This window comes from Komagataeibacter medellinensis NBRC 3288 (assembly GCF_000182745.2).
Lineage (GTDB): Bacteria > Pseudomonadota > Alphaproteobacteria > Acetobacterales > Acetobacteraceae > Komagataeibacter > Komagataeibacter medellinensis.
Genome location: NC_016027.1, coordinates 411030 through 638676, shown reverse-complemented (window position 1 = coordinate 638676; position 227647 = coordinate 411030). Strand labels below are relative to the sequence as shown.

At 61.9% G+C, this 227647-nt stretch carries 225 protein-coding genes, 2 tRNA genes and 6 pseudogenes (2 of these 233 only partly in view); 106 read left to right on the top strand and 127 right to left on the bottom strand.

Annotated features, from left to right (window positions below):
* The 3 genes from dapA to GLX_RS02865 all read right to left on the bottom strand — a co-directional run.
* Positions 1-452, bottom strand: the 5' portion of a protein-coding gene (dapA, locus tag GLX_RS02875) for a 4-hydroxy-tetrahydrodipicolinate synthase (RefSeq protein WP_041247591.1). 427 nt of this gene lie to the left of the window's left edge; the window shows 452 of its 879 coding nt (coding positions 1-452); its start codon is at positions 450-452; its stop codon lies beyond the left edge, outside the window.
* Positions 453-606: 154 nt separating this feature from the next.
* Positions 607-1452, bottom strand: coding sequence for a prephenate dehydratase (locus tag GLX_RS02870; RefSeq protein WP_014104531.1), 846 nt, complete (start codon positions 1450-1452; stop codon positions 607-609).
* Positions 1449-2192 (bottom strand): 3-deoxy-manno-octulosonate cytidylyltransferase, encoded by a 744-nt coding sequence (locus GLX_RS02865; RefSeq protein WP_041247124.1) that lies wholly within the window; start codon positions 2190-2192, stop codon positions 1449-1451. Before GLX_RS02865 ends, GLX_RS02870 begins: the two co-directional genes overlap by 4 nt.
* Positions 2193-2336: 144 nt before the next feature.
* Between GLX_RS02865 and GLX_RS02860 the strand changes: the two genes are divergently transcribed.
* From GLX_RS02860 to serA, 3 genes are all read left to right on the top strand, one after another.
* Positions 2337-2840, top strand: a complete 504-nt coding sequence (locus tag GLX_RS02860) for a c-type cytochrome (protein ID WP_014104529.1) — start codon at positions 2337-2339, stop codon at positions 2838-2840.
* Positions 2840-3649 (top strand): inositol monophosphatase family protein, encoded by an 810-nt coding sequence (locus GLX_RS02855; RefSeq protein ID WP_014104528.1) that lies wholly within the window; start codon positions 2840-2842, stop codon positions 3647-3649. The genes GLX_RS02860 and GLX_RS02855 overlap by 1 nt, the downstream gene beginning before the upstream one ends.
* Positions 3650-3748: 99 nt before the next feature.
* Positions 3749-5014: a phosphoglycerate dehydrogenase gene (gene serA / locus GLX_RS02850; protein ID WP_014104527.1), complete on the top strand. Its 1266-nt coding sequence runs from the start codon at positions 3749-3751 to the stop codon at positions 5012-5014.
* Between the two features lie 200 nt (positions 5015-5214).
* Here the strand turns inward: serA and GLX_RS02845 are convergent, their stop codons facing one another.
* On the bottom strand, positions 5215-5541 hold the full coding sequence (locus GLX_RS02845) for a superinfection immunity protein (RefSeq protein WP_014104526.1): 327 nt from the start codon (positions 5539-5541) through the stop codon (positions 5215-5217).
* Positions 5542-5691: 150 nt separating this feature from the next.
* Here GLX_RS02845 and GLX_RS02840 point away from each other — a divergent pair, with 150 nt between their 5' ends.
* A complete protein-coding gene (locus GLX_RS02840; protein WP_014104525.1) occupies positions 5692-6198 on the top strand; it encodes a hypothetical protein in 507 nt (168 codons plus the stop codon).
* 16 nt (positions 6199-6214) lie between these two features.
* Here the strand turns inward: GLX_RS02840 and GLX_RS02835 are convergent, their stop codons facing one another.
* The gene (locus tag GLX_RS02835; RefSeq protein WP_014104524.1) at positions 6215-7576 is read right to left on the bottom strand and encodes an MATE family efflux transporter; all 1362 of its coding nucleotides are present in this window, start codon (positions 7574-7576) and stop codon (positions 6215-6217) included.
* Between the two features lie 184 nt (positions 7577-7760).
* On the opposite strand from GLX_RS02835, the gene GLX_RS02825 reads away from it, so the two are divergent.
* From GLX_RS02825 to GLX_RS02815, 3 genes are all read left to right on the top strand, one after another.
* Positions 7761-8906, top strand: a complete 1146-nt coding sequence (locus GLX_RS02825; protein WP_041247122.1) for a restriction endonuclease subunit S — start codon at positions 7761-7763, stop codon at positions 8904-8906.
* A gap of 183 nt (positions 8907-9089) precedes the next feature.
* Entirely contained in the window at positions 9090-10139 is a 1050-nt protein-coding gene (locus GLX_RS02820; protein ID WP_041247121.1) for an AI-2E family transporter, read from the top strand.
* A gap of 3 nt (positions 10140-10142) precedes the next feature.
* Positions 10143-11768 carry a class I SAM-dependent DNA methyltransferase gene (locus GLX_RS02815; RefSeq protein ID WP_014104521.1) on the top strand — a complete coding sequence of 542 codons (1626 nt, stop codon included), beginning with the start codon at positions 10143-10145 and terminating at the stop codon, positions 11766-11768.
* On the opposite strand, the gene mtnK is transcribed toward GLX_RS02815, so the two are convergent.
* The 3 genes from mtnK to GLX_RS02800 form a co-directional block, all read right to left on the bottom strand.
* A complete protein-coding gene (mtnK, locus tag GLX_RS02810) occupies positions 11765-13012 on the bottom strand; it encodes an S-methyl-5-thioribose kinase (RefSeq protein ID WP_041247120.1) in 1248 nt (415 codons plus the stop codon). The genes GLX_RS02815 and mtnK overlap by 4 nt on opposite strands.
* Before the next feature lie 78 nt (positions 13013-13090).
* Positions 13091-13285: a hypothetical protein gene (locus GLX_RS02805; RefSeq protein ID WP_041247119.1), complete on the bottom strand. Its 195-nt coding sequence runs from the start codon at positions 13283-13285 to the stop codon at positions 13091-13093.
* 23 nt (positions 13286-13308) lie between these two features.
* Positions 13309-13950, bottom strand: a complete 642-nt coding sequence (locus tag GLX_RS02800) for a hypothetical protein (RefSeq protein ID WP_014104519.1) — start codon at positions 13948-13950, stop codon at positions 13309-13311.
* Between the two features lie 146 nt (positions 13951-14096).
* Between GLX_RS02800 and GLX_RS02795 the strand changes: the two genes are divergently transcribed.
* Positions 14097-14546, top strand: a complete 450-nt coding sequence (locus tag GLX_RS02795; protein ID WP_041247118.1) for a Fur family transcriptional regulator — start codon at positions 14097-14099, stop codon at positions 14544-14546.
* A gap of 18 nt (positions 14547-14564) precedes the next feature.
* On the opposite strand, the gene GLX_RS02790 is transcribed toward GLX_RS02795, so the two are convergent.
* Positions 14565-15017, bottom strand: a complete 453-nt coding sequence (locus GLX_RS02790) for a hypothetical protein (RefSeq protein ID WP_014104517.1) — start codon at positions 15015-15017, stop codon at positions 14565-14567.
* A 170-nt stretch (positions 15018-15187) separates the two neighbouring features.
* On the opposite strand from GLX_RS02790, the gene pgm reads away from it, so the two are divergent.
* On the top strand, positions 15188-16858 hold the full coding sequence (gene pgm, locus GLX_RS02785) for a phosphoglucomutase (alpha-D-glucose-1,6-bisphosphate-dependent) (RefSeq protein ID WP_014104516.1): 1671 nt from the start codon (positions 15188-15190) through the stop codon (positions 16856-16858).
* A 71-nt stretch (positions 16859-16929) separates the two neighbouring features.
* Here the strand turns inward: pgm and GLX_RS02780 are convergent, their stop codons facing one another.
* On the bottom strand, positions 16930-17424 hold the full coding sequence (locus GLX_RS02780) for a YaiI/YqxD family protein (protein ID WP_014104515.1): 495 nt from the start codon (positions 17422-17424) through the stop codon (positions 16930-16932).
* Positions 17425-17661: 237 nt separating this feature from the next.
* Here GLX_RS02780 and GLX_RS02775 point away from each other — a divergent pair, with 237 nt between their 5' ends.
* Entirely contained in the window at positions 17662-18630 is a 969-nt protein-coding gene (locus GLX_RS02775) for an MBL fold metallo-hydrolase (protein ID WP_231850390.1), read from the top strand.
* 132 nt (positions 18631-18762) lie between these two features.
* Here GLX_RS02775 and GLX_RS18530 read toward each other — a convergent pair whose 3' ends face one another.
* The gene (locus tag GLX_RS18530; protein ID WP_162470454.1) at positions 18763-18948 is read right to left on the bottom strand and encodes a hypothetical protein; all 186 of its coding nucleotides are present in this window, start codon (positions 18946-18948) and stop codon (positions 18763-18765) included.
* A 419-nt stretch (positions 18949-19367) separates the two neighbouring features.
* On the opposite strand from GLX_RS18530, the gene GLX_RS02760 reads away from it, so the two are divergent.
* The gene (locus GLX_RS02760) at positions 19368-19718 is read left to right on the top strand and encodes a zinc ribbon domain-containing protein YjdM (protein WP_041247115.1); all 351 of its coding nucleotides are present in this window, start codon (positions 19368-19370) and stop codon (positions 19716-19718) included.
* Between the two features lie 44 nt (positions 19719-19762).
* Here GLX_RS02760 and GLX_RS02755 read toward each other — a convergent pair whose 3' ends face one another.
* The 3 genes from GLX_RS02755 to ruvX all read right to left on the bottom strand — a co-directional run bounded on the left by GLX_RS02755 (position 19763) and on the right by ruvX (position 23099).
* On the bottom strand, positions 19763-21397 hold the full coding sequence (locus tag GLX_RS02755) for a dihydroxyacetone kinase subunit DhaK (RefSeq protein WP_041247114.1): 1635 nt from the start codon (positions 21395-21397) through the stop codon (positions 19763-19765).
* Positions 21398-21537: 140 nt separating this feature from the next.
* Positions 21538-22467, bottom strand: coding sequence for an MIP/aquaporin family protein (locus tag GLX_RS02750; protein WP_014104511.1), 930 nt, complete (start codon positions 22465-22467; stop codon positions 21538-21540).
* A 140-nt stretch (positions 22468-22607) separates the two neighbouring features.
* Entirely contained in the window at positions 22608-23099 is a 492-nt protein-coding gene (gene ruvX, locus GLX_RS02745; RefSeq protein ID WP_014104510.1) for a Holliday junction resolvase RuvX, read from the bottom strand.
* Positions 23100-23177: 78 nt separating this feature from the next.
* Here ruvX and gatC point away from each other — a divergent pair, with 78 nt between their 5' ends.
* The 5 genes and pseudogenes from gatC to GLX_RS02720 all read left to right on the top strand — a co-directional run.
* Complete coding sequence (gatC, locus tag GLX_RS02740) at positions 23178-23465, top strand: Asp-tRNA(Asn)/Glu-tRNA(Gln) amidotransferase subunit GatC (protein ID WP_014104509.1); 288 nt, start codon at positions 23178-23180, stop codon at positions 23463-23465.
* Between the two features lies 1 nt (position 23466).
* Positions 23467-24951, top strand: coding sequence for an Asp-tRNA(Asn)/Glu-tRNA(Gln) amidotransferase subunit GatA (gene gatA / locus GLX_RS02735; RefSeq protein ID WP_014104508.1), 1485 nt, complete (start codon positions 23467-23469; stop codon positions 24949-24951).
* Positions 24948-26396 (top strand): Asp-tRNA(Asn)/Glu-tRNA(Gln) amidotransferase subunit GatB, encoded by a 1449-nt coding sequence (gatB, locus tag GLX_RS02730; RefSeq protein WP_014104507.1) that lies wholly within the window; start codon positions 24948-24950, stop codon positions 26394-26396. Before gatA ends, gatB begins: the two co-directional genes overlap by 4 nt.
* 100 nt (positions 26397-26496) lie before the next feature.
* A tRNA-Ser gene (locus GLX_RS02725) sits at positions 26497-26589 on the top strand.
* Between the two features lie 57 nt (positions 26590-26646).
* Positions 26647-27043, top strand: a pseudogene (locus tag GLX_RS02720) (integrase core domain-containing protein); the annotation flags it as partial.
* Here the strand turns inward: GLX_RS02720 and GLX_RS02715 are convergent.
* The 6 genes from GLX_RS02715 to GLX_RS02690 form a co-directional block, all read right to left on the bottom strand.
* The gene (locus GLX_RS02715; RefSeq protein WP_041247587.1) at positions 27040-28089 is read right to left on the bottom strand and encodes a nucleoside hydrolase; all 1050 of its coding nucleotides are present in this window, start codon (positions 28087-28089) and stop codon (positions 27040-27042) included. The pseudogene GLX_RS02720 and the gene GLX_RS02715 sit on opposite strands and share 4 nt — an antisense overlap.
* Before the next feature lie 138 nt (positions 28090-28227).
* Positions 28228-30645, bottom strand: a complete 2418-nt coding sequence (locus tag GLX_RS02710; RefSeq protein ID WP_231850389.1) for a TonB-dependent receptor — start codon at positions 30643-30645, stop codon at positions 28228-28230.
* Positions 30646-31120: 475 nt separating this feature from the next.
* Positions 31121-32242, bottom strand: a complete 1122-nt coding sequence (locus tag GLX_RS02705; protein WP_041247113.1) for a nucleoside hydrolase — start codon at positions 32240-32242, stop codon at positions 31121-31123.
* Positions 32243-32830: 588 nt separating this feature from the next.
* On the bottom strand, positions 32831-34126 hold the full coding sequence (locus GLX_RS02700; protein WP_014104502.1) for a lipase family protein: 1296 nt from the start codon (positions 34124-34126) through the stop codon (positions 32831-32833).
* A 67-nt stretch (positions 34127-34193) separates the two neighbouring features.
* Positions 34194-35102 carry a methylenetetrahydrofolate reductase gene (locus tag GLX_RS02695; protein WP_014104501.1) on the bottom strand — a complete coding sequence of 303 codons (909 nt, stop codon included), beginning with the start codon at positions 35100-35102 and terminating at the stop codon, positions 34194-34196.
* On the bottom strand, positions 35095-35448 hold the full coding sequence (locus tag GLX_RS02690) for a hypothetical protein (RefSeq protein WP_041247112.1): 354 nt from the start codon (positions 35446-35448) through the stop codon (positions 35095-35097). The genes GLX_RS02695 and GLX_RS02690 overlap by 8 nt, the downstream gene beginning before the upstream one ends.
* Before the next feature lie 233 nt (positions 35449-35681).
* Between GLX_RS02690 and GLX_RS02685 the strand changes: the two genes are divergently transcribed.
* Entirely contained in the window at positions 35682-36425 is a 744-nt protein-coding gene (locus GLX_RS02685) for an IclR family transcriptional regulator (protein WP_014104499.1), read from the top strand.
* Between the two features lie 180 nt (positions 36426-36605).
* Here GLX_RS02685 and GLX_RS02680 read toward each other — a convergent pair whose 3' ends face one another.
* The 3 genes from GLX_RS02680 to GLX_RS02670 form a co-directional block, all read right to left on the bottom strand.
* Complete coding sequence (locus GLX_RS02680; RefSeq protein ID WP_041247110.1) at positions 36606-38372, bottom strand: adenine deaminase; 1767 nt, start codon at positions 38370-38372, stop codon at positions 36606-36608.
* Between the two features lie 50 nt (positions 38373-38422).
* Positions 38423-39766: an NCS2 family permease gene (locus tag GLX_RS02675; RefSeq protein ID WP_014104497.1), complete on the bottom strand. Its 1344-nt coding sequence runs from the start codon at positions 39764-39766 to the stop codon at positions 38423-38425.
* 87 nt (positions 39767-39853) lie between these two features.
* Positions 39854-40645 (bottom strand): GntR family transcriptional regulator, encoded by a 792-nt coding sequence (locus GLX_RS02670; RefSeq protein ID WP_014104496.1) that lies wholly within the window; start codon positions 40643-40645, stop codon positions 39854-39856.
* Positions 40646-40989: 344 nt separating this feature from the next.
* Here GLX_RS02670 and GLX_RS02665 point away from each other — a divergent pair, with 344 nt between their 5' ends.
* The gene (locus tag GLX_RS02665; RefSeq protein WP_331396563.1) at positions 40990-42447 is read left to right on the top strand and encodes an acid phosphatase; all 1458 of its coding nucleotides are present in this window, start codon (positions 40990-40992) and stop codon (positions 42445-42447) included.
* Positions 42448-42453: 6 nt separating this feature from the next.
* On the top strand, positions 42454-43269 hold the full coding sequence (locus GLX_RS02660) for a ribonuclease T2 family protein (protein WP_014104494.1): 816 nt from the start codon (positions 42454-42456) through the stop codon (positions 43267-43269).
* Positions 43270-43612: 343 nt separating this feature from the next.
* Here GLX_RS02660 and GLX_RS02650 read toward each other — a convergent pair whose 3' ends face one another.
* Positions 43613-44695: a purine-nucleoside phosphorylase gene (locus tag GLX_RS02650; RefSeq protein ID WP_014104493.1), complete on the bottom strand. Its 1083-nt coding sequence runs from the start codon at positions 44693-44695 to the stop codon at positions 43613-43615.
* A 379-nt stretch (positions 44696-45074) separates the two neighbouring features.
* A complete protein-coding gene (locus tag GLX_RS02645; protein ID WP_014104492.1) occupies positions 45075-46517 on the bottom strand; it encodes an amidohydrolase family protein in 1443 nt (480 codons plus the stop codon).
* 333 nt (positions 46518-46850) lie between these two features.
* Between GLX_RS02645 and GLX_RS18385 the strand changes: the two genes are divergently transcribed.
* Positions 46851-47006 carry a hypothetical protein gene (locus GLX_RS18385; RefSeq protein WP_158309218.1) on the top strand — a complete coding sequence of 52 codons (156 nt, stop codon included), beginning with the start codon at positions 46851-46853 and terminating at the stop codon, positions 47004-47006.
* Positions 47007-47030: 24 nt separating this feature from the next.
* On the opposite strand, the gene GLX_RS02640 is transcribed toward GLX_RS18385, so the two are convergent.
* Both GLX_RS02640 and GLX_RS02635 read right to left on the bottom strand, forming a co-directional pair.
* Positions 47031-47690, bottom strand: a complete 660-nt coding sequence (locus GLX_RS02640) for a TetR/AcrR family transcriptional regulator (protein WP_014104491.1) — start codon at positions 47688-47690, stop codon at positions 47031-47033.
* A 101-nt stretch (positions 47691-47791) separates the two neighbouring features.
* Positions 47792-48367: a recombinase family protein gene (locus GLX_RS02635; RefSeq protein ID WP_014104490.1), complete on the bottom strand. Its 576-nt coding sequence runs from the start codon at positions 48365-48367 to the stop codon at positions 47792-47794.
* A gap of 519 nt (positions 48368-48886) precedes the next feature.
* On the opposite strand from GLX_RS02635, the gene GLX_RS02625 reads away from it, so the two are divergent.
* Positions 48887-49966: an IS5 family transposase gene (locus tag GLX_RS02625; RefSeq protein WP_014104060.1), complete on the top strand. Its 1080-nt coding sequence runs from the start codon at positions 48887-48889 to the stop codon at positions 49964-49966.
* Between the two features lie 90 nt (positions 49967-50056).
* Here GLX_RS02625 and GLX_RS19180 read toward each other — a convergent pair whose 3' ends face one another.
* Positions 50057-50188, bottom strand: a complete 132-nt coding sequence (locus tag GLX_RS19180; protein WP_269448786.1) for a hypothetical protein — start codon at positions 50186-50188, stop codon at positions 50057-50059.
* A 21-nt stretch (positions 50189-50209) separates the two neighbouring features.
* Here GLX_RS19180 and GLX_RS02620 point away from each other — a divergent pair, with 21 nt between their 5' ends.
* From GLX_RS02620 to GLX_RS02595, 8 genes and pseudogenes are all read left to right on the top strand, one after another.
* Positions 50210-50575 carry a hypothetical protein gene (locus GLX_RS02620; RefSeq protein WP_231850387.1) on the top strand — a complete coding sequence of 122 codons (366 nt, stop codon included), beginning with the start codon at positions 50210-50212 and terminating at the stop codon, positions 50573-50575.
* 35 nt (positions 50576-50610) lie between these two features.
* Positions 50611-51309, top strand: coding sequence for a PAS domain S-box protein (locus GLX_RS02615; protein ID WP_014104488.1), 699 nt, complete (start codon positions 50611-50613; stop codon positions 51307-51309).
* Positions 51297-51467 (top strand): annotated as a pseudogene (locus GLX_RS16990) (EAL domain-containing protein); the annotation flags it as partial. The gene GLX_RS02615 and the pseudogene GLX_RS16990, both read left to right, overlap by 13 nt.
* A 50-nt stretch (positions 51468-51517) precedes the next feature.
* Positions 51518-53731, top strand: a complete 2214-nt coding sequence (locus GLX_RS02610) for an EAL domain-containing protein (RefSeq protein ID WP_041247580.1) — start codon at positions 51518-51520, stop codon at positions 53729-53731.
* Between the two features lie 640 nt (positions 53732-54371).
* The gene (locus GLX_RS02605) at positions 54372-55976 is read left to right on the top strand and encodes a carbohydrate porin (RefSeq protein ID WP_407927250.1); all 1605 of its coding nucleotides are present in this window, start codon (positions 54372-54374) and stop codon (positions 55974-55976) included.
* Between the two features lie 133 nt (positions 55977-56109).
* Complete coding sequence (locus GLX_RS02600; RefSeq protein WP_014104485.1) at positions 56110-57372, top strand: MFS transporter; 1263 nt, start codon at positions 56110-56112, stop codon at positions 57370-57372.
* A 76-nt stretch (positions 57373-57448) separates the two neighbouring features.
* Complete coding sequence (locus GLX_RS17990) at positions 57449-57670, top strand: hypothetical protein (RefSeq protein ID WP_148268530.1); 222 nt, start codon at positions 57449-57451, stop codon at positions 57668-57670.
* Positions 57671-57922: 252 nt separating this feature from the next.
* Complete coding sequence (locus tag GLX_RS02595; protein ID WP_014104484.1) at positions 57923-59152, top strand: lipase family protein; 1230 nt, start codon at positions 57923-57925, stop codon at positions 59150-59152.
* Between the two features lie 465 nt (positions 59153-59617).
* On the opposite strand, the gene GLX_RS18890 is transcribed toward GLX_RS02595, so the two are convergent.
* Entirely contained in the window at positions 59618-59809 is a 192-nt protein-coding gene (locus GLX_RS18890) for an SDR family NAD(P)-dependent oxidoreductase (protein WP_014104483.1), read from the bottom strand.
* 458 nt (positions 59810-60267) lie between these two features.
* Here GLX_RS18890 and GLX_RS02585 point away from each other — a divergent pair, with 458 nt between their 5' ends.
* The gene (locus GLX_RS02585) at positions 60268-60600 is read left to right on the top strand and encodes a hypothetical protein (protein WP_041247107.1); all 333 of its coding nucleotides are present in this window, start codon (positions 60268-60270) and stop codon (positions 60598-60600) included.
* 70 nt (positions 60601-60670) lie between these two features.
* Positions 60671-60844, top strand: coding sequence for a hypothetical protein (locus GLX_RS18375; protein ID WP_158309216.1), 174 nt, complete (start codon positions 60671-60673; stop codon positions 60842-60844).
* Between the two features lie 457 nt (positions 60845-61301).
* Here the strand turns inward: GLX_RS18375 and GLX_RS02575 are convergent, their stop codons facing one another.
* Positions 61302-62090, bottom strand: coding sequence for an SDR family NAD(P)-dependent oxidoreductase (locus tag GLX_RS02575; RefSeq protein WP_041247105.1), 789 nt, complete (start codon positions 62088-62090; stop codon positions 61302-61304).
* Between GLX_RS02575 and GLX_RS18885 the strand changes: the two genes are divergently transcribed.
* Positions 62089-62268: a hypothetical protein gene (locus GLX_RS18885; RefSeq protein WP_231850386.1), complete on the top strand. Its 180-nt coding sequence runs from the start codon at positions 62089-62091 to the stop codon at positions 62266-62268. The two genes, GLX_RS02575 and GLX_RS18885, sit on opposite strands and share 2 nt — an antisense overlap.
* 30 nt (positions 62269-62298) lie before the next feature.
* Here GLX_RS18885 and GLX_RS02570 read toward each other — a convergent pair whose 3' ends face one another.
* Positions 62299-62481: a hypothetical protein gene (locus tag GLX_RS02570; RefSeq protein WP_041247104.1), complete on the bottom strand. Its 183-nt coding sequence runs from the start codon at positions 62479-62481 to the stop codon at positions 62299-62301.
* 377 nt (positions 62482-62858) lie between these two features.
* Between GLX_RS02570 and GLX_RS18880 the strand changes: the two genes are divergently transcribed.
* Entirely contained in the window at positions 62859-63029 is a 171-nt protein-coding gene (locus tag GLX_RS18880; protein ID WP_231850385.1) for a sulfotransferase family protein, read from the top strand.
* A 60-nt stretch (positions 63030-63089) separates the two neighbouring features.
* Positions 63090-63302: a hypothetical protein gene (locus tag GLX_RS18875; protein ID WP_050856086.1), complete on the top strand. Its 213-nt coding sequence runs from the start codon at positions 63090-63092 to the stop codon at positions 63300-63302.
* A gap of 108 nt (positions 63303-63410) precedes the next feature.
* Here the strand turns inward: GLX_RS18875 and GLX_RS19175 are convergent, their stop codons facing one another.
* Positions 63411-63539, bottom strand: coding sequence for a hypothetical protein (locus GLX_RS19175; RefSeq protein ID WP_267128725.1), 129 nt, complete (start codon positions 63537-63539; stop codon positions 63411-63413).
* Positions 63540-63845: 306 nt separating this feature from the next.
* Here GLX_RS19175 and GLX_RS18565 point away from each other — a divergent pair, with 306 nt between their 5' ends.
* Positions 63846-64007 (top strand): hypothetical protein, encoded by a 162-nt coding sequence (locus GLX_RS18565; RefSeq protein WP_167537193.1) that lies wholly within the window; start codon positions 63846-63848, stop codon positions 64005-64007.
* Between the two features lie 248 nt (positions 64008-64255).
* Here the strand turns inward: GLX_RS18565 and GLX_RS02560 are convergent, their stop codons facing one another.
* Together GLX_RS02560 and GLX_RS02555 are read right to left on the bottom strand one after the other, a co-directional pair.
* Positions 64256-64495, bottom strand: coding sequence for a hypothetical protein (locus tag GLX_RS02560; protein WP_041247578.1), 240 nt, complete (start codon positions 64493-64495; stop codon positions 64256-64258).
* 110 nt (positions 64496-64605) lie between these two features.
* Complete coding sequence (locus GLX_RS02555; RefSeq protein ID WP_014104479.1) at positions 64606-65004, bottom strand: hypothetical protein; 399 nt, start codon at positions 65002-65004, stop codon at positions 64606-64608.
* A 395-nt stretch (positions 65005-65399) separates the two neighbouring features.
* Here GLX_RS02555 and GLX_RS02550 point away from each other — a divergent pair, with 395 nt between their 5' ends.
* Positions 65400-65789, top strand: coding sequence for a DUF952 domain-containing protein (locus GLX_RS02550; RefSeq protein WP_014104478.1), 390 nt, complete (start codon positions 65400-65402; stop codon positions 65787-65789).
* 22 nt (positions 65790-65811) lie between these two features.
* Here the strand turns inward: GLX_RS02550 and GLX_RS02545 are convergent, their stop codons facing one another.
* Positions 65812-66621 carry an MgtC/SapB family protein gene (locus tag GLX_RS02545; RefSeq protein ID WP_167537192.1) on the bottom strand — a complete coding sequence of 270 codons (810 nt, stop codon included), beginning with the start codon at positions 66619-66621 and terminating at the stop codon, positions 65812-65814.
* Between the two features lie 177 nt (positions 66622-66798).
* Between GLX_RS02545 and GLX_RS02540 the strand changes: the two genes are divergently transcribed.
* Positions 66799-67890: an NAD(P)H-dependent flavin oxidoreductase gene (locus GLX_RS02540; protein WP_014104476.1), complete on the top strand. Its 1092-nt coding sequence runs from the start codon at positions 66799-66801 to the stop codon at positions 67888-67890.
* A 71-nt stretch (positions 67891-67961) separates the two neighbouring features.
* On the opposite strand, the gene GLX_RS19170 is transcribed toward GLX_RS02540, so the two are convergent.
* From GLX_RS19170 to GLX_RS02500, 9 genes are all read right to left on the bottom strand, one after another.
* The gene (locus GLX_RS19170; protein WP_014104475.1) at positions 67962-68084 is read right to left on the bottom strand and encodes a hypothetical protein; all 123 of its coding nucleotides are present in this window, start codon (positions 68082-68084) and stop codon (positions 67962-67964) included.
* Positions 68081-68653, bottom strand: a complete 573-nt coding sequence (locus GLX_RS02535; RefSeq protein ID WP_041247575.1) for a hypothetical protein — start codon at positions 68651-68653, stop codon at positions 68081-68083. The genes GLX_RS19170 and GLX_RS02535 overlap by 4 nt, the downstream gene beginning before the upstream one ends.
* 150 nt (positions 68654-68803) lie before the next feature.
* A complete protein-coding gene (locus tag GLX_RS02530) occupies positions 68804-69145 on the bottom strand; it encodes a hypothetical protein (RefSeq protein WP_014104473.1) in 342 nt (113 codons plus the stop codon).
* A complete protein-coding gene (locus tag GLX_RS02525; RefSeq protein WP_041247102.1) occupies positions 69142-69573 on the bottom strand; it encodes a structural protein in 432 nt (143 codons plus the stop codon). Before GLX_RS02525 ends, GLX_RS02530 begins: the two co-directional genes overlap by 4 nt.
* Before the next feature lie 23 nt (positions 69574-69596).
* Positions 69597-70025 carry a hypothetical protein gene (locus GLX_RS02520; protein WP_014104471.1) on the bottom strand — a complete coding sequence of 143 codons (429 nt, stop codon included), beginning with the start codon at positions 70023-70025 and terminating at the stop codon, positions 69597-69599.
* 62 nt (positions 70026-70087) lie between these two features.
* Positions 70088-70567 carry a hypothetical protein gene (locus tag GLX_RS02515; RefSeq protein WP_014104470.1) on the bottom strand — a complete coding sequence of 160 codons (480 nt, stop codon included), beginning with the start codon at positions 70565-70567 and terminating at the stop codon, positions 70088-70090.
* Positions 70568-70597: 30 nt separating this feature from the next.
* Entirely contained in the window at positions 70598-71929 is a 1332-nt protein-coding gene (locus GLX_RS18870; protein WP_014104469.1) for a hypothetical protein, read from the bottom strand.
* A complete protein-coding gene (locus GLX_RS02505) occupies positions 71929-72555 on the bottom strand; it encodes a hypothetical protein (protein ID WP_014104468.1) in 627 nt (208 codons plus the stop codon). The genes GLX_RS18870 and GLX_RS02505 overlap by 1 nt, the downstream gene beginning before the upstream one ends.
* Positions 72548-73672, bottom strand: a complete 1125-nt coding sequence (locus GLX_RS02500; protein WP_014104467.1) for a baseplate J/gp47 family protein — start codon at positions 73670-73672, stop codon at positions 72548-72550. Before GLX_RS02500 ends, GLX_RS02505 begins: the two co-directional genes overlap by 8 nt.
* A 373-nt stretch (positions 73673-74045) precedes the next feature.
* On the opposite strand from GLX_RS02500, the gene GLX_RS18700 reads away from it, so the two are divergent.
* Positions 74046-74411: a GNAT family N-acetyltransferase gene (locus tag GLX_RS18700; RefSeq protein ID WP_193360654.1), complete on the top strand. Its 366-nt coding sequence runs from the start codon at positions 74046-74048 to the stop codon at positions 74409-74411.
* Here GLX_RS18700 and GLX_RS02485 read toward each other — a convergent pair.
* From GLX_RS02485 to GLX_RS02455, 7 genes are all read right to left on the bottom strand, one after another.
* Complete coding sequence (locus GLX_RS02485) at positions 74360-74722, bottom strand: hypothetical protein (protein ID WP_014104466.1); 363 nt, start codon at positions 74720-74722, stop codon at positions 74360-74362. The genes GLX_RS18700 and GLX_RS02485 overlap by 52 nt on opposite strands.
* Positions 74719-74949 carry a hypothetical protein gene (locus GLX_RS02480; RefSeq protein ID WP_041247099.1) on the bottom strand — a complete coding sequence of 77 codons (231 nt, stop codon included), beginning with the start codon at positions 74947-74949 and terminating at the stop codon, positions 74719-74721. Before GLX_RS02480 ends, GLX_RS02485 begins: the two co-directional genes overlap by 4 nt.
* Entirely contained in the window at positions 74946-75626 is a 681-nt protein-coding gene (locus GLX_RS02475) for a phage baseplate assembly protein V (protein WP_014104465.1), read from the bottom strand. The genes GLX_RS02480 and GLX_RS02475 overlap by 4 nt, the downstream gene beginning before the upstream one ends.
* Entirely contained in the window at positions 75619-76779 is a 1161-nt protein-coding gene (locus GLX_RS02470) for a hypothetical protein (protein ID WP_014104464.1), read from the bottom strand. Before GLX_RS02470 ends, GLX_RS02475 begins: the two co-directional genes overlap by 8 nt.
* Positions 76776-76985 (bottom strand): hypothetical protein, encoded by a 210-nt coding sequence (locus tag GLX_RS02465; protein ID WP_014104463.1) that lies wholly within the window; start codon positions 76983-76985, stop codon positions 76776-76778. Before GLX_RS02465 ends, GLX_RS02470 begins: the two co-directional genes overlap by 4 nt.
* Positions 76986-76996: 11 nt before the next feature.
* Positions 76997-77917, bottom strand: coding sequence for a hypothetical protein (locus GLX_RS02460; protein ID WP_014104462.1), 921 nt, complete (start codon positions 77915-77917; stop codon positions 76997-76999).
* 130 nt (positions 77918-78047) lie between these two features.
* Positions 78048-78563: a hypothetical protein gene (locus GLX_RS02455; protein WP_041247098.1), complete on the bottom strand. Its 516-nt coding sequence runs from the start codon at positions 78561-78563 to the stop codon at positions 78048-78050.
* Here GLX_RS02455 and GLX_RS02450 point away from each other — a divergent pair.
* Entirely contained in the window at positions 78562-79257 is a 696-nt protein-coding gene (locus GLX_RS02450; RefSeq protein ID WP_041247097.1) for a hypothetical protein, read from the top strand. The two genes, GLX_RS02455 and GLX_RS02450, sit on opposite strands and share 2 nt — an antisense overlap.
* A 252-nt stretch (positions 79258-79509) precedes the next feature.
* Here the strand turns inward: GLX_RS02450 and GLX_RS18370 are convergent, their stop codons facing one another.
* The 10 genes from GLX_RS18370 to GLX_RS02405 form a co-directional block, all read right to left on the bottom strand.
* On the bottom strand, positions 79510-79671 hold the full coding sequence (locus tag GLX_RS18370; RefSeq protein ID WP_153472512.1) for a hypothetical protein: 162 nt from the start codon (positions 79669-79671) through the stop codon (positions 79510-79512).
* A gap of 11 nt (positions 79672-79682) precedes the next feature.
* Positions 79683-79994 carry a hypothetical protein gene (locus GLX_RS02445; RefSeq protein ID WP_014104460.1) on the bottom strand — a complete coding sequence of 104 codons (312 nt, stop codon included), beginning with the start codon at positions 79992-79994 and terminating at the stop codon, positions 79683-79685.
* 12 nt (positions 79995-80006) lie between these two features.
* Positions 80007-80438 (bottom strand): hypothetical protein, encoded by a 432-nt coding sequence (locus GLX_RS02440; protein ID WP_014104459.1) that lies wholly within the window; start codon positions 80436-80438, stop codon positions 80007-80009.
* Positions 80439-80505: 67 nt separating this feature from the next.
* Complete coding sequence (locus tag GLX_RS02435) at positions 80506-81987, bottom strand: phage tail sheath protein (RefSeq protein WP_014104458.1); 1482 nt, start codon at positions 81985-81987, stop codon at positions 80506-80508.
* Positions 81988-82161: 174 nt separating this feature from the next.
* Entirely contained in the window at positions 82162-83022 is an 861-nt protein-coding gene (locus GLX_RS02430; protein WP_014104457.1) for a hypothetical protein, read from the bottom strand.
* A 136-nt stretch (positions 83023-83158) separates the two neighbouring features.
* Positions 83159-83809, bottom strand: coding sequence for a hypothetical protein (locus tag GLX_RS02425; protein ID WP_014104456.1), 651 nt, complete (start codon positions 83807-83809; stop codon positions 83159-83161).
* The gene (locus GLX_RS16965) at positions 83809-84441 is read right to left on the bottom strand and encodes a hypothetical protein (RefSeq protein WP_014104455.1); all 633 of its coding nucleotides are present in this window, start codon (positions 84439-84441) and stop codon (positions 83809-83811) included. Before GLX_RS16965 ends, GLX_RS02425 begins: the two co-directional genes overlap by 1 nt.
* An 82-nt stretch (positions 84442-84523) precedes the next feature.
* The gene (locus tag GLX_RS02415) at positions 84524-85873 is read right to left on the bottom strand and encodes a hypothetical protein (protein ID WP_041247572.1); all 1350 of its coding nucleotides are present in this window, start codon (positions 85871-85873) and stop codon (positions 84524-84526) included.
* Between the two features lie 659 nt (positions 85874-86532).
* Positions 86533-87030 (bottom strand): phage scaffolding protein, encoded by a 498-nt coding sequence (locus GLX_RS02410; RefSeq protein WP_014104453.1) that lies wholly within the window; start codon positions 87028-87030, stop codon positions 86533-86535.
* Positions 87031-87054: 24 nt separating this feature from the next.
* On the bottom strand, positions 87055-88467 hold the full coding sequence (locus tag GLX_RS02405; RefSeq protein ID WP_014104452.1) for a portal protein: 1413 nt from the start codon (positions 88465-88467) through the stop codon (positions 87055-87057).
* 117 nt (positions 88468-88584) lie between these two features.
* Between GLX_RS02405 and GLX_RS02400 the strand changes: the two genes are divergently transcribed.
* Positions 88585-89292, top strand: a complete 708-nt coding sequence (locus tag GLX_RS02400) for a DUF2726 domain-containing protein (protein WP_231850384.1) — start codon at positions 88585-88587, stop codon at positions 89290-89292.
* A 67-nt stretch (positions 89293-89359) separates the two neighbouring features.
* On the opposite strand, the gene GLX_RS02395 is transcribed toward GLX_RS02400, so the two are convergent.
* The 3 genes from GLX_RS02395 to GLX_RS02380 all read right to left on the bottom strand — a co-directional run bounded on the left by GLX_RS02395 (position 89360) and on the right by GLX_RS02380 (position 92350).
* Entirely contained in the window at positions 89360-90673 is a 1314-nt protein-coding gene (locus GLX_RS02395; protein ID WP_014104450.1) for a phage terminase large subunit, read from the bottom strand.
* Positions 90657-91049 (bottom strand): terminase small subunit-like protein, encoded by a 393-nt coding sequence (locus tag GLX_RS02390; RefSeq protein ID WP_041247095.1) that lies wholly within the window; start codon positions 91047-91049, stop codon positions 90657-90659. Before GLX_RS02390 ends, GLX_RS02395 begins: the two co-directional genes overlap by 17 nt.
* Positions 91050-91408: 359 nt before the next feature.
* Positions 91409-92350, bottom strand: coding sequence for a GlxA family transcriptional regulator (locus GLX_RS02380; protein WP_014104448.1), 942 nt, complete (start codon positions 92348-92350; stop codon positions 91409-91411).
* Positions 92351-92438: 88 nt separating this feature from the next.
* Between GLX_RS02380 and GLX_RS02375 the strand changes: the two genes are divergently transcribed.
* A complete protein-coding gene (locus tag GLX_RS02375) occupies positions 92439-92903 on the top strand; it encodes a nuclear transport factor 2 family protein (RefSeq protein WP_041247093.1) in 465 nt (154 codons plus the stop codon).
* Positions 92904-93022: 119 nt separating this feature from the next.
* On the opposite strand, the gene GLX_RS02370 is transcribed toward GLX_RS02375, so the two are convergent.
* The 6 genes from GLX_RS02370 to GLX_RS02355 form a co-directional block, all read right to left on the bottom strand.
* Positions 93023-93394 carry a hypothetical protein gene (locus GLX_RS02370; RefSeq protein WP_014104446.1) on the bottom strand — a complete coding sequence of 124 codons (372 nt, stop codon included), beginning with the start codon at positions 93392-93394 and terminating at the stop codon, positions 93023-93025.
* Positions 93369-93593, bottom strand: a complete 225-nt coding sequence (locus tag GLX_RS17985; RefSeq protein WP_231850430.1) for an RNase A-like domain-containing protein — start codon at positions 93591-93593, stop codon at positions 93369-93371. The genes GLX_RS02370 and GLX_RS17985 overlap by 26 nt, the downstream gene beginning before the upstream one ends.
* Before the next feature lie 295 nt (positions 93594-93888).
* Positions 93889-94230, bottom strand: a complete 342-nt coding sequence (locus tag GLX_RS02365) for a contact-dependent growth inhibition system immunity protein (RefSeq protein WP_041247570.1) — start codon at positions 94228-94230, stop codon at positions 93889-93891.
* 13 nt (positions 94231-94243) lie between these two features.
* A complete protein-coding gene (locus tag GLX_RS16960; protein ID WP_231850383.1) occupies positions 94244-94462 on the bottom strand; it encodes an RNase A-like domain-containing protein in 219 nt (72 codons plus the stop codon).
* Between the two features lie 315 nt (positions 94463-94777).
* On the bottom strand, positions 94778-95110 hold the full coding sequence (locus GLX_RS02360) for a hypothetical protein (protein WP_014104444.1): 333 nt from the start codon (positions 95108-95110) through the stop codon (positions 94778-94780).
* Positions 95111-95120: 10 nt separating this feature from the next.
* The gene (locus GLX_RS02355; protein WP_231850381.1) at positions 95121-95861 is read right to left on the bottom strand and encodes an RNase A-like domain-containing protein; all 741 of its coding nucleotides are present in this window, start codon (positions 95859-95861) and stop codon (positions 95121-95123) included.
* 9 nt (positions 95862-95870) lie between these two features.
* Between GLX_RS02355 and GLX_RS17980 the strand changes: the two genes are divergently transcribed.
* Positions 95871-96203 carry a hypothetical protein gene (locus tag GLX_RS17980; RefSeq protein ID WP_148268528.1) on the top strand — a complete coding sequence of 111 codons (333 nt, stop codon included), beginning with the start codon at positions 95871-95873 and terminating at the stop codon, positions 96201-96203.
* Between the two features lie 183 nt (positions 96204-96386).
* On the opposite strand, the gene GLX_RS02350 is transcribed toward GLX_RS17980, so the two are convergent.
* From GLX_RS02350 to GLX_RS02335, 4 genes are all read right to left on the bottom strand, one after another.
* Complete coding sequence (locus tag GLX_RS02350) at positions 96387-96893, bottom strand: GNAT family N-acetyltransferase (RefSeq protein WP_014104442.1); 507 nt, start codon at positions 96891-96893, stop codon at positions 96387-96389.
* Between the two features lie 128 nt (positions 96894-97021).
* Positions 97022-98119: a hypothetical protein gene (locus tag GLX_RS02345; protein ID WP_014104441.1), complete on the bottom strand. Its 1098-nt coding sequence runs from the start codon at positions 98117-98119 to the stop codon at positions 97022-97024.
* A 229-nt stretch (positions 98120-98348) separates the two neighbouring features.
* Positions 98349-99455, bottom strand: coding sequence for a DMT family transporter (locus tag GLX_RS02340; RefSeq protein ID WP_014104440.1), 1107 nt, complete (start codon positions 99453-99455; stop codon positions 98349-98351).
* Positions 99456-99566: 111 nt separating this feature from the next.
* On the bottom strand, positions 99567-100121 hold the full coding sequence (locus tag GLX_RS02335; protein WP_014104439.1) for a hypothetical protein: 555 nt from the start codon (positions 100119-100121) through the stop codon (positions 99567-99569).
* Between the two features lie 482 nt (positions 100122-100603).
* Here GLX_RS02335 and GLX_RS18365 point away from each other — a divergent pair, with 482 nt between their 5' ends.
* Both GLX_RS18365 and GLX_RS18360 read left to right on the top strand, forming a co-directional pair.
* On the top strand, positions 100604-100765 hold the full coding sequence (locus GLX_RS18365) for a hypothetical protein (protein WP_158309215.1): 162 nt from the start codon (positions 100604-100606) through the stop codon (positions 100763-100765).
* A gap of 15 nt (positions 100766-100780) precedes the next feature.
* On the top strand, positions 100781-100921 hold the full coding sequence (locus GLX_RS18360) for a hypothetical protein (RefSeq protein ID WP_158309214.1): 141 nt from the start codon (positions 100781-100783) through the stop codon (positions 100919-100921).
* On the opposite strand, the gene GLX_RS02330 is transcribed toward GLX_RS18360, so the two are convergent.
* A complete protein-coding gene (locus GLX_RS02330; RefSeq protein WP_014104438.1) occupies positions 100918-101982 on the bottom strand; it encodes a hypothetical protein in 1065 nt (354 codons plus the stop codon). The two genes, GLX_RS18360 and GLX_RS02330, sit on opposite strands and share 4 nt — an antisense overlap.
* 449 nt (positions 101983-102431) lie before the next feature.
* Here GLX_RS02330 and GLX_RS02325 point away from each other — a divergent pair, with 449 nt between their 5' ends.
* Positions 102432-102896 (top strand): hypothetical protein, encoded by a 465-nt coding sequence (locus tag GLX_RS02325; protein ID WP_014104436.1) that lies wholly within the window; start codon positions 102432-102434, stop codon positions 102894-102896.
* Positions 102897-103271: 375 nt separating this feature from the next.
* Here the strand turns inward: GLX_RS02325 and GLX_RS02320 are convergent, their stop codons facing one another.
* Entirely contained in the window at positions 103272-105077 is a 1806-nt protein-coding gene (locus GLX_RS02320; RefSeq protein ID WP_014104435.1) for a virulence-associated E family protein, read from the bottom strand.
* Positions 105074-105814, bottom strand: a complete 741-nt coding sequence (locus GLX_RS02315; RefSeq protein ID WP_014104434.1) for a bifunctional DNA primase/polymerase — start codon at positions 105812-105814, stop codon at positions 105074-105076. Before GLX_RS02315 ends, GLX_RS02320 begins: the two co-directional genes overlap by 4 nt.
* Positions 105815-106000: 186 nt before the next feature.
* Here GLX_RS02315 and GLX_RS02310 point away from each other — a divergent pair, with 186 nt between their 5' ends.
* The 4 genes from GLX_RS02310 (at position 106001) to GLX_RS02295 (ending at position 108945) form a co-directional block, all read left to right on the top strand.
* Positions 106001-106969, top strand: a complete 969-nt coding sequence (locus tag GLX_RS02310; RefSeq protein WP_041247092.1) for a S24 family peptidase — start codon at positions 106001-106003, stop codon at positions 106967-106969.
* 353 nt (positions 106970-107322) lie between these two features.
* Positions 107323-107904, top strand: coding sequence for a YceI family protein (locus GLX_RS02305; RefSeq protein ID WP_014104432.1), 582 nt, complete (start codon positions 107323-107325; stop codon positions 107902-107904).
* Between the two features lie 22 nt (positions 107905-107926).
* Positions 107927-108355, top strand: a complete 429-nt coding sequence (locus GLX_RS02300; RefSeq protein ID WP_014104431.1) for a DOPA 4,5-dioxygenase family protein — start codon at positions 107927-107929, stop codon at positions 108353-108355.
* Positions 108356-108462: 107 nt separating this feature from the next.
* A complete protein-coding gene (locus tag GLX_RS02295) occupies positions 108463-108945 on the top strand; it encodes a hypothetical protein (protein WP_041247091.1) in 483 nt (160 codons plus the stop codon).
* Positions 108946-109035: 90 nt separating this feature from the next.
* Here GLX_RS02295 and GLX_RS02290 read toward each other — a convergent pair whose 3' ends face one another.
* Positions 109036-109278: a hypothetical protein gene (locus GLX_RS02290; protein ID WP_148268527.1), complete on the bottom strand. Its 243-nt coding sequence runs from the start codon at positions 109276-109278 to the stop codon at positions 109036-109038.
* Positions 109279-109548: 270 nt separating this feature from the next.
* Entirely contained in the window at positions 109549-110451 is a 903-nt protein-coding gene (locus GLX_RS02285; RefSeq protein ID WP_014104429.1) for a LysR family transcriptional regulator, read from the bottom strand.
* Positions 110452-110550: 99 nt separating this feature from the next.
* On the opposite strand from GLX_RS02285, the gene GLX_RS02280 reads away from it, so the two are divergent.
* Positions 110551-111618 (top strand): YeiH family protein, encoded by a 1068-nt coding sequence (locus GLX_RS02280; protein ID WP_014104428.1) that lies wholly within the window; start codon positions 110551-110553, stop codon positions 111616-111618.
* A gap of 40 nt (positions 111619-111658) precedes the next feature.
* Positions 111659-112516 carry a class I SAM-dependent methyltransferase gene (locus GLX_RS02275; RefSeq protein ID WP_041247088.1) on the top strand — a complete coding sequence of 286 codons (858 nt, stop codon included), beginning with the start codon at positions 111659-111661 and terminating at the stop codon, positions 112514-112516.
* A gap of 54 nt (positions 112517-112570) precedes the next feature.
* On the opposite strand, the gene GLX_RS18355 is transcribed toward GLX_RS02275, so the two are convergent.
* From GLX_RS18355 to GLX_RS02250, 7 genes are all read right to left on the bottom strand, one after another.
* Positions 112571-112717: a hypothetical protein gene (locus GLX_RS18355; RefSeq protein ID WP_158309213.1), complete on the bottom strand. Its 147-nt coding sequence runs from the start codon at positions 112715-112717 to the stop codon at positions 112571-112573.
* Between the two features lie 17 nt (positions 112718-112734).
* Positions 112735-113679 (bottom strand): alpha/beta hydrolase, encoded by a 945-nt coding sequence (locus tag GLX_RS02270; RefSeq protein WP_041247087.1) that lies wholly within the window; start codon positions 113677-113679, stop codon positions 112735-112737.
* A gap of 243 nt (positions 113680-113922) precedes the next feature.
* On the bottom strand, positions 113923-114273 hold the full coding sequence (locus GLX_RS02265; protein WP_014104425.1) for a hypothetical protein: 351 nt from the start codon (positions 114271-114273) through the stop codon (positions 113923-113925).
* A gap of 256 nt (positions 114274-114529) precedes the next feature.
* On the bottom strand, positions 114530-115594 hold the full coding sequence (locus tag GLX_RS02260; protein ID WP_014104424.1) for an alkene reductase: 1065 nt from the start codon (positions 115592-115594) through the stop codon (positions 114530-114532).
* Between the two features lie 3 nt (positions 115595-115597).
* Positions 115598-115840: a hypothetical protein gene (locus GLX_RS17975; protein ID WP_148268526.1), complete on the bottom strand. Its 243-nt coding sequence runs from the start codon at positions 115838-115840 to the stop codon at positions 115598-115600.
* 4 nt (positions 115841-115844) lie between these two features.
* Positions 115845-116864 (bottom strand): Lnb N-terminal periplasmic domain-containing protein, encoded by a 1020-nt coding sequence (locus GLX_RS02255; protein ID WP_014104423.1) that lies wholly within the window; start codon positions 116862-116864, stop codon positions 115845-115847.
* Positions 116861-118894, bottom strand: a complete 2034-nt coding sequence (locus GLX_RS02250) for an esterase/lipase family protein (protein WP_014104422.1) — start codon at positions 118892-118894, stop codon at positions 116861-116863. Before GLX_RS02250 ends, GLX_RS02255 begins: the two co-directional genes overlap by 4 nt.
* Between GLX_RS02250 and GLX_RS02245 the strand changes: the two genes are divergently transcribed.
* The 5 genes from GLX_RS02245 to GLX_RS02225 all read left to right on the top strand — a co-directional run bounded on the left by GLX_RS02245 (position 118893) and on the right by GLX_RS02225 (position 121044).
* Positions 118893-119198 (top strand): hypothetical protein, encoded by a 306-nt coding sequence (locus GLX_RS02245; protein ID WP_041247086.1) that lies wholly within the window; start codon positions 118893-118895, stop codon positions 119196-119198. The two genes, GLX_RS02250 and GLX_RS02245, sit on opposite strands and share 2 nt — an antisense overlap.
* A gap of 97 nt (positions 119199-119295) precedes the next feature.
* Positions 119296-119655 carry a putative hemolysin gene (locus GLX_RS19165; RefSeq protein ID WP_014104421.1) on the top strand — a complete coding sequence of 120 codons (360 nt, stop codon included), beginning with the start codon at positions 119296-119298 and terminating at the stop codon, positions 119653-119655.
* 37 nt (positions 119656-119692) lie between these two features.
* A complete protein-coding gene (locus GLX_RS02235) occupies positions 119693-119863 on the top strand; it encodes a hypothetical protein (RefSeq protein WP_231850380.1) in 171 nt (56 codons plus the stop codon).
* A 170-nt stretch (positions 119864-120033) separates the two neighbouring features.
* Positions 120034-120336, top strand: coding sequence for a hypothetical protein (locus tag GLX_RS02230; RefSeq protein ID WP_148268525.1), 303 nt, complete (start codon positions 120034-120036; stop codon positions 120334-120336).
* A gap of 180 nt (positions 120337-120516) precedes the next feature.
* Positions 120517-121044 (top strand): hypothetical protein, encoded by a 528-nt coding sequence (locus GLX_RS02225; protein ID WP_228391537.1) that lies wholly within the window; start codon positions 120517-120519, stop codon positions 121042-121044.
* A 251-nt stretch (positions 121045-121295) separates the two neighbouring features.
* On the opposite strand, the gene GLX_RS02220 is transcribed toward GLX_RS02225, so the two are convergent.
* From GLX_RS02220 to GLX_RS02180, 10 genes are all read right to left on the bottom strand, one after another.
* Positions 121296-121874: a DNA-3-methyladenine glycosylase I gene (locus GLX_RS02220; protein ID WP_231850379.1), complete on the bottom strand. Its 579-nt coding sequence runs from the start codon at positions 121872-121874 to the stop codon at positions 121296-121298.
* Between the two features lie 151 nt (positions 121875-122025).
* Positions 122026-124227, bottom strand: coding sequence for a pyrroloquinoline quinone-dependent dehydrogenase (locus GLX_RS02215; RefSeq protein WP_014104417.1), 2202 nt, complete (start codon positions 124225-124227; stop codon positions 122026-122028).
* Positions 124227-124613 carry a hypothetical protein gene (locus tag GLX_RS02210; RefSeq protein ID WP_014104416.1) on the bottom strand — a complete coding sequence of 129 codons (387 nt, stop codon included), beginning with the start codon at positions 124611-124613 and terminating at the stop codon, positions 124227-124229. Before GLX_RS02210 ends, GLX_RS02215 begins: the two co-directional genes overlap by 1 nt.
* 419 nt (positions 124614-125032) lie before the next feature.
* Entirely contained in the window at positions 125033-125446 is a 414-nt protein-coding gene (locus GLX_RS02205) for an RrF2 family transcriptional regulator (protein ID WP_014104415.1), read from the bottom strand.
* Positions 125447-125742: 296 nt separating this feature from the next.
* Positions 125743-126159, bottom strand: a complete 417-nt coding sequence (locus tag GLX_RS02200) for an RrF2 family transcriptional regulator (protein ID WP_014104414.1) — start codon at positions 126157-126159, stop codon at positions 125743-125745.
* Between the two features lie 6 nt (positions 126160-126165).
* Positions 126166-127908, bottom strand: coding sequence for a putative bifunctional diguanylate cyclase/phosphodiesterase (locus GLX_RS02195; RefSeq protein WP_014104413.1), 1743 nt, complete (start codon positions 127906-127908; stop codon positions 126166-126168).
* 32 nt (positions 127909-127940) lie between these two features.
* Positions 127941-130307 carry an EAL domain-containing protein gene (locus GLX_RS02190; protein ID WP_014104412.1) on the bottom strand — a complete coding sequence of 789 codons (2367 nt, stop codon included), beginning with the start codon at positions 130305-130307 and terminating at the stop codon, positions 127941-127943.
* Between the two features lie 23 nt (positions 130308-130330).
* Positions 130331-130957, bottom strand: a complete 627-nt coding sequence (locus GLX_RS02185) for a Crp/Fnr family transcriptional regulator (protein ID WP_014104411.1) — start codon at positions 130955-130957, stop codon at positions 130331-130333.
* A gap of 240 nt (positions 130958-131197) precedes the next feature.
* The gene (locus GLX_RS18350; protein WP_158309212.1) at positions 131198-131362 is read right to left on the bottom strand and encodes a hypothetical protein; all 165 of its coding nucleotides are present in this window, start codon (positions 131360-131362) and stop codon (positions 131198-131200) included.
* Between the two features lie 454 nt (positions 131363-131816).
* Complete coding sequence (locus tag GLX_RS02180; protein ID WP_014104410.1) at positions 131817-133148, bottom strand: ATP-dependent DNA helicase; 1332 nt, start codon at positions 133146-133148, stop codon at positions 131817-131819.
* A 356-nt stretch (positions 133149-133504) separates the two neighbouring features.
* Here GLX_RS02180 and GLX_RS02175 point away from each other — a divergent pair, with 356 nt between their 5' ends.
* Positions 133505-134731, top strand: a complete 1227-nt coding sequence (locus GLX_RS02175; protein ID WP_041247560.1) for an MFS transporter — start codon at positions 133505-133507, stop codon at positions 134729-134731.
* Between the two features lie 2 nt (positions 134732-134733).
* Here the strand turns inward: GLX_RS02175 and GLX_RS02170 are convergent, their stop codons facing one another.
* On the bottom strand, positions 134734-135837 hold the full coding sequence (locus GLX_RS02170; protein ID WP_014104408.1) for an N-acetylglucosamine-6-phosphate deacetylase: 1104 nt from the start codon (positions 135835-135837) through the stop codon (positions 134734-134736).
* Between the two features lie 200 nt (positions 135838-136037).
* Positions 136038-138593 carry an EAL domain-containing protein gene (locus GLX_RS02165; RefSeq protein WP_014104407.1) on the bottom strand — a complete coding sequence of 852 codons (2556 nt, stop codon included), beginning with the start codon at positions 138591-138593 and terminating at the stop codon, positions 136038-136040.
* A 437-nt stretch (positions 138594-139030) separates the two neighbouring features.
* On the opposite strand from GLX_RS02165, the gene GLX_RS02160 reads away from it, so the two are divergent.
* The 3 genes from GLX_RS02160 to GLX_RS02150 all read left to right on the top strand — a co-directional run bounded on the left by GLX_RS02160 (position 139031) and on the right by GLX_RS02150 (position 143444).
* Positions 139031-141526 (top strand): HWE histidine kinase domain-containing protein, encoded by a 2496-nt coding sequence (locus tag GLX_RS02160; RefSeq protein WP_014104406.1) that lies wholly within the window; start codon positions 139031-139033, stop codon positions 141524-141526.
* A gap of 73 nt (positions 141527-141599) precedes the next feature.
* A complete protein-coding gene (locus GLX_RS02155) occupies positions 141600-142727 on the top strand; it encodes a PQQ-dependent sugar dehydrogenase (protein WP_014104405.1) in 1128 nt (375 codons plus the stop codon).
* 138 nt (positions 142728-142865) lie between these two features.
* Positions 142866-143444 (top strand): cupin domain-containing protein, encoded by a 579-nt coding sequence (locus GLX_RS02150; RefSeq protein WP_014104404.1) that lies wholly within the window; start codon positions 142866-142868, stop codon positions 143442-143444.
* Between the two features lie 195 nt (positions 143445-143639).
* Here GLX_RS02150 and GLX_RS02145 read toward each other — a convergent pair whose 3' ends face one another.
* Complete coding sequence (locus tag GLX_RS02145; RefSeq protein ID WP_014104403.1) at positions 143640-144989, bottom strand: amidohydrolase family protein; 1350 nt, start codon at positions 144987-144989, stop codon at positions 143640-143642.
* Positions 144990-145843: 854 nt separating this feature from the next.
* Here GLX_RS02145 and GLX_RS02140 point away from each other — a divergent pair.
* The 5 genes from GLX_RS02140 to GLX_RS02120 all read left to right on the top strand — a co-directional run bounded on the left by GLX_RS02140 (position 145844) and on the right by GLX_RS02120 (position 151623).
* Positions 145844-146347 (top strand): YbaK/EbsC family protein, encoded by a 504-nt coding sequence (locus tag GLX_RS02140; RefSeq protein WP_041247083.1) that lies wholly within the window; start codon positions 145844-145846, stop codon positions 146345-146347.
* A gap of 75 nt (positions 146348-146422) precedes the next feature.
* The gene (locus tag GLX_RS02135) at positions 146423-147328 is read left to right on the top strand and encodes a DMT family transporter (protein ID WP_041247082.1); all 906 of its coding nucleotides are present in this window, start codon (positions 146423-146425) and stop codon (positions 147326-147328) included.
* A gap of 49 nt (positions 147329-147377) precedes the next feature.
* Positions 147378-150335: a glycosyltransferase gene (locus GLX_RS02130; protein WP_041247559.1), complete on the top strand. Its 2958-nt coding sequence runs from the start codon at positions 147378-147380 to the stop codon at positions 150333-150335.
* A 25-nt stretch (positions 150336-150360) separates the two neighbouring features.
* Positions 150361-151044, top strand: coding sequence for an NUDIX domain-containing protein (locus GLX_RS02125; RefSeq protein ID WP_014104399.1), 684 nt, complete (start codon positions 150361-150363; stop codon positions 151042-151044).
* A gap of 177 nt (positions 151045-151221) precedes the next feature.
* Positions 151222-151623, top strand: coding sequence for a YidB family protein (locus GLX_RS02120; RefSeq protein WP_014104398.1), 402 nt, complete (start codon positions 151222-151224; stop codon positions 151621-151623).
* A 53-nt stretch (positions 151624-151676) separates the two neighbouring features.
* On the opposite strand, the gene GLX_RS02115 is transcribed toward GLX_RS02120, so the two are convergent.
* Positions 151677-152540, bottom strand: coding sequence for an N-formylglutamate amidohydrolase (locus GLX_RS02115; RefSeq protein WP_041247080.1), 864 nt, complete (start codon positions 152538-152540; stop codon positions 151677-151679).
* 222 nt (positions 152541-152762) lie between these two features.
* Here GLX_RS02115 and GLX_RS02110 point away from each other — a divergent pair.
* Positions 152763-152837: transfer RNA gene (locus tag GLX_RS02110), tRNA-Val, on the top strand.
* A 287-nt stretch (positions 152838-153124) separates the two neighbouring features.
* On the top strand, positions 153125-153898 hold the full coding sequence (locus GLX_RS02105) for a YoaK family protein (protein ID WP_014104396.1): 774 nt from the start codon (positions 153125-153127) through the stop codon (positions 153896-153898).
* A 279-nt stretch (positions 153899-154177) separates the two neighbouring features.
* Here the strand turns inward: GLX_RS02105 and GLX_RS02100 are convergent, their stop codons facing one another.
* Entirely contained in the window at positions 154178-155776 is a 1599-nt protein-coding gene (locus GLX_RS02100) for a B12-binding domain-containing radical SAM protein (protein WP_041247558.1), read from the bottom strand.
* Between the two features lie 543 nt (positions 155777-156319).
* On the opposite strand from GLX_RS02100, the pseudogene GLX_RS02095 reads away from it, so the two are divergent.
* The 5 genes and pseudogenes from GLX_RS02095 to GLX_RS02075 form a co-directional block, all read left to right on the top strand.
* Positions 156320-157258: pseudogene (locus GLX_RS02095) on the top strand (MFS transporter); the annotation flags it as partial.
* 108 nt (positions 157259-157366) lie between these two features.
* Positions 157367-157726 carry an IS66-like element accessory protein TnpA gene (tnpA, locus tag GLX_RS02090; RefSeq protein ID WP_007400224.1) on the top strand — a complete coding sequence of 120 codons (360 nt, stop codon included), beginning with the start codon at positions 157367-157369 and terminating at the stop codon, positions 157724-157726.
* Positions 157723-158070 carry an IS66 family insertion sequence element accessory protein TnpB gene (gene tnpB / locus GLX_RS02085; protein ID WP_010510701.1) on the top strand — a complete coding sequence of 116 codons (348 nt, stop codon included), beginning with the start codon at positions 157723-157725 and terminating at the stop codon, positions 158068-158070. Before tnpA ends, tnpB begins: the two co-directional genes overlap by 4 nt.
* 63 nt (positions 158071-158133) lie before the next feature.
* Positions 158134-159744: an IS66 family transposase gene (gene tnpC / locus GLX_RS02080; protein ID WP_007397838.1), complete on the top strand. Its 1611-nt coding sequence runs from the start codon at positions 158134-158136 to the stop codon at positions 159742-159744.
* A 27-nt stretch (positions 159745-159771) separates the two neighbouring features.
* Positions 159772-160032, top strand: a pseudogene (locus tag GLX_RS02075) (MFS transporter); the annotation flags it as partial.
* 341 nt (positions 160033-160373) lie between these two features.
* Here GLX_RS02075 and GLX_RS16950 read toward each other — a convergent pair.
* From GLX_RS16950 to GLX_RS02035, 8 genes are all read right to left on the bottom strand, one after another.
* Positions 160374-161426 carry a glycosyltransferase family 32 protein gene (locus tag GLX_RS16950; protein ID WP_014104392.1) on the bottom strand — a complete coding sequence of 351 codons (1053 nt, stop codon included), beginning with the start codon at positions 161424-161426 and terminating at the stop codon, positions 160374-160376.
* Positions 161427-161604: 178 nt separating this feature from the next.
* Positions 161605-162348: a pirin family protein gene (locus tag GLX_RS02065; RefSeq protein ID WP_014104391.1), complete on the bottom strand. Its 744-nt coding sequence runs from the start codon at positions 162346-162348 to the stop codon at positions 161605-161607.
* A 9-nt stretch (positions 162349-162357) separates the two neighbouring features.
* On the bottom strand, positions 162358-163878 hold the full coding sequence (locus GLX_RS02060) for an efflux transporter outer membrane subunit (protein ID WP_014104390.1): 1521 nt from the start codon (positions 163876-163878) through the stop codon (positions 162358-162360).
* A gap of 4 nt (positions 163879-163882) precedes the next feature.
* Positions 163883-164959 carry an HlyD family secretion protein gene (locus GLX_RS02055; RefSeq protein WP_014104389.1) on the bottom strand — a complete coding sequence of 359 codons (1077 nt, stop codon included), beginning with the start codon at positions 164957-164959 and terminating at the stop codon, positions 163883-163885.
* Between the two features lie 16 nt (positions 164960-164975).
* Complete coding sequence (locus tag GLX_RS02050; RefSeq protein ID WP_014104388.1) at positions 164976-166607, bottom strand: MFS transporter; 1632 nt, start codon at positions 166605-166607, stop codon at positions 164976-164978.
* Positions 166608-166803: 196 nt separating this feature from the next.
* Complete coding sequence (gene shc / locus GLX_RS02045) at positions 166804-168906, bottom strand: squalene--hopene cyclase (protein ID WP_231850378.1); 2103 nt, start codon at positions 168904-168906, stop codon at positions 166804-166806.
* A gap of 75 nt (positions 168907-168981) precedes the next feature.
* Positions 168982-169518, bottom strand: coding sequence for a TetR/AcrR family transcriptional regulator (locus GLX_RS02040; RefSeq protein WP_014104386.1), 537 nt, complete (start codon positions 169516-169518; stop codon positions 168982-168984).
* Between the two features lie 95 nt (positions 169519-169613).
* Complete coding sequence (locus tag GLX_RS02035) at positions 169614-170234, bottom strand: GrpB family protein (RefSeq protein WP_014104385.1); 621 nt, start codon at positions 170232-170234, stop codon at positions 169614-169616.
* A 131-nt stretch (positions 170235-170365) separates the two neighbouring features.
* Between GLX_RS02035 and GLX_RS02030 the strand changes: the two genes are divergently transcribed.
* From GLX_RS02030 to GLX_RS19320, 3 genes are read left to right on the top strand one after another with little or no spacing between them, the layout of a single operon-like run.
* A complete protein-coding gene (locus GLX_RS02030) occupies positions 170366-171601 on the top strand; it encodes a NupC/NupG family nucleoside CNT transporter (protein ID WP_014104384.1) in 1236 nt (411 codons plus the stop codon).
* Between the two features lie 46 nt (positions 171602-171647).
* Positions 171648-171938 (top strand): hypothetical protein, encoded by a 291-nt coding sequence (locus GLX_RS19250; protein ID WP_331396599.1) that lies wholly within the window; start codon positions 171648-171650, stop codon positions 171936-171938.
* Complete coding sequence (locus tag GLX_RS19320) at positions 171905-171985, top strand: hypothetical protein (RefSeq protein ID WP_407927261.1); 81 nt, start codon at positions 171905-171907, stop codon at positions 171983-171985. The genes GLX_RS19250 and GLX_RS19320 overlap by 34 nt, the downstream gene beginning before the upstream one ends.
* Before the next feature lie 195 nt (positions 171986-172180).
* On the opposite strand, the gene GLX_RS02020 is transcribed toward GLX_RS19320, so the two are convergent.
* The 5 genes from GLX_RS02020 to GLX_RS02000 form a co-directional block, all read right to left on the bottom strand.
* A complete protein-coding gene (locus GLX_RS02020) occupies positions 172181-173452 on the bottom strand; it encodes a M20 family metallo-hydrolase (protein WP_041247077.1) in 1272 nt (423 codons plus the stop codon).
* Between the two features lie 40 nt (positions 173453-173492).
* Positions 173493-174767: an NAD-dependent dihydropyrimidine dehydrogenase subunit PreA gene (gene preA / locus GLX_RS02015; RefSeq protein ID WP_014104382.1), complete on the bottom strand. Its 1275-nt coding sequence runs from the start codon at positions 174765-174767 to the stop codon at positions 173493-173495.
* Positions 174768-174778: 11 nt separating this feature from the next.
* Positions 174779-176131, bottom strand: coding sequence for an NAD(P)-dependent oxidoreductase (locus GLX_RS02010; RefSeq protein WP_014104381.1), 1353 nt, complete (start codon positions 176129-176131; stop codon positions 174779-174781).
* Between the two features lie 217 nt (positions 176132-176348).
* Entirely contained in the window at positions 176349-176762 is a 414-nt protein-coding gene (locus GLX_RS02005; protein ID WP_014104380.1) for a tautomerase family protein, read from the bottom strand.
* A 45-nt stretch (positions 176763-176807) separates the two neighbouring features.
* A complete protein-coding gene (locus tag GLX_RS02000) occupies positions 176808-178157 on the bottom strand; it encodes an omega-aminotransferase AptA (RefSeq protein WP_014104379.1) in 1350 nt (449 codons plus the stop codon).
* 145 nt (positions 178158-178302) lie between these two features.
* Here GLX_RS02000 and GLX_RS01995 point away from each other — a divergent pair, with 145 nt between their 5' ends.
* From GLX_RS01995 to GLX_RS01975, 5 genes are all read left to right on the top strand, one after another.
* Positions 178303-179709 (top strand): aminotransferase-like domain-containing protein, encoded by a 1407-nt coding sequence (locus GLX_RS01995; protein ID WP_014104378.1) that lies wholly within the window; start codon positions 178303-178305, stop codon positions 179707-179709.
* A gap of 75 nt (positions 179710-179784) precedes the next feature.
* Positions 179785-180453 (top strand): TetR/AcrR family transcriptional regulator, encoded by a 669-nt coding sequence (locus tag GLX_RS01990; protein WP_050856082.1) that lies wholly within the window; start codon positions 179785-179787, stop codon positions 180451-180453.
* 113 nt (positions 180454-180566) lie between these two features.
* Entirely contained in the window at positions 180567-181709 is a 1143-nt protein-coding gene (locus GLX_RS01985) for a carbohydrate kinase (protein ID WP_041247076.1), read from the top strand.
* Positions 181706-182644 (top strand): pseudouridine-5'-phosphate glycosidase, encoded by a 939-nt coding sequence (locus GLX_RS01980; RefSeq protein WP_014104375.1) that lies wholly within the window; start codon positions 181706-181708, stop codon positions 182642-182644. Before GLX_RS01985 ends, GLX_RS01980 begins: the two co-directional genes overlap by 4 nt.
* Before the next feature lie 33 nt (positions 182645-182677).
* A complete protein-coding gene (locus tag GLX_RS01975; RefSeq protein ID WP_014104374.1) occupies positions 182678-183925 on the top strand; it encodes a NupC/NupG family nucleoside CNT transporter in 1248 nt (415 codons plus the stop codon).
* 437 nt (positions 183926-184362) lie between these two features.
* Here the strand turns inward: GLX_RS01975 and GLX_RS01970 are convergent, their stop codons facing one another.
* Entirely contained in the window at positions 184363-186720 is a 2358-nt protein-coding gene (locus GLX_RS01970; protein WP_014104373.1) for a TonB-dependent receptor, read from the bottom strand.
* A gap of 631 nt (positions 186721-187351) precedes the next feature.
* Here GLX_RS01970 and GLX_RS01965 point away from each other — a divergent pair.
* The gene (locus GLX_RS01965; RefSeq protein WP_014104372.1) at positions 187352-188293 is read left to right on the top strand and encodes a nucleoside hydrolase; all 942 of its coding nucleotides are present in this window, start codon (positions 187352-187354) and stop codon (positions 188291-188293) included.
* A 48-nt stretch (positions 188294-188341) separates the two neighbouring features.
* On the top strand, positions 188342-189604 hold the full coding sequence (locus GLX_RS01960) for an MFS transporter (protein WP_014104371.1): 1263 nt from the start codon (positions 188342-188344) through the stop codon (positions 189602-189604).
* A gap of 28 nt (positions 189605-189632) precedes the next feature.
* Here GLX_RS01960 and GLX_RS01955 read toward each other — a convergent pair whose 3' ends face one another.
* Positions 189633-191135, bottom strand: coding sequence for an NCS1 family nucleobase:cation symporter-1 (locus tag GLX_RS01955; RefSeq protein WP_014104370.1), 1503 nt, complete (start codon positions 191133-191135; stop codon positions 189633-189635).
* 134 nt (positions 191136-191269) lie between these two features.
* Here GLX_RS01955 and hydA point away from each other — a divergent pair, with 134 nt between their 5' ends.
* Entirely contained in the window at positions 191270-192667 is a 1398-nt protein-coding gene (hydA, locus tag GLX_RS01950; RefSeq protein WP_014104369.1) for a dihydropyrimidinase, read from the top strand.
* Positions 192668-192706: 39 nt separating this feature from the next.
* Here the strand turns inward: hydA and GLX_RS01945 are convergent, their stop codons facing one another.
* Entirely contained in the window at positions 192707-193636 is a 930-nt protein-coding gene (locus GLX_RS01945) for a nucleoside hydrolase (RefSeq protein ID WP_014104368.1), read from the bottom strand.
* A 150-nt stretch (positions 193637-193786) separates the two neighbouring features.
* On the opposite strand from GLX_RS01945, the gene GLX_RS01940 reads away from it, so the two are divergent.
* The 3 genes and pseudogenes from GLX_RS01940 to GLX_RS18695 all read left to right on the top strand — a co-directional run bounded on the left by GLX_RS01940 (position 193787) and on the right by GLX_RS18695 (position 194981).
* Entirely contained in the window at positions 193787-194395 is a 609-nt protein-coding gene (locus tag GLX_RS01940) for a nucleoside 2-deoxyribosyltransferase (protein WP_050856081.1), read from the top strand.
* A 246-nt stretch (positions 194396-194641) separates the two neighbouring features.
* A pseudogene (locus GLX_RS19420) lies at positions 194642-194734 on the top strand (alpha-amylase family glycosyl hydrolase); the annotation flags it as partial.
* A 91-nt stretch (positions 194735-194825) separates the two neighbouring features.
* Entirely contained in the window at positions 194826-194981 is a 156-nt protein-coding gene (locus GLX_RS18695) for a hypothetical protein (RefSeq protein WP_193360653.1), read from the top strand.
* Between the two features lie 299 nt (positions 194982-195280).
* On the opposite strand, the gene glgX is transcribed toward GLX_RS18695, so the two are convergent.
* Positions 195281-197413, bottom strand: a complete 2133-nt coding sequence (gene glgX / locus GLX_RS01930; RefSeq protein WP_014104365.1) for a glycogen debranching protein GlgX — start codon at positions 197411-197413, stop codon at positions 195281-195283.
* Between the two features lie 151 nt (positions 197414-197564).
* Between glgX and GLX_RS17970 the strand changes: the two genes are divergently transcribed.
* Entirely contained in the window at positions 197565-197837 is a 273-nt protein-coding gene (locus GLX_RS17970) for a hypothetical protein (protein ID WP_148268524.1), read from the top strand.
* A 93-nt stretch (positions 197838-197930) separates the two neighbouring features.
* Positions 197931-198257 (top strand): DUF1810 family protein, encoded by a 327-nt coding sequence (locus GLX_RS01920; protein WP_014104363.1) that lies wholly within the window; start codon positions 197931-197933, stop codon positions 198255-198257.
* 5 nt (positions 198258-198262) lie between these two features.
* Here GLX_RS01920 and GLX_RS01915 read toward each other — a convergent pair.
* The 4 genes and pseudogenes from GLX_RS01915 to GLX_RS01900 form a co-directional block, all read right to left on the bottom strand.
* Positions 198263-198961 (bottom strand): annotated as a pseudogene (locus tag GLX_RS01915) (NADPH-dependent F420 reductase); the annotation flags it as partial.
* 137 nt (positions 198962-199098) lie between these two features.
* Entirely contained in the window at positions 199099-200508 is a 1410-nt protein-coding gene (locus GLX_RS01910; RefSeq protein WP_014104361.1) for a DUF2252 domain-containing protein, read from the bottom strand.
* Between the two features lie 486 nt (positions 200509-200994).
* The gene (locus GLX_RS01905; protein ID WP_014104360.1) at positions 200995-201708 is read right to left on the bottom strand and encodes an aspartyl/asparaginyl beta-hydroxylase domain-containing protein; all 714 of its coding nucleotides are present in this window, start codon (positions 201706-201708) and stop codon (positions 200995-200997) included.
* A 214-nt stretch (positions 201709-201922) separates the two neighbouring features.
* Positions 201923-202837, bottom strand: a complete 915-nt coding sequence (locus GLX_RS01900; protein WP_014104359.1) for an AraC family transcriptional regulator — start codon at positions 202835-202837, stop codon at positions 201923-201925.
* Positions 202838-203018: 181 nt separating this feature from the next.
* On the opposite strand from GLX_RS01900, the gene GLX_RS01895 reads away from it, so the two are divergent.
* From GLX_RS01895 to GLX_RS01885, 3 genes are all read left to right on the top strand, one after another.
* Positions 203019-204074, top strand: a complete 1056-nt coding sequence (locus GLX_RS01895; RefSeq protein ID WP_014104358.1) for an aldo/keto reductase — start codon at positions 203019-203021, stop codon at positions 204072-204074.
* 23 nt (positions 204075-204097) lie between these two features.
* Entirely contained in the window at positions 204098-205153 is a 1056-nt protein-coding gene (locus GLX_RS01890; RefSeq protein WP_014104357.1) for an NAD(P)-dependent alcohol dehydrogenase, read from the top strand.
* Positions 205154-205246: 93 nt separating this feature from the next.
* Entirely contained in the window at positions 205247-205624 is a 378-nt protein-coding gene (locus tag GLX_RS01885; protein WP_014104356.1) for an NAD(P)-binding domain-containing protein, read from the top strand.
* Here GLX_RS01885 and GLX_RS18345 read toward each other — a convergent pair.
* On the bottom strand, positions 205612-205785 hold the full coding sequence (locus tag GLX_RS18345; RefSeq protein WP_158309210.1) for a hypothetical protein: 174 nt from the start codon (positions 205783-205785) through the stop codon (positions 205612-205614). The two genes, GLX_RS01885 and GLX_RS18345, sit on opposite strands and share 13 nt — an antisense overlap.
* Positions 205786-206086: 301 nt before the next feature.
* Between GLX_RS18345 and GLX_RS01880 the strand changes: the two genes are divergently transcribed.
* From GLX_RS01880 to wrbA, 3 genes are all read left to right on the top strand, one after another.
* Complete coding sequence (locus GLX_RS01880; protein ID WP_193360666.1) at positions 206087-207544, top strand: phosphomannomutase; 1458 nt, start codon at positions 206087-206089, stop codon at positions 207542-207544.
* 219 nt (positions 207545-207763) lie between these two features.
* The gene (locus GLX_RS01875; protein WP_014104354.1) at positions 207764-208198 is read left to right on the top strand and encodes a 2OG-Fe(II) oxygenase family protein; all 435 of its coding nucleotides are present in this window, start codon (positions 207764-207766) and stop codon (positions 208196-208198) included.
* 107 nt (positions 208199-208305) lie between these two features.
* Complete coding sequence (wrbA, locus tag GLX_RS01870; protein ID WP_014104353.1) at positions 208306-208902, top strand: NAD(P)H:quinone oxidoreductase; 597 nt, start codon at positions 208306-208308, stop codon at positions 208900-208902.
* 58 nt (positions 208903-208960) lie between these two features.
* Here the strand turns inward: wrbA and GLX_RS01865 are convergent, their stop codons facing one another.
* Positions 208961-209902, bottom strand: coding sequence for a LysR family transcriptional regulator (locus tag GLX_RS01865; RefSeq protein ID WP_041247072.1), 942 nt, complete (start codon positions 209900-209902; stop codon positions 208961-208963).
* A 168-nt stretch (positions 209903-210070) separates the two neighbouring features.
* Here GLX_RS01865 and GLX_RS01860 point away from each other — a divergent pair, with 168 nt between their 5' ends.
* The 7 genes from GLX_RS01860 (at position 210071) to GLX_RS01830 (ending at position 216267) form a co-directional block, all read left to right on the top strand.
* Positions 210071-210772, top strand: coding sequence for a pirin family protein (locus GLX_RS01860; protein ID WP_014104351.1), 702 nt, complete (start codon positions 210071-210073; stop codon positions 210770-210772).
* Between the two features lie 104 nt (positions 210773-210876).
* Positions 210877-211062 carry a hypothetical protein gene (locus GLX_RS01855; RefSeq protein ID WP_041247071.1) on the top strand — a complete coding sequence of 62 codons (186 nt, stop codon included), beginning with the start codon at positions 210877-210879 and terminating at the stop codon, positions 211060-211062.
* Positions 211063-211170: 108 nt separating this feature from the next.
* Positions 211171-211503, top strand: coding sequence for a hypothetical protein (locus tag GLX_RS01850; protein WP_014104350.1), 333 nt, complete (start codon positions 211171-211173; stop codon positions 211501-211503).
* Positions 211504-211673: 170 nt separating this feature from the next.
* Complete coding sequence (locus GLX_RS01845; protein ID WP_041247070.1) at positions 211674-212699, top strand: MYG1 family protein; 1026 nt, start codon at positions 211674-211676, stop codon at positions 212697-212699.
* A gap of 232 nt (positions 212700-212931) precedes the next feature.
* Positions 212932-213792 (top strand): glucose 1-dehydrogenase, encoded by an 861-nt coding sequence (locus GLX_RS01840; protein WP_014104348.1) that lies wholly within the window; start codon positions 212932-212934, stop codon positions 213790-213792.
* Complete coding sequence (locus GLX_RS01835) at positions 213785-215053, top strand: AGE family epimerase/isomerase (protein WP_014104347.1); 1269 nt, start codon at positions 213785-213787, stop codon at positions 215051-215053. The genes GLX_RS01840 and GLX_RS01835 overlap by 8 nt, the downstream gene beginning before the upstream one ends.
* A 362-nt stretch (positions 215054-215415) precedes the next feature.
* Entirely contained in the window at positions 215416-216267 is an 852-nt protein-coding gene (locus GLX_RS01830) for an FkbM family methyltransferase (RefSeq protein ID WP_014104346.1), read from the top strand.
* An 86-nt stretch (positions 216268-216353) separates the two neighbouring features.
* Here GLX_RS01830 and GLX_RS01825 read toward each other — a convergent pair whose 3' ends face one another.
* The 3 genes from GLX_RS01825 to GLX_RS01815 are packed head-to-tail and all read right to left on the bottom strand — an operon-like array spanning position 216354 to position 222315.
* Positions 216354-217940 (bottom strand): efflux transporter outer membrane subunit, encoded by a 1587-nt coding sequence (locus GLX_RS01825; protein WP_014104345.1) that lies wholly within the window; start codon positions 217938-217940, stop codon positions 216354-216356.
* Positions 217937-219124 carry an efflux RND transporter periplasmic adaptor subunit gene (locus tag GLX_RS01820; RefSeq protein ID WP_014104344.1) on the bottom strand — a complete coding sequence of 396 codons (1188 nt, stop codon included), beginning with the start codon at positions 219122-219124 and terminating at the stop codon, positions 217937-217939. Before GLX_RS01820 ends, GLX_RS01825 begins: the two co-directional genes overlap by 4 nt.
* Positions 219124-222315 (bottom strand): efflux RND transporter permease subunit, encoded by a 3192-nt coding sequence (locus tag GLX_RS01815; RefSeq protein WP_041247069.1) that lies wholly within the window; start codon positions 222313-222315, stop codon positions 219124-219126. The genes GLX_RS01820 and GLX_RS01815 overlap by 1 nt, the downstream gene beginning before the upstream one ends.
* Before the next feature lie 427 nt (positions 222316-222742).
* Here GLX_RS01815 and GLX_RS01810 point away from each other — a divergent pair, with 427 nt between their 5' ends.
* The 5 genes in view from GLX_RS01810 to GLX_RS01790 are tightly spaced (each overlapping or abutting the next) and all read left to right on the top strand, a layout consistent with a single transcriptional unit that may run on beyond the window.
* A complete protein-coding gene (locus GLX_RS01810; RefSeq protein WP_041247547.1) occupies positions 222743-224461 on the top strand; it encodes a glycoside hydrolase family 32 protein in 1719 nt (572 codons plus the stop codon).
* The gene (locus GLX_RS01805; protein WP_014104341.1) at positions 224462-225463 is read left to right on the top strand and encodes an ABC transporter permease; all 1002 of its coding nucleotides are present in this window, start codon (positions 224462-224464) and stop codon (positions 225461-225463) included.
* Positions 225460-226434, top strand: a complete 975-nt coding sequence (locus GLX_RS01800) for an ABC transporter permease (protein ID WP_014104340.1) — start codon at positions 225460-225462, stop codon at positions 226432-226434. The genes GLX_RS01805 and GLX_RS01800 overlap by 4 nt, the downstream gene beginning before the upstream one ends.
* Positions 226424-227449, top strand: coding sequence for an ABC transporter ATP-binding protein (locus tag GLX_RS01795; RefSeq protein WP_014104339.1), 1026 nt, complete (start codon positions 226424-226426; stop codon positions 227447-227449). Before GLX_RS01800 ends, GLX_RS01795 begins: the two co-directional genes overlap by 11 nt.
* Positions 227446-227647, top strand: the beginning of a protein-coding gene (locus GLX_RS01790) for an ABC transporter ATP-binding protein (protein WP_014104338.1). Its footprint extends 800 nt past the window's final position; 202 of the gene's 1002 nt are visible here — the first part of the coding sequence; it begins with the start codon at positions 227446-227448; its stop codon lies off the right edge, out of view. Before GLX_RS01795 ends, GLX_RS01790 begins: the two co-directional genes overlap by 4 nt.

Genomic DNA, 227647 nt, shown 5'->3' with positions numbered 1-227647 from the left:
AGACGGGCCATCGTCTCGACTGATATGTCGATGATCGAACGCCCGGGAATATTGTACAGGATGATGGGAATGCTGATCGCATCCGCAATGGCCATGAAATGGCGGTACACCCCTTCCTGTGTCGGCTTGTTATAATAAGGCGTGACCACAAGCACGGCGGAAGCGCCTGCGCGCTCGGCCTGCTGGGCCAGGGCCACGGCCTCGGCCGTGCTGTTGGAGCCGGCACCCGCGATGACCGGTACCCTTCCGGCTGCGGATTTGATGGTGAACTCGACGACCTTTGCGTGTTCATCATGCGTAAGCGTCGGGCTCTCGCCCGTGGTACCGACCGGCACCACGGCAGCGGTACCCTGCTGGATCTGCCAGTCGATGAAGCGGCCCATGGAGGGCAGATCCAGCGATCCATCCTTATTCATGGGGGTAAGAAGGGCGGTAATGGAACCCTTGAACATGGTTGTTTCCACCTGGATCCTGTGTCTCGGCTATGCGGGCGCCACCGGGCGGGCGCCTGCGCGGTATGATCTGGCTGCCCTGTGCGCTGCACGCACTATACAGGCAATACCCCGTGGGGGGCAAAACATGCTGACAGTCTGTGGCACCCGGCACTCATGTCTGGCGACGGAAGGGAGAGGCATGATAGACGCCCAGGATCTCCTGCTGCTGTACAAAGAAGGAGAGTTCCCGCAGGGCTTGTGCCAGCGGGGGAGCTTCAGGGTGCCCTTCCACATCCAGCAGGAACTGCGTGGCGGAGAAGGAGCCTTCCAGCATGTAGCTTTCCAGCCGCGTCATGTTCACGCCCGTGGTGGCAAAGCCGCCCAGCGCCTTGTACAGCGCGCCGGCATGGTTGTTGAGGCGGAAAAGCAGTGTGGTCATGTAGCCCGGCCCTGCCGGTGGCAACATTGCGGGCCTGCGTGAGGCGATATAGAAGCGCGTGGTGTTATGGGAAGCATCTTCCACATTGCGACGCAGGATTTCCAGCCCGTTCAACTCGGCCGCAAGAGCGGATGCTACGGCCACATCTTCCCTGCGCCCCCATCCGCGCACCATTTCGGCCGCCCCTGCGGTATCGAATTCCACTACGGGTTCCAGCCCCAGTTCGCCAATCACGTCGCGTATCTGTGCCATGGCCACCGGGTGGGTATGTACCCGCCTGGCATCAGCCAGCGTGCTGCCCGGTATGCCCATCAGGCAGTGTTCCACGCGCTGGAAATGTTCCCCCACAATGAACAGCCCCGCCTGCGGCAGCAGGGCATGGATATCGGGCACCCGGCCTGCCAGGCTGTTTTCGCATGCCAGCATGGCTTCGTCGGCCAGGCCATCATGCACGGCACCTATGGCCTGCGCAAAGGTCTGGCATGGTAGGGTGGTCCAGCCCGGTCGCGCGGTGCGGCATGCCAGGTCCGAATAGGCGCCCGGACGGCCCTGGAAGGCTATGATGCCCTGGGCGCTCATGCCATTGTTCCCATCGCCATGCGTGCGCGCTCAAGGTCAGCGGGCGTATCTACGCCAAAAGGGGCGGTCTCGATGCGCGCGCAGCCTATGGTCATGCCGGCTTCCAGCGCACGCAGCTGCTCCAGCTTCTCGCGCTTTTCCAGCCCGCTTTCGGGCAGGCTGACAAAACGGGCCAGTGCCGCGCGGCGATAGGCATAAATGCCCACATGATGCCACAGCGGCCCCTGCCCCCATGGTATGGGCAGGCGGGAGAAATACAGCGCGCGTGTCACGTCATTATCCCCTTCGGCTGCAAGGCTGCATGCAACCTTGACCACCGATGGCGCTTCGGCTTCTGCCCTGTCGCGCACCGGGGCGACAAGGGTTGCGATATCGGTCGTGCCATCGGCCAGCGGGCGCAGCACGGCACGCAGGCACGCAGGCTCCACTCCCGGCAGGTCACCCTGCAGGTTGATGATGGTGTCATGCTTTCCCGCCGGATCCAGTCGACACAGGGCCTGCCAGATCCTGTCGGAACCCGATGGCAGGCTGGCATCGGTCAGTATGGCGGTGCCGCCCGCGCGTTCCACGACTTCGGCAATTTCGGCCTCTGCTGTGGCAACGGCCACGGGGCCGATTGCGGCCGCCTGTGCGCGTTGCAGCACATGCACGATCATGGGACGGCCGGCAATGTCGGCAAGGGGTTTGCCCGGCAGGCGGGTCGAGGCCATGCGGGCGGGAATCAGAACAATGGGGTTCATGGGATCTGGGTCTGGGCCATCCATAATCTGTCGCGGTGGCAGGGCCGCCGCCGTCGCGCGCCCTGCATGCTTCACACAGGTCGCGCGGCAGTCTAGGTAAGGAGCGGTTTTCATGCAACCACGGCAAACAAGGGGCAGCGTTCCATGGATAGCGTAAAGCTCAACCAGATCGGGGTGGCCTGCCTCATCGCGGCATTGGCGGTGGGTGCGGGCTGGGGGATCGCCCATACGGCGGTGCCCGAACCCCTGCCTGCCCGGCCGGGTGTTGCCATACCCCACCCTGTCGCCCCATCGGGCGCTTCCATTGATGACCTGGTGGCCAAGGCTAGCGTGGACAAAGGCCGTGCCATTGCCGAACGGCAATGCGCGATGTGCCATAGCCTGGCCCCCGGTGGCCCCTCCATCATCGGGCCGAACCTGTTTGGCGTGACGGGCACGCATATAGGCGACATACCGGGCTATGATTTCTCGGATGCGCTCAGGGCGCACAAGGACGAGACGTGGACCAGTACCACGCTGTCCAACTGGTTGAAGGGGCCGGCGGATTACGCGCCCGGCACCAAGATGTCCTTTCCCGGCATTGCATCCGATACCGATCGGGCTGATGTCATCGCCTATCTGCGCAGCCTACAGCCGGAGACGCCGTAATGACCGCCCTTCCCCCCGATTTCCCGCGTGATGCGGTGCTTGAGGCCGCCATGGCCGCAGCCGATGTGGCGCGCAGTGTCGTGCTGCCCTTCTTCCGTCGGGGCGTGCGCGCGGATGACAAGGGTGATGCCAGCCCCGTCACCATGGCCGACCGCACGGCCGAGCGTACGATTCGGGCCGTCCTGTCCGAACGCTTGCCCGGTTTTGGCCTGATGGGAGAGGAATTCGGGCTGGAGGGCGCCGACAGTCCTTATCGCTGGGTAATCGACCCGATTGACGGCACGCGCGCCTTCATTACCGGCAGGCCCACCTTCGGCACGCTGATCGCCCTGCTGCACAACGATGTGCCGCTTCTGGGTCTGATTGACCAGCCGGTCACGGGCGAGCGGTGGGTCGGCCTGCGTGGCGCGCCCACGCGCTACCTGTCCACCCTGCCCGGCACGCCTGCCACACGGACTTGCGCGCACGTGGCAGCGGCCGAACTGTCCTGCACGGCACCGGAAATACTTGATGCGCCGCACCGACCCGGCTTTGAGTCTTTGGCGCGCGCGGTAAAGCGTACGAGCTGGGGGGGAGACTGCTACGCCTATGGCCTGCTGGCGCTGGGGCAGATCGACATCATTGCCGAATGTACCATGAAGATATGGGACTGGGCCGCCCTTGTGCCGATCGTGGAAGGGGCTGGCGGGCGTATGACCGACTGGTCGGGCCGTCCCCTGCGCGCCGATGGTGATGGCACGGTGCTGGCAGTGGGTGATGGCTGCCTGCTGCCCTCCGTTACGGCCCTGCTGTCCATGCCCGCCATATAGGCGCGGTGCGGCAATCTGCATCTTTCCCCCTAGCGGGCGGGCGGCCAATCGGATAGGGACGACCCACCGTACAAGTGTACCAGCGCGGGAGCACGTGACATGACCAGCCAACCAAACGGCCACCTTTCCCTTCCCAAGGACAAGATCCGCATCCTGCTGCTTGAGGGCATACATGACAGTGCCATCAACCTGCTGAAGGATAACGGGTACGAAAACGTAACCCGCCTGAAGACCGCCCTGGAGGGCGAAGCGCTGGAAAAGGCGCTTGAAGGCGTGCACATTGTTGGTATCCGTTCACGCACACAGCTTACGCGTGAGGTGATTGAAAAGGCGGACCGCCTGATCGCCATCGGCTGCTTCTGCATCGGCACCAACCAGGTGGACCTGGGTGCCGCACGTGAAGCCGGTATCCCGGTCTTCAACGCACCGTACAGCAACACCCGCTCCGTTGCCGAACTGGTGATGGGCGAGATCGTGATGCTGATGCGCCGTATCTTCCCCAAGTCGGAAGAATGCAATGCCGGCATCTGGAAAAAATCCGCCACCAACAGCTGGGAAGTGCGCGGCAAGACGCTGGGCATCGTGGGCTATGGCTCCATCGGCTCGCAGCTTTCCGTGCTGGCCGAAGCCTTTGGCATGCGCGTGTTCTACTATGACGTGATTGATAAGCTGGTGCATGGCAACGCCTCCCCGGTCGATACGCTGGAGCACCTGCTGGCCCAGAGCGATGTCGTCAGTCTGCACGTACCCCAGACCCCCGAGACCGCAGGCATGATTGGCGAGGCCCAGATCCGCGCAATGAAGAAGGGTTCCTTCCTCATCAACAACGCGCGCGGCAATGTGGTTGACCTCGATGCGCTGGCCGCCGCCCTGAAGGATGGTCACCTGCTTGGCGCTGCGATCGACGTGTTCCCCAAGGAACCCAAGCAGGCGGGCGAAGCACTGGAAACCCCGCTGCGCGGCCTGGACAACGTAATCCTGACGCCGCATATCGGCGGTTCCACGGCAGAAGCGCAGGAGCGCATTGGCGTGGAAGTGGCGCGCAAGCTGGTGGAATATTCCGATATTGGCTCCACGTTGGGCGCAGTCAATTTTCCGACCGTGCAACTGCCTGAAAACCCGCATGGCACGCGTTTTATGCATGTGCACCACAACGTGCCGGGCATCATGCTGAAGATCAATGAGATCTTTTCCTCCGAAGCCTGCAACGTGACCGCGCAGTACCTGCAGACGGCGGGGGAACTGGGTTATGTGGTGGTCGAGGCCGATACCGGCCGCGATGTGGAAAAGGACAACCGCATTCTTGATAGCCTGCGGGCACTCAAGGGCACGCTGCGTGCCCGCCTGCTTTACAAGCAGCAGTAAGTAACGCGCTCTTCGCATTGTTCATGAACGGGGGCATGCCGCAGGGTGTGTCCCTGTTTTCATATCCGTTCTTAAAAAACGGAAGTTTTTGGTGAAGCTTTTTTCAAAAAGCTTAAAAGAACATCACCTTTTTGAAAAAAAAGGCGACATATAGACACTTTTATTCTTTTTTTATCAGGGTGTTGTCTGGACCCTCCCTTTCAGGGCACGGTCAGAAATGTCGCCTGTTCCGCCCGGCGCAGGCGAGCATGCCGACGGGCGTCGGTTTCCATGACGCAGGCCATGACCAGGGCAACGACCCAGCCGATACCGGTCATGCCCAACGTGCAGTTCACTACCGCCACCACCGCCGCGTTGTGCACCCCGCGCTGACAGGCAATAAAGATGGGCAGCAGGAAGGCAAGCAGGCCAAGCATGAACGCCATGCTCAGCCCCAGCAGGAGTGCTGTGCCGATTTCAAGCCCGCTGCCCTGCACGGACTGCCAGCCGCGGTAAATCTCATAGGTGGTGGGAACATGGATATTCATGGCGTTTCGTGTTAATCCTTAACACAGGCGTGCTGAGCGGGCACATGGCGCGCTGGGTTCCGGCTTGCGGCCTGCATATGCTGGAAATGGCCAACCTATCAGGATTTTCTACCGTGCGCAGTCTTATCGACCCATGTTGGGGGGCAACCTGTGATCTGGGGTGATTTCCAGGCGGTCATCCAGCTTTCGGCGGGATTGAATGTCGCCATTCTCAGCTTTGTCGACATCAGCCTACCCGCTATCAAGGAACGTCGGCGTGTCTTTTCCAAGGCCAGGCAGGAACTTGAACTGCATCGCGGCGGCACCGAGCACCAGCACCCCGACGATGCCGCGGACTACGCGGCTGCCGTGCAGGAAATGGACCGCAAGCTGTTCATGCTGTGGCAGGAATCCTCCACCTTCATCCGCGAGGAAGAATCCCTCATCCGCTCCACCGGCGTGCTGGGCGTATTTGGCGCGGTGCTCAGTCTGGGGCTTCTATGGTATTCGGCCGAGCATTACGGGGGCACCATATCGCTCATGGGCCGGGTGCTGATTATCCTGTCTTTCTGCTCGCTGCTCGGCGCATTCATGATCAATTTCATGACCGCCTCGCAGGCGGGTGTCTTTACCAAGAAGTGCAACAGCATCCGTGAGGAAATGCACAAGCGCCTGTAGGCTGCGCGGTGTCTGCCTATCCCGCCGCCTGCCGCCTGCGCAGCCGCCACAGGATGCGCGCGCATAGCAGTACGGACACGCATGCCAGCCCGATCCCATTGCCACACCACAGCCCCCATGCCCCCGTGCCATGATGAAAGGCCAGGTACAGCCCGGCTGGAAAGCCGATGCCCCAGTACCCGGCAACAGCCACCACCATGGGAATGGTGGTATCCCCCTGCCCGCGTAGCACGCCGGTGGCTATGGCCTGTATGGCATCGGGTAGCTGTATGGCCGCGCCTACCAGCAGCACGCCCAGCGCGATCTGGATCGCCTGTGCATTCTCGGGCAGCGCCGTATCAAGGTAAAAACCGATGATGGCATGCCGACCCAGCGCCAGCAGCAGGGTTGCGGCCCCCCCCAATACAAGGCCCAGCACCATGCCGGCACCTGCGGCACGGCGTATCATGGCGGGGTTGTCCTGCCCGGTCCAGTAACCCACACGTATGTTGCACGCCTGTCCCAGCGCGATGTACAGCGTGAACGACTGCATGCCGATCCCGAGCATGATCTGGAATGCGGCCAGCGCGTTGCTGCCCAGGGTCGCGGCTTCCAGGCTGTTGGTCTGGAAAAGTGTCACCTCCGCCATGGCGCTTGCCAGCATGGGTAGCCCGGTGCGCAGCAGGGCCAGCGTATGCCCCCAGTCATGCGCGCGCGGGCACAGGCCGTGGCGCAGTTCGGGCCTGCGCCCCGCAAGCCAGAGCAGGGCTATGGGCATGCACCATAGTGTAAGCACGGTTGCGATGGCCGAACCGTGCAGCCCCAGTGCGGGCAGCCCGAGCCAGCCATGGATCAGTGCTGCGTTCAGTATCCCGTTGGCCACCATGATGCAGGGCATGACACGCATGAGGATGCCCTGCGCGCCCATGACCGGCAGGGCAGTGGACAGGATGCCCTGCCCCATCAGCGCGGGGGGGGCTGCCCACATCAGGATATGCACGAAATCCGTAACCGGCGCGCGGATGGCCATGGGTTCACCCAGCCATGCCAGCAGCCGGTCCACATGGTAAAGGCAGAACAGTTCCGGCACGCACAGCACGCCTGCCACCACCAGCATGGAGGTCATGATACCGCCCAGGCTGGCATGGTCTTCCCGCCCGCGCGCCTGGGCCAGCAGGATGCCCCCGGCCTCGATCATGGCGGCAAGGATGGCGTTGAGCGTGAAGAACGTGCCCGTGGCAAGTCCGCCCACCGCCAGTGCCTGCGCCCCGATGCCACCCAGCAGCACGTTATCGGTCAGCCCCATCAGCATCTGTGCGAACTGCGAAAGGCCCATTGGCCCGGCTATGGCAAGGATAGCGCGGAATTCCGTACCAAATGGTCTGTCTGGACGTGTCATGAAACCCTTTGATCATCCATGGCGCCGCATGGCCATGTCCCGTACCCGCAGGCCGTGCGGGCCCATCAAGCTCTATACCAGCAGGCGGCGGACTGCCAGTACGCACCGGACCTGATTGACATTGAACCCTTTTTGTCGCCACCACTGTCCAATGCACGAACACGGTGGCAGGCAGCCGACAGGGGTGGCGCCATGGCCATGCGTGCCGCTGGGCGCGCTGGTTGACTGTCTGGATGCCCGGCGCATCCCGCTCAGCCGCGCCCGGCGCGCGGGCTGTCCGGGCAGTGTGCCCTATCATGGCGCCAGCGGGGTGGTGGGGCATGTGGACCGCGCCCTGTTTGATGGTCCCCTCGTACTGCTGGGGGAGGATTGCGCCCCCTTCCTTAACCCTGTGCGTGATGTGGCGTTTTTCCATGACGGTCCGCTCTGGGCGGGCAATCATGTACATGTGCTGCGCCCGCGTGCGGGTGTGGATGGGCGCTTTGTGGCCCATGCGCTCAACACCATCGCCTATGGCGGGTATGTGGAGGGGACGACACGCCCCAAGCTTGTGCGCGCGCGCATGAACAGCCTGCCCGTTCCCTGCCCGCCGCTGGACAGTCAGCGCCGCATTGCGCGGGAACTCGATGGGGCGCTGGAACGGATTGACTGCCAGTTGCATGAACTGTCGGTGCAAAGGGTGCTCCTGCGCGAGCAGGCCGATGCGGCCCTGTGGCATGCCGTGCAGCCCGGCCACGGCCATACGGCCCGGTTGCTGGGCAGTTTATTCGACATTGTGGGCGGTGGCACGCCCCCTACGGACCAAGACCCTTTGTGGGGCGGGGACATCCCCTGGATTACGCCTGCCGACCTGCCCGCAGGCCCCCCCACCTGGCTGTACCATGGCGCGCGCAGCCTGAGTGCGGCGGGGCTTGCCGCCTGCCGGGCAACGCTTGTGCCGCCGGGCGCGCTGGTGGTCTCCACCCGCGCACCGGTTGGCCGGGTGGGCATGCTGCGGGGTGCCGTATCGGTCAGCCAGGGATGCAAGGCGCTGGTACCGCGCGGGGCGGATGTGGCGTTGGATTATGCGGCCCTGCTCCTGCGTGCCCATGCGCCTATCCTGCGCCAGCGTGCGGGCGGCAGCGTGTTTGCGGAGGTGGATACGGCCACCCTTGCCTCGCTCGAACTGTCGCTGCCTCCCCTGCCCGCCCAGCATGCGGCGGCCCGGACGGCATGGGCCAGCCTGACACGCGTGGCAAAGTGCGAAGCGGCATGTGCGGCCATGGAGGTCACGCTGCGGGAATACCGCCCGGCCCTGCGCCGTGCATGGGTAAGCGGAATGCGCCCTTGAAACGGGTGTAGGCATACGGACATTCACCTGTTGGCAAGGCAGGTATGGCAGTGTCCATGGTGGCCACCTGTCGCGCTGCCGGGGTTCCATTATCACCCTTAGCGGGCGGGCGGTTTATGTTACATTGCATTGTGCGGGCATGTGGTGGCCCGGTACCCCAACAATCAGGACAGATCCCGCCCTATGGATGAAAACCGAAACCGGACCCAGTATATCGGCACCTTTATATTTGTATGTGCGGTGCTGCTGTTCTCCGCATGGATCGAACAGTCCTTTCTGTTCGCCTTTGTGTGGGGGGGTATCCTCAGCATCACCACCTATCCGCTCTATCGCAGGCTGGTTCAGCGCGGCATGGGCAACTGCATGGCGGCGGGACTGATCGCGGCGGGCATTTTCGCGCTGCTGGCGGTTCCCATGATCGCCATGGCGGTCCGGGCGGGGCTGGAACTGCCATCGCTCATGGCATGGGGGCGCGGCGCGCTGCATGATGGCATTCCGCTCTCGCCACAAGTGGCGGAAATTCCGCGCATCGGCCCGCGTCTGGCCGGGTTGTGGCAACATTACCTGTCCGACCCTGCGGAACTGCGCCACTGGACCAGCGTCGCCTCGCGCATGTTCGCTACGGGTGACGGGCGGGAACTGCCGCACCGCCTGATGGAAATGACCGAGACCTTCGTCATCGCCACCCTGTCGGTCTATTTCTACCTTGCCGCCTCACGCACACTCCAGACCGATATCCGTGCCGTGGGTAGCCGTTTTCTGGGCACGCGCGCGCGTGACGTGATCCGCAATACCGTGGGCGCCGTACGTGGCACGGTGGCGGGACTGGTGCTGGTGGGGCTGGGCCAGGGTGTGCTGGTGGGGATCGGCTATTTCATCGCGGGTACTCCCCACCCCGCGCTGCTTACGCTGCTTACGGCGGTGGTGAGCATCATCCCCTTCTGTGGGCCGATCCTGCTATGCGCCACCGTGCTCATGACCTTTGCCGCCAATGGCGTGACGCAGGCGGTGATCGTGACCGTGATCGGCAGCATCGCCTATGGCGCGGGGGACCATTTTGTCCGACCCAAGCTGATCAGCGGCAGTACCAGCATTCCCTTCCTTGCGGTGCTTACCGCCATTCTGGGTGGCCTGCACATGTTCGGCCTGCTGGGGCTGTTTATTGGTCCGACGGTGATTGCGGTCGCGCTTTCGCTGTGGCGCACGGCAGCGGCGGAAGAGCAGGCCCGTTAGGGCGTGCTGTCCGCTCCCGCCATCTGGCGCATTGCCGAACGGCTGCGCGGTGTGGTGCCGCCTGGTGAATACGGGTCGGTCATACTGGCCTTTACCGTATTGCGCCGACTGGAACTGGCACGCGGGCGCCCGGTGGCGGCCCTGGCCGCAGTGGCGCGGGCCGCCAGCCCGCAGGCCCGGCTGGAAACACTGATTGCACGCCTGCCCGCACCGGTACGCGGGATGATGACACGGATGGAGATGGACCTGATCGCCCCCCGTCTGGCACGGGCGGGCGTGCTGGGAGATGTGGCGGCGCATTTTGCGGCACTCGACCTGTCCCCGGCGCTATACGGCACCCAGGACATGGCCCGGCTGTTCGAGGAACTGGTCCATCATTTTGACAGCAGCGAGGACACCGGCGCGCATTATACCCCGCCCGAGGTGTGCGACCTCATGACCGATCTCGTCTTTGCGCCCGATGGTGCGGGCACGGGGCATGCGCTTTATGATCCGGCGGTGGGTACTGGTGCGCTGCTGGGGCGTGCGGCGGACCGGTTGGCCGCGCGTGGCGTGATGGTGGATCTGTTCGGTCAGGAAATCAGCCCGCGTGCCTGCGCCATATGTCAGGCGGACATGCTGCTGCGCGGGCGTAACCCGGCCCATATCCAGCCCGGCAACACGCTGGCGGCGGACCATCACAGCCGCCGCCGGTTTGCCCGCATGCTGGCGAATCCCCCCTTCGGGCAGGAGTGGCGCGGCATTCGCCCGGCCATTCAGGCCGAACATGCCGCAGGTGCGGCCGGGCGCTTCGCCGCTGGTCTGCCGCGGGTGGCGGATGGGTCCATGCTGTTTCTGCAGCACCTGCTGGCCAAGATGCGAAAGCCCGTACACGGTGGCGCGCGGGTCGGTATGGTCACGCATGGCGCGGCACTGGGTGGTGGAGGCGCGGAATCAGGTGAATCCGCCATCCGCCGCCATCTGGTGGACCATGACCTGATTGATACCCTCATCGCCTTGCCGCCAGACATGTTTGTCAATACCGGCATCGCGACCTATGTGTGGATTCTGGATAACTGCAAACCTGCGGGGCGGCAGGGCATGGTGCGGCTGGTTGATGCGACGGGCCTGTGGCAACGCTGCCCGCGCAGCAGTGGCGAGAAGCGGCGCGAGATGACGCAGGCGCATATCGCGGCCGTGGTGCAGGCTGGTACGGCGGGCCATGATATGGACCTGATCGTCCAGCCCGGCGCGGAGGGCGCGGCCGCAGGCTGGCATGCCGTGACCCATGATGGGTCGGTGCGTATGGACGGGACATGCGCACTGCCCCTGTCGCGTAGCGTGAAGGGGGAGGATTTCCTCTATCACAGCCTGAGCGTGGAGCGCGCGGCAAACTGCGATGGCGCGCCCACCCGCCTTACCTTTACCGTGGATGGGGCGGATAACCCGCAGGCATGGTTTGCACGTATGATCCAGCCCTTCGACCCCACGGCCCGGCTGGACAGGACGCGCAGCACGACCGGGTGCGCCATATCGTTCGCGCGGTATTTTGGCGCGCCTTCCGCCCCGCGCGCGCTGCATGCGATCGAGGCGGACCTGCATCACTCCATGGCACGGCTGGCAGCGCTTGTGGAAAAGGGCGGGCGTTAACCGGAACCGAGTAGCCCCGTGCCGTCATGTTCGGCCAGATGGCGGAGGAAATCCGCCATCGTGCGGACCTGGTCCAGATGCTCAAGCACGTAATAGGCAAAGCCCAGCGCGCCCGCGCGGCAGGTTGCGCGCTGGTGGGAGGCGGCAATCGTATCGAAATCCGCCGTGTGGGCATAACCAATGATGCGGCGGATGATTTCCACCCCCGCAAAGCCGATGGTGTCGGCCATGATCTCATCCATGAAGCGCTGGCGGGCAACGTCTGCGGCCGGGCCATAGGCCAGCGGATGCAGCGTGCCCGGCGGGGGGGTATCATGACTGATCCACAATGCCAGGAATTCATCATGGAATCTGTGCCAGAATGCCGCGATGTCATGCAGCGTGGCCTGGCGTGCCGCCCTGTCTGGCGTGGCAAAGTAATGGAGCACGAGATTGCCGACAAACATGCCGCAATCAAACCCGATGGGACCATAGACCGCGAATTCGCCGTCGATCACGCGGGTATCGTCCGCCGTGCTCATGATCGAGCCGGTATGCAGGTCCCCATGCAGCAGCGCCTGCGGCTGAGAGAGGAAGCGACGGCGCAGGTTTTCCACCGCCAGCAGCGTCGCGGCACTGGATCGGATATCCAGCACGATAGGGGTCAGGGCCGGGTCGTGCCAGTGGTTGCGCGGGTGATCGCGGTAGGGATCATCCAGCACCAGGTCAAGCGTGATGCGGGTCAGGGCCAGGTTTGCAGCAAACAGGCGGCGGGCGGTAAACACATCCTCGAACGGGCGGGCCAGCAGCGAGGTGCCAAAGGTGGCATGGGCCACGAACGTGCCGATGCGGGGTGCGACCCCCGGCCAGTGCGCGCCCTGCATCAGCGCGGTGCGCAGCACGGTATGACCGGACAGGCTTTCCACGATCAGAACATACAGGTCCGGGTCATAATGCAGGAATTCAGTGGTTAGCCCGCCTGCCAGCGGCTGGATGGCGCGCAGCCATTCCGCTTCGAAAAACGTGCGGTCCAGCGGCATTTTCCATGACGGGTCCACGCGCACATGCGGCAGCGACTGCTTAAAGCAGACCTCGCCTGACGGGCCGCCCACCAGAAACACATTGTTGAGATTGCCGTCACTGACCTCACGCACCTGCCACTGCGTGGATGCGCCACCAAGCCGCGCTGCAATGGTGGGCAGGCTGGCGATCAGTGCGCGTATAGCTGTCGCATCAAGCGTGCGGTAGGCGGGGGTGGGTTCCATGCGGCGTTCCTCCAGTCGTGGCCGCGCAGGGCACGGACGGGGACAGGTTCGCGCGCAAAATGCTGGCATGCAATGCTTTTATGGCATGCCAGCCGGTGGTCCCGGCGCGGGTCTGCCCGTTTGCGCCCTGCAACCCTCATTAAAGTGATGGCGATGCAGGATGATCGCATCGGGTGCCACGCCTTCCTGCCAGGCGAGGATATCCAGCAGGTCAAGGAAGGCGTTTTCCATGAACAGCCGTGCGCTGCGCAGCGACAGGCGGGGCATGGCCATGGCGGCACGCCGACCCCGTGTGGTTACAGCCCCCCCGCATGCGAGAGCGTATGGCCCGGCCACATGATATGCGCATTGCCCATATCCGCATCATGCCATCGCATGGCGGCAAGGCAGCCAGCACCAATGGGCTGGTGATGGGCTGTGGCCACCCGCTGTAGCCGGTCCCCTTCCCTGCCCGGTATGGAAGGAGACGGGCGCAGGCGCGTTGACCGTGTGCGGGTCTGGGCCGCAGGCGTGCCGCCCCGGCGTGGTAGCCAGTAGCCTGCTCCGGCCATGCAGGCCCCGAGTTGGGTAATGGCGGCGGCAAAGGGGGAGAGGACATGATGATGGGTAAAGATGGGCCGCAGCGTGCGCCGCACCTCTGCCTCGCGCCCTTCCTGGGCCGCAGTGGCGGCGAGGAGGAAACGGTTTTCGGTGCCGGTCAGGCGGGTTGCGCTGCATATGCCTACATCCACCGGCTCACGCTGGTAGGCGCGCAGTCGGGCCAGCGCCATGTGGAAGGCCTCGACCACGGCGGCGAAATCCGCCCTGAAGCACGGCAGCGCCAGTCCGGGCATGCCTGCGCCCGTACTGTCACCGCCGTTAAGGCGGCGCACGCACCAGACCAGCAGGCGTTCGCTGCACGAAAGATCATTCATGAAAACGGTCGTGTCGGTCATCATCCGCTCGGGCCGTGGCGTGGCCCGCTCCTGTTGTGTCGGTCATTCCTTATTAATGAGAAAGATTATCATTTGCAACTAAAATCGCACGACAGGGCACATCTTCCCTACTGGACCGCGGCGGTCTGTCTGGCTTACGTTGCATGACGATGAAAGAGCCGAATTCCCCCGATTCCCCGCTGGCGGAACTGTGCCGCCAGCGCGGCCTGAAACTGACCGGCCAGCGCCGGACAATTGCCTTTGTCCTGTCTGATAGCGATGACCACCCGGATGTGGAGGAACTCTACCGCCGCGCGGTGGAAGTGGACCCACGCATTTCGATCGCCACCGTGTACCGTACCGTGCGCCTGTTCGAGGAAAACGGAATCCTCCAGCGTCGTGACTTTGGTGGCGGCCGTGCCCGTTATGAAGTGGCCGATGGCGACCATGGCGATCACTATCACCTGATTGATGCCGATAGCGGCAAGGTGATCGAGTTCGAGAATACCGAACTGGATTCCCTGCTGGCGGGAATCGTGCGCCAGATGGGTTACGACCTGGTCACCACCCGGCTTTCCGTTGTGGGGCGCCCCAAGGCAAAGAGCGGCCAACGCGAGTAAGGCGGACAGGCTGCGCGTTCAGGGCGTGTGCCCGGTTTCGGGTGCCAGCCAGTTCGGGTGGCGGCGTTCGATCCATTCCAGCATGCGCTCGCTCAGCCGGCGCAGCAGCGGAACGTCCTCCGCCAGCAAGATGATGCCCAGCGGCAGCATCCACAGCCCCAGTATGGGCAGGAAACTCAATACGCCGCCGATCATCAGCAGGCAGCCCAGCACAAGGCGCAGCCCTGCCCTGCCGGGTTGGAGTAGCCAGCGCATGGCCTGCTCGCCGCGCGCGGGTAGCCGCCTGAGCAGTCGCTCAAGCCGCCTGCGGCGCATGTGCTCGGCGCTGTTGTCTGAAGCCGTGGAAGGTGCTGGCAACATATCCATTCCCGTATGGTAGGTATTGCATCCGGCCTGCCGCAACCGGGGTGTCAGGTGCGGGTGGGGCTGGCTTATGAAAAAGGTGCCGAACTTGATATAGTTCAATGCCATTACCCTGATCCGCGCGCCAGTGTCCGGGTATGATGCTTTTTCCTTCCTGACTCGTGGGACGGCTCCGGCGGCGTGCAACCGTAGTTTGTAGCTGGACGGTCGATTTTCTGGCCTGTAAGGAAATTTGTCGGAATACGCGCTTTTTCATTATTACATTTCGGGAGCACTCAATGCCCAGCATAAGCCCGTTTGCCGGGAAGCCGGTCGATCCGGACCGCCTTGTCAATATCGATGCCCTGCTTGATGCATATTATACCCGCAAGCCTGACCCCACCATCGCCACGCAGCGGGTGGCCTTTGGCACATCGGGACATCGGGGTTCCTCGCTGAGCACCAGCTTCAATGAAGAGCATATCCTGGCCATCAGCCAGGCGATTGTCGATTACCGGAAGAACGCGGGCATCACCGGTCCGCTGTTCATCGGCATCGATACGCATGCCCTCTCCCGCCCTGCGCTGAAATCCGCGCTGGAAGTGTTTGCCGCAGCCGGGCTGGAAGTGCGTATTGATGCGAAGGATGGTTATACGCCAACCCCCGTCATCTCGCATGCCATCCTGACCTATAACCGTGACCGCAGCACGGATCTGGCCGATGGCGTGGTGATCACGCCATCGCACAACCCGCCCGAGGACGGGGGCTTCAAGTACAATCCCCCCCATGGCGGCCCGGCCGATACCGACATCACCAAGGTGGTTGAGGCAGCGGCGAATGATTTCATCAGCAAGAAGATGGCAGGCGTGAACCGCATCTCCTTCGAGGATGCGCTCAAGGCCCCCACCACGAAGCGCCATGACTATATCACCCCGTACGTGGATGACCTGGGTGCGGTGGTGGACATGGAGATCATCCGCCAGTCCGGCATTTCCATCGGGATCGACCCGCTGGGTGGGGCTGCGGTGGATTACTGGCAGCCGATCATCGACAAATACGGCATCAACGCTACCATCGTCAGCAAGGAAGTGGACCCCACCTTCCGTTTCATGACCGCTGACTGGGATGGTCAGATCCGCATGGACTGTTCTTCGCCCTACGCCATGGCGCGACTGGTCAGCATGAAGGACCGCTTCGACATCGCGTTTGCCAATGATACCGATGCGGACCGTCATGGCATCGTGTCGGGAAAATTCGGGCTGATGAACCCCAACCACTACCTTGCCACCGCCATTGAGTACCTGTTCAACAACCGTGATGTCTGGAACCCCGTCGCCGGTGTGGGCAAGACGGTGGTCAGCAGCAGCATGATCGACCGCGTGGCGAAGGAAATCGGCCGCAAGCTGGTGGAAGTGCCGGTGGGCTTCAAGTGGTTTGTTGACGGACTGTACAACGGCACGTTGGGCTTTGGCGGTGAGGAAAGCGCCGGTGCGTCCTTCCTGCGCCGTAATGGCACGGTATGGAGCACGGACAAGGATGGCATCATCCTTGGCCTGCTGGCAGCCGAGATCACTGCACGCACTGGCAAGACCCCCGGTGCCGCGTATGAAGCCATGACCCAGCGGCTTGGCACACCGTATTACGCGCGCATCGACGCCCCGGCCAACCCGGAGCAGAAGGCGCTGCTCAAGGCGCTCTCACCCGAGCAGATCGGCATGACCGAACTGGCTGGCGAGCCGATCGAGAGTACGCTGACCAATGCTCCGGGCAACGGGGCGGCCATTGGTGGGCTCAAGGTTTCGGCAAAGGATGGCTGGTTTGCCGCACGCCCCTCCGGCACGGAAAATGTCTATAAGATCTATGCCGAGAGCTTTAAGAGCGCCGCCCATCTCAAGGCTATCCAGACCGAAGCGCAGGATGCCATTTCCGCCCTGTTCGCCAAGGCGGACGCAGCGAAAAAGGTGGGCTGATCGCTCCTGCCCCCTACGATATGAAGCATGAGGCGCTGCCTGTCCCTTTTATTGGGGCAGGCAGCGTTTTTTTATGGGGTGGGCGGAATGAAAGGCAGTTTGCGCCCCAGTCCTGCCGCCTGCCTGCGTGCGCGCACCACGGCGGTATCAAGGGCTGAGAGGAAAGTTGAACGGTCCGCGCGGGTAAAGCCGCGACTGCCCTGGGTGATGGCCCCGGTATCGCGCAGGTCGGTCATGAGGTTGCGCACCGCCAGCGCCATGCCGATGGCGTTTTCATCCAATATGCGCCCGCGTGGGTCGAGCACGCACGCACCCTGCGCGACACAGCGCGCGGCCAGCGGAATATCGGCGGAAATCACAATGTCATGCGCGGCCACATTGTCGGCAATCCAGTCATCGGCTACGTCCATGCCCTGGGTTACTACCACGCGTTCGATCAGGGGCGTGTCGGGTATGGCCATCATGCTGTTGGATACGACAAAGGTGTGCAGCCTGTAGCGCAGGGCAACACGATAGGTCTCGTCACGCACGGGGCAGGCATCGGCATCAATGAAGATGCGGGTCATGGCGCGGCCCTTCCCTGTTGGCGGGTGCGGACGGACAGGTAACCTGTGGCGCGGAGACCGGGCGTGGATGGGTATGGGCACGCTGACATGCCCCCGTCCTATGCCGATACACAGTCTGCTGGCAAGTTTGTGGTGTGGGTATATTTTTTGTCGCAACGATACTGTCAGCCTCCATGCCGCAGGAAGGACCATCCCGTGCCACTATGCTCCGTAATACGTTCATGCCTGAAAATTTTTGTGGCCCTTGTGGTTGGTGCCTGCCCGCTGCGGGCCATGGCCGCGGGTTTCGATATTACGGTGTTGGGGGCGCGTGGCGGGCTGGAAGATGGCAACCTGAGTGCCTACATGGTTCACCCCATAGGAGATTCGCGCGCAGTCCTGTGTGATGCGGGCACCGTGCTGCACGGATTGCAGGTGGCGGACCAGCATGGCGCGCTGGATGATATCCGTATGCCGGCGAATGCGGTGGAAACCCGTCCGGGCTTTGTGCTGCACCATGCCATCCAGGCTTATCTGGTCAGTCACGCGCATATAGATCATGTGGCGGGTCTGGTGCTGGTTTCGCCTGATGATAGTCCTACGCCCATCTATGCCCTGCCTTCGGTCAACAGGGTCCTCTCGCGCGATCTGTTCAATGGGGCCGTATGGCCCAATATGGGCGACCGGGGCGCGCCCCCGCTGCTGGGGCTGTACCAGTATCAGGATCTTGTTCCGGGCCATGCGGTTGCGCTTGCGCATACGGGGTTGCGTGTTACCGCCTATCCGCTCAGCCACGGTAATGTGGAATCAACGGCATTCCTGCTCCAGTCCGGTTCCGATGCCATGCTCTATATGGGTGATACGGGGGCGGACGCGGTAGAACACGGTACCCGCCTGCATGCCCTGTGGCAGGCGGTGGCCCCGCTGGTGCGCAGGCACCGGTTGCGGGGGATCATCATTGAATGCTCGTATGATGACAGCAGGCCAGACAGCCAGCTATGGGGCCATCTTTCTCCGCATTTGCTTCTGAATGAACTGGCGGCGTTGCAGGGTATCGCCGGCACGCCGTTACGCGGCCTGCCGGTGCTTGTGGCGCATATCAAACCATCGCTGCGTAAGGGTGCCGACCCGGTTGCGCTCATCCCCGAGGCACTGCGCCGGGGCAACGCCATGGGCGTGAACTTCATCGTACCCGAACAGGGCATGCGCCTGCAGTGGCACAAATAGGGCAGGATACCGGTGGTATGATACGCCCACGCCATCTTTACGCGCGGGCTGGAACCATGCCTTGGCCTACCCCGTTCATCTCACGGTGCGCCGTGTGATTGTGAAGGGCGCAGGATGCGTTTTTGTTTCCGATTACAGGCATGATGCGTCACCATAAGCCCCGGTAATCATGAAGAGGAGGTCGTCATGCGGTACCTCATCGGTCATATGCGTGAGGGTTTCGGGGTCGCGCTGCTGCTTTTCATGCTGGCGATCGAGCGCTTTTTCCGAAAACAGGCGGTCCGTTAGGGCCGGACGTGGAACAGGGATACCAGGCACATGGAATATCCGGCCTTCCAGCATCGTCATCGCTGCTGTGCACGCATGCGTGAAATGGCGTGTGTAAGCCTGCTTGTACGCCGCTGCCCCGTTTTGGTACGCAATCGTGGCGCGGTCAGACGGCTTACCCCCCTGGAAGGCCAGAATTCCTGGCGGGCAGAAAACCGGTGTAAAACATTACGCGGATGATGCGTGTGATAGCCATTGCAAGCTGTCTTGCCGAGTGTGACAGGTCCAGGCCCGATGGTGGCGGGTCAAATGGCGCTGGTGGGCCCGGTGTCAGCACCCATGGCGGTACGCGCGGACGGATGTCGGCCGGGCCATTTCCGACCATGGCCCGCCAAGGCTGCGCATGATCCATGTCCTTTGCATGGGCTGGTGTGTGTTTTAAGAGCAGCGCACAACCAGCGAGGACCAAAATGAGCACCGACCCCCAATGCCCCGTATGTGGCTGCACCCACACCTACCCCGATGGCAGCCTGTGGATATGCCCTGAATGCGGGCATGAATGGAATCCTGCCACTGCGGGCGCGGAGGAGACGGATGGCCCGGTTGAAATCCGTGATGCCAACGGTAACGTGCTGGCCGATGGGGACAGCGTGACCGTGACCAGGGATCTCAAGATCAAGGGAGCTTCATCCGTGATCAAGGGTGGCACCAAGGTAAGGGGCATCCGGCTGGTTGATGGCACGGATGGCCACAACATCGCCTGCAAGATTGCGGGCGTAGGGGCAATCAACCTCAAATCCGAATTTGTCCGCAAAGCCTGATCACCCCTGCCCACCCGCGTTACCCGCAGGTGGGCAGGTTGTTTCTATTTACCAGCCAGTCCTTCAAGCAGGCGGGCCACGGCTTCGGCGCCGGGGTCAGGCACGTTGCGGACGTGTTCGCTCGGCACATAAGCCGCACGCCCCGCCCGCGCGGTTTCCATCGTGGTGGTGGCATCGGCACCTGTGCGCGCGGCACGGGCGGCATCATGCAGGCTGCCAGTACGGGCCAGAGCTTCCAGCGCGGGATGGAGGGCATCAATCATGGTGCGGTCACCGGGCTTTGCCCCACCACAGGCCATCATGTGCTCCAGCCCCTCGCACAGGGCGTCGCGCCATGGTGCCGTGCTGCGGCCTGCTGCGGCGAACATGATGGCGAACAGCACCCCGCTCGACCCGCCGGCATGCTGGGTCAGGATGTTGCTGAGCGTGGTCATGAGTTGATGCGGGTCTGCCATGGGCAGGCGGTCCAATGCCGCCGTAATCTCACGCGCGGCCCCGGCAAAGGTGGACCCGGCATCGCCATCGCCAATCCTGCCATCCAGTTCGTTAAGTGGGGCTTCGTTGGCAATCAGGATCTTTGCTCCCTGCTCCAGCAGCGTCTTTACGGCAGGGTTCGCGCTGGCGGGGTATGGAAAGGCACTGGGCATGGTGGGCATGGGGGCGACGGCAGGACTGTGCCGCGGTGCCATACCGGGCCATGCACGCGGCTGGACCGGGGCCTGCAACGCCTGGGTTATGGCCTCGTCCAGTTCGATCAGGGTCAGCGAGAAGCCATTCATGTCCAACGCGGTCATGAGCGGTGCCGGGCCGATTACATACGAGGCGCGGCGGGCTAGCGGCGTGTGGCTGAAGGCTTCAAGCAGCAGCGCCATTTCCACTTCCGGAACGCAGCCAAGGTTGTTGAGAACCACGGCGAAGCGGGTGTTGCGCACGGTGGCGGGCAGGTTGGCCTCCAGCGCGTCGGCTACCCTGCGCATGAGGTCGCTGGCGGTGGCAAGAGCAATGCGCTGTGCGCCTGGTTCCCCATGAATACCAAGGCCAAGCTCGGCTTCATCGGCCGCCAGCCTGCTGATACGGCCTGCCTCGTACGGGTTGCAGTCCTCCAGCGCCATGCCCAGCGTACGCATGCGCCCTGCCCCGTCGCGTACGAATTCGGCCACGCGCGCAAGCGGCCAGCCCTGTGTAGCACCGTAACCTGCCAGCTTGTGCGCCAGTACCGTGCCCGCCACGCCGCGCGGGGTTGCTGAATCCGGCAGGGCGATGTCATCTCCGACGATCACCATTTCCACCTGCTTGCCCAAGGCGCGCGCCCGCTCGGCGGCAAGGCCGAAGTTCAGCCGGTCACCGGTATAGTTCTTGACCACCAGCAGGCACCCCGCCTCCCCCGTTGTGGCAAGGATAGCGGCTACAACCGCATCCACACAGGGGGAAGCAAACAGGGCGCCACACACGGCCGCAGTCAGCATGCCGCGCCCGACAAAACCGGCATGGGCAGGTTCATGCCCAGATCCGCCACCGGAAATGACCGAGACCTGCCCCCGATCCGGTTCGCGCTGCATGATCACGCAGGTATCGGGATAACCATCAAGCCGGCACAGATGCTGACCCGCCGCAGAGCGCAGGAACCCGTCCAGCGCCTCGGTTACAATCGTTTCCCGCGTGTTGAAAAAACGCTTCATTATCATGCTGTCTCCCTTGCCGGCCCATGGCTGGCCATGGTGCCACCGTGACTATTGCCGCTTATCTTTGTCAGACAGAACAACGGAATATGGCAGGCGTGGGTTGCGCCAGATGCGGGGCACAGGCCGGACGCGACGTTTCAGGCCGGGCCCGCACCGGGGGGGATGTGGTCGGGATCATCGGGATGGTTGAGCTTTCGGTGCGGGTCATCCAGCCCCGGAACACGGCCATGATGGCCAAAATTGACCAGCCGGGCCTCCAGCAGGTGCAGTTTGCCCAGCAGGTTCATGCGGATGGCCATGACAGCAAGCGAGGCCCCGGCAAACGGCCCCACCACGTAAACCCACAGTCCCGTCCACTGCCCTGAAAACAGGGCCGGGGCCAGCGTTCGCGCAAAATTGACGCTGTTGCCCGAAAGCCATGCTGTTAACGGGTTCATGATCAGGAAGAACAGGCCGCCCGACCAGGGCGTGATGAACTTCCACCGCGGGTGGGCCGCCAGCCAGTACAGCATGGCGATCAGTGCTGCGGTTACGAACATTTCCGACCACATGGCCCACCAGATCGAGATATGGCCATAAGGCACCGTGGCCCCGTAGCGCACGGCAACCGCCATGCTGCCCCACCATGTAAACAGCCGCCCGGCTTCATAGACCAGTCCCGTGCCCACAAAAGCGCCGACCACCTGCGCGATCATGTAGTTGAGGGCATCCACCCCCCCGATGCGTTTTGCCAGCGAAAAGGCAAGTGTAACCGAAGGGTTGATATGCGCCCCGCTGACCTTGCCGAACGGTGTCATGGCCGCCGCCGTGCCCGACAGCCCGAATACCAGTCCGCACAGCGCGGTCTGGACATAGGGGTGCGGCAGCAGCGGGTGCGACAGCGGGCTGCCCGGCGCTGTCAGCACGATGACACCGCTCAGGCCAAGGATCATGAGAATGGCGGTAGCGATCGCCTCGCAGAAATACAGTTTCCAGTGGAAAGGGTTATGCGGGTGCGGGTCGCCTGCCAGCGGGCGGTCATGCACATGGATATGCAGGTAGGGCAGGTGCAGGTGTGGCAGGCGCATGACCGGTATCCTCGTTCGTGTGTACGGGTCCGGCGGAATGATGCTGGGGGGGAATGCCTCCCGGTGCGGGCCGGTGGAGGGGCGACCATAACAGTCTCCGCACCATCGGGGTCCGGTTTTAGAACAATCCAGTCATGCCATCACGAATCCGCAATCCCCCCTTCCCCGGACGGGATCGAGGCATCAAGGGCGGCCTGCAATATGTAGGCTGCCGCCATCTGGTCCACCACTTCCCCCCGGCGCTGGCGGGTCATGTCGGCCTCTGAAATGAGAAAGCGGTTCACGGCGGAAGATGAAAGCCGTTCATCCCACATCGCCGCTGGCAGGCCGGTCAGGTCGGACAGGTTGAGCGTCCAGTCACGCGCCGCCTGGGCGGCAGGGCCGAAGCTGCCATCCAGCGAGAGCGGCAGGCCCACCACCAGCCCGCCCACGTCCTGCATACGGGCGATTTTGCCGATTTCCGCGGCATTGACCGACAGTTTCCCACGCTTCAGCCCCGTATGGGGGGAAGCCAGCATCAGCCCCACATCCGACAGGGCGACGCCGATCGTCTTCTTTCCGGGGTCAAGGCCAAGCAGGCGCTGGTTGCGGCGCAGATGGGTGCGGAGATCGGATATGTTGAACAGGGGCATGGTCGGGGGTATGTTCCTTGGCGGTCGTCCTGCGCCGCAGGATATTCTTCCCCTGTTACGATGGAAAGTTATTGCTTCATGTCGCTTGATCCCGCGACCGTCCGCCGCATTGCCAGACTGGCACGGATTGGTATTGACGAGTCTGATGTTCCCGCCCTGCAAGGGGAGCTTAACGGGATCCTCGGCTGGGTCGAGCAGTTGAACGAGGTCGATGTCGAGGGCGTGACCCCCATGGTCGGCACCGGCCATGCAGCACTGCGCACACGGCCGGACGTAGTGACCGATGGCAACTGCCGCGAGGCCGTGCTGTCCAACGCGCCTGATGCCGTTGGTCCCTTTTATACCGTGCCCAAGGTTGTTGAATAAGATGAGCCTGACCGAACTGACAATTGCCGATGCGGCAGCGGGCCTGCGTGCGCGCAAATTCAGCGCAGCCGAACTGGTGCGCGCGCATACCGACGCCATTGATGCGCTGAACCCGCGCCTGAACGCCTACATCACCACCACGACCGAGGCGGCGATGCAGGCGGCAGTCGTTGCGGATGAAGCGCTGGGCAAGGGCGAGGCAAAATCCCTCACCGGTATCCCGCTGGGCATCAAGGACCTGTTCTGCACCAGGGGCGTGCGGACCACGGCGGCCAGCAACATCCTGAAGAACTTCGTACCCCCCTATGAAAGTACGGTTACGGCCAACCTGCTGCGTGATGGTGCGGTATTCGTGGGCAAGACCAACCTTGACGAATTCGCCATGGGGTCGGCCAACATCACATCCGCCTTTGGCACGGTGGAAAACCCGTGGAAGCGCAAGGGCGATGACGCGGCCCTCGTGCCTGGCGGCTCGTCGGGCGGGTCGGCCGCTGCCGTGGCGGCTGGGCTTGCCATGGGGGCAACCGGCACCGATACCGGCGGCTCCATCCGCCAGCCCGCCGCCTATTGTGGCATTGTGGGGCTTAAGCCCACCTATGGCCGGTGCAGCCGGTTTGGCACCATTGCTTATGCCTCATCGCTGGACCAGGCTGGTCCCATGGCGCGTAGCGTGCGTGACTGTGCCATCCTGCTTCAGTCCATGGCGGGGTTCGATGCGCGCGACAGCACCAGTGTGAACCGTGACGTGCCGGATTATTCCGCCGCTATCGGCCGTAGCCTGAAAGGGCTGAAGGTGGGCATTCCCGCCGAATACCGTGCCGAGGGTCTGTCCGCCGAGATCGAGGCGGCATGGCAGCAGGGTATCAACTGGCTGAAGGCGGCAGGCTGCGAGATCGTGGATGTCTCCCTGCCCCACACGAAATATGGCCTTGCCACATATTATATCGTGGCCCCTGCCGAGTGCTCCTCCAATCTGGCGCGCTATGATGGCCTGCGCTTTGGCGAGCGTGTGCCGGGCGATACGCTGGATGGTATGTACGAAGCCACCCGCCGCGCGGGTTTCGGCCCCGAAGTACGCCGCCGCATCATGATGGGAACCTATGTGCTTTCAGCAGGCTACTACGATGCCTATTACCTGAAAGCGCAGAAAGTCCGCAGCCTGATCCGTCGTGACTTTACCGAAAGTTTCCAGCAGGTTGATGTGCTGCTGACGCCCACGGCCCCCACACCTGCCTTCGCGCAGGGTGAACAGAGCGATGACCCGGTCCAGATGTACCTGAACGATATCTTCACCGTGCCGGCCTCCATGGCGGGCATGCCCGCCATGTCCGTGCCTGTGGGGTTGGGAACGACCGGCCTGCCGCTTGGCCTGCAACTGATCGGCCGCCCGTTTGACGAGGAAACGATTCTGGCTGCGGGCAGCGCGCTGGAAAGTGCCGCAGGCTTCACCCACCGGCCTGCCATCCGTGCGGAGGGCGCGAAATGAGCTACACACTCGAAGGCAAGACCGGCACATGGGAAATCGTGGTGGGTCTAGAAGTCCATGCGCAGGTCATCAGCCATTCCAAGCTGTTTTCCGGCGCATCCGCATCCTACGGTGGGGAACCCAATACCCATGTCAGTCTTGTTGACGCGGGCTTTCCCGGCATGCTGCCGGTCCTGAACCAGGAATGTGTGGCGCAGGCCATCCGCACCGGTCTGGGACTGCGCGCGCGTATCAATCTGGAAAGCCGGTTTGACCGCAAGAATTACTTCTATGCCGACCTGCCTACCGGTTATCAGATCAGCCAGTTCACCCACCCCATTGTGGGCGAAGGCACGGTAGAGATCGAACTGGCTGATGGTACGGTGCGCCATATTGGCATCACGCGCCTGCATATGGAGCAGGATGCAGGCAAGTCCATGCATGATCAGGACCCGGCGCGTTCCTTCATCGACCTGAACCGGGCCGGTGTTGCGCTGATGGAAATCGTGAGCGAACCCGATATCCGCAGCCCCGAGGAAGCCGGTGCATACCTGCGTAAGCTGCGCCAGATCCTGCGCTACCTTGGCACATGCGATGGCAATATGGAGGAAGGGTCCATGCGTGCCGACGTGAACGTGTCGGTGCGTAAGGCGGGGCAGCCGTTCCGTACGCGCTGCGAGATCAAGAACGTCAACTCCATCCGCTACGTCATGCATGCCATTGAGGTCGAGGCTACGCGCCAGATCGAGGTGTGGGAAAATGGTGGCGAGGTCGATCAGGAAACCCGCCTGTTTGACCCGTCGCGCAACGAAACCCGTTCCCTGCGTAGCAAGGAAGATGCGCACGATTACCGCTATTTTCCCGATCCCGACCTGCTGCCACTGGTGGTGGAGCAGGCATGGGTGGATGAACTGGAACGTGGCCTGCCCGAATTGCCCGATGACAAACGGGACCGCTTCGTCAAGGAGTATGGCATCCCCCGCTACGATGCGAGCGTGCTGGTGGCCGAGCAGGCCATCGCTGACTACTACGAAGACGTGGCGAAGGGCCGTGATGCCCGCCTTGCCGCCAACTGGGTTACGGGTGACCTGTTCGGCGCGCTGAACCGGACGGGCCGTACCATTGCCGATAGCCCGATTTCGGCCCAGGCGCTGGGTGGCATGCTGGATCTGGTGTCAGACAAGACCATCAATGGCAAGATTGCCAAGGAAGTCTTTGAAGACATGCTGGAAACTGGCGATAGTGCTGCCGACATCGTGGAGCGCAAGGGCCTGAAGCAGGTGACTGACACCGGCGCGATCGATGCTGTGGTGGCCGACGTGCTGGCGCGCAATGCGGACAAGGTTGCGGAGTACCATAGCGGCAAGGACCGGCTGTTCGGATTTTTCGTGGGGCAGGTGATGAAAGCCATGGCGGGCAAGGCCAATCCGGCCATGGTGAACGAGGCCTTGAAAAAAGTTTTGTAAAAATGGGCTTCAGCGCATTTTAAGACTATGCAGGGCTACGGCTTCGCGCTAGAAGCAGCCCTGCAAACGCCGTGTTACTTGATAATGCGCGCTCTTCGGCGGAGGGGTGGCCGAGTGGCTGAAGGCGGCGGTTTGCTAAACCGTTATACGGTGTTAAGCCGTATCGAGAGTTCGAATCTCTTCCCCTCCGCCAATCTTCTTGAAAATAAAAAAAATCACCAAGCGTCCGCCAGGGCGCTTCTCTCTTTTCGTGCTGACCGACAACGGCACGCATTTCACCGATCCGACCGGCGACGGATGGACACCGCAGGACGTCAAGGCCATGCGGGCCGAAGGGATGCTGTTTCGTTGCCATTCATTCGAAGCAGCATGTGCCGACCTCGATATCGAGCATCGCCTGACAAAACCTCGACATTCGTGGACGAATGGCCAGGTCGAACGCATGAACCGGACGATCAAGGAAGCGATGGCCAGGCGCTTCTATTACGAAAACGCATGACCACCTGCGTCAACACCTCACCGATTTCGTCGTAGCCTCAAGACCCTGCGCGGGCTCGCCCCATATGAATTTATTTGCCAATAGTGGGAAAAAACCATCACAGTTTATACAAAATCCGCACCATCAAATCCTGGGACTAAACATCTAGTGGCCACGCATGACCTGGGCGAACAGGGTGCGCACGCCGTCTGCATCCACATCGCCGCAGATGGCCTGTTCGGGCCGGTTGTCCCACGCACTGGCGGGGAAGTGCTTGCCGGCGGGTTTGAGGATTGATTCCCCATCCGCCACCCCGCCACAGACTACCCGCACGGCTCCCCTGCGGGTCTTGAACAGGTCGGGCCTGAGTAGGTAGGCACTGGCCGAAGCATCGTTCACGTACATGGAATCCAGTCCCAGACGCTGTTTGTGAAATGCCATGTAGAACCGTGTTACATCCCATATCAGCCCACTGCCCGCCCCGCCCTGGTCGCGTATGGTGCGCAGGTAGGCATCGTTCATGGTTGTCTGGAATGTTACGTCCACGCCCACGATGGTCATGGGCCAAGATGCGCCACAGGCGATGTCGGCCGCCAGCGGGTCGCCTTTGAAATTGGCTTCGGCCGCAGGTGTGACATTGCCCAGATCCCCATGCAGGCCAAAGCCACCCCCCATCACGATTACTTCTTTCGTCAGGTCGGCAATGGCGGGATCATGCCGCAGGGCCAGCGCAAGGTTGGTCAGCCTGCCAAGCCCGAGGATCGTGATCTCGTGCGGGTGGGCGCGGACCATGTCCACGATCATCCGCCACGCCGGGCGTGCATCTACCGTGCGGTTGATGTGGGTGGGTAATACTATGTTACCCATGGCGTTATCACCATGGATGAAGGTGGGCGCCGTCTCGCTGCGGTTATCGAGGGATATCCCCGCCCCCTTCGCCACGGGGGCGTTGATCCCGAACTTTTCCGCCAGAAACAGGGCATTGCGCGTGGTGTTGGCCAGCGTGCCATTGCCGTTGACGGTGGTGATGCCTACGATCTCCACCTCTGGTGCAAAATGCACCATCAGCAGTGCCATGGTATCATCCACGCCAATATCGGCATCCACGATTACCTTGCGTGGCGTGGTGGCGGCGCGCACGGGCCGCACAAGGCCACCTGCAACCAGTCCGCCCGTAGCGGCAAGGAAATGACGTCTGGAGAGCAGATCCGTCATGATGTGTTCCTGTTCAATAATGGGCATGTGGCTGCACGCCAGCCTGCCCCGATACGCTGAATGCAGTTTACATGAAACTACGGCCCTCCCGTGTGGGAGAGCCGCATTCATCCATAAACCGATACGGCAGTATGCCGATCAGAAAGAGGTGGAGATTGTGCCCGTCATGCTGAAGCGGGGTTCGACATAGAAGCTGGCACCGTTGGCCGCCTTGGCAGAGGACATCATGCCGTTCATCAGACGGACCTGTTCGCCGCTGGTCCCGATACCCCTGACACCGGTGCGCACAATAGCGCCGGTAAGGTTGGTGAAGTTAAGGCGGAAGGTGGGCGACTTGGCATACATGAACGGCTTGAAGTGATAGCCAAGCGAAAGTGTATCCGTAACATAGCCGGGGATCCGCTCATCACCCGCAAGGGTTACGGACTGCGAGCCGGTATAGTGCAGCGTTGCGTTACCGAAGAAGCCGTACTTCTGGTAGGTCAGGCCGAAATTGGCCATGACATGCGGTGCCTGCGGGGCCTGGCGCCCTGCCGTGGCGAAGTAGCTTTTGGTCGTACCATCTGCCGCCAGGGCTGCGATGTTGGAATCCATGCGGGCGTTCAGGTATTCAACCGATGCATAAGGGCTGAAACCGTGGAACGGACGGCTCGAGATCATGGCATCAAAGCCGCGCGCTGTCTGGTTGCCCCCGTTCACCACGCCGGACTGGCCACCACCGATATAGGTGCTGAGCAGGCGGTTGGTGATGTTGTAGTTGAAGAATGACAAGTCAAACATAATGTACTTGTCATGGTAGCGGTAGCCCAGTTCTTCCTTGATGGAATACTGGTTCTTGGGCATGCCGCCTGCAATACCGCTGTTGGCGATGGCGCTGGGGGCAGGCTGACGGAAGTCACCTTCGGCATTTACATAGATCTGGTGGTGGTTGTTGAAGGTATAGCCAATCGACAGGTGCGGTAGCGGTGTTGTGTTGTTTTCGCCATACCGGCCACTCAGTGTTCCGGTGGTGCCAAATGACTTGTACCAGTAATTGGTCATGACATACTTGAAACCGGCATCAATGGTCAGCCTGTCATGCAGGTATTTCGCGCTGTCGCCAATGAAGATGGAGTGGACTTCAAAGCCAGCATCATTACCGGGAAACATGCGCTGGCCGTTCTGGTACATCTGGTAGGCGCTGTTGTTCGGGCTCGGGTTGAAGCCGTTGCTCATTTGCGCGCTGACGGGGAAGTGTGTCAGGTAATCTTGATTCTGGTACCAGTAGCCGACATAGGCATGGTTATGACGGTCAATGTCATAGCCAAGCTTGGCGGTCACGCCTACCTCCATGGCATAATCTTCCAGGAAGTAGTTGGTCAAGTTTGTGCCGGCGGCCACGGCCGTGCCGTTGCCGTACGTGTAGTTGTTGTATGTCGTATCGGCGGTATTCGTACCCACGGTTGCCTGTCTGCCGGGTGAACCATCCCAGCCCTGGCCAAAGTTGAAATACGGGGTGATATCAAACTTGAACCTGGCGGGCAGGACAATATGCACCGGAGCCGTCAGAAAGATCTGGTTCCAATGGTCAATGTTGTTGCCCCAGTAGTTGTTGCTCGATGGATCGGCGCTACGGCCAAAGCCCTGGCCTGTATGCTTGTACCGGTAGAATTCGGCGGCATTGGAATAGTTGTCGATCGTGAAATCTTCATAGCTCCAGGAGATGAAGAACTTCGCAAAAGACCCGTTCTGCCAGTCTTTTTGTAGACCGAAGTCGATGTGCTTGCGGCTGTTGATACCCGCACCCATCCACGAACGTGCATGCGTGTTGGAGAACGAGAAATACGACCGGATGCCAGTCTTGCCTATATCACCGGATTCCAGGCGGATGAACTCACGCGACATGTTGTTCGTGCCGTATGAGAAATCCATCATGCCACCAAATTTATGGCTGGCCGTGTGGGTACGCTCATCTATCACGCCTGCGGCGGCGGAGGTGGTGGGAATATCGATTGCGGAACTGCCGGGGGTAACATTCACGGCTTCCAGGTCTTCGGAATCCACATCTTCGGACAGGTAGGTGGCGCTGGCAGCGGGTGCGCCGTCAACCAGCAGGCCCATGTCGGCATCGGTCAGGCTGCGGCTGATGATGCTGCCGCCCTGTATACCGGATGTATCGGACGTGGAAACACTGATGCTGGGCAGGTTCTTGATTAGGTCGAGCGCCGTATTGGTCGGGCTTTTCATGTCGATATACTGCTTGCCCACGCTCTGTACGCTATGCGGCGCGGTTTCCAGGCGCATCATGCCACCGCCGCCATCACGCGCACTACGGCTGTGGCCAACGCGGATGACTTCCGGCGTTGCGGTGGCCACGACCGACTGCGGTTTTGCAGGTGCTGTGGCCTTGGCTGCGGTGGTGTGGCTGCCCGTGTGGCCCGCATGGCCACTGCCCTGCTGGATTGTAGTGCCCGTTGCCGCCATGGACCGGGAGGCCGGGCCCAGCGTTGTCAGGAACGTCGTGACCAGACACGACATGGCAAACAGTGTCCTGTTACCGTGGATGTAGCTTCTCATATCAATTTCCTCCCCCCCCCGGGAAACGGATCCGATACCCGGCTTGCCAGACGATCGGATATTCACACACCCCACAATCGCACGGGTGCACTTCATGTCATTATTTTCGTGCAAACACCTTCTGATGTCCAGAGACGAACGGAAAGTAAAACATATAGTATTACGATAATATAAAAAATAAACGTTATTTTTATTCGTAAAAAAATAAAATTAAATAATATAACTCAGCCTATATTTAATTACTTACTGTGTCATATTTACAACATAATTCAGATTAATGCATTTTCCACGATTAACAGTAAAATTATCGGATTATATTTTGATGACCATAGGGATTTCGCAGTATATTTTTATAAGTATCCACCTATTACAATATATATTATTCCAAACATGTCGATAAATATGTAAGTATTATTAGTGAAAAAATAGCAACACTGTGCCTTTTTTAACACATTCTGTATGCTACCCGATCCTGTTACGGGCGTGCCAGGACCTGTTCCATCGTAGCCAGAAGCGCCTGTGGGTTGATGGCTTCGATCACGGTTTCTTTCTGTTCGTCCAGATCGGGCTGGTAACCGGGCGACCACGAAAGTGTATCCCCGTAACCGGCGCCAAACTGCGTGTTGATATCAACATAGAGCGTGGCGGACCGGGTTACGATCTGCGGATTGAGCCAGACGGTTGCCGCAATTTCATCCCACATGGGTGAACCAGGCTGCCAGTGCGCGACGAGTTTGCTGATATCGGCATTGCGCGATGCGATGCGATGCAGGAAATCCGCGCTGAGTTCCGTGGCTGTGGCGGGATCGGACGGCACCATGGTCATCTTGTGCCACGGGGCGTGCATGACAATGCTGGCGGCTTCCGGGTCGAAACGCAGGTTGAATTCGCGCCGCGGTGAATTGATGAACTCACGCGCATACTGCCCTGCCGCCACGGTGGAAAGCTGCTGGTGCGGGTTCAGGCTGCCGCCCATATAGACCAGTTCCCTGGCGAGAGAGGCGAATTCAGGATCAAGCCGCTGGGCCAGGGCAAGGTTGGTCATGGCCCCTGCCGCCACGATCGTGACCTGCCCCGGATAGGCGTGTACCATGCGGATCAGGAAGTTGGCTGCAATTTCCTTTGCCGGCTTTGTGGTTGCATTGCCATCCGCCGGTGTGGGTACGACATCGGGCGCGTGGTAGTTGGGTTCGGGCTGGTTGGTAGGTTCCACCCACTGCTTCATCCACGCACCTTTCCAGATCAACCTGCCGTACAGGCTTTCCCACTTCTCCGTCAGCTTTTCTGAATTGATCAGCGGGTAGATCGCCCCCGGCACTACGGGCACATCGGTCCGGTGCAGGATTTCCAGCCCGCGCAGCATGCGGTTGATTTCATCATCACGCCACCGGTTGCCGCTGGCAACGGTAATGCCCAGGACATCCACCCCCGGTGCTTTCAGCAGCGTTGCCTCCGCCAGTGACAGGCTATCGTCATCATCAATGATGACCTTGCGGTTTTCCGCTGCGAACCCGGAATATGCCGGCACGCTGCACGCCAGGGCCACAAGCACGCCGCAAAGACGGTGGCGGGCGTTGCGTGACGAAAGAAAAGACATTGAATATCCAGATTTCCAGGGCGTTGTTGTAGGCTGATGATATGCCATGCATACCGCTTGTTTCCAATTGGGAATGCAGACAACGCGATGTTGCTTTTTATGCAATAGTAAATCAAAGGTGAGAAAAAGTCATGATATTAAAAATAAAAAATGCCTAAAAATTGGTCATATAAATGAATAATAACCGTGCACCCTATCGTTTTTTACAGGCATCGGTTCTGTATTCCCGCGCGCGAAGTGCACGGAAAAATATTGTACATCGAGTATGTTAATGGAATGAACAAGACGCCCTGCCATCTGGGCATACAGGTTGGGCCTGCGCGTTCTTCCCGGCCCTGCGCAGGGCACGCTCAGTCAGCAACGGCAGGGCAATGGCGGCAGGTGCGACATGACCAGTCCATGCCATAATGGAACCGGGCGAAGGCACCCCGACGGATGGGACCGGGATGGACTGCCCCATAGTGTCTGACATGGTGCGGCGCATTGCTGCTGCTATCCGTCAGGACCGGTAGCAGCCCCATGGCGCACTGCGGGAGCTACCGTATCGCGCCGGTTGTGAACGCTCTGTCATGGGGCGCAGTGCCCCTGTCAGTTGTTCCAGCGGATGCCTGGCGTCGCCTGCTGGATCGGGCCGGGCTGGATCAGGGTGGCGCAGGTGCTGGCCACGGGTCTGTTCCTGATCAGCCGTTTCACGAAGGGCAGGGAATCCTGTACCGATGCATTGACCGCCCCGTTATGGGTCAGCCCCGGATATTCATGCCACTCGACCCGCGTGCCCGCATCGCACATTGCGGCCACGGCATTGTACTGCCCCGCTGTTCCTGCTTCCCCATCGGCAAGACCGGTGCCGACAAAGACGGGTACACCGATATGCCCGTCGGGAATCTGGAAGGCTGCGTCATGACGTTTTTCGTAATCGGCCAGCCCCGCGTTGAACAGCGTGGACGCGGAAACATGCGTCCTGTCCGCATAGGTGAACAGGTCATGCAGGCATGATGTCCGGGCCTGACGTGCGTAGTCGCGGCCTGCGGGTGTCAGCACGGTGTCCGCATTGCGTGTCGGGTTCAGGCTCTGATCCGTACCTTCTACCCGCAGTATGGCAAAGGCTGCATCCATCTGTGCCGGGTCGGTATAGACAGCCGGAATGGCGGTGTGCCGCGCGGGGGCGGTAATGTGGAAGTCCGCCACCACGCCCGTCGCCACCACGCCCAGGATATGCAATGCAGGCGCATGGGTCGGCGCAAGCCATGCTGCTCCCAGTGCCGCCCCCGATCCCTGGGACTGCCCGACCAGCACGATCTGGTTGCGCAGCAGCGTGGGGAATTGTTTCAACGCCGCGCTCAGGCCATCCAGCACGCTGTAGCCTTCGGGCCGGTAAAGCAGGTACGGGTGCGGCCCCGGTGTACCCAGCCCCTGATAATCCGTAGCAACAATGGCAAAACCGGCGGCAAGCCAATGGGCCAGATAGACCCGGTCGCGTGGTGAGTAGCCCCGCCACGAGGGCGCGCATATATCGGCGATGCCGGTTGTGCCGTGTTCCCACGCAACAATGGGCCAGCCATGCCGGGGGGGCTTGCCCGGCGGCAGTAGGATCTGGCCCGAGACGGCAATGGCTGTGCCGTTGTCCTCGACCCCGTCCGTTGCGCTATACAGTGTGCGGATGGCGCGCGCGGTGCCATCTGGCAGGTGGGGCGTGCTGAACGCCTCGGTGCGGATCATGGTGCCGGGAGTGGGGAGTGCCCCGTCGGGTGTATAGAAGGCGCTCGTACCTCCGTCACCGTACGGACTGTCCGCCTGCGGTAGGGATGCGGCCTTGGTCTGTATTGCCACCATAAGGATACAGCATGCCAGAAAGGATGGAAAAAACAGGCGTGTATCGAGCATGGGACCTATCCCGGCTAAATGGTTGGTGGACGTGATTGCGATGATAACACACCGTATTGACAACGAACTATGCGTTCATCAACCCCTTGGCATAGGCCTGTCGGGGCATACCGCCGGCTTCCCGCCAGCCCAGCGTGCGCGCCACGGCCCCGCAGGGAAAGAAATGCAACCCGCGAAACAGGGTTCCGGGCGTAGTGGTCATGACCTGTGCCACCGGCCGGATTACCTGTTCGGGCGTGCTGGTGCATGACCAGCGATGCATCAGGGCGCGCTGTGCTTTCAGGAACGGCAGCACCGGTCCAACGCCGCATCTCATCCCGTAGCGCATCATCATGCGTGGCGGGACCGGGCCGGGCAGCCCCACATGCACCGGCAGGGTAATGCCGTTGGCGCGCAGATGCCGCTCCCATTGCAGTAGCGGAGCGGGGTCAAGGCACAACTGGCTTACGATACGGATGTCCAGTCCATCCCGCTGGCCAATTTCCTGCTTCTGGCGTAGCACCGACAGGGCCTGCCCTGGTTGCTGCATGACCGGCGAGCCTTCGGGGTGTCCGGCCACGTATATGTTGCGTATGCCGCTTTCCTGCAATGTACCTGTCTGGAGCAGGGCCAGCGTATCGGCAAGGCAGCCGGCGGGCTTTGCCTTATCGCCCGCTATGAGCAGGACCGTATCGGTATGCAACTCTTGTGTCACGGCCTGCCCGATCATCCGCAGCATGGGCAGGTCGGCCATAGCGCGCGCGGGCAGGTGTGGCACGGGCTGGCACCCCCACTCCCTTACCTTGCGGCAGGCTGTCAGTGTCTGCCCAAATGCAAAGCCCGTAAGCCAGGTTATGAAAATGGTCGTGCCCTGCGGCAGGGCATCGGGTCGCTGCCGTGCCGCGCTGACATAGGCGGGCGTCATTTCCAGGGTACTCTCATGCACCAGGCGCCGGGCGGTGCGGGACACAGCCGCGCGGGCCTGGACATCAGGCATCGGTGGTGGCCACAGCAGGCACGTCGTGCCAATTGGCATGGAGGCCCGCATTACGGCAGTTTTCCGGCCTAGGTGCCATATGCAGGCGTATTGACGCGTCAATCCCCACGCTGAGCGGCGCACAGGCTGGTTGCAGGCCCCGGTGCGCCAATATGACTGCGCGCTGCGGGGCGCTGTGCATAAAGCGTGTTGTGGCCAGATCTAGGTTGAAGGAAAGAGCCATTGTCGTGCCGCCATTTCCGTGTGGCCAGTCATTGGGCATGGTCTGGTTCCGCACCATGAAGCAGGTGCGTGGGGCCGCTGTGGTGTGCAGTGACAGGTCATCTGGCTGCACCTGTCGGTTCATGCTGTGCCATGTTCCGGTAGTGCGCAGGGGAAATGACATGGATGACATGGAATTGCATGGGCGGCCCTTTACACATGACGGGACAGAACATGTTCGATAAGCGAACTTTAGTTCGTTATTGATTTATGTTAGCCGAATATGATTTTGTAGGGCAAGAAATTATTCCGAAGTCGTATGGTCGATGCGGCTTCTTGGGGGCGCTTTCAATCATATTTTAGGCAGGACTGGATAAAATGACCGAAGCTGATTCCGAAATATCTCTCACCTTCGTCAAGGGGTTAGCCGTGCTGCGCGCATTTGGTAAGGGAAAGGAGGGCATGACGGTAGCCGAGCTGGCCCGTGAGGTGGGCCAGACCCGCGCCACCACACGGCGCTTGGTGCGCACACTGGAAATGCTGGGTTATGTCACGGCCGATGGCACGCGTTATATGCCCACGCCGCTTACCCTCAAGCTTGGTCTGGGCTTCTTGCACAGCCGTTCGATCGGCCAGTTGGTCAGCCCGGTCCTGCATGAGGAATCGCTTGTGGTGGGGGAACCGGTTTCACTGGCGCTGCTGTCGGGCAACGAGCTGGTCTATGTCGTCCATGTCCCGACTGCTGCCAAGATCGAGATGGCAGGCTACACCACAGGCAGCAGCCTGCCGCTTGTAAAGACCGCCATGGGGCTGGCAACGCTTGCTTTCCGCAGCAGAGCGGGCGCCATAGCCCTTCTGCCGCCCGACCTGCCCGCGCCCGACCAACAGGCACTGGAACAGGCGCTTGACACCATTAAAGCGCAGGGTTTTGCCCATGTTCCTGATGTGAATGGAAAGGCGTTCCACGCGATTGCGGTGCCCGCCTTCGGGCTGAAAACGCAAGATGCGGTCGGCGCGCTGGGTATCGTCTACCCGAACGGACAGTACGACATCGACCATCTGCATGATGTCATTGTGCCCAACCTGCACAAATGCGCCCGCTACATTGCCACTGCCCTGTAGGGTTACGGGGGTCTGTCCCACGCGCGGCACGCCCGGCAGGCGTGCCCTGCACTGCTACGGACAGTGAAGCCATGATGCCACGCGCCTGTGCATTTTACGCGCAGGCTGGTACGGCCGGAACATCCGGGCGGCCATGCCCGCGCATCGGTGTTGATACGCGGGACCGGGGCTTTGGCTGGTTCAGGCCAGCACGCAGTCCGTCACCACTTCCCCGGTCATGCCCGAGGTAATGCCCATGTCGGTCACATGCGGGCCGGGATTGCAGGCCAGGCTTGCGCCGATCATCAGCTTGATCACCGCAGTCTGACCATTCCATGTGGTAACGGATGCGCAGGCTTCCCGCACGGCGTTGAACTGGCGGGCAACTTCCGTGGGGGGGGCGGCCGACAACAGGCCGCACACCGGCAGTTCCAGATGCGCCAGCACCTTGCCATCACGGACTGCCACCATGCCGCCGCCTGAGCGGATCAGGGTATTGGCGGCCAGCATCATGTCCGCCTCCCCCCGGCCAATCACGGCAAGGTTGTGGCTGTCATGCAGCACGGTGGTCGCGACCGCACCCGACCATTCGCCCCAGCCTTCCAGAATGCCAAGGCCCGGCACGCTGGACGCGCCATAGCGGTTGAACACGGCCATGAGCGCCGCATCGTGCGGAATGACGACATGGCCGTCCCTGACCGCCACGTCACGCTCACCCCAGCGCGTGGTGCGGGGTATGGCCACGGTGCGCACGCGGGCATGGGTGCCGGTTGCGGGGATATGGAAGGACTGCTCGGTGGTCAGCGCCAGCTTCATGGTCTCGGTGGGTGCCGTTACGGGGTCGGGGCGCAGGGCTTCGCACAGTTCACCGTTCTCCGCCACATGGCGGCCGGATGCGAAGACATGGTGCGCCCTGAATTCGGTCAGGTCATCAAACACCACAAGGTCGGCCCGCCGCCCCGGCGCCACAAGACCAAGGTCGCGGCGTTGCAGCCGCATGGCGGTGTTGAGCGTTGCCGCCCGCAGCGCCTGAACCGGGTCCAGCCCGATCTGCACAAGCCGACGCAGCATGTAGGCCATGCCGCCACGGCTGACGAGGTCATCGGGGAAGATATCGTCCGTGCACAGCGTCACGGTCTGCGGTACATGGCCCAGTCTGCCAAACAGTGCTACCGCCTGCGGCAGGATGTCCTCGTGTGAGACACGCAGTTCGATCGTCATGCCCGCGCGGATCTTTTCCAGCAGGTCGGCCTCGCTGGTAATCTCGTGGTCGGACTCAATGCCTGCGGCCAGAAAGCCCTGTAGCCCCCTGCCCGCCAGGTCGCGTGCATGGCCGCAGACCAGCTTGCCGCTTTCCAGGCCTGCCTGTGTGATGCTGCGCATGAGCGGGCTGCGCGCCAGCACGCCGCGCATGTCCATGATCTCGGCAACACCGCCCACTTCCGGCCAGGAGAGCATCTCCTCCATGGCATTGCCATCAAACACAGCGCCCGAACGCTCCAGCCCCGGCGCTGATGGCACGCAGGAGGGGGCGAGCACGATAATGCGCAGCGGCAGCCCGCGTGATGCGGCAATGGCCCAGCGCACCGCTTCCAGCCCGCCGACATTGCCCACTTCATGCGGGTCCCAGCAGATGGTGGTTGTGCCCTGTGGCACCACCACGCCAGCATAGGTGCGCGGCGTGACCATGGAGCTTTCGATATGGAGGTGGGAGTCAATCAGCCCAGGGGCAACAATACGCCCGCCAAGGTCAATGACCTCGCCCGCCTCGTGAAAGGTGCCACGCGGGTGCACGCTGGCGATCAGCGCGCCGACCAGCCCCACATCGGCCTCCCGGACCTCGCCTGTTGCCACATCGGCCACCCGGCCGTTGACCAGCAGCGTGTCAAACGCTTCCTGCCCCTGTGCTGCGCGCACGGCCCTGTCGCGCAGCGCAGGATCATTCAGGTCGGGATAGGGTGAACTCATTGGTCCTGTTCTTTCATGCTGGATAAGGATGGTGCCCCGCATGGCTGCTCCTAGTGGCGCATGCTCATGCTGACGATGAAGAAGACGGCCATCACCGCGCCCAGCCCCCATGCCGTAGGGGTCACGCTGCGCCAGCGCCGGGCGGCAATGTTCATGACAATGTAGGCGAACGTGCCAAAGGCCATGCCATTGAGCAGGTTGCCCGTCAGCACCGCGAACATGAAGGTCATGATCGCGGGCACGGACTGGGTCATGTCCGTAAGGTCCAGCCGCGATATGGCGCCAAACATCAGGATCCCCACCATGACCAGCGCAGGCGTTGTCGCCTGCGGCGGGATGATCATGAACAGGGGCCACAGGAACAGGGCGGCCACGAACCCCAGCGCTATGACCACGGCCGTAAGTCCTGTGCGCCCGCCCATCTGCACGCCGATCACGGATTCCAGGTAAACCGCCACGACTGCGGTGCCCAGCACCGGCCCCACGATCGTACCCGCCGCATCCGCCGCAAAGGCGCGCGTGGCGTTGGGGATCGAGCCATCACGGCGCAGCATGCCGCCCGCGCTGGCAATGCCCAGCAGGTTGGCCAGCGTGCCGAACAGTTCCGTGCACAGGAAGAAAATGATGACAGGCAGGACATAGAAGAAATTGCGGAAGATGTAGCCCGGATCAAGGTGGAATGCCGTGGCCGATGGCCAGACCGGCATGGCGAACAGCCGCGTGGGCCAGTGGGTGATCATGCCCCCATGTCCGTCGGGCACGAACAGACCGATGACGGTCAGCACCATGATCGAGATGATGAGCGCGCCGGGCACGCCTGCCGCCACAAGTGCCGGGGTCAGGACCAGCCCTGCAAACGTCAGCATGACGGCGGGGCTGGACAGTGAACCCATGGTGACAAGCGTTGTGTGGTTGCCCACCACAAAGCCGGCATTGCGCAGCCCGATGAACATGATGGTCAGACCCACTGCGATCTGTATGCCCACCCGCAGGCAGTCGGGCATGCCGTCGGCCATGCGTTCGCGCACCTTCGTAACCGTCAGCACCATGAACACGATGCCCGTAAGGCAAACGATGGCCAGCGCTGCCGGCCATGGCACGCCCATCTGCTGGACCATCACCACGGCAAACACCACGTTGGAGCCGATGGCGGGCGCCAGCCCCAGCGGCAGGTTGGCCAGCAGCCCCATGGTGGCGGAGGCGATAATGGCGATCAGGCAGGTTGCCGTAAGCTCACTGGCGCGGTCCATGCCCGCATTGGCCATGATGGCGGGGTTGACCGCAACACAGTAGACCATGGCCGCAAACGTGCCCAGGCCGGCCACAACCTCCCGGCCGGGCGTGGTGCCTGCGGCCCGCAGGTGGAACAGGCGTTCCAGCAGATTTGGCTTCATCGACGCTCCCGCCCATGGCGCGCCGTGATGGTGCGCGGGTTGTATTAACTTGTCTTATATTCGTTTCGGGAAACAATCAATGGCCGCTTATTGGGCGGGTGGCCATGGATTTTGGGGGATGAAGTCGGTATCGGGCAGGCTGCCGCCATGCGCGGTGATGGAAAAGCGGGTAATGCCCGGCCGGGCCAGCAATGTACTGTGTTCACACGCACTCCCCGCGTCATCACAGGTAATGCGGCGCATGACCATGATGGGGCTGCCCGGTTCCATGTCCAGTTCGCCCGCAAGGCCAGGGTGTGCGCCCGTCACGTCCACCGTAATATGGGTGCGGCCAAGCTGGAGGCCAACATGCTCGGTCATGAGTGTGGCGGAGGGATGGAGGCGGGCATCATGTGCCGAAATGAACCCCCGGAAGGCAGGTGGATAGTACACTTCCGTCACGGCCACCGGCACATGGTCGATCAGGTAACGCCGCCGCAGCAGCAGGGCCTGCGGGCCTTCCAGTCCCAGCGCGGCCATCACGTCCCCGGGTGCTGGTGCCAGGCTGAACGCCAGTAGTTCCGTCTCTACCGCCATGCCGTGTGCGTGCAGGATGTCACTCAGCCCGACCACCGGATGGGCGGGTGCGGGGGGTGGGCGCTGCTGGGATGGCACGACAAACGTGCCCCGGCCCTGCCGGCGGCAGACCAGTCCCGCATTTTCAAGGTGCCGGAGTGCATGGCGGATGGTCACGCGGCTGACATTATAGATCCGGCATAATGCCGCCTCCGAGGGTAGCCTGTCGCAATACTCCGCTTCGCGCCCGATCCGGCCGGTCAGGTCCTCGGCGATCTGGTGGTGCAGCGCGCGCGATGAGCGGGGATCTGACAGCGTGTGCATGAACCGGGGCAATCCCTGCGAGAGAGGTTTTGGGTGAAACGTGCCCGTGGCGTTAGCATGGCACGGGTGGCCTGCAAACAGAATGCGCGACAAGCCTGCCCGTAGGGGGGAATTGTTACGGTTTTCCACCGGATTGCGCTACCGGCGGTTTTGCCCTTATGGTCCATGACTTGACGCCATCATCCATATCAGCAGGTCAGCCCCTCATGCCACGACGCCCCCCTTCAGGACACTCCCGTTTCATTGCGCGTGGCCGGGGGCGAGTGTGGCGCGCGGGCGTGCTGGCCGGTGCGATTGCAGCCGTCCTGCCCGCAGGGCCGTTGCAGGCCGCCTCCGCCCGACAGATGGAGCAGGTCAGGACTGTAGTGGTCATCTTTGCCGAGAACCGCTCCTTCGATAACCTGTACAACGGCTTCCCCGGTGCGGACACGTTTGCGGGCCAGCCCCCTGCCCTTTTTGCCCAGCGTGACCGTGATGGCACCATCCTGAGCGAACTCCCCCCGGTGTGGGGCGGGCTGACCGGGCGCGGCGTGCGCAACGGGGTGACACAGGCCATGAGCGCGCACCTGCCCAACCAGCCCTTCCGCGTGGACGACCCGCAGGGCTTCAATGTCGCGCTCAGCACCCTGACCCATGACCTGTGGCACCGCTTTTACGAAAACCAGATGCAGATCAATGGCGGCCGTAACGACATGTTCGTGGCATGGGCGGATTCCGGTGCCATGCCCATGAGCTACTGGAACGGCTCGGCCATGCAGATGTGGCAGGTCGCGCGCCGCTATGCCATGGCGGACCGCTTCTTCATGGGGGCCTTTGGCGGGTCATTCCTCAACCACCAGTGGCTGGCCTGTGCCTGCGCGCCGTATTACCCGCAGGCTGATACCAGCCCCGCGCATCCGGTCATCTCGGTGGTCGACGCATCGGGAAAGGCGCTGGTGGTGGCCCCCAATTCTCCCCGTTCCGCGCTGGAGGGGGTGCCCAAATTCGTGCGTGATGGCAACCTGACCCCCGATTTCCATGCCGTGAACACCATGCAGCCCGCCTACCAGCCCAGCGGCAACCCGCCTGCCGCCGGGCAGGATACCCGCTTTGCTGACCCGACCCAGCCCACGACCCTGCCACCGCAGACCGGCGCCACAATTGGTGACCGGCTGAGCGAGCGTAACATTACATGGGCATGGTATTCAGGCGCATGGCAGGACGTGCTGGAGCATGGAAACCACTACCCGGCCCCCGATTTCCAGTACCATCACCAACCCTACAACTATTACCTGAACTACGCCCCCGGCACCCCGGCACGCGCGGCGCACCTGCTTGATGGCGGGCTTGCGGGCACGCGCTTCATTGATGCCATTGACCACGGTACCCTGCCGCAGGTTGCGTTCTACAAACCGCAGGGCAATCTGAACGAACATTCCGGCTATGCCGATATCCGCTCGGGCGACCAGCACATTGCCGACCTGATCGCGCATCTGGAGAAAAGCCCACAGTGGCCACACATGCTGGTCATCGTGACCTATGACGAAAATGGCGGCCTGTGGGACCACGTTGCCCCGCCCAGAGGGGACAGGTGGGGGCCGGGATCGCGTATTCCCGCCATTATTGTCTCCCCCTATGCCCGGCGTGGTTATGTGGACCATACGGTGCAGGATACGACCTCGATCCTGAAATTCCTGACCGAGCGCTACCACCTGCGTCCGCTTGACGGGGTGGTGGTGCGTGATCGCGCCATACAGGCGGCGACCGGCCAGCCGCTTGGTGATCTGACGAATGCCTTAAACCTGAATTCCGCAGGGAAATAACCCGTCATGCTGCAACGCGCCCTTACCGCCCTTCGTGGCCTGCGCCCGGCGCTGGCCGTGCTTGTCCCTACCCTGTCCCTTATGGCCGGATGCGCCCATACGCCGCCCGCTGCCCGCTCCGATGCGCTGTCGATCCCCGTAGCGCAGCATGGTGATTTCGACCATTACACACTGGCGCTGACCTGGCAGCCCGGCTTCTGTACCGACCGCCACGGGCCGAGCTGCCAGCCCGACCAGCCGCACACGCCGGTGATCGGACTGCACGGGTTATGGGCTTCCCTGCCCTCCGATCTGGTGCATGATGGCCTGCCCGTAACCATGTGGTGGAACAAGGGGTGTGACATCTACAACCATGATGACACGCCACCCCGGCTTTCCCCCGTGCTGGCAAAACGGCTTTCGATGACCGTGGCCCATACCCGTTCCAGCCTTGTCACGCATGAATACACCAAACATGTGCAGTGCTTTGGCATGAATGCCGAACGCTTTTTCACGGTGGCCAGCACGCTGCGCGACCGCTTTGCCGCAGGCCCTGTGGGCCGCGACCTTGAACATGATGCCGGGCAGGAGATCAGCAAGGCTGATGTGCTGGCATCATTTGAAAAGGCATATGGCCCCCTGCCGCAGCGCGGATTGCAGTTCCGTTGCAATACCGACGCGCAGGGTCAGACGGTGCTGGCACAGCTGTGGTTCACGCTCGATCCGCGTGGTCTTGGCCGCTTCCCCGCCGCTTCGGGATTCCTGCCCTCGCCCGATGTGCAGGATAATTGCCCGGCCCGCTTCCATGTGCCCGCATGGCCCGCCACGACACAGGCAGGCTAATGGCCGCAGGCCGTGCCGTAGTGTGGCACGGCGCGGCATAAGGGACTGCCCTGTAAAAAATGCTTTCCCTTACCGGCCGGGTTTCGGGTCAATGCCTGCCAGATCCCGGTCAAGGACAAAGGCCAGCCGTACCCGGCCTTTTCCAGCCGCTGCGTGACAATCGTGTGCGCGGCGGCATCAACCCCGCAGGCAGGCAGAGCGGGGTCGTATCCGCGCTGCATCGCGCCAATGCATCAGGCCACCAGTGTGCTGGCCCTGTGCCCGCATGCGTGAGCGGTGGAAGTATGGTTCATCATGGCTGCCACGAAAGTGCTCTGTCCCGCCGGGCGGGGGGAATAGGTGCCTACGAAGGGATATGGTTACGGTATTTCTGCCAGTTTGCCAGAATGGCCTCGATAACCGGCGCGCCCGCGCGTTCATTGTTGTCAAAGGCCAGTGACTGGCCTGGTGCTTCATCCCCCATTGACTGCGTAACCGCAACGCCCGGTGGCGGGAGCGAGAAATTGCTACCCGAGCGCAGTACCATGATCCGGTCGGGATCGACAAAGCCGAGTGTTGCCAGCGTGCGCATTTCGCGCTGATAAGTCTGGCTTTCCTCATTCGTCATGACAAACTGGCCCTGTCCGTGTGTCCAGAGCCGGACCCAGTCCTGTGCCCAGCGGTTGCGCGGCGCGCCATGCCAGTAGCGCTCGGCCCCCAGTGTCTCGCCCATCAGGATGAAGGGTGGCTTGCGCGCCTGGTCAAAGCCTGTCCATGCCTGGCGCCTGATGGCTATGGCGGGATCATCGGCCAGGTTGGCCTTCTGGCTCAGTGCAAACGCCCAGCGCGCCAGACCCTGGTTGAGCGGATAGGCCCGCGTCAGTTCCGCCACATCGGTGACTGAGCCATAATGGTCCGGTGCATCGGGCAGGGTGTTGGGGCGGGAGGCGCCAATGGCATACAGGCCGTAGGGCCAGTCTTTGGGAATGGTGCGGTCATCGATCTCACGCAGCGCATCGCCATCGACAACCCAGCGCGCCCACGCCACACTGCCAACCGAGGCGACGTTGGGGTCCACGCCCGAGATGCCGGTAAACAGCCAGTAGGTATGATGGAAATCAAACCGTGGATCGAGCACGAAGGCTGCAAGGTCGGTTACCCCGTGGCGCAGCACCATGCCGTACAGCCCTGCCTTGCTGCGCCGGACCACATCGGGCGCGCCGCGCACGGGTACCTTTTCATCAAGGTGTTCGCGTTCTACCCAGTTCTGGTATTCACCGGGGGCGTCACCACTATCGGCCCCATTTTCCCAGTTGGTCACGACAACGAAGCGCACCTCCTGCACCGGTGGAGCCGCCTGCGCGGCCATGGGCAGGCAGGCCGCTCCCGCAAGCAGGACAGATGTAACAATACCGGCAGGGAACCTGCTTCGCCTCTGGTCAGCCATCAAATACTTCCATTGTCATTTTCATGTCACATCCGCCATGGAACGCGTTGGTTCCGGGCGCGGCAGGGTCGTTTTTCTTCCCGCATGAGCGGACCCTGTGCCAAAGGGATGAATGAAGGTTAGCGACGGGACTGTATGGCGCCAAATAGAAAGAAAGCCACACGCTGTTGCCTTTTAATTGACACGGGGTCGTATCGATCCTCGTGGGGTGGGATCTGCGGCAACCGGTCTCGATAACCGCACATTGCGCGTAATGTCGCGTACCGGTATGCCGCGTATAGATGGCGCTGGCCGTTGCAAACGGCGTGCAGCCTTTTCATGCAGGGTCATGAAATGCTGCACGTCCCGCGTTCAACAGAACCGACTGAACAGGTCGGGTCTAATGGTGGCGGTCATGGCCCGGCAGCGATGCCGCCACGCGCTGGTCGGCCTGTGCCTCTACCGTATTGATGTCGCGTGTCAGCACCCGGCCGTGGTCCACCACCAGATGGCCGCCCACATACACCTGTTCCAGATCCCGCATGGATGCGGCCAGCACAAGGGTGGCGTAAGGGTCGAACACGTGGGCAAGGTGCGTGGGGTCAATGATCAGGAAATCCGCGTATTTGCCCCGCTCAAGACTGCCCAGACGGTCCGATGCCTGCAGTACCGCCGCACTGCCCACCGTATGCAGGCGCAGCACGTCGTATGGACTCATGATGCTGGCACTCTGGTATCTGTCACGGATGGCGTACAGCCCCGTGCGCATGTTTTCGAACGGGTCGGCCAGGTCGGCGCTGGCCTCCCCGTCCTCACCCATGCCGACCCTGATGCCATTTTTCAGGTAGGTGGGAATATCCGCCGTGCCCGAAGCCAGCCGTCCGTTGGAAAGCGGGTTCCATGACATGGCGGCCCCTGCCCGGCCCGTTTGTGCCAGGATTTCGGGTGTGGTGTGGATGAAGTGCCCGAAGATCAGCTTCGGCCCCATCATGCCGCTCTGGGCAAAATAGGGAAAGATTGCCTGCTGGGCGGCAACATGGTCGGGGGGTTCAAGGTAATGCGTCTGGTTGCCTAACCCGAACTCTTTCATCAGGCTTCCCTCCAGCATCGCCTCATCCAGCGCGCGGGCCGGTGTTCCCTGAAAGGCGGCAGTGCCGTTGAGCATGATGGAAAGGAACGCTGTGCTGGCGGGCTGGGCCTGTGTCCAGTCAATGAAGCCGCGCAGGTGCTGGCGCGCGCCAGCCAGCGAATGGTCGACCGTATCCGCCGTGGGGTTGATACCGTGCACGAAGCGCAGGCCAGAATCCATCTCGGCACGGAACTGCTGGTGGTCCACGTTATCGGCCTCGGTGGCCGGCTGCCCCCAGTGGTTGCCGTAATTGAAGTTGTAGGCGGTGGTGATGCCATGCTGCAGATGGTCAAGCGCGCCATCGAGCGTGAACCAGTAGAAATCCTCGGGTCGGGCATGGCTGGCGGTCTTGTCATACAAGGCGTCAAGCCATCCTAGTAGCGTGCTGTCCTGTGCCAGGCCACGATAGGCGGCCTGCCATAGGTGACTGTGGGCGGAAATGAAGCCGGGCATGACCCAGTGGCCGTGCGCATCGAGCGTGGTCGTGGCATGAATGCGCCGGCCCGGCGCGCCCGGTGCGATGGCGGTGATGGTGCCGCTGGCATCAATGAGCATGTAGCCGGTAAACGGTTTGCGGTATTTGTCGGCCATGGAAAAGATGTAGGCGTTCTTTACAAGTAACGATTCCTGCCTATTGGCGGCATCCGCATGCGCGCGTGGCGTCAGGCACAGCATCGTGGCGGCCATGATGGTCGTTCCGGCGATCAGTTTCATGTCATGAGATCCATTTGCGGGATGTAGGAACGGGTATCGGCCCTCTTTACGGCCTGAAGGCTGTTTGAAAAGGTTGGTTCAGTAATATCCTGGAATTATGAAAGTGTCAGGGAAAGCTTTTCCAAAAGGCGGGACCGGGACACTTTTATTCTGGATCGGCAGACTGTCAGCACGGGGCCGTTCCTGATATTCATGGTAACGTGGCGCATCCGCGCATGCTGCGTGCCCGATCCGACCGGGTATTATGGCTCGGCGGTCAGTGGCCGCTTTTTGTCAGTCCTGACATAAATGCCCGGTTCTGCCCGCATTACGGCAGGATGACCGCTTTGGCTGTTGGCGCTTCGCCCCTACCGCGCATTGCCGGTCCTGCTGCGTCGCATCGTCGCGACACAGGCCGCCGATCGCAGCACACCCATCTTTGAATCGAGCCGTGCTCCCGATGGCCTGTTTGTCCGCATTGGCTGGCCAAGCCGCCTGCTTTATGGGTGATGTGGTCCGTTGCCGGGTGGTGGCTCAGGTGCTGTTGCGGGGGCACACGCCAGAGAGGAATATCCCCCATGCCCGGTCAAAGAACTGCCTGCGGGCACCGGCATCGTCCATGCAGTTCTGGCCCAGCATGGTGTTTTGCAACGGCCAGCCGGTGACAAGGCTCATGAGCACACGGGTCGTCTCCTCGTGGTCGGTGGACTGGAGGCGCCCGGCGGCGGCGGCGGCACTGATGAGGCGGCTGATCGTAGCCACGAAGGGTTCCCCGATGGTCGTGATCATCTCATCGGCAATAAAGGGGATGCGGTGCCCGTCTCCAATCACGATCCGATAAGCCTCACGCGTTTCGGGTCGCAGCATGAAGTCGAGGAAGAATAGCGCGATTTCCCGTGTGGCCACCAGCGGATCTGTGGAGGAAGCCTCAACTGCTTCCGCCTCTTCAAGCAGCATCCGGCCTCGTGCGGCCACCACAGCCTTGAACAGGTCTTCCTTGGAGGAATAGCGGCGGTAGAGCGTGGCCTTGCTGCACCCTATCATGCGCGCGATTTTTTCCAGCGAGGTGGCAGCGTATCCCTGTTCGACAAAAAACGCGGTGGCGACTTCAAGAATCTGCCGGTCAAGCTGCGCTGACATTTCGGGTGTTGGGCGTCCACCTGTATGCTGGGGGCGTGATGCTGCGTCAGGCATGTCCTGTCCTTGGGTTGCGTCTGTTCACATAGCGCACCGGCACCGTATCACAAAACCGCGTCCGAGTGCCACGACAGGCCCGTTCCCGGACGGGTGGCGGCCTATGCCTGGTCTTTTATGGCCCTGAACCTGGAAATGGTCCGGTAGACCGTGGCCTTGTGCACATTGAACCGGGCCGCGACTTCCGCGACCGAAACCCCATCTTGCATGACCATCGTGTATATCCGCTCGGCATCGGATGGGATGAATTTGGCAGGCCGCCCCATATGGGTGCCGCGATTGCGTGCCTGCACGCGGCCGGCGGCCGTACGTTCACGGATCAGGGCGCGTTCAAAATCGGCTATGCCGGCAAAGACCGTCATGACGGTGCGACCCTCTGGCGAGGTCGTGTCGGCCCAGGGTTCGGTAATGGAGCGCAGCCCGGCCTCTTTCGTGCGCAGGGTTTCCGCTATTTCCAGAAGATGTCGGGTGGAGCGGGCCAGACGGTCAAGACGGTAGACGGCAACAACATCCCCCTGCCGGACTTCATGCAGCAGGCGGGTCAGTGCTGGCCGCTCCCTTTCCTTTTCCACAAGGTCATCTTCAAACACCACATCGCAGCCCGCGTCATTCAAATGCCATACTTGGAGGTCAAGTGTGCAGTCATCATTACTTGCGCGTGCGTATCCGATCAACATTCTTTTTTCAAATCAGAATTAAATTTCAGCATGATAGTATAGCCGCAACAAATCGGGATAACCATAGGTTATAAACGGTTCCGCAAGGGCGTGTAACCTTTTCCCGAATAGAATTAAAAGTTTAAGGAATATATTCCCAGCGTTCAATATAAAAATCATTTAGATGTGTGTGATAAAATATGTTGCATTTCATATGTATTAACAGTATTGCATCCGTTAACAAAACTTTAAGACTTTTGCGAAATGGGATGCCAGTTGATGAGCCGCCATACGGACAGACATCTTGGTTTGACCAAAATCCAAGCTGTTCCAGAGATTCAGGGTGGCTTCCTGGCCCTGCAGCGCGCCCTGGTAGGGGTCGCGCTGGATGTTTCCATATTCGATGATAGCTGGCATGCCCCACAACGGCGCGTTATCGGGCCGGGTATGCGCGTTTGTACGTGGAGGGTTCGAAAAACCCCTGGTTCTGGCCCTCTGTGTGTGATTCCCTCTCTTCTGTGATGATTGAGGGAATGGCTCATGAAGCAGCCGGGCTTCTTTGATGTGGACGAGCGACTAGCCCGTTTGAGTGGCCTTGGCGATCAGCTCGAAGCGTTTTCTCGGACTGTGGATTTTGAGGTGTTCCGTCCTGATCTGGACAGGGCTCTGGCCTATGCGGACGGAAGTAAAGGTGGCCGTCCCCCGTTTGATCCGGTGCTGATGTTCAAGATCCTGGTGATCCAGACGCTGAACAATCTCTCCGACGAGCGAACGGAGTATCTGATCAACGACCGGCTGTCCTTCATGCGCTTCCTCGGCCTGGCGTTATCGGACCGGGTGCCTGACGCCAAAACGGTCTGGCTGTTCCGTGAACGGCTGACCGAGGCTGGCGCCATCCAGAAGCTGTTCGAGCGCTTTGACGCCACCCTGCGAAACGCCGGGTATCTGCCGATGTCCGGCCAGATCCTGGATGCCACGCTGGTGGCGGCGCCAAAGCAGCGCAATACCAACGCGGAGAAAGTTGATCTTCGGGAAGGCCGCATTCCGCAGGACTGGCAGGACAAGCCTGCCAAGTTGTCCCACAAGGATCGCCATGCGCGATGGACACTGAAGTTCACGAAGGCAAAGCGGCAGGAGGACGGGACGCTCCCGTCCACGGACCTCGCCATCCCGTTCTTTGGCTACAAATCGCATATTTCCATCGATCGAAAGTTTCGACTGATCCGGAAATGGAAAGCGACGGATGCCGCCGCCAGTGATGGTGCCAGGCTGCGCGAGGGCTTGCTCGATAAAACCAATACGGCCTCAAGCGTTTGGGCCGACACCGCGTATCGCTCGAAAGCCAATGAGGACTTCATGGACAAAGAGGGTTTCGTCTCGAAGGTTCACAGGAAAAAGCCGCATCTCAAGCCCATGCCTCGCCATATCCAGCGCTCTAACGCAGGGAAGTCCGTCATCCGATCCCGCGTCGAGCATGTCTTTGCCGATCAGAAATCGCAGACGGGATTGTTCGTCCGGACCGTGGGCATTACCCGGGCCACCATGAGGATTGGCTTGGCCAATATCGTCTACAACATGCGCCGCTTCCTCTTCCTCGAGAGGTTGAACGCGGCCGCGTAGCTATCCCATTGGCGACAGCGTCCGATCTGCTCAAGACGCAGATCAAAAGTCACCCCAAGAACCGTCAATCAGCACGACAAAAGCCTGAAATCAGGAACCACGCGCGCCAATCAACGGTTCTTCGATCCCTCCACGTCGCTGGTTGACATAGCCCGGACCTGCCAGCGCGATTATCTGCTGTGTGGCGGCACGATGGAATTTGAAAGTAGTGGCGCCCTTCATGTCCTGTGGGTACGCATCGCCGTGAGCAGCGGTGAGAGCAGGCTGGTCCTGGGGCCGAAAAAGGCTGATTCCGGCCTGCTTCTGGTTGATATCATCATGAAGGAAGATCAGGAAAAAGCCAATCTTTCCATCATGTTCAGGGATGTTGCGAGCCTGAGTGCCACGTATGATTCGTGTATGGACATTACCCTGGTCGGGCTGCTGAGTGGTGATGCAACCGAAATGGACTGTAATGCGTGGGCCGTAATCAGGTTGCGGGGCAATGTCTGTAATCTGTCTGCTGAAAACAGTCAGTTAATTAAAGGTAATGATGGAAGTTCTGTATTGTATATACATTCCTATACGGCAGAAGAATTAGGTAAAATACATATAGATATTAGTAAATAAATCCTTACCTGTTTCAATTTCATGGTATCGGGGTTATGAAACAGAACGGACTTTCTCTCTCCCCCTCCCTTCAAGCCCTGTCTGGAAAAGTCGCGTTGCAGGTCCTGCATGGCGCGGGTGAAGGCATTGTGGTTATTGATGAGCATAACCGGATCGTCTTTTTCAATGCCATGGCGGAAAAGCTGTGGGCATATACACAGGCCGACGTAATCGGGAAAAACGTCAGCATGCTTCTGCCCGCCAGCCTGCGTGACGGGCATGACGCTTTTGTCGAGCGTAACCGTAGTACTGGCGTCAACACCATCATTGGCACGTCGCGCCCCATCACGTTGGAAAACCGTGCGGGCGAACCCGTGGCGGCTGAACTCTCCCTTTCCGTGATTGAAATCAGCCCCGATGGGCGGAAATACTATCAGGCTACCATCAGGGGCCTGACGGAGGAAAGCCACAGGAATACCCTGGCTGGCCTACAGAACACGGTCTTTCGCGCACTGTTGTCCGACATGTCGGTGGTCAGCATTGCCGGTTTCATGTGCCGGGAACTGGAAACCTACCTGCCTGACATGACCGCCACGCTGCTTGTGGTTGATGACAGGCGGCAGGTGCACATCCTGTCCGGTGTGGGCTTGCCGGGGCGCTACGCCACGGCGCTGGAGGGCATTACGCTGTCCGCCCATGATGACGCGACCCTTGCACGTGACTCTGCGCAGGCGACCGACGTGGTGTGGGCGTGATGCTGGGCATGACGGTCATAGCCGAAGGCGTTGAAACCCTGCCCCAGAAGGCCCTGCTCGAACAACTGCGCTGTGATGTGATGCAGGGCTACCTTTTTTCCAGGCCCCTCCCCCCAGATGAACTGGAGGTATGGGTGGCGGATAGAAAAAAAGGCTGACGGGGCGCGACCTGTATTGGATGCATCTGTTTAAAGAAAAGAATACAGCCATGAGCAAAGAAATATTTCCGGTAACGACAGAAAACGTGAATTCGGATATCTGCATGGACATGCTGGAGCAGGCGCGCGATGGTGTAATCATTATTGACGAACGCAACTGCATTGTCTTCTTCAACCGTGCGGCGCAGGAACTGTGGGGGTACACGCAGGCCGAAGTCATGGGCCGCAACGTCAAGTGCCTTGTGCCCATGGCCTATCGCGCTGAGCATGACAGCTTTATTGCCCATAACCGCAATACGGGCATCAACCGTATTGTCGGTACGTCGCGTGAAATTACATTTGAAAGTAAAAGCGGAGATTATGTTTCGGCTGAAATGTCGATTTCAACCGCATTGATCGGGCCGGACAGGAAACGGTACTACATGGCCTTCATGAAAGGCGTGACCGAGGAGAGCCACCGCAAGAAACTGCTGGATCTGCAAAACACGGTATTCCGCTCCCTTTCGGGCGACATGCTGATACAGGATGTGGCCGATCTGGTCTGTCAGGGCGTGGAGGAGTTCGTACCCAATTCCGTTGCCGTACTCATGCTGCTGACGGCGGACCGCACGCTACAGATCCTGTCCGGTGCCGGCCTGCCGCGCCGCTTTGCCACGGCGCTGGAAAACATGACCCTGACGGATGCCGACATCACGGCACTGGCCAATGACCTTGATGAAGCAAGTTCGGTGGTGTGGGAGAGTTACCGCTCGCTGGGCATCTCGCTCGGGCTGAATGAATGCTGGGCTTCGGCCATCCGGGCACCCAACGGGCGGATTGCGGGCATTCTGGCGCTGTATTCGCGCAACAAGCACGAGGTAGCCGAGTGGCCACGCAAGATTGTGGCGGGGGCTGTGCCGTTCTGCGGGGTGGTGATCGAGCAGTACGAGGCGCGGCAGCACATCTCGCAACTGGCCAATTACGACCCGCTGACCGGTTTTCTCAACCGCTCCTCGCTGCACCGTATGCTCAGGTCCATGATCAGCCAACCCGGTGACAACTACTTTGCCGTGCTGCTACTCGATCTGGACCGCTTCCGCGACATCAATGATGCCCTGGGCCACATACAGGGCGATACGTTCCTGAAAGTCATTGCCGAACGGCTGAAAACGCTGTGCCGCAGCAACTATATCGTCAGCCGTTCGGGCGGGGATGATTTTGTCATCGTCATACCCAATGCCACGCAGGACATGGCGGTCGATTTTACCAAAACCCTGATCGCGGCCATGCAGCGACCGCTTGATGTGGCGGGCAATCAGCTTTCGGCCTCCTTCAGCATTGGCATTGCCACTTTCCCCGAAAATGGGCCGGATGGGGAATCCCTGATCAGCCATGCCGAGATGGCCATGCGGCTGGCCAAGAAGGAAGCACGTGGCAGCTACCGCCTGGTCAGCGCGATTGATAGCACGGAGGCACAGGACCGGCTGGTGCTGAGTAGTGCGCTGCGTGAATCCCTGTCCAAGGGCCTGCTCAACCTGCATTACCAGCCCCAGATCGAAGCCCGTACGGGCGAGATATATGGCGTGGAAGCGCTGGCACGGTGGAACCACCCTACTCTTGGCACCATTTTTCCCTCCCGCTTCATTGCCGTGGCGGAAGAGACCGGGCAGATCGAGGCGATCGGCCGCTGGTCGCTGGAAGAAGCCTGCCGCCAGATCACCCGGTGGGAGCGCGAAGGCGTGCACATACCGGTCGTATCGGTCAACCTGTCCGCCGGGCATTTTCATAACCGCAGCCTTGTGCCCATGATCGCGGGACTGCTGGAAAAATACGGACTGGCCCCGGAGCGCCTGACGGTCGAGATAACCGAGAGCGTGATGATGGAGGAAAGCGACGAGACGATGAATGCCCTCTCCCACATCCGCAAGCTGGGCGTGGGCCTGTCGATGGATGATTTCGGTACCGGTTTTTCCAGCCTGTCGCGCCTGACCCGCCTGCCGCTGACCGAGATCAAGATTGACCGCAGCTTCATCATGAACCTTGATCATGACCCCAATGCCCAGGCTGTGACCACGGCGGTGATTGGCATTGGCAACCGGCTGGGCATGACCGTAGTGACCGAAGGCGTGGAAACCGAAGCCCAGTATGACCTGCTGGAGCGCCTGCACTGCGATGTGCTGCAGGGCTACCTGTTTGCCCGGCCGATGTCCGCCACCGACCTTGCGGCCTGGGCGCGCCAGCCCCGCATGCTCATGCCCGCCATGCAGCGTACGGACAGGGCGTAGAAAAGGGCGGACACATCCGTCGTGTATCCGCGTTTTTCCTGAACCCGGATCCGGTCAGGGCGTGCGTGCCACCGGCTTGCCTTCGGCGGCCTTGTTGCCTTCCGCGCCCGTACCGGTTGGCTGTCAGGCCCCGTGTCCCCACAGGTCATCTACCCGCCAGCATGGGTCGGATACATGACCCGCGCTGGTGCTGTCAGGCTACGGCCTCCACATGGCGCTGACGCGGCATTCAGTCCCTGCCGTGCAGCCTTTGCAAATACTCCCCCCACCCCATAATCCCGATTACCCGATGCCGGGGCAGCGGATGCGCATTCTAATGGGTGGGCCGGTCCCGATGGTCTCGTCCCGCTATACAGGATTTTTACTTGCCCACCCCTGATGGTGGCCGCATGCTGTGTTTGTTAATCATAATAATAAGAAATGCGTCACGTACGCACAAAATGAAAAATAATATGCAATGAAACAGAAATATTTTGCATTATTTGCCGAGGTCTCCGCATTGCCCATGCTGGCCCGGCAGGCCATGCGCAGGGCCGTGCTGGTAGCCTGATCCTGCACGGCCCTGCGTGTGATCGTGCCCCGTTCCGGTCGTCATGACATGGGACATATCCTTTTCCAGTTTAAAAATGCTCCTGCCACCATGCCCCCATTTCACCGCGTGTCCGCACGTCCGTATCCTTCCATATCCTGTCCCGCCCCGCTGCGCGGCGTCTTTCCTTCCGCATCCCGGCTGCGCAGGCTGTGGGGGGCTGCGGCTCTGGCCTGCGCGGTAGCATCGCCAGCCGCCCATGCGGCACAGGACCGCCCCCAGTCCTGGCCGGGCACGCCCTCTGCTATTCCCGCGCCCAGTAGCGCACCCATGGTGGCCAGCACGACACCCGTGCGGCGCAAGCGCCCGATCGTGGAGACGCGATTGGATGCGCTGTTTAATACCGAGAGCATTTCCGCCCTGCTCAACCATAATGATGATGCCCTGCGCCAGAGCGACCTGAGTGCGGGCTATTTCGTGGCCGAGCAGGCATTTGGCAACCTGGTGCCTCAGATCAGGCCATGGCGGGACTGGCTGAGTAACCGGGGCTTCTCTTTCGAGTTGACCTACAAGGGCGAAGGCATGGCCAATGTGGGGGGTGGCGTGTCAAAGGGAATGGATTATGTGCATGACCTGCGCGTAAGCATGCTGTTCGACCTTGGTCGGCTTATGGGGCTGGATGGGTGGTACCTGCACGGTATCATCATGAACCGCGAGGGCCGACAGGTCGGCTGGGACCATGTAGGCGAGCGCAACGTACTACTGACCGAGGTATGGAGTATCCACGGCCCGGCGGCGGCACGGCTTGCGGACCTGTATGTCGAGAAATCGTTCCTGCACAACCGCATCAACATCAATATGGGCCGCATAGCCCTGACCCACACCTATGCCACATCGGTGCTGCTGTGCACGTTCATGACCCAATGCTCCGCCCCCATGGCGATACGCGAGCCGGCGGGGTGGAGTGTCTATCCCAAGACATCGTGGGGTGGCACGGTGCGCTTTCGTCCCACGCGCGACCTGACGCTGCGCACCGGCATATACAAGATCGGCCCCAAGGTGCAGGACAATACCGGCTGGGCCTGGGGCAGCGAGAGCACAACCGGCGTCCAGACCCCGGTCGAACTGACATGGGAGCCGTTTTTTGGCGTACGCAAGCTGCCCGGCCATTACAAGCTGGGCTACGGGCATGACACATCGCCCTATCCCGACCTGATCGGGCCTGTGCCCGCCGCCTATGCCGCCGCCATCCGCGCGCATAGGGAAAAGCCACGCGACACGTTTTATGTGGAAGCCGACCAGATGGTGTACCGCAGGCATGGTGACTACCAGATGGCGGGCGGCTACGTGCTGGCGGGCTACATTCACAACACGCCCAGCATTTCCAACTTTGCCGATGAATTCTATTTTGGCGCCTCCCTGCTGGGTCTGATCCCCCACCGGCCGTTCGACCGCTTTGGCGTGATGTATTCATATTACCAGATGAGTCCGCGCCTGACCTATGGCCAGAGTCTGCGCCAGGCGGCGGGCTTACCGCTTGGCCCCTACATTACGGGGCCACAGACGCATTCCGCCATACTGGAAGCCTATTACGGTATTCCCGTCACCCCCGGACTGGTCCTGACGCCGGAGTTCGAATACGTGATGCGCCCCGGCGAGACATCGGTCATCCCCAACGCCATGCTGGTGGGGCTGAAGGTTATTGCAAACCTGTAGCCCATGTCGGGGCGCGGCCTGCCCTGTGCCGGTTCACGCAATCGTTCGGGGCATAGCCCTTTCGTGATCGCGTGGGCCATGGCCGTGCTGGCCGCAACATGTAACATCCGTGGAAAAAAGGATATTACGGACCATGAATGGCAACGTGAATGTTCTGGCCGAAGGGGCAGCCACAGGACTGGGCAGGCCAGCGCTGATCACGGCGCGGCATGTGGTTACGGCCTCGTTTCTGGCATGGATGCTTGATGCGTGCGATTTCTTTATCGTGCTGTTCACGCTTGATGATGTGGCGCGCAGCTTCAATGTTGCGCTGCAGGCCGTGCTCCTTGCCCCGACCCTGACCCTGCTCACCCGCCCCATCGGGGCCTTTGTGTGCGGGCGGGCGGCGGATCGCTACGGGCGCAAGCCGGTCATGATCACCACCATCATGGTCTATTCCGCAATCGAGGTCCTGTCCGCCTTTGCACCCACACTGTCCATTTTCCTGCTGCTGCGCGCGTTGTTTGGCGTGGCCCTTGGGGGGGAATGGGGCGTGGGTACGTCGCTTATCATGGAAAGTGTTCCGCCCTCCTGGCGGGGCATGGCATCGGGTATCCTGCAGGCGGGATACCCGGCGGGGTACCTGCTGGCATCGCTGGTGTTCCTGCTGCTGCCGGTCATGGGGTGGCGCGGGCTGTTCGTGCTGGGGGGCTGTGCGCTGTTCTCCGCACTTTATATATGGTTGCGTGTGCCTGAAAGCCCGGAATGGCTGGCCCAGCACGCAGGGCGTGGCCCTGCCGCCGCCCGCCCCTGTGCGCCGGGACTGGGGCAGCTTGTGCGCAGCAACGCGGCGCTGTGTGTGTTTGCCGTGACCCTGATGGCTGCGTTCAATTTTATGAGCCATGGTTCACAGGACCTGTACCCCAAGATATTCCTTGGGCTTGAGCGTGGGCTTTCACATCCGTCCATTACACTGGTGGTGGTGCTGTACAATATTGCGGCCATTGCGGGCGGGCTGTTCTTTGGCATGCTCTCGCAGCGCATCGGGCGGCAGTACAGCATTGCCCTGGCGGCCCTGCTCACCCTGCCGCTGCTGCCGTTATGGACCCTGCCGCATTCTACCGTGTGGCTTACGGTGGGTGCGGTGTGCATCCAGTTCTGCATACAGGGTGCATGGGGGGTGGTGCCTGCCTATCTGAGCGAGCTTTCGCCGCCATGGGCGCGCGCCACCTTTCCGGGCCTGGCCTATCAGTGCGGTAACCTGCTGGCGGCCAGCAACGCGCTGATCCAGACCAGCCTTGCCACCATGCTGGGCACCGGGCTGGCCATACCGCTCATGCTGAGTGTGGGGCTTGCCGCCATGGTGGTGTTGGGGCTGACTTTGGCCAATGCGCGCCTGCACCCTGCCATACGGTAGGGTGGTGGCAGGCATGGCCGTTATGATGACAGGCTGTTGAGCCGGGGTTTCATGGCGGAAACTGGCACGCCTGTTATTGACGGATACCGAGACACTTGCCGATCAGCAGACCCTGTTTGTCAGGGAACTTCTTACAGAAGAACCCCAACTGGAAAAAACGACCAGTTGGGTAAGGAAAATGAAAAATCTGTTCTGCGGGAAATCAGAAGACAACCGCAGACTTTTACTGGAAGCCGGAAGGCAGACCGTGCTCTCCCGTCTGGTTCCAGCCCTGTTGAGGGACAGATCAGTCGATTGATGATGATAAAGCGCACCATGTCCGGGAGAGCAGGCTTAGAACTCATCAGGGCACGTGTATTTTCAATCTCATGCGGAAGATCCGAGTTCTCAGTGAAAATCAACACGTTGACCCTGCCCTGAAAAAACGGGCAATGTCATGACTGCTTGACATCCGCTTTGCCGTCAGAGCATTGAATTGTTCTTAACACTGTTAAGTTTAAACCTGAATGATGGCCCGGACCAGGTCAGCCTCCCTGAAGAAGGACATCGCGTGCGTCTCCCCCGTTCCATCCGTATCACTTCCCGCCTGCTTGCCGGGGCCTGCCTTATGGCCATGAGCAGCCATGCCCACGCAGCCCCGGCCCCGCTGGCACCTGCGGCCTCTGCCTCTGCCTCGGCCGCTACGGCTGCGGCCCATGCGGGCATGCTGACTGCCTCCGTCCCGCTGCCTGCACCCCTCAGTCTGCCCGATGCGGGACAGGCGCTGCGCATTACCTATCTTTCCACCAACGGCGTGACTGGCACGGGGCTTGTGCCCGTTACGGCGGAAGTGATCCTGCCGCCCGGCCCGCCACCTGCCGGGGGCTGGCCCATTGTGGCATGGGCGCATGGCACGGTGGGAGTGTCCGACCACTGTGCGCCCTCCAGCAACCCTTGGACGGAGCGGAACCGGCATTATCTTGGCGCATGGATGAAGCGCGGCTTTGCCATTGTGGGCACGGATTACCAGGGGCTGGGCACGCCGGGCGGTCATGCTTACCTGAACACGCGGGTTGAAGCCTACAGCGTGTTGGATGGCGTGCGTGCGGCACTGGCGTCGGTGCCGGGGTTGCAGAACAGGATCATGATCGTGGGGCAGTCACAGGGGGGCGGGGCGGCCTTTGCTTCGGCCGCGTTTGCGCCGGCCTATGCGCCGGAACTGGACATTCGGGGCACGGTAGCCACGGGTGCGCCCTACATTACTGCGGGCCTGATCCGGCAGATGCTGGCCGCTCCCACCGCGCCGGGCGCATCGTACAACCCGCTTGTGGTCTATCTGCTGTACCTGGCGCAGGGACAGGCCAGCTACCAGGCCGGCTTCCGCCCCGAGGATGTCTTTACCCCCAAAGCAATCCCCGCCTATGATGCTGCCGCCAGCCTGTGCGTGTCTGAACTGACGGACCGGGTGAAGCGTGACAGGCTGAACCTGGGCAACGCGCTACAGCCCGGTTTTGCTACGGCCCTGGCCCCGGCACTGGCGGCGATGGAATACCCTACGCTAAAACTGGCGCAACCGCTGTTCATGGGTACGGGGGAACTGGACCGCGACGTGCCGCCGCCGCTCCAGTTGGGGCTGGTCAAGGCAGCATGTGCGGCGGGCACGGTGGTGCAGGCGCATGTGTACAAGGGGCTGGACCACAGCCAGACGGTCAATGCCTCTCTGCCCGATTCAGCCGTGTTCACGCAGGCTGTTATGGCGGGACGGCCTGTTGCGCCGCAGTGCACACCCATGCCGGAATAGGAGACTGCCCGGAAAGGTACTGTCGGAGATAACGCGTTATCATAAGAACGCTTCTGGTGAATCTTTTTTCAAAAAGCTTTGAAAGACGTGGCCTTTCTGAAAAAAGGCACCCCCCGGCAACTTCTGTCATGTCTTATCGAAGCGTGGCTTTCAGGCAGTCTTCGGGGGTATCAGCGCGCAAGTTCCACCGTGCGTTGGGTATCCTGCTGGCCTACCGGGGTGCCGGGCTTCATGTCTCGTAGCAGGTTTCTGCCTGCCCAGGTTCCCGGTGCAGCTGCGCGTCCATGTCTCGTTCATCTGTTGGCGTGGCGTTGCGATGTTCTGCCGCAGTTCGACAGTGCGGTAGCAGTCAATTGTGCCCTCGATCACGCTCACCGTCGTCTTGATGACTGGTTTGATGTCGAACTGCCGGTAAGGGTAGGCCATGTGTTCGTAATCAAACAGGTTACGTGTGGGCTCGGTACCTCAATTTTTCCATGAATCGAAAATCCGGTCATTGAACCCGGTCAGGAACGGAGCGGAATTGATCGTGATCGCCGCCACGCCAGATTCCTGCGGTTCCTTGGATATGGCCTTCGTAATGACCTCGACTGCGTGTTTCGATGCCGAATAGGACACGGTAAACGGGTCTACCGTCAACCCGGCGCAGGAAGACATGAAAACGATCTTTCCCGCCGGGCGTGCGGCCCGTCGCAGGGCATATCCCCCTGGCCAAAGCCCGTGCCCGCCCCGGTAATGAGAATAGTCCTGTTCATGTCGTATTCTCCCCTGTCGTGCATCCGTTCCGTTGCACCATCGTGTGATGGCGCCGGGACTTGCCCGCTGTCCGCGCCGTGCGTCTGGCAGGGGGCTGGCTGGTAGGTGGGTGCATGCAGGGAATTAATGAGCCGACAGGCAAATGGTTGAATAAAATGCGGATAATCACCCCGCTATCAGCCATACGCAGCGCAACTAGTCGAACTTTACATGCGTGAAAGCTTTAAGCTGAGTGTACTGACGCAGGCGGAGACTGCTACGCAGGGACTGCGGCCCCCGCGTGGACGGTCAATAAACGCAGGTGCCCCACACCCGGCAGGGTATGGTGTGCACCCATGATGAGTTGCAAGGACATGACGATGGACAACCCACTGGAAACCACCCCCCAGACCCAGGCACGCATTGCCGCCAAGGCGAAGGAAATGTGGGAAGCCGATGGCAGGCCAGGCTGCGGGCCACAGGCCTATACCGAGGCGGCATCCGAACTGATCGGTATGGAAAGCAACCCCGATGCGGGCCAGGTGCCGGTGGACTCCCCCGTACCGCTGGATGCGAATGGCCAGCCGGTGGAGCAGGCATGGCTGGAAGAGAACCTGGGCAACCCCGGTGGCAGCGAGGATGAACTTGACGACAGGCGTGAAGTGCCGTTTGCCACAAGGCAGGAAGAAGAAGACGCGCTGAAAAATCAGTAACAGTCAGGGCGCGCGGGAGGCGGCTTCAGGCCAGAATGTGGGGGTATAGATAGAGGGGGCTGGGTGCATAATGAGTAACAACCCGGATTTCCGTGATGGCGGGGACATGTTTGGCCACTGGGTAAAGCGTGGCCTGCAATCCCGTTTTGGGCAGGTGTTGAATGAAGATGTGCCTGAAAGCCTGCTTCACCTGCTCGATACCGGGTACGGGCGGGACGACATATCTGGACAGGATGACCCCTGACCCCTGACCCCTGACCCCTGACCTCTTCCCCACGCCCCTGTGCTGCCGAGTACGCAATTCCGCGCCATCACCGGCCTCCATCCCCTGATGATGGTCCGGCAGGGGCTACAACGGGCCATTATAAAAAATAGTCAGAAAATTTTCAGCTTCTGGTGGCGACCGGGCCGCATTAATTTATCGGGCTGGACAGTAAATGGTTACTTACAGCCTCGTCAGTAACCTGCCTTTCCCGATTTCCGCCAACGTGGCGCATTGCGCCGTGCAACCATGCCGGTCATGGGCTCAGGTGACAGCCCCGTTCCTTCAGGATGGATGGTCGATCAGGAACGGGGCTGCCATCACGGCGTATCTGTAGAAACGCCGTGACGGAATGGGTTTAAGGAAATTTTTCCTAACAATTTCATAATTATTCTGAAAATTATAGTTCCGGCACAAATCGCGCAACCTGATCCTGATGCTAGATCGTGCCCAGCACCCCGCCATCCACGCGGACGGATGCCCCGGTGGTGGCCGATGCCTGCGGCGATGACAGGTAGACCACCATGTTCGCCACTTCATCCACTGTAGCAGCACGGCGGATGATGGAAGAAGGTCGGTGTTCCATCACGAAGGCCGCCGCTAGTTCCTTCATCGGCCTGCCGGTCTTTTCCTGCTCGGGCCTGAGCATGTCCGCCAGCCCTTCCGACAGGGTCGGCCCCGGCAGCACGGAATTGACCGTAACCCCCGTGCCCGCCATACGCTCGGCCAAGCCGCGGGCCACGGTCACCTGCGCGGTCTTGCTGAAGCCGTAATGGATCATCTCGACGGGGATGTTGAATGCGGATTCAGAGGAAATGAAGACCACCCGCCCCCAGCCCGTCTTTTCCATGCCCGGCAGGTAGGCACGTGACAGCCGCACGCCAGACATGACATTCACCTCGAAAAACCGGGACCAGTCAGCATCGGGCGTATCAAAAAAGTCTTTTGGCTCAAAAATACCCAGGTTGTTGATCAGGATATCGCATTGCGGGTGGGCGGCCACCAGCGCGGCGCAGCCTTCTGCCGTGCCCAGATCGCCGGTAAAGCCCATGGCGCCACCACCGCCCAGACCGGACAGGGCGCTTACGGCCTTGTGCACTGCTGCCTCGTGCCGGCCATTGACCACGACCTGCGCCCCACTGGCGGCAAGTCCCTTTGCAATGGCTAGCCCTATACCCCCGGTGGAGCCCGTTACAATGGCGGTGCGGCCAGTCAGGTCGATCTGCATGGTTTCTCTTTTCCGTAATGGTTCCACAGATGACGGCATCGTACACGCTGCCTCGTGGCAGGCAAGCCGTGCAGCCTCCTACCCGCCCCCGTGCATGGCGGGCGGATGTAGCACGATAACGGGTGGGACGCGCAGTTGCCGCCTGTGGCGGGCACGCGATCTGTTCAAGCCATTGTGAAAGAGCTGGCGCGGGGCCTCCAGCGGCCTTTCAGCGCATGAGGTCGGATAGCGCGTCAAGCTTGTCCGCGATCATGGATGCCTGCGTACGCAGTTCGGGTGTGATTGGTCCCTGCCCTTCCAGCATTGTATCAAGCTTTTCCATGTCGGAGCGGATTTCATTCATCAGCACCGACTGTTCCGTCTGGATACCGTCTTCATCATCCCTGATCATGTCGTGTCTTCTCCATATTTTCTGGTGTAGCGGGTGCGGGGCGCCAGGCAGGGGCGCGCCACGGTGGTACGGTACCATTTTGTTTCATTTATTGACAAGACAAACGCATTTGTCCGGCTGATTAATGGCATATGCAAACGATGCTTCAGCCTGTGCTGCGGGTCAGAATGTCCAGCGATGTTCATGAGCGGCTGGCGGAACTGCATGTTCCCTATCCCTACGGGTCCAAGCGGTAGCGGCGGTTAGAGCACGTGCGCCGGACGGGCGTGCTGTTCATTCATATCCCCAAAACGCGGGCACATCGCTGATGCGGGCGCTTTATGGCATGGATGTGGAGCACGAGACCATCCGCTATTTCCGCCGCTGCATGCCGTAGCTTGCCGTCATTCGCCATACTGCGCGACCCGGTGCGGCGTTTCCTGTCCGCCTACCATTACGCCCGTGCCGGTGGCAGCGACCTGCGCCATGTTGCCCGTGGCTTTCGCGATACCTACATGCGCCTTGGCGGGATTGATGAAGCGCTTGACCATATTGACCGCGCGGGATGACCCTATGGCACCGATCATATTTTCCGACCGCAGGCATGGTACGTAACCGACCGGTATGGCATGGTTGCGGTTGATCACCTGTTCCGGCTGGAGGACATGCAGCGCGTGCGGAATTTTGTTACCCGCTACACCGCCACCCCCATCGGGCATGCCAATGCGGGCAGCGCGAAGGATCACGCGCCCGCGCTACGCCCTGATCAGGTTGCGCGCGTCTGCCAGATCTACCACATGGATTATGCGCTGATCGTTTCCGCTGGCCTTGCCACCCCATAAGGGCGCACAGGCCTGGTGGAATGGGGGCCAGATAGATGAAAGGCCCGGCATGGGGCGGGCCTTTCATGCCTGACTCCGCCACGGCGGGACCAGATCAGGCTGGTGTTCTTACCAACTGTCATTGTGCTCACCGCCACGTTCGTCACGACGACCTTCGTGGTTACCAAAGGACTGTGCGTGATCTCCCATCGGCATTGCGGCGCCAAAGGCCAGCGCAAGCAGGATTGAATGTTTCATGATGTCTTCTTCAGGTTTGACAGGAGCTATGTTGTCCGTGACAGTCTGAAATGTAAATTACCAATATTTTACAAACAATAGTAGAAATTTATAAATAAATATTATGAAATACAGGCAGATTGATCGTATATAATTAATAAATCATGAGCGCAAAGGGTGGCGGCATATTGGGTATTCATTCCTGTCCATCTCGGCATTGTGCGAACGGGTAGCATGGCTTCATGTAATCATCACACTTGTCGGCAGGGGCATCTGGTATGCACGTATGCCTGCGCTTGTGCGGGTTTTCCAGGAGGTTTACGGATCATGAACGCTTCATCCGATTCCACACCCAGACCCCGCAAGGAACCGCATGAGGAATGGCGCGAGGCGCTGATTCATGCGTGGAAAAACCGGCGCGGCTATTTGCGCCAGCATGATGCGGCCTCCATGGCGGCGGAGGAAGCCTTCCGCCACGATGAAGCCTGAGTGCTAGGGATGTTCCACCGAAAACCGGTTCGGTAAAATGCCCCCGTTTGTTGTTTTTACAAGTATCTTCACCTGTTTGAATGCACGTATTCAAACAGGGTTTTCTCTAGCTGCCCTACAAACCCACCTCCCTGCTCGTCAGTTACGGTTGTGGTTCGTGTGATGCATTCCGTTACAAATGAAAAGCTGGTACACTCTTTCCTTCTGTTAGGTTGAGCTTATATAAAAATCATCCTGATTTGGAAGAATCAGTTAATCAAGAGGAAATGATTTACATGAAAAAAGCACTTCTGTTTGCTGCTGCCCTTGGTCTGTCCCTGCCGGTTGTCGCCCACGCTGAAGACAATAACGGCGAACACCATGCTGAGCATGGTCACCACCATGGCAAGCACGACCGCAAGGGTGGCGAGCACCGTGAAGAGGGTGGCGACGAACACCGTGACGAACACCACGAAGAGCACGGTGGCGAAGAGCATGGCGACCACCATGAAGAGCATGACCACCAGTAATTCCTAACTGGCGTGCAGAGGGCGCTCCCACGGGGGTGCCCTTTTTTATTGCGCCGCACCCGGCGCGCATCGGTGCTCGAACATGGCCGCTAGAACAGGATCAGGTCGATCCCGATGCCCAGCGCCATCATGCCCCATAGCGTGACAAGGATGGCGCGGCGCCAGACCAGATTGCGCGCCAGCAGGGTCATGAGCGGATCGGCGGCTTCCGTGCGTGGCTTGCCCTGGAGTAATTCACGATAGGCGCCGCCGTTTTCGGTCACGCCCACCGCGCTCGTCAATGCGTTGCGGAAACTGCGCAGTTCTTCTTCGGTATAGACCGCGCGGCGATTGATGGTGATGGCTTTTGGCCCGCAGCGTAGATACCGCATGACGTGCAGCAGCGGCGGGCGGATACCCAGATACGCCGAAGCCTCAGACGGCGAAAGGATGGCCCTGCGGGGAAAATGCAGGATGGCCGGTCCGGTATTGTCGTTATCGGGGCGCATCGTAACGCAAAGCCTTGTCTATCTGGCGCGCGCGGGTTGCGCGGGTGGATCGGGGTATGATGTCCTAAAGTGACGTGTCGGGCCTCTAAAGACCAGCCCATAATTGCCTGCTCCTTCCTGATTGCACACGATCCCCCTTTCCATGCGATGGCCATGGCACTAAAGCGGCGCGCTGCCGCGTCATGCAGTCGTACCGGCCGCGTATGGGGGCCAGGCACGCATGTGCCCGCGCTTGCTCCGGTTTCAGTACTGGTATCGCCACTGGCGCTGTGTTGCAGCGGGAGTGCAGGGTGTGGTGCTGGTGCGCATGGGCCGCCGTCCCGCCGAGGGGGCGAGATTGGCGGCCCTGCTGATATCCTGTATGATCGGGGGCACACAGCACGGGAAACCACGCCATGGGCCATCGCCTTGCCTACAAGATCATGACGCTGGATGAATATATGGATTTTGAGGACAGGAAGCTGTTTACCGGCTCCCGCGCTGATGTGGCCGACGGGTTCATCCACCTTTCCACCGCAGAACAGGTAAGCAGCACGCTGGCCAAACATTTTTCTGGGCAGGACGGGCTGTGGATCGTCACGGTGGACCTGAACCGACTGGAACCGGCAGCGCTGCGGTGGGAGGCGGCACGCGGTGGCCAGCTTTTCCCTCACCTGTATGCGCCCCTGCCCCATGCGGCCATGGTTGGCAGCGCCCCCGCCTTTGTTACGGAATCTGGTGAGGTACTGCTGCCCGAACCCGCCGCCCCCGCCGCTGGCAGCGAACCCGGCCTCACCATCCATTAACCGCCCGCCTTCGCACGACGGGTCATTCCGGGTCGCTGTCCGCCTCGTCCGTTTCCACGCCCGTTACCCCTTCAATGGCGGACAGCACGGTTACAAGATGCGAGACAGGCCGCCTGCCTCGCGCTTTTATGAACAGCGTGACCATGCCGGGCGTGCTGGCATCGGGTGGTATGGCGGTGGTGTCGTGGTGGCGGTCACGCAGGTCGTTCAGGGTATCGGGATCGATGGGTGGGGCAGCCTGCTCCACCCTTACGCGGTGGATGGTAAAGCGCAGCCGGGTGCAGCGGTTCAGGATGGTGCGCAGCAGGCCGCGCCCGTCACGGTAGGTGATGTACAGCCCCACTGCACGCGCCCCATGGTCACGGGGCAGCAGGTGGCTGATCCGCCTGAAGCCAAGCATGATGATGAAATGCCCGATAGTCGTGGCGACCGCCAGCGCGATCAGTCCCGCCCCGCAGGCCATGCCCAGCGCCGCCGTAAGCCAGACCGAGGCCGCCGTGGTCAGTCCCCGCACCACGTCGCGCCGCATGAAGATCACGCCGCCACCGATGAACCCGATGCCCGAGACCACCTGGGCTGCAATGCGCGAGGGGTCGAGCACCACACGCCCTTCATCAAGCACGTTGTCAAACCCGTATTTCGACACGAGCATGAACAGAGCCGAAGCCACGCCCACCAGCGTGTAGGTGCGTAGGCCAGCGCTTTTTTGCCTGAATTCCCGTTCCAGCCCTACCAGCGCCGACAGGCCGAACGCCAGCGCCAGTTCCCCAAGCTGGAGCCAGCCCTCGCCGGGGGCGGGATGTATGAAATGTGGCAATGCCGTCATAACCATGATAACAGCCCAGCCCCCGCCCCGGTTGCGTGGGGTGCTGGTGCCGGCATGCCACAGTGGTATATGGCATCTGGGGAGAGGCCACATACGTGATGACATGACCCTGAATGGCACGCGGCGCCGGATGGTTTATTGTCAGGAATGGTAAAAACCAAGCTGTAACGGGGGATTAGGCCGATGGACTGGTTTGCACGGATTGGCCTTGAGATGCCGTTGCTCCAGGCCCCCATGGCCGGGGTGTCCACGTCAGCCCTTGCAGCAGCCGTGTCGCAGGCGGGAGCACTGGGTGCGATTGGCGTGGGCGCTGCCGGGCCTGTCCGTGCGCGCGAGATGATCTGCCAGATACGCCAGCAGACCGCGGCTCCCTTCAACGTCAACCTGTTCGTGCATGCCGCGCCCCAGATCGATCCTGCCCGTGAACAGGCATGGCTGGCATGGCTCAGGCCGCTTTTTGCCAGCTTCGGGGCAACCCCGCCCGCCGGGCTGGAGCCGATCTACCGCAGCTTCAATGATGACCCGGACATGCTTGCCATGCTCGTGCACATGCGGCCGCCTGTCGTCAGTTTTCATTTTGGCCTGCCATCGCGCCCGGCCATTGCGGCCCTGAAGGCGGTCGGGATTATCTTGCTGGCAACCGCAACCAGCGTGGATGAAGCCCGCGCCGCCGAGGCCGTCGGGATGGACGCCATCGTGGCGCAGGGGATCGAGGCGGGCGGCCACCGGGGTATTTTTGATCCGGCCGATGCGGATGATGCGCTGGGAACATGCGCCCTGACGCGGCTTGTTGTCCGTGCTTGCCGCATTCCGGTCATTGCGGCTGGCGGTATCATGGATGGTGCGGGCATAGCAGCGGCGCTGGCTTTAGGGGCTGTTGCCGCGCAGATGGGCACGGCCTTCATTCCCTGCCCTGAAAGTGGCGCCGATGCCGCCTACCGGCACGCCCTGGCGGGGCCGGCCGCCTTCCATACACGCATGACCCGCCTTGTTTCTGGCCGCCCCGCGCGCTGCCTTGCCAACCGGTTTACCGCCCTTGACCACGGTGCAGGCATGCCACCACCGCCCGATTATCCCATTGCGTATGATGCGGGCAAGGCGCTGGACAAAGCAGCCCGGAAGCATGATGAAAGCGGTTTTGGCGCCTTCTGGGCCGGGCAGGGCGCGCCTCTCGCACGCGCCATGCCCGCGCGGCAGCTTGTGCGGCTACTGAATGAAGAATTGCAGGTAGCCCGGCAGGCGCCAGCGTATTTCCACCAAAAACCGGTTCGGTAAAAATGCACGCATTTAGTGTTTTTGCGAGTACCTTCCCCTGTTTGAATTCACGCATTCAAACAGGATCTGTCCTAGTCCAGTCCACGCGCCCGCAACCGCATGGCCCGCAGCCATAGCGGTATAGCCACCAGCAGGCCGATCAGCACCACCATGCCCCCTGCCCCGGTCATCAGGCCCTGTGCAAAGGCACTCATGCCGACTGCGCGGCGAAGACGGCGATCTGCCCGATGGCCGTCTTCTCGTTCAGGGGTGATACACTATCCAGGCGCGGCCCGGACATGTCCATTATGGCCTTAAGCAGGTCGATCAGGGTTGCTGCCGCCCCCGCTGCCGTCTTGGCCTGCGTGACCACGATGCTGGACAGGTTGGCCGCCGTACCGGTGATGGTGGCGATGATGAGTGTGTTCACCTTCTCCACATCGGACAGGATGCTGTCGAAGGCCGCTTTTACGCTGGCGGTGCTGTAGCTGACGGACGCGCTGGACCCGGCGGCAGTCTGGAATGCGGTCAGGCCAGACTTGAGGCCAGCAATCACCGCATCAGCCAGCGTGACATTCGTGGTGCCCATCGCGGCAGACACAAACGAAATGCCGATAGCCGTGCTGGCAAACGACAGGATCGCGCTGCCATAATCCACCACCTCGGCCACGTTCAGGGCCAACGTGATGGTTGTGCCGTTTCTGGTCACGGTGCAGGCGGCAAGGCTGGCGGTCGCAAGGGCGGATGTGCCACGCAGGAAGGCGCGGCGGGTGGGATTGTGCATGGGGGCCTCCATTAAAAAAACCGCCTGCAGAAGGCGGTTGTGACCGGGCGCAATTCAAGACATACTTTCGCCTTAAAGTTGCATAACCTTCAGAGGGCAGCCTCGGGGTAAATCGGCCATCCACCTACGCGCCGGGGCTGTCACTGCCGTTTATTGTGCCGGAGCTTCCGGCTTCCCCTTTTTGTCCAGCACCGGGATGCCAGCCGAGGCTACCGCCTGCTTGGCCGCAGGCTTGTCTGCCACCGGCACACGCACGCCACTCTGCCCCGGCTTGAAGTGATTTTCCGCCCACCCGATGTTCAGACCGATGGTGGTTATGAGTTGCCAGACCACGGCCCACCGGCTGCCCGCATGCGGTGGGGGCACCAGCGCTGTCACTGCACCACAGGCAATGATGAACAGGGCGACATAAAGCGCATACTGTTCTGGAACCTCGGTCAAAAGCAGCCCGATGACAGCGCCGAGGCCGCCCAGTTTTGCGGTGGTGTTCATGTATATTCCCCATTTAGTCCGGGCCGGTTGGCAAGTGCCTGTTCGATCTGCGTTGAGGTGATGTGGCCAGGCCCGTTTTCCATTGTCGCAATCCCTGCGATCAGTGCCTGCATGGTCGCCGGGTCGCACAGGTCCAGAACCGTGTCAGGCTGCACGCTCATGGTCCGGCACAGGCCGGAAATATAAGCCCCGGTGGCATTCTCGCTGGCGGGGGCATAGACGGATATGATGGAGGCAACCGTAGTCAGGCCGCGTTCGGCGTAGCGCAGCAGCTGGTCGCGCAGGGCGCGGATGCCATCAGCCATGGTGGGGAAAGCGGCAAAGCGCGGATGCGGCACGCCGGTTTCCAGATGCGCGCCCGCCTGTCCCACGTAATCGAGATTGCCGGGATTGTTGTTGCGGATGTCGCGCGGGATGAGTGCGTTCATGGTGTCAGGGTTCCTGTTGCTGGTCATGGCCCGTAGCCGAATGCGCGCTTGCAGAACGACCACGCCGCATCGCCAATCTGCCCCCAGCCCAGCAGGCCGGTGGCCAGCACGATGAAGGTCATGGTCATCCATGAGGTCAGCCGCAGGCCGCCCTCGATGCGGGCCAGTCGGCCTGATATTTCGTTGTCGCGTGCAGTGGCGGTGTCGGTCATGTCGTCCACGCGCTGCATGATTTCGCGCCGGGTCCGGGCGGCATTATCGGTTACGGATTGCGTCAGATCGCGGCGCAGGTCGGAGAACTGCTGCGACAGGGTATTCAGCCCGTCGCGCAGGTTGTCGTGCCCGCCCTCGACCTTGGCCAGACGTTCGCGCACGCGGGCCAGATCCTCGACCGTGGCGCAGCGCTGGGGCATGACCGGGCCGCCCTGCGTCAGTGTGGTGATGTCGCTCATTCATCTTCTCATAAAAAAACCGCCCGGGGGGGCGGTCGGGCAGGCGCGGATTGAGGGGACGGTCAGGACGCGGCGGCAACCGTTACACTCAGGCTGGCCGGGTCTGTCAGGCCGCCATTGTTCGTCGCGCTGATCGTGACCGTTCCGGCCGCTTTTGGCGTGTAGGTCACGGCCTGCGGTGTTTTGATACCCGCGCCAAATGTGACCGTGCCGGATGAGAACGTGCCCCCTGCTCCGCCATCGGACAGCGTGACCAGAGTTTCGGTTTTCGGCCCGTAATTGTCGGGCGTCAGGTCCAGCGTCAGCGCCGTCCCCGCCGTGGCGGGACCAGACAGCGCATAGGCCGTGGACGGCACGCGATAGAGGCTGCCATCCGGGTATGCGCCTGCCGTATCCAGCGTATAGGCAAAGCCTGCGGGCGCACCGGTTGCCTGCTCCGCCGTAAGCTGCATGGCGACGATAACGTAGCCGACGGCCTGCCAGCCCAGAGCGCGGGTTCGGTATAGGATGTAGTTCTGCGGGGTGTTGCTGTCCGTAGTCATGTAGCCGTTCTCCTGTCAGGGGTGTCGGGGTTATAGCCAGCCAGCGACATAGATATTCAGCATCCCACCGGCTGCCTGGTCGCTTTCGGCTGGGATTTTCAGGCTGGCCTTAAATCCGGTGCCTGTCAGCGTGCCCTCCACGTAGTTGGCCGCGACGGATTTGGGCGAGGTGTTGGAGTATCCCATATCAATTGTCAGTTGCAGGCTATCAACGCGTGACAGCGCGGTGGGAAATCCAATTTCCTGCTGATCCTGCGCCGCCACGTTAAACCAGTGTTCGACATACGTCCCGGCAGATGAATTCGTGTAGCGGGTCGAACCGTTGGAAAATTTGGTCATGGTCACATCGGACCGCAGCATCAGTTCCCCACCAGTGCGCTGGCCGCCGCTGCTGTCCTCGTAGAAATACTGCGGCCTCCCGTCCGCGATCAGGTGCGTCAGGCCCGTGATCTGATACGCGGTCGAGTCTATCGCCCACACGCCGGATACAAGTTTGGCATCAGCACTGGCGCGTGCTGCCGCCTCGGCGTTAATGTTGCCCTGCAGGCCCGCATCGGCACTTTCGCGTGCAGATGCTTCACTGGTCACATCACTTTCCAGCGCCAGCGTGCCGCCAGCGTACTGGGTGCCGCTGCCATCTTCATAGAAGTACTGCGGCCGCCCTGCGCTAATCAGGTAGGTCAGGCCCAGCACCTGATACGCCGTCGTGCCCATCGCCCACTGTCCGCTGACCGGCACGAAGCCCAGCGCATCCTGCTTGGCCGCCTGTAGTTGGGGAATGGTATCGTAAAACGGCGCGACATCGGACTGCGCGATCATGTCCGCCGTGATGGACGTGGCCCCGGCGGGAACGGTTATGGCCCACAGCGGGTATGCGCCTGCGGGCACCGATGCCCCAATGCCGATCTGCGCCACGTCCTGGCGCACGGTGGGCGCGGTGTTCCCGCTGTTATCCGCCCCGGCATAGGTTACCGCCGGGTCGGCTGCGTTGTAGAACGGTAGCACGGTATCATCACCGTCTATCGTTGTGGGCGTGGCATACACCGTGTAGGTGCCCCCTCCCCCCGGCACCGCCAGCGTGAGCGGATCACGGCTGACATACTGGCGCACAAGCGCGCTGCCTACTGCCGCCAGCGTGCCATAGGCGGTGGCATCCACCACGCCGGGGGCCAGCAGCGAGCCGGGCGCGATGGTGACAGCCAGCCCCGTGCCCGCCGTGCAGGCAAAGCCGCTGGCGGCCACCGTGGACCAGCCGTACGCCATGGCGGCAAGCTGGCCCAGCCCTACATAAGCGTTGCGCTGGGCGTTGAGCTGGTCACTATCCAGCGGGATCTGTGCGGGGTAGACGATCTGTCTGTCCATCAGTCAAGGGTCTCCACATCCTGCACCCACGCGATGGTGCCCGCAGGCATGACCGCCGCGATACGGGTCAGGGTCTGTGTTGCGGGTGGGTTCGTGTCACCCGTGGGGAGTTGGGCAAAAAGCTGGAACGGTGCGCCGCGTGAGCCGTAACGCAGGGCTGCTACGCCATAACCATAGCCCCCGCCCACGGCAGGGCTGGCAAGGCTGCCCAGCCCCTTGCAGTCGGTTGCATTGCGTGGCTCGATCACGCGCCCGGCCTGTCCCACTTCATCGGTAATGGTGTTGACCACATCGGGCCGGGTGCCGAGAGATGGGAACAGAGATTCCTTTATGCGGGTGCGGAAGGCGTCGTCGCTCTCGCCGGGGTTGCGGGTCAGCATGGTGCCAAAGAAGTCGGCTGCGAACATATCAAGGAACGCGCCGGTCATGGTGTCCAGACGGGTCTGGGCATCGGTGCCCGCCAGTGTGGACCACACCCATGCAAACACGCTGCCATAACCCTGTAGCAGGGCATTGAGCACCGGGGCCTGTTCCGCCTGCCCCGTAGCAGGCGCGGGCGGAAACCAGCCGGTGGGCAGCAGGCGGCGGATGCGCAGGGCGAAGCCGTTCTGTGTGGTATCAGCCAAAATCCACCGCCCCGGCCCGGTAGGCCGTGCCGATGGTTGCAGGCAGGTCCACCACGCCGCCTGCCAGTGTCACGCCGGTCACGTTGGTTACCGAGGTGCTGGCGGCATAGGCAATCTGGATCAGGCGCGAATAGCTGGCTGCCGCCCCGATGGCGAGACCATTGAGGTACGCTGCAATATTGGTACTGATCGTGGCCTGCACCGTAGCGAGGTCGCCGGTGCTGTCCACGCTGACCGTCATGGCCACGGCGGGGCGCACCACATGGGGTCGCACCACCATGATGGACACGGCGGCCGGGCGCACATCGTCCACGGCGGCATACACCGCGTTGATCGTAGCGTCCGACACATCGCCCGATCCGTCATCGACATACACCACCACATTGCCGGGCAGGAAAGCGCCGGATGTGTCCACGTTTTCCACCACCTGATAGGCCAGATCGGCGGATACATCGGTTACTGCGTTCTCGATGGCGGCAATGGTGGCCTTGGACCGGCTGTTGATGTAGGCGATAAACCGGGTGCGGAGCGCCGCGTCCGTCTCGCCATCGCTACCATTGGTCAGGGCTGCGGTATTGGTGACCGTATCAATGCCCGATACCGCCGTGCCGAGCAGGCAGATGGCCCCTGCGGCCACGTTGCCGGTGGTGCCGGTAGTCTCGCACTGGACCGGAACCGTGATGGACGCGGTGCCAGCGGGGCGGATATACGCATTGTCGGCGGCCGACCAGGCGGCGTTCGTGCTGTCCTCCACCACGTCATAGATCAGGTTCGAGGCCGTCTTGACCGTGGCACCGACCGCAATGGTGGCGGACTGGCTGGCGGGCGTGAACGATGTGAAGGTGACGGTGCCGGTGGCAGGCGTACCCGCCAGGCGCGTAAGGCCAAAATCCTGCACGAAGCTGTCCACATCCGCACCGATTGAGGTGGCAAGGCGCGTGCGTGAGAGGATTTGCAGGGCAATGAACTGGAACCACAGCCCCAGCCCCGCCACGGCTTCAAGCATGGCGCGACCGGGAGAGCCGACATCAAGGTCCAGCAGCGAAGGGCACGCGCCCTGCGCGCTCGCCACCATGTTGCCCAGTGTGGTCTTGAAGGATTGGAAGGTGATGGCCACGCGGACTCTCCGTTATGGTTGTGGAACATCTCTGGTGTTTTGCGCCGCAATGTCCGGGGGTCAGGGCCGCCATCATCGCGCATTGCCGGACCCTGCCCATGCCTGCCCCGCCCTTTTCCGCCCTGCACACGCCCCGCCTGCGGCTTGAACCGTTGGAACTGGCTGATGCGCCAGCCATTCAGGTGCTGTTTGTGCAATAGAAGGTCAGGCGTTTCCTGAACCCGTGCGTATAGTGGCGCTATGACCCGGATACGGCCGAAAACTTCCCGCGCGGTGTGGCCCTGCCCGCCATGGGGTGTGGTCTGGCGCTGGTCCATCCGCCCCTGCAACGGGGTGGATACATTGATGGGCATGATTTTGCTGATGGGATGCCATGCCCGCCACCGGCCAGGGTGAAAACCGTGGTTTTTGGCCGGTCCCACAGTGGCAGGGCCGGGGATTAATGACCGGGGCGGTGGAAGCGGCAGGCGATTACTGGTTCCTGATACTGGACTGCCCTGTCATCCGTAAGGAAAAGGCGGCGGACAATGCGACCTGTGTTGCCATTTCGCGCAAGACGGGCATGCGACTGGTCGGTACCCGCTGGCGGGATTTCGTGTGTGGCCAGAGCATGCTGGCGCGGCAGTGGGAAATGACGCGGGCGGAGTGGCGGCATGGAAAGCCCGGCACTGGCCTGCATGAAGCGTGTCAGGCTGTGAGTGCCAGTTCCTGCACCGCGCCCGTGGTGGCATCCGTATAGGATATGGCCAGCAGGTAGGCTCCAGTTCTGGGGCTGGTTACTGTAACCGTGACCGGCTGCGTCTGGTCCACCCCGGCCTCGGCCTGCACCTGCGCCAGCACCAGGGCGCGGATGCCTGCTTCGTCCATCACGGCACCAACCCGCGCGGGCAGCCCGGCCCCGTAGTCTGGCTGCCAGATGTAAGCGCCCGCGTTGGTGCACAGGCGGCGCAGCAGGGTCTGCCGGGTCTGCTGCGCGCCCGTGACCACGGCAATGCCGCCCGTGCCCGACAGGTCCAGGTCCCCGCCCATGGTATGCGACAGCGCGCTCATGGCTGTTCCCCGCGCTGTGTGTTCCGTGCCAGCAGGTCTCTCATTTCCGGCACGCCCACGGTTCCCGCGCTGGTGGTGCGGCACTGCCCGCCGGGGCGCACGGCCAGCGCCATCAGGCCGATGGTGGCCCCGCTTTCCACCGCGCGCCGCAGGTCATCCAGCATGGTGAGCCTTGCCTGCCGGGGGGTGGGTCGTGTCAGGCGCAGCGGGATGCGGACCGTGCTCATTGCGGTGCTCCCGTCATACCGCTGCCGGGCTGCACGCCGCTATGGGTATGGCTGTGGCCCGATGTGCCGCCTGCCAGCACGTCCGTCCTGCCGGTAACGGTGCCCTGGGCGGTCATGTCCCTGTCGGTCATGATCGGGCCGCCGGTAACGGCCAGTCCATTCGCGTCCAGAACCATGCTCACGCCGCCCACCTTCCACGCTCTGGAACCGTTGGTCAGGGTCTCGGTCGCGTTTCCGGCCCCGCTGTAGATCGTATCCCTCGTGATGTGCCACCACGGGGCATTATCCGTAGCACTGCCGGGCGTCGTGCCGCCGGTCGCGGGTGGCGTGGCGCACCCGGCCACGATCAGCATCTCGCCCGGCTGGGCGGGCTGGCGGGTCGCAGGCGATGCGGGGGGCATGACCACAGCATCATAGACCGGGCACGCGCAGACCGCGTGTTCCCCATCCCCTTCCAGCCGCACCAGCAGGACATGCGCGCCAATGTCGGGCGGGCAGGCGATACGCAGGCTGCCTACCTGCATGGCGGCACAGGGCAGCCAGCCCGTCTCCACCCCTGCGGGCTGGGCCATGACCTTTACGGCGTGGTTGACCGGGTCCACCGCGCTGACCAGCCCGAAGCCGGGCTGCGCCTGCGCGTTGGCCATGTTGGCTGCAAGCATGCGGGGGTCAGTCATTTGTATCCTCCCCTTCCTGTAGGGTATTGCGGTGGCGTAGCGTAACCTGCTGGGAAAAGCCGCCCTGCCATGAAAAGCGGCTGGCTACGCTGTCCACGGCCAGCGTGCCGTCCCATGTGGTGCCGGTGCCGCTGACCTGCATGAACTGGCGGGGCGCAAGCGTGATGCGGCCGGGAATCTGTGCGGTAATGGTACGTTCATGCGCCACGATCTGGCTGTATTTCTGTCGTGCGTACCGCTGCAGGTCGTCCAGCCGCGCGCCGGGCAGGCTGAAGCTGTGCACGCTGCCGCCACCGCCGGGTGGGCGGACTGACCCGCCGGTGGCCGAGTAGTAATAATCCACCTTCGTGCGCTGGCGGCTGTCCCAGCTCATCACATGCACCACAATGCCGCGCGCGATCTGGTAATCGCGGCTCAGGCGCAGGGCGTTCGCGCCGATTGCAAGCGGCGCGGTGGGGCTGGTATCGGCATAACCAAGCCCATGCGTGTTGGCCGTGCTGGCGGTGGCCGGTGGCGCACAGGTCACGGTCCGGCCCGTGGCGTACAGGTCGCACCCCCCCTGGGTGGCAAGGGTGCTGGCCAGGTCAAACGCCGTCTGGAAGCGGCCATGGCTGGCGGCGGCCATGCGCTTGTGCTCCACCTGCCAGAATTGGCCCACCATGCCATCGCCCATGTGCACATCCGGGATCAGCCCGGCCGCCGTTATCATGGCGCGGACCACATCGCCCCCGGTCATGTTCATCCATCCGTCCAGAACGCGCATGTCGAGCAGTCTGGCCAGATAGTCGCGGCACTGGACATGGACGGATGTTTCCGCCGGGCTCCATTCCACATGGTCCACAATGCCCTGGAACATGGTAGTCCACTGCGCGCCGTCCTGTGCGGCGTCAAGCATCTGGAGCTGGATGTCGATGTCGGGCGGCACGCCGCCGCCTGCCGGGTCCGCCACGTCAAACCACAGGCTGGTGGCCTGCTGTGTGCGGTCCAGCGCCAGGGTCATTTCCAGCGTGTCGGCACGGCGGTAGCGGGTGCGCTCCAGCGTGAAGGATTCCAGCCCGGTCTGTGCCTGTTCCACCCCGTTCACCAGCAGCCGGGCACGCGGCGCGCGCCATGTGGGGGGCTGTGTTGCGGTTACGGTCATATCCGTGCTCATGCATCCACCCCCGGCACGCCGCTGCCCTGTGTGCCGTCCGGTGCGGGCAGCACCAGTGGCACGGGGGCGCAAAGGCCAGACAGGTCGGGGTCATCCAGATTGTTGAGCAGCGCGATGCGCCACCACTGCGTGGCATCACCCAGCCATGTTGCGGCCACGTGGTAGAGCGTACCGTCCGCTGCCGTGACCCTGATCGTGGTTGTCATGCATGCCCCCTTTATTGCGCCGTAACCAGCGGGCCGTTCTGTGTTGCGCTGGTGGCGGTAAGTGTGTTGGCATAAGCCCGGTTAACCAGCGCGCCCGATGTAACGGATGTGCTGTGCAACTGTGCGTTCTGGGTCAGGGTGGACAGGCTGGCCGTATTGGTCAGGTCGATGCCTTCAAGGTTCGCACCGGTCTGGCTGATGGCAGTGCCCAGCCCCGTGCCAGATGCTTCCAGCCCGGAAAGCAGGCCTGTCGCGCCCTGCGGCAGGGATGCAAGGTTAACCCCCGCCCCGGACAGGCCACCGACCACCGCAAGGTTGTCCTGCACGCCCGCAAACACCCCGCCCGCCCCCGCCATGTCGGCAATGGGAGTAACCTGTCCTGCCACGGTGGCAAGCTGGCCCCCGATATTGCCCGCAATGGTGGCGACATTGGCTAGTGCACCGCTTACGCCCGACAGGGCGGAAGCACCATCGGCCCCCACGAGTGCTGACAGCGTGGACGTGCCTGCTCCACTGGTGGCGGTCTGGTTAGGCTGCTCCAGCACCAGCCGGTAGGGGATGACGATGCCCTTTTGCTGGTAATCGTAGGAATACTGGACAATCCGCACCATAAGCGAAAGCCCGGCCCCGCTGAAGGCCACGGGTGCGCCCGCCACCCGCATCTGCTTGAGGGCACGCGCGCGCGCAAGCGCCGTGGGGCCGACAAAGGTGCCCTCCAGTTCCAGCCGGTCGGGGTCGTTGCCCACGGCGTCTATAATACGGCCACCACCGGGCAGGCGGTGGATGGCTACCTGCTGGGTGCCGCCATCGCGGATCAGGCGCGGCACTTCCATGCCGGTCAGCGTCAGCGCGCCGATTGTCACGGGGGCGGATGCCCACAGCCGCCCGATCGCACCGATGGCGGTCTGGGCATTCATGAGTGTAAGGGACATGCGTGTTTCCGCCGTGGTTGAGGAAAACCGGCCCCGTCCCCGCCTGCCCTGCCCGACAGGGCGGCAGGCGGGAATGGGGCGTGGCCCGTGCGTGCCGCTATGGCGTGATGACTGGCATGGCCAGCCCGGCTCAGGCCCCGATGGAGCGGCCGGGAAGCTGCGTGTGGCGCAGGCCATCGGGTGCCGTGCCGGTGGCGCGGTGTTCATGCAGCGCGCGGCTGGTATCGATCCGCGCCATGGCCTGACCCAGAATATGGTGGTCCAGCGTAAGCGGGATCGTGACCTGTATGACCGGCCCGCCAGCCTGCGGGGCGACAGCGGCTGCCTGCCCCCCGCCCGGCGGCCGGGGGCTGATGAATGGTGGCCTGTCCGCCTGCTGTCGCCCCGTCTGCCCTGCCCCGCGTTGCGGCACGAATGGCTGTATGGGCGTGCGGTCCGCGCGCGCACGCCCCGCTGTGGGCATACCCGGTGTGCAAGGCCGGGTTCGTGGCGGTGTAATGGCACCGGGCCGCGTGGTTTCGGGCAATGGTGCCCGATGTGCTGGCAGGGTGGAATCCTGCGCGGAAGGGGCATTACCCCCGGCATGCGGCATCCACGCCATGACCGCACGCGCACCCGTTGCACGGGGCAGGATGCCGGGGGGCATGGCCGCCATCCCGACCGGGGTGGCCAGAGGACCGGACGGACCGGACCGGGAGGGCACATCCCTGCCCGGCCTGACCAGTGGCCATACCGGGGCTACGGGTGGCCCGGCGGGCGGGATGAAGGCAGCCGGCCCTTCTTGCGTCCACCCGCCCGGCGGCAGTGGTGTTGCGGCCGGTGGGGCCGTTACCGGGCGCGCACTCCGCCTTGCTACCCTGCCCGTTGCCCCGCCCGCTAATCGGCTGCCGCGCGTAACCGGTGGCACGGTGCGGGCCGTGGTTCGGGCCGCCGCCAGCGGGTACGGGCGGGTGGGTTGTGGCATGGCCCGAACGGCTATGGCTGCTGTGACCACGGGTACGATGGGAGTGGATGGTGCCATGGCAGGGGCGGGCGTGATGGATGGGGGCCGCACGGGTGGTGGCAGAACGGGTGGGCGCAGGGGCGGCGCACGCATGGCGGGCAGGACCACAGCAGGCCCACCCGGCATGGACAGGCCCCCGGTGGCAGCCCGATCTTGCCCGCCCGCCCCCATGCGCCCCGATGGCAGGGAGCGGGGCCTGCCCCCCCTCTGCGCGACCGGTAGGCGTGGGGTACCCTGCCAGGGGGCATCCGGCCCTGCCCTGCCCCTGCTGGCCGCAGTGCTGCGCCCGCGTGGCGGGACCACGGGCGGGGGTATGGACGGGATGCCCCCCGGATGAATGTCTCTTGAGAAGGCACCCGTCGGGGAAGCCGTCCTTGGAAGGGCGTTTTCCGGGAGGGCCGCCATCGGGGGTGTAGCCCCGGCAGGCGGGCGCGGGCGGTAGGCTGGTATGGCGACCATCCGGTCCCGCGCGCGCAATGGCTGCGTTACGGCGGTCACGGCCGGCAGCATTTGCCCGCCGCGCGGGCGCAGGCCCACACCGCCCCCGGCACCCGACCGGGTGGCCAGACGTATCGCGGCCCGGTAGTGTTCAGCCATCAGGGTCTTCCCATTGTCGCGCATTCCAGTCATATCGCCCGCCCGCAAGCTCCCCAAAAGCCACCAGAAAGGCCATGCGCCGCACGCGCGGCATGTCCATGGCCACATTCCACGGCACCCCGTTCGCAACCAGGGCCGCAACCTCGATCACCACGGGGTGCCGGCTCAGTTTTTTGCCGCCACCTCCCCGGCCTGCGCCGCCTCGGTCCCATCCGTGCCGAACATGGCGTCTGACAGCGCCATCATCCCGGCATTGCCGATCTTGTTGGCCAACTGCTCAAGCTGGATGCGCGAGGCGGGGCGAATCACGGGCACGCCGTCAACCGCTTCGACCGAACTGACCATCAGCGCGTATTCCATCCATGCCTCAGTTGGGCTGGCGGGGCCGAATTCCAGCAGGGTCAGCACATCGCCCGGCCCCCGCTCGCGCCATGTGAGCGTGCGGCCATCGCTGGTCTTTACCGTGTGTTCCGTCATGTGCGCCCCTGCTTACGATACGCGGTTGCGCGCGCGCGCGCTGAACGTGATGGTCTGCGTCACCAGCATTTCGGACTGGTAGCGCCCGGCATCGGACAGTTGCAGGGACGCACCGATGAACTCATACGTGCTGAGCGTGCCATCGCATTCGCTCACGTACTGGTAGATGCTGCCCAGCACCACCGTGCCCGCCGACCAGAAGCCGCTTTCAATCGCGGCAAACAGGTCATCCGCCCCCGCGCTGTCACGCTGGAAGGTGAACTGTCCGCCCCAGCCGCCCGGCACGTCGTAGAACAGCGGCATGTCATTGAGCGGGTTAGAGGTCAGCTGGTGCGTGCGCTGCTGGGCGTTGAAGCCGGTAACCGTGGGCAGGTCGATGCGGCTGCCGTCATAAACCAGCACCACGCGGCAGTCGCGGCCGATATTGAAGGGTTTGGTAGACATTCATCGCTCCATGGGAACTGGAAAAACAAGGAGCCGCCAGCGTGGGCGGCCCGTAATGGCGGGGTGGTCAGCCCGCGGTAGCGGCGGCCAGCGTAACACTTGCCCCACCTTGCAGGTTGACGACAAAGAAGCGGTTGATGCCCTGGTAGCGCACCTGCACATCGGCGCGTACGTAGCCCAGGGCGGTTTCGGCCTGCGGGTTGTTGGTGGCATCGCACACCACCGCCCATGATGCGCTGGCCAGGATGCCGCTGGCCGCCATGTTGGACAGCGTGCCCAGCAGCACGGCGCGGATATCACCAAACAGCGTGGCGCTGATGACCTCGCCCACAAAGGCGCCCATGCCCGCGTTCAGGGTCTCGGCAAGGTAGTTGGTCAGGCGGGTATAGCTGTCATCATCACTCACCCCGTCGCTGGAGGTGCTGATGCCGCCGCGCACCGCCCAATAGCTGCCGCCGGGAGCGGGATTGCAGATTACGTCGATACCGGCGGCAAACAGGGCCGAAAGCTCGGCGGTGGAATAGGTCTGGCTCGTACCACCCGAGACAAGCCCCGCCTTCTGGCTGCCAATGGCGCCATACAGTTCCTTGTTCAGGCTCGAGCGCTCGGGCGAAAGCCCGCCCAGCAGTCCGGCCACAAACGCCTGCGGCGGGACCAGCATGGTGCCGTTGGTGTCGTCATTCCACCATAGCCAGTCGCCAAACATCAGCTTGACGGCGTAGCTGTCCAGCCCGGCTGCGGCCTTGGCGGCCACGGCACTGGCGATACCATCGCCCGCCGGGCCGCAGGCGATCATGTACACTCCTTCCCCCAGGCCGAACGCGGCCTGCGTGGTCCAGCTCGTGCTGTCACTCACACCCGCCAGTATACCCAGCGCACAGCCCTGTCCGCGCAGGGCGTACAGCCCGGTGCGGGTTGCGCCATCGGTGCCGAGGAAGGCCGCCGTGGTCGGTGCCGCGCCATCCGCCCCGCCCGCCAGCGTGACCGAGCCTGCGGCAAGGGCGGGCACGGTGGATGGCAGGCCGATGCGCACCAGCGCCATGCTGTCCGCCGCTACCGCCGTTGCCAGCACCGCCCACGTGGTCCCCCGGTAGCTACGGCTGCCCAGCGTGGCGTGGCTTATGCTCAGGGTGTAATGCGTGGTGATAATGGGATCGGCCACCAGCGTGGCGCTAAGCGCATTGCCCGCGCTGCCGGTGTGCATCGCGGTCAGGCTCACGCCATCGAGCGTGCCGGTGGCGGCGGCGTCGGTACCATCACTTACGCGCACGCAGCGGAAATCCGATGCGCCCTGCATGATGGCGATGTTGACGGCGGTGCCGATATCGCTGGCCAGCGCCTGCTTGGGGCCGAAGGCGGACAGGCAGTCCCCCATGCTCCCCACAATGACCGGCGTGCCCACCGGCCCCCATGTGGCGGTGCCCACCAGACCGATGCGCCCGGTGGAGACATCATTGAGCGCAATGTTCTGCGGTTTGAGGACCTGCACATACAGGTCGGGCACGTTCAGGCTGTTGGTGTTGATCTGGCCGGACTGGTAGATGGTCATGCGGGTTTCTTTCCCTGAAGGCGCGGATGCGCGTGGTGAGCGAAACGGGTGGGGTGAAAGCCGGGCGCAAGACATCCCGCAGCCGTGGGAATGTTTCCGCCAGGGCTGCTATCGTGGGACATGCGGCACCTGTTGCCCTTGCCCAAGGGCGGCGGCAGACGGTCAGTCCCGCTTTTATTGGTCAAGCAGTACGTCACCCGTCACGACCGTAGGACCGACCCCCACGCCGCCCGCCAGCATGACAGGTGTGGTGCGGGTCAGGTCGGTATCGAATGTGACGAGGTAGCGCGCGGGGCGTGAAAACAGGCCCCGGTTCATGGCGGTATCGTCATTGGTGGCGGCGCGGGCCTCGATGCGGAAGGTGGAGCCGTTTTCGTCCGTCAGCCAGTCGGTCAGGGCCAGCGCGTCACTGATCGCCTGGCCCAGCACGTCACGCGCGGCAGGTAGGGCCGACCATGCAGTGATGACAAACATCTGGCTCTGCCTGCGCGCAACACAGCGTGCTGCCTGCGTGCCCGCGTTGATGGCCTGCGCGGTGCAGCCCGCAGGCAGTGTCAGGCTGGCGCCCGTGGCTACGGCGCCGGGCAGGCTGGCCGCCAGCATGGCCGCAATGTCCGCTGCCGTATCGCCCGGCATTGCCACATGCAGGCTACACGCCGTGCCATTCACCCCCGGCAGGCCGCCTATGCGCAGGCCCACCGTGCCCGTTGGCATGGCACTGCCCGTAACTGATATGGTGGCGGTGGTGCCGGTTACACTTATGCTGACGGTGGCGGGGGTCTGGTTGTTCGCCCGCCATGGGCGGCCGAGAGGTTCATCCAGCCGGGTCCAGCTTTCGGGCAGGTCGACAATGCCAATGAAATCGCAGCCCTGCTGGAGCGTATGTGCCGCATCCCCCAGATCGGCCTGTGTCAGCCCGCCCCGGCGGATGATGAGCGGCCGCCCGGTCACGGCCCCGCTGGCGGTGCCATCGGGGCACAGGGCGGCTGCCAACGCCGTTGCGATGGTAGTGGAGATTGTAGAAATATCAGCCATGCTGGTCGTATTCCCGTGCTGATTGCCCGGCAGGAAAGTATTCAGAAAGGAACAGAAGTTTTTGGGTGCCGCCTTCTTGAAAAAAGGCGGCTTTTCTTGAAGATTTTTGAAAAAAGTTTTACCAGAAACTTCCTTGCTATATCTGCTGGCGCCCCAACTGGCAGCGCACGCCCCATGGGCTGGCACGCGCCGCGCCAATGGTGTAGCGGCTGCCCGCCCCGTCATCAGCCCACATGGCGGGTTGCACGGTTACGGTGGGAATGGCGGGCAGGAACATTTCGTACCCGCCCGTATGGATGCTGCCCGGCTGCACCGGCCCCGGCACCCCTGCCCCGCTGCCAGGGCGGATCATGGCAGGCCAGCCAGTGGCAATGGTGGCCTGGGCCGACACATCGCCCGATGTGGCATATCCGCCCGGAGCAGCCACATCCGCCGCCACCGGCAATGTCGTGCTGATATTCACCACCGCATTGCACAGCACGCATAAAGGTGGACGGAACGGCTCGGCACGGGCAATGAAGTAGGTCTCGGTCCCGCACACCACAATATCGCCTGCCCGCACATCCGTCGTGTCCAGCAGAGCAAAGACGAAGGGCACATCCCACAATGCAGGCCCGACAAAGCCGAAGGCGCGGTCGTTATTGAAGGCCGCCATGACCCGTGCATGCGGTGTGGCACACGGACTGGCGGGCGCGGTGGGGCGGTATTGCGTGGCGGGCGCGCCAATACGGGTAGCGGCACGGGCAAAGCCCCTTGCCGCCAGGTGGCACAGGGTGGGCTGGTCCATCAGATGATGATCTCCCCCGCCCCGCGCAGTCCCGGCCCCGGCGGCACGCCCAGGAAGTTGCATAGCTGCACCCGCCAGCGTGTGTACAGCGTGAACCGGTCGGTTACTTCCGTGCGGTTGCGGGTCCAGACCGCAGCCCTGTCGGTATCAAGGTTGCCAGTTGCCGCCATGATCGCGCCCTCCAGCATCTGGCACTGGGCCACAAAGGCGCGGGCCTGCGCGCATTCGGTGGGGGCAAGGTTGCGCAGCCGCCATTCATTGAAGCCATAAACGCGGAAAAACCGCCACGACTGCATGCCACTGTCCTGCCCGCCCAGCGCGGGATAGCCCATGTAGCGCCGCGCCTGTGCCAGTTCGGCATCCACCAGCGGCGTGTCGGTCATGGTGGCGGCGGTGGGAGGCTGTGCGACGCTGGCACAAGGGACTGGCGCCACGTCATTCCCTGTAGCCATATCCGCGCTGTTCGTGTCTGTCATGGCTGTGGTGCCGCCTGTTGGTGCACCTGTGGCGTTTGTGCCGGTCATGCCCGTATCCGTTGTGTCCGGGTCTGTTGCCGTAGTTCCCATGCCCGCAGTGGCGGCCGTTACGGTGCCGGTGGTCGTGCCCGTGGTGGCGGGCGTGATGTCGGTCATGTCTGCCCCCGGTCTGTCTGTGCTGGTCCGCTCAGGGCGCGGCGCGGTGTATCGCGCCCCGCCCCGGTATTGTGCGCAGGCGTTACGCCGCCCCCAGGCTTTCGATCACCACACCACGCTTGAGGTAGCTGTTGGTGGCGGTGGGAATGACCGCCGTATTGGCGGTAAGGTCCGTGGGCAGTGCAAACCCGCCAATCCATGACCACGACTGCGCGATGATCTGCGCCAGCCGGTCCAGTGCCGGGCGGGTGATCATGCACACGCCCTCAACATCCGTAAGCTCCCCACCATCAAGCAGCGGGGCGTAATGCGTGCCGATATTGGCGTAATCGCCTTCAATCAGCGCGCCCTGCCCGCAGATGATCGCGCGGTGGATCGCCCCCACCCCCAGGCTGGCCTGCTGCGGGGCCTCGGTGGTGGGGATGAAGCGCACGCCCAGCAGGTCGAAGATCTGGCCGGTCTGGTATGTATCGGAGCCGTACTGGCCACGATAGAGCAGCTTGAAGTCCGCATCGCGGAACAGACCCAGCAGCTGCGCATTGTCCAGGTAGCAGTGGTACACCCCGCCATCGGGTGTGGGCACGTTGTTGTCGCGCAGGGTTGCCAGCGCGGACAGGATGGTCTGCACTGTCAGAAGGTCCCCCGACACCAGTGCCGCCGTGGTGGCGCGGCTGGCGGGCCGCAGTACCAGCGGGGCGGTTGCCGCCACCACCGCATTGCCAGCCGTTGCGTTGGAAACTGAAACATTATCCGAAAGTGCAAGCGTGCCCGAAATGCCATCGGGTGCGGTAGATGTATTGGCGGCATCCGCCGTTACGCCCATCAGCGTGTACGACCCCGCGCCGATGGTTACCGTCATGCCATTGCTGGCGCCAACCGAAATTACCTGCCCTTCATCGGACAGGATGTTCTGGAAGCCGCGGATGTCATCCACCGCAACCACGCTGCCTGCGGCACCCAGTGTTGTGGTAACGCGCGTATTGCCCCCCAGGTAGCCACCCACCCCGTTCTGTGCGCCGCCAAACAGGGCGTTGCGCGCCAGACGGTCCAGCGTCTGCCGGGCATTGATGCCAAGGCGCGCGGCATTGGCCAGGAACTGGTTGGCAATGCCCACGCCCTCGGTCACCTGGTTGAGGTCCATGGTGTTGCCGTACTGGTTGATGGTGAGCGTGTACTGCTCCACCGACCACTGTGCGGGCGTCATGCCGTTATCGAAGCTGGTATTGGCTGTGGGGTTAAGTGGTGTGGTGGCGGGCGGCAGGAGGCCTGCGCGGGTATCGGTAATGGTCTGGCCGATGCGGGCGGGGAATTCCATCTGGTCGGCAATGGAGCGGAAGCCCAGCCGCGATTGCAGCGCATCCTGGAACGCGCGCGAGAGGAACCCCTGCTGGATGACCGGCTGCAGGGCGGCGGGGAAATTGGCAATGGCCATGAAGTTCATTTCCTTTGAAAGAACGCAAAAAAGCCGCCGGGCGAAGCGCCTGGCGGCGGCAGGGGCGGTCATGGCAGGCTGCGCCATGAAGGGGCCGGGTGGTGGATAAGGGACATGGCCGGTTAGCAACCCCTTGCCCGTTCCGCGCGCGGCGCAGGCGCGGAACGGGGAAAAGGTCGGGGACATCTGGCAGTCATAAGGACGTTTCTGCTTTCAGGAAGCCGCGGGGGACGCAGCCTTTAAAAAACGTCCATGTTTTTTGTCAGAGGCTGTTTGAAAAGTCGGGTTCAATAATATCCTGAAATTATAAAAGTTTTTGGTGAAGCTTTTTCCAAAAAGCTTCAGAAGACGCCGCCTTTTTTGAAAAAAGGCGACACCCAAAAACTTTTCTTATTTTTTATCAATGATTTGTTTTCAAACAATCTCTCAGTGACCTGTTTTTTGCTGTTTTCAGAAATCATATTCTTCAATGACTGCGCGTATAAACCTTGCCCATTCTCCCTTGCGGTGTGATCTGGCATTTTTCCAAAGAAACAGGACAGCTTTATCTACATTCCACGGCACACGGCATTTTCCATAATCTGGTTTCTATCCGTTTTACTGGAAACCTGTTTTGGGCGCAGGAAGTGGCAGGCTGCCTGCCTGCGCCCGCAACAGCCCTAATTCGCCACGGGCCAACGCAGGCCCGCCGCACTGGCGGCGGCCTTCACGTCGCGCGCGCCTGCCGTGCGGGCATCGAACGGGGTCGGGTCACCCGCGCGCGGGGCGGGGCCTGCGGCGGTGGTGCCAGTCGCAGCCCCCGATGCAGGCTGGGCCGGGGTGAACAGGTAGGCCCGGCTTTCACGCGCGGCCTCCATCAGGCTATCCAGCCCCTGCGGTGTGCCATCCTCGGCCAATGTAACAGTGGACAGGTCCACCAGCCGCACCACATCAGCCGGTTCCACCGCCCCCATGCGGGCGGCCATGGCGCGGGCCTCGGCGCGGATTACGGCGCGGCTGGCGCGGGTGCGCGCGGTAGTGGCCTGTTCGGTAGCGCGCGCAAGGTCGGCCTCCAGCGTGGCGCGGGCAGCGACTGCCGCATCACGTTCGGCACGCAGGGCATCCATCTCGTGGCGCAGGGTTTCAGGGTTGGGGGACTGAGGCACGCTGGCGGTCATGTCGTTACTCCGTAATAATGAATGTCAGGTCGGGCTGCTGGCATTGATGCGTGCCCATTCGCCATGAGGCCCCGGCACGCCCGCGCGCGCGGCAAACAGGGCGCACGCACTCTGGCGCGACAGGAAACCACCCTGCACCGCCACCCCCAGCCCCTGCGCCAGTTGGGCAATCTCGCCCTCGGTGCCGGGGAAGTAGGGCGGCCATTGCAGTGCAAGCCCGGCCGCATCCAGCCCCACGTAATCCTGCCCGCCAATGCGCAGCCCACCGGCCAGCACGTGCGAGAAGCGGCAGGCCATGCGGTACAGCGCCAGCAGCCCGTATTCCCCATAACTGAGCCGCATGCGATCGGTCAGCCACAGCAGCGGCTGGTAGAGCATTTCCATTGCACGGCCCGATGTGGGGGCGGACAGGCTGTCGGCCTGCGCGCGGTTGCCGTGGATCTGCTCCATCACGCTGGCGCGTAGTTCGCGGTAATGGTCGCGCATGGCTCCCGCCGCATCGCCGTTTATTTCCAGCAGCTTGGCATCGCCATCCAGCGGTAGCGTAAGGGCCGTGGAAGCGCCGCCGCTGCTGGCGGGCGTGCCATCCGCGTAGGGGTCCGGCCCCGCGCGGATGACAAGCCGGGGATCGGCGCTGTATTTCAGCCCCCGCCCGGATTGCGAGAGTAGGTAGTCACACTCGATCACCGTATCAATGGCGGGCGCGAAGGTGCATGGGCCATCCATCACGCCGGGTGCGGCCAGGTTGGCCATCCACACCCACGGCACGAAACCAAGGCCGTGATGGGTGCTGCGCGCAGGGTCGATGCGTGTGGGCAGCCCGGCATCGACACGCTGCGGCACGTAAACATGGCAGTCCGTGCGGTCCCATGCGCGAAGCCACCAGAAGACGCTGGTGGCGTCATCCACCCCGATGGGCCAGCCCTGTGCCGCCAGCATGGCGCCAGTTACCTTGTAGCACTCGGTCATGGTGGCGATCTCGCCCGCGCCATCCCATGCGGGGGTCAGGTAACGGGTATCATGCACCTGTATGCGCAGGCCGTGCTGCACGGCTTCAAGCAGCATGGCGCTGGACCCGATGGCACCACGGGTTGCGGCTTGCATCATCAGCGCGGGCAGCGCGGTTTCGGCCGCAAGCTGGGCCAGTATGGTGGGCAGGTGCGGGTCGGTAGCCACAAGGCCGGGCCAGTGCGAGGCCCCGAACAGCAGCGAGACCGCATCATCCACCACCGCGCGGCACATGTTGGTGCGCACCGATGGCCTGCGCGCCGAGAGCGGGATGTATTCTCCCGCCCCGTTATATTCCCGGCCAAAGGGGTTGGGAATGGCGTCGTACTGCGTGCCCTCCAGCACGCGCCCCAGTGCCGCCAGGCGGTGGGCGCGCGCGGGCAGGTCCGGGTCGCGCGGGTAGGTTTGGCTGAGTTCCTGCCAGTCCATGGCCTGGGTTCTCCGGTGCTGTGGCAAGGGTTTGCAGGCCGTTACATGGCGTGCTGTTTTTGCAGGTGTAAAAACGGGCGGACTGGTCTAGACAGGCTGCCGCCCGTTAACTGGAGAGTGAACTTTCATGCATCGCCGCCCCCCATGCTGATGGGTGTTGCCGAAGTTTTGGTGGGTCTGCTGCTGCTGGGCTGGGGGGCCTGCGGCCTGCTGCGCGCCCCTGCTCCCGTGGCCCGGCGTGCTGCGCGCGCGGCCGGGCGGGTTGAACCCATAACCCGCATCCGGCCCCCCGCACCCGTGCCGGACCCAATGCCGGAACCGGCGCCAGGATGGGCGGCTGGCGGCGTGTCAGGGGAGATGCCACAGGCGGCAGATGCGGGTTTTACCGTACCCGTCTCCATGGCGGATTATAGCTGGGCCGTGCCGCTGTACCAGCCCCGCCCGCTACTGAGTGCATGGGAGTGCCGTGTGCTGCGCACCCTTATGGCGCAGGTGCCGCCGGGCTACCTTGTCTGCCCGCAGGTCAGGCTGGCGGAGCTGATGGTGCCGCGCGGGCCGGATGCGGATGCCAACCGGCGGGCGTTTTACAAGATTGCCTCCAAATCGGTGGATTTTGTCGTGGTCCGCGCGGATGACGGCCATGTGGTGCTGGGCGTGGAGCTGGATGACAGCACCCACGACCAGCCCGAACGCCAGTACCGTGACGGGCTGGTCAACGCCGCCTTTGCACAGGTGGGCATAACGCTTGTGCACATAACACCGGGGCAGCGGGTAGATGTAACGGGGTATTTTGAGGACGCATTGGCTGAACCCACCGTATGGTAATAAAAATGAATAAAAGTTTTTGGGTACCGCCTTTTTCAAAAGGCTTCACCAAGAACTTCTTTACGTTTTACCGCCCCATGCTGAAGCGCGTTGGCACCCACCGCGCGGGTGCGGGTGGCGGGGCGGACAGCATAAGTTCACTCAGCGCCCACACCAGCGCATCCGCCCGGTCAGGTGAGTGCGCGCCGTGGTAGCCACTGGCGGAAAACTGGCATAGCTGCGCCTCAAGCTGTGCAAACACGCCATGGTGCGTCACCCGCCCCTGTTCGTATAACGCCGCCACCGGCTCGGCCCGCGCCGCCTTGCCCCGGCTGGCGCTGACCATGGTTAGCGCCGCATTGGGATTGAGGCCGCGCAGGGTTGCTTCCACCAGCGCGCCGCCAAAATTCTGCTCGGCCACAATGCGTTCCGCCCCCCAGTCCACCTGCGCCTGCAAGGCCGCGCGCGCCCAGCCCGCCGGGCTGTCACGGCGTGACAGGTCCGCCAGCACATGGCCGTTGCCACTGCCATCCACACCACAGACCACAATGCCGATCTCGTCCGATCGTGTATCCTCCGGCCCCGCGCAGCCCGAGGGGGCCACCGCCACCACAATGCGCCGCATGCCTGCCGCCACACTGGCCCGCGTGGCAGGTGTTACGGGGGCTGCGCGCGCCAGATCCTCCATCCGCCACAGCGCGCCGTCTACCGCGTGCTGGTATTCGCCCAACATGAAACGCCTGCGCTCGCGCTCGGGCAGGGCTTCAAGCTGGGTCAGGTACTGTGCGGAAAGGTTGGCCCGGTTGCCTGCCGGGTTAAGCTGCATGGTGGCGTAGCGCGCACGGTCCAGCGGGGTGCCGGATGTGGGTTCCACCCCTTCCTCAAATACGCGGTACAGCCAGTGGCTGGTGGTGGGGGGGTTGGCGTCGATATACTCCTTCAGCGCCAGCGGAGATTTTTGTGCAAGGCGCGTAAGCAGCATGTTGCGCGCGCCATAAGTAATCTGGCTGGCTTCGTTCAGGTAAACGGTGGCGAATTCCAGTCCAAGTATCTTTTCGGTGCGATCCTCATCATCCAGTCCGCCAAATACGATAGAAGACCCATTGGGCAGCTCCACCGTCCAGTCGGTGCGCGACAGCGCCCATGGAACAGCGGGAAAGCACGCGCGCATGACGGCAGGAAACGTGTCAGCCACGACCGTTGCGCGCAGTGCGTTCAGCCGGTGGCGGAAAATGCCGTGTCGCGTGCCCCCCGCCCTGAGTGCGCGGATGATGACGGCGCGCACCAGCACGAACGTCTTGCCCGACCGCGCGCCGCCGCGCAGCAGAATATGTGTTGCCGCACGACCCAGCAGGTGGTTGGCGCGGCGCTGGTCGGGGGTCAGGCTAAAGGTCTGTGTCATCGGGCGTTATGGCAATGGTAATGGCGGGGGCGGTGTCGGTACGCCTTTCGGCCGCAGGCCGCAGGCGGGTGGCGACCCACATGCGCGCTTCCATGCGCAGTTTTATGGCGGGCACGTCATCACGCCCGGTGGCACGGTCGGCAATGGCCACGATTTCTTCGGCCAGGGCATCAGCCGCCGCTTCGCGCGCCAGTGTGTACAGACCCCGGAATTCCGGGTTGGCGTGCAGCCAACGCAGCACGGTGGCGCGATGGGGCATGGCGGGGTCGGTGCAGATGGCGCGCAGGCTTTGGCCGTCGCTCAGGCGGGCACAGATCTCATCGGCCAGCCTGCGGCTGTAAGCAGCCCCCCGCCGGGGGCCAGCGGGTTCGGGCATGACCACTCTCCGGTGCGGGTTGGGCCAGTATGGCAGATATGTATGCAAAAACCGTGCAGGCAGCAATTGCATTGTGCCGGGCATGGTGTGCCCGGCCTGCAGGGCCGTACCGTGCGCGGCGCTGTCCCATTGTGGCAACATCAAGCACATAAAGCGTGCAGGCATCAAACCCGATTGCGCTGGTAAAACCCATGCACGCCAATACCCTGACCGAACGGCGGCGCGCGAACCGGTTCGGGCATGGCTGCCCAATGCCTGCCACTGCCACGAAGGCGCACCGGGCGTGGCACCAGCGGCGCGCAGTGCGTCCTGTGCCTGATGCCGACCTGCTTGCTTACCAGCGCCCCGTTCGCCCTGCCCTAGCGTGCGGCGTTACGGCGCACCGCCTGCGGTGGCAGCCCGAAGGCGCGGATGAAGGCGCGGCGCATGCGCTCGGGATCATGAAAGCCGGTGGTGCGCGCGATCGCCTCCACCGGGTCGGTCGAATACACCACGCGCTCATACGCCGCTTCCAGCCGCAGGCGCTCCACGGCCCTGGCCGGGCTTACGCCCACGGCGGCGCGAAACGCGCGGGAGAAGTTGCGCGCGCTCATACCCGCCCGTGCCGCCAGTACGTCTACCCCCAGTGGTTGCGCAAGGTGTGCCCGCACCCAGCCCAGCAGGGTGCTGAAACGCTCGCCGCCCTCCATTTCCAGCAGGGCGGAAAACTGTGACTGGCCGCCGGGTCGGCGGTGGTAGACCACCATCTGCCGTGCCGCCTGGCGGGCAATGTCATCACCCAGGTCATGGCCGACCAGCGCCAGTGCAAGGTCAATCCCCGCACTGATGCCCGCCGCCGTCCAGACCGGGCCGTCATGGATGTAAAGCGCATCAGGCTCAAGGCGTATGTCGCTAAACTGGCGGCGGAATTCCTGCGCGTGCCGCCAGTGCGTGGTGGCACGCCGCCCCGCCAGCAGCCCCGCACCCGCCAGAACGAACGCGCCAGAACACACACTGCATATGCGCCGGGTATGGGCCATGCGCGCCTGCATGAAGGCCCGCAGCACGCCACATTCCATGGCCGCGCGGTGTCCCTCGCCCCCTACAATGATCAGCGTGTCAAACCCGCCCGCCCCCTCCACCGCCACGGTCTGTACTGCAACGCCCGATGAAGACATGACCAGCCCGCCCGCGCGGGAGAGCATGGCAAGCGTATAAGGCTGCCCGGCAATGCGGCCTGCGATCTCGAACGCAGCCGTGGGGCCAGCGGCATCGAGCAGCTGGAAATCGGGATAAAGCACAAAGCCGATGGCGCGGATCATGGCCTGAAATGAGGGATCATTGTCATTCCGTCAACCATTCACACGGTGCACACTGTCTACCTGCCACATGCGCCACAGGAGTACCGCCATGTCCCGTTCCCCCTTCCCGCCATTTGGTGTCGGGACCGCCACCCTGAAGGTCCGCCTGGCTGAAGATGCCTGGAACACCCGCAACCCCGAACAGGTGGCCCTGGCCTACACATCGGGCAGCAGGTGGCGCAACCGCACGCGGTTCATAACCGGTCGGGCAGAAATCGTGTCCTTCCTGCAAGACAAGTGGCGCACGGAGCACGATTACCGGCTGATCAAGGAACTGTGGGGTTTCCGGCTCAACCGCATGGCCGTGCGCTTTGCCTATGAATGGCATGACGGCACGGGGGCATGGTGGCGTTCCTACGGTAATGAGGTCTGGGAATTTGATGCCGATGGCCTGATGCACACCCGCTTCGCCGCCATAAACGATCAGCCGATTACGGCAGATGCGCGCCTGTTCCACTGGCCCGCAGGCCGCAGGCCAGACGGGCATCCGGGGCTGTCGGAACTGGGGCTGTAACCATGTGCGGGGTGCGTTTTGTAAAGCGATGGCCGGGGTGGCAGGCCAGTGCCGGGTTGCCAATATGCGGAACCTGATATTCCCGCGAGACCTGTTGCCAACAACCCTGCGCGTTCCGGTCAGCTGCCTTTTGTTTCCCGCACCTCGGGATCATGTTCAAAGGCATGCAGGACGGCAGACCAGAATGCCCGCAGGCTTGGAAAACTGCCCCAGTTGGGTGGTTCCTCCGGTTCAACTGTTGGATCTATGCGGATCAGGAGCCAGGTAACATGATCAATTTCTGCATCGTTGCAGGACAGTAAAGTTCTTAATTCAGCGATTGTTTGCAGTTTGAACGGAAGATCATGCGTTCGCGGTCCGCACTGGATTGCTTCCTCCAGCGTATCTCCAAACATATCGGCATCTTCGCCTAAAGAACTGGCACCGAGACCGGCCAGACAATCAAATTTTTGGCGGATTTCGTAATCAGTAAAGTATAATAGTCTGGACATAATAAATCATCCCGTTATGCTCTTTTTTAATAATTGTAACTCTAATATATCGCGCAGATTTTATTACACGATCAGCTTTTTCGACGACAATCGCCCCGCTGCCTGAAAGATGCCCTTCAACGTGAATTGAACTTCCATCTCTGGCATCCCTGAGCCACGTATCAACCTTGGAAGAATTATCTCGAAGTGCTGCGTGAATAAAACTTCAGCCTCTTCTTTCGATGTGAAGAATGGAACAATAGGACGGCTTTAACCTACGCCGCCTCACTGGCGGCGCTCTTCAGCTTTTTTCAGATTGGCGGATACAGACACTTACGTCCGCTTTCCGGAATTTGGCATGGTGCTTCCCGTGTCCAGCATGCACGCGACTTCCGCCGGTCTGCTTCAAGTTCATTTGGCAGACCGGTAGTTAAGGGGGAGTGGATGGCCTGATTCTGCAACGCAAGGACATGAAAACAGACCTCTCAGTTTTTCATGGTATGAACGCCGCGCCCCTACGGGTTTCGGTCAATCTCTTTTCCTGCCTGCACCTCGGGGTCATTTTCAAAAGCATGTAGAACGGCTGACCAGAATGCCCGTAGGGTGGGAAAGCTGCCCCAGTTGGGTGGTTCTTCAGGGTCAACTGTGGGGTCTATACCGAGCACAACCCAACTGACGCGCTCAATATCCTCGTCATTATAGGTCAGGAAATTCCTTAATTCGTTGACTGTCTGCTGTTTGAACGGCAGATCATGAGTTTGTGGTGCATCCTGAACAACTTCACGTAACGTATCACCGAAGATATCGGCGTCTTCACCGAATGGGCCGCCACCAAGATTTTTTATACGCGGGAACATGTCAAGAATATCATCATTGGTACAGTTTAACAGTTTGGACATAATATATCATCCCATTGTATTCTTTTTTGACAATTGTAACTTGAATGCGTCGCGCAGCCTTGCGTTGCCGATTGGCATTCTCGATTACGACAGCTCCCTTTCCCGAGGAATACCCTTCGACATAGACTGAGCTTCCATTTGCGGCGTTCTTGAGCCAGGTATCAATTTTAGAGGCGTTATCCCTGAGCACTGCGTGAATAGCACGTTCAGCGTCTTCCTTCGAGGTAAAGAACGAAACAATAGGACGGCTTTAACCTACGCCGCCTCACTGGCGGCGCTCTTCAGCTTTTTTCAGATTGGCGGATACAGACACTTACGTCCGCTTTCCGGAATTTGGCATGGTGCTTCCTGTGTCCAGCATGCACGCGACTTCCGCCGGTCTGCTTCAAGTTCATTTGACAGACCGGCAGTTAAGGGGGAAGTGGATGGCCTGATTCTGCAACGCAAGGACATGAAAACAGACCTCTCAGTTTTTCATGGTGTGAACGCTGCGCCCTTACGGGTTTCAGTCAATCTCTTTTCCTGCCTGCACCTCGGGGTCATTTTCAAAAGCATGTAGAACGGCTGACCAGAATGCCCGTAGGGTGGGAAAGCTGCCCCAGTTGGGTGGTTCTTCAGGGTCAACTGTGGGGTCTATACTGAGCACAGCCCAACTGACACGATCGAGGTCCATATCGTCATAGGCCAGTAACGTTCTTAATTCGTTGACTGTCTGCTGTTTGAACGGCAGGCGATGACCTCGCGGCGCATCATCAATGACCTCGAACAGCGTATCGCCAAAGAGATCAGGATCCTCGCCAAACGAGCTGGAGCCCAGATTAGTGAGACGCGGAAACATGTCGAGAATATCACGATCGGTACAGTTTAACAGTTTGGACATAATAGATCATCCCATTGTGTTCTTTTTTGATAATTGTAACTTCGATGCGCCGCGCGGCTTTGTGTTCCCGATTGGCACTTTCGATAATGACGGCCCCTCTTCCGGAGAAATATCCATCAAGAATAATTCTGTCTCCATTTCCAGCATCCCTGAGCCACGTATCAACCTTGGAAGAATTATCCCGAAGCAGTGCGTGAATAGCACGTTCAGCGTCTTCTTTCGAGGTAAAGAACGAAACAATAGGACGGTTTTCCTTCCTAAACCGGCGCTCGATATACGCTTCGGTCGGGTCAACATGCTTCAGCAGCACATGCCCACCCGCCTTGCGGTTATGCGGTGGCGCTTCATGATGGTTGAGGTCAAGCCGGTTCTGTCGATGCGGTGAGAGGAGATTCTGGTTGGCAGGTGTCCGTGCCGGCTGACCGGTGTGTTGCACGACAGGCCGGTGAAAGTGCTCCGTAGTGATGTCATCCTGCCTGAAGGCAAGCCGGTTTGCATCCGCCATGGCAACGCGAATGGCCCGTGTTGCCGCGAAATGTGCTGCCGCATGCAGTATGCCAGCAGGAATCACGGCATCGGCAGCCTGACCGGCCAGATCGGCAACAGCAGGGGGCGCATGGGCCTTCAGGGCCACGGCGTGGACCGCGCGTTCGGTCAGGGTGTGCGGTTCGGTGCCATTTTTCCACGCCTGCTGTCCGGCGGCCATCATGTCGGCGCCATGGGCCGCAAGCGCAATGCCGCCAACCTTGCTCAGCAGCGGTTCAGGGGCAGCCAGCAGGCCCGCGGCACCGGCCATTTCTGCTGCGCCAATGCCCATTGTGGCCAGACCTTCGGCCCTGCTGATACTTTCATGGCCGGGCAGGTATCGCCTGACAATACTGACGAGTTGATGTTCGCCCATGACAAATGTCAGGGCGGGATGCTGGTTGGTATCTGGCATGACATGTCTTGCAGTGCAGACACAAAAAAGCCCGCCGGTGAGGGCGGGCCTTGCGTTCGCATTGATAATCCGTGCGGCGGCGGATATCGCAGCCGTTTTTCGGGATCATGAATTTATGGAAGCGTCCGGGTCAGTGGGTACCATAATTCGGACTATATTCCGTATAGCAGAAAAAAACGGCATGCAGGGACCAGAAAATACAGGCTGATACTGATCTTCAGCAATGGCAGGTCTGGTTATAACTTCAGTAGCGCACAGATTTTAAGGAAAAAGGAAAAGGTTACTACTCAGAAATCAGGATTCATCTCGCAGCAATGCCCAGCGTTCATGGTCACGCCATGCCCCATTTATGCGAAGATAACGCGGTGAGAAGCCTTCATGACGGAACCCCAGCCTGTGGATCAGCGCTATGGATTTCATATTCCCAGGCTGAATGTTTGCTTCCAGACGGTGCAGTCCGATATCATTGAAAGCAGTCTGTACTGTCAGGCGTACTGCTTCAGTCATCAAGCCACGTCCAGCGAACCCTTTCATTCCGTAATAGCCCAGGTATGCATTCTGAAAGCCACGCATGAAAATCTGGCTGAGATGCGTAATGCCAACAATACCGCCAGTATCCAGTTCCCGCGCAATAAACCCTATATTGGCGCCCGACACCTGTTCATCGAACCAGGTATCAAAGCCTTCACGTGTTATGAAAGGTTGAACCCAGGGAGCATGATAAGAACGGCTTTCGATATTAGCCTTAACAAGATCATCTGCGTCTTTCCGACAGACTTTGCTCAGCGATATTGTTCTCATAATCGACCATGCGTCCACGCAACTGTTAGAAACGAGAGATATATGAAAAATCCGCCTGTCCATTTTCGGGTAAACAAGAACGACCGTCTATGTCTCATATAAAGGCGGTATCTGCCCCTCTTCCTCCATCAAGCCCCGTACACGGCATTCACGCCCCCCTGCCCCGCCCGCGCCATTTCCCGTATTGCGCTGAACGTAACCGGTCCGTGCGTGTAATCGCGCTGGCAGTAGCGTAGGCCGGTCAGGGCAAAGACCAGTTCTACTGGTATGTCGAAGTAGAAATCGATCATCCCCGGCGGATAGCCGCTCTGGGTTTCCTCCATGTCCATGGCGGCGATCACGGCTTTCAGTTCCGGCGGGGGCGTGCCGTCCACCTTCAGGTCATGCGGGCCGGCCTGGCCGTTATGGGATATGTCCCATATCCGCGCGCCGTCGCGCCAGCCGGTGGCGGCGCTGGCATAGGCGGGTTCGTTTACCATGCAGGCCACTATCGTGCTGCCCGCAGGGGTGGTGGCAAGATGGGCCTCGACCCGGTGGCGCAGGCCAGCGGCATTGCACCACAGCGCGGTCCACCCGCCGGGCAGGCTGGTCACGCCACCGGGTGCGGGGCGGGTTTCATCCACGGCCTGCCCGGTTTCCTCCAGCCCGAAATGGCGCAGTACGGCGGCCCGGTCCATGCCATGAACCATGAACATCGCCACCGTGTAGCCCACCGGGCGCGGGGGGCAGCTTTCGCGTATGTAGAAGCGCAGGCGGATGGGGGGAAAGATGTCGCGTGTGCCCTCGGTGGTGGTGGCGGGGCCGAAGGTTATGCGTTCGTGGGCAATGGTGTAGGGGTGGACGACCTGCTCCGCCGTGCCATCGCGGTGCGCGCACATCATGACCACGGCCTGCGACGGATCGCTCTGCCCAGGCAGGATGACGGTGCAGTTGGCCACCACCGCCGCCGCCCGGTGCGGCGTTGCCGCCAGCACGCGGCCCAGTGCGGCACGCGCCTGTTCCAGTTGCACGTCACTTGCTGCGCGCGCAGGCGGGTCCAGCAGGGTTACATTGGCAATATAAGGCTCCAGCGCCACAGTGGCGCCAAAGGGGGCGAACACCCCGTCACGCGCCAGAAGGCGCTCCACATGCGGCACGATGGTGGCCCCCAGTGCCGCGAAATCCTGCTGCGGGGTGCTGAGCCAGTATGGCAGGGCCGCCGTATTGCAGCCTTCATAGGGGTCCATCGCGCCATCCTTGTCCGTGGGCGCGATCAGGCTAGGGGCGGGTTGCGTGGCGTGTCAATGTATGCCCGCGCGGGCAGCCATGACCGGACCGAAAAAACTGTAAAAAGCTTAAAGGAGCATCGCCTTTTTGAAAAAATAAGACAGTCCCCCGGAAATGGTTATGCCCCTGCCCGGCAGGCTATGTCCTTACTCTGGCCTGCGCGCGGCCTTCCCACGCGTTGGCCCCCGCCTATGCCGCGTGCGTGTGATCCTGTCCGTCGGGGCCATGGTCATGCGGGCCGTGGCCATCATGGCTGTGGCGGTGGTGCAGGTCGGGGTAATGGGGGTGAGTGTGCACAAGCCTTGTGTGCACATGGTAGTGGGTGTGCGGCTCGCCCGGTGGGTCATCATGGGTGTGGGTGTGCTGGTGGTGTTCGTCATGCACATGGCGGTGGGTGTGGGCCATTTCCTCGTGTATGTGTTCATGGTCGTGGCGTTCGCTCAGGTGCAGCCACAGGCCGATGCCCATCAGCACGCCCGCCATCGCCAGCCGCCCGGCATCATGCACGCCAAACACCGCAAGCGACACCACCGCCCCCACAAACGGCGCCAGCGCAAAATACGCCCCCGTACGCGCCGCCCCAAGGTGGCGCAAGCCAAGCATGAAGGCCACAAGGCTGACCCCGTAGCCTGCAAACCCCACGGCCATGGCACCGGCCACAAGTGCTGCCCCCGGCAGGCCCGCGTGCAGAAATGTCAGGGCCAGCCCCATGTTCACGCAGCCCGCCACCAGCCCTTTGAGCATGGCGATGCGCACCGGGTCCACGGCCGAGAGCCTGCCGCTTAGGTTGTTGTCAATGCCCCAGCACACGCACGCGCCCACGATGTACAGCGCCCCGGTCGAGAACATCGCCCGTCCCTGCCATGACAGCACGGCGGCCCCCGCTACGATGCACGCGGCCCCTATCAGCAGCCTGCGGTCCACGTTTTCCCGAAACACCACCCACGCGATCAGTAGTGTTGCAATGCTTTCCATGTTCAGCAGCAGCGAAGCACTGGCCGCATCCGTCCGCGCCAGCCCCAACATGAGCAGCAGCGGCCCGCCCACGCCGCCGGTTGCAATCACGCCCAGCAACCATGGCAGGTCACGCCCGCCCAGCGGCGCTTCATCATGCGTGGGCAGCCGCAACGCCGCGCGTGCGCCCAGCACCACCGCTAGCCCCAGGCCGGAGCCAAGGTAGAGCAGCCCCGCCGCCATCTGTGCCGGCATGCCGCCCAGCAGCAGCTTGGCAAAGGGCGTGCTGGCGCCAAACAGCACGGCGGAAAGCAGGGCAAGGGCAAGGCCGGATCGGTTCATGCGCCAAGCCTACCATGGCTGCAAGGGGGCGTGTAGGGGGCGGGTAGCTGTACGGCGCACTCGCCCTACTGCTTCATGAAATACAGTCGTGCCCCCTGCGCTGGGGGGAGTTCACCATTTTTCATGCAGCACATCCAGCGCGCGGTGCAGGGTGCGCAGGCGGGTGCCCGGTGCCTCATCCAGCGCGCATACGGCGCACACCACCCGCCAGCGCGCAGGCGTAAGCAGGGCATGGGCGCGATCAAGCTGGCGGCGGGCGTGCACGCTGGCCTCGCTATCCTCCAGCGCCACGCCACCACCCGCGCCCGTAAGGGGGCTGTAACGCTGCACTAGCCGCCCGCTCCGCACCGCGCGGCGCCATGTGGCGCGAAAGCGCAGGCCCGCCGCATGCTGGTCTGGCGTAAGGGCGGCATTGGCGCGGTGGAACAGGCGGTCAGGCATGCAGGTGTCGAGCACGCGGCGCACGGGTTGCGGGGCAGTATGGGGGGCCAGTTCCATGCGGGTGGCCTGCACCACGCGCGCGGTGGCGGCGGGGCCATCCGTGCCCATGTCGGGCTTCAGACCAGCCGCAACATCACGCGCCAGCAGGCGGGCGCGGCGGTCGGCGCGCAGGATGGTGGCCACGCGGGCGCGTTCGGCAGGCAGGGTGTGGGCGGTTTGGGGCATGGGCGTCCTTGCATGATCTTGTGCACAAAAATCATACTAACAGCCGACGATGCAGGCAGGGATGGGGCGCGTGGCGTACCACGGCATGGCATGCCGGTGGCCGGGGCATGGTCAGATGCACCCTCTGTAATGCATGTTTACCGGCCATCCCATGCGGGTCGGAACGTGCCAATTACCCTGGTGTGGTTCCCTTGCTGTTCCCTGTGTGGTGGCAGGTAAGGGAACATGAGGGAACACCCGGCACCCCGCACGGGCGGAGCGTGGTAAACTGCGTGCTTTACCCTGCACCCTGCCGGGAATTCCATGCGTGGCGGGGTTTGTCGGCCAGCGTGCGCCGTTCCCTGTGTTCCCTATGTTCCTTTATGTTTAAGGAAACAGGAAGTATTATAGTAAGGGTTAATACCGGTACATAGGGTAGCGCAGGGTACGGGAACACAAGGGAACACAGGGAACGCAGGGAACATGCCCCTGCCCTGCCTGCGGTGCTTGCGGGCGTACGTGGGGTGGTGGCGGGATGGATTGCCGCCCACCACCTGCTGCCGCCACTGTGCGCCAGTATTGGTGGCGTAGTGGTGCTGGTGCATTCCAGCGCGGTTGAAAACGGCTTTCGCGCAGTGGACCTGTTTTCATCCTGTCGGGTCTGATCTTCATGCTGACCCATGGCGTGGAATTCACCCTGCCCGACCGGGTGGCGGTCGGCGCTTCATGATCCTGCGCCAGGGGGCGTGGGGCTGCTGCATGTGCTGGCCATCGTGCCCTTCGTGATGACCCATCCCGGTTTGCGCGATACGCCCCCTTAGCCGTTTACCGGTATGGTCAGCACGGCGCCGGGGTTCTTGGTGGTTTTTGAAAGTTCCATCAAAATCTGAAGCATTGTAAAGCCGAGTTTGCTGGGGAAATCGGTATCCGCAATATAGTAGAATTTATTATTGTATTTTATCGTTACAAAAGAAGAATGCGGCCGTTCATTGCTGACATGAACAAAGACCGTGGGCCGCGTACTGCGCCCGACCAGAATGATCTTGGGCAACGTGCGGCCTGAATCGATATCTTCCTGCGGCACGTCAATCTGGTAGGCAATCTGCCCCAGAACGCCAAGCATCGTGCGCGTCAGCAACCTGATCTGGCCATGCTGCGGCTTGCCCGCGCCGTATATGACTTCTATGCGTTCGTCCTTTGGGCTCATTTCAAAAAAACGCCGCGTGGCCTTGACCACATCGGACAGAATCGGGTCCGTTGTTGGGGAGACGGTCAGAAAAACCCGGTCAAAGGCCGGTGTCTTGCCGGGCACTTCCTCGCTATGTTCAAGCTGTATGCCCAGCAGGCCCGCAATCTGCAGGCGGCGCAGGTCATAGATGAGTTCAAAAAACTCGGGCGAGCCCCGTCCCACATCACCGCCAATGGCGCCGACATTATTGATCAGGTTGACCGACTGCACCGACAGGCGGAACAGGATATCAATGGGCAGCCCCCCCATGGCCAGCGGCAGCAGGCTGCCCGGCGGCAGCGGGCGCAGGAAGCTCTGTGCATAGGCATCGCCCGTTACGGGCTGGAATGTAAAGGTGGGGCTTTCCTGTATCTGCGCGCCAATGGTCCCCGCGGGCCGGATCGGGTTGGAATCCGACCCCACGCCAATGGCGATGTTACGCTGCAACTGGTAGCCCGAAATAAGCTGGGTGGTATCAAGGAAGCCCGGCGTATCGGCATAGCGCAGGCGCACGACGTTAAGGAGTGTCTGCTGCTTGGAAGAACCGATCAGTGCCTGTGAATAATCAAGCTGGTCACGATCCAGTCTCTGGGAGCCCACGCCATAGCATCCACCCAGAAGTAAAATGAGTGGCATTACTATCAATTTTTTCATAACAATGGGACTCTGTATCTTTTAATATGACGTATTGTCGTGAATTCTGAACCGTTTTTGCTAACGGCGGGCGGGCTGCATGAATGGGCCTGATTGCATACCGTGCATGGTAGCACGCTATTTTCGTGGATTGTAACTGCACTGATTTTTGTGCGGCAATGTTGTCGCGCCTGTCCTATGTCATTTTCTACATGTTTTTCAATATGTTGCATGGATGGGTGCGGTGCGGCGGTGTGGCGGGCGGCGGGTATTATTAAAATAATGTAAGCACCTGTCCGGTCCGCTGGCCCCGTGCCTGAAGGCGGTGTGGGCAGGTTATGTGTTATTATAAAATAATATGTTAAGTGCCCGGTACGTCTGTCGGCACGTCACTGTGCAGGGGGCGGATTGTGGAGTATTGAACAGGGTCATGAGGTCTGACCAAATCTGCCATAAGGTGTGTCCGTGCCATGAATAAAAGCTTTCTTGCCCTTGTTCCGGCACTTGTGCTGGCGGGCCGTGCCCATGCAACGGACGTCAAGCTGCCCGATAATACCCCGGCTAGCGTGACCATCCAGACACCCTGCACAAGCGAGAGCTACGGGGAATATGCAACCTGCATCTCCGCCATACTGAGCCTGCCCTCCAACCGTGGTGGCGATATTGACATCCGGGCAGTCGAGAGCCTGCTGCCAAAGGACAGCCAGAAGGCCGCCATCATAAGCGGCATCACGGCAACGCCGGGCGCGCCGATGACCGTCTCGTTAAAGCATTATGACGACAAGAACATCACCTGGCCCGCAACGGACACGCCGCTCGACCATGTCATCATTCCCAACAACGGCACCTATCAGGTCGTGCTGACCACGGCCGATGGTGGCAAGACATGGGGCATGCGGGTCGTGATTGAACAGCCCGGATCGGCCGGGCAGTAAGACACAGGCGCGCCGGTCACGGTCCGCCCCGGCGGTGGGTTTGTTCCCCTGTGGGGCCGTGCGTGGGCCTGGTTTACGTCCCGGCGCCGGGTCTGGTTATTGAATACGGGTGGCGACGGCCCTCCGTTGGGCGCGATAACGGACAAAAGGAAGAAACAGGCCAGCGTGGCAAGAAGGAAACCGCGCGCCGTCAGGATCGACTACAGGTAGGGATCGGCCATTACGGACCACATCAGCAGCGCGAGTGCTTTGATGCGTGCGCCGCGTCTTACGCACCGGGGTCTGCAATGCCCGCAACCATTATTTGCCGTCGCGGTCGTGCAACCGGCGGGCAACTGGCCGCGCGGGACATGATGACCGGAAAGCCGCACCCCATTACCGCAGCCCTTCCGGCCGCCATGCCCAGTAGGTGGTGCTGCCGCTGCGCATTTTGTGCCGCGTCCAGCCCATGGCGCGCAGCACTGTGCCCGCGCGCTTCTGTGCGGGGCGGTCCTGGCGTTCGCGCGGCAGGCCAAGGGCCAGGTGCAGTACGTCGGCCATGCGTACGCTGCCAGTTCCCCGCCCGGCCAGCCATGCGGTGATCGGGTCGTGCCACGGGTCTTCAGGCAGGCGGGCTTCCTGTGCCTCTGCCGCGATGGCGGCGGTGGCGGCATCATCCAGCCACAGGGGCATGGGGTCGGTGGTTTCGCGGCGGCAGGCTTCGGCCCAAAGCTGGTCGCGGCTGGCCGTAACCCATGCCACGTCGGCCCGGGTACAGCATACGGGCCAGTAGCGGCGGTTGCCGGTGGGGTCGGTCAGGTAATCGTGCTCGTTGGTGGTGCCGACAAACACGCACTGGCGCGGGCGCATCACGTCGGCCATGGCGTAGCTGGGGCGGTAGCGGTCATTCTGTCGGCTGAAGAAGGCCTTGGCATCACGGCTGGTGGAGCGGCCAAGCGCCTGCAATTCCCCCAATTCCACGCACCATACGCCCAGCAGGCCCTGTGCTGCGTCCTTGTCGCCCAGGTCGCGCGGCAGGTCGTCCTTGAACCATGCGGGCGTGAACAGTTCGGCCAGCAGGCGGCTCTTGCCAATGCCCTGCGCGCCTTCCAGAACGGGCACGTAGTCAAACTTGCAGCCCGGCTGGCGCACGCGCCGCACCGCGCCGCACAGCAGGCGCGCGCCCACGGCGGCGTGGTAGGCATCATTGGCGGTGCCCAGCGCGTGGTGCAACCATGTATCCAGCCGTGGCGTGCCATCCCAGCGCAGGGTGTCCAGCCAGTCACAGACCGGGTGCGTGCGGCGCAGGCTGGCGGCCACCCGACACGCCTGCATGGCCACCGCAGCCGAGACGGGCAGGTCATAGGCGCGCTGCATATACGCCTGTACCAGTGTCACGTCGGTATCTTCCACCGATCGCGGGTATGGCCCGGCGGCGGCGGATGCAGTGGCAAAGGCGGGCGGCGGCGCACGGGTCAGCACGGGCAGGCAGGCAAACGCATCCCATGCCAGCAGGCCGGACAGTACCGGGTCATGCCCCAGCAAAACCAGGCAGTTGCTGAGCGAGGCCAGCACTCCACCCCGTGGGCCGCGCGCCAGCAGGGTCATCCATGCGGTGGCGGCGGGTGCAGGCTGTTGTGGCATGGGCGGGTCCAGGACGGGCATGGCGGGGTATCCGTGTTGGAAGGTGCGGGTGCGCCGCACGCGGGGGGCGCTGCGTGGGATGGACGTGCGTGACAGTGGTACGCGCTGGCATGGGGTGCCAGCGTGACGCATGGGTCGGACGGCTGGTGGCAAACGCCCCGCCTGCCCCGTTTTGCAGCTTCTGCCGCGTTGCCATGCGCGGGCGTTGTGGGTCATGCCGCGCGCCGTGCCTGGATGGGCGTGATGGATGGCAGAAGGGCCGGTATGGCTGAGGTAATCCGGGTACCCTGTGCGGGGGATAGGGTCGGGTGCGCTGGATGCGGGATCGTGCCTCATGTCGGGGTGGCGGATGGGTCGGCATGGCCGGGCGTTCTGTGCCGTGGCCCATGCGGGCGATATGGCCGGACATGCCGGGATAATGGCCATGCCCCATGCCCCATGTCGGCATAGGCGCGTGGTTCTGGCACCGGTGTGGCCGGGGGGCGTGGTGTTTTTTGCAGCGGCCCGTGCAGCGGTGTGCAGCGGTGTGGGGCGGGATTGCGCAAGGGGTGTGCTCATGCCCCATGGCGCGGGCGGCGTAACCCCGCATCCAGCCCGGAGCGGATGGTGGCGCGGGCTTCTGCCAGCGGGATGTGGCGCAGGCGGGCCGCGTGCAGCAGTGTATCGTGTGCTGTGGCCCGGTCCAGCAGCCCGGCCCCGCACCACCGGCCCAGCGTATAGGCCCGGGCATTGAGCGTGGTGTTGGCCATGCCCGCCGGGGCATCGCACACCGCATGCAATGCGCGCATGAGCGTGCCCTGCATGCGCTCCCCATCCATATGGCGCACCGGCTGCACAGGTGGTGGCGGCGGAGCCAGCAGTGCGGCAAGCCAGCGCGGGATGGGTGGCGGCGGTACCACCCATGGCGGCACGCGCCACGTATAGGCCCCGCCGGTAGCGGGATGCGTACCGGGCGGGATGGTGACCGCCTGCCGCCCCCGGTGCGGGTCCAGCCCCGGCGCAGGGTGGCCGGCATGGCCGCGCAGGGCTTCGCCGCAATGGGCAAAAAACAGCACCGCCCCGCCCGAGCCACCCGTGCGCGTCATGGGGCGCGGCGGCAGCGCGCCGTGGCGGCGGACCAGTGCTGCAAGGGCGGCCACGCCATCGGCCGCATGCGTGCCGGGGCGGTCCACATCCAGTGCGAACAGCCCCGATGGCCCGCATACCACCCGCCACCCGCAATCCGGCCAGCGCGCGCACCACTGCGCTATGGTGTCCAGGTCGCAGGTGGCCTGCGCCGCAGCCCCCGAAAGCACGCCGCCCGCGACCCCGCGCGCACGGGGTGTACATGCCAGCCCAGCAGGGCCACGCGGTACAGGTCGGGCGGGATGGGGCGCGTATGGAGCATGGCGGGGTTTTATGGGATATATCCCAATACGTCAAGAAATAATGGGATATATCCCCTCTACCCCGTCGGGCATATTTGTGGGACAGTTCCCATTATGGACACACGCTCCCCCGCCGCTGCCGAGATCGAGCGCCGCATGGCGCAGCTCAACCTTAACAAGAAGCGCCTGGCCGAACTGGCCGGCCTGAACGAGACCTACGTGCACGACATCCTGCGCGGCAAGTCACGCAACCCCGGCGGTGACCGGCTGGAAAAGGTGGCCGCCGTGCTGGGCTGCACCGCAAGCGACCTGCTGCGCGCGCCCGCCAGCGGCAGTGGCCCCGGCACGGCGGCTGGCCGGCTCAAGGCGTTGCGCGAGCGCGCGGGCTACACCGTGCGCGGGATCGCGCGCGACCTGGGTATGGGGGACCGGTTCTCCAGCTATGCTTTTTATGAAAACAAGCTGAAAAAAGACTTCATTCCCGTGGATCTGGTGCGCAGGCTGGTCTCGCTGCTGACCGACCGGGGCGACCCGCCCATCGCTGCAAGCGAGGTGTGGGCGCTATCAGGCATCGTGCCCGGCGCTACTGACCTGAATGAAAGCATAAGCCGCGCCGAACGCGCCACCATGCCCCCCATTGATGACGGCGCGATTACGGTGCATGAATACGACATCTCGCCACAGGCCGGGGCGGGCGCCATCGTGGATCACACCGCCTGTGGTGATGGGGAGGCCCATCCCACGCTGGAGTCATGGCGCATCCCGCGCAATTTCATCCGCAATTACCTGCCCGATACGGGGGGGCTGGCCATTATCCGGGTTACCGGCAATTCGATGGAACCCGAGTTCTCGGCCGGTGACCGGGTACTGGTCGATACCGGCCACCGTATTCCCTCGCCCGATGGGGTGTACGTGCTATGGAACGGCATGGGTGTTGTGATCAAGCAGTTGATGCTGGTGCCCAATTCCCGCCCGCCGCGCATCCGCATCATCAGCGTCAACCCCACCTACCCGGTGGATGAGGTCGATGCGTCCGACCTGGTGATAAACGGCCGGGTTGTGGGCAAGTGGGTATGGAAGTAGGCGCGCCGCCTTCCAAGCCAAGGCAGCGTTCCAAACCTGCGCTTCCTTTTCAATGACCAGCATGTCCTTTTCGGTCGGTAAAAGTGCAGCGCCCTTGCCGGGGTATTTGCCGGTCTGGCGTAATTGCTCCAAGACCTGCATGACCAGATCAGCCGCTTCCCGGAGATATTTTGTAGTTTAAGCACGCACTCCATAACCAAAGCCGAATAATGCCCGGTTATGGCGGCCATGCCATGCTTGCCCTACTCAGGCCGCATTCATCCCCCACTTCTGCATCCTGACACCTGCCCACCGCCCGGATGCCTTATGCCTGTCCTGCCACAACCCCACGCCATGACAGGCGTTAGCCTGTCATGAACATACTGAAATCCCACTCCCTTCGTCTGGTCGGTCTGGTTCTGCCCGTTGCCCTGCTGGCCACCACCGCCCGTGCCGAGACCCGGCACCTTGACCTCACGCCCGAAAATACAGCCGTGTTGCTGCATACCGATAGCGTGGTGGGCAGCATGGACGGGCAGTTCGGCAAGGTGTCCGGCACGCTGGACTATGACCTTGCAAACCAGACCTGCCATGTTGACCTGACCATGGATGCCACCACCGTGCACATGGGCACGGTGCTGGAGCGCAAGGCCGCGAAATCTGGCGGCATGCTGGATAGTGAGCATTATCCCACCGCGCATTATGTGGGCGATTGCAGCCCGCGTGTGGTGAAGGGGCAGGTGCGCTCGCGCATGGTCGGGCGCATGACCCTGCGCGGGCAGACCCACCCGCTGACCCTGAGCACCCAGATGGTGTTCAACGCCAATACGCTGAGCGTGCTGGACAGCACCGGCACGTTTGATGGCCGCCAGTGGGGCCTGTCCACCATGCTCCATACCGTAAAGCCGCAGATGCGCACCGAAACGCGCATCACCCTGCCCGCCCCCCATTGCTGACCCCAACCGGAAGCCCCGCCGCATGACCGACCGCACGCCTGCCCCCCGCCCCCTGTCCGAGATCGCAAGCTATCACGCCCATGTGTATTTTGATGGTGCGGAGCCACGCGAACGTGCGGCACACCTGCGTGAGCAGATTGCCGCCCGCTTTCCCGTAAGGTTGGGCCAATGGCATGAGCGTGCGGTCGGCCCGCATGTGGCGCCGATGTATCAGGTGGCGTTTGACCACGATGTATTCGCCCGCCTTGTACCGTGGCTTATGCTGAACCATGCGGGGTTGAGCATCCTGATCCACCCCGGCACCACCAGTCCCCGCCGTGACCACCTGCATGATGGCATGTGGATCGGCCGCCCCCGCGCCCTGCTGGCCGACCGCCTGCCCGAACATACCGACACGCCCGACCAGCGCGGAGAGGTCAATACACAGCCCGAGGCCACGGCCGTCATCTGACCGTCTGCCCGCCAGCAATATCATGGCCAACCGCGTTATCCAGACCCCCACGACATATGCCCCTTCCCTGACATGGCGGACGGAACTACACATTCAAATGCGGGGCCTTGTCCGACAAGACCAATTACGGCCAGCCCGTGGAAGATACGTTGCACAAGACGATTGCCGTGGGCTTTGCCCATGCAACCGGGGGCAACCCCACCGTACCCGCCCCCTACATCATGCGCCTGGATATGGAAGATGTGGATGCACAGTTGGCCGTCACCCCCAATTTCTGGTCCGTGACCTATGAGGTGCATGTTGACCTGACCGGTCGGGTGGACGTGACCGACAGCACCGGCAATGAGATTACCAAGGCCGAGATTTCAGGCTCGGGTTCCAGTTCGGTCAATGGTAACTGCATCGTCATCCAGAAAGGCATCCAGCAAGCCATCAAGGAAGCGAGCAAGAAGGCCATCAGGAAGATGGGCAGCGACTTTGCCTGCAAGATCATCAATACCAATGTGGTGAAGTCGGTCCGTTGCGGGCATGAGCCATCGGTAAAACCGTTGTCAGGCGCCGCCTTTCTTTTACGAAGGCGGTTTTTGTGAGCTTTTCCGATGGGGTCCGTCAGGCGTTCTCCAGTTCATCTGGCGGGATTACGGGGTCGGGAGCAAGGCTTTCGGGCGGTACATACGCTTTCAGTATGCGCCGGATCGCGGGCTGGACATGACGTTCTCCTGCACCACGACATCCAAAAACAGCCATGCGTTTTCGCGGGTGTGATGGGTCAGGCGATTGGTGCCGCAGGGTGCAAAATGGCTGCGGAAATCCGTGCCCTCGCCTTCCTTCAGTGCCAGATACCAATGCAGCAGGAACAGCGTGGTCAGGCGCGGCTGGCCGCCAATCACGTCCCACGCCGCAGGCGATTGTACATCAGGCACGCGCCGCCTGACCGCAATGGGTTGTAGGCAATAAAAGGGCTGGCTACCTTGCGACTGGTTGAACTGCCACAGATTATCCAGTAAATTTGTGACATCGTTCTGATTTAATCGGTATATTATCTTGTAATATTGTATAATGAAATAATAATTTTCAGTTATTAAATTGGTTTGTATACAAAGTTCTTATGTATGTCATATAAATAGTTTAATGTAGGATTAAAAACTGTATTACACTTCATATAATACCCAATACCGGGGTAGAGGTCCACATCAGGCCGTTTTTTTACCATATGCTGTGGTAATCAGTTCCAGAAGCGCATCCGCCGCCGGGCTGCGGTAGCGCTCGCGGTGGCGCAGGCCATAGAACGCGCGCTCGCCCAGTGCCTGCGGCACGGCGTGCAGGCGACCTGATGCCAGCGCGGGTGCGACAACCAGAGCGGATAGCGCGCTGATCCCCGCCCCGGCCTCGACCGCCGTACGCACGCTTTCGTTTGAAGGCAGCACAAGGCTGACCGCAAGGCTGGCAGGCTCTATGCTCCATTGCCGCAGGTAGCCCTCCAGCGTGGCCCGCGTGCCCGACCCGGCCTCACGCATGACCCATGTGGCCGTACGCAGCCAGTGTGCATCTACCACGCCGGGCAGGCAGGGCGTGGGGCCGACCAGCAGCATGCGGTCATGCGCCAGCGGCCACTGGACAAGCGTGGGGTCATCCACCACGCCTTCCACAATGCCCAGGTCCACCCCCCCTTCGCGCACGCGGCGGGCGGCCTCGATGGTGTTGGTAATGCTCAGTTCTACCGCAATCAGCGGGTAGCGCTGGCGAAAGCGCACCAGCACCGGCGGCAGCCAGTAGGCAGCAATGGTCTGGCTGGCCGCAACGCGCAGCGTGCCGCATTCCAGCCCGGCAAAGGCGTCGAGCATGTTTTCCGCAGCCTCCACGCGTGCCAGTACGGCGCGGGCTTCGGGCAGGAACAGCTGGCCTGCCTCGGTCAGCCTGATGCCGCGCCCCACGCGGTGGAACAGCCTGACACCGTGGCGTGCCTCCAGCGCGGCAATGGCGGCCGATACGGCGGATTGCGTGATATGCAGCGCACGCGCCGCCGCGGTGACGTGCTCACGTTCGGCCACGGCAATGAAAAGGCGGAGCTGTTCCAGTGTCATGCCCCGCATCATGGCATAACCAATCACTTTTTACGATTGGAATGAGCATAATAATGCGTTGGAGTGATTGAATGCCCCGGCGTTAGGGTCTGCTGCGAAAGGAAACCCGCCATGACCCGGCCAGCCCTCCGTCTTGCCCCTGTGCCCCTGCTTGCGTGCGCCCGCGCCGTGCAGGTCATTTTCCGCCTCCTGCCCGGCATGGGGCTGTGTGCTGTGCTGGCGGCGCTGGCATACGGGTTGCAGGCGGTCGAAATCCGGCTGTATGGCCGGGCGTGGCTGGAAGCACTGAACATTGCCCTGCTGCTGGGTGTGGGCGTGCGGGCGTGCATCGGGCCGCGCGCGGGGCTGGCGGCGGGCGTAAAATGCTGTGCGCGTACGCTGCTCAATGTAGGCATTATGTGCATGGGGGCGACGTTCAGCGTGGGGGCCGTGCTGCGCGCGGGGCCGGGGCTTTTGGGGGGTGTGGCGTGCATTGTGGTGTTCAGCCTTGCGTTTACCTGCTGCGTGGGGCGGGTGGCCGGGCTTTCGCCCGCGCGCACGCTCCTTGTGGCGTGCGGCAATTCCATATGCGGCAACTCCGCCATTATGGCCGCCGCCCCCGTTATCCATGCGCGTGAGGCGGATGTGGGGGCCACCATCGCTTTTACCGCCGCGGGCGGACTGGTGGTGGTGCTTGGCCTGCCGCTGCTGGCGCTGCCGGGGCTAGACAATGCAGGCCACGGCGTGCTGGCGGGGCTTACGGTCTATGCGGTGCCGCAGGTCATGGCGGCGGCCAGTCCGTTTGGCGCGGGTGCGGTGCAGGCGGGTACGCTGGTCAAGCTGATGCGGGTGCTCATGCTGGGACCGGTCTGCCTTGTGCTGTCGGTGCTGTACGCGCGGGCGGCCGGGCATGCCGGCGGGCGGTGCGGTTCGGTCTTGCGGCTGGTGCCGTGGTACATCATCGGCTTTGGCGCCATGATGGGCCTGCGGGCGGCGGGCGTGGTGCCGCCCTGCGCCGTGACAGGGCTGAACGGGCTGGCAACAGGGCTTACGGTGCTGGCCATGGCGGCACTGGGGCTGGGGGTGGAACTGCGCGCGGTGCTGTGTGCGGGGCGGCCGCTGGTGGTCACGGTTGTGGTTTCGCTGCTGGGGCTGGTGGGGGCGAGCGTGCTGCTGGTGCAGCTTGCAGGCGGGGGGTGAAATGCCCCACACTGCACGGGGCTGGAAGGGAGATGTCACAATGGACTGTCCCAGTGTAACCGCATGGCGCGTGGCGCGTCACCGCGCCCGCCACCAGGTGCTGGAAAAAGGCGCGGTCTTTGCCGACCCGCTGGCCATTGCCATGGTGGGTGGCGATGAAGCTGCGCTGGCCGCACCGGACGGAACCCCGGCGGAGCGGCATTTCCGCCTGTTTCTGGCCATTCGCAGCCGCATTGTGCAGGACATGCTGGCGCGTGCCGTGCAGCGCGGCATGCGGCAGGCGGTTGTGCTGGGAGCGGGGCTGGATACGCTGGGCCTGCGTAACCCGCATGCGGCGTGCGGCGTGCGGGTATTTGAAGTGGACCGCCCTGCCATGCAGGACTGGAAGCGCGGCCACATAGCCCGTGCGGGTCTTGCCGTGCCCGATAGTCTGGCTTTTGTGCCGGTTGATTTTGAGCGCGACAGCCTGCTCGCCTGCCTGGCGCACGCGGGGTTTGATGTGGGAATGCCTGCCTTTTTTTCATGGCTTGGGGTTGTGCCGTATCTTACGCGTGTGGGTATAGAAAACACCCTGCGCTTTGTTGCCCGCGTGCCACAGGCCGAGATCGTGTTCGATTATGGTGAACCGGTTGAAAATTATACCGGTGCTCATGCGCTGCGCATGGCTGAACGTGCGCGGTTCGTGGCATTAGCGGGGGAACCGTGGCTGAGCCGCTTCAACCCCACCGACCTGCACGCCATGCTGCGTGATACCGGATTTGCCACCTTTACCGATTACGACCGTGCTGGCATTGCCGCCTATTTTGGCTGGCCGGTCCCGGCTGCCACCGGGGCTGGCCCGCATGTGGTAGTTGCCCATGCCCGGCAGGGGTGTGCAGTGGCGGGTCCAGAACGGTAATGGCTGCCTGTCGGCATCGTGCCGGGCTTCTGCTCCCCGATATGCGGGCAAATTTCAGGATTGCATCCGCCCACACACAGTCCCGATAATATTGCCAACAACCAGCAGGAACGTCATGAACACCTGGTTACGGTATGATGGCGGGCAGATCACGCTGGCTATGGGAGCGGTGGCCCGACCCGCCTGGCCGGTTTCGTGCATGGCCGGGCACAGATGCGTTACAGGAAGCGGCGCACCGCTGCCACCACATCGTGGCGGACGCGTGTGGCAAGTGGGGAAGGCAACAGGTCGAAGCCGTGCACCGCACTGGCATAGACGACAAGTTCGGTCGGCACCGCCGCTTTCCACAGACGCTGTGCAAACGTGACATCCTCATCACGGAACAGGTCCAGCGCCCCGGTCACAATAAAGGTTGCAGGCAGCCCCGAAAGGTCGCGCATGAAGGCGGGCGACAGATAGCCAAGTTGCGGGTCATCATCGGCCAGCGCCCCGCGCACGACAGACCATGCATGCCGGTTCTGCGCGCGTGTCCATACGAACTCCCCTGTCGTCGGGTCATCGGAAGGGGCGTCCGCTCCGCCGGTACGCAGGTCAAGCATCGGGTAAACCAGTATCTGCGCACGCAATCCCACCTGGCCACGGTCACGCGCCAGCAGGGCCGTGGCGGCGGCAAGGCATCCGCCCCCGCTATCCCCCATCACCATGATACGCGCGGGATCGACCCCCAGTTCCCCCGCATGCCCATGCAGCCACACCAGGGCGGCATAAACATCCTCCAGCCCGCCGGGAAAGGGTGTTTCGGGCGCAAGGCGGTAATCCACCGAAACGATCAGCGTGCCTGTCGCCGCGGCCAGACGCTCCAGCATGCCCGCCTGCATGTCGGGTGTGCCGGCAATCATCCCCCCACCATGAACATAGAGGATGGCAGGCGCCGCCGCCGTAATGCCTGTCGGGCGGAACATGATGACCCGCACGTCGGGTGCCCCGTCGGGGCCGGGGACGGTGCGCTCCCCGTAACCGACCGGGCCTGATTGCAGGAGGGCTGTGATCCCCGTGACCAGGTTGCGGCGGAAATCCTCAAGGCTTTCCCGTTCCGGGTCGAAGGATGGGAACGACGACACCATATCACGCTGTGCGCCATCAACCAGGCCAAGGGTTGTCATGGGAAGAACGCTCCATTTCTCTCTAGAACCGACCCGATCATAGGGAGCCATGCGGGGAGATGACAGTGACCCCTACAACAATTTGAATTGTCCCGATTTTCTGGCAATGCGCCCACCCGCATGCCTTACCCCGTGTTATGTCCCGCCGGAAAAGTACCGGGCCTGATTACGGTCGTCGCAGAGCATTTCCACCGAACCGGTTTTCGGTTGAAATGCTCTGGTTTATTGTTTTTACGGGTACCCTCATCTGTTTGGCTGCGTGCATCCAGCCAGGACCCGCACTGGCATGCACGCGGTCTGTACGGTGACAGCACCGTCGTCTCCTGCCCCTGGTATATGCCTGCATTCATGATCATGGCTGCCTGCGGCACCCTCCCCATTCAGGGCGCGGGCGGCTATCTTGCCGCAGGCGGCGTTGCCCGCACCGGCTTCGTCCATGTTCATGTGCACAAGCTGGTCTGTCCGGCACACCCCGCCGCCGTGCATGGTGTAGCTGACCGGGGTATCGTCGGGTCTGCCTTCATATTCATGCAACTGCTCGGCCATGCTGCCGACCTTGCCATTATGACCATTGCCCGAAATGTCGCGGATCATAACACCTTTGTATTCATCCGCCACGGCAGGATGGGCCGCCAGTATGGGCGCAGGGACGGCCCGGTCGGCGCGCGGACGCCTCGACCGGGTCCGCCTTTATGTCAGGCAAGACCCGCCATTATGGAAAGAACCATCCATACCTGCACCAACGCTGCATGAATACCAGCCAGTACCATCATGCGGGCATTGGCGCTGGCCCCACCGGCGGCGGGAAGCCACGGGTTGCAACTGGCCAGCGCGTGAAACGGGCACGGGGTCAGTCGCCGGATTCACCCAGCGTGGGGTAGTCGATATAGCCTTCCGGCCCATGGGTGTAGAACGTGGATGGGTCGGGCGGTGTAAGCGGTGCGCCCGCGCGCAGGCGCTCGGGCAGGTCGGGGTTGGCGATAAAGGACTGGCCAAAGGCGATGGCGTCTGCCCTGCCCTCTTCCACTGCCTTTTCAGCGGCTTCGGGGGTGAAGCGTTCGTTGGCGATATACACGCCGCCAAACTGTTTTTTAAGCTGCGGGCCAAGGCTGTCCGGCCCTTCGGCTTCACGCGCGCAGATAAACGCAATGCCGCGCCGGCCCAGTTCGGTGGCCACATAACCAAATGTGGCGGCGGGGTTGGAATCCCCCATGTCATGCAGGTCGCAGCGCGGGGCCAGATGCATGCCCACCCGGTCGGCCCCCCAGACATCAATGGCGGCGTCGGTGACTTCCAGCATCAGGCGGGCGCGGTTTTCAATCGGGCCGCCATACCGGTCGGTGCGGTGGTTGGTGGAATCCTGCAAGAACTGGTCGAGCAGATAGCCATTGGCGCCGTGGATCTCCACCCCGTCAAACCCGGCCACTTTCGCCAGTTCCGCACCCCGGCGGAAAGCGGCGACAATGCCCGCGATCTCACCGGTTTCCAGCGCGCGCGGGGTCACGTAATCACGCTTGGGGCGCAGTAAGCTGACATGCCCCTTCGCCGCTATGGCGCTGGGTGCGACCGGGGCCTCACCGTTCAGGAAATACGGGTCCGAGATCCGGCCCACATGCCACAACTGCAAAAAGATGCGTCCGCCCACTTCATGCACGGCGGATGTCACTTTCTTCCATCCTTCCGCCTGTTCGGGGGCCCAGATACCGGGCACGCCCTCGTAACCGATGCCCTGCGGGGTAACGGGCGTTGCTTCCGACAGGATCAGCCCCGCCAGCGCACGCTGGGCGTAATATTCGGCCATCAGATCGTTGGGGATATGCGTGCTGCCCGAACGCAGGCGCGTCAGCGGTGCCATGACAACGCGGTTGGGCAGCGTGAGCGCACCGACCTTGAGCGGGGTGAACAGGGTTGGCATGGTCTATCCTCCACGGTTCTCTTTATGGCGCGGATGATGGGCGCATCGCTGGCGGCCCGCAAGTCCCTGCGGCATGGGGTGGGTGTAGCCGGGATTCCGGTTCTCCTGCCGTGTCCCTGCCGGTTCTGTGGGGGCGTGGCGGAAGCTGGAGGAGACTTTTTGCAATAATAAAATTTCCGGGTGCAGTATTTTTACGGAAGGTGCCGTTTTTTGATGCTTTAAAACGGCTTTACCAAAAGCTTCCATTATTTCAGGGCATCCCCGGCCCCTCGGGCGGGGGCAGGGTTGCGCGGATGGCGGTGGAATAATCCGGCCCGATCACCGCATCTGGCGCGCGCCAGATGCGGCTTGCGGCATGCAGCGCGTCATAGTCGGGGTAGTGTTTCGGGTCGTAGGGGCCAAGCAGGTTCATGTCATACGCCATGTCTGCCGTATGACCGCTCAGGATCACGCGCCAGTCAAACCGGTAGCGCAGCCTTGCCCCCGCGCGCGCCAGGATGCCCGTGGTGCAGTTATCGGTCAGGGTGTTGTACCATAGCGGGTGGTGGGTAATGTTGTGTATGGCGGCCATGTAGCTCAGGAACAGCCGCTGGCGGGTCTCGGGCTTCAGGTCAAGGCGGTATAGGTACACCCGCTCACGCCGCACGTCGGTACGCACGCCAATCAGGTCGCGCTCATCGGCGGTCACGTAAAACAGTTCGTAGTGGTGGAAGAAACCGGCAATGGTGGAATAGGCAAAGCGCGCCTGCCTGCGTGTCTCGATGGAAATGGCAAGATGCTGCCCATCACTGAAGCCAAAGCTCAGGAACACATGCGCGATGTTCCGTCCCGCCCAGTAGGAGGTGACAAGGTCCACGCTCTCCAGCCGGTTCAGGTCATAGCTGGCATCGTACCAAGCGGGTCTGTAATCGCTGGTGGTACGGTAGCGGAAATTGCGTACGTTGTGTACATGCACCACATCACCCGTGCGCCATGCATCGGCCGGCACGGCGTATTCTTCCGCCCACCGGCGGTCATTGCGCGGCGGGTCGGTTCCGTACCACACCCCCAGCAGCGCCACCAATGCTGCGCGCATGCCATGGCGCAGACCCGCGCGTGGCAGCCAGCCAAAAGCCACCATGCAGGCGGGAAAAGCCACCGCCAGCGCCACCCGCAGCCCATCGGGCACAATGGTGGAATAGTACAGTGCCGCAGCCCCCCACACCGTGGCCATGGCCCATGCCAGCCGCCCCGCCCATAGCCCGGCAGCATGGGGCCAGTGCGCCCTCATTGCCCGGCCAGCCATGGCGTGGTGGGGGGAGACAGGTTGGGGTGGGCGGCAAGCTGTTCAAGCAGGATGCGCTGCACCTCGTTTATGGTAACGGGGTTGGACTGGGTGGAATGTGCGGAATTGCGTACCACCAGTTCGGATTCAACGCCGGGTATGTGGGCACTTTCATACGAGACCACGCCATCATCGGCATGGGCCAGGTCGCGCGGGTTGCCGCATACGGGTATGATGGAATGGGTGTGCACATCCGCCACGATGGGAATGGTGGGCAGCGTGCGCATGAACGCACTGCGCGGTGACATGGCGTACACACTACCAAGGCGTGGGATGGTGTTGCGCAGGTTCGGGCTGTCGCGGGCGGCGCTGGTCACGATCTCACGCGCGGTTTCGCTCAGGCTCAGCGGCAGGCTGGCCATGCTGCCGATCAGGCGCGCAACCGACATTCCGGCCAGGTAGCTGCCATGCTGGGGGGTGGAAATGAACACCACGCGGTCAATCCCGGGCATGGCGGTGGGGAACATCGTGTTTTTCACCAGCGCGCGGGTTTTGGCATCAAGGTGGAAGGATGAGAGCGGGCGGCCCGCCGTGCCATCCCACAGTCGGCTTCCGGGGTCGATCACCAGCATGCGCGCCAGCAGCCCGCCCTGGCTGTGGCCCACCAGTGTTATGTGACCAAGCGCCGGGTCTGCCGCCACGCCGCCCAGTTCCGCCACCGCCTGTTCTATTGCCTGGCGCAGTTGCCATGCGGAATACGGGATGGGACTGGCGGTGGCGTAGGAGAAGAACCAGAAATCGAAATGGTCGCGGATGCGCGGGTCTTCCAGCAGGTCATTGGCCATGCTGGCCCAGCGGTATGGGCTGGAGGCCGTGCCATGCACGAATATGACCGGCATGTTGCCCCGGTGGTGCGGGGTCATGGCCACAAGGCGCGGGCGGGTGCCGTCAAAGGTGGTGCCATCAAAAAAGCCACGGTATTCCTTGGTGCCCAGCGCGGTATCGACCAGCGCCAGCGCGCGGCCGGCCGTCTGGTCATAGGCCACGGGCACGCGGGCGCCATCAATGGCGGTGGTGGCGGTGTCTGGCGCCATGACGCGCAGCACCAGCCGCCCGTGCAACTGCGTGCCCAGTACCTGCGCGCGGGGGTTGTCCATCTCCACCAGCACGCTGGCGGGCACGCGCAGCCGGTCCGATACGCTGAAGCTGGCATCGGTATCGGGCACGGGGGGGCTGCCCGGCGTCACGGCGGGATCGGGCCGGGCCTGCGCGGTCAGTGCCTCGCCCAGGCCGGGGGTGCGGTACACGTTGTTTATGCCACTTACCGCCATGGTGGCCGTGGGGCGGATATTGTCCAGCACGCGACCGTGCCAGCGCAGTTGCGCGGGGTCGGCCACAAGGTCGATTGTGCCAAAGGGCAGCGCCAGCGTGCCGCTGGCCACCGTGACCGGCGTGCCCAGTGCCGCCGCCAGCCCGAAATTGTAAAAATCACACGCCTGCCTGAAGCGCGGGTCATACCCCGCCGTCTCCCCAGCCTGTCCCGGTTGCAGGTAGGCATAGGCATACAGGGCCGCGGCCAGGAAATCAGGCGCGTGGTGGTGGCGCAGGCCCTGCCGGTAGCTCAGTTCCGCCAGTGCGAACAGCACATCGCCCACATCCTCGTGGCCTGCGGCCTGTGCACGCAGGGCGGCAATGGCGCGGTCGGGGTGGGCGCGCCATGTGGCCAGCAGCGCATGGCGGCGCAGTACGATCAGCGTATTGTCACTCGGCGCGCCGCCCAGCAATGTGCTGCGTATGCTCTCACGGTAGCTGTGCACCAACGAGACCTGCCGCACGCTTACCGGCCCGGCGCACCCCGCAAGCCCCGACAGCGCCAGCAGGCAGGCAAGGCGGAGGCGAGTGCCCGCGCGGGCGCCATGGGGCGGGCGCATGCCCGTTTTGGTCCGTTTCATGGTGGCAAGGTTAAGCACCTGTGCGCCCCGCAGGGAAGACGGTGTTGACAGGCAGGTGCCGCCCGCGTGCATGTAGGGTGACATGCACGCCCCTTTTACCTGCGCCAATGCGCGTTACCGCACTGATACACGCCACGGCCACCCCCATGGCGCGGGGCAGGTGCGCGGCAGCGTGCTGCCCGCCCCGCTGCTCACCCACGCCGAGACGGGTGATACGCTGTGGCTGGAATATGTGGCAGGCCCCGAAGGCCAGATGTTCTGGCTGATGTGGTACGATGCGGGTGGCCAGCCGCGCCTGACCTACAGCGCGGTGATGGATCGGGCCAACCTGGCCATCATGCTGCAGGGGCTGGGCCATGCGGGCGCGCTGCCTCCAGCCGCTGCATGACCCATGGGCCGGTATGCCCGTACCCGCCCACTCTGGCGGCAGGGGGCGTGTGCTGTTACCTGTGTGGACAGCGCCACGAATCGACAGGTGATCCATCATGATTTCTTCCTTCCATACCCTGCCGCGTCAGCGCGCAGCCAGACGGGTCGCCGCACGGGCAACCCTGCGGGCTGCGGCACTGGCCCTGTCCGGCATGCTGGGCGGCTGTGGCCCTGCGCACAGCCTACCCGCCAGCCCTGCCCCCCGCCCTGACCTGGCACCCACGCAGGTGCAGGAACAGCCCGCGCCGCAGTCGCGCATCGGCATGGCCAACCCGGCCTCGGTTTACTGCCAGAAACGCGGCGGCACGCTTGAGATGCGGCACACTGCACAGGGTACTACCGGCTGGTGCCACCTGCCCGATGGCACGGTAGTCGAGGAATGGGCGCTGTGGCGCAGCCACCACTCCGCGCCCTGATGGACGGCGCGCCATAACCCGCCTGCTGGCCGCCATTGTGGTGCTGCCCGTGCTGGCGGGCTGCACCGATGCGCTGATGGCGCGCAACCTGCCCCCGCAGCAGGACTGCGCCCGCCGTGGCGGCGCGTGGCAGGTGACGGATCATGGCCATACCGGCCTGTGCCACCTGCCGCCGGGCAGCCGCGTGGCGGGCTGGGTGCTGGGCTAGGGCTTTACCTGTCGGGATGCGTGTATCCCGACCGGTGAAGATGCCCGTAAAGGCAATAAAGCAGGGCATTTTCACCGAACCGGTTTTGGGTGGAAAGACTCCATGCCCCTGCGTGCAACCCCATGCCGGGGCCAACCGTTGTGGGGGCACCACAATGGAGTGATCAAGACGTGCCTCGTTTCCGCCCCGCTGCCCGGTCTCATACCACATTGCCGCTGCCTGGCCGCCTTGGCCTGCTTGGCCTGTGTGCAGCACTCGCCCTGCCGTTGGCTGGCTGCACCGGCAGGATTGGTGAGGACGCCTGCATTTCCTGCGCGAAGGAAAAGAAACAGGCCAGCGCCAAAGCCACCACCAGCCCGTCCACCCCGCCAACCGTCAACGCGATGGGCCACGGCGTGGGTGGCTCCACCGGCTCGCCCCAGCAGGTGGTACAGAACCAGAGGCCGGGTGTAGCCAACGCATCGGGCATGTAACGCCAATGTGTTTTCCCACCCCTACTGATAGCGGCAAACCACTCCCCTGCCCGCCACGTTAAACGTATGCCAGCCCATTCCTGGCCGGTGCGGTGCCCCCGGCATCCGCCCTGCCACGGCTGGCACAAGGGTCGGGATGATGGTACGGGCGTGCATCCGCACTGCCCTGCCGGTCGCAGCGTGCATAAGACGGGTCACAAGCCCGCCCGCGCTGGTCCCGCCATGCCACCTGCATGTCGGGACACCATGCAGGCCCGCAACCGCGAACAGCGTGTTCCATTACTGTCAAACCCGCTATTGCAGCAGGAGGCCCCCATGGCCATTACCCGTAATGTAGCCGACATCACGACCCGTATCGGTGATTTCCTGACTGGCGCACATGGCGACCGCTCCGGCGCGCTATCGGTGCTGAACGATATCCTTGGCCCCCTGCCCGCGCCCGAGCACCCCAGCATGCTGGAAAACCGGGCCGAGGCCGTGGGTCTGCTGCCGGTCATCCACGCCTGGCAGATACATGACAAAAGTCCCCCTACCGATGAGGAAACGATCCATACGCTGTTCCACCCGGCGGAACTGGCGCGTTTTTCCACCCAGACCGGGTTGTCGGAACTGGCGGCGATGAACATCCTGCGCGAGATGCTGCCTACCGCCGTGCGCCATCGCGCGGTCACCGCACAGGCCAGCAGGGCCGCGCCACCGGTGCAGTAATACCTGACCCGGCCGGGGCCATACTGGAACCTGATCGCAGCGGGTCATGCCATGGCCCGCTGCCACCCGCACACGACCCGCCCCGCCGTGTGCGGGCTGTTTTGTGTGCAGGCCATCAGGTTTTCAGGCCGGACGGCAGGGTGCCTCCTGCCCGCAACCGGATGGCGGGTATACGGCACGGACGGGCTGAGGTTCTGACCTGCGCGCCCCGAATACCCATGGCGCGACATCCGGTGTATCCGTGTGGCCTGTCATGCAGGGCTGTGGCGGAAACAGCCGGGTTCATGGTCATGCACCATACCCGCCGCCTGCATCCACGCATAGGCAATGACAGGCCCCACAAACCGGAACCCCCGCGCCCGCAGCGCCGCCGCCATGGCAGATGACAGGTCCGAAGACGCCAGTACCCGCCCCGACAGGTTGCGCACCGGTGCCGCAGGCACCATGCCCCACGCAAAGGTGGCGAAGTCCTCACCCGCGTCGCGCATGGTCACATAGGCACGGGCATTGCCTATGGTGGCGCGGATCTTGGCGCGCGCGCGGATGATGCGTGGGTCCGCCATCAGCCTTTCCTCATCCACCGCATCGAAATGGGCCACGCGGTCGGGATCAAAACCGGCAAAGGCGGCGCGCAGGCCCTCGCGCCGCCGCAACACCGTGCGCCATGACAGCCCGGCCTGAAAGCTTTCCAGCACCAGCATTTCCCACAGCATGCGACTGTCGTGCACGGGCTGGCCCCATTCGTTGTCATGGTAGGCCATCATCATCGCATCCGCCTGTGCCCAGGCGCAGCGCGGGCGGGTGGGGTCGGGTGTGGTCAGAATGGCCATGAAATAATCCATAGTAAAAAGAATAAAAGTTTTTGGTGAAGCTTTTTGAAAAAAGGCGGCACCCAAAAACTTCTTTACGTTTTTTACGCGCATAAAAAAACCGGGGCCGCATGACGCGGCCCCGGTTCCCTCACCCCGCAGGGGGATTGGGTCAGTTCACGTTATCCAGCGCATAGACCACAAGGTCATCCGTCACCGGGGTCATCATGAAGTGGTGGCCACCCGCCATGATGGCAACATACTGCTTGCCCTTGTACTCATACGTCATGGGTGTTGCCTGCCCGCCACCGGGCAGCACGTCGTTCCACACTTCCTTGCCGGTATGGATGTCAAAGGCATGGATCATGTTGTCGGTTGTCGCGGCAACAAAGATCAGGCCACCGGCCGTAATGACCGGGCCGCCATTGTTGGGCGTGCCGATGGTCAGCGGCAGGTGCGTGGGCAGGCCGAACGGACCGTTGGCGCGCGCGCTGCCCAGCGGGTGCTGCCACAGTACCTTCTGCGTATGCATGTCGATGGCGGTGATCATGCCATAGGGCGGACGATTGCACATCATGCCCGTATATTCATCCCAGAAGGGCGAAACCACGATGCCGTAAGGCGTATCGGCCATCGCACCCGCGCCTTCGGCACCGCCGCCGCCGGGTTTGTAGTTGGGGTCATCCACCGGCATGAGGCCCAGCTGGTCCGCCTTCTTGCGGCTGACAAGCTGGTCATACATCGGCGTGTTGTTCCAGTTGGCGATCAGGATGCCGGTCTTTTCATCATAGGCAACACTGCCCCAGTCGGACCCACCATTATAGCCGGGATATTCCAGCCACGGCTTGTCGATGCTGGGCGGCGTGAACTCGCCCACATAATGCGCGCGGCGGTATTTCAGGCGGCAGTAAAGCTGGTCAATGGGGGACATGCCCCACATGTCGGATTCCTTGAGCGGGGCAAAACCAAGGCGCGGCATGCCAACCGACCACGGCTGCGTGGGCGAGCGCGGATCGCCCGGTACCATGCCCGGCGAGGGCGCGGCCCGTTCTTCCACCGGCAGTACGGGTTCACCCGTGCGGCGGTCCAGCACGAAGGTCTGGCCACGCTTGGTGGGCATGATCAGGGCCGGGACACTGCTGCCATCAGGCTTGGTGAAATCCATCAGCGTAGGCTGGGAGCCGATGTCGTAGTCCCACACGTCCTTGTGCACGGTCTGGAACACCCAGCGCGGCTCGCCCGTTTTCACGTCGATCGCGACCACGGCGGAGGACACCTTGTTTTCTTCAGGTGAACGCATCGCGCTGTAGTAATCGGCAGCCGAGTTACCGGTGGGCACGTAAACCAGCCCCAGCGCGTTGTCACCAATCATCGCGGCCCATGAGTTGGGGGTGCCACGGCTGTAGTGCTCGCCTTCCTTCGGCTCGCCATGTTCATGGGGGCGGTTGACATCCCATGCCCACAGGAAGCGCCCGGTCTCGGCATCATACCCACGGATCACGCCCGACGGCGCCCAGCGGCGCTGGCCGTCAAGGACTTCCTGATTGGTGATGATCGCGCCATTGACGATCGGCGGCGGCGCGGTCTCGGCCACGAAGCCAGGTACGGACTCACCCATCCCCTTCATCAGGTTGACCATGCCATGCCAGCCAAAGCCTTCGCATACCTTGCCGTCCTCGCTGTCCACCTCGATCAGGCGTTCATCCAGCGTGGCTTCAAGGATACGGTGGTGGCAGTGCTCGCCTTCAGGCACGGTAGAGGAGGTGTAATACACCACCGCCTTGCACGCTGCCGTGTACGGGATGCTCTCGTATTTCTCGTTGGCGTGGAAGTGCCAGATTTCCTTGCCCGTGGCGGGGTCGATGCGCATCATGTCATTCAGCGCGGAACACATGTACATCCCGTCGCCAACCTTGATGGGCGTGGTCTCGGCGGCCCACTTGTTGGTCTGCCCCGGTCCCGGTTTGCTGCCGGTGTGGTAGATGAACGCACGCTTGAGGTGGCTGACATTGGCCGGCGTGATCTGGTCCAGCGGCGAGTAGCGCGTGGCCTTGTCATCGCGGGCGTAGCCCGGCCAGTCATCATGCGCGGGGTTAGCCACCACCTGCTCGACCATGGGTGTTGCCTCGCTGGGTTCGGCGGGCGGACCATCGGGAATGTTGGCGGCATTCACGCCCGGTGCCTGTGGGGCATTGGGCGACGGGGCGGCAAACTTGTCAACCGGCTGCGCGGGCTCGCCGGGTGGCACGGTGGCATTGCCGGTGCCGGGGGGCTGGTCGGCGGGGGGAACCTGGGCGTAGGCGGCGGCACAGGACAGGCTGGTAATGATGGTAGCGCCCAGTAGCAGGCTGCGCAGAATCGGGGTCCGGGGCATTACGCGACCTCCCGCACAAGGGTTGAACGCGCGGCTTCGGCACGCTTGAGAACAGGCAGGCACAGGACAACGCCAACGGCCAGCAGGGTGGGGCCGAACACGCGGGGCAGCAGGCCCCAGCCGTCAAAACCGACCTCCCACACCGCCCACAGCCACGTAAAGGCTACGGCCGCAAGGTAGAGCAGGCCACCGGCCACCCGGCCCATGGCCATGAGGACACCCGCCACCGTTACGGCAAGGCCCACGACAACATAGTACCACGACCCGCCAATAAAGGCGAGTTCCGCCCCCATGTAAGCCAGAGGCAGCCCCAGCAGGATAATGATGACCGCAAGACCCAGCGTCGCCCATCCGGCGGGGGTCTGTGGTGTTACGAAAGCAGACATGATGGATGTTCCTCCAGTATCATGATGCGGAAGCTAGTCCCGCCTTCATTAAACGTGAAAAAACGAAACCGTGAGAACGGTAACGACTTTATGAGTATTGTTACAAGACCATCAGTATTCCGCCAAAAAAACGACAGAACGCATGCCGTGCGTGACCGCAAATATACAATATACGAGGGTTTGGAATTAATTTTAACTTGTGGATACCACTGGCGGAACCGTTTTACCTTCCGCGCGTTGCGTCCCGCTCCGGCCAGATGCCGCGCTGTGACCAGGCCATGACCGCGATGGGCCGGACTTTCCACCCGTGCCCGTCGGGACAGCATGCGTGGTCATACCCGACCGCAAGGCCGGACAGCGCATGTCAATATATAACAGTATATAGACATGGCCAGCCCTCCCCCACCTCGTAGGCAGGCTCAGGCCCGATGGTCGGGCAGGATATCATGCAGTGTCGTCTCGTCCAGCACCTTGAAGAAGGCACGCATCGACTGGCCCAGCAGGAGACGCAGGCGACATATGTCCACCAGCAGGCAGTGCTGGCCGTTTTCGGGCTGGCACGAGACAACGGAATTTATGTCCGTTTCCATCAGCCGCACGATATCACCGATAACGATCTCATGCGGCAGGCATGGCAACTGCAGCCCGCCCGACCGCCCCCGGCGCGCCACCACAATCCCGTTATGGGAAAGGCGGTTGACCACCTTGACCAGATGGTTGTGGGAAATTCCGTGGCTGTTGGAAATCTCGTGTACGGATACACGTCTTTCAGGATTACGCGCCAGATAGACCAGAACGCGGATCGCATAATCTGTATGGAGGGTCAGGCGCATGATGACTTGTTGGTGGCCTCCCTGCCATGACCGTCTGGTGTAGGGCTGTACCGTGGCATCAGGGACATCGGGTTCCTGTTATGTGGGATAAGGATGGTAGCTGGTATAAAACAAAATAACCATATACTGCGCGATTGTGGCTTGTAATTTATGACGCCATATTTATCCCATATATTATTATACTAAAAAGTTATATTTAAAGGCCATATGGTCCTGAACCGTAATACCGGCGGGCGCAGGAAAGCACCAGCCGTATTCTTCCACTACGCAGGCCATCATGCAACCTGCCCGCGCGGTTAGTTTTTTTTGTCATCATGCAGGATGTCATGCAGGGTCAGGCGGTCGAGCACACCCATGAAGGCATTCATGGACCGTGAGAACAGGCCGCGCAGGCGGCAGGCATCAGCCAGGATACATTGCTGGCCGGTATCGGGTATGCACGCGACAATGGCCGCCAGGTCCGCTTCCATAAGGCGGACAATATCACCAATAATGATCTGCCGCGGCTCCCTGGCCAGTTCAATACCACCGTTGCGCCCCCGTCGCGCCAGCACTATCTGGCTTGTGGACAGGCGATGGATGACCTTTACCAGATGGTGCTGGGAAATCCGGTGCGTATCAGCAATTTCCTGAATCGCGATCCGCTTGCCCGGGTTATGCGCCAGATAAAGCAGGGCGCGAATGGAATAATCGGTATGAAGGGTCAGGCGCATGGCCCCTCATGAGGCCTGTAGCGCTATTTCGGTATGATCTGGCGCAAAGATATGCTCCGCCAGTACAAGATTTGCCGCCGAAATGGGAGGGGAGATATAAAAACCCTGAATCCGGTCCACGCCAATTGCGCGCAGGATCTCCATCTGGGCTGCGGTTTCCACCCCGCTTACGGTTACACTCAGCCCGAAGGCGTGGGCCAGGCCAGACAGGTGGGCGATCACATCGCGGGCCTGCTGGCTGTGCTCTATATCGCGCACCAGCCTGCGTGAGATCTTGGCCTGGGTGAACGGGATTTCACGCAAGGCGGAAATGGATAGCGTGGCCAGTCCAAAATCGTCCAGTGTCAACTGGAAACCTATGGCCGCCAGTTCCTGCAGGCGCAGCAGCACCCGGTCCGACCGGCGCCCCGCCAGCACGCTTTCCGATACTTCCAGAACGTAATCCGACGCCTGACTGCCCTGCCGCCGGATCTCGGCCTCCAGATCATTCTGGAACCCGATATTGAGCAGGTCAAGGCGCGAGAGGTTGATGGTCAGGTTGGGATAGGCATCGAGCGTGGTATTCCACAGCCGCATGTCGTTCTGAAACGCCTTGACCAGTCGCGGGCTCATTGCCTGCGCCAGAGCGGCATCAAGGAACACGTCATGGAAGCTTTCCGCCGCCAGTAGCCCACGCTGCGGGTGGTGCCAGCGCAGCAGCGCCTCGATCTGGTCACACCGATCAAGGGCAAGGTTCAGGATCGGCTGGTAGTAAAGCTCGAACTGGTCCTTCTCCACGCCCGTGCGGGCATCGGTCAGGATCTGGGCGCGCTCCAGCGCATGCTGGTGCAGCGTGATGTCGAACATGCGCGCCTGATGGCCACCGGCGCGCTTGGCGGCATATAGTGCGATATCAGCATTTTTTTGCAGGGATTCCGCACTTTCCTGGCTGGCTACAGGGCTCACGCCAATGCTGCCCGATACGTTGACCATGGTGTTGCCCACCTCGATCGGAGCTTCAAGCGCGGCCAGAAGCTGGTCAAGTATGTCCTGTAGTGGCTTCTTGGTCAGGGTCTGGTTGAGGATCAGCGCGAATTCATCGCCTCCCAGCCGGCAGACCGCATCATCGGGGCTGACAAGCGCCATAAGCCGGGTGGAAATGGTCTTGAGCACCACATCGCCTGCATGGTGGCCATGTATGTCGTTGATCTGCTTGAACCCGTCCAGGTCAAACATGACCAGCATGATCTCGCGCATGATGTTCTGCGCCTTCTGCTCCACCGCCGTCTGCAACACGTTGTTGAAGCCGCCACGGTTGAACAGTCCCGTCAGCGGGTCGGTCGCGGCAAGGGACTTCAGCCGGTCGCGGGTGTTCATCAGTTCGGTAATCTCGAAGCGCGTGGCCACGTAACCCTCGATCGCGCCAAGCGAATTGTGCTTGGGCATGATGGTGGTGGCAACCCAGTACAGCGTCCCGTCCTTGGCGCGGTTGCAGATATTGCCGCGCCAGATCTCGCCCATGCGGATGGTGCGGTACATCTGGCGGAAGAAGCTTGCATCATGATACCCGGAATTGACGATCCGGTGCGTGGACCCCAGCAGTTCCTCACGCGGGTAGCGGCTGATTTCGCAAAAGCGGTCGTTCACGTAGGTAATCACACCGCGCACATCGGTAATGGCCACGATCAGCACATTATCGACCACATCGGCCCAGAAATCGGAATCCTTGTGGGTAAGCGCGCGCAGGCGATCGTCGTGTTTGAGTGACATGGCTTATGGCTCCCTCTGTCGCCCTGAAGGGGTCAGGACCTGTTGGTTGCTGTTGTCTTGGTGGCCGCTGGGGCCTTGGGCTTGTCCTTGTCCTCTTCTGCAGGGGGTGTGGCGGGTTCTGTAGTGCTGGCGGCGGCAGCCTGTGCGGCGGGGGGATTGGCGCCCTTCTTCGTGGTGGTCTTGCTGGCGGCCTTTGTCGCGCGTGCTGCCTTGAGTTCACGGATCACGGCAGGCGCGCCGCCGCGGCGGACCCATTCCTCCAGATCCCGTGGGGCCAGCGGTTTGGCGAACAGGTAGCCCTGCATCACGTCGCAGTTCAGTTTTTCCAGCAGGGCGCGCTGCTGCTCGGTCTCGACCCCTTCGGTCACGACCGTCATGCCCAGCCTGCTGCCAATGCCGATCACGGCCATGGTCACGGCCTGGGCATTGGTGTCGTATTCAAAATCGTTGATGAAGCTGCGGTCGATCTTGATTTCGGTCAGCGGCAGGCGCGTAAGCCGTGAGAGAGAGGAATAGCCGGTGCCGAAATCATCCATCGACAGCCCGCAGCCCAGGTTGCGGATGGACTGGAGCACTTCCTCGGTATCGCTGCTGCTGTCCATCATCACGCTTTCGGTAATTTCCACCGTCAGGCGCGCAGGCTTGAGGTTATGGTCCCTGAGCAGGGCCGCGATATGCTCGGGCAGCGCGCGGTTGCGGAAATGCACGGCAGACAGGTTGACGGCAACAGTGGGTACGAACACCCCGTCGGCATCCCATTTCACGATCTGGCGGCATGCTTCAAGCAGCGACCACCGGCCGATCGCCTCGATCTGGCCGGTTTCTTCCGCCACGGCAATGAAGCGGGAGGGGTAGATGTTGCCCAAAGTGGGGTGGTGCCAGCGTGAAAGCGCTTCCACCCCGCTCAGTTCCAGCGTGTGGGTGCGTACCTGCGGCTGGTAGTGCAACTGCAGCATGCCCTGCGCCAGTGAATCGCGCAGCGCGGAACCCAGCACCAGACGGTCCTGCGCCACCTGGTTCTTTTCCAGGTTGGCGAAGCGATAGATGCCGCGCCCGTCTTCCTTGGCCTGGCGCATGGCGGTATCGGCATGGCTGAGCAGGGATTCACTGTCCGGCCCGTTGGCGGGGAAGGTGCTGATGCCGATGCTGCACGAGATGGAAAGCGTGTTCTGCCCGATCTGCAGCGGTCGGCCGATGGTCTCGATCAGGATGCGCGCGATCTCTTCAATGCGCGCGCCGTCGCAATCGGGTACCACCAGCACGAATTCATCCCCGCCCGAGCGGCTGAGCACATAGTCATCGTGTGCAATCGAGCGGATGCGGGCTGCGATCTCGACCAGGAACTGGTCGGCATGGACATGGCCAAGCGCGTCGTTGATATCGCGGAAGCGGTCGATATCGAGCATGAAGATGGCCATCGTGCGGTTGCCGGGCTGGGCGATCATCTCTTCCATGACCCGGTGCAGCGCCCCACGGTTGAGCAGGCCGGTCAGCGAATCATAGCGCGCCAGTTGCGTCATGTGGGTCTTGGTGGCGTGCTGCTCCAGCGCCAGGGCGCAGAACGGCAGGCACGCCCCGACCAGACGCTGCGGCCATGCGCCAAGCTGATTTGTCTCGCGCAGGTACAGCGCGAAGATGCCCGTCACCCGTCCGTCCGCCGCCAGCACCGGGGCGGCGTAGCACGACTGTAGCCCCAGCGAGCGGCTCATGGACTGATAACTGTCCCATACCAGCCGCCCGGTATAGGAAGGATTGGCCTGCAGCTTCTCCACATCGGAAGGCGAGGGCACGGTGGTTTCCAGCGCATTACGGATGCGGCGTGGCAGGGCGGGTGTGCAGATCACGCGCCAGGGCTGGTTATCATCAAGCACCAGCATGGCGGCAACCGCGTTGGGCACGAAGGCTTCCACCTTGCGGCAGATCAGTTCGCCTATATCCTGGATCAGCATGTCACTGGCCAGCGCCTGTAGCACGTCGTTCTGCAGGATCAGGATCTTGCGGCGCTGGCTTTCATCCGTGACGTTCTTCATCACGCCCATGTAGTAGATTTGCCGGCTGTCCCCTTCCCCGATCTGCACCTTGGACAGTGACAGTTCGCCACAGATGTACTCGCCATCCGCACGCGTGAACTCAACCTCACGCGATGTGCCGACAATACGGTTGTGCCCGGTTTCGCGGTTGCGGTCGATGTAGCGGTCATGCTCGTGGCGCAGGCGGGTGGGAACGAGGCAGTCCACGTTGTGGCCGATCACCTCCTCACGCGGGATGCCCCACAGGCTTGCCGCCGCCTGATTGTAGAAGATGATCTCGTTATCCTGGCCGATGATGACGGTGGCGTCGATTGCCTGTTCAAGGGCGGGCAGCAGGATTTCGGTCGTGAGCGCTGTAATCTCGGGCATCTGGGTACTGTCTTTCCTGGGTATCATTCCGGCATGGCCATGATCGCGCGCAGGCGGTCAGGGTCAAGGATGTGGATCGCGCGCCGCTCGCGGGAGATGAGCTTTTCACGATGGAAGGTGCTGAGAAGGCGGCTGACGGTCTCGGTTGTCAAGCCAAGGAAATCGGCTATGTCGGCACGCGACAGGGCGGGGTCCACCGGCCACAGTTCTGTGCTACCCATGCGCGTTCCCTGCCCGAGCAGGAAGGCGGCCAGACGTTCACGCGCGGTCTGGCGCCCCAGCATGAGCAGGCGGGCATGCATGCCCACCAGCAACTGGCGCGCGCTGTGCAGTGATGCCGCACACGCGCCCGGCGATGTTTCATGCAGGTGATGGAGCACCGGGGCGGGCACGCAGCTCACCTGCATGCCGCGCATCGCTTCGGCGCTGTAGGGGTAACGGATGCACGGATAGGCGGGCAGCACATCGCCCCTGTGGGCAAACCCGATGATCTGCCGTCTCCCGTCCGGCAGGGACTTGAACAGACGCGCACCACCGCTCACCACATGGAAATGCATGTTGGCGGGTGCATCTTCCGTGATGAATTCCTGACGTTCTGAAAAACTGCGTTTCAGTCCATCGGTAGGAATGGGGAGCTGGGAGAAAGACATGAATTTGTTTTCTGGTTTCCGGTAGGGTTACGGCTATCTGTTATTTATGACACATTTCTGCCATAAGTTAATTTGTAAAATATATGCATAATAAATGTGTCCGTATTCCTGTATTCCGATATACTTTATTCTTTCATGTAATTGTCGAATGTAATTTACGGGGGGTGGGTATAGCGTGCGCGTGCGGTTTTGCGCCCTCTATTGTTACATTAAAGAAACATCAACCATTACTTTACCGCCCTATCCACCCGTCTCGCGCATCATCTGGACAGGGTGGTACCATGCGCCGTGCCTCATGGCATGGAGCAGCGGCAACCGGAATGGGCGCGTGGTCGTGCGGCCCGGCCCCTGGCGGCCCGTCGGGTCGGAACCGCCCTGTGGTGTCTCTCCTGTGCCGGGCGGCATTGGCCTGCCTGCCCGGCCATGCATCGTGTTGCCTCGCCTGTCGCCATTCCGGGAGTATTGGTCCGGTCTGGCTGCCTTGCCCTGCCTGTGCGCCTGTGGCGTGGCACGGGATGGTCCTGAATGCCCGCGTGGTCAGCATCCAGACCCATGTAGTCCGGTTTCTTCAAGTAACGTGCCCTTGTAGGCAGTGGATCAATATGACCGTTATTGTGCTGCATCCGTCGCACAACCACCATCGGGGCGCATGCGGTACGCAAAAAGCAGTGCTTTCATACCTATTTCCCCTATGCGCCATAAGCATCGAGTATCATGCTGATAATTTAAGATTTCATGAAAGCTTTATGCATTACGCGCCGGAAAAATCATCCTGCCCCGCTGGTCTGGTCGGGTTATGATCAGAAAATCGTGTTTGCCGTGTGACCATAGCGCACCATGGGCCGGGCGGGGCCGGGCCTTAGCCCTGCCCTGTGCTGCCTGCCCCATGGGGGGACAGGCCGGTCAGGATCATGGCCGTTGCGGGGCGGGTGGCCGCTACATAAAGCAGTTGCTGGGCCTCAAGCACATTGGTGGCGGCGCGGCGGGCAATATCGCCCACATCCACGAATACCCGGCCAAAGGTGCTGCCCTGCGCGGTGTGTACGGTCATGGCATACACCGCCTGCAGGTGGCCAATGCCCCGGCGGAAGACAAAGCGGTGCTGCCAGCGCGCGCGCTCGGTCGCGGCCTCGGTTTTCAGGCGGCGTTCGATGGCGGCCATGTCGGCGCCCGGGCGCAGGATGGGCACCGGTGTCTCATCGCCCGACAGGGTGCGCAGGATCACGTCATACACCGGTAGTTCGGTGGTCCATCCCGCCACCTTTGACGTGGCGGGAAAGGCGTGACGCAGGATGGCGGGGCGAATATCGGCAATTTCCGCCTCCTCGTTGGTGGCTACCACCACGCGGCGGCCTTCCACATCCAGCACCGGGGCACGGGTAATCACGCGCTCGCCGGGCATGAAAGGGGTGGGTGTCTCGCCGCCATGTATCCAGCGCCGCACAGTGCGGTTGACGGCTTCCACCCGCGCATTGGTCCAGCACAGATAGCGGAAGGCATCGCTGCTGGCGCGGAATTCATCGGATGTAAAGGCACGCTGCATCCACGCATCGGGCGTACGGGGCACGAACAGGCCAGCACCCTCGTGATGGCTGGCGCGGCACCATGACCAGTCCATCGGCCCGCCCTGGCTTTCGCGTATGGTGGTGGCGGCGGCCACAAGCGGGTTGCCTGCCGCCTGCCGCACCACGGTTTCCAGGTGGGAGGCGGAGCGGATGGCGAAGGATGGGCTGATCGCCTCGCCCACCGGTGGCAACTGGGCGGGATCGCCCACAAACAGCACAAAACGGTCGGGCACCAGTTCGCGCACCCAGCGCATCAGCCCCGCGCCGACCATGCTGCATTCATCAATAATGATGACATCGGCCGTGATGGGTTCCGGCCGGTCGGCACGTTGCAGTACCTCGCGCCCGTCCTGTGCCGAAGGCTGGAGTGAGAGCACGTTGTGGATGGTCCGGCACGGCGCAAGGGTGCCCACCCGCGTCCTGAGCACCGCCGTGGCCTTGTGGGTGGCGGCGGTGAACACTACGTCCGCCCCCTGTTTGCGGAGGGCGCGGGCCACGTGGCGCATGAGCGTGGTCTTGCCCGTGCCGGCATAGCCGGTCAGCAGGTGGGTGGCGCTCGTGCCGCGGGCCGCCAGTATTTCCGCCAGTGCGCGCTCCTGGCAGGCGGTCAGGACCGTGCGGGACATGGGGCAGGCCTGCCGGGACAAGGGGCGCGGTGGGGAGCCATGGGGACAGGGGTGTTCCTTGGTCCATCTGAAGCAAAGGGCATCACGCCCTGTTATTAGGCCGCTCTACGTCGGCGGGCCAGTGTAAATGCATGGCCGGGGTTGACGCGGTGGCGCGCAGTCCTTTCACTGGCCGGTGTGTTCCCTGTCTGGTCGTGCCGCAATGAGGCAACGCCAACCATGCGGCGGACCAGAAAACGGAGATTTCTGATGCCTGTCCCCTGCCCCGCCCTGCGTCATGGCCTGATTATGGTCCTGACTTCCGGCCTGTGCCCCCGCCACGGCGGCACCGCCATGCCCGCGCGGGGGTGAACCGGTTGGCCCTGCCCACCGCGTGGGGCAAGCGTGTTGTCCGTTCCCTGCGCCATCGCAATTATGCGATCTGGGCCTCGGGCGCCGTGGTGTCCAATATCGGCACATGGATGCAGCGCACGGCACAGGACTGGCTGGTCCTGACACAGCTTACCGCCCACGATGCCACCGCCATGGGTCTGACCATGGCCTGCCAGATGGCGCCGCAGGTGCTGCTGCTGCCGTGGACCGGCCATGTCGCCGACCGGTTCGACCGCCGTGCGCTGCTTATGCTGACACAGGGGTTGATGGGCGTGCTGGCGCTGGGGCTGGGGGCGCTGGTCATAAGTAGTACAGCGCGATTGTGGGAGGTCTGTGTGTTTGCCTTCACCTTCGGTTCGGTTGCCGCCTTTGATGGCCCGGCGCGCCACAGTTTTGTATCCGAACTGGTGCCCGCTGCCGACCTGCCCAATGCCGTTGCACTCAATTCCGTATCGTTCAACGCGGGGCGCATGCTGGGGCCGGTGGCGGCGGGGGTGTGCATTGCCGCCATTGGCACGGGATGGGCGTTTGTGCTCAACGGGGTGTCGTTCATTGCCGTGCTGCTCTCGCTTACCGCGCTGCGGGGCCGTGCCGTGCCTGTGCGCGCCAGCGGTGGCGGGCGCGAGATCCTGGCCGGGTTCCGCTATGTCTGGGCGCAGCCCGACCTGCGGACCATGTTGCTGGTCCTGCTGCTGGTTGGCATGTTCGGGCTTAATTTCCCCATCTTCATTTCCACCATGGCGGTAGGCGTGTTTCATGTGGGGGCGGGTGGCTACGGGTTGCTGACCACGGCCATGGCCGTTGGTACCATGGCGGGCGCGGTGCTGGCGGCGGGGCGCGAGCGCGTGACACTGGGCACGGTCGGGGGCAGCGCCCTGTTTTTTGGCACCGGCGGGCTGCTTGCGGCCCTGGCTCCCGGTTATGCCCTGTTTGCAGCAGCGCTTGCGCTTGTGGGGGTGGCCAGTCTGACGCTTGCAACCGGTTCCAACAGTTTCATGCAGCTTGCATCCGTGCCGGAAATGCGCGGGCGGGTGATGGCCATCCGCCTTGCGGTTATCATGGGGGGGACGCCGGTGGGGGCGCCGGTCATGGGGTGGGTGGCCAACCATTTCGGCCCGCGCTGGGCGCTGGGGCTGGGGGCAGCATCGGGCTTTGCCGCAACTATAGTGGTTATCGTGCGCCGGTACCAGACCCGTGCAGCCGCAGGTTGAGTTCAGGCCCGGCGACGGCCTTCAACCCACACTTCCTGCACCGTAAGGTCGGGGCCAAGCACCACCATGTCCGCCCGGCGGCCGGGCAGCAGCGCGCCCCGGTCATGCAGTCCCAGCCAGTTTGCGGCATTGGTGCTGACCAGTGCCGCTGCCTGCGGGAGCGACACCCCCGCCTGCAATGCGTTGCGCAGTGCCTGATCCAGTGTCAGCACGCTGCCCGCCAGCGTGCCATCGGCCAGCCTTGCCACGCCATCGGCCACGAATACCGCCTGCCTGCCCAGCGTGCTGGGGCCATCGCCCGCACCGGTGGCGCGCATGGAATCCGTTACGAACACCAGGCGGCTGCCCATCAGCCTGTGCGCCAGGCGGAACAGCGCGGGATGGACGTGGTGGGTATCGAACACCATCTCGGCATAGGCCACGTCGCTGCACATCAGGGCCGTGGCCGGTCCCGGCGCACGCGCGGTAATGGGGGGCATGGCGTTGAACAGGTGCGTGCCGCCCACCGTGCCGCCGGGGCCGCATACAAGGCAGATCGCGCGTTCCGCCTGGTCAATATCGGCCAGCGTATGGCCGATATTGACCCGCACCCCGGCATTGACGAAGGCCTGCATAGCGGACTCGGCCTGTTCGATCTCGGGCGCCATGGTTACGACCCTCACGGCGTTCGTACGCAGCACGGCGGCCATGCGCGCAAGCCCCGGCACCTGTGCAAACGGCGGCTGTGCGCCCAGTTTCTGCGGGTTGATGAACGGCCCTTCAAGGTGCGCGCCGGGAATGGACGGCCCGCCATGAATGCCTGTGCGCATCACGTCGGCCACGCAGTACAGCGCATCCATGATGTCCGACCATGGTGCGGTGATGGTGGTGGGCAGCAGCGTGGTGGTGCCGTGCGCCATGTGGAACAGCGCCATGTGGCGGATCGCGTCCACGCCATCCATGGTATCCGCCCCGCCGCCGCCATGTACATGGCCATCAATGAAACCGGGCAGGATATAGCGGTCGGGCACATGCGCGTGGGGCCGCACATCGGCAATTGCCGTATCGAACATGATGCGACCGGGCATGACCCGGTCGGGCAGGACGAGGTGGCCATCAATGTTCACGCGGCGGCATTCCTGTTGTAGCGGGTTCAGGCATGGCCCCCGTGTTAACCCACCATGGCCCTTAACGCCATACGCTACGTGTGCGCCCCGGTGGGCATCCCGATGGCACCCCGGTGGTGGGCCGAATTCCGTCACGCGGTCTGTCCCCTGCCACCATGGGCAGCCGCCCCTGCCCTGCGGTCGGTCCCGACCGTGCGGGATTATGCGTTCAGGCCGCTGGGCTGGTAGGCGGCGAACCAGGCGGCCAGTTCCTCGGCGGGTAGTGGTTTGGAGAACATGTAGCCCTGCAACACGTCGCACTCCATTTCCGCCAGCAGGCGGCGCTGTTCCTCATGCTCCACGCCCTCGGCCACCACGGTCATGCCCAGACTCTGGCCAATGCGTACCACTGCCATCACCACGGCGCGCACCTTTTCTATGCTTTCCAGCCCGGTCATGAAACTCCGGTCGATCTTCACCTCGTTCACCGGCAGGCCCGCAAGGTTGGACAGGCTGGAAAACCCGGTGCCGAAATCATCCATCGACATGCCAACCCCCATTTCACGCAGGCGCTGGGCTACGCGGATGGTGCGGTCATAATTGTCGATCATGGTACTTTCGGTAATTTCTATGGTCAGGCTGTGCGGCGGGATGCCGGTTTCTTCCAGCAGTTCGCTTACAAAGCGGGGCAGCGTCTCGTCACGGAAATGCAGTGGGGAGAGGTTGACCGACACCACCGGCACTTCCACCCCGTCGCGTATCCACTGCGCCATCTGCCGGCAGGCAGCGCGCAGCGACCATTTGCCAATCGCCTCGATCTGGCCGGTTTCTTCCGCCACGGCAATGAAGCGCGCGGGCGAGACAAAGCCCAGCGAAGGATCGATCCAGCGCGAAAGCGCCTCCACCCCGTACAGCCTGCCGCTGCACGCATGCACCTGCGGCTGGTAGAACAGGCGGAGCCGGTCATGGGCGATCGCATCACGCAACGCGGCGGCCAGGATCAGCCGGTCACTGGCCTGCTGGTTCATGCGCGGGCTGAAGAAGCAGCAGTGCCCGCCACCATTGGCCTTGGCCTGGAACATGGCGGTCTCGGCATTCTTGAGCAGCGTGTCGCCGTCCTCGCCATTTTCGGGGTGTACGGCAACGCCCAGACTGGCCGAAAGGCTGACCGGCACATCACCAATATGGGTGGGCACCGCCAGCGCGCGCAGGATGGACGCGCTGAGTGTGGAGGCATGCTGCTGCTCGCCATTGGTCACGATGGTGAACTGGTCGCCGCCGCTACGCACCAGCGTATCATCAATCGAGATGGCCTCACGCAGTTTGCCGCCAATCTGGGTAATCAGTTCATCGCCCGCCGTGTGGCCGAATACATCATTGATATGCTTGAAGTTGTCCACGCCCACGGTCAGCAGCATGATATTGCCGCGCACGGCACGGCGCAGGATGCGGGCCATGTTCTGGCGCAGCCAGCGGCGGTTGGGCAGGCTGGTCAGCAGGTCAAAATCGGACAGGCGGTTGATGTGTTCCTTCGCCTCGTGCCGCTCTATGGCCAGTGTGCACAGGTGCAGGCTGGTGGCCACGGCCTTCTGGCACGCGGCATCGGGCAGGTGATCGGTGCGCGAATAACAGGTGAACACGCCCGCCACGCGGTTGTCGCGCAATATGATGGGGGTGGCACGCGCGGCGCGGATACCGTTATGCAGTGTCTGCTCACGCAGGTGGTGCCAGCGTGGGTCGTGGGCAATATCGGGGCTTTCGGCCACGGTGCCGGTGCTGGCGGCAACACCGGAGCATGCGGCTTCCGGCCCGATGGGCAGCGTGTCGTACAGCTTGACCAGCGAGAGAGGCAGGCTGGCGCGGCCCTTGCATTTCAGCCGCTCGTCCTTTTCCACCAGGTAGATGGCGGGCATTACGTCGGGGATATAGTGCTCGATGCGGCGGCAGATGAAGTCCATCACCTCATGCAGGCCAAGGTCGCTTGATATCGCCTCCAGCGTGTCGCGCTGCAGGCTGTCAAGGAAGTGCTGTTCAGTAATGTCGGTCAGCACGACGACGATGTTCTCGATGTCGCCTTCGTTGTTGAACACCGGGTTCATCGCGGCCGAGACCCAGATGTCACGCCCGCTGGCGTGGCGGGCGCGGATGTCCAGCGTGAAGCCACGTGCGTTGCGCGCCCCTTCGTGCAGTTGGTTGAGGATGCCGATATCTGTCGTATCCCCCGCCAGAATGACCGAAAGCCCGTGTCCGGTCACGCGCTCTGGGCCGAAGCCGAACATATCGCTGAACGCGCGGTTGACGTATATGATGCGGAATTCGGGATCAAGGATGGCAACGCCACGATCGGTCTCACGCACCACCAGCGAAAGCAGGCGGATCTTCTCGCGGTCATCCACTTCCTGCGAAATGTCGCGGATCAGCGCCATGTAGCCGATCTTGCCATCTACCGCGATGCGCGAGAGCGAAAGGTTGGCCCAGAACGTGGTGCCATCAAACCGTTCAACCAGAACCTCGCGGCTGGTGCCCACGATCTTGTTGATCCCGGTCTCGCGGTTGTGGCGGATCAGGTCATCATGCGTGGAGCGGATGTTGCGGGGCACGAGGATGTTGACGTTGCGGCCGATCACGTCCTGGCGCACACAGTGCCACAGGCCCTCCGCCGCCTTGTTGAAGAAGGTGACGGTATTGTTTTCATCAATCAGGACAACGCCAAGAATGGTCTGTTCCAGCGCGGGCAGGACCGTAACCTGCATGTCGTCTATCATGTCGCGGGGCATTTGACTGTTGGTCTCCTGCTGGCTGAAAAGCGAACGGGGATGAAGCTGAAATGTGACACCCGACTACGGGTATTCCGGGCCACTGTAATGGGTGGCAGCCAGCATGATGTTTCATGCACCCCGCCATATTAACAAAGCGTGAACATGCGCTGTCCTGAAATGATGCATCTCATGCACCGTAATGTCGCGCGCCCTGCACGCCAGCGTCTGCTGTCACCCCTGCCGGTTGGGTTGGCCACATAAAAGTGATCCCGGTAAAAGGGATCTGGGCTTGCCGTGCGCGGGGGCGTATGGTGGGCATGCCCGCCACGTGGCGGGACGATACGGGTGGCGGGAGCGGCCGCGCCACTGCTGGGTGGGGGCCATGATGGCAGGCAACGGAGCATATTGCGCGGCAGGCCTGCGGTTTGCGCGCATGATGGCAGGCGGCACGTCCCGTGCCTAACAGCGCGATACAGCCCCATGGGTGGCTGCTGGTATGTGATGCCCACCTGAGCCATGTCATGCGCTGGTCGGCCAATGCGCCCGCCCACCTTGGGCAGGGGGCGCTGGAGGCGGGTATGTATCTGTCCGATCTGGTCGGGCAGGAGGCGACCCACAACATCCGCAACGCGCTGGCCACCCATGGCGAGGCCCATCGCCGCCCCGCCCTGGTGTTTGGCCAGACCGTGCCGGGTGGTGACTGCTTTGACGTGGCGATCCACACCGCCGGCGGGGAGATCATGCTGGAATGGGAACCCGCCATCGACACCGACCGCGATGGCACCTATCTGACCCACCTGCGCACCATGATCGACCGCATCCGTGAAATCACGGATTCCGAGCGCCTGTTCCGCACCGTGGTGCGGTTGGTGGCGGGTGTGCTGCGCTATGACCGTGTCATGCTCTACCGTTTTTCCGAGGACGGGACCGGCCGGGTGGAGGCCGAGTACCACACCCCCACGCTGGAAAGTTTTCTGGGGCAGCACTTTTCACTCAGTGACATGCCCGACCCGCTGCGCAGGCTATACAGCACCAACCTCATCCGTGTGATCGGTGATGTGGAAGCCGTGCCCATCCCCCTCGTCTCCCCGCCCGGCATGGGCCAGGCCGACCTGTCTCACACCCATCTGCGCACGGGCACGCCGGGGCACTGCGCCTACCTGCGCGGCATGGGGGTGGCGGCGTGCATGTCTGTTTCCATCATGGTGGACGGGCAGTTGTGGGGCATGATCGCAGCCCACCACCACACCGCGCGCGTACTGAACATGAGCGAGCGCATTATCGCGCGCATGTTTGGCGAATTCCTCTCGCTCCAGATAACCAACCTGCTGCGCACCCGGCGGCTGGGCATGACGCGCCAGACCCATGCGCTGATCGAGACCTTCCTCAAGGGCGCCGCCCCCGTGGCGGACATGCCCGCCTACCTGATGGCGCACCTGCCTGATATGCTGACCTTCGTACAATGCGATGGCGCGGCCCTGTGGGTGGATGGGCAGTGGACCTATCATGGCGCGCACCCCCCGACTGACGCCATGCCCGCCATGCTGGAACTGGCGCGTGCCCATGCGGGCAGCCAGATCTGGCATACCGCGCGGCTATGCACTTTCCGGCCTGAAGCCGCGGCCTTCGCCGACCGGGCCGCAGGCGTGATGGTCGTACCCATCTCGTCCCAGCCGGGTGATTACCTGATGGTGTTCCGCAAGGAAGTGGTGCGCACGCTCAAATGGGGCGCCGATACCACCATCCCCGACCGCAACGGCAACCCCGAGAACGTCTATTTCGGCCCGCGCAGCGGGTTTGCGCTATGGACCCACCGGGTCACGCGCGAAGGACTGCCATGGTCGGGGGATGACCTGGAGGCGGCCACCCTTGTACGCTCCGCCCTGATTGAGGTGATGGGGGCCTACCACCAGTTGCAGTTGCGCGAGCGCGCCACAGCCGATCTGCGCCAGCGCATGCTTAACGAGGAGTTGAACCACCGCGTCAAGAACATCCTCTCCATCGTGCAGTCACTGGTCAGCCAGCCTGTCGAGCCGGACTGCACCCCCGCCGAACACGTGGCCCGCCTGCGCGGGCGTATCAGCGCGCTGGGGCTTGCCCATGATCAGGCCGTCCGTAGCGAGGGCGGCGGCCTGCTCAATGCCCTGCTTGATGCGGAACTTGCGCCCTACCGCGCGCGTTGTTTCGTTACGTGCACGGGCCCGCGCATATGGCTGACCGGGCAGGCACTATCGGTTTTGGCGCTGGTGGTGCATGAAATGGCGACGAATGCCGTCAAATACGGCGCGCTCAGCCACGCGCGCGGGCGGCTGGACATCGTATGGTCGTTCGATGCGACGCAGGATGTCTGGCGCATACACTGGCGCGAGACCGGGGGACCGGCCGTCGTGTCCCGCCTGCGGCGCGGGTTTGGTTCCGTGCTGATCGAGCGTGGCTTCCCCCACGAACTGGGCGGCACGACGGAGGTCGATTACGGCCCCCATGGGGTATCGGTCACGCTCAGCCTGCCTGCCCGGCATGTCAAGTCTGCCCCGCCCCCCACACCGGCGGCCAATGTTCATAACCCCGCCACCATGGCGGCCAGGAAGGAGACCACAGTGCTCGATGCCGACATTCTGCTGGTGGAAGACCAGTTCCTGATCGCGATGGAAGCCGAGGGGGCGATAGAGGAAATGCATATCGGTCAGGTCCGCACCGTGGCTTCGGTCTATGAAGCGCTGAGCGCAATCCGCACGCGCCTGCCCGATGTGGCGATCCTTGATGTGAACCTGGGCGGCGAAAGTTCGGTCGAGGTCGCGCACGCGCTGCGCGCGCGTGGCGTGCCCTTCATCTTCGCCACCGGCTATGCCGACCGCACCATGATCCCGCCCGAACTGCACGACGTGCCGATCGAGCGCAAGCCATACTCCGCCACGGCCCTTGCCGAACGTATCCGCGAAATCGTGTCCTGAGCGCCCCAGGCGCACACGAAGCCACTGGAGACTGCCCTATCGGCGCCCGCCCGCCGTAAACGGAGATCGCCCCATGATACCTGCCACCTTCCGCACAATCTGCGCCCTGCTGGGGCTGTGCGCGCCGCTGGCCGCTCATGCCGACCCGCGCATGGACCTGCTGCGGGTGCCACAGGGGTTCTCGATAAGCCTGGTGTCCGGCCATGTGCCCAACGCGCGGGCCATGGCGCGCGGCGCACGGGGCACGATTTTCGTGGGCAGCCGGGCGGCGGGTACGGTCTATGCGCTGACAGGCGTGGATGACGGCGGCCCGGTCAAGGTGCACGTCCTTGCCCGCGGGCTGGATATGCCGGTGGGCGTGGCCTACCACAATGGCGACCTGTATGTGTCCGACACGAAGCGCATCGTGGTGTTGCACGCGATTGAGGACCATCTGGACACCCCGCCCCGCCCGCAGGTGGTGGCCGATGGCCTGCCCTACCGCGATGGCGACCATTCATGGAAATTCATCGCCTTTGGCCCGGACAACCGGCTGTACGTGCCCATTGGCGCGCCGTGCAACATATGCGATGTGGGGCATGAATATGGCCGCCTGATCAGCATGGCGCCCGATGGCACGGACCGGCGTGATGTGGCCTACGGCATCCGCAATACGGTCGGCTTTACCTGGCAGCCGGGCACGGACACGCTGTGGTTTACCGATAACGGGCGGGACATGATGGGTGATGACGTGCCATCGGACGAACTGGACCGGCTGGACACGCCCGGCCAGTCCTTTGGCTACCCCTACTGCCATCAGGGCAATATCCCCGATCCGCAGTTCGGCAGCCAGCACGCATGCAGCGCGTTCACGCCCCCTGCCCTGCTGCTGGGCGCGCATGTGGCGGCACTGGGTCTGCGCTTTTACGAAGGTAGCGCCTTTCCCGCCGCCTATCATGGCAACCTGATGATTGCCGAACACGGGTCATGGAACCGCAGCCAGCTTTCGGGCTATCAGGTGGTCAGCGTGCATTTTGGCCCGGACAGCACGCCCCAGCCGCCCACCGTGCTGGTCAGTGGTTTCCGACAGGGACAGACCGCATGGGGGCGCCCGGCCGATGTGCTGCCCCTACCCGATGGCTCCATGCTGATCAGCGATGACATGGCGGGCGCGGTCTATCGCCTGAGTTACGGACGCCAGGGTTACGGGGCGACCCGATAGCAAGCTGGCCTTCTTGGCTGGGCTTTTTGCAAAAGCCGGGAAGAATGCCGCCTGTATAAAAATTAAGGCGATACCCAGAAACTGTTTTGCCCGTTTACCAGGCAACATCCCGCCTTTCCACGCCCAAGGAGAATTGCCATGCATCCGCGCATGACCATCCTGCCCATGGCCTGTACCATGGCAGTCCTGTCCGCTCTGCCCGCGCAGGCCGCCGGGCCACCCGCATTCCCCGCACCCGCACACCTGCCCGATACTACCCAGCCGCCCCCACCCCAGCGACTGTACCGGCATTTATGGACCGATGACCGTGGCATCAGCCACATTGCCACCTGCCCGGTGCATGATTTCTTCCTCAAAAGCATGTCGCCCCCCGCTGGCCCGCAATGGCAGGACCCGATGGTGCCGCAGGTGGCCACCGTGATGATGACGGTCCAGCCCGCCCACTGGGACGGCACATGGCACCCCGACCCGAAGCCCCAGTGGATCATCCCGCTACAGGGGCGGTGGTATGTGCGCGCCATGGATGGTACCCGTGTGGAAATGGGTCCGGGCGATATCCTGTTTGGCGAAGACCAGAACGTGCGCCCTATGGCCAACGGTCCCTATCGCGGGAAAAAGGGCCATGACGCAGGCAATATCGGTGACGGGCCGGTCACGCTTATGGTGATCCAGTCCGCCAATGCACCGGTCATCAACCAGCCTTGTCGCTACCATTAGGCCACGAGGGCGGTCAGTTGCCCGCGCTGGGGCTTATCCACAGATTCAGGGGATAGTCAGAAAGATAACCCTGTGGACAAAAGCGGGATATTGCTATTTTACCAGTGTTTACAACAGACTATATGCAGGGCGTGCAGTTTGCCCCGCAGACTGCCGCCATCCGTGCTCTGCCCCGACGCCGGGGCGGATGACCGCTCAGTCCAGTTTCTGGATGCGTCTTGCCTGTATGGCATGGCGGCGCAGGGCATCGGCAAGGTCGGGCTGTAGGGGATGGGTATCTTCCACCAGCACCTTGCCATTGACAATAGTGGTGCCCGCCATCATCGGCCCGCAGCGCAGCCAGGCCTCGACCGGGTCGGTCAGGGCGCCAGCCATGGCAATGGGACTGTCCTGCCATATCACCAGGTCGGCGCAGGCACCGGGGCGCAGGTGACCGATCTCGTCCCCCCACCCCAGGCAGGCAGCCCCACCACGGGTTGCCATGTCCAGCGCATCACGCGCCACCATGGAAGCCGGGCCATTGCGCATGCGGCCCAGCAGCATGGCATTGCGCGCTTCCATCCACATTGAGGCCATGTCCGTCGTGGCCGAGCCGTTGGTGCCCAGCCCCACATTCATACCCCGCTCGCGCAGGTCCATCACATCGGCGCTGCCATTACCGATCATCATGTTGGAACTCGGGCACTGCACCATGCTCACGCCCGCGCGGATGAGGCGCGCCGCCTCGGAGGAGGAAGGGTAGATGTAATGCGCGACCCATGCGCGCGGCGTAGCCCAGCCCATCCGTTCAAAATGTTCAGTGGGGGTGCAGCCGTACACGCTCAGGCTGTAATCGTCCTCCTCCTCGTCCTCAGCCAGGTGGGTGTGCAGGCGCAGGTCATGGCGCTCGGCCATGGTAAGACAATCACGCATGATCTGCTCGGATGCGGAGAAAAGCGAGACCGGCCCCAGCGCTACCCGTGTCATGGCGCCAGGTGCGCGATCATGGAATTGAGCGACCACGCGCTCACAATCGGCCATAATCGTGTCTTCATCCTGCACCACAGCGGCAGGAGGCAGGCCACCATTTTCCTGCGCGCGGGTCATGCAGCCGCGCGTGGACATGAAACGTAGCCCGACATCGTATGCCGCGGCAAAGCCCGCATCCATCAGGCCGGGGCGCGGGTGTACGTACATATGGTCTGTCGAGGTCGTGCACCCGCCCAGCAGCAGTTCCACCATGGAAATGTAGCTGGATACGTAGGTTGCCTCCTCATCCAGACCGCTCCACAGGGGGTAGAGTTGCTGCAACCACTGGAACAGGCCGCTCCGCGCAATGGGGGCATAGGCGCGCGTAAGGTTCTGGAACATGTGGTGATGGGCATTGACCAGCCCTGGCGTGACCAGCCGCCCCTGTGCGTTGATGACCCGGCGGGCTTCCGGGCGGGGCTGCCCCGGACCACCTGCGGAATGGATGCGGTTTTTTTCAATCGCGATCCAGCCGCCGGCAATTTCCCAGTCACGGTCAAGGTACAGATGGGCATCACAAATCAGGATATCGAACATCAATTAAGTACTTCATTTATGTATTTTTTCGGAACATGCCACGTATCATGCAAGCATGTCCATATGTATAGACAGGAATATTTTTTGAATACCAAACAAGACAACCCCGGATTGTAGAAAATTAAAGAAACGATAGTTTTGAAAGCGGGCCTGCGTTGCCCATATTATGAATTTTTTAAAAATAATAAGACAAAATACCGGCTCATATGGCGCAGCGCAGGCCCTCAACAGGCGTAATCAAAGCAGGGATTGGTTAATTTATACTTCACAGTATATAGTTTTGTTCAGTATTTTCTGGAAATTCTGCCAGAGCAATAGAAGAAAAGATAGGAATATTTTCCTTTTTATAATTGTTAAGTCTTTGAATTATATGATTTAATTGCACGCTCACCTAAACCCGGTATGGGTATCCCGAAATAAAGGTTTTCTGTAACCATATCAATTCACATTTGAAACTGGGCAACCGGGCAAACTGATATATGTTTCTTTATCGACATTATATCATGTCTGGCCCGGCATTATACGATCATGTCCGGATTGGGACCGGAACCGTATCCGGTGGCGGCATTCCTTGCTCCGTTGCGACGCAGACGGATATGGCGGTTGTCATTACAACCGATATATTGATAATAAATATTCATCTATCCTGGTATTTTGACTACTTGTGGTTGCGGATGCGCCGTTCCAATCCCGGATTAATCGCAGTTTTGTGATAAAAATAGCCTATTTCCTTCCCCGTCCATGCGCCCACCAGGCATGTGATGGGAGCGGTTGCATGGCACGAGGTGCTATTTTACCCTTGGTGGCATATTTTTCCGCGGGCAGGCCCGCAACCCGTAATCAGGACCCCCGTCGTGACCGGACAGACCAGTGCAACCCGCTTCCTCGCCCGGCATGGCGTGCCGTTTTCAGTGCATGAATACGATTATGCGCCCGGTGGCGGGCTGATCGGCATGCAGGCGGCAGCCGCCATCGGGGCGGACCCGGCCTGTGTGCTCAAGACACTGGTGGTGATGGTGGACCGCACCACGCCTGTCTGCCTTGTGGTCCCGGCGGACCATAAGGTAGACTTCAAGAAGGTGGCCGGGCTGTTCGGTGGCCGCAACGCGCGTATGATGGCACCCGAACGTGCGGCGGAACTGACCGGTTTCCACTCCGGCGGCACCAGCCCCTTCGGGCAGGCAACGCAACTGCCCGTGGTGTTGTCGGACGTGGCGATGGCGCAGCCTCATGTCTATATAAATGCAGGCCGGCAGGGGCTGGTGGTTGGTATTGCCCCGACCGATGCACAGGCGGTGGTTGGCGCGAAAATAGCCGATATTTCAGCCCCGCCTCTCCCTGCCCCGGTCGCGCCATAACCCGCGCGCCACGGGGCTGTGGGCGTAATGGGTCAGCCGGTATCACCTGGTCCGGTTTCCTGCTATGGCGGTGGTATGAACACACCCCTGTCGACCCGCCTCCTTGCTCTTGCCGTGGCGGTGGCCATCCTGTCCTGGGCAAGTGCCTACCCGGTCGTGCGGATTGCCTTGCGCGACATGCCGCCGGTACCACTTGCCGCCGTGCGCTACGCGCTGGCGGCGCTGGTTGCGCTGGCGTGGCTGGTCGCAAGGCGCACGCCGCCACCTGCCCTGCGCGATGTGCCGCTGCTGGTGGCCTGTGCGGGTATTGGCATTTCACTCTATAATATCCTGTTCAACATGGGGGAGGTCACGGTCCCGGCCGGGGCGGCCAGCCTGCTCATTGCTTCTGCACCGCTCATGACGGCACTAATCGCCATGCCGGTGCTGGGGGAACGGTTGACGGGCTGGGGGTGGCTTGGCTCGCTGTTCAGCTTTGCCGGTGTGGGCCTGATCGTGGGCGGCCAGGCCGGGGGCATGGCCTTTGGCGCGGGGGCGATGCTGGTGTTGGGGGCGGCGCTGTGCTCGGCTATTTACATTATCCTCCTGCGCCAGCTCCTGCGTCGTTATGACGGGCTGACCTGCATGGCCTATATCCTTATTATCGGGGCAGTCCTGCTGCTGCCCTGGCTGCGGCAGGCCTGCGCGGTCCTGCGCCATGCGCCGTGGTCGTGCGTGGGGGCGGTGGCGGAACTTGGCGTTTTTCCCGCCGCCATCGGCTACGGGGCATGGACGTTCGTGATCAGGGAGATGGGGGCGGCACGCGGTTCGGCGCTGCTGTACACGCTGCCGCCTGTCACCATGGTTCTGGCCTTCATGCTAACGGGCGAGGTGCCTGGCCTGCGCACGCTGGTTGGTGGCCTGATCGTGATGGCGGGCGTGCTGGTCATAAACACATGGGGCCACCCTGCGCGCAGGGTGGGAGCACCCATTAAAAATTAACCTTTGTGCCGCATAACCCCCTGACCATGATCAAGGACAGGGATGCATGATGGCTGTTTCCTCCACCCATGCGGAAACGGCAGCCGGATGGGCCACGTTCGATCCCGCATGGTACCGTGCGCGCCACGCCGCACTGCTGGACATGCTGGGCGTGGGAGCGGACGAAACCGAAGGGTTCTACACTACCCACGGCGCGGCCCTTGGCCATTCTCCCAATGCGTTTTTTGATGAGACATGGTACCGTCAGACCTACCCCGAAGTGACCCGGGGCATAGAGCACGGCACATGGGCCAGCGGGTTCGCGCACTACCTGCACGCCGGGCTGCATACCCACAGCCCCCACTGGCTGTTTGATGAACACGCCTACCGCGCGGCCGCCCCCGATGTCACGCTGGCCATGATGGACAGTGCGGGCTACCGCAATGGCTACGACCACTACCTGCGCGTGGGCGATGGGGAGATGCGCGCGGGTTCGTGCTTTTTCGACCCCGCCATGGCGCTTGCCCATGTGCCCGGCACCGGGCGGGAGGCGGCTGCCCACCCATTTGTGGACTACCTGTTGCGCGGCATGGAAGCCGGCCCGGATGCAGCCGTGTCGGTCTATTTCGATGCCGGGTGGTATGTCCAGACCTATCCCGAGGTGCGTGCCGCCATCGACCGGGGGGAGTGGCTGTGCGCCCTGCACCATTACCTGTGCAACCCCACGCCGTGCGCTTTCGATCCGGGGCCGTTCTTTTCGGAATCCTTCTATGCCTCGGTCAATCCCGATGTGGCGGATGCGGTGGAAGCGGGCCTGCTGCGCAACGGCTATGCCCATTACCTGAATGATGGCGTGTTCGAGCAGCGCAAGCCGTGCTCCATGCTCGACCTTGCCACCTACATGCGCGACCCGTCCGTGCAGGCGGACCTTGCAGCGGGCCGCGCACGCGACGGACTGGGCCACTACCTGACCGCCCGCCCCGACCTGCGGCCGCCCCCCGCTCCGCCGGTGATGGAGGAACAGACCCGCGCCCTGTTCCGCCACATGTGCACGGTGCGCCTGCCGCTGCTGCTGGGTGGGCGGATCGACTTTACCAGTGACACGCCGCCGGAACTGAGCGTGATCATCATCGCCCACAACCAGTTTGCCATGACCATGTCTACGCTGGCCTCGCTGCGGGCAAATTATCATGGGTCCATGCAGGTGCTGGTGGTCGATTCCGGATCGCGCGACGGGGTGGCCAGCATAGAACGGCATGTGAAGGGCATCGAGGTGCTGCGCTTTGCGGGCAATATCGGCTTCCTGCGCGGATGCAACGCGGCCCTTGCACGGGTGCGCGCGCCAGCCACGCTGTACCTTAACAATGATGTGGACCTGCAGTTCGGCGCCATTGCCAACGCGCTGGCCCGCCTGGGCGCGCAGGATACGACCGGGGCTGTGGGCGCGCGCGTGGTCCGTACCCATGGTATGCTGCAGGAGGCCGGCAGCATCATCTGGCGCGACGGCTCGGTGCAGGGCTACATGCGCGATGCCCACCCCAGCGTGCCCGAGGCAGGGTTCGTGCGCGCGGTGGACTTCTGCTCCGGCGTGTTCCTGATGGTCCGCACCGATGTGCTGCAGGTACTCGAGGGCTTTGATGAAGGTTACGCCCCCGCCTATTTCGAGGAGACGGACCTGTGCATGCGCATCCGCGCGCTGGGCTACACCATCATGTACGATCCGACCGTGTGTCTTGTGCATTATGAGTGCGGTACGTCGGATTCCACCAGCGCATCACGATTAATCGCGCGCAACAGCACGCTGTTCACCCGCAGCCATGCCCGCCCCCTGCGGCGCAAGCTGCTACGCCACCCTGCCCTGCTGGCCCGTGCGCGCCATGCCGATGGCGGGGGGCGGCACATCCTGTTCATCGAGGACAGGCTGCCGCTACGCCATCTCGGCTCGGGCTTTACCCGTTCGAACGACATCATCGCAACACTGGCCGGTCTGGGCTACCATGTAACGGTCTATCCGGTTTACCGCCCGACCGAGGATGCGGCGACACTGGCCACGGCCTTCCCCCCCGGTGTGGAGGTGATCCATGACCGTGAACTGGCCGACCTTCCCGCCTTTCTTGAAGGGCGCGCGGGCAGCCTGGATGCGATCTGGGTCGCGCGCACCCACAATGCCGCGCGCCTGGCCAGTATCCTCAACAATGCCGCCGCCGCCATTCCCGCCGGGCGCATCATTGTCGATACCGAAGCCATCGCCGCCTGCCGCGATGAGGAACATGCCCGCCTGCATGGTCAGCCCCCGGCACAGCCCTTTGCCGCGCGCCTGGAGGCCGAACTCGCGCCGCTGTTCCTGGCCGACCGGGTGGTGGCCGTGAACGCGGCCGAAGCCGACCTGCTGCGCGGTGCGGGGTTTGATAATGTATCAGTACTGGGCCACATGCAGGTGTCCCGCCCCACCGGGCCGGGGTGGGCAGGACGGCGCGATATCCTGTTCCTTGGCGCGGTGCATGACATGGCGGCGCCCAACCTCGATTCACTGGCATGGTTCAGTGGTGCGGTACTGCCCCTGCTGGTGGAACGGTTGGGGCCGGATATCCGCTTTGGCGTATGCGGCCATGTCAACCCGCGTGTGGACCTTGGCCCGCTGCGCCGGCACCCCAATGTCACCCTGCTGGGGCAGGTAGACGATACCGCCCCGGTCTATGACCATCACCGCGTGTTCGTGGCCCCCACCCGTTTTGCCGCTGGCATTGCCTACAAGCTGCACGAGGCGGCGGCCAATGGCCTGCCCGTGGTCGGCTCCCCCCTGCTGTGCCGCCAGGCGGGCTGGTGCGATGGCGATGACATGTTATGCGCCGACGTGACTGACCCCGCGGCTTTTGCCGCCCAGGTCGTGCGTCTCTATCAGGATCAGGCGTTATGGGATAGGGTGCGCCAGAACGCACTCAGGCGCGTGGAAAGCGAACATACCCCGCAGGACTATCGCGCACAGGTGAGCGCCATCATGGCGGGGGTATTCACGCAACAGATCTGATGACGCAGGACAGGCAGGCACTCCCGTGGATAATCCAGGCGACATTTCGTTTGCCCCCGGCATCGACCCGGCCCTGCATGAGCGTGTCCTGCAAGCCCCGCATTTCCGCCGCTGGTATGACGGCATGCGTAGGCGTTTCACGCTGCGCCACGTGCTGGTGCGTGATGCGGTGGCCTTTGGCCCCAGGCGCATGGGTTTCATCATGGTCGAGGCCGATGCACAGCATCAGGGCAAGGCCATACCCGGTCTGGCCATGCTGCGCGGTGACAGTGTCTCTGTCCTGCTGGTGCTGAAATGCCCCGGCTACCCGGACCGTACCGTCCTGACTCGCGAAGCCCGCGTACCCATAGCCCAGCCGGATATGCTGGCCCTGCCTGCGGGCATGCTGGATGGCGGCGCGTTTGAAAGCACGGCCCTGCGTGAACTGTCGGAAGAAGTCGGGACCGACCTGCGGGTGCAGGCGCATGACCTTGTGGAACTGACGACGGTCTGGCTTTCACCCGGCGGGTGCGACGAGGCGATCGGTCTGTATTACGCCGAAGTGGTCGTGGATGAGGGTCTGGCCCGGCGCCTATCCAACCGTCAGACCGGCCTTGCCGCCGAAAACGAGCATATCAGGCTGCATGTCATCGACATGGACCAGTTGCCCCATATCGGCATGACCGATGCCAAGACCCTGCTGTCATGGCACATGTACCATGCGCGCTGACGTGCTATCGCTTTTTCTTGTTGACACAACTGCGTGATAAACTGCATAATCCCTGGAAGCAGAATGCCGTGTGCAACTGCTTCTTGGACGTTTCCTCCCTAAACTCAGCGGTGCTTGTGCACCGCTTTTTTTTGTCCTGTTTTTATCAAATTTTCATATAACTGTACGTCATGTAGTATGGTATTCCCAATTGGAACGAGAGACGGGAATACGAACACGATGAGCGGTATATTCAATGACGTCATGGGCAAGCTGAGCGACCTGGCGGGTTCCACCGGCCTGTCGCAGCAGGTCCATTCCTATCTGTCACAGTTGCTGACACCGACAGCCATCTCTTCCCTGATGGCCCAGGCTGATCAGGCCGGACTGGGGGATAAAGTGCGTTCCTGGATCGGTGATGGCCATAACTTACCTATCTCGACCGATGAACTGCGCAGCCTGCTAAGCAACCAGCAGGTCCAGGCCATGGTGGACAAGACTGGCCTGCCCGCCGCCACCATCCTGCCGGTTCTGGCTCACCTGCTGCCCGAAGCCGTCAATACCCAGACCCCGACGGGTGAGGCCCCCAAAACGGCCTGAACCCATGGCGAGTGGGCCTGCCGCCCGGCACGCCCCCGCGCCCCCGCGCCCCCTTATTCTGCCGCCTGACCCGTGACCAGAATGCCGCCATGGTGGGCCATGCTAGCCACCACATCCATCACGGCTGCCTGGACACGGGCAAAGCCCGTATGGCGTTGCAAGGTGGCCTGATCCATGTAAAGCGCGCGGCTGATCTCAAGCTGGATCACCTGCACGCCGCGCCGTGGCTGTCCATAATGGCGGGTGACATACCCGCCCGAAAACGGCACGTTGCGCGCTACGCTGTAGCCATGGCGGCGCAGCGCCTGATCCACAACCGCCGTAAGTTGCGGCGTGCAGGCCGTGCCCCATGCATTGCCCAGCACGAAATCCGGCTGGTCGCGCTGGCCTGCCACCACGGGCATGGAATGGGCATCCAGCACCATGCAGCAACCATGATGATCCAGCCTGTCCTGCACAAGGCGGGCCAGCGCATCGTGGTAGGGCTGCCAACAGGTGCGGATGCGCGCTTCCGCCTCGCTGAAGGGGAGCGGTCGGGGGTAGATCGGCCCATCACGCGAGACGATACGCGCAATCGTGCCAAAGCCTGCGCGCACCTTGCGGCTGGTGGTGTTGCACCACGGTGGCAACGGGTCGCGGAACATCGTGGGGTCCAGTTCCCACGCCTCGCGGTTGGCATCGCAATAGGCGCGAGGGAACGTGGCGTGCAGCAGGGCCGCCCCCTGCCCCGGCGCACCTTCAAACAACTGTTCCACATAACAGTCCTCGCTGCGGCGCAGGGCGTGCGCGCCAAGGCGGGACATGCGCAGGAACGCATCGGTATAGTTCCGCCCCGAATGGGCGGAGGCCACGACCAGCGGTACCTGCGGCCCGATAGCATCGATAATGTGGTAGGGCGGGATGTCCGGTTCAGCCATGTGGCCCGGACCTGGCTGGCGGGTCCGCGCGGTAGGGCATTCCCTTGGCATGGTCGGGGTCAAGGCCCTGAACGGCGCGGCAGGCCCACGGTAAAAAAGCGACATGGCACATGTCTGCCATAGGGACAGCAGGCACGTTTCGGGTCAATGCGATTTTTTGAAAAATGGGGGTTGCACACCCCCGGAAGGATGAGTAAAAGCCTGTTCACCGAAGCAGATGGTGGGCGCATAGCTCAGCGGTAGAGCACTACCTTGACATGGTAGGGGTCACAGGTTCAATCCCTGTTGCGCCCACCATCTGCTTCGCTACAATCCATAAAAATAGCCGTTCTAATGCAGTGACTACGGTACGCTCCAATATGGATCGGACCGCTTAGGCATGAGTGCCGTCCGTGCCGTTACCTAGCAATCTGCTTGCAGGCTGCTTCCTGCCCTCTCCCCCAATTCCAGTCAGCCGTATCCGACGTAGACGTAGGGTGTAATTGTGCATCGAACCTGACGCGTAGACAGGCTACATTGCATCATGCCGCCTGACTTCCAGTCATCACGCGCAGTCAGGGTCGGGGGAAGAACAGGAGAACCCGGTGCTTGTTCACGAAGGTGCTGAGCGCAACGCCATAATCGACCGGCGTCTTGGCTGCTCGCTTGCCGCCATTGCGGGCGCGGTCAATGCCGCGGGCTTTCTGGCGGTCGGCTATTACTCCGCCAACATGACCGGAAACGTCTCCTCACTCGCCACCGGCCTGCATGCAGGCCATATCGGGGCCGTTCTCTCCTGCTGCGGGCTGGTTCTGGCCTTTGTGGCTGGCGGGGTTCTTTCAGCATTGATGGTCAATGCCGGTCGCCGCCGTCGCCTGCCTTCCATCTATGCGCGCAGCATCCTGCTTGAAGCCAGTCTTCTTGGCGTGCTGGGACTGACAGACATGCTGCTTTCCGCACAGCCACGCGGCCCCATGCTGGCCTACGGACTGAGTTTCCTGATGGGGTTGCAAAATGCGACCGTCACCCGCATCTCTGGCGCGCGGGTGCGTACTACCCACATGACCGGCATGCTGACCGATGTCGGCCTTGAACTGGCTGACTGGATGGACTCCTTCTTCCACCCCGTCGAACCCGCACAGCTAGCCCGGACCCGTGAACGGCTTGGACTGCATGCCGCGATTGTCGTCTCCTTCACCACCGGCGGTATTACCGGGGTGTTTCTTTATGGCTGGTGGTCGGCCCTGTTCCTGCTGCTGCTGGCAGCGGGCCTGGCCTGCCTGTCCCTACCCGGTGCGGTGGCCCCTACGGGGGCGGCTCCGCCCGCCGTCACCGCAATGGAGCGCACGGGAAACCAGCAGGCAGGACGGTGTTCATGATCTCAAGCCCTATGGACCGTATCCAGAGCAAATCCGGTTTGAATGCGTGCATTCAAATCGGTGAAGATACTCGTAAAAACAATCAACTGGAGCATTTTCACCGAACCGGTTTTCGGTGAAAATGCTCCAGTCTTGCATGCCAGGTACCGGGTTAACAGACCGCCGACACGATTGCCACGCGGTCAAGCAGCCTACCCCTGACCGCCTGCCCATGCTGTCACGATTGGTAAAGGATGATAGGGGCCGGAACAGGCGACCAGCAGGCGGGATTCCAGCGCTTCAGGCCGGTTCAAGCACTGCGTCGGCGGGCCGGACGCGCTCGTACACGGGCCCGCGCCCTGCATCCACATCCGCGATCTCGCGGTCGATTTCACCCCTTACCTGCCGTGAAAACGGGCCAAGGTGCAGGTAGAGCGCGCTGGTCATGACCACATAAGGCACTGCGCGGGGATTATGCCACACGCAGTCAAGCAGCATGCGCCAGAATGGCCCCGCCGTTCCCGGTCCGGCGCGGTGAATGCGCAGGAGCAGGCGCATGAAGCTGCGCAGGTCCCCCCGCTCCATACGGTGGGGCCGCACGCGGCGCAGCATCCGGCCCAGGCGCCGTACGCGGCCGAAATAGGCCACCGGGTCATAGATCGCGGCCAGGACCGTGCGGTAATCATCCAGCACGTCGCGCCGGGGGCGCGTAGTCTCGAAGTTCAGGCCCGCGGTGCACTGGTCGCCTGAGTGCGTCTGCCCGTCATCGGCAAAAAGCCGCCCTTCGGCGCGCAGGCGGCGGGTCAACTGGGTGGTAGGCAGGGCATAAAGCAGCCCCACCATGCAGACAGGGATGGCTGTATCCTCGATACAGTCGATCATGCCCCTGGCAATGCTGCCCTTTTCGCTGTCGAACCCTACAATGAAGCCTGCATTAACGAAAATGCCGGCACCATGGATCGTAGCGATGCTCTGCTGCAGGCTGCGCCTTGTGTTCTGCTTTTTCTGCGTCATGACCAGCGTGTCGGTGTCCGGGCTTTCGATACCGATGAACACGGCAAAGAAATTGCTGGCGGACAGGCTGCGCAGCAGGTCGGCATCATCCGCCAGGTTGATCGAGGCTTCGGTGGAAAAGGCGAATGGATATTTCTTCCCTTCCTGCCAGTGCTGCAGGGCGGGCAGGAACTGTCTGAGCGCTTTCTTGTTGCCGATCAGGTTGTCATCCACAAAATCCACATGCCCCCGGTAGCCCAGCGCGTACAGGGCATCGAGTTCCGCCAGCACCTGCGTCGTTGTCTTGGTACGGGGTACGCGACCGTAGAGTTCGATGATATCGCAGAATTCGCAACTGAACGGGCACCCGCGCGAAAACTGCACGCCCACATGCAGGTACTGGTCCAGCTTGAGCAGGTCGAAACGCGGCAGCGGGCTTTTTGTAACGTCGGTCTTGCCCATGGGCGCCTCGAACACGCCGTGGCGCTCCCCCCTGCGCCATGCGGCGATGAAATCGGCCATGATCTCCTCGGCTTCGCCCAGAACCTGAAAATTCGCGGCTGCGTAAAGCGCGGGGCTGGAGGTGACATCCGGCCCGCCCACCATTACCGGCTTGCCCGCTTTTATGCAGCGTTCGATCAGATCCAGCGCATCGTTGCGCTGGGGCAGCATGCCACCGGTCATGACCAGGTCGGCCCACGCGAAGGCCGCATCATCAAGCGGTTCGGTATTGCGGTTGACCAGCCTGATTTCCCAGTGTTGGGGCAGAAGGGCGGCCACCGTGACCAGCCCTAGCGGCGCCGCCGGATAGCGTGCGCCCGACAGGTCACAGGCTTCCGTGTAATTCCAGAACGATCCCGCATTGAAAAGCGGGAAGACCATCAGGACCCTGCAACCATCCGTCATAATGCGCGGGCCGCGAAGTGCCATGCATGGGCGCGGGCGGACTGCATGCCGTCCCGCCCGCAGGGGGCGTGTACGCTCCCCGGCAGGTCACGGTGCAACGTGAAGGGTAACATGGCTGGCAAGCCTTTCGTATCGGGGGCAGAAGGTCCGGGGCCATTGCCGCCCTGCCTCGCAGTGCAGGGCTTGCACATCGTGAGCAGGATCGGGGTCCGTAACGGATTGTAATATTACAGGGGTAGGCAATGCGAGGAGCGGCAAAGCCGCGCAGACCGGGCTGCATGCAGGTCGAGGCCGATTGTTCGGGGGCCGAACTGTCAAGTCCTAACCTGACGAATTTCCACCGTCAAGTTCATCGCATCCCGGCATGAAGCGGATCTGATAGGGCGGCCAGCTACGCATCCCGCACGCGCCTGTCATGCGTGCCCCAGACGGACAACTTTGTGTTGCGCGCGGTTATGGCCTGTTTCATTGCCGCGGCGGGAGTGCCAGAAGGGAGATGGACACCGGCACGTCTTGCCATACCGTAGCCAGAACAGGTCGCCCATGCTTTTCAAGTCCCTGCCCGCCCCAGCCGTAATCGGGCTGTGGGCTCTGTTTGCCTGCACCTTTACCGCACTAACCAGCGAGGTCGCCCCCGTGGGCATCCTGATCGACATGGCGCGCGCCTTCCATATTGCGGAAGGCAAGGCGGGGCTTGCCGTTAGCGCCTTTGCGCTCATGGTGGCAGTGGGTGCGGTGCCGCTGACCATCCTGACCGCGCATATTGATCGCAAGCGGCTTATGGTGGTCTCGCTTGCGGGTTACGTACTGTCCAACCTTGTCATGGCCATGGCACCCACCTTCGTGCTTGTCTGCGCGGGGCGGATGATTGGCGGGGTGGCGCATGCGCTGCTCATGTCCATCGTCTCGGCCTATGCCGCGCGCCTTGTGCCGCAGGCCATGACAGGACGGGCCATTTCGTTCGTGTATGGTGGCACTTCGCTGGGTGCTGTGCTGGGGGTTCCGGGCATGGCGGCGGCGGGGCAACTGGTGGGCTGGCGGGCGGCCATGTTCACGCTGGCGGGGCTTTCGATGGTCCTTACTCTGTGCATCGCGTTTTTCCTGCCGCCAGTTTCCTCCCCCGTGCAGGTGCGCGAAACCCTGCCAGCCATGCGTTCGCACCGGACCATGCGCATCTTCATGGTTGTGGTCGTTGTGAACGGGGTATTCTTCATTGCCCACAACCTGCTCTACACCTACGTCACTCCGCTGCTGCTTGACCATGGCCTGCCCGGTGGGGCGCTGAGTGCCGCGCTGCTGCTGATCGGTGGCACCAGCATCCTTGGCCTGTGGGGTGCGGGGCAACTGGTGGACCGCAACCCGGCGGCGGGCGTGCTGGCAGGCGGCCTTGCCATGCTGGCGGGCATGGGGCTGATGTACGGGCACATCATATCGGGCTGGGTGGCGGTGGGAGCCGTGGGGCTGTGGTGCATCGGCTATTCGTAACCGGCCGTTTGAGGCCGCCTTATGATTGAGGATTGTGACTGGTAACTTACCGTCGTTAACGACGTCGTTAACGACGTCGTTATTGACGTCATTTGAGAGGTAAGAATGACCCAGGAAATCCTGATTGGCGTTGAACGCCGCCGCCGCTGGTCGGATGAACGGAAGCTGGCGATACTGGCTGAAGTTGGTGTGGATGGAGCAAGTGTATCGGATGTGGCACGTCGACATGACCTGACCCGCCAACATCTTTACCAATGGCGGACGTCATTCCGTCAAAGACTATCTTCCCCAGATCAGTCTGTGGCGTTTGTTCCTGTTGCTTCAGTGACGACACCTGCTGTGGCATCTGGCGGTGATCCTGACGAACTGGCCATAGTGCTGCGCAATGGCCGTAGTATCAGGGTGACGGGACATCCTGCCGAAGATCTTCTGGCCCGGGTCATCCGGATTGCGGAGACGGCATGATTGGCGTGGGCAACGGCGTGCGTGTCTATCTGGCCTGCGGGGTGACCGATATGCGCAAGGGCATATCGGGTCTGGCAGCACTGGCACAGGACGTGCTGCGTCAGAACCCGACATCAGGGGCGCTCTTTGCCTTTCGTGGTCGCCGTGGGGACAGGATCAAGCTTCTGATGTGGGACGGTCAGGGGTTCTGTCTTTATTACAAGGTGCTTGAGAAGGGACGTTTTCCATGGCCGTCTCCGGCAGAGGGCGTTGCACGCCTGACGACAGCACAGATGGCCATGCTGTGGGAAGGCATGGAGTGGAGACGCCCTTCCTGGTCTGCACCACCGTCTCGCGTGGCCTGATTTTTATGGCGTGAGAGTGCAGAACATTTTGAATTTTCTTAGGTTTTCTGCTATTTTTTCATAATGACGTCTGCACCTGCGGTCCTGCCTGATGATCCGGATACCCTGAGGGAAATGATTGTTTCCCTGCAGACCGAAGTGGCTCGGCTTTCTGCGTCAGCCCGTGCGTATGAAGCTCTTGTCCAGTCTCTCAAAATCCGGATCGCACGTCTTCAGAAACAGAAATTCGGGGCCAGTTCAGAAAAGATAGACCGTGAGATTGAACAACTCGAACTGCTCCTTGAAGATGTAAAAATCGCCATCGCGGCAGCCGATCCTTCTCCTGATATCAGGGAGCATGATGTCAGCGATGATGCACTCTCTCCCCCACGGCAGCGTGGCAAACCAAAGGTTTCTGACACGACACCACGGGAGCGTATTGTTCTCGACCCAGGTGAGGCCTGTCCTGCCTGTGGCGGTCCCCTGCGTCTTGTAGGCGAAGATGTCACCGAAATACTGGACTTTATTGCGGCAAAACTGAAAGTTGTCGAAACGGCACGGCTGAAGAAATCCTGCCGTCACTGCGAAACACTGGTGCAGCCTGAAGCACCGTCGCGCCCTGTCCCACGGGGGATGGCTGGCACCGGGCTTTTAGCCCATATCCTGGTCTCGAAATTCGATGACCACATTCCGCTTTATCGTCAGAATGAGATCTTTGCCCGTCAGGGTGTGGACATTCCCCGTTCAACCCTGATCGACTGGTGTGGTCAGGCCGTTGCCGTTCTGCGTCCTCTGACAGATCTGATCCGTCAGGATGTCGTAAAGGCAGACCTGCTACATGCTGATGATACACCCATCCAGGTTCTTGACCCCCGTCTGCGTCAGGCTGGCAAACCCCGGGGCGTGAAGGAAGGGCGGATCTGGAGCTATCTGCGCGATCCCCGCCCATGGGGAGGGAGTGATCCGCCCGCCGTGGCCTACTGGTTCTCTCCCGATCGCAAGGGGATCAATCCCCAGACCCATCTGGCACAGTTCCGGGGCATTCTGCAGGCTGACGCCTACGCCGGGTTCAGGGATCTGTATAAACCAGACGCAACAGGAACCGTGCACGTGCGCGAAGCGGCCTGCTGGGCTCATCTCCGCCGGGCCTTCCATGATGTCTGGAAGGGCAGTGATTCGACAATCGCAAGGGAAGCACTTGAACAGATCGGAGAGCTCTACGATATCGAGCGCCAGATCACCGGACACCCGGCCCCGTATCGTCTGGCTGTCCGACAGGAACAAAGCCGCCCCCGTGTCACAGCATTCCACGCATGGTGCGAAACACAGCTTGCCCGTATCCCTGGAAAGGGGGAACTGGCAAAAGCGATCCGTTATGCGCTCAACCGGTGGAAGGCCTTTACCCTGTTCCTCGAAGATGGTCGTGTCGCCATCGACAACAATCCTGCCGAACGCGCCATACGGCCCGTATGCGTGGGGCGAAAAAATTATCTCTTTGCCGGATCCGACACCGGGGGCGACAACATCGCTGATGCCATGACGCTTATCGAAAGCGCAAAACTCTCCCGGCTTAATCCGCACGATTACCTCGCCGACGTCCTGGCCCGTATCAACGAGCACAAGATCAACCGGCTCCACGAACTGTTGCCATGGAACTGGAAACCCGTGAATACACTGCACAGACAGGCCGCATAATCAAGGCGGCCCAGAGCGGCCGGTTACGGCTATTCGGCGCTGATCCCCTTTGTCATGTCCGGTGCGATCCGTGCGCGCGCAACCCGCCCCGATGTGGCGGGGGCTGCGATCAACTCCGCCAGCAATGTGGGCATCCTGCTGGGATCGGCCATAGGGGGGCAGGTGCTTACGGTGTACGGCTTTGGCGTGCTGACCCCGCTTGCCATCGCCATTGTGGTGTGCGCGCTGGCCGTAGCATTGTGCAATCCCGCCGCCTTCCCCCACAGCCTGCCCGCGCATGAAGAATAGGCGCGCACTCCCCCCTTCGCGCACAAAGGTATTGTCGGGAAGTTCCTTTTCCATCCGGTAAACCGGCCTGTCATATGGTCTTGGCGCCCGAGCGCTTTACGATAACCGGACTATGCCGGTTGCAGCGAAGCAAAGGGCTGCAGGGGCGCAACAAGCATAATGTATTGTGATATGATACCAGGCCGTGGGCTTTGTAAGAAAGTTCCCAACGCTGTGTCACCGCCCATATGGGACGGGAAACATGACAGGATTAAGCCGTAAAAAGATGGACTGAATTCCCTTTTCCAGATGTGGTTTCATTTCAAAAATTTATACAACCTATAATGACTGGCGATTTCAATTCAAAGAACAATAGGTGTATTTTCTTTTGAATAATGAGTTTTAAATAACTTATCGTATCCATTAATAAAATTATATATAAGACCAGATTCATGATAATCAAAAAATCTATGTCTGTATTTTGTGATGTTTTTATTAATTGATGTTGTGTACACGTAAGGTCCGGTTAATCTTAATACGCCAAGTTTACCACACCCGACATAGTCTTCCCTATATTTATGAATCCTTGTTATGGTGTCATTAATGACAGATTCAAGGAATGGATGCCCTTTTGCAGCTATTATATGCCATTGTTGATATTCTCCGCCATCAAAGCTTTTCATTTCCGGGCCAAGGCCGCACCCTTCATGCGGTTCCCCGTGTCCGTTCTTCCAGCGAGACAGCAGGTATTGGTCGTCTGGTCTGATAAATGAATCAAGCGGATTACGGGTCGTAGCCTTTATATCAAGGTATACCCCCCCTTTTTGATAGATGCACAGATACCGGAACAGATCAGCGCGCGCCGCCCCATAACGTGGGTTAATCTGTAGGTATAGTTTAAGGATTTCCCATCCATAAAAATCATATATGAAATCAAGAATATCCTTTGCATCATATCGGACATATTCCCAATCGGGATTCATTTTACGAAGCTGTTCCGAAGCGGTTTCAAACGCGGATGGTAACTGACCATTGAGAAAAATCTGGTGCACGGTCCTGCTGATATGATTTGTCTGTCTCTTGCGGGGTATCCTGATGCGGCCTTCCTGAATGGAGACGTAGTTTTCAATGGGCATAAGTGTGAATTTTTCCATGGCAAGGCAATCTGTTCGCCAACTGATTGCACCGCCAATATCCGCACACATGAACTGACCATTGGAGACGATTACCCAGGAATCGCCTTCACGCCGGGTTTCAATATCATGCAGTTTACTGAAACCTTCAGGCGCACGTATAATATGACCATCAATATCAAAGCATAAATCAGGATACACTTCTTCAGGATAGGCATGATAAAAATTGTTATCGCCAGATACTGAAACAACAGTTCCGAAATGACTAGACATAAGAAACATTCATGGCGCCCATTTATGATTCTCATATAATGTTATTTAAATATATTAATTTCCAGATAACGCGCATTGATAATGATTATTGTTCAGCCGATCTGGGTGAAAATTATAAAATAAAGTTAAATATTCCAAATAACATTCATATTATTGATATTAAATTCTTATATTGAATATAATCCTGTTAAAATACAGAAGTATCAGCCCCCACATCAACCAGCAGCACCACCGCATCGGCCCGCGCGATTATGGTCAGATCAGTTACCTCTGCCAGTGCTGCGGCATCGCCATGCTCCAGGACCGCCGCGCCAATGCCGATGCTGCCTGACACCACCACAAGATAGAGATCACGCCCATTGCAGGTACTATAAGCCGCCCCTTCCCCTGCCGGAATCGCGGCTTGGGCCAGGCGCGCGCGCGCACTCAGTGCCACAGGCGCGCCATCGGCCACGGCACCACTTTCCTCGGGATCATCCTCGGGAAAGCCGGAGGCCAGCAGAACAAAGCCGCCATCGCCGCCGGGCAGGCCAGCACGGGTTTCCTGCGCGGGTGTCGTGCCCTCAATATCAGCCAGTAGCCAGAACTGGATGATACTGGCCCCCTGTGGCCCGGCGCACCATTGCACTGCCGCGCACCCGTTTCCCGTACTGGCCAGATGCACGCCGCCTGCCCCCAGTTGCTCGGGTTCACACCCATCCATCTGCGCGCTCAGGCTGCCTGCCTGCACCCATGTCACGATATCGACACTGGCTTCCTGTCCCAGCCGGTATGTCTCCCCTGCCCCCAGTATACCCAGGTTTACGGCACGCAGGCGGCCCTCATGCACATGGGCCGGGTCGGTATAGTCGGCAAAGGCGAAGTGGCAGCGCAGTTCAAGGCCGTCCGAGTGCGCGGTGCCAAGCGTTGCAGCCCGCCTTATGTCCATCATGTGCGGGTCTCAACCATGTTTTTTCGCCTTCTTTTCGGGGTAGAGGTCCTGCCACCCGCCGCCGACCGCACGGTACAGGCGCGTGACGGAATCTGCCACATGCGCGCGGGCATCGGCCTGCGCACTCTGGGCGGCCAGCAATGCGTTCTGCAATGTCAGCACGTTCAGGAAGTCCGATGATCCCTGCACGTATTGCAGCTTGGCCGTTTCCACCGCAATCTCGTTCTCGTGCACGGCCTGGGTTAGTTCGTCACGCCGTTTCTGGGCTGCGGTAAAGTCGGCCATCGCGTCATCTATTTCCTGCCATGCCTTGAGTACGGTGCGCTGGAACATCGTGGCTGCCTCCTTCTGCTGGGCGCGGCGCAGGTGCAGCTGCCCAGTCAGGCGGCCACCTTCAAATATGGGCAGCGTTGCCGTGGGGCCAAAGCCGTACTGGCGCGATGCCCACGATCCCAGTCCGCTAAACTGTAGGGCCTGCACGTCAAGGCTGCCCGAAAGCGTGATGCGGGGGAAGAAATCGGCAATCGCCACGCCAATGCTGGCCGTTGCAGCATGTAGCCGGTCGGCTGCCATGCGGATATCGGGGCGGCGTTCGGCCAGTTCGGACGGCAGGCCGACCGGAATGGTGGCAGGTACCACCGGAATGGGGGCTGATGCTCCCAACTCGGCATCGAGCGCGCCGGGTTCGCGCGCTACAAGGAAGCTCAGCGCATTAAGCAGGTGCGTGGCCTGCGCCTTCAGCGGTGCAAGGCGGGCGGTGAAGGTATGGAGTTGTCCCGTTGCCTCCGCTACGTCCAGCCGTGTGGCCGCGCCCTGCTGCAGGCGCATGGTGGTCAGGCGCACGCTGTTGGTGGCGATGGCAATGTTATGTTCAAGGATACCGATCTGGGTTTGCGTTGCGCGCAGGTCGATATAGTCCTGTGCGGTTTCCGCCATGAGCGAGACAAGGATGTCACGCCGCATTTCTTCGGTAGCGTGCATGGCGGCGGTGGCGGCTTCCACCTGCCGGCGCACATGGCCCCACAGGTCCACTTCCCATGATGCATTCATGCCATATTGCGGAAGGTTGAACGACGGGTTGCCCACACTGCCTGGCAGGGCGGTGGGGCCAAAGCCCTGTGTGCCCGATGCGATGGAACCCGTGCCCTCACGCTCCATCGTGCCCAGCAGCCCCAGCACGCCGTTGGTGCTGGCACGCTCGCGCCCATAGGATGCATTGGCTTCGGCATGCGGGAACTGGGCGGCGCTGGCAATACGCCGTTCCGCCTGGCTCTGCATCAGGCGCAGGCTGGCTGCTTTCAGGTCAAGGTTGCTTGCCGCCACCTCTCCTTCCAGCCGGGTCAGCAGCGGGTCGTTGAACAGCGTCCACCATTGCGGGTCGGTGGAGGCGGTGCTGACCGTGCTTTCGGCCGGGGGCTGGGTTTCACGCCATGTAGCTGGTGCCTTGACATGTGGCTTGTGATAAGTGGGGCCAACCGTGCAGGCCGCCAGCGCAAGTGCCGACAGCCCCACAAGCGCGAAACGCTTCATCGCCTTACTGCCACACATAATGGGCATCACTGGCATGCGGGCCTTCGGGTTTTGAAGATGTATCGATATTGACCTCAACCGACATGCCGACACGCACACGGGCGGCCAGTGGCTGGCCGGGATCAAAGGTCAGTTTGACCGGTATGCGCTGCACCACCTTGGTAAAATTGCCGGTGGCATTATCTGGCTGGATGGGGGCAAAGGCCACGCCGGTGGCAGGTGCGAGCGAGTCCACATGCGCCTTGAGCGGATGACCGGGAAAGGTATCGACCCATATGGTCGCGGCCTGCCCGGTCTGCACCTTTGTCAGTTGCGTTTCCTGAAAGTTGGCCAGAACGTAGGCTTCATGCGTGGGCACCACGGCCAGGATGCCGGTGCCCGCATGCACGTAGTTACCCACGCGCACGCCGCGCGCGCCCACTACGCCATCCATGGGCGCGGGAATGGTGCAGTAGGACAGGTTCAGTTCGGCCTGCCTTTCATCTCCCTGCGCGCGCAGCAGCATGCCACGGGCGCGTTCAAGCTGGCCCTTCAGCACATCCACCTGTCTTATGGCGGCATCCACGCCAGCGCTCTCGCGTGCTATGGCGGCCTGGGCTTCCTTTTCCTGCGCTTCGGAATGCTGCTTCTGCTCGATCGTGCCCGCCCCGCCTGATGACAGGTTGCGGTACCGCGCGGCATTGAGGCGGGCAAACGCCAGATCGGCTTCATCTGACTGAACAGCGGCGCGCGCGCCCGCAATCACCGCATCCTGCCGGGTCAGTTCGGCCTCGAGGTTGCTGACATCGCCCTGTGCCGCCTGCCGGTTGCCGCGTGCCACATCAAGGGCGGCGCGATAGTCGTCATCCTCGATATGGGCCAGTTCTTCGCCAGCATGAACCTGCTCGTTATCCTGTGCGATCACGCGGTCTATGCGGCCCGAAACCTTGGGGGCGACGGTGGGGAAATCGGCCGTGACGTAGGCATCGTTGGTGTACTGGTTTATGCCATCACCATTGACCAGCCGCGCGCCCCCCCAGGCGACAAGGGCTAGCACGACAGCGGTGCAGCCTGCGTAAAGCAGCGGTTTCCTGTAGATCATGATCGGTAATTCCGGGTTAGCGGGCTGGAGCGGAGGGTGAAGGTGCGCGTGGCGGATAGACACGGTGCGGCAGGACAAGGTTCATGACGGCATAGAAAAGGCATACCCAGATCAGGATGTAATAAATATCGTTCAGCGCCAGTACGAGCGCCTGCTCATGTACGTAGGTGTGGAACACCTGCAGCGCGTTGCGCGCTACATGCGCGCTGTCGGGTGATGTGGGGGCAAGCTGCTGACTGATCGGGTCGCCCATGCCCTGCAGCGCAAGCCGGTGGGTGCCGTGGTGGTCGAGCAGCATGGTGGAATGGTACTGCTCGCGCCGCCGCGTCAGCGCGCCAAATATGGCGAACGCCACCGCATTGGCCAGGCCCTTGAGTATGTTCACCATACCCGAGATGAATGGCCCGTCGGCTGGTCCCATGGCCATGGTGGCCAGCATGAGTGTCGGGATGACGGTCATGGGCTGGCCAAAGACCTGCAGCACCTGAAGCAGGTAGAAATTGTCGCGCACCCAGTCCACTGTAAGCCACGTACCCAGCCACGCCGATGCCGCAAGGCACAGCATGCCACCTGCCAGCACGAACCGGCAGTCCACCCGGCGGCTGTTGCAGATGGCGGCGATGAGCGGCAGCATGATAAGCTGCGGCAGCGCCACCACCAGCGAGACCGGGGCCGCCTGTATGGGCCGGTAGCCGCGCACGCCCTCCAGATACACGGCCGGGATGTTCCCCATCATGGCGCAGATGGCCAATATGCCCACCAGTGACAGGAGTGACGCCTGGATATTGCGTGAGCGCCAGTACTGGATGCGGAAATACGGGCTGGGATGATACGCCTCGTTGATGACGAATACGATGAACGCCGCCCCACCCCAGAAGGCAAGGTTGGTAATGACCGGGGAGCGGAACCAGTCCAGCCGGTCGCCCTGATACAGTACGATCACGAGCGAGCAGATGGCGGGCAGGCCCACAAGGACACCCAGCCAGTTGAACTTCTCGAAGCGTTCAAAATGCATCGGGTCGCGCGGCAGGCCGTAGGCCATCATGGCGATGGCGAGGGCTGCCGTGGGTATGATTTCCCAGTACAGCCAGTGCCAGCCTACATGTTCAAACCAGAAGGCTTCCAGCGGCAGGCCAAGGTTGGGGCCGAAGGTGGCACTCATGGCATAACCGCCAATGCCAAATACCCGGATGGGCGGCGGCAGGTATTTGAGCATGACGGTCATGAGCACCGGCGGCAGGCAGCCGCCCGCCAGCCCCTGGAAGGCACGCAGGATGCACAGCGATGTGACATCGGGCATGAAGGGTGCGGGGATGGACAGCAGTGCCAGCATCGCCGTCATGAAAATGGAGAAGCGGTAAATCGAGAATGTCATGTAGAACCACGGCGTGAACGCCATGGCGGCAATGTTGAACGCCTCGTATATCGCGATGACCCACGTACCTTCATCGTGGCCGATATGCATGGCGCCCCGGATATCGGACAGGCCGATTTCGGTCACATGCTCGTTAAAGCCCGCCACATGGACCGCCAGCAGCATGCCAAGGCAGCCAATGACCGTCCGCACGCCAAAAGGCGGGATGTAGGATGGCCGTGGCGGCGCGGCATGGATGACCGGCCCGTCGGCAGTTGGGGCAGAGGTATTCATGCCCGCACTTGATCCCGATGCGGGCCGTCCCGACTACCCCCATTTGTGACAGGCGACGATTTCGATTTTCGGAATGGAAAGATAACAAAAGTGTTTGGGCGCTGCCTTTTTTCCCCGCAGACAGCGCCCTGTGAAGCTTTTTGAAAAACGCTTCACCAAAAACTTTTCAACGCTTTACGCCATCAGGCTGCGGGGATCAGCCCGCCGCCTTGAGCACACGCGCCGCCCGGCTGAGCGCCATGATGGGAAATAACTGGCGGTACAGGTCATAGCGCAGCATGAACGCACGCGACAGTTCCGCCCCCTGCTGCAACCGTTTGGACAGGGCCGGGTCATCGAGCCGGATGGTCTGGCCCACCCCATAGCCGGGGAAGCCGGTGCCGGTGAACTCCTTCTCATCCCACCGCCCGTCGGGCTGTTGCAGGTCGATCAGGTAGCGGCAGCCGCGCACGATGGCGTCATGGTCCTGCCTGCGGTTGGCCGCCACCAGTCCCATCAGCGCCCACGCAGTCTGCGATGGGGTGGTGGGGCCACGGCCGATGGAGGAAATTTCCATATACGATGCACAGCTCTCGCCCCAGCCGCCATTCTCCTGCTGGCAGCCCACCAGCCAGTCACAGGCTTTGGCGATGTAGGGCTGGGTCATGTCCTCGCCTATCGCGGCAAGGGCGGGCAACACCGCACCCGTGCCGTACAGGTAGTTGACACCCCAGCGCCCGAACCATGGTCCTTCCGCCGCCTGTTCGGCACGGATATAGGCCAGCCCGCGCCGGATGGCGGGCATGTCGCGCGGCAGGCCCAGCAGGCCGAAGGCTTCCAGCACATGCGCTGTTACATCGACCGATGGGGGGTCAAGCGCCTCGCCAAAATCACAGAACGGTATCTTGGCCAGAAGGGAGCGGTTGTTGTCCTTGTCAAACGCGCCCCAGCCGCCGCTTTCGCTCTGCATGGCCACAAGCCAGTTCACGCCACGCTTGATGGCGGCCTCCACCCCGCGCGCCTGCCATTCGGGGCGGTTACGGCACGATGAAAGGGCGATCAGCGCCACCGCCGTATCATCCGTATCGGGGTAGCGGTCATTGGCGTATTCAAACGCCCAGCCGCCCGGCTCTACATCCGGCAGCTTGATGGACCAGTCGCCCTTGACCCGTACCTGCCGGTCCAGCAGCCAGCCCATCGCCTTGTCCATCTGCGGGGTGAAGCGGGTTTCGCCATCAGCATCGTGCAGCGCCATCAGGGCCAGCATGGTATCCCATACCGGGCTATTGGTGGCCTGAATCCAGCTTGCATCGCCGCGATCATGCCGCCAGCCCGGATCGTTCAGTGCCGAAAGCGCCTTGGCCATGACAGGGTGGTGGAACTGGTAATCCTCGCCATGCAGCGCCATCAGGCCATAGACCCATGGCGGCTGGATGCCGCCCCAGCCGCCATCGGCATCCTGGTGGCGGATGATCCATTCCAGCATGTGCCGGATCGCGGCTTCACGCACGCTGTTTTTCTTCAGCACGCGCGATTGGAGCCAGTGCAGCCCACGGTCGGTTGTACGGAAGAAGCTGGCCCACAGGTCCCGCCCTTCCTTGCGCGGCAGTTCGTAGTCAAAATTCGCGCGCCCGCCGGGAAACAGCGCATCCAGCCGGTCCTGCGGGCGCAGGGGGCGTGCGGGTCTGCGGGCGGACAGGATGGCCAGCGGTACCAGCGTTGCCCGCGCCCACTGCGCAAAGTTGTAGATGGAAAAGACGAAGCTGTTGGGAAACCAGATGACTTCGGGCGGCAGGTTGGGTGTCTTTTCCCACGGCCATTCCCCAATCAGGGCCAGCCAGTAGCGGGTGAACACGCGGATATTGCGCAGCCCCCCCTTGCTGGCAATCCATTCGGCCGCCCGGGCCAGCGTCGGCTCGTCCGCCCCGTATCCCAGCGAACGCAGGGCGGCATAGGATTCCACCGTGGCGTTGATGTCGCCATTGCCTGCACCGTAATAAATGCCCCACGACCCGTCCTCGCGCTGCATTTCCAGCAGCGCGTGGCCCAGGCGCGGGCGCAGCGGATGGTCTTCAAGGCCAAGGAACCACAGGGCCAGGCACCATTCGGCCTCCATCGAGGCATTGGATGCAACCGGTCCCACCCAGTGGCCATCGGGTTTCTGCTGGCCGATCAGCCAGTCACAGGCGGCGGAAATGGTGTGGCTCAGGCTGTTGTCAAGCGCGCGCGGGGACCCGGTCGGCGCTTGCTGCGTGGTGCTGGCGGCGGGGCCTGCCGTGCCAGAAGCCGTGGGGGGGAAAGGACGACTTTCCTTGTTCATTTTTTCCGTACCTGTGAGAAATGTCATGATGGGTCTGAAAGAAAAATGTCCGTTATGGCCCGGACCTGTGGCGGCCTACATGGCCAGCCTTTGGAAACTGGCGAAGATGTTTTGCCATTGCGCCTCATCCATTTCAACAAAGCCGAGGCTCCGCAGGAAAAAGGCCCCTTCCGCCGCAAAGAACGCGGTCCGCGCCCGCTCCCCTGCATCCGAACCGGGCATATGCTTATGAAACCAGCCTGCATACCAGTCCCGCACCCGCTGCAGGTGGCGCGGCGAGTGCAGCAGCGTGACCAGCATGCCGACCAGGCGCGCATGGGTGGGCGCATCGGTCTGACCACAGGCGGCCACATAGGCGGCCACACGCGCGCGCGGCGTGGGGTCGGGGCCAAGGTGGCGGGCGATCTGGGCATCGAATTGTGCAATCCAGCGGTCAATCAACGCGGTGATCAGGTCATCCTTGCTGCCAAAGCAGTATTGCAGGCCACCCTTGGTAATGCCGGCTTCACGCGCGACTGCATCCAGTGTCAGGGCTGATGCCCCCCGGCGCTGTACAAGCCGCTCGGCACTGTCCAGCACACTGTCGCGGTCTATGGTTCTGGGGCGCGCCATGGCATACCTCTGCCGTTTCATTCCGTCCGGACGGAATTAAACACCACGCGCCAAGGCGCGCAAGCCGGATTTTCATATGCAGCGGGTAGTCGGGATCAGGCCGGATCGGTCCAGCCCATGTAGGCAAATATGCGCTGGTAGATCGCCAGGATCAGGGCCTGCTTGTTGCGGTTGTATTCCTGCACGTTGGCCACGCCAATGCTGGCCTGTGTCTTGACGCGCGCATAGCGTTCCCGCTCATCGGGGTGGGTACGCAGCCAGTCGCGGAAGAGGATATGCCGGGCGTGCTCAGGGCATGCGGGGCCGAATATGTGCAGGTTGGCGCGCGGGTGCGTGTGGCGGAACATGCGGTGGCCGTACCATGACCGTTCGCGCACGGTCATGACGTAGCCCAGTGCTTCAAGCCGGGGTCGATATGTCTCCTCGCACCCAGGGTCGGGCACGATGCAGTCGATGTCGATGACCGGCTTGGCGGCAAGTCCGGTCACGGCGGTGGACCCCACATGTTCGACCGCAAGAGCCCCGCCCCCGAGCACTTTGCGGATTTCGCGCTCAAGCTGGGCAAAGCGTACCTGCCAGTCCGGGCACCAGGGCTGTAACGTAATACTTTCTGGCGGTGGCTGGCCCATGACCCACGGGTTCTCGTCCGGGTCACCGGGGGCAAAGGTCATGATCTGGCGTGGGTCCGGCCAGTGGGGCGGGATGGGGTCTGCCATGTAAGCCTCCGGGGGGTGGATCGCACACCTGCCGCACCCTGTCGGACACTGCTTGACGGTACGGTCGATGATGTTACGTTAACATAACTATATGGTCAGAAAATACCAATCTGCATCCTGAAGGGTTCCCTATGCATATCCGTGGCTATTTTGGAATCATGTTATTGATATGTATCGGTATTCTCTTCTCCACCGACCGCAGGCGCATCAACGCGCGCATCATCCTGTCATGCCTGCTGCTGCAGGGCGCCATCGGGGTGCTGGTGCTGCGCGTGCCAGCGGGCCAGGCGCTGCTGCGCGCCATGGCGGGCGCGGTAACGGGCGTGCTCTCCTATGGTAGCGAGGGCGGGCGCTTTCTGTTCGGCGCGCTGGTGGGCCCGCGCATGCATGAGATCTTTCCTGATGGTTCGTACATCTTCGCCTTTCAGGTCCTGCCCTCGCTGGTCTATGTCAGCGCGCTGATCGCCATTCTCTACCATTTCGGCATCATGCAGGCCTTTGCCCGGGTGCTGGGGCTGGGGCTGCAGCGGCTGCTGGGCACATCGCCCGTGGAATCCTTTGGCGCCATCATCACCATTTTCGTAGGTCAGAGCGAACTGCCGGTCGCTCTTGGTCCCTACCTTGCCACCATGAACACGACGGAACTGTTCAGCACCCTGTGCAGTGGCACGGCATCGATCTCGGGCGCCACGCTGATCGGTTATTTCGGCCTGGGTGTGCCGGCGGAATATCTGGTGGCGGCATCCTTCATGGCGGTTCCGGGCGGGCTGCTGTTTGCCAAGATGCTGGAGCCACGCCTGCCCGACAGCCCGGTCAGCCCGGTCAGTGCGGCAGGCGGTGCCTATCACCGTGCCTTTTTTGAAGCGGTGATGGAAGGCGCGCTGAAAGGGGCGCACACCGCCATGGCGGTCGCTGCCATGCTGGTGGCCTGTATCGGGCTGATCGCGTTGGCCAATGGTATGTTACAGGCGGCGGGCGGGGCGGTTGGAATGCAGGGGCTGTCGCTGGAATACCTGATGGGGTTCATCTTCGCCCCGCTGGCGTGGCTGCTGGGAGTGCCAGCGTCGGAATGCAGTGCCGTGGGTTCGGTGCTGGGGTTGAAGGTGGTGCTGAACGAGTTTGTCGCCTACCTGCATCTGGGGCCGGATATCCAGGCGGGGCGGCTGTCGCACCGGGCGGGAGCCATTGCATCACTGGCGCTATGCGGTTTTGCCAATCTCAGTTCGATCGGCCTGCTGGTGGCCGCCTTTGGCAGCCAGTGCCCCGAACGCCGCGAGGAAGTCGCCCGCAAAAGTGCGCGCGCCGTGCTGGGGGGTATGCTGTCTAATCTTATGAGTGCGGCGATTGCAGGCATCATCCTGCCCTGATGGCTGCGCAGGGGGCAGGCCGGCCCGTTCTGAAAAAGGATGGCTTTTGGCATTAATGATCCGTGGTGCAACCATCCATGCCAGAAGCACCTGCCAGTTCCAGCGCGTTGCATGTTACGGCACCAAAGGTCGTATTGTTGTATATCGTCCAGACATCCGCCCCGCGCCGTTCAAGCGCCACCATGGCCTGTGCCGGGCAATTTTCAAAACGGAAATAAATAAAAAGCTGGTGGCTGATGCGGCGTTCATTCACCGGCTGTTGCAGGGCGCTGGGGGAATGTGGCGAACCTTGCGGGGGCTGCTGTGTTCCTGTCATTTGACGCAGCAAATTTTATAAACGGGCATATGTTTCGGGTTGATGGTGGCATGACCGTTTCCGTGTAAACACGGGCCGTACAGGCAACACGCCAGCCCCGCCACTATGGCTGGACTGGCGTGCATTTTACCTGAAAATCCTGCCCGGTAAAATGGAGCAATCATACACAAGCTTTTGGTGAAGCGTTTTTCAAAAAGCTTCAGGACAAGTCACCTTTTTAAAAAGGTGGCCCCCCAAAAATGCCTGTTATGCCAGACAGCTTTTCAGCCCGCGTTAAATGCCGCATCGGCCTTCATGATGGCCTTGAGCAGCACGCCCGCGCCCGCTGCCGCATCCTGTTCGGTAATGCTTTCGGCCTCGTTATGGCTCAGGCCGTCTTCGCAGGGTACGAAGATCATGGTCGTGGGCGCAACATGCGCCATATAGGCAGCATCATGTCCCGGCCCCGATACGATGCGCCGGGCAGCGTAGCCGCTTTCCGCCGCCGCTGCCTCGACCATGCCAATACATTCGGGATTGAAGTGCACGGCAGGAGCATCCCAGATCCGCACGATCTCCATCTCAACATTGCTGCGGCGCGCGATCTCGGGCAGTTGGCTGTACAGTTCATCTTCCATCTGGCTTACGACCGCGTCATCGGGATCGCGCATGTCGATGGTGAAGAACACCTCGCCGGGCACCACGTTGTTGCTGTTGGGGCGGTTCTCGATCAGGCCCACGGTGCCAACGGCGGTGGGCGCGTGCGCACAGGCCACCTGGCTGACTGCCTCGATCATCCGCGCCGATGCCAGCAGCGCATCATGACGCATGGGCATGGGGGTGGAACCGGCATGGGCGTCCTTGCCCTTTACCGTCACCTCATACCACCGCGCACCCTGCACGCCGGTCACGATGCCGATGGTCTTGTGCTCGGCCTCAAGGATCGGCCCCTGTTCGATATGCAGCTCGAAATAGGCGGTAACCGGGTGCTTGCCGCACGGCTCGCTGCCACGGTAGCCGATGGCCTCCAGCTCATCCCCGAAGCGCTTGCCCGCACGGTCGCGCTTGTCCAGCACTTCCTGTTCGGTAAACACGCCGGTAAACACGCCCGAGCACATCATGGGTGGCGTGAAGCGCGAGCCCTCCTCGTTCGTCCAGTTGATCACCTCGATCGGGTGACGGGTCACGTAGCCCGAACGCTGTAGTGCGCGCAGCACCGAAAGCCCGCCCAGCACGCCAAGGATGCCATCATACTTGCCGCCCGTGGGCTGCGTATCGAGGTGGCTGCCGATGGTGATAGGCGGCAGGCTGTCATCAAGCCCCGCACGGCGGGCAAACTGGTTGCCCATGGAATCAAACGTGACCGTGCAGCCAAGTGATTCGCAGGTGCGCACAAACCAGTCGCGCACCTGTTTGTCTTCCGCCGTCAGCGTCAGACGACGGACGCCACCCTTGGGCGTGCCACCGAATTTGGCGGTTTCCATCAGGTCCGCCCACAGGGCCTGCCCATCAATGCCGATATTGCTGCCATGGGGGGCGGTGTTTTGCTGTGTCATAGGCTTCCTTCCATGCTGGGCCACCATGCTTGCGCAGGCGTTATGATTCCACTGCCACGCGGTGCGGGTTGTTGGGGTGTTCGGGCCATGTCAGGACACCATCAACCGGCTGGGGCTGCATGGTAATACAGTCATCAACAGGGCAGACATGCGCACACAGGTTACAGCCCACGCATTCCTCATCAATCACTTCGTAATGGCGCTCGCCTTCCACCTTGGTCTTGGCAATCGCTTGGTGAGACGTATCCTCGCACGCGATGTGACACAGGCCACACTTGATGCAGGCGTCCTGGTCAATCCTGGCGATGGTGTTGAACTTCATGTTCAACTGGTTCCATGGCACGAAGCGTTCGACCGCGCGTCCGGTTACGTCATTGATGGTGGCATAGCCCTTCTGGTCCATCCATGCGGACAGGCCATCGGTCATGTCTTCCACAATGCGGAAGCCGTAATGCATGGCCGCCGTGCAGACCTGTAGCGTGGTGGCCCCCATGGCAAGGAATTCCGCGGCATCGCGCCACGAGCCGATACCGCCAATACCGGAGATGGGCAGCCCCGCCATTTCAGGGTCACGGGCAATGTCACCAATCATGCGCAGCGCGATGGGCTTGACCGCCGGGCCACAGTAGCCGCCATGGGTGCCCTTGCCATCAACCGTCGGCATGGGCGCCATTGTGTCCAGATCCACGCCGATGACCGACTGGATGGTGTTGATCAGCGAGACCGCATCCGCCCCGCCCCGCCGCGCCGCACGGGCGGGCATGAGTACGTTGGTGATGTTGGGCGTAAGCTTGACGATAACGGGCATGCGGGTGTTCTGCTTGCACCACCGCGTGACCATTTCCACATATTCGGGCACCTGGCCTACGGCGGCACCCATGTTGCGCTCGGACATGCCATGCGGGCAGCCGAAGTTCAGCTCGATGCCATCGGCACCGGTTTCCTCCACGATGGGCAGGATAGCCTTCCAGCTCTCCTCCACGCAGGGTACCATCAGGCTGACCACGACCGCACGGTCAGGATAATCGCGCTTGACGGACTTGATTTCGGCAATGTTCGTGGCCAGCGGACGATCGGAAATCAGCTCGATGTTGTTGAGCCCGATCATACGGGTGCCATTATAGTTCAGTGATCCGTAACGGGAGCTGACATTGACCACCGGCGGGTCTTCCCCCAGCGTTTTCCAGACTACGCCACCCCAGCCCGCCTCGAACGCACGGCGGACATTGTATTCCTTGTCCGTGGGCGGCGCCGAGGCAAGCCAGAACGGATTGGGCGAGCGGATACCAACAAAATTCGTGCGTAGATCAGCCATGTCCGGTTTCCTTACTTCGCCGCCGCAGCCGTAAAGGCCGCATGGATTGCTTCCGCCGCATTACGCCCGTCACGCACGGCCGCTACGGTCAGATCTTCGCCCGGGGTGCAGTCACCCCCGGCATAAACACCCGGCATGGTGGTCTGGCCGTTTTCATCCACCACGATCCGGCCACCCGCCAGGGCAATGCTCTCGCCATTGAGCGGATCAGGCAGGAAGGTCTGGCCCACCGCCTTGAGCACCATGTCCGCATCCTGCACAAAGGTGTTCTGCGCGTCATACGTGGCGCGGCCATCCGCCCCCCTGGCGCCACGGGCGAACTCGATGCCTGCAAGCGCGCCATCACGCGCCACAAGCCGCACGGGCGATGCCCACAGCTTTACGGTCACGCCATTGGTCTGCGCCCATTCGCGCTCCACGGGGGTGGCGGACATGTTCTCGTAGCCACGGCGGTAGACGAGGGTCACCTCGTCCGCACCCAGCCTGCGGGCCTGCACCGCGGCATCGACCGCCGTATTGCCGCCGCCGATCACCACAACGCGGCGACCCACCGGTACGGTCTGCTTGTTGACCGAACGCAGCCCTTCGATGAAATCGACCGCATCCATCACGCCATCAAGATCTTCGCCCTCGATCCCCAGCGAGCGCACGCCCGCAAGGCCCACGGCCAGGAAAACGGCATCATATTCACGCCGCAGGCTGGCAACCGTCATGTCACGGCCCAGCGCCTCGCCACCGGCAAAGGAAATGCCGCCGATGGCCAGCAGGAAGTCAACCTCGCGCTGGGCAAAGTCATCAGCCAGTTTATAGGCAGCCACGCCATATTCGTTCAGGCCGCCGGCACGCGCATGGCGGTCGAAGATCATCACGTCATGGCCGTGCATGGCCAGGCGGTGCGCACAGGCAAGGCCGGCAGGCCCCGCACCGACAATGGCAATGCGCCTGCCTGTTGACGGCGCGCGCGTAAACGGCTGGCCTCCATGGTCCATCTGCCAGTCCGTAGCATGGCGCTGGAGCATGCCGATGCGGATGGGCTGGCCTTCCTCACGGGTATTGTGCACGCATTTCTGCTCACACAGGATCTCAGTGGGGCAGACGCGGGCGCATGAGCCACCAAGGATATTGGATTCCAGGATGACCCTTGCCGATCCCGCCATGTTATCCGTGGCAATGGCACGGATGAAGCGCGGGATGTCGATGCCCGTGGGGCAGGCTTCGATGCAGGGCGCATCATAACAGTAGAAACAGCGATCTGCTTCAACCACGGCCTGGGCATGTGTAAGCGGCGGGTGAGCATCGGAAAAATTAAGCGCAAGCTCGGTATCGCTAAGACGACCGGGCGCTATATCGGGACCCTGCGGCATGACAGCTCCAACAACTTTCTGATGGAGAGATCATAAGAGATTTCGGTAACTGATCGCAATATTTTTCTGACCATATGATCAGGTTTTTTAGGGCGGAATTACCATTACGCCGCGCCATATAAAAACATTTCTTATAAGAAACAACAAACCTGCCGTTATTTATTCACACAGCAATGAAATCCCGGATTCCCGTTACAGGAATCCGGAAAATGGCAGGTCAGGCCTTCGCACCCGGCAGCGGCAGCTCACCGGTCAGGAACTGTGCGCGGCCGTGGCCGAAGCTCCAGTGCTCGTCGTTGTTTTCAACAACGGACACCATCAGGTCGGAAGGTGCCAGGCCGGTGCGGGCCTCCAGCGTCTCGGCCAGCAGCTTGTAGAATGCGGCAATCTGCTCCTTGCCACGCGGGCGCGAGAAAACCTGAAGCAGCACGACCTTGGGCGTACGGGGAATGTCCAGCCCGGTATCTTCCACGATCATGTGGGTCGGCTCATGCTCGGATACGAGCTGGTAGCGGTCACGGCCGGGCACCTTGAAGGCCGCGACCATCGCATCGTGGGCGGCATCAAGGAAACCGCGCAGTTCGTCCGGCGTGCGCGCACCCTTGACCATGTGAAAATGCATTAACGGCATGATGTCAGTCCTGTCCTGTTATGTTGGCTGGCCGGGGCTACCGGTTCAGCATACTTCGGTGATCAGCCTGCGCAGCGTGGCGGCCATGTCGCGCAGTTCCTGTTCGGTAGAGATGAACGGAGGCCCGAAGGACACCGTATCGCCCGTGCAGCGCAGCAGCAGGCCATTACGCAGCCCTGCCTCGAACAGGGCAAGGCCACGCGCGCCGGGCTTGCCTTCAGCGGGTTTCATGTCGAAGGCGGCCGTCAACCCGATGTTGCGGATATCGGCAATCACGTCCAGGTCCTTCAGGCCGTGCATCGCTTCTTCCAGCACCGGTTCAAGCACGCGCACGCGCTCGACCAGACCTTCCTCGCGCATGACGTCCAGCACCACATGGCCCACCGCCGCCGCCATGGGGTGGCCGGAATAGGTGTAGCCGTGGCAGAACTCGATCGCACTTTCCGGCCCGGTCATGAAGGTGTTGTAGATCTCGTCCGTCACGATCACGCCGCCCATTGGTACGATGCCGTTGGTCACCGCTTTGGCAAATGTGATGATGTCGGGCGTGACGCCAAAGCGCTGCGCGCCAAAGTTCTCGCCCATGCGGCCAAAGCCGGTAATGACTTCATCAAAGATCAGCAGGATGCCATTGGCGGTACAGATCTCGCGCAGGCGCTGCAGGTAACCCACGGGCGGGACGACCACGCCGGTCGAGCCCTGCACCGGCTCCACGATCACGGCAGCAATGGTCGAGGCATCATGCAGGGTTACCAGCCGCACCAGGTCTTCCGCACGGTGGGTGCCCCATGTGGGCTGGCCGCGGGTAAAGGCCATGTGGCTCGGCTCGTAGGTATGGCGCAGGTGGTCCACGCCGTTCATCATGATCGGAGCAAACATCTTGCGGTTGGGCACGATGCCACCAACCGACATGCCACCCAGGCCCACGCCGTGGTAGCCACGCTCGCGCCCGATCATGCGGAAGCGGCTGGCCTCGCCCTTGAGGCGGTGATAGCCCAGCGCCACCTTGATTGCCGTATCCGCCGCTTCCGACCCGGAATTGGCGAAAAACACATGGTTCAGATTATCGGGAGCCAGGTCGGCAATCCGCTCGGCCAACGAGATGGCGCCGGGGTGGGTCAACTGGAAAGACGGCGCGAAGTCCAGTGTTTCCGCCTGCTTGCGCACCGCTTCGACAATACGCGGGTGTGCGTGGCCCAGCGGCGTACACCACAGGCCCGACAGCGTATCGAACAGCTTTGTGCCTTCGCTATTGGTGTAATAGGCACCTTTGGCACTGACCATGGTGCGCGGTTCCATATTGGCGCGCAGCAGGCGGTTGGCGGTGTATGGCTGCCAGTACACCCCATCTTGCTTGTTACGAAGGAGAGCGGTCTTTTCTGAATCCTGAACCATCGTGCAATCCTGTGCTGGATGAAATACGTCCCCGGCACCCATGACCGGGACGATTCATTTGTGCATCGTATTTCGCACCCGGTTTCCTGTATATGTACAACCCTTCCACTTTGCCTGAAACTGTACTGATCGGACCCCCGCCACCATGACAGCCCACGCCCCTCCCCGCCCGGACCGCGACAGCGCCACCCCGCTGGTTGGTCAGATCGGAGAGGATCTGGCGCACCGCATCCGCAGCGGCATGCTACGCCGGGGCGCGCGCCTGCCCTCCATCCGCCGCATGGCGCGTGAATGTGGGGTCAGCACCCTGACCATAGCCAATACCTACCTGCGCCTAGCAGCGGCGGGACTGGTGGAAAGCCGGGGTACGCGCGGCTATTTTGTCTGCACGCCACCGCGCGCGGCACCGCTGATCCAGCGCTCCATCGATTCAACGTGGCTTTTGCAATACGCTTATGAGGACGAAGCCCCGGTCATCAAAGCGGGCTGCGGGTGGCTGCCCTCGGACCTGCTGTTCACATCCGCGACCCGCCGCGCCCTTGCGGGCATGACACCGGGGCGGCTGGCCAGTGTTCTGGAATACGGCAACCCCTATGGCCATGCCGGACTGCGCCACGACATAAGCCAGATGCTGGCGCGGCGCGATGTGTGCTGCGAGGACGGCAACATCATCATGACCCATGGCGCAAGCCAGGCGCTGGAACTTGCAGTGCGCTGCCTGTCCACCCGGGGTGATACGGTACTGGTGGAAGATCCGGGCTACTGCAACCTCTACCCGGCCCTCCAGTCACTGGGGCTGCGCACCGCCTCCATCCCCCGCCTGCCCGATGGTCCCTGCCCCGACGCGCTGGCCCGCATGGTCAGGCAGCACCAGCCGCGGCTGTTCATCACCACGTCCATCCTGCATAATCCCACCGGCAGTTGCGCCACCACGCGCAACATGCACGCCGTACTGGATATCGCCACGCGCCATGACCTGACGGTCATCGAGGACGACATCTTCCTCGACCTGGCTCCCGAAGGGCAGCAGACGCTCTCGCAACTGGGCGGGCTGGAGCGGGTTGTCCATATCGGCAGTTTTTCCAAGACGATCGCGCCCGGCCTGCGCGTGGGTTACGTGGCCTGTGCGTCCGACACCGCCCAGCGCATTTTGCGCCAGAAAATGGCAAGCAACCTGACCACCGCGCCACTGAACGAGGAGATCGTGCACGCCATTGTCAGCAGCGGTCTGTACCGCCCCCACCTGGCCCATCTGCGCGAACACCTGACCCGCGTGCAGGCGCGCGTGTGCACACGACTGGGACAGGCGGGGATGGCAGTGCATTTCCAGCCGCCGGGCGGCATGTTCGCCTGGGCGCGCTTCGGGCAGGACATGGATGTGCGCGCCCTGGCCGAGCGTGCCTGCCAGCACGACATCATGCTCGCCCCCGGCCACCTGTTCCGCCCCGGCGGGCAGCCTTCGCAGTGGTTCCGCTTCAATGTCGCGCACTGCGAGGATGAGCGCCTGTTCACATTCATAAAAAGCGTGGCGTGCGGTAAGGGAATAGATTGACCTCCGGCGTTCAAAGGGGGAAGGTCGAGATGTTAATGTATCATTATGAATCCGAAAGGTATTCCTGTCCCGCTCATGCCCCCAGTACCGCCCACAATCCCGACCCGCAGGAAACGTACCGGCGCCCCAAGACAGAACAACACACGCCAGATCCTGAATGCGGCTGAGAAAGTCTTTGCCGCCCACGGCCTGTCCGGCACGCGCATGAACGACATTGCCGAAGCCAGCAACCTGCCCAAGGCCAATATCCATTACTACTTCCGCACCAAGGAAGACCTGTACCGCGCAACCCTCAAGCAACTGCTCGATGACTGGCTGGGCGATGCCAGCAAATGGCTTAGTGCCGACAGGTCGCCGCAGGAAGGGTTGCGGGGTTTCATAGAAGCCAAGATGGAATTCTCCCGCAAGCGCCCCGAAGCGTCGCGTCTGTTCGCCCACGAACTGCTTTCGGGCGGGCGCTACGTGCATGACTTTCTGGTCGATACGCTACGCAAGCATGTTGAACAGCGCACCAGGGTGTTTAAGGCATGGCATGAAGCAGGGCTGATGGCGAAGACCGATCCGGTGCATTTCCTGTTCTGCCTGTGGGCCATGACACAGGCCTATGCCGATGTGCAGGTGCAGATGGCCGCCGTACTGGGCAAGCCACACCTGACGGGCCGGGATTATGCAACGGGCACCCAGACCATCATGCAGATGGTCTCTTCCCTGCTGCCCCCATCCCCGCCCGAAACCGCGGAATAGCCTGTCCGCACCCACCCCGGCGGGGTAGCAAAATTCATTTCTTGACCGATATATAAACTATTGTGGGCCGTCCAAACATTTGTTACGGTTTCGCTCCAATCATGGAGCACACAATGCCACCGCGTCATAGCCTGACAGAGCAGGAGCGGATTGTCCTTGACATTATCATGGACAATCCGTTCGCATCACAGAAGGACCTGGCCGAGCGATGCGGCATGACCCGCCCCACCCTTGCCACCCATATCGGACAGCTTACACGTAAGGGCTACCTGCTGGGGCGTGCTTATGTTGCCGCAACGCGGGCGCCCATCGTCTGTATCGGGGGCGCTGCGATCGACCGGAAGTTCTGTCTTTTCTCCCCCCTTGTTCCTGGCACGTCCAACCCCGCCACCGGCTATACCGGCTTTGGTGGCGTTGCACGCAATGTGTGCGAGAACCTGGCCCGGCTGGGGCAGGCGACGGCGCTGGTCAGCATTGTGGGCGATGACCTGCCCGGCCATGCCCTGGCCGACCACATGAAATCCTGTGGCGTGGATACGTCGCGCATCCAGTTTGCGGGCAATGCCAGCACGGCGGAATACATTGCCATACTCGATGACCGCCACGACCTGGGTGTCGCGGTTTTTGATGCCGTCGTGTTCGAGCGCCTCGATATAGACTACATCCGACGCTGCTGGCCGCTGATTGCGGCGGCGGGGTGGTTGTTTGTTGACTGCAACGTCTCGGTCGAGGTGCTCGCATGGCTGACGCGCAAGGCGCGCGAAGGCAGCTTCAGCCTTGCGGTCGATACGGTGTCCGTGCCCAAGGCGCAGCGGTTGCGCGGCCAGCTTGATGGTGTGCAGGTCCTGTTCACCAACCGTGATGAAGCCCTGACCCTGCTTGATGGTACGACGACCGCCGATACCAGTGCCGCCATTGCAGCGGCCCTGGTGATGCAGGGCGTTGGCACCGTCATCATGACCGAAGGCGCGCGGGGCCTGACGGTAGCCGACAGCAGCGGCGTGCATGCCCTGCCTGCCTATCGGACCGATGTGGTGGATGTAACCGGCGCGGGCGATGCGCTGGTTGCTGCGACCCTCTCGGCCCTGAGCGAAAACATGGACACCGTGACGGCCTGCCGCCATGGGCTTGCCGCCGCCGCCCTGACCGTGGGCAGCCGGGAGAGCGTATGCCCCGGCATCAGCCACGATGCGCTGGATACCTTTATGACGACCCATGCCTGTACCCAAGATCAGGCCAAGGAAACAGTCCAATGAACACGAACGCCCTTCCCCGCTCTCTTCCTCCCCTCGTTTTGTCCGCCGAAGTGCGTGACGCCCTTGCGCAGGGCCGTGCGGTGGTTGCCCTTGAATCCACCATCATTACCCACGGCATGCCCTGGCCGCAGAATGTCGAGACCGCCCGACAGGTGGAAAACCTTGTGCGCGCCGAAGGCGGCGTGCCTGCCACTATCGCCATCATTGCAGGCAAGATCCATGTGGGGCTGGATGACAGCACACTGGAATGGCTGGGCACTGCCAGGGATGTCATGAAGGTCAGCCGCGCCGATCTGGCCTATGCCCTTTCGGCGGGCCGACATGGCTCGACCACGGTTGCCGCCACCATGATCTGCGCGCAACTGGCCGGGATCAGGGTTTTTGCCACCGGTGGTATTGGCGGCGTGCATCGTGGCGTGGAAGAGACGATGGACATCTCCGCCGACCTGACCGAATTCGCCCGCACCCCGGTTGCCGTGGTGTGCGCAGGCGCCAAGGCGCTGCTCGACCTGCCGCGCACGCTGGAGTTTCTGGAGACGCAGGGCGTACCGGTAGTGGGCTATGAGACCAATGATTTTCCCGCCTTCTGGAGCCGTTCCAGCGGTTTGCCCGTGCCGCTGCGCGCCGACAGTGCAAAAGATATCGCCAGCATGATTGCCATGCGCACGACCCTCGCTCTGGAAGGCGGCGTAGTGGTGGCCAACCCCGTGCCACAGGTCAGCGAGATCCCGCGTGCCGAGATGGAAACCTTCATCACGCAGGCGGTGGAAGAAGCCCGCCGCGACGGCATTACCGGCAAGGCGGTCACGCCGTACCTGCTGTCGCGCATGCTTGAACTGACCGCCGGCCGCAGTCTGGAAACCAACATCGCCCTCGTGCTCAACAACGCCCGCCTTGCCACGCATATTGCCCTGGCACTGAGTGGCAAGGCGTAAGACTGGTATTTTTTCCGTTGGGCAGGAAGCGGCATGACATTTCACTTACGCCCCCTTGCGGGCATACTGGTCCTGCTACTTGTCGCACTTGCCTGCTCGACGGACAGGCGCGCCATCCGCCCCCGCGTCATTGTATCTGCACTGGCGTGCCAGATTGCGGCGGGGCTTGTCATGCTGGGCCTGCCTGCGGGGCGCAGGGTGCTGGGGGCAGTGGCCCACGGCATTTCGTGGGTGATCGACTTCGGTCATGCCGGGATCGCCTTTGTCTTTGGCGGGCTGGCCAACCCGGCACTAGCCACCAGCATTCCGGGTTGGGGCTTCATCTTCGCCATTAATGTCCTGCCGCAGATCATTTATCTGAGCGCGCTGATCGCCGTACTCTACCACTACAACATCATGCAGTTCCTGGCCCGTGGTCTCGGCATGGCGCTGGCGTGGCTTACGGGTGTAAGCGCCATTGAGGCTTTCTCGGCCGCCACCGCCATGTTCCTTGGGCAGACCGAGGTCCCGATCGCGATCCACCCCTACCTTGCGCGGTTGAGCCGGAGCGAACTGCTGTCGGTCATGTCCAGTGGCACCGCTTCCATTTCCATGTCGATGCTGGCAGCCTATGCCGGGCTGGGCGTGCCGATGGAATATCTGCTGGCTGCCTCCTTCATGGCCATGCCCGGCGGGTTGCTGTTTGCCAAGATCCTGTTCCCCGCCACGGATGGCGCCGTCCATGCCATCGCGCAACCCGCCAGCACTGCTGAGACGCGCTCGGCCAACCTGTTTGATGCACTGGCAGTGGGTGCGACCAACGGCATGCGGGTTGCTGTATCCGTCTGTACCATGCTGATCGCGTTCATCAGCACGATTGCCCTGTTCAATGCACTGTTGGGGCTTGCGGGTTCGGGCCTGGGTTATCCCGGCCTGTCCATCAGCGGCATTTTGGGTTTCTTGCTCAGACCATTCATCTGGCTGCTGGGGGTGCCGTGGAGGGAATGCCATGTTGTGGCAGGCATTATTGGCACCAAGATCGCGGTTAACGAATTTGTCGCCTACGGGAACCTGACCCCCTATCTGGCCCACGCCACCTTGCCCCGCCAGACATTGGCTGTAGCCTCCTTTGCCCTGTGCGGCTTTGCCAACCTGTCTTCTATCGGGGTGCTGATCGGTGCATTTGGCAGCCAGTGCCCCGAGCGACGCAGGGATGTGGCGAGCTTGGGTGGGCGGGCAGTGCTGGCAGGCAGCCTGTCTAACCTGACCAGCGCCGCGATTGCGGGCATGTTCATATCCTGACACCCGCGCTGGCGGGCCGCTTGGCCGTGCTTTAAGGGGATGGATGGTTCATTTCAGGTCGGTTTCAAAATAACCTGTCAATGAAGGTACGGCGTAGCGTCTTGGTGTGCCGCTTTTTTTAATGGGACCATGCGCTTTGACGCTTTTTAAAAAAGGCGTCACCACAAAACTTCTTCATGTATTCCAAATCCGTTCATTGGCCTGCCAAGGCGGCCCAATGAACGGGCAGCATCACCACACCACCCGTGATACGCGACAAAATGCCCCCTGCGCGGTGGTCCGGCTTACCGCCCGCGCCATTTCCGGCGCGGGGCATGACAGACAACCGGTACGGGTAAGGCTGCCGCCTGCCGTTATACATGATGGCCTGTACAGACAAAAAATGCCGCACGGCGGACCGTGCAGCATCAGGACTATCCTGAAAGTGTAGGACGGCCTTAGAAGTCGGTGGAAATCGTGCCCGTCATGGAGAAGCGGGGCAGGACGTAGAAAGAGGCACCCGCACCGGCCGCAGCGGTATCGTGACCGTTGAGCAGCATCACTTGATTCATATTGGTGGCGACACCAGTCGTGCCCACACGCACGATGGAACCGGTCAGGTTGGCGAAGTTCAGGCGGATGGTCGGCGTCTTGGCAAAGGATAACGGCTTGAAGTGATAGCCAACCGCCAGCGTATCGGTCACGTAACCAGGCATGCGCTCGTCACCCACCATGGTAACTGACTGCGGGCCGGTATAGTGCAGGCTGAAATTGCTGAAGAATCCCTGGTTGGCATAGGTCAGGCCAAAATTCGCCATAACACGCGGGGTATTGATGGACTGCTTGCCCTTGGTCGGCAGGTAGGAATCTCCATACGCGATGTTGGAATCCATCCGGCCATACAGGTATTCAACCGATGCATAGGGGCTGAAATGATGGAAGGATCGGCCCGCAATCATGGCATCGAAACCACGGATGGTCTCGTTACCGGCATTGACGGTCTCATACTGCGTGGATGGCATGTATACTGAAAGCAGGCGGTTGGTGATGCTGGAATTGAACAGCGAGATATCGGCAATCAGCCACTTGTTATTGAAGCGGTAACCAAGCTGTTCGGTAATGGAATACTGGTTCTTGGGCAGCGTGGTCACACCAACCGGCAGGGCTGAGGGAGACGGCTGGCGGAAATCACCTTCCGCATTCATATAGATCTGGTGATGTGCATTGAAGCGGTAGGCAATGGCAAGGTGCGGCAGGGGGGCGGTCGTGTTCTCACCCAGGCGCGAGCCGGAGCCTGCCAGCAGTCCGCTTGCCCGGTCCCAGTAGTTGGACATGACGAACTTGAAGCCCGCATTGACCGTCAGCTTGTCGTTCAGGTACTTGGCGCTGTCCTGCAGGAAGAAGGAGTTCAGCTCATAACCGGAATGGACCGTGCTGACCAGTTTTTGCCCATCCATGTTGTACAGCATGGCAGCCGAATTGTCGGTCTTGGGGTTACGGCCTGAAGCCATGGTCGCCATGGTGGGCGAGAACTCGGAAACCGAGTTGTTTTCATACCAGTACCCAAACGTAAAGCGGTTATGGCGGTCGATCCTGTAGTTGACCTTGGCCACCACGCCCACATCGGGCGACCAGCCCTGCGCGTAATAGGTGCTCAGCAGTTGATTGCTGGCTGCCTGCGTGCCGTTATTGTAGTAACATCCGCCACTACATGCCGATGTGGCACCCACCGTGCCAGCGGAAGAACCATCCCAGCCAAAGCCGGTGCTCAGGTACGGTGTCATATCGAAATCAAGCTTCTTGTTGACTACGACATGCACAGGCGCGCTGACAAAAAACTGGTTCCACGAATCAAGATTGCCCTTCCAGTAATTGCCACCGGCAGCCTGACTGTTGGAGCGGTTGTACCCGACACCATTGTGCTTGTAGTCATAGAATTCCGAGGCTGTCGCATAATTGTCGATGGTGAACATCGAGTTGTGCCACGACGTGAACAGCTTGATGAAAGAGCCGTTGTCGAAATCCTTTTGCAGGCCGAAATCAACGTGCTTGCGCTCGTTGATGCCGCCGCCCATCCACTGCCGCGCATGCGCGTTGGAGAACGATACATAGGTCCGCACGCCCGAATGACCGATATAGCCGGACTGCAAGCGAATGAACTCACGCGAGAAATTGTTGGTGCCATACGAAAAATCGACGCTGCCGCCGCGCTTTTCGCTGGGTGTGATCGTGCGCTCATCCAGCGTGCCTGCGGCGGCGTTTGCCGTTGGCATGTCAACCTGCGAACTGCCGGGCATGACGTTGACGCTTTCGATATTCTCGGAATCAACATTCTGCTGCAGGTAGGACGCAAGCGAGGCCGGTGCGCCATCGAGCATCAGGCCCATATCGGCATCGGTCAGGCCACGGATAAAGATGGACCCGCCCTTGAAGCCATCCGGGTCCGGCATGGCGATGCTGACGCTGGGCAGGTTCTGGATCAGGTCCAGCCCGGTAGAGGCGGGGCTGCGCATCTCGATATACTGCTTGCCCACGCTCTGCACCGCATGGGGTTCGGTTTCAACACGCATCATGCCGCCGCCACCATCACGCGCATGGCGCGAGACATGGACGGCAAGGGTTTCAGGCTGGCTTGACGCCATCTGGTGCAGGGGTGCCGTATGGGTATGCGCGGCAGGGGCCGTACCTGCGTGTCGGACAGGTGTCTTGCGTGCTGCCGTAGTGGTGTGAGCACTCTGGGCACTGGCAGCGTAACTTGAAAAAACTGTCGATATTGCGATGGCACTGACCAGAGATCGCAAATAGATCTGAGTCATTTATTTTCACCTTCTGACACGGAAATAAAAATAAACATTACATTCCTGTACCAATCAGGAACTAATGCTTTGTTTTTACTTCATTCCGCCCCGTTTCCCACGTATTCGATAAGATTATGATAATATAAATCTTTCCTGAGTCGCAACAAAATTCTAACCATCCAGTCAGGTTTTGGAAAATGTTGCATAAATAACACATTATAACAAAACCAACGAAATCCGAACCGCGCACACTGTATTGACAGCATGGACATCAAAAAATTGTTTTAACTTTTATCCATTATTATCAATATATTACAAAATTATTTCATGGGCAGAACATCTTTCTCCGCCGCTGCACATGCCGACATGCCCGCACAGCCCGGTTCACCCGGCCTGCAACGGCGTGCATGTTACCAAACGTGGCAAAATTACCCCTGTCCTGCATTACGTCCAAACAGGGCATTGCCATAATATTGCCTGTGCGAACACAATGTCCGCCATGCGACATGGATACGGTACGAGCATGGCCCGTGCCATCATTCGTGCCGCATGTCCTACAAACCATGACGGTCGATATCTGACGTAGGCCCGGCCGAGCAGTCGGCAGCCGGTCAGTGGCCGACCGGCCCAACCAGGAAAGTCGTGATTTTTGAAACGCAAGATCATCATAGATACCGACCCCGGACAGGACGATGCCGTTGCGCTCTTCCTTGCCCTTGCCTCGCCCGAGATTGCAGTGCAGGCCGTTATTGCGGTTGCGGGCAATGTACCGCGCACGCGCACGGTGGAAAACGCGCGCCGCGTTCTGGAAATGGCCGGGCGCACCGACATACCCGTCTTTGCTGGCGCCGCACGCCCCCTGCGTCCAACCCAGACCACGGCCGAGCATGTGCACGGGCCAACCGGGCTTGATGGTATCGACCTCTCTGTGCCGCCCACCATGCCCGTCCAACCTGAAAGTGGCGTGACCTATCTGGTCGATGCCATCCGCGCGGCGCAGGAGCAGGAACTGACACTGGTCATGCTTGGCCCGCTTACGGACCTTGCCATGGCGCTCACAATTGCGCCCGACATTGCCGGGCGCCTGCGCGAGGTGGTGCTGATGGGCGGCGCGTGGTCGGAACTGGGCAACATCACGCCTGCGGCGGAGTTCAACATCTATGCCGACCCTCAAGCGGCCGACATCGTGTTCAGTGCCGGTATCCCGCTTGTGGTCCTGCCGCTGGATGTCACCCATAAATGTCTTGGGCTGCCCGATCGGCTGGCAGCGCTGCGGGCCAATGCAAACCGCTGCTCCATTGCGGCAGCGGACATGCTTTCATATTCAGAACGGTTCGACCTGGTAAAATATGGCTGGAAGGGCGCGCCGCTGCATGACCCGTGCACGATTGCATGGCTGGTTGCGCCGGATCTCTTTGGCGGGCGGCATGTCAATGTAGGCATCGAGACTGAAGGCAAACTGTCGGTCGGCATGACCGTGGTTGACTGGTGGCGGGTGACGGACAGGGAACCCAACGCCCTTTTCCTGCGCGATGTCGATTCCGATGCTTTCTATAGCCTGCTGGTCTCCCGGCTGGCCACGTTGCCCTAACCGGGTGGCGGGCGGGCATATATCCGCCCGCCAGACTGGCCCGGCGCCATGCATACAGACTCAGTCAGGATTGATAGCCATGACAGCACGCACCACATGACTTTCCCCACCCCCGGCACCCCCCCGCATACCGCTACAGGTATTGCCCGGCCCCTGATCATGGTCTTTGCCGCAGCCTGCGGTCTGATTGTGGCGAACATCTACTACGCCCAACCCCTGACGGGCCCGATTGCCGCCTCCCTTGGCCTTGCGCCACGGTGGGCGGGCATCATCGTGACCGTGACCCAGATGGGGTACTGCCTGGGCCTGCTACTGATCGTACCCTTGGGTGATCTGCTGGAAAACCGTGGCCTTGTGGTCTGGATGACGCGGGCCGTGGCCGTGGCCCTGCTGGTTGTGGCTTTCGCCACCCGTCCGGCCCTGTTTCTGGTCGGCATGTGGCTGGTGGGACTGTTATCCGTAGCAGTACAGGTATTGGTCACGTTTGTGACTCACCTGACGCCACTGGCCATCCGTGGCCGGGTGGTGGGCAGCGTTATGAGCGGGCTAATGCTGGGGATCATGCTGGCCCGCCCGCTGGCCAGCCTTGTGGCGCAGCTTGCCTCATGGCGCGCGATTTTCGTACTGTCCGCCACGGTCATGCTCGGGCTGTCCTTCTTACTGCGCTGGAGCCTGCCCCGCCACCAGAGTGCCAGCACGCAGGGTTATGGCCCGCTCCTGGTTTCCATGGCCCGCCTGTTCGCTACCACGCGGCCCCTGCAGCGCCGCGCCTTCTACCATGCCTGCCTGTTCGCAACCTTCAGCCTGTTCTGGACGGTAACGCCCCTGCTGCTGTCCAGCCCGCGTTTTGGCGTGTCACAGGGCGGTATTGCGCTGTTCGCGCTGGTTGGCGTGGCAGGAGCGATCGCCGCCCCCATTGCCGGGCGTGTGGCAGACCGGGGCTGGATCTGGAGTGCGACACTGGCGGCCATGGCGCTGACGGCACTGGCCTTTACGCTGACATGGTTTGTTGCCCCCCGGTTTTTTATCGCGGCGCTGGGGCTGGAAGGAATCCTGATCGATTTTGGCGTAACGACCAACCTCGTGCTGGGGCAGCGGGTGATCTTTTCTCTTTCCGCCGCCTACCGCGCACGGCTTAATGCGCTGTATATGGCGATCTTCTTCCTGGGCGGGGCCACCGGCTCGGCACTGGGAGGATGGGCCTATGCCAGCGGCGGGTGGGAACGGGCGTGCATGGTTGGCATGGCGCTCCCCGCCCTGGCATTCCTGGCCTGTCTGACCGAAGCAGGGGGCAGGCGGCAGACACCATGATGGCCTGCCCGCAGTCCTTTACCCGGCTTCAGTCATCGCCGCGCGGTGAGAAGGGCGTAGGCACAATGACCGGCCTACCCTGACTGGCCAGCGCTGGCGTCTGCCCGGTCCGGCCCCACAGGCGCGACAGCACGACATGGCTTGCGATCGCACATGAAAAACCGACAAACCATGAAAGGTTGCGCACAGGCGAAAAGACTGGCCCGAATACCAGCACCAGACCGCACAGGACTGAAAACAGCAGGGCTGCCATGGCCACGGGATTGATCCCGGCGTGATACCAATAAGGTGCCTGCGGGTTAGCTGTGTACAGCGCGCTGGTGTCCATCTTTCCCCGGCGCGTAATGTAGTAATCCGCCAGCAGCACGCCGGTCAGCGGGCCGATGAACGTGCCCAGTATATCCAGTGTCAGATGAATCACGTCGGGCCGGGCATACAGGTTCCACGGCGTGACCACGATCGCGCCCACCGCCGCGATCGCCCCCCCTTTGCGCCAGTTTATGGCATGCGGTGCCAGGTTGGAGAAATCAAACGCGGCCGAGACGAAATTGGCCACGATATTGACCCCCGCCGTAGCCGTAACGAATGTCAGCACGCCAAGGGCCACCGCCGTCGGATTGTCGATCTGACTCACCACTTCCACCGGGTCCACCATCAGGCGACCAAAGACGGGGCGGGTCAGCACGATAGTGAGCAGCGTCAGAATTGAAAAACCGATGAAGTTGACCGGCAGCCCCCAGAAATTGCCCCGCCTGATATCGCCCATACTGATGCCGTAGCGCGAAAAATCACCAAAATTAAGCGCAATGGGGGAGAAATAGGCCACGATCAGCGCAGTGGCATTGAGAATGCCCAGCATGCGCGCGCCCATGCCCTGCGGCACGGTACCCAGCACATCAAGCGAGACATGCCCCCCTGCCCGCCACAGGAGCCAGCCATCCAGCCCGATCATGACCACATAAATCACGGGACCGGCCCAGTCGATGAAGCGCCGGATTGTTTCCATCCCGCGCCAGAACACCGCCCCCTGTAACCCCCACAGGAACATAAAACACCCCCACCCCAGCGCGGATAACCCCAGCAGGCCATGCAGGCGCACATCCGCCCATGGCGCCAGACCCGGCCACTGCCGCAAAAGCAGCACCAGCACCGCGTTGGAGGCAAGCCATGTCTGGATACCGTACCAGCCCACTGCAATGATGCCGCGCACCAGCCCCGGAATAATCGCGCCGCGCACGCCAAACGCCATGCGCGCCATGACCGGATAGGGCGCACCGGAAGCAAAGCTGGGCTGTGCCACCAGGTTGCAGATCACCTGTATGATCACAATGCCCGCCACCAGCGCAATGAATACGTCGCCCGCCGGCAAGCCCATGGCAAACAGGCTGCCCGCCGTGATGTAGCCACCAATGCTGTGCACGTTGGACATCCATAGCGAGACATAGTCAAACCACTTCCAACTCCGCGTGCGTACGGGTGCCAGATCCTCGTTCACCAGGTGGCTGTCCATGTGGTCCGCACGGCCTTGCATGGCGTTTCCCTTATATTGATCGTTACAGCGAAGATATAATCTTGACCGTCAGGTCAGAATAACAATACGGTTCCGATATGGAATGACAAGCCCGTTCTGAACGCGCGCCACCCAACAGGAAAGAGAGTACGGTCATGCTTCATGTAAAAGGCGGCACGATTGTTACGGCCGATCGTACATTCAAGGCCGATATCCTGTGCGATGACAAGGGGCGGATCGCTTCCATCGCGCCTGATATCGCCACCCCCACCGGCTGTGAGGTCGTGGACGCGGGGGGGCTGCTGGTCATGCCTGGCGGCATCGACCCGCATACTCACCTGGAAATGCCCTTCATGGGTTCGGTCGCCAGTGATGATTTCTTTACCGGAACGGCTGCGGGCCTTGCGGGGGGAACGACCTCGATCATTGATTTCGTCATCCCCGAAGTGGGTGGCTCCCTGCTCGGCGCGTGGAAAGAGTGGCGCGGCAAGGCTGAAAAAGCCGCCGCCGACTACGCCTTCCACGTTGCCGTCACCCACTGGGATGAGCAGGTACCCAAGGATATGGAAACGCTGGTCAATGAATGCGGGGTGAACTCCTTCAAGCACTTCATGGCTTACAAGAACGCCCTGATGGTGGATGATGACGTGCTGCTGCACTCCATCCGCCGCGCAGGTGAACTGGGCGCGCTGTGTACTGTCCATGCCGAAAACGGCGATGCGGTGGCCTACCTGCAGGCAAAGCTGCTGGCGGAAGGTCAGACTGGGCCGGATGCCCATCCCCGTTCCCGCCCACCCACGGTGGAAGGCGAGGCCGCCCAGCGCGTGATCGCACTTGCGGGACTGCTGGATGCACCGGTCTATATCGTCCACGTCTCAACACAGGAAGCCGCCCACGCCATTGCCAATGCCCGCATGCGCGGCCAGCGCGTGTATGGGGAAGTTCTGCCGCAGCACCTGGTGTTTGACGAGAGCGTGTACACCAACCCCGACTGGCTGACCGCCGCGCGCTTTGTCATGAGTCCGCCGTTCCGCCCCAGGCACCACCAGCAGGCGCTATGGGCGGGGCTGACCTCGGGCCAGTTGCAGACCACGGCAACCGATCATTGCTGTTTCTGTGCCGGGCAGAAGGAAAATGGCCGTAGCAACTTCACCCATATCCCTAACGGCACGCCGGGAATCGAGGACCGGATGAGCATCATGTGGCACCACGGTGTGGTGTCCGGCCGCCTGACGCCGCAGGAATTCGTGGCGATCACCTCCACCAACACCGCGCGCATCTTCAACATGCACCCGCGCAAGGGCTGTATTGCCGAAGGTGCTGATGCCGACCTGGTACTGTGGGATTCCACCGGCACCCGCACCATTTCCGCCGCTACCCACCACCAGAACGTGGATTACAATATCTATGAAGGCATGACCGTAACCGGTGTTGCCCGGCGCACGATCAGCGCGGGCCGCGTGGTGTGGGATGATGGCGATCTGCGGGTCACTCGCGGCGCGGGCCAGTACATCGCGCGCGCGCCGCTGCCCCGTGGCCACAAGGCCGTATAAGGTGGCAGGCCGGGGGCACGCATGCCCCTGGCCCATGCATTACAGGCGGGACAGGCGATCGACAATCAGGTCGTACACACCCTCTACATCCACATCGCGCATGAAGAGCGCGTTCTTGGGCTTCCTGCTAATTCCCCACCAGTCAACCACGCTCATGCCCATGGTCAGCGGGCTACCGGTCTCGATTTCCACATTGACCTCGCGGCCATGATACAGGTCGGGCCTGAGCAGCCAGATCACGGTATTGGGGTCATGCAGCGGACCACCATCGGTGCCGTATTTCGTGGCCTCGAAGCGCTTTTCAAAGCGCAGCCAGGCCGCAACCACCGGGCCGATACGGTTGGGGATCTGCTCGATCCGTGCAAGGCGGGCAGCACTTGTATGCAACTGGTGGGTCACATCAAGCGGGAACACAACCAGCCTTATGCCGGATGCGAACACCATCTCGGCCGCATGGGGGTCAACATAAACATTGAACTCACCCGTGGGGGTTATGTTGCCTACTTCGGAAAACGCGCAGCCCATCATTACGATCTGGCCAATACGCTCACGCAGCGCGGGTTCGCGCGCAAGTGCCAGCGCAATGTTGGTCAGCGGCCCGATGGTACACAGCGTGATCGAACCGGGTGGGTTTTCCATGACCGTGCGAATGATGAAATCAACCGCATGGCCCGGGTTCGCGGCACGGCTTGGGGGCGGCAGGTCCACCCCTTCAAACCCCGTGCGGCCATGCACATGGGTAGCATTGACCGCAGGGCGCAGCAGCGGGCGGTCGGCGCCAGCATGGACGGGTATGTCTGTCCGGCCCGCCAGGTCAAGGGTCTTGAGTGCATTTTCGGTGGTCTGTTCCACCGATACGTTGCCCGCGACCGTGGTCACACCCAGCAGTTCGATCTCGGGGCTTGCCAGCGCCAGCAGTATGGTCAGGGCATCGTCCTGCCCGGGATCGGTATCGATAATGATCTTCATGCATACTCCACTGGAGAAAAGTCGCCCGCACGCTTGCGGCCGACTGGCGTCGCACCCGATTAGACCATCCGTACGCCAAAAAAGCGATACAGTGCGGGCGGAATTGACCAGTATTGTTTCGATATGAGAAATAACAGGAACAACCCAATCATGAACACCCAAAGCCCCTCCCCCCGCGCACCGCGCATCTACCTTGCGGGCGACACGGTCTTCCGGCCCGGCGCGGCAGACCTGTTCCGCGCTATGAAGGACATCTGCACCAAGGCCGGGCTGGAAGGTGTCTGCCCCTTTGACGGGCAGGCCGAGGTGGATGACCTTGCACCCGGTGCGCAGACCAGCCTGCTGATCGCCCGCCTGGACCGTGACCTGATGGACGGGTGCGACGCGGGCGTGTTCTGTCTCGACCCCTTCCGCCGCGCGGCCGACATGGACCCCGGTACCGCCGTCGAGATCGGCTACATGGCAGCCCAGGGCAAGAAACTGGCTGGTTATACGGTCGATGGTCGCGCGTACCCGCAAAAGGTGGCTCAATACCGCAAACAGGCATGGGGGGATTCTCTGCGGGAGAGGACGGGCAATGGCGGCAGTGGCACGACGGAAGATGCCGATGGCCTGATCGTCCATTCTGAAGGCATGGTCCAGAACGCCATGACCGAGGGCTTCATCCGCCTGTCGGGCGGGGAAGTCTGTGTGGATACGGACCTGCTGACCGCCTTTGGCATGGCAATCGACAATCTGCGCCAGCGTCTGCTGGGCTGATACACGGACCGCACAAGGAACGGACAGACATGGACCTTACCCGCGGGATATGACCCGCCTTCTCGGAACCACGTTTTTCCTCGTCCCGGCCACTGCGGCACAGGTCCGTGGCAGCAGGAAAGCCTGCACACCTTTGTCAGCAAGCAACCCGACCTGAAGAACTGAGAGAACCTCAAGGTCCGCGTCAAGGCTGCGGACTCCCTGCGCAACCTGATACAGGTCAGCCGTGATAACGCGCGTACGCCCATGCAGTGGGATGACACGGCGCATGTGGGCTTTACCACCGCAGCCAGGTCGTGGTTTGCGGTTAACCCGAACTACAGGCAGATCAATGTGCGGTCGGAAAGTGTCGACCCCACATCCGTCCTGTCCTTCTATCGCGCCATGATTCGCCTGTGCTGGCGATGGCGCTGCCTCTCGGATGGGTGGTGTGAGGATATCTCCCCCCGACACGCAGGTTTATGCCTATACCCGCCGCGCAGGCAGGAAAGCAGCCGTGGTCGCGCTGGATTTTTCCGATACGGATGCATCGTTTACCCTGCTTGTGGGCCACGCTGCCGATGTTAAAGGGAATGCGGAGACGTAGACCAACCTGCTCAAGGTGTTCCTGATGGAAAAGGCAGCTTACGAAATCCGGTATGATGCCGCCAACCGCGCCCTACATGGCTTGCCCTTCTGACCGCGCTGGCCGGGATGGAACCTGCCCACCCATCACGCCCGCCAGGACGAAAGGCCAGCCATAGTCGCCTGCATCCTCCCGGCGGCCATGCGGATCATGGTCAGGATTCTGCTGGAACGCGACATTGGGTGCTGCTCTTGAAAAAAAAGGGCGGCACCCACAAATGTTCATTCATTATCAGTCTGTAAAAGGCGGTTCCTCTCCGCTCAGGCAGGTGCCGCATCGGGTAGCAGTTCAAAGAGCGCGAAGGCGCGGTCCGCTATGGGATAGAGGTTACCGGGACTGAAATGCCGGTCCGTCTGCCCGGCGCCCCCATCGTCGATACGGGTATCGACCAGAAGCCGCCAGTGCTGGTCGGATACGGATGGCAGGGTCAGTTCAACCGGTTCGCTCCGGGCATTGAATACCATGAGCAGGGTCGCATCCGCGCCACGGCGGCGGATACCGGTGGGCTGGGCGCGGCCATCAAGCATAAGCCCCACGCAATGTGCGCCGTCCCAATCCTGCGGGGTCATTTCTACCCCGTCGGGGCGCAGCCAGGTCAGTTCCTTTATGTCCAGTTCCGCATTATACGCCTCGGTCAGGAAGCGCCCGCGCCGTAATATGGGCAAGCGCCTGCGCAGGTCGGTCAGCCATGTGACAAAGCGGATGAGCGTCTTGCCGCGTGTGCCAAAATCCCAGTTGATCCATGATATCGGGTTGTCCTGGCAATAAGCGTTGTTGTTCCCCCCCTGCGTACGGCCAAACTCGTCTCCCGCCAGCAGCATGGGCGTACCCTGCGCCACAAGCAGGGTGGCAAGCATATTGCGGATCTGTCGACCGCGCAGTTCCTGTATGGCGGGATCATCGCTCGGCCCCTCCACGCCGTAATTGCTGCTGTTGTTCTGGTCCGCGCCATCATGACCGTCCTCGCCATTGGCTTCGTTGTGCTTGGTGTCGTAGGTCACGCAGTCATTAAGGGTAAAGCCGTCATGCGCGGTCAGGAAGTTCACGCATGCCCACGGTTTGCGCCCCTGGTGGTCGAACTGCTCAGGGCTGGCCAGCAGGCGCGGGGCCAGGGCACCCGCCCCTTCGCCCCCACGCCAGAAATTGCGCACCACATCACGGAAACGGTCATTCCACTCCGCCCAACCGGGCGGGAAACCGCCCACCTGGTAGCCGCCGGGGCCACAGTCCCATGGTTCGGCAATCAGCTTCACGGTTTCCAGCGTGGGGTCCTGTGAACAGGCCATGAGGAAACCGGACTGGTTATCGAACCCGTTGGGCTCACGCGCAAGGATGGTGCCAAGGTCGAAGCGGAAGCCATCCACATGCATCTCGTCCGCCCAGTAGCGCAGGCTGTCGGTCACCATCTGGATCACGCGCCGGTGCGACAGGTTGACCGTGTTGCCCGTGCCCGTATCATTCACATAATAGCGCGGCTGGTCCTTGACCAGGCGGTAGTAGGAGACGTTATCGATGCCCCGGAACGAAAGCGTCGGCCCGCACTCGTTGCCTTCCGCCGTGTGGTTGTAGACAACATCCAGAATGACCTCCAGCCCGGCTGCGTGTATGGCGGAGACCATCTCCTTGAACTCACGCAGGGATTCCGCGCGGTCGGCAGCATAGTGCGGATCGGGCGCAAAGAAGCCGATCGTGTTGTAGCCCCAGTAATTGCTCAGCCCCTTTTCCAGCAGGTGCTGGTCATTGACAAAGCTGTGTACGGGCAGGAGTTCGAGCGAGGTAACACCCAGGGCGCGGATGTAGTCCAGCACATCGCGCGTGGCCAGCCCTGCATAGGTGCCGCGCAGCCCTTCGGGCACGCGGGGGTGCAAGCGGGTCAGGCCTTTGACATGGGCTTCATACAGCACCGTCTGGTCCCATGGCAGCGGATTGCGGCCCGACTGGCCATGCCAGTCAAAACCGGGGTTGATCACCACGCATTTTGGCATGAAGCGCGCGCTGTCGCGGGTGTCAAAGCTCAGATCCGCATCCTTGTGGCCAAGCGTGTAGCCAAACAGGGCGGGATCCCACTTCAGGTCCCCCATATGGGCGCGGGCATAGGGGTCGAGCAGTAGCTTGTTAGGGTTGAAACGATGGCCGACATCGGGCTCATACGGTCCGTGCACCCGGTAACCATAGAACTGTCCGGGGCCTATATCGGGCAACCAGCCATGAAAGATCTGGTCGGTATATTCGGGCAGGGTGATACGTTCGATTTCGGTCATGCCATCATGGTCGAACAGGCAGACTTCCACCTTATGCGCATGGGCTGAAAAAAGGGCAAAATTGACCCCTTCCCCATCCCATGTTGCCCCGCGCGGGTAGGGATGTCCTTCACGCAGGCGGTCTTTGAGCATCCGGGCCAAGGCATCATCTTCCTTTTTGCAGGGGTCTGTGCTGGATCAACGCCACCGGACGGCACTGGTTTGGTCTGTCATGGCGTGCGGTATGCGTGCAACCTCCGGTCATGCCATCCGTTGCATGGCTGTCCAGTATTGGGGAAAAACCATGTTCAGGATGCAAGTAAAAGAGACGCCAGATATTTCCGTGCCTTTCGACCCGCCTGCATCTGGCACACCGGTACAGCTACCCCCGCCTTATGACCCTGATAGACATGATCCCGACGATGAGAAACCGCTGGATCCGCCCGACTGGCCCGTTCCCGACGACGATGAGGATGGTGATCATGATGACGGGCGCGACGAGCCACCCGCACGCGATGAGGAAAATGGAGGCCCGCTTTTCAGCCTGTGCGTAGACCCGCATGCCCGATCCCTTTGACCTGCAACGCTTCGTGCACACATAGGAACCGGTCTTGGAAACCTTACGCCATGAAACTGGCTGCGAAGTATAAACGCACTTACTGGATGTGATTTGTTTGTCTTCGCGCAATTTGCCGAGCTGGGCCACAGCTCCATGGCGCAGCGTTATGCCATACGCTTGATGGCGGAAGCCGGGGCCTTCATGGCTCACTTGCTATCGGGACCGCAATTGGTGGCATGCATGGCAATGGTCAATGCGCTGACAGGGCGCAGCGCCCATGCCATTTTTGGCATGCCGGATGACAGGAAATTCCATTCATCCAAGACCCTGTTCCACCGCGCCGCCCTGCGGGAGGCAGCGTTTTGCACCGCCCTTGCCTGCTTTTTCAATGATGCGGAAGATACGCCAACCCTGCGCCGTGCCCATCTCGTGCCGTAAGCGACTCAGGCAGGCTGTTCAAAGCTGCCAGGGCTTTTGTCGGTGGCACTCCATTGCGGCAGGCGTTCAGGGCGTGCCTGCGCCAGCGCATGGCGCACGCCATCTGCATCAAGGTCGGCGCAATAGACCGGCGTGCCCGGCTGCTGCCGCCACGACCCGGCCAGTGGGCCGGCATCAACCGGATCAAAGCCCAGCGCGTCCACCATCTCCATCACCACTTTCTTCGCCCGCGCGTCATCCCCAGCCACGGGCAGCGCGATCCGTCCCGGCGTGCCGGCCGGCCGACCATTTTCCAGCAGGTGCCTTGCGTAGATATTGTTGAATGCCTTTATTACGGGCCGACCAATATGCTGCGCCATCCATACACTCTCGGGCGTGCCATCCTCTATGGCGGCAATCCGGCCATCGCGCTGGCGCGGGTAATAATTGCAGGTATCCACAACCACCACTTCGGGCGACACATGCGCAAACGGGGCATGACCCAGCGCCGGTATGTTCTTTTCAGGAATGGTGACGACAATCAAGTCCGCCCCCTTCACCGCATCCGCCACCGTGGCGGCGTGTGCACCGCTCTGTGCGGCAAGGGCAGCCAGAGTCTGCGGCCCGCGTGAATTGGCGATCGAGACGCTGTGCCCCAGCGCCACGAGCTTGCACGCCAGTGTGCCACCAATCTGTCCCGCGCCGATAATACCGATTTTCATATGCCTGCTCCATAATGCTGTGTTGTGTCATCTGCCCGAAAGGGTCATGCCCGGCCCATCCGTTTCCAGCAGCCGGATTGGATGTAACGAGGCGGATACGAGGCTGTTTCCGCCCCGGCCACGCACGCCGTGCGGCCCACCTATGCCACCACGATCCGTCCTGTCCTGACAGCCTTGCAAAAGACGTCCCAGTCAGCTCTGGTCTGGTCGGCATACAGAATGGAAAAACTGCCCACAGCGTCGGAAAAACTGCGCCCCCTGCCCAAATAGCCGCTGATGACCGCGGTATCGCCAGAACGGGCATGCGCACGGGCAAGGGTGCGGCCATACAGGTGCGCGTAATCAGGCAGCCCTTCAGGTGTAACATCGGAACCGACTGCGGCCAGGCGGGCATCTTTGAGGCGGCGGACATAGAACTGCCTGCCAGCCCCCAGAAACCCCGCCTCATCCGTCGCACCCCTGTCCTGCCCCGCGCTATGGGTCCAGCCAAGAAAGAGGTCACTCTGCGCCTGCATGATACGCTGACCCGTGACCACACGTTGCCCCTGGTTGGAAAAAGACGACAGGCCGGCAAATGGCGCCAGAACGGATTGCTGTGCCTCCTTGATCTGCAACAGGAGCATGTCGCCATCGACCGTGGCAAACAACCCGATGGCGCAGAACATGCCCACGCTCCCGATCCCCACGACCTTGAAGATGACATCATGCAACCTGTAGCGTGCCAGCAGCACCCCAAGTTCCGCAGGCTGTGTTGCCACGTAGCGGGCAAAGGCTTTCCGGATCACATCATCATGCGCGGGCAGGCGCATGACCAGTGGCCGGCGCTCACGCAGGGCGGGCATGGGCTGGCGGGTATCGACAAGGCCGTAATGACCGCGCGCACTTTCCATGCGTTGCGCCAGCAGGGCCTGTGCCTGTGTACGGGCCTGTTTGCTGGCAAAGCCTGCAATGGCGGCGGACAGGTTAATCGGATTGGCCCATACTTCCAGCGGCGAAAACAGCGAAAGCCGTTTCATTTCCGTAGCGTAGGCCTGCGCCATGGTGACCGCAAGCCGGCGGCTTGCGCCATCGGACAGGCCACCCTGCCGCCCCGCCAGCACCAGCGATGTGCCAAGGCGCTTGATGTCCCATTCAAACGGGGCGGGCAGCGTTTCGTCAAAGTCGTTGATATCGAAGACCGGCGTTCCCTCGGCCGAGGCATAGCTTCCAAAATTGGCCAGATGGCAGTCACCGCAACCCTGCACCATCGGACCGGCCGCAGGTGTATGGGCAAGGTCGCCGGCCATGATTGTCGCCGCCCCGCGCAGGAAGGCAAAGGGCGATACCAGCATGCGCGCATACCGGACCGGCAGCAGGTCCTGTATGCGCGAAGTACCTTGGGCAATGAGTACCCCAACCGGGTCCGGTCGCCCGTGGGGCGCGTGCCACAGGCCATGGCGCGCACGCGCCGTGCCCTTGCGCAGAGCGGCGCCGTATTCATAACGCGCCCGGCGGCTCAGGTCACAGGCATCGGGCTGCGGGCGGGACAGGGGGGAGCGTGCTGGTTTCATACGGGGAGGATATCGTTTTTGACATATTATGTCATCCTTGCCCACTCGCCCCCACAAGGGTGCGCTACCGCATGCATGGACAGATTGCCATATTATGAGAAAACGCCCTGATCTCCCGCCACACTATATTAATGAATAAAACTGAAGACACGCGGCTCACGCGGAACGGGAAAGACATTGATGGGCAGATTTATGAAGTACAACCCTTCCGCATCTTCTCGGCATGGATGCCAGAAAATAGGATTGATTGTTTTTATTCAAGGTTGGTTTTCTGGACACCTGTAAAAAACGCTGTCTTTAACACTGTTGCTCCGCGCTGAATGCGATTCAGGTCAATATCACCATTGCATCGGCCTGCTATTACTGTTTTACCAACTGTTATACCGGTGCGGCACCCGAAGCATTGCGGGAACGGCTTGACTTCAACATAAAGACCATCCTGCGCCTGGCCTGCCAGGATTAGGCAGGCATGCGCGCGGCATATCCCTACCCCCGCCGATCAAGGTTTTTGCGGATATCCTGCACAAAGCGTGAATAGCGCACGCCCACGAAAAACAGGCTCATAAGCAGCCGTGCCGGCCACCGGCAGGGCCGCCTGACCTGTATGAGCAGGACATAGCGGTCCTGATCCGTGTTGTTCCAGACTTCGTGATTATAGGTGTCATCAAACAGGAGGGAATGACCATCGGTCCATGGGCAGACATGAAGCTTTTCCCCTTCCTCGATCTGGATCCAGCAGTTTTCGCGGTCCGCGGGAACACGCAGGGCCAGATGATAGGTCAGCATGCCCTTGGTCATGCCGCGATGGCGCGGGATGTGGCAGCCTGCTTCCAGCACCGAGAAACTGGCGGTGCACAGATCCGGGATATGATCGATCAGGGTTGCCGTAAGCGGCACGCGGGCACGGTTTTCCTGCCGCTTGTAGCCGTATCCTTCCAGAAAGAAGGAATGCCAGCGCCTGTCCGCCGCAATACGCCCGTGATCGGGTGAGATATCCCCCAGTGAAGGAATGTTGCCCACGCCCACCCGCAGGGCTTCATCACGGATGTTTTCCCAGTTCCGCTCCAGCATGCTGACCCATGGCATGATGGAAGGGTCAAACACCGCCTGGTCGGGCAGGAGGGACTGGCGCATGATGAAGGCATCCACCCTGTCGCGCAGCCCTTTTGTAAGATGATAAATGGTCTTCTTTCGTGCCATCTCATACTCCCCGGCAATGCTGCATCCCTAGAATATGTTATGCATGGAAACAATAACCATCACGACGCAATACAAAAAAAAATTTTTGGAAGGTTACAAAGTAAATCAAGGTATGCGCATACGACAATTCTGTTAATACATTTATTGGGTGCAACTTTATTCATGTGCCCTGCAGGCAAGTATTATGCGCGGCACAAGGCCGCAATGGCCCGTACTACCCTGCCTGCTGACGCTGCGGCATCGCACGTAGCGTGGCGCGCAGCGCGGCCACATCGCGTGCGGGTGGAACGCCAAAAAGGCGGCGATAGTCACGGCTGAACTGCGACGGGCTTTCATACCCCACCGCAAAGCCCGCCCTGGCGGCATCTTCGCCCACACTCACCATCCGCCTGCGCGCTTCATGCAGGCGGATGCGCGTCCTGTACTGCAGTGGACTCATCATGGTGACCGCGCGAAAATGGCGGTAGAACGAGGGCGTGCTCATGCCGGTCTGCCGCGCCAGGGTATCTACATCGAACGCCTGCGCGTAATGCTGGCGTATCCATGCAATGGCCCCGCTGACCTGCGACAGGTGGCTGCCAGCCAGGGCAATCTGGCGCAACTGCCCGCCCTGTTCGCCCTGCAGCAGACGATAGAGGATCTCGCGCTTGATAAGCGGTGCCAGAACCGGGATATCCCCTGTCCGGTCCAGCAGGTTGACCAGACGCGCCATGGGGCACAGCAGGTCATCCGTCAATGCGCTGACCGCAAGGCCGGGAGACATGCGCGCGTCCGTTGCGACCGGTGGTGCGCCCAGCAGCAGGGCCGCGACCTCGGCCGGGTCAAGGTCAAGGCTGAGCGACAGGTAGGGCATGTCCGCACTTGCCTGCGTGACACAACTGGTAACCGGCAGGTCTACGGTTGCGATCAGGTATTTGCGCGTATCATAGGTAAAGACCCGCGTGCCCAGCCTGACCTGCTTGCTGCCCTGCACGATCATGCACAACCGGGGGCGGTACACGCTTTCCATAGGCAGGGTCTGCCCCACCGAATGGAAAAGGACCAGCCCCGGCACGGGTGTTTCGGTCTGCAGGCCCGTGGCATGCCGGGCCATGGTCTGGCGCAGGGTCATGAGTGGCTGGGACATCATGTTTTCTCTATCATCATGGTGGCAGGTCCGGTATGGCACCAACAGGCTCAGGCCGTCACTATGATAGGATCGTGCAAGGATCAGATCGTATCTCTGTATGCAAGCCCTGCCATGCACGGCATGATGTCCCACCAGCCCGGAGCCGCATGGGACCGGGCGCCCCTGAACCGCGGGAACAGCGATGAAATACAACCCACTGGGCCAGACCGGCCTCCTGGTGTCCGAACTGTGCCTCGGCACCATGACATTTGGCGGCAATGACGGCATATGGAAGGAAATGGGCGGCCTGGACCAGAAACACGCGGACGGGCTTGTGCGTACCGCGCTCGATGCCGGGGTCAACTTCATCGATACGGCCAACGTGTATGCTGCCGGCCAGTCCGAGCAGATCACGGGCCAGGCGCTGCGCAACCTTGGCGTTGCGCGCGATGATGTGGTGATCGCCACCAAGGTGCTTGGCCCCATGGGTGCCGGCCCCAACGCACGCGGCGCCTCGCGCGCCCATATCCTGGCGCAGGCGCGCGCCAGCCTGAAGCGGCTGCAGCTTGAGCATATCGACCTGTACCAGATCCATGGCGTGGACCCCCTGACACCGATCGAGGAGACCATGGAGGCGCTCGATACACTCGTGCGCAGTGGGGATGTGCGCTATGTTGGTGTATCGAACTGGGCGGCATGGCAGATTGCCAAGGCGCTGGGCATTGCCGAGCGCAAAAACCTTGCCCCACTGCGCTCGCTGCAGGCGTACTATACCCTTGCCGGGCGCGACCTGGAGCGTGAACTGGCTCCCATGCTGCTGTCCGAACAGGTGGGGCTGATGGTCTGGAGCCCGCTGGCCGGTGGCCTGCTGTCGGGCAAGTACAATCGTGATGGCACATCCATGACGGGTGACGGACGGCGGGCGAATTTCGATTTTCCACCCGTCAACCGCGAACGCGCCTTTGACGTGATTGATGCCATGCGCCCCATGGCCGCAGCCCACGGATGCAGCGTGGCGCAGATCGCCCTGGCATGGCTTTTGCACCAGAAGGTGGTCACCACCGTCATCATGGGGGCCCGCCGCCCCGAACAGTTGACCGACAACCTGGCCGCCACAGCGATCACATTATCCGAAGTGGAACTGGCGGCCCTTGATCATGTCAGTGCCCTGCCCCCGGAATACCCTGGCTGGATGATCGAACGCCAGGGCGGCTACCGTACGGGCGCCATGGCGGGCGAGAAACCCAAATCCGCCTGAACAGAAAACGGAAGGACTCCAGAATGCTTTCATGTGTCGGCTATGCCGCAACAGCGGCCGATGCCCCACTCAAGCCCTTTACCTTCGAGCGGCGCGAAACCGGGCCTGATGACGTACGGATCGATATCCTGTACTGCGGCGTGTGCCATTCCGACCTGCATCAGGCACGTAATGAATGGCACAATACGATCTATCCCTGCATTCCGGGTCATGAAATCGTAGGCCGGGTAGCTGAAACGGGGACGTCGGTCACCCGTTTCAAAAAAGGCGATATGGTTGGCGTGGGCTGCCTGGTTGATTCGTGTCGTGAATGCGCCAGCTGCCGCGAGGGGCTGGAGCAGTATTGCGAGGTCGGTTTTGTTGCCACCTATAATGGCGAAGACCGGCACGGCCGCGGCATTACGTTTGGCGGTTATTCGCGCGCCGTGGTAGTTGACCAGTCCTTCGTGCTGCGCGTGCCCGACACCCTGGACCCGGCGGCAGCCAGCCCGCTGCTGTGTGCGGGCATTACCACATGGTCACCGCTGCGCAAGTGGAAGGTCGGACCCGGCCAGCGTGTTGGCATTGTCGGGCTGGGTGGGCTGGGCCACATGGGGGTCAAGTTCGCCCGTGCGCTGGGGGCGGAAGTGGTATTGTTCACTACATCGCCCGGCAAGATAGCCGATGGCCTGCGTCTGGGCGCGCATGAGGTCGTGCTGTCAAAGGACGCCGATGCGATGGCGAAAGAGCGCGGGCAGTTCGACTTCATTCTTGATGCCGTGGCGGCGGACCATGACATCAACGCCTATCTGGACCTGCTCAAGCGCGATGGTACGATGGTGCAGGTGGGCGCGCCGGAAAAGCCGCTGCCGGTTTCCGTGTTCAGCCTGCTCATGAAGCGCCGCAGCTTTGCCGGTTCTCTGATTGGCGGTATTCCCGAAACGCAGGAAATGCTGGATTTCTGCGGCAAGCACAACATCACGGCGGATATCGAGATGATCCGCATGGACGAGATCGAAACCGCATACACACGCATGCTGCGTTCGGATGTGAAATACCGCTTCGTGATCGACATGGCGACCATGCCCCAGAGCGCATGACCTGCCCGGCCTGAAAATTCCCCATGCCCTGTTTCCGCGCCCCACCACGCACGTTCAGCCCAGTAAGGAAAAACAGGAAATGGGAGTCAGGTCATGAAGATCGGGTTTGTCGGGCTGGGCGCCATGGGGCACTCCATGGCGCAACGCCTGCTGGCGGCAGGGCATGGGCTATGCGTGTACAACCGCATTGCCGCCAGGGTGGATGACCTGCTGGCACAGGGCGCAACCCTGGCCCCTACCCCGCCCGCCGCGGCACAGGGGGCGAACATCGTCTTTTCCATGCTGTTTGATGATGCCGCTGCACAGGTTCTGACCTTCGGTCCCGGTGGCATTGCCACCACGCTGGGTGCAGACGCCATCCATGCCTGCTGCAGCACGCTCTCGCCGAAACAGGCCCGCAGGCTGCGCGACGGGCGCGCCGCCCGCGATGGCGGCGGGGAATGGCAGGCGGGACTGTGTTATTCTGCTTGAATGCGTACGACGCGATGTCGGTCTGCCTCCACCCCGCGCCCGGCCGGGGGTACAGGACTGACAACTGACACGGCTACGATGCCGCGGGCCTGCTGGTCGCGCATGTCGAAATACTGCTTGAGCGCAACATACTGCAGAAAATGAACCAGGTTTGCCATCATCCCCTCCCTATTGATCCTGAATACCGATAGAGTAATAAACGCAACGACAGGAGAAACGGTTTCATTTTTTCTTGAAAACCGAAAGATTTCTTACATGGATACATATGCGCCACCTTTCCACCCCGCACCGTTTTCCTGCATGTAGCATGGCCTTTGTCATGCCATATTTCCCCATGCCCATATTGCCCTTCGGCAGGGACATGACATGAGGCGTGCGCAGACGCTCCTTATCGTGTAGCCTTGGGAACCAGTCCGATACGATGACAGATGCGAGAAAGACCTTATGAAAATAGCCCAGTGGATGCAGCACTCTGGCGTCGCGTTCGGGACCAGCGGCGCGCGCGGCCTTGTTACCGCCATGACGGATCGCGTTTGCTTCGCCTATACGGTGGGCTACCTCCGGCATCTGGCCACCTTGGGTGAGTTCGCACCCGGCACAGATGTTGCCGTAGCGGGAGACCTGCGGCCCAGCACGCCGCACATCCTGCGCGCCTGTGTCGCGGCCATCACCCACATGGGGGGGCGGCCGGTCTTCTGCGGTTTCGTGCCAACGCCAGCGCTGTGCCTGTATGCCTTTGGCCGGGGCATCCCTTCGCTCATGGTCACAGGCAGCCATATTCCGGCGGACCGCAACGGCATAAAGTTCAATCGCGCGCATGGGGAATTCCTCAAATCCGATGAAGCTGCGATGCGTGAGGAAGATGTGGACCTTCCCGATAGCCTGTTTGATGGCAGTGCTGCGCTCATATCCCCCCCAATCCTGCCACCCGTGACCGATGTCGTGCCCGGCTTTATCGCTCGCTACCGTGATTTTTTCGGTTCTGATGCCCTGTCTGGCCTGACCCTTGGCATCTACCAGCATTCCGCCGTGGGGCGTGACGTGCTGGTGCATATTGTCGAAGCGCTGGGTGGCCGTGCCGTACCGCTTGGCCGGATGGAGGATTTTATTCCCGTCGATACCGAAGCCGTCCGCCCCGAGGATGCCACCCTGGCGCGCCAGTGGGCGAGCGATGGTGAGCTTGATGCGATCCTGACCACCGATGGCGATTCCGACCGCCCCCTCCTGGCCGACCGTGCGGGGGACTGGCTGCGGGGCGATGTGCTGGGCATTCTGGCCGCGCGCTTTCTGGGCGCCTGCGCCGTGACCACGCCGGTTAGCAGCAATAGCGCGCTGGAACTCTCGGGCTTTGCCAGTGATGTGCGGCGCACCCGCATCGGCTCGCCCTTCGTGGTTGCCGCCATGACCGAAGCCGCCGCCGCTGGTAGCCTGCCTTCGGTCGGGTACGAAGCCAATGGTGGCTTCCTGCTGGGCAGCGACGTGACACGCAATGGCCGCACTCTGCGCGCCCTACCCACCCGTGATTCCGTGCTGCCCATGCTGTGCGCGCTGGTCGCCGCACGCGACGCGGGCATGGATCTGGCTGAACTGGTGCGCACCCTGCCGCCCCGCTTTACCCTGAGCGACCGGCTGGTTGAAATGCCCACCGCACAGAGCAGAGACCGGATTGCGCGTCTGAGCGAAGACCCCGTACAGGGAGCCGAGGCGCTGGGCCTGTGCAAAATCTGCGGCCCGCTTGCCAGCGTAGATGAAACCGATGGCCTGCGCATGACCTTTGCCGATGGCAGGGTCGTCCACCTGCGCCCTTCGGGCAACGCACCGGAACTGCGGGTCTATGTGGAGGCCGACAGCCCCGAACAGGCGCAGACCCTGCTCAGGGCAGGGATTGACGCGGTCAGCCTCTGGCGCGAACAGGCATAGCCCTGCGCGGGTGGCGGGTACACTTTTTGCCCGTCTCCCCCATTTCCGTGCAGCATGGTCTGTGGGATGGTCAGGCATGAAACCCTAAGCCCCGATCGGTGGCTACCTGTTCAGCCAGCCGGTGCGTTATGATGGCACGGCAAAAACCTGATACAGGCCAGCCTGAAGCACTGGCACGCACAGGGGTGCATTGTTCTGCTGCTCCGAACTGGCCGACCGGTGCTGCAAATACTGGGGCGCAACCCGCTGCTCAACTGCGACGACACGGGCATCCGCTCCCTGCCCGGCACCGGGTCCGCATCCGCACCAATATGTCCCTTCACCCTGTTCCTGAGCGAACTGGATGAATATGAAGGCGGTGAACTGATCATTCAGAATACTTATGGCACCCAGCGTATCCGGGTGCCTGCGGGTGCCATGGTGCTTAACCCCGCCACGATCCTGCACAGCGTACATAAAGGCACGCGCGGCAGCAGGTGGGCGGCATTCTTCTGGTCGCACTCCATGATCCGCAACGACGTGCAGCACACCCTGCCCTACCAGTTTGACTGCTCGGTCATCGAAATCCGCAAGGCCCTGCCCGATAAGCGTCCCGGCAAGCTGGGGCTGACCGCTACCTGTCACAACCTGCCGCGCCAGTGGACCGAACTGTAGACGCACGCCCAAAAGATCGGAAACGGTAGGTTTCCGTATTTGGGGTATCGGCAAGACCGGGGCACGATAGTGTTGAGACCTTCACGCCATAACGGGAGACCATGAAAATGCCCAAGGTTCTTGTTCTGTATTATTCCACCTACGGCCATATCGAGACGATGGCCCACGCAGTGGCCGAAGGCGTGCGCGCGGGCGGCCTGGAAGCCGATGTCAAGCGCGTGCCTGAACTGGTGCCCGAGGATGTGGCGAAGGCCCACCACTTCAAGACCGAACAGGCCGCCCCCCTCGCCACCACCGCCGAACTGGCGGAGTATGATGCGATCATCGTGGGGGCCCCGACCCGCTTTGGCCGCATACCCTCACAGATGGCCAATTTCTGGGACCAGACAGGCGGACTGTGGCTCAAGGGCGCGCTGGTGGGCAAGGTGGGGGCGGCGTTTACCTCTACCGCCAGCCAGCATGGCGGGCAGGAGACGACGCTGTTTTCAATCCTGACCAACCTGATCCACCATGGCATGGTCATTACCGGCCTGCCCTACAGCTTTCAGGGGCAGTTGAAGCTGGATGAAGTGACCGGCGGTGCCCCTTATGGCGCAACCACAATCGCGGCAGGCGACGGCTCCCGCCAGCCCAGCGCCAATGAACTGGACGGGGCGAAATTCCTTGGCCAGCATGTGGCCGACCTGGCGCGCCGGCTCGCCTGAACCATTACCACGCAAAAGCTGGATGGACGCCCCCGGCCATAAGGCCGGGGGTGTTCTTTCATGCGGCACCAGAATGGGCGGGAGCGTCCTGATGCTCCCATGGCGGGCGTGCGAACGCGCCTGCCAGATAATCGATGAACGTCGTGACCCGCATGGGACGCAGCGTGCTGGCGGGTGTGACCAGATAAAGTGCTACCGGGTCCGCCTCCCATTGCGGGAGCAGGCGGATGATGCGTCCGGCCTGCAACCCCTTCCACACCATGAACTCCGGGAACAGCCCGAACCCCAGCCCCGCCTCCAGCGCGGGTAGGAAGGCCTCCGCATTGTCCGAGCGCAGGCGCGCCGTCTGTGACAGCACGTATTCCCGCCCGCTCACCCGCTCATGCAGGCGGATCATGCCCGGCGCGGAGGTGTTGGTGTAGACAAAGCTCCTGTGCCCCTCCAGTGCACGCGGGTCATCAGGATGGCCGATCTGCGCCACGTAAGCGGGAGATGCAACCAGTACCAGCCGCACACCGCACAACCGCCGCGCCCGCAGGGCGGAATCCGCCAGTGCCGCGATCCGCAGCGCGATGTCATACCCCCCGGCTACAAGGTCCACCAGCGCATCGCTGTAATCCATGGTGATGTCGACCTGAGGGTACTGGCGCAGGAAACCCGGCAGCAACGGGGCAAGGTGACGCACCCCGAATGTCATGGGGGCGGCAATGCGGATCAGGCCGGATGGCACCAGCGTGCCGCCACGGGCTTCGGTCTCGGCAGCTTCGGCCTCGGCCAGAATACGGCTGGCATGACCCAGCAGCGCGCGGCCCGTCTCGGTCAGGGACATCTGGCGGGAATTGCGGTTGAACAGCGCAACCCCCAGCGCCTGCTCAAGCCGACTTACGGCCTTGGATACGGTGGGTTTGGAAAGCTGGATCTCCTCCGCCGCGCGGGCAAAGGAGCCACGTTCGGCCACTTTTGCAAAAATGGCCCAGGCTTCCAGGTCGGGCAGTCTCATCATGCATCCTCAAGCAATGCGCTCCATCCATCGTTTCCATAACCGACAACCGGAACCTTGTCTTTATGTGCAATATTCAGAAACGGTAGGTTTCATTCATTTCCATATATACCATAGAAATCCCGCGTTAACATGCCAGCACGCAAACGGAAAATGGAGTTAAGGCAGATGATCGAGATCCGTCCCTTTGACAGGCTGGGCCATGCCGACCATGGCTGGCTGGATGCCCGGCATCATTTCTCCTTCGCCAGTTACCATGATCCCGCGCGCATGCACTGGGGCGCGCTGCGAGTGTGGAATGATGACATGATCGCCCCCAACACAGGCTTTGGCACCCACCCGCACCGTGACATGGAAATCATCACCTACGTGCGCGAAGGGGCCATCACGCATCAGGACAGCCTGGGCAATACTGGCCGGACGGAAGCGGGCGACGTGCAGGTCATGTCGGCTGGCACCGGTATCCGCCACAGCGAATACAACCGCGATAATGTGCCCACGCGGCTTTTCCAGATCTGGATCATGCCCGACCGCACGGGGCATGCGCCCTCATGGGGAACGCGGGCTTTCCCGCGCGGCGAGCGCGCGGGGCGGTTTGTGGTACTGGCATCAGGCCATAAGGAAGATACCGACGCGCTGCCCATCAATACCGATGCACGTGTGCTGGGCGCCACACTGCGTAATGGTGAAGTGGTGGAATACCCGCTGGGAAATGAACGGTTGGGCTATCTTGTCCCCGCGCGTGGCGCGGTAGAAATAGAGGGCTTGCGGGTAGGCGAGCGTGATGGCGCGGCCATTTCCGACACCGCCGTGCTGCGTGTGCGCGCGCTGGGGGATGCCGAGATCGTACTGGTTGATACCGCACCCTGAACCGGTCCCCCTCCCGCCCTGATGGCTGCTGCCCCGAACGCTGGCTGCCCAGAACTCTGGCCATCATGCCGCGTTCCACCTGCTTCATGTTACAGGAGGTTCCGATGCGCCACACCCTGAAGATTATGGCCACGCTGGCCATGGCGGTATCGCTTGCCGGGTGCTACGGCCCCCGTCACCACCATGACCGGAGCTGGAACCATGGTGGTTATTACCATGATGGCTATGACCGCCGTGGCGGCAGACCTTACCGTGGCGGCCCGATGGGCGGTGGCGGCGGCCGGTGGTAGGGTGGCAGACATGCTGGCCGGACAGCGTATGGCTGCCATGCCTGCACCATCTGCCGCATGCACCATGATTGCGTTACCCTGCCCCGACAATGACCGTGGAGAGAGATCATGGACCCGAAAGCCGTGGCGGAAGCCTATTTCAGTCTGGGCACCCAGATCGAGGAAAGCCAGGCCCGTGTAAGCGATGCGGCCGAAGCGCTGATTCCCCTTGCCCAGAAAGGCAATGAAGACGCGCGCACCGCACTAAACAGACTGCGCGAGGCCGCCGTGTCCATGCAGGCGGAACGCACACGCGCCCAGTATCTGTGGGATCTGGCCGCAGGCCGCACCCCGCCCGCCCCACCAGTCGAGGCCACCACCCCCGACCAGCCGGGCAAGGCTGGACGCCCCCACACCTTTCTTGACAGCCTGCTTGAAGACCTGACCGGCACGCCACTGTAACGCATGCTGAGTATCTCCGGTGGACGGATGTGATCCTCCGCCCACCGGGACATGGGCCACCAGACCCGGACGGATGGCCCGACCGGCATGGGGGGATATTGTCTTGTCTCCGCCTTTGCGGCATGAGGGGGCAACCAGTTTCCCATCCCATTCCCGCGGCAGGTTCACATATGTCCCAACACACACCCTTCGGTCTTGATAATGATACGGTCACCGTCACTGCCGTGACTCATTCGGGGAATTTCCATCTGGATGAAACGCTGGGCTATGTGATCCTGCATTACGCCCTTGCACCGCAGGGAGATCTGGCGGGGCGTGTGATGGCCAATACGCCGGGGGACCGGTTGCACTTCACCCGTACGCGCACGCCGGAGCGAATTGCTGCCGCCAATATCGTATTTGACGTAGGCGGCCGGCATGACCCCGCCGCAGGCCGTTATGACCATCACATGAAGGATAAGCCCCTGCGTGAGGACGGCACGCCCTACAGCGCGGCAGGGCTGTTGTGGAAGGATTACGGCATTGCTGCCATCCGCAACATGTTGGCCACCCCGGTAGATGAGGCGGAACTCCCCGCCATCTGGCAGGCGATTGACAAGTCACTGGTCCTGCCGATCGATCAGGATGACAATGGCGTGGCAAAGATGGGCAAGCTGTCACTGGCCGATATCGTATCCGCCTGCCGTCCCGCATGGGATACGGCCGAGCTGTACGGCCCCGAACAGGCCCGTGCGCGCGAGAGCGCGGGCTTTTCCCAGGCTGCCACCACGATTGCGGGCTATCTGGTCAACATGGTGGACCGCGTGCGCGCCAGCCTGAAGGCTGCAAGCCGCGTACTGGCAGCCTATGAGGCGGCACAGGACAAGCGCATCCTGATCATGGATACGGGCATGCCAACGGAAAAGGTGATTTTCGAGCACGACCTGCCGGTGGTCTATGTCGTCTCCCCTGCCGGGCGCGATCGGTGGAACGTCAAGGCCGTGCCGCCCACGCGCGGTGACTTCGGCCAGCGCGTATCCCTGCCAGACGCATGGCGCGGGCTGGAAGGCGAAGCGCTGGCCAAGGTATCAGGCGTGTCCGATGCGGTATTTGCCCACCCTGCCCGCTTCATCTGTGGTGCGGCCAGCAAGGCGGGCGCGGTGCGCATGGCCACGCTGGCGCTGGAGATCGATGCGGCAGCCGCACCCTCCGCCTAAGATTACCCTGCTCGTGGCACGGCATGGCCGCTGCTGCGGGCCTCGCACCTGTAAAGTGGCAGGCCACACCCGGACTGTGGATCGTGGCCTGAAAATACTTCTGTTTTATTAATATTACTGCTGCTCCATATTGTTTTTATTGTGACAGGGGGCATGCAATCAGCATGCAACATATACCTCTCCCATAGCGTTGATCGGGCATTGCCCCTCCAACAGCCATACCGGAGAGACCATGACCAAGACGATCCCGCCCCAGAGCCAGCCGCACCAGCCCGGTATCGAACGCCTGATGGACCCGCCAGCCGAGCACATCCGCCCCGATTACAAAGGCAGCGGCAAGCTGGCAGGCCGCAGGGCACTCATTACGGGTGGGGATAGTGGCATCGGGCGGGCCGCTGCCCTGCATTTCGCCCGTGAAGGGGCGGATGTCGGCATACTCTACCTTGAAGAGGATGAGGATGCGCGCGAGACCATCCGCCTTGTGGAAGCCGAAGGCGTGCGCGGCCTTGCCATCCGTGGTGACGTATCGGACAGTGCCGTGTGCACAGATGCAGTCACCCGCACGGTAGAAACATTCGGCGGCCTTGATATCGTGGTGAACAACGCCGGGGTACAGTATGTCAGCAATGACCTGACCGACATTACCGATGCCCAGTGGCAGCGCCACATGGATGTGAACATCAACGGCTATTTCTATATTACCCGCGCAGCCCTTCCCCATCTGGGACAGGATAGCGTGATCATCAATACATCATCCATCAATGCCTTTGCGGGCAATACGTCACTGGTGGCCTATACTACAACCAAGGCGGCGGAAATGGGCTTTACCCGCGCCCTGGCGCTGCAACTTGCACCAAAGGGCATACGGGTCAACGCGGTGGCCCCCGGCCCGGTCTGGACCCCGCTGCAACCCGCAAGCTGGGGGCCGGTGGACCCGCAGGCGGTAGCTGACCTGGGCAAGAATACGCCCATGCAGCGCGTGGGCCAGCCAAGCGAACTGGGCCCGGCCTATGTCTATCTGGCGGCACGGGATTCATCCTACGTCACGGGGCAGACGATCCACGTCAATGGTGGAATGATCATCAATGGCTGAGGCCCTGCCGGCGCTGATGCTGCCGGTCACCTCGTGGCTACGCCTTGGGCCGCATCGCCGCTGGCTGGACATGCAAGGTCAGCGCCTGTTGGATTTCTCCAAGCCATCGCGCGTGCCCCATGGCTTTTCCGCCCTTGGCGATGACGGGCGGCTACAGCCCGATGCCGTGGCCGACAGCACGCTCACCGCGCGCATGACCCATGTCTACGCCGTGGCCATGGGCCGTGGCCTGCCCGGTTGCGCACCGCTGGCCGCCCATGGCGTGGCCTGCCTGCGCGGCGCGCTAGAGGATCACGACCATGGAGGCTGGTACCTGACCCCAACTGTGGCAGGAGCCCCACCTGAAAATTCGCGCAAGCAGGCCTACCTGCATGCTTTCATAGCGCTTGCCGCATCATCGGCGCGTGTTGCCGGAATTGCGGGGGCGCATGAACTGCTTGATTCGGCGCTGACCATATGGGAGCGACATTTCTGGAGCGAGGCGGAAGGCGTGTTTCGTGAAAGTTTTGCCGCGGACTGGTCGGATGAAGAAGATTACCGGGGTGCGAACGCCAACATGCATTCCGTCGAGGCCTGCATGGCGGTGGCGGACGTAACCGGCAATGCGGTATGGCGGCACCGGGCGCTGCGTGTTGCCGAACGCTTCATTCACACCCATGCGCGTGACGGGGGCTACTGTCTGCCCGAGCACTACAACCGCAACTGGGAGGTGCTCAGGGCCTACCACCAGAACAAGCCCACCGATGCCCTGCGCCCCTACGGCATGACACCGGGGCATTTTGTGGAATGGGCGCACCTGTTGCTCAAGTTGGAAGCCGCCCTGCTACGCACGGAAGGCCATGCTCCGCCATGGCTGGTGGAAGATGCGGTCGAACTGTTCCACAGCGGCATGAACAATGGCTGGCAGCGTGATGGCGCGCCCGGCCTGCTTTATACAATCGACTGGGCGCGCAGGCCGGTCGTGCACAACCGCCCGCACTGGTGCCAGGCCGAAGCGCTGACCGCCGCCGCTGCCCTACTCAAACGGACCGGACACGCGCGCTATGAGCACTGGTACCGCACGATCTGGGATTATATCGATACCTACATGATAGACCGCAGACAGGGCGGATGGATACAGGAACTGGACGAACACAATTACCCTTCCAGCGCCGTTTATGCCGGCAAGGCAGACCTGTACCACGCATGGCAGGCCACCATATCACCGCTGCTGCCCCTTGCACCCAGCTTTGCCACCGCCGTTACCCTTCTGGACAACTAGCATGAACACAACTCAAAAATCGTTCCATCATATTAATATGGTTGCCAAAAAATCAAATTATATTTTTATAATTCATTTATAAATCAATATATTATCTTTGCCTGTAGTAGTGCTGCCCTACATGTGCTACATTAAAAGTGGCGTGTCGTAGCGCCGTTGAAACAAGGAGGCCCCTATGTCGGGTGGCCTGCCGAATACAACACCCGGACTATAGTCCAGCGGTGAACAGTGATTACTGTTTGTCGTCTGGGGGAATAGGTAGGGCGTGAGTTTACCTTGTTTCACACGCTACGACCCACCCGACGCCAGGAGGCGTTGCTGCTCAAACACGCCTGTCGTAGGGCGATGAAACATGGTGAATAATGATGCTTCAAAAGGTGGCGGAATCACCGCCATTCGTTGTGCCTATTCAGGAACATAACGTAAACATACAGCCCTTTGGTACTTACCCTCCTACCAAAACACAGCAATGGATACGCTACATCTTTTTCAATACCTCGTTTGGATATATGAAATTGAGGCGTCCCTTTGTCGAAAGGTTCAAGCAGGAGTGTAAAGGAGGACCTGTTGATTCCTACCTGTTTGGGTTGAAGGTTCGGTTTTACCCTCAAGACAACCAGACTGATGCCAAGTCGGCGGTCTGTGGTAATTGCTACAACGCCAAAGAGTGGAGGTGGCTGGACAAGTGCCTCCCTACTGGTGGCACCTTCCTCGATATTGGTGCCAACATGGGGTTCTTTTCCCTGTTTGCTGTTACCAAGCAGGCCCGTATCATCGCTATTGAACCAAACACCATTCTCTTTGAGAGGTTATGTAACAACATGTTTCTCAATGGTAGTGCAGCATGTTTGGTTAAAGTAGCCGTAGGTGAAAGAGATGAAACCGGCACCCTGATCCAGACGAACATGGATTACGGTGGTGGCACCATTGGTCAGGGTAAAGGAGAGACCGTTCGTATCCGGCCTTTGCTGGATATATTGACGGAGTTGAATGTCAACAAGGTCAATGTGTTGAAGATAGATATTGAAGGGTATGAGGATAAAGCTTTACTGCCCTTTTTGAGTACGGCTCCTGCCAGCCTGTTACCTGATCACATCATCATGGAATACAGTGAGCGTGATCGCTGGCAATCAGACCTGATGAGCAAACTGACCCAAGTTGGCTATCATCAAAAGGCACGTAGTCGCGGCAACATTCTTATGTCACGAAAATAGGTAAATCAGCGGGTAGGTGGTTACGACCACCTACCCGTTTTTGTGTGTTTGTTCGTTGGTATATCAGCGATAGCGGCTTACGCGCCTTACTGGCGCAGGCCCGGCGTCAGCACTGGTCCGGTCAGGTCATCATCCCCGTCCGGTCCGTGGCTGTGAGGGGCGGGTACGTCACCTGCAGGGTGGGCGTTATGTAGGCCGGAATATTGCAGCGGATCAACCGAGAACAGGCGGTTGGGCGCAGGCAACTGGGCTGCATCCCACCCGCCGCCACATGCACGGATCAGGCCGATGCGGGCTTGCAGGTAACGGGTCTGGACCTCCACCTGCTGTATGCGGGCATCCAGCGTGCTGACCTGGGCAATCAGCACATCCAGGTAGGTGGCAAGCCCGCCCTTGTACAGGTTCATTGTAATGTCCTGTGTCTGGCTGGCCGCCCCCACGGCGGCGTGCAGGCGTTCGTTCTCGCCATCCAGCCGCCTTGTACGTGACAGGCCATCTTCCACATCACGGAAGGCGGCAAGCACCGTCATGCGGTAATGGTCGCGGGTTTCACGGTATGCGGACCAGCTCTGTTGCAACTGCGCGCGGCGCAGGCCCCCTTCAAACACCGGCATGGTCACAGTCGCGCCATAGGACCACATGGAATTGGCAAGGTTGGCAAGGTTGAAGCCATTGTCATCAAACCCGCCATTCATCTGGAACGAGACATGCGGATAGAACGCAGCGCGTGCGATGCCGATGGCCCGGTTGGCCTGTGCCATCTGCCGTTCGGCTACGGCAACATCTGGCCGGCGCTGCAACAGATCCGATGGCATGGGGGTGGACAGCGCAGAACGGGTGGCATTGAGATGCGAATCCGCTGCAATGTGGAAGGATGATGGGGCGACATTGACCAGCACGGCGATGGCATGCTCCATCACCTCACGCTGGGCCTGAATGTCCAGCAGGCGGGCCTGTGTGGTGTAAAGCTGGTTTTCTGCACGGGCCACATCCAACTGCGATGCCGCCTGATCCACCAGTCTTGTGCGGGTCACGCGCAGGGATTCCTGATAATACCCGATGGACTGGGTATAGATCGCCGCCTGCGCATCCAGCCCGCGCAGGGTAAAATAATCACTGGCCAGTTCCGCCTGCAGGCTGAGCCGGGCAGAAGCGTACTGCGCCGCAGCTTCCTGCGCGTAATCCTTCTGCAGGCGCACGCGGTTGCGGATGGAGGACCAGAAATCCGGCTCCCACGATGCCATGCCGCCATAGAATTCATCTGAATCCGTGATCGGCCCCTTGTAGCGGAACAGCCGCTCGGCCGAGCTTTTGTTGTTACTGCCGCCAAAGGCTAGCCCGAAATGGGGCAACAGGTCGGCACGGGCCTCGCTTACGATCGCGCGCGCCTGCAAAAACCGCTCGCTGGCTGCCTGCAGATCCCCGTTATGGTCGGTGGCGAGGGCTTCGAGTTCATCAAGCCGGGGGTCGGCAAAGCCGGTCCACCAGTTGGCGGGAATGTGGTCATCCATAGGCTGGGCCACGGCAAAAGGGGCCTGCCCCTGCCATGTGGCGGGAACGACATAGTGCGGCGCATGATAGACGGGAGCCAGATCGCACCCCGCCAGTGACACGAGTGCAAGGACGGACGCACCGCCCCTGCATACGGAACGACGCATGCGGCGGGTCATCATTCATCGTCCTTTTCATCGGTGTCATTGCTGTATCCGGCCACGGGCTGGACCACGTGCACGCTCTCGCCTTCCAGCAGGTCGGCCGGCGGGTTGTCGATGATCCGATCACCTGGGGTGATGCCTGAAAGCACCTGTGTCGCCCCATCGCCCATGCGGCCCACGGTTATGGTGTGGAAATGCGCGTGATTCTGCGCATCCACCACGGCCACCTGCATCCCGTGTTCCTGAAACACCAGCGCACCGGTGGGTATGGTCTGGTGGGCAGCCTGTTCGGGTGCTGTCAGGGTAACGGCAGCGAATGTTCCGGGCCACAGGGCATGGTCCGCATTGTCAATCACGAACTCGCTCACGCTGGTGCGGGTATCGGGGTCGTAACCGCCCGATACGGTCAGGAACTTCGCCTCGAACCTGCGGTCAGGGAACTGCGGCACCTGTACGCTGGCCTGAAGGCCGGGCTGGAGGATGTAGGACATGTTTTCAGGGATCGAGACGAACAGCCGCATCTGGTGCGTATCGGCCACGCTGAACAGTTCGCTGGCCGCACCCGTAGCATTCAGGTTGCCACCGCCTTCATGCACGTAATCGCCCACGTTGATGTCGCGCTCCGTCACCACACCGTCAAACGGGGCGACAATGACCTTGAAGCGTTCAAGGGCTGCGTAGCGGTCAAGATTGTGGCGGGCTGCTTCAAGATCCGCTGCGGCGGATTTCTCGTTCGCATCCTGCACGGATACCGACTGGCCCGATACTGCCTGTGACTTACCCATCAAGCGCCAGCGCTGGGCCGTGACAACCGCAAGGTCGTATTTCGCCTGCGAGGATTGCAGGTCCGCCTGCGCCTGCGCGAACTGGGCATCAAGTCCGGGGGTGTTGATTTCCGCCAGCACGTCGCCTGCCGCAACGCGCGCGCCATAATCCTTGTACCACATGCGCACGTAACCCGACGCCTGCGGGTAGATGGGGGCCTGGTACCATGCCTCCACCGTGCCGGGCAGGTCGAGACTGACATGGCGGGCTTCGTGGCGCGGCGAGATGACCATGACATCGGGCACGGAGGCAATGGCAGCTTCCCGCCGCAGGGCGGCAGCATGCTGCACGCGCTCGACCAGCAGGTACCCGCACCACCCCACAATAACGGCGGCGCCTGCCAACATGATGATTTTTCTGTTTTTCTGGGTGGACATCAGTTCACTTCCCCACGGCTGCGGGACGGACGGTTGTGCAGAATTGCGTAAACACACGGCACGAACAAAAGTGTGGAGACGGTGGCCACCAGCAACCCGCCAATGACAGCGCGGCCCAATGGCGCATTCTGTGAATTGCTCATGGCCATGGGCACCATGCCAATCACCATGGCCAGTGCCGTCATCAGCACCGGGCGGATACGGCCGTAACCTGCCTCCAGCGCCGCACGTAGCGCATCGCCATGTTCCTCGATCCGTTCACGCGCGAAGGACACCACAAGGATGGAATTGGCCGTGGCGGTGCCCATGCACATGATCGCCCCCGTCAGTGCGGGAACCGAAAGCCGCGTATGCGTCAGGAACAGCGCCCATGCGATACCGGCCAGCGCACCCGGAAGGGCCGAGATGATGATGAACGGGTCCAGCCATGACTGAAAATTGACCACGATCAGCAGGTAGATCAGCAGCACCGACACCACCAGCCCGAACACCAGTTCAACATAGGCATGGCGCATGGTCTCAGTCTGGCCGCGCATGACCACGGCGGCGGTGGATGGCACCTTGTTCTGCGTCTGGTCCAGCACATGCTGCACGCCTGTCGTGACCTGCCCCAGATCCGCGCCCTCGGCAGAGACATAGATGTCCACTTCAGGCATGGAGTTGAAGTGCGAGACCTGTCCCGGCGTGCCCGTGGCGCTAACATTGCTGATACCGCCCAGTAACTGCATGTGCCGCCCCTGCGGGTCACCATCGCCCTTGTCCACCGGAATGGTCATGAGGTTGTTGAAATGTGTCAGCTGGTCCTGTGATACATACACATTAAGCGGAAAGGTGATGCCCGTGGCCGGGTCCAGCCAGTATTGCGGGTCCACTGTCTGGCTGCCTGAAAGCGTCATGAGTTCGTTATTGGCAAGGTCCGCTTCCGTCATGCCGGTGGCCTGGCTGAAGGTGCGGTTGCCCTGCACGAACAGGGTCGGCGTTTTCATGGTCTGCTGGATCACCACGTCGGCTGCCCCCGGCACGCCACGCAGGCGGTTTACCAGCAGGCGGGCATAATCGTAATTGTCGCGCAGGTCCGGCCCCGAAATCTGGATGTCGATGGGTGCGGGTGATCCGAAGTTCAGGATCCGTGCCGTAAGGTCGGCAGGCTGGAAGGTAAAGACTGTGCCGGGAAAGCGTTCTGACAGGTCATGGCGCAGAATGGTGCGGTCATCCCACACAGGTGTTTCCTCATCCTTGAGCGCAATGGTGATGTCGCAATCCTGCGTGCCGATGGTGGGGGTGGGGATGAAGGCCTGGTTATGGGCACCTTCGGGCAGACCGCAGTTTTCGATCATGCTTTCCACCTTGCCGGGAAACAGTTGGTTGATCCGGTCTTCCACCAACGATGCCTCACGTCCCGCCACCTCTATGCGGGTGCCAAGGGGTGCGCGCATGTGCATCTGGATCGTGCCCGACTTGGTCTCGGGGAAGAAATCCCGCCCCGCGACCAGGTACAGCCCCAGTGAACACACCGAGACGCCAAGAAACACGCCCACGAACCGCCTGCGCCCCGCGATTGCGCGCTCCAGCACGCCCGCATAGCTTTCACGGAAGGTGTTGAACCCGCGCTCAAACGCCTGCTGAAAGCGTTCGGGCAGGCGCTTGGGATATTGCAGGTTGTGGACCTGCGGTTCGCAATGGTGGGAATCTCCATGTCCTGTCACGCTGTGACCGGCCAGCAGATATTTGGCCATGGTCGGCACCAGTGTGCGCGAGAGGATGAAAGACGCGATCATGGCGAAGATGATGGCTTCCGCCATGGGCATGAACAGCCAGCCTGCAACCCCGCTCAGCCCAAACAGCGGCAGCCAGACAATGCAGATGCAGGTGGTGGCGACAAAGGTGGGAATGACGATCTGGTTCGCCGCGTCGATGATCGCGGGTTCCAGCGACTTGCCCATTTCCAGATGCGCGTCGATGTTCTCGATCATCACCGTAGCGTCATCCACCAGAATGCCTACCGCCAGCGCCAGGCCGCCCAGCGTCATGACATTGATTGTCTGCCCCGCCCAATGCAGGCCGATAATGGCGCACAGGATGGCCAGAGGGATGGAAGTGGCGATGATGACCGTGGGCCGCCATGACCCCAGGAACAAAAGCACCACCATGCCGGTCAGGGCGGCCGCCGTGAGCATTTCGCGCACCACGTCGAAGATGGAATCCTTCACGAAGATCGAGGCATCGCCCAGTATGCTGACCTTCACATCCGGCGGCAGCAGTTTCTGGATACGCGGCAGAAGCGCCTTGGCCCCCGCCACCACATCCAGCGTCGAGGCATCGCCGCTTTTCATCACGACAATCTCCACCCCCTGCTTGCCCTTCACCAGCACAAGGTTGGTCTGCGGGTGGCCACCGCGATAGACTTCGGCCACGTCATGGACATAAATCACCGCATTGCCCACGCGCTTGACGGGAATATCGCCCAGTTCCTTCATGGATCGCGGCGTAGCGTTGGTCTGCACCATCCAGTCGGTGGCCGAGATTTTCTGGTCCCCCGCTGGCAGCACGATATTCTGCCCGCGCAGGGCGTTCTGCACGTCCATGGCCGACAGGTGATGCGCCTGTAGCTGCTGCTGGTTGAGTGCGACCATGACAAAACTGTCCATGCCGCCATAAGCCTGCGGCACCACGGCGCCGGGCACGGTGACCAGCAGCGGACGGACGCGGATCATCGCCAGCTTGAACAGGTCGGATGGTGTCTGTTTGTCAGACGTGACCTGAAGCGTGAGTACCGGCACGGAGGAAGCATCAAGGCTCATCACCATGGGGGATGGGATATTTTCAGGAAGCTGTTTTATAACCGTCTGCGATATGGCGGTGACTTCTGCTTCCGCCTTGCCAATATCGGTGCCGGGCTGAAAGTATATATTGACGATACCGCGCCCGTAATACGAACTGCTTTCCATATGTTCGATACCCTCCACAGTGGAGGTCACCATCAGTTCGTAATTGTAGATGATACGACCCGCAAATTCTTCCGGCAGCATACCGCCATAGGTCCAGACAACGGACACGACCGGTATTTTTATGTTGGGGAATACGTCCGTCGGCGTGCGCAATACCGACATGATGCCAAAGACCACAATAAGGATCGATAGCACCACAAAGGTATAGGGCCGACGTAGCGCGGTAACTACGATGGCATTCATGGGTCGGGAAATTCCCTGTATTATAAAAACCATTTCATGACGTGGCCTGTAGCCTGCAATTCATGTTGATATGGTTTTTTTATTATGTCTGTTGGCAAAAGGCCGCCAGCAGGGCTGGCCACGGCTTTATAACGCGGGGTGTGTACTGATATAACAGGGCATGGCAGGGCACTCCGGCATGGGTCGGTCTGGGGCGGGCCGGCATGGGGTCATGCGGCATCTACCTGCAACAACAGATACAGATTTTTGACAAAGTATGTATGATTAATATTTAAAATAAGTTTTCATGAAGGAAATTATTCTATACAATTACTTATATTTAATGAAACCATTTTTAATGGAACTCTCCCTATACCCGCCCCCACGCGGTCTGCGCATGGCGCAAAACCATTTGGTGGCATCCGCGCATCGGTATAGTCTTGGGTCCATGACGGATGCCTCCCCTCCCCGCCTCAGTTGCCGCGCCGCCCTGTCCTCCTTTGCTGTCCTTGGCACGGGCGGGCTTGCACAGGGTGCAGGGGCGAATACGCCACCATCATCTGGCCCTGCCACACCTCTGCCCCCTCAGGCACCCGATAACACACGGGGGGACGAACCCAATGCATCCCATCCCTCCCCCGCTGACCAGCCCGGTGGCATGCCCCACCCCGTTATGAAAACGGAAATTGACATGCCCTACCGACCCACGATCCATTTCACCCCCACCACGGGTTTCATGAACGATCCGAACGGGCTAGTTTTCGATGGCACGCAGTACCATCTGTATTACCAGTACAATCCCTTTGCCCCCTATGCGGGTCATGTACACTGGGGGCATGCCACCAGCCCCGACCTGCTGCACTGGACGGACCAGCCCATTGCACTGGACGAGACCGGGGCGGGCGAGGCCTTTACCGGTTGCGCGGTCATGGATTCCCATAACGCCAGCGGCCTGTTCAGGACGCCACAGGGCGGCATGGTGGCGCTGTACACCCGCGCAAGCCCGCATGCCCAGGCGCAGTACCTGGCCACCAGCTACGACAATGGCCAGACATTTGAAGAATATGCCCGCAATCCGGTACTCGATATCAGCAGCAATTCCTTCCGTGACCCGCAGGTATGCTTTCACAAGCCGACCGGGCGGTGGGTCATGGTGGTGGCGAAGTCACGGCTGCACCAGATTGCGTTCTATGCCTCGATCGACCTGGTGCATTGGGTGCACCTGAGCGACTTTGGCCCATCGGGTCTGTTTGGTGTGGATTATGAATGCCCCAACCTGATCGAGGTTGCGGTCGAAGGCGGGGGCACGCGCTGGATGCTGTTCGTGTCGGTCAATCCCGGTGCCCCCACTGGCGGCAGCATCACACAGTATTTTGTTGGCCAGTTCGACGGCACGCGCTTTATCCCCGATAATACCGTGATCGGCCTGACCGACTTCGCCAAGGATGCCTACGCACTTCAGGTCTACAGCAACATGCCCGGCGCGGAAGCAGTGTCCATTGCCTGGCTGGGCAACTGGCAGTACGCGCAGGAACTGCCTACGCAGAGCTGGCGCGGCGCCATGACCCTGCCCCGCACGATGGTGCTCAGGCGCGACTTTACCGGCGGCCTGCGCCTGGCCCAGACCCCGCGCGGGCTGAACACCCTGCGCGATACTCCGCTCGCCTGCCCCGCAGGCAGGCTTGCCGCGGGCGAAAGCCGGCAGGTGAGCCTGCCGCAGGGTCGGGCGGTGGAACTGTGCATGAGTGTGACCGTGGATGAACGCCCACACGGCCTGAATCCGGGGGATAAAGGACGCACCGGGCGCTTCATCATCACCTTCGGTAACGAAGGGGGCGAGAAGCTGACCATCGGCTTTGATGCGTTCTCAGGCCAGTTGTGGCTGGACCGCAGCAACCTTGCAGGCTTTGCCCAGCCGTTCTTCACCGGCCAGTTCTCGACCGCGCTGGCCCCCGATGACCGGCATTTCGAGATCCGTATCGTGCTGGATGCCTGCACGCTGGAAATCTTTGCCGATGGGGGTCTGGCGGTGGGCACGGCGCTCGTCTTCCCCGCAAGCCCGCTTGAATTCCTGCGCCTTGAGGCCAATGGCGCGGGAGCTACGATCGGCAGCCTGAACCTGTACCCGCTACGCAAGACCATGCCGCGCATGACGGCTGCCACCTGAATGCCCGCATCCCCCCATCCGGCATCGGGGCCGTGGCGGCAGGCGGCCACGGGCCTTGCGCGTAACATCCCGGCCATGGCGGCACTGGGAGTACTGGTGCTGGTGGTGCTGGCCAGCCTTCTCGCCCCATTTTATGCCCAGCATGTGGCGCATACCGACCCGTTTGCCTCCAACGTGGCGGGCACGATCATGCTGGATGGGCAGGAAGTGGACATCATGCAGCCCAATGACAACCCGCTACACCTTGGCCTCAGCCCCATCGGGCCAACGGGGCGGGCGGCCTACCTGCTGGGCGCTGACAGCCAGGGGCGCGATGTGGCGGCAAGGCTGCTTTATGGCGGGCGCAATTCCCTGCTCATCTCGGCTGGGGCTGCCGTGCTGTGCCTGCTACTGGCGGGGATGGCCGGTGTGGCGGCGGGGTTCCTTGGCGGCGTGGCCGATGCCGTCATCTCGCGGCTCATGGATATCATGTGGGCGGTACCGGTCTATCTCTTCGCCATCTCGCTTTCCATCATCATGGTCAGCCAGAGCATGCGGCTGGGGCCGTTCGTGGTGCATGCGGACAGCCTGCTGGTCCCGATCTTCATCATCGCACTGGTTTACGTGCCCTATGCCGCCCGTCCCATACGGGGCCGCGTAATGGCATTGCGGCAGGCCGAGTTTGTGACCGCAGCACGCGGGCTGGGCGTGCCGGTGTGGCGGATCATGCTGCGCGACATCCTGCCCAACCTGGCTACCACGCTGGTCATGCTCGGGCCGCTGGTCATGGCGCTGGCGCTGTTGGCGGAAAGCGCGCTGTCCTTCCTCTCGCTGGGCGTGCAGGCGCCGCAGGCCTCGTGGGGCACCATCATCCAGGATGGGCAGGGTCTGATCTACACCCGCCCCATGGTGGCCGTGGCGCCGGGGCTTGCCATCGTGATCGTGGTGCTGGCGCTGAACATACTGGGCGACGGGCTACGCGATGCGCTGGACGTACGCGACAGCGGGCGGCGAACGTCATGATGGTGGCCCTGTTGCGCCGGGCGGCCCAGACGGCCCTTGTGCTGTTTGGGGTGTCCGTGCTGGTGTTTGGCGTGTTTTTCGCCACCCCCGGCGCCGACCCCACAGCGCGCATTGCCGGGCGCAACGCTTCCCCCCAGGTCATGGAGAAAGTGCGCCACGAATACGGCTTCGACCGCCCGCTGCCGGTGCAGTACGCCATCATGATGAAGAAGCTGTTCATCACCCGCGACCTTGCATCCTACGCCAATCGGGGGCAGGCTGTGGTACCTGGAATCATGCAGGCCGCCCCGGTTACGGCATGTCTGGTGGGCGGTGCGGCGGTGATATGGGTTACGATTTCCATTGCCATGGGCACGCTGGCGGCCGCCATGAAGGATACGTGGGTGGACCGCAGCCTGATGGTGCTGGGGCTGGTGGGCATTTCCATACCCGTGTTCTGGCTGGGACAGGTGACCAATCTGGTTACGCAAAGCCGCTATCATGACACATGGCTGTTCTCGTGGGTGCCGGGGCTGGGCTATGTGCCCTTTACACAGGACCCGCTGGGGTGGTTCCGCGCACTGGTCATTCCATGGGTGGTGCTGGCGGTCATGTTCATTGGCATTTATAGCCGCGTGCTCCGCTATGACCTTGTGGCACTGGCGGGCGAGGACTTCATGCGTACCGCACGCGCCAAGGGTCTCTCCCCCGCGCGGGTGCTGCTGCGCCACGGGCTGCGTACATCCATGGTCACGTTCATCTCGCTGTTCGGGCTGGATTTTGCCCAGCTTGCCGGTGGCGGCGCGCTTCTGACCGAAGTGGTGTTCGGCCTGCCCGGTGTGGGCCGACTGACCTATCGGGCGCTGACCATGCTCGACCTGCCGGTCATCATGGCAACGGTCATGTATTCCGCCATTTTCGTGGTACTGGCCAATGCGGTGGTGGATGTTGTCTACCTGTTCCTTGACCCGAGGGTGCGAGATGCCCGCTGACACCCCGCTACTGTCCGTACGTGACCTGTGTGTCAGCTTTCCTGTACATGGCCGAATGGTCCCGATTGTGGAGCATGTCTCCTTTGACATGCAGCCCGGCGAGATCCTGGGACTGGTGGGGGAATCCGGGTCGGGCAAGTCGGTCACGGCCATGGCGCTGATGGGGCTGATCGACAGCCCCGGCGTGCGGATAACGGGTTCCGCCCTGTTCCGGGGGCGCGAACTGGTGGGCATGCCGCCACGGCAGTTGCGCCGCCTGCGCGGGCGTGACATCGCCATGATCTTCCAGGACCCGATGACGGCGTTTACCCCCGTCTACACTATAGGCTGGCAGATTGACGAACAGATCCGCGCGCATGAAAAGGTCTCCCGCAGCACTGCCCGCGCCCGCACTGTGCAACTGCTGGATGACATGGGCGTGCCCGACCCCGCGCAGGCGGCGGAGCGCTATCCCCACCAACTCTCTGGCGGGCTGCGACAGCGCGCGATGATCGCCATGGCGCTTTCGTGCAGTCCCGCCCTGCTTGTCGCCGATGAGCCGACAACCGCGTTGGACGTGACCGTACAGGCCCAGATCCTGGACCTGCTACGCCGACTTCGCGGCACGCATGGTACTTCCGTGCTGCTCATCACGCATGACATGGGGGTCGTGGCCCAGACATGTGCGCGCACGCTTGTGCTCTATTCCGGTCGCGTGGCCGAATATGGCCCGACCGAAGCCGTGTTTGAGTGGCCCAGCCACCCCTATACCGCAGCCCTGCTGGATGCCATCCCGCCCCTGTACGGCGCACGCCCTGCCCGCCTGCCTGCCATAGAAGGCGCGCCCCCCCTGCCCGCATCTCGCCCCGCAGGCTGTGCGTTTGCCCCGCGCTGCCCGCATGCCCATACCACCTGTGCCACCACCCCACCGCCGCTGGTGCCTACCGGCCCGGACCAGCAGGCCGCCTGCGTTCTGCCAGCCGAAGGCATACCCCTGCCCCCGCGCGTACAGGGCATGGCAGGACGCACCGCATGACCGGAACATCCCTTACGCCCGTGCTGGAACTGCGCGACCTGCGCAAGACCTACCATCTGCCGCATGGTCGCATGCTACGCGCGGTGGATGGTCTCTCGCTGCGTGTCAGGCCCGGCGAGATGCTGGGACTGGTCGGGGAATCCGGTTGTGGCAAGTCCACGCTGGGGCGATGCATGCTGCGGCTGGCCGACCCTACCT

Excerpts from the sequence above, each read along its gene's own strand:
- GLX_RS02870 (WP_014104531.1), bottom strand. The coding sequence starts at position 1,452 with ATGAGCGCCCAGGGCATCATAGCCTTCCAGGGCCGTCCGGGCGCCTAT.
- GLX_RS02865 (WP_041247124.1), bottom strand. The coding sequence starts at position 2,192 with ATGAACCCCATTGTTCTGATTCCCGCCCGCATGGCCTCGACCCGCCTG.
- GLX_RS02860 (WP_014104529.1), top strand. The coding sequence starts at position 2,337 with ATGGATAGCGTAAAGCTCAACCAGATCGGGGTGGCCTGCCTCATCGCG.
- GLX_RS02855 (WP_014104528.1), top strand. The coding sequence starts at position 2,840 with ATGACCGCCCTTCCCCCCGATTTCCCGCGTGATGCGGTGCTTGAGGCC.
- serA (WP_014104527.1), top strand. The coding sequence starts at position 3,749 with ATGACCAGCCAACCAAACGGCCACCTTTCCCTTCCCAAGGACAAGATC.
- GLX_RS02845 (WP_014104526.1), bottom strand. The coding sequence starts at position 5,541 with ATGAATATCCATGTTCCCACCACCTATGAGATTTACCGCGGCTGGCAG.
- GLX_RS02835 (WP_014104524.1), bottom strand. The coding sequence starts at position 7,576 with ATGACACGTCCAGACAGACCATTTGGTACGGAATTCCGCGCTATCCTT.
- GLX_RS02820 (WP_041247121.1), top strand. The coding sequence starts at position 9,090 with ATGGATGAAAACCGAAACCGGACCCAGTATATCGGCACCTTTATATTT.
- mtnK (WP_041247120.1), bottom strand. The coding sequence starts at position 13,012 with ATGGAACCCACCCCCGCCTACCGCACGCTTGATGCGACAGCTATACGC.
- GLX_RS02805 (WP_041247119.1), bottom strand. The coding sequence starts at position 13,285 with ATGGCCATGCCCCGCCTGTCGCTGCGCAGCGCACGGCTGTTCATGGAA.
- GLX_RS02800 (WP_014104519.1), bottom strand. The coding sequence starts at position 13,950 with ATGATGACCGACACGACCGTTTTCATGAATGATCTTTCGTGCAGCGAA.
- GLX_RS02795 (WP_041247118.1), top strand. The coding sequence starts at position 14,097 with ATGAAAGAGCCGAATTCCCCCGATTCCCCGCTGGCGGAACTGTGCCGC.
- GLX_RS02790 (WP_014104517.1), bottom strand. The coding sequence starts at position 15,017 with ATGGCATTGAACTATATCAAGTTCGGCACCTTTTTCATAAGCCAGCCC.
- pgm (WP_014104516.1), top strand. The coding sequence starts at position 15,188 with ATGCCCAGCATAAGCCCGTTTGCCGGGAAGCCGGTCGATCCGGACCGC.
- GLX_RS02780 (WP_014104515.1), bottom strand. The coding sequence starts at position 17,424 with ATGACCCGCATCTTCATTGATGCCGATGCCTGCCCCGTGCGTGACGAG.
- GLX_RS02760 (WP_041247115.1), top strand. The coding sequence starts at position 19,368 with ATGAGCACCGACCCCCAATGCCCCGTATGTGGCTGCACCCACACCTAC.
- GLX_RS02755 (WP_041247114.1), bottom strand. The coding sequence starts at position 21,397 with ATGAAGCGTTTTTTCAACACGCGGGAAACGATTGTAACCGAGGCGCTG.
- GLX_RS02750 (WP_014104511.1), bottom strand. The coding sequence starts at position 22,467 with ATGCGCCTGCCACACCTGCACCTGCCCTACCTGCATATCCATGTGCAT.
- ruvX (WP_014104510.1), bottom strand. The coding sequence starts at position 23,099 with ATGCCCCTGTTCAACATATCCGATCTCCGCACCCATCTGCGCCGCAAC.
- gatC (WP_014104509.1), top strand. The coding sequence starts at position 23,178 with ATGTCGCTTGATCCCGCGACCGTCCGCCGCATTGCCAGACTGGCACGG.
- gatA (WP_014104508.1), top strand. The coding sequence starts at position 23,467 with ATGAGCCTGACCGAACTGACAATTGCCGATGCGGCAGCGGGCCTGCGT.
- gatB (WP_014104507.1), top strand. The coding sequence starts at position 24,948 with ATGAGCTACACACTCGAAGGCAAGACCGGCACATGGGAAATCGTGGTG.
- GLX_RS02715 (WP_041247587.1), bottom strand. The coding sequence starts at position 28,089 with ATGACGGATCTGCTCTCCAGACGTCATTTCCTTGCCGCTACGGGCGGA.
- GLX_RS02710 (WP_231850389.1), bottom strand. The coding sequence starts at position 30,645 with ATGAGAAGCTACATCCACGGTAACAGGACACTGTTTGCCATGTCGTGT.
- GLX_RS02705 (WP_041247113.1), bottom strand. The coding sequence starts at position 32,242 with ATGTCTTTTCTTTCGTCACGCAACGCCCGCCACCGTCTTTGCGGCGTG.
- GLX_RS02700 (WP_014104502.1), bottom strand. The coding sequence starts at position 34,126 with ATGCTCGATACACGCCTGTTTTTTCCATCCTTTCTGGCATGCTGTATC.
- GLX_RS02695 (WP_014104501.1), bottom strand. The coding sequence starts at position 35,102 with ATGCCTGATGTCCAGGCCCGCGCGGCTGTGTCCCGCACCGCCCGGCGC.
- GLX_RS02690 (WP_041247112.1), bottom strand. The coding sequence starts at position 35,448 with ATGAACCGACAGGTGCAGCCAGATGACCTGTCACTGCACACCACAGCG.
- GLX_RS02685 (WP_014104499.1), top strand. The coding sequence starts at position 35,682 with ATGACCGAAGCTGATTCCGAAATATCTCTCACCTTCGTCAAGGGGTTA.
- GLX_RS02680 (WP_041247110.1), bottom strand. The coding sequence starts at position 38,372 with ATGAGTTCACCCTATCCCGACCTGAATGATCCTGCGCTGCGCGACAGG.
- GLX_RS02675 (WP_014104497.1), bottom strand. The coding sequence starts at position 39,766 with ATGAAGCCAAATCTGCTGGAACGCCTGTTCCACCTGCGGGCCGCAGGC.
- GLX_RS02670 (WP_014104496.1), bottom strand. The coding sequence starts at position 40,645 with ATGCACACGCTGTCAGATCCCCGCTCATCGCGCGCGCTGCACCACCAG.
- GLX_RS02665 (WP_331396563.1), top strand. The coding sequence starts at position 40,990 with ATGGAGCAGGTCAGGACTGTAGTGGTCATCTTTGCCGAGAACCGCTCC.
- GLX_RS02660 (WP_014104494.1), top strand. The coding sequence starts at position 42,454 with ATGCTGCAACGCGCCCTTACCGCCCTTCGTGGCCTGCGCCCGGCGCTG.
- GLX_RS02650 (WP_014104493.1), bottom strand. The coding sequence starts at position 44,695 with ATGGCTGACCAGAGGCGAAGCAGGTTCCCTGCCGGTATTGTTACATCT.
- GLX_RS02645 (WP_014104492.1), bottom strand. The coding sequence starts at position 46,517 with ATGAAACTGATCGCCGGAACGACCATCATGGCCGCCACGATGCTGTGC.
- GLX_RS02640 (WP_014104491.1), bottom strand. The coding sequence starts at position 47,690 with ATGCCTGACGCAGCATCACGCCCCCAGCATACAGGTGGACGCCCAACA.
- GLX_RS02635 (WP_014104490.1), bottom strand. The coding sequence starts at position 48,367 with ATGTTGATCGGATACGCACGCGCAAGTAATGATGACTGCACACTTGAC.
- GLX_RS02625 (WP_014104060.1), top strand. The coding sequence starts at position 48,887 with ATGAAGCAGCCGGGCTTCTTTGATGTGGACGAGCGACTAGCCCGTTTG.
- GLX_RS19180 (WP_269448786.1), bottom strand. The coding sequence starts at position 50,188 with ATGAAGGGCGCCACTACTTTCAAATTCCATCGTGCCGCCACACAGCAG.
- GLX_RS02615 (WP_014104488.1), top strand. The coding sequence starts at position 50,611 with ATGAAACAGAACGGACTTTCTCTCTCCCCCTCCCTTCAAGCCCTGTCT.
- GLX_RS02610 (WP_041247580.1), top strand. The coding sequence starts at position 51,518 with ATGAGCAAAGAAATATTTCCGGTAACGACAGAAAACGTGAATTCGGAT.
- GLX_RS02605 (WP_407927250.1), top strand. The coding sequence starts at position 54,372 with ATGCCCCCATTTCACCGCGTGTCCGCACGTCCGTATCCTTCCATATCC.
- GLX_RS02600 (WP_014104485.1), top strand. The coding sequence starts at position 56,110 with ATGAATGGCAACGTGAATGTTCTGGCCGAAGGGGCAGCCACAGGACTG.
- GLX_RS18890 (WP_014104483.1), bottom strand. The coding sequence starts at position 59,809 with ATGTCTTCCTGCGCCGGGTTGACGGTAGACCCGTTTACCGTGTCCTAT.
- GLX_RS02585 (WP_041247107.1), top strand. The coding sequence starts at position 60,268 with ATGGACAACCCACTGGAAACCACCCCCCAGACCCAGGCACGCATTGCC.
- GLX_RS18375 (WP_158309216.1), top strand. The coding sequence starts at position 60,671 with ATGAGTAACAACCCGGATTTCCGTGATGGCGGGGACATGTTTGGCCAC.
- GLX_RS18885 (WP_231850386.1), top strand. The coding sequence starts at position 62,089 with ATGGTTTCTCTTTTCCGTAATGGTTCCACAGATGACGGCATCGTACAC.
- GLX_RS02575 (WP_041247105.1), bottom strand. The coding sequence starts at position 62,090 with ATGCAGATCGACCTGACTGGCCGCACCGCCATTGTAACGGGCTCCACC.
- GLX_RS02570 (WP_041247104.1), bottom strand. The coding sequence starts at position 62,481 with ATGATCAGGGATGATGAAGACGGTATCCAGACGGAACAGTCGGTGCTG.
- GLX_RS18875 (WP_050856086.1), top strand. The coding sequence starts at position 63,090 with ATGGTTGCGGTTGATCACCTGTTCCGGCTGGAGGACATGCAGCGCGTG.
- GLX_RS19175 (WP_267128725.1), bottom strand. The coding sequence starts at position 63,539 with ATGAAACATTCAATCCTGCTTGCGCTGGCCTTTGGCGCCGCAATGCCG.
- GLX_RS18565 (WP_167537193.1), top strand. The coding sequence starts at position 63,846 with ATGAACGCTTCATCCGATTCCACACCCAGACCCCGCAAGGAACCGCAT.
- GLX_RS02560 (WP_041247578.1), bottom strand. The coding sequence starts at position 64,495 with ATGGTGGTCGCCATGCTCTTCGCCACCGTGCTCTTCGTGGTGTTCGTC.
- GLX_RS02555 (WP_014104479.1), bottom strand. The coding sequence starts at position 65,004 with ATGCGCCCCGATAACGACAATACCGGACCGGCCATCCTGCATTTTCCC.
- GLX_RS02550 (WP_014104478.1), top strand. The coding sequence starts at position 65,400 with ATGGGCCATCGCCTTGCCTACAAGATCATGACGCTGGATGAATATATG.
- GLX_RS02545 (WP_167537192.1), bottom strand. The coding sequence starts at position 66,621 with ATGGTTATGACGGCATTGCCACATTTCATACATCCCGCCCCCGGCGAG.
- GLX_RS02540 (WP_014104476.1), top strand. The coding sequence starts at position 66,799 with ATGGACTGGTTTGCACGGATTGGCCTTGAGATGCCGTTGCTCCAGGCC.
- GLX_RS19170 (WP_014104475.1), bottom strand. The coding sequence starts at position 68,084 with ATGAGTGCCTTTGCACAGGGCCTGATGACCGGGGCAGGGGGCATGGTG.
- GLX_RS02535 (WP_041247575.1), bottom strand. The coding sequence starts at position 68,653 with ATGCACAATCCCACCCGCCGCGCCTTCCTGCGTGGCACATCCGCCCTT.
- GLX_RS02530 (WP_014104473.1), bottom strand. The coding sequence starts at position 69,145 with ATGAACACCACCGCAAAACTGGGCGGCCTCGGCGCTGTCATCGGGCTG.
- GLX_RS02525 (WP_041247102.1), bottom strand. The coding sequence starts at position 69,573 with ATGAACGCACTCATCCCGCGCGACATCCGCAACAACAATCCCGGCAAT.
- GLX_RS02520 (WP_014104471.1), bottom strand. The coding sequence starts at position 70,025 with ATGAGCGACATCACCACACTGACGCAGGGCGGCCCGGTCATGCCCCAG.
- GLX_RS02515 (WP_014104470.1), bottom strand. The coding sequence starts at position 70,567 with ATGACTACGGACAGCAACACCCCGCAGAACTACATCCTATACCGAACC.
- GLX_RS18870 (WP_014104469.1), bottom strand. The coding sequence starts at position 71,929 with ATGGACAGACAGATCGTCTACCCCGCACAGATCCCGCTGGATAGTGAC.
- GLX_RS18700 (WP_193360654.1), top strand. The coding sequence starts at position 74,046 with ATGCCCGCCACCGGCCAGGGTGAAAACCGTGGTTTTTGGCCGGTCCCA.
- GLX_RS02485 (WP_014104466.1), bottom strand. The coding sequence starts at position 74,722 with ATGAGCGCGCTGTCGCATACCATGGGCGGGGACCTGGACCTGTCGGGC.
- GLX_RS02480 (WP_041247099.1), bottom strand. The coding sequence starts at position 74,949 with ATGAGCACGGTCCGCATCCCGCTGCGCCTGACACGACCCACCCCCCGG.
- GLX_RS02475 (WP_014104465.1), bottom strand. The coding sequence starts at position 75,626 with ATGACTGACCCCCGCATGCTTGCAGCCAACATGGCCAACGCGCAGGCG.
- GLX_RS02470 (WP_014104464.1), bottom strand. The coding sequence starts at position 76,779 with ATGAGCACGGATATGACCGTAACCGCAACACAGCCCCCCACATGGCGC.
- GLX_RS02465 (WP_014104463.1), bottom strand. The coding sequence starts at position 76,985 with ATGACAACCACGATCAGGGTCACGGCAGCGGACGGTACGCTCTACCAC.
- GLX_RS02460 (WP_014104462.1), bottom strand. The coding sequence starts at position 77,917 with ATGTCCCTTACACTCATGAATGCCCAGACCGCCATCGGTGCGATCGGG.
- GLX_RS02450 (WP_041247097.1), top strand. The coding sequence starts at position 78,562 with ATGGCCGCCATCCCGACCGGGGTGGCCAGAGGACCGGACGGACCGGAC.
- GLX_RS02455 (WP_041247098.1), bottom strand. The coding sequence starts at position 78,563 with ATGCCCCCCGGCATCCTGCCCCGTGCAACGGGTGCGCGTGCGGTCATG.
- GLX_RS02445 (WP_014104460.1), bottom strand. The coding sequence starts at position 79,994 with ATGACGGAACACACGGTAAAGACCAGCGATGGCCGCACGCTCACATGG.
- GLX_RS02440 (WP_014104459.1), bottom strand. The coding sequence starts at position 80,438 with ATGTCTACCAAACCCTTCAATATCGGCCGCGACTGCCGCGTGGTGCTG.
- GLX_RS02435 (WP_014104458.1), bottom strand. The coding sequence starts at position 81,987 with ATGACCATCTACCAGTCCGGCCAGATCAACACCAACAGCCTGAACGTG.
- GLX_RS02430 (WP_014104457.1), bottom strand. The coding sequence starts at position 83,022 with ATGGCTGATATTTCTACAATCTCCACTACCATCGCAACGGCGTTGGCA.
- GLX_RS02425 (WP_014104456.1), bottom strand. The coding sequence starts at position 83,809 with ATGGACCAGCCCACCCTGTGCCACCTGGCGGCAAGGGGCTTTGCCCGT.
- GLX_RS16965 (WP_014104455.1), bottom strand. The coding sequence starts at position 84,441 with ATGACCGACATCACGCCCGCCACCACGGGCACGACCACCGGCACCGTA.
- GLX_RS02415 (WP_041247572.1), bottom strand. The coding sequence starts at position 85,873 with ATGGCCATTGCCAATTTCCCCGCCGCCCTGCAGCCGGTCATCCAGCAG.
- GLX_RS02410 (WP_014104453.1), bottom strand. The coding sequence starts at position 87,030 with ATGACCGCCAGCGTGCCTCAGTCCCCCAACCCTGAAACCCTGCGCCAC.
- GLX_RS02405 (WP_014104452.1), bottom strand. The coding sequence starts at position 88,467 with ATGGACTGGCAGGAACTCAGCCAAACCTACCCGCGCGACCCGGACCTG.
- GLX_RS02395 (WP_014104450.1), bottom strand. The coding sequence starts at position 90,673 with ATGACACAGACCTTTAGCCTGACCCCCGACCAGCGCCGCGCCAACCAC.
- GLX_RS02390 (WP_041247095.1), bottom strand. The coding sequence starts at position 91,049 with ATGCCCGAACCCGCTGGCCCCCGGCGGGGGGCTGCTTACAGCCGCAGG.
- GLX_RS02380 (WP_014104448.1), bottom strand. The coding sequence starts at position 92,350 with ATGATCCGCGCCATCGGCTTTGTGCTTTATCCCGATTTCCAGCTGCTC.
- GLX_RS02375 (WP_041247093.1), top strand. The coding sequence starts at position 92,439 with ATGTCCCGTTCCCCCTTCCCGCCATTTGGTGTCGGGACCGCCACCCTG.
- GLX_RS02370 (WP_014104446.1), bottom strand. The coding sequence starts at position 93,394 with ATGTCCAGACTATTATACTTTACTGATTACGAAATCCGCCAAAAATTT.
- GLX_RS02365 (WP_041247570.1), bottom strand. The coding sequence starts at position 94,230 with ATGTTCCCGCGTATAAAAAATCTTGGTGGCGGCCCATTCGGTGAAGAC.
- GLX_RS02360 (WP_014104444.1), bottom strand. The coding sequence starts at position 95,110 with ATGTTTCCGCGTCTCACTAATCTGGGCTCCAGCTCGTTTGGCGAGGAT.
- GLX_RS02355 (WP_231850381.1), bottom strand. The coding sequence starts at position 95,861 with ATGATGGCCGCCGGACAGCAGGCGTGGAAAAATGGCACCGAACCGCAC.
- GLX_RS17980 (WP_148268528.1), top strand. The coding sequence starts at position 95,871 with ATGGGCCGCAAGCGCAATGCCGCCAACCTTGCTCAGCAGCGGTTCAGG.
- GLX_RS02350 (WP_014104442.1), bottom strand. The coding sequence starts at position 96,893 with ATGAGAACAATATCGCTGAGCAAAGTCTGTCGGAAAGACGCAGATGAT.
- GLX_RS02345 (WP_014104441.1), bottom strand. The coding sequence starts at position 98,119 with ATGGACCCCTATGAAGGCTGCAATACGGCGGCCCTGCCATACTGGCTC.
- GLX_RS02340 (WP_014104440.1), bottom strand. The coding sequence starts at position 99,455 with ATGAACCGATCCGGCCTTGCCCTTGCCCTGCTTTCCGCCGTGCTGTTT.
- GLX_RS02335 (WP_014104439.1), bottom strand. The coding sequence starts at position 100,121 with ATGCCCCAAACCGCCCACACCCTGCCTGCCGAACGCGCCCGCGTGGCC.
- GLX_RS18360 (WP_158309214.1), top strand. The coding sequence starts at position 100,781 with ATGGCGTGGAATTCACCCTGCCCGACCGGGTGGCGGTCGGCGCTTCAT.
- GLX_RS02330 (WP_014104438.1), bottom strand. The coding sequence starts at position 101,982 with ATGAAAAAATTGATAGTAATGCCACTCATTTTACTTCTGGGTGGATGC.
- GLX_RS02325 (WP_014104436.1), top strand. The coding sequence starts at position 102,432 with ATGAATAAAAGCTTTCTTGCCCTTGTTCCGGCACTTGTGCTGGCGGGC.
- GLX_RS02320 (WP_014104435.1), bottom strand. The coding sequence starts at position 105,077 with ATGAGCACACCCCTTGCGCAATCCCGCCCCACACCGCTGCACACCGCT.
- GLX_RS02310 (WP_041247092.1), top strand. The coding sequence starts at position 106,001 with ATGGACACACGCTCCCCCGCCGCTGCCGAGATCGAGCGCCGCATGGCG.
- GLX_RS02305 (WP_014104432.1), top strand. The coding sequence starts at position 107,323 with ATGAACATACTGAAATCCCACTCCCTTCGTCTGGTCGGTCTGGTTCTG.
- GLX_RS02300 (WP_014104431.1), top strand. The coding sequence starts at position 107,927 with ATGACCGACCGCACGCCTGCCCCCCGCCCCCTGTCCGAGATCGCAAGC.
- GLX_RS02285 (WP_014104429.1), bottom strand. The coding sequence starts at position 110,451 with ATGATGCGGGGCATGACACTGGAACAGCTCCGCCTTTTCATTGCCGTG.
- GLX_RS02280 (WP_014104428.1), top strand. The coding sequence starts at position 110,551 with ATGACCCGGCCAGCCCTCCGTCTTGCCCCTGTGCCCCTGCTTGCGTGC.
- GLX_RS02275 (WP_041247088.1), top strand. The coding sequence starts at position 111,659 with ATGGACTGTCCCAGTGTAACCGCATGGCGCGTGGCGCGTCACCGCGCC.
- GLX_RS18355 (WP_158309213.1), bottom strand. The coding sequence starts at position 112,717 with ATGCACGAAACCGGCCAGGCGGGTCGGGCCACCGCTCCCATAGCCAGC.
- GLX_RS02270 (WP_041247087.1), bottom strand. The coding sequence starts at position 113,679 with ATGACAACCCTTGGCCTGGTTGATGGCGCACAGCGTGATATGGTGTCG.
- GLX_RS02265 (WP_014104425.1), bottom strand. The coding sequence starts at position 114,273 with ATGATCCGCGACATTTCGGGCAATGGTCATAATGGCAAGGTCGGCAGC.
- GLX_RS02260 (WP_014104424.1), bottom strand. The coding sequence starts at position 115,594 with ATGCCAACCCTGTTCACCCCGCTCAAGGTCGGTGCGCTCACGCTGCCC.
- GLX_RS17975 (WP_148268526.1), bottom strand. The coding sequence starts at position 115,840 with ATGGAAGCTTTTGGTAAAGCCGTTTTAAAGCATCAAAAAACGGCACCT.
- GLX_RS02255 (WP_014104423.1), bottom strand. The coding sequence starts at position 116,864 with ATGAGGGCGCACTGGCCCCATGCTGCCGGGCTATGGGCGGGGCGGCTG.
- GLX_RS02245 (WP_041247086.1), top strand. The coding sequence starts at position 118,893 with ATGCACGCCCCTTTTACCTGCGCCAATGCGCGTTACCGCACTGATACA.
- GLX_RS02250 (WP_014104422.1), bottom strand. The coding sequence starts at position 118,894 with ATGTCACCCTACATGCACGCGGGCGGCACCTGCCTGTCAACACCGTCT.
- GLX_RS19165 (WP_014104421.1), top strand. The coding sequence starts at position 119,296 with ATGATTTCTTCCTTCCATACCCTGCCGCGTCAGCGCGCAGCCAGACGG.
- GLX_RS02220 (WP_231850379.1), bottom strand. The coding sequence starts at position 121,874 with ATGGCCATTCTGACCACACCCGACCCCACCCGCCCGCGCTGCGCCTGG.
- GLX_RS02215 (WP_014104417.1), bottom strand. The coding sequence starts at position 124,227 with ATGCCCCGGACCCCGATTCTGCGCAGCCTGCTACTGGGCGCTACCATC.
- GLX_RS02210 (WP_014104416.1), bottom strand. The coding sequence starts at position 124,613 with ATGTCTGCTTTCGTAACACCACAGACCCCCGCCGGATGGGCGACGCTG.
- GLX_RS02205 (WP_014104415.1), bottom strand. The coding sequence starts at position 125,446 with ATGCGCCTGACCCTCCATACAGATTATGCGATCCGCGTTCTGGTCTAT.
- GLX_RS02200 (WP_014104414.1), bottom strand. The coding sequence starts at position 126,159 with ATGCGCCTGACCCTTCATACCGATTATTCCATTCGCGCCCTGCTTTAT.
- GLX_RS02195 (WP_014104413.1), bottom strand. The coding sequence starts at position 127,908 with ATGTCACTCAAACACGACGATCGCCTGCGCGCGCTTACCCACAAGGAT.
- GLX_RS02190 (WP_014104412.1), bottom strand. The coding sequence starts at position 130,307 with ATGCCCGAGATTACAGCGCTCACGACCGAAATCCTGCTGCCCGCCCTT.
- GLX_RS02185 (WP_014104411.1), bottom strand. The coding sequence starts at position 130,957 with ATGTCTTTCTCCCAGCTCCCCATTCCTACCGATGGACTGAAACGCAGT.
- GLX_RS18350 (WP_158309212.1), bottom strand. The coding sequence starts at position 131,362 with ATGCCGCCCGGCACAGGAGAGACACCACAGGGCGGTTCCGACCCGACG.
- GLX_RS02180 (WP_014104410.1), bottom strand. The coding sequence starts at position 133,148 with ATGTCCCGCACGGTCCTGACCGCCTGCCAGGAGCGCGCACTGGCGGAA.
- GLX_RS02165 (WP_014104407.1), bottom strand. The coding sequence starts at position 138,593 with ATGCCCCGCGACATGATAGACGACATGCAGGTTACGGTCCTGCCCGCG.
- GLX_RS02155 (WP_014104405.1), top strand. The coding sequence starts at position 141,600 with ATGATACCTGCCACCTTCCGCACAATCTGCGCCCTGCTGGGGCTGTGC.
- GLX_RS02150 (WP_014104404.1), top strand. The coding sequence starts at position 142,866 with ATGCATCCGCGCATGACCATCCTGCCCATGGCCTGTACCATGGCAGTC.
- GLX_RS02145 (WP_014104403.1), bottom strand. The coding sequence starts at position 144,989 with ATGTTCGATATCCTGATTTGTGATGCCCATCTGTACCTTGACCGTGAC.
- GLX_RS02135 (WP_041247082.1), top strand. The coding sequence starts at position 146,423 with ATGAACACACCCCTGTCGACCCGCCTCCTTGCTCTTGCCGTGGCGGTG.
- GLX_RS02130 (WP_041247559.1), top strand. The coding sequence starts at position 147,378 with ATGGCTGTTTCCTCCACCCATGCGGAAACGGCAGCCGGATGGGCCACG.
- GLX_RS02120 (WP_014104398.1), top strand. The coding sequence starts at position 151,222 with ATGGTATTCCCAATTGGAACGAGAGACGGGAATACGAACACGATGAGC.
- GLX_RS02115 (WP_041247080.1), bottom strand. The coding sequence starts at position 152,540 with ATGGCTGAACCGGACATCCCGCCCTACCACATTATCGATGCTATCGGG.
- GLX_RS02100 (WP_041247558.1), bottom strand. The coding sequence starts at position 155,776 with ATGACGGATGGTTGCAGGGTCCTGATGGTCTTCCCGCTTTTCAATGCG.
- tnpA (WP_007400224.1), top strand. The coding sequence starts at position 157,367 with ATGACCCAGGAAATCCTGATTGGCGTTGAACGCCGCCGCCGCTGGTCG.
- tnpB (WP_010510701.1), top strand. The coding sequence starts at position 157,723 with ATGATTGGCGTGGGCAACGGCGTGCGTGTCTATCTGGCCTGCGGGGTG.
- tnpC (WP_007397838.1), top strand. The coding sequence starts at position 158,134 with ATGACGTCTGCACCTGCGGTCCTGCCTGATGATCCGGATACCCTGAGG.
- GLX_RS16950 (WP_014104392.1), bottom strand. The coding sequence starts at position 161,426 with ATGTTTCTTATGTCTAGTCATTTCGGAACTGTTGTTTCAGTATCTGGC.
- GLX_RS02065 (WP_014104391.1), bottom strand. The coding sequence starts at position 162,348 with ATGATGGACATAAGGCGGGCTGCAACGCTTGGCACCGCGCACTCGGAC.
- GLX_RS02060 (WP_014104390.1), bottom strand. The coding sequence starts at position 163,878 with ATGAAGCGTTTCGCGCTTGTGGGGCTGTCGGCACTTGCGCTGGCGGCC.
- GLX_RS02055 (WP_014104389.1), bottom strand. The coding sequence starts at position 164,959 with ATGATCTACAGGAAACCGCTGCTTTACGCAGGCTGCACCGCTGTCGTG.
- GLX_RS02050 (WP_014104388.1), bottom strand. The coding sequence starts at position 166,607 with ATGAATACCTCTGCCCCAACTGCCGACGGGCCGGTCATCCATGCCGCG.
- shc (WP_231850378.1), bottom strand. The coding sequence starts at position 168,906 with ATGAACAAGGAAAGTCGTCCTTTCCCCCCCACGGCTTCTGGCACGGCA.
- GLX_RS02040 (WP_014104386.1), bottom strand. The coding sequence starts at position 169,518 with ATGGCGCGCCCCAGAACCATAGACCGCGACAGTGTGCTGGACAGTGCC.
- GLX_RS02035 (WP_014104385.1), bottom strand. The coding sequence starts at position 170,234 with ATGGCAGACCCCATCCCGCCCCACTGGCCGGACCCACGCCAGATCATG.
- GLX_RS02030 (WP_014104384.1), top strand. The coding sequence starts at position 170,366 with ATGCATATCCGTGGCTATTTTGGAATCATGTTATTGATATGTATCGGT.
- GLX_RS02020 (WP_041247077.1), bottom strand. The coding sequence starts at position 173,452 with ATGACACAGCAAAACACCGCCCCCCATGGCAGCAATATCGGCATTGAT.
- preA (WP_014104382.1), bottom strand. The coding sequence starts at position 174,767 with ATGGCTGATCTACGCACGAATTTTGTTGGTATCCGCTCGCCCAATCCG.
- GLX_RS02010 (WP_014104381.1), bottom strand. The coding sequence starts at position 176,131 with ATGCCGCAGGGTCCCGATATAGCGCCCGGTCGTCTTAGCGATACCGAG.
- GLX_RS02005 (WP_014104380.1), bottom strand. The coding sequence starts at position 176,762 with ATGCCGTTAATGCATTTTCACATGGTCAAGGGTGCGCGCACGCCGGAC.
- GLX_RS02000 (WP_014104379.1), bottom strand. The coding sequence starts at position 178,157 with ATGGTTCAGGATTCAGAAAAGACCGCTCTCCTTCGTAACAAGCAAGAT.
- GLX_RS01995 (WP_014104378.1), top strand. The coding sequence starts at position 178,303 with ATGACAGCCCACGCCCCTCCCCGCCCGGACCGCGACAGCGCCACCCCG.
- GLX_RS01990 (WP_050856082.1), top strand. The coding sequence starts at position 179,785 with ATGCCCCCAGTACCGCCCACAATCCCGACCCGCAGGAAACGTACCGGC.
- GLX_RS01985 (WP_041247076.1), top strand. The coding sequence starts at position 180,567 with ATGCCACCGCGTCATAGCCTGACAGAGCAGGAGCGGATTGTCCTTGAC.
- GLX_RS01980 (WP_014104375.1), top strand. The coding sequence starts at position 181,706 with ATGAACACGAACGCCCTTCCCCGCTCTCTTCCTCCCCTCGTTTTGTCC.
- GLX_RS01975 (WP_014104374.1), top strand. The coding sequence starts at position 182,678 with ATGACATTTCACTTACGCCCCCTTGCGGGCATACTGGTCCTGCTACTT.
- GLX_RS01970 (WP_014104373.1), bottom strand. The coding sequence starts at position 186,720 with ATGACTCAGATCTATTTGCGATCTCTGGTCAGTGCCATCGCAATATCG.
- GLX_RS01960 (WP_014104371.1), top strand. The coding sequence starts at position 188,342 with ATGCATACAGACTCAGTCAGGATTGATAGCCATGACAGCACGCACCAC.
- GLX_RS01955 (WP_014104370.1), bottom strand. The coding sequence starts at position 191,135 with ATGCAAGGCCGTGCGGACCACATGGACAGCCACCTGGTGAACGAGGAT.
- hydA (WP_014104369.1), top strand. The coding sequence starts at position 191,270 with ATGCTTCATGTAAAAGGCGGCACGATTGTTACGGCCGATCGTACATTC.
- GLX_RS01945 (WP_014104368.1), bottom strand. The coding sequence starts at position 193,636 with ATGAAGATCATTATCGATACCGATCCCGGGCAGGACGATGCCCTGACC.
- GLX_RS01940 (WP_050856081.1), top strand. The coding sequence starts at position 193,787 with ATGAACACCCAAAGCCCCTCCCCCCGCGCACCGCGCATCTACCTTGCG.
- glgX (WP_014104365.1), bottom strand. The coding sequence starts at position 197,413 with ATGCTCAAAGACCGCCTGCGTGAAGGACATCCCTACCCGCGCGGGGCA.
- GLX_RS17970 (WP_148268524.1), top strand. The coding sequence starts at position 197,565 with ATGTTCAGGATGCAAGTAAAAGAGACGCCAGATATTTCCGTGCCTTTC.
- GLX_RS01910 (WP_014104361.1), bottom strand. The coding sequence starts at position 200,508 with ATGAAACCAGCACGCTCCCCCCTGTCCCGCCCGCAGCCCGATGCCTGT.
- GLX_RS01905 (WP_014104360.1), bottom strand. The coding sequence starts at position 201,708 with ATGGCACGAAAGAAGACCATTTATCATCTTACAAAAGGGCTGCGCGAC.
- GLX_RS01900 (WP_014104359.1), bottom strand. The coding sequence starts at position 202,837 with ATGATGTCCCAGCCACTCATGACCCTGCGCCAGACCATGGCCCGGCAT.
- GLX_RS01895 (WP_014104358.1), top strand. The coding sequence starts at position 203,019 with ATGAAATACAACCCACTGGGCCAGACCGGCCTCCTGGTGTCCGAACTG.
- GLX_RS01890 (WP_014104357.1), top strand. The coding sequence starts at position 204,098 with ATGCTTTCATGTGTCGGCTATGCCGCAACAGCGGCCGATGCCCCACTC.
- GLX_RS01885 (WP_014104356.1), top strand. The coding sequence starts at position 205,247 with ATGAAGATCGGGTTTGTCGGGCTGGGCGCCATGGGGCACTCCATGGCG.
- GLX_RS18345 (WP_158309210.1), bottom strand. The coding sequence starts at position 205,785 with ATGATGGCAAACCTGGTTCATTTTCTGCAGTATGTTGCGCTCAAGCAG.
- GLX_RS01880 (WP_193360666.1), top strand. The coding sequence starts at position 206,087 with ATGCAGCACTCTGGCGTCGCGTTCGGGACCAGCGGCGCGCGCGGCCTT.
- wrbA (WP_014104353.1), top strand. The coding sequence starts at position 208,306 with ATGCCCAAGGTTCTTGTTCTGTATTATTCCACCTACGGCCATATCGAG.
- GLX_RS01865 (WP_041247072.1), bottom strand. The coding sequence starts at position 209,902 with ATGAGACTGCCCGACCTGGAAGCCTGGGCCATTTTTGCAAAAGTGGCC.
- GLX_RS01860 (WP_014104351.1), top strand. The coding sequence starts at position 210,071 with ATGATCGAGATCCGTCCCTTTGACAGGCTGGGCCATGCCGACCATGGC.
- GLX_RS01855 (WP_041247071.1), top strand. The coding sequence starts at position 210,877 with ATGCGCCACACCCTGAAGATTATGGCCACGCTGGCCATGGCGGTATCG.
- GLX_RS01850 (WP_014104350.1), top strand. The coding sequence starts at position 211,171 with ATGGACCCGAAAGCCGTGGCGGAAGCCTATTTCAGTCTGGGCACCCAG.
- GLX_RS01845 (WP_041247070.1), top strand. The coding sequence starts at position 211,674 with ATGTCCCAACACACACCCTTCGGTCTTGATAATGATACGGTCACCGTC.
- GLX_RS01840 (WP_014104348.1), top strand. The coding sequence starts at position 212,932 with ATGACCAAGACGATCCCGCCCCAGAGCCAGCCGCACCAGCCCGGTATC.
- GLX_RS01835 (WP_014104347.1), top strand. The coding sequence starts at position 213,785 with ATGGCTGAGGCCCTGCCGGCGCTGATGCTGCCGGTCACCTCGTGGCTA.
- GLX_RS01830 (WP_014104346.1), top strand. The coding sequence starts at position 215,416 with ATGATGCTTCAAAAGGTGGCGGAATCACCGCCATTCGTTGTGCCTATT.
- GLX_RS01825 (WP_014104345.1), bottom strand. The coding sequence starts at position 217,940 with ATGATGACCCGCCGCATGCGTCGTTCCGTATGCAGGGGCGGTGCGTCC.
- GLX_RS01820 (WP_014104344.1), bottom strand. The coding sequence starts at position 219,124 with ATGTCCACCCAGAAAAACAGAAAAATCATCATGTTGGCAGGCGCCGCC.
- GLX_RS01815 (WP_041247069.1), bottom strand. The coding sequence starts at position 222,315 with ATGAATGCCATCGTAGTTACCGCGCTACGTCGGCCCTATACCTTTGTG.
- GLX_RS01810 (WP_041247547.1), top strand. The coding sequence starts at position 222,743 with ATGACGGATGCCTCCCCTCCCCGCCTCAGTTGCCGCGCCGCCCTGTCC.
- GLX_RS01805 (WP_014104341.1), top strand. The coding sequence starts at position 224,462 with ATGCCCGCATCCCCCCATCCGGCATCGGGGCCGTGGCGGCAGGCGGCC.
- GLX_RS01800 (WP_014104340.1), top strand. The coding sequence starts at position 225,460 with ATGATGGTGGCCCTGTTGCGCCGGGCGGCCCAGACGGCCCTTGTGCTG.
- GLX_RS01795 (WP_014104339.1), top strand. The coding sequence starts at position 226,424 with ATGCCCGCTGACACCCCGCTACTGTCCGTACGTGACCTGTGTGTCAGC.